Genomic DNA, 230686 nt, shown 5'->3' on the forward strand with positions numbered 1-230686 from the left:
GAAATGATCGGCGCCAACGCCGACACCATCGACAAGGCTGAAGACCGTTCGCGTTTCGACAAGGCGATGAAATCCATCGGCCTGGCGTGCCCGCGTTCCGGTATCGCCCACAGCATGGAAGAAGCCAACGCGGTTCTCGAAACCCTGGGCTTCCCGTGCATCATCCGTCCGTCCTTCACCATGGGCGGCACCGGTGGCGGTATCGCTTACAACCGTGAAGAGTTCGAAGAAATCTGCGCCCGTGGTCTGGATCTGTCGCCGACCAAAGAGCTGCTGATCGACGAATCGCTGATCGGCTGGAAAGAATATGAAATGGAAGTTGTCCGCGACAAAAAGGACAACTGCATCATCGTCTGCTCGATCGAAAACTTCGACCCGATGGGCGTGCACACCGGTGACTCGATCACCGTAGCTCCAGCACAGACCCTGACCGACAAGGAATACCAGATCCTGCGTAACGCCTCCCTGGCGGTACTGCGCGAGATCGGCGTCGAGACTGGCGGCTCCAACGTTCAATTCGGTATCTGCCCGGACACTGGCCGTATGGTCGTGATCGAAATGAACCCGCGCGTATCGCGTTCCTCGGCCCTGGCTTCGAAAGCCACCGGTTTCCCGATCGCCAAAGTCGCGGCCAAACTGGCTGTGGGCTACACCCTCGACGAACTGTCGAACGACATCACCGGTGGCAAGACCCCGGCGTCCTTCGAGCCGTCGATCGACTACGTTGTGACCAAGCTGCCACGCTTCGCCTTCGAGAAGTTCGCCAAGGCTGACGCACGCCTGACCACTCAAATGAAGTCGGTTGGTGAAGTCATGGCCATCGGCCGTACCTTCCAGGAATCCCTGCAGAAAGCTCTGCGCGGTCTGGAAGTTGGCGTTTGCGGTCTGGACGAGAAGCTCGACCTGAGCAACCCGGAAAGCATGAGCGTGCTCAAACGTGAGCTGACCGTGCCGGGCGCCGAGCGTATCTGGTACGTGGCAGACGCTTTCCGCGCGGGCATGACTGTCGAAGAAATCTTCGCCATGAACATGATCGACCCGTGGTTCCTGGTACAGATCGAAGATCTGATCAAGGACGAAGAGAAGGTCAAGACCCTTGGTCTGTCGGCGATCGACCGTGACGTGATGTACAAGCTCAAGCGCAAAGGTTTCTCCGATCAGCGTCTGGCCAAGCTGCTGGGTGTGACCGAGAAGAACCTGCGCACGCACCGTCACAAGCTGGAAGTGTTCCCGGTCTACAAGCGCGTTGACACCTGCGCCGCCGAGTTCGCCACCGACACCGCTTACCTCTATTCGACTTACGAAGAAGAGTGCGAAGCCGCGCCGTCGGGTCGCGACAAGATCATGATTCTGGGTGGCGGTCCGAACCGTATCGGTCAAGGTATCGAGTTCGACTACTGCTGCGTTCATGCTGCCCTCGCACTGCGCGAAGACGGCTACGAAACCATCATGGTCAACTGCAACCCGGAAACTGTTTCCACTGACTACGACACCTCCGATCGTCTGTACTTCGAATCGGTAACGCTGGAAGACGTGCTGGAAATCTGCCGCGTCGAGAAGCCGAAAGGCGTGATCGTCCAGTACGGCGGCCAGACTCCGCTGAAACTGGCTCGTGCTCTGGAGGCTGCTGGCGTGCCAATCATCGGCACCAGCCCTGACGCTATCGACCGTGCCGAAGACCGTGAGCGCTTCCAGCAAATGGTTGAGCGTCTGAACCTGCGTCAGCCGCCAAACGCCACCGTGCGCAGCGAAGACGAAGCGATTCGTGCCGCCAGCAAGATCGGTTACCCGCTGGTGGTGCGCCCGTCCTATGTACTGGGTGGTCGCGCGATGGAAATCGTCTACGAAGAAGAAGAACTCAAGCGCTACCTGCGTGACGCGGTGAAAGTGTCCAACGACAGCCCGGTGCTGCTCGACCACTTCCTCAACTGCGCCATCGAAATGGACGTGGATGCGGTTTGCGACGGCAAAGACGTCGTCATCGGCGCAATCATGCAGCACATCGAGCAGGCCGGCGTTCACTCCGGTGACTCCGCATGCTCCCTGCCGCCTTACTCGCTGCCGGCGCACATCCAGGACGAGATGCGCGAACAGGTCAAGAAAATGGCCTTGGAACTGGGCGTTGTCGGTCTGATGAACGTGCAGTTGGCTTTGCAGGGCGAAGACATCTACGTCATCGAAGTCAACCCGCGCGCTTCCCGTACCGTACCGTTCGTGTCGAAGTGCATCGGTGTCTCCCTGGCGATGATCGCTGCCCGTGTGATGGCCGGTAAGACCCTGAAAGAAATCGGCTTCACCAAAGAAATCATCCCGAACTTCTACAGCGTGAAAGAGGCGGTGTTCCCGTTCGCCAAATTCCCTGGCGTTGACCCGATCCTCGGCCCAGAGATGAAGTCGACCGGTGAAGTGATGGGTGTCGGCGACACCTTCGGTGAAGCATTCGCCAAAGCCCAGATGGGCGCCAGCGAAGTGCTGCCGACCGGCGGAACTGCGTTCATCAGCGTGCGCGACGATGACAAGCCTCTGGTTGCAGGCGTGGCCCGTGATCTGATCAACTTGGGCTTCGAAGTGGTTGCTACTGCTGGCACTGCCAAGTTGATCGAGGCTGCAGGCCTGAAAGTGCGCCGTGTGAACAAGGTGACCGAGGGTCGTCCGCACGTGGTCGACATGATCAAGAATGACGAAGTCACCTTGATCATCAACACCACCGAAGGTCGTCAGTCGATCGCTGATTCGTACTCCATTCGTCGTAATGCCTTGCAGCACAAGATTTACTGCACCACCACCATTGCTGCTGGCGAAGCTATCTGTGAAGCGCTGAAGTTCGGTCCGGAAAAAACCGTGCGCCGCTTGCAGGATCTACACGCAGGATTGAAGGCATGATCAAATATCCAATGACCGTCCAGGGCGCTAAAGCCCTGGAAGAAGAGCACGCTCATCTGACCAAGGTCGTCCGTCCGAAGCTCAGCCAGGACATCGGTACGGCCCGCGAGTTGGGTGACTTGAAAGAAAACGCTGAATACCATGCCGCCCGCGAACAGCAAGGCATGGTCGAGGCGCGGATTCGTGACATCGAAGGCCGGATTCAGAATCAGGTCATCATCGATGTCACGACCATCCCGCACACTGGCAAAGTGATTTTCGGCACCACCGTCGAAATCGCCAACGTCGAGACCGATGAAAGCGTCACTTACCACATCGTGGGTGAGGATGAAGCTGACTTCAAACTCGGCAAGATTTCGGTTGGCTCGCCTTTGGCCCGTGCCTTGATCGGCAAGGAAGAAGGCGATGTGGTCGCCGTGAAAACGCCAAGTGGCGTGATCGAGTACGAGATTGTCGAAGTCCGTCACATCTGAAAAAGGGCGCCCGCTGCATGTGGGCGCCATGCTTTGGCAGCTGACCCAGATGCTTTGGGTCGGCGGTCTTTGGCTGATTCATCTCGGTTTGCAGCCGGCGCTGGGCAAGATTGGCCTGGCACCGTTGCTGATCGACGAAGTGGCCAGTGCATTTGAAGTGCTGGTGGTGGGGTTTTCCGCCGCATGCGTTATTTTTCAGGCTTTGGTGCTGGTACAGGCCGAGGGCCTTGCCAGTCTATGGCGGGATTTTCGCGGTCAGGTGCTGCTGATGGCGTTGTATGCGTGTGCGATGTTTGTCGCAGTGCGTGTCGGCTGGCCGGATGCGCAGCGCTGGCAGGTATTCAGTTATCTGGTTCTGGGGTTTTCCGGGCTGGTGCTGGTGATGCAGCCGGTGCCGGGATGGAGTGGCAGGGTGCGCCAGGCACACCCGTGACCCTTTTCATCACTTGAAGCGATGAACGTTCGACAGCTGCTTGTTGGCGCTGAAGTTCTTGCGGTAAACCAGTGCCATCTTGCCGATGACCTGTACCAGGTCCGCTTTGCCGACCTTGCACAGTTCTGCGATGTGCGCCAGGCGCGACTCGCGATCAAGGATATTGAGCTTGATCTTGATCAGCTCGTGATCCGCCAAAGCGCGTTCAAGTTCGGCTAACACGCCTTCAGTCAAACCGTTATCAGCCACCGTCAAAACGGGTTTCAGGTGGTGGCCAATGGATTTGTACTGTTTCTTCTGCTCTGGAGTGAGCGGCATAATCTGACCCTTTCGTCTGGATTCTGTAAAATGGCGGCCATTTTACCCGAGGGCTCGTGGATCCGCCCAATTAATCACGACTCTTATTATCGAGGTGCCCAATGGCGCGTTCCAAGACAAGCCTTGGTTGGCTGAAACGACATGTCAACGATCCCTATGTGAAGCAAGCGCAGAAGGATGGCTACCGCTCGCGTGCGAGTTACAAACTTCTGGAAGTCCAGGAGAAATACAAGCTGATTCGTCCCGGCATGAGCGTTGTCGACCTCGGTGCGGCACCTGGTGGCTGGTCGCAAGTCACCAGTCGTCTGATCGGCGGTCAGGGGCGTTTGATCGCCTCGGACATTCTGGAAATGGACAGCATCCCTGACGTGACCTTTATTCAGGGTGACTTCACCGAGGACGCAGTGCTCGCTCAGATTCTTGAAGCCGTGGGTAATTCGCAGGTGGACCTTGTGATTTCCGATATGGCCCCCAATATGAGTGGTACGCCCGAAGTGGATATGCCGAAGGCCATGTTCCTTTGCGAGCTGGCACTTGATCTGGCAGAGCGGATCCTCAAGCCGGGTGGCAATTTTGTGATCAAGATTTTTCAGGGCGAAGGATTTGATGTTTACCTGAAGGACGCTCGCAAAAAGTTCGACAAGATCCAGATGATCAAGCCGGACTCCTCTCGTGGCAGCTCTCGCGAGCAATACATGCTGGCTTGGGGTTATCGCGGGCGTAGTGAGTAAAACGAGGTTTTTGTGCGGGGTGATAGGTTTTTAGTATTTCGCCCGGCTAGCATTAACGAATATTGTGTAGAAAGTGTTTCACAAAGGGTTACAGACGGCGCCTGCCAGAGCCGTAGGTAATGTAGTAAGTTAGGCCGGTGAATATCATGCGAAGCGCGCGCCAGTAGCGGAGCTTGCTTCAGAGGGTAGTTAATTGAACGATATGGCAAAGAATCTGATCCTGTGGTTGATCATCGCGGCTGTCCTGGTGACGGTGATGAACAACTTCTCCAGCCCTAACGAGCCGCAGACCCTCAACTATTCCGACTTCATCCAGCAGGTCAAGGACGGCAAGGTCGAGCGCGTAGCGGTTGATGGCTATGTAATCACCGGCAAACGCAACGATGGCGACAGCTTCAAGACCATTCGTCCGGCAATTCAGGACAATGGCCTGATCGGCGATCTGGTCGACAACCACGTTGTGGTTGAAGGCAAGCAGCCTGAGCAGCAAAGCATCTGGACCCAGTTGCTGGTAGCCAGCTTCCCGATCCTGGTGATCATCGCGGTGTTCATGTTCTTCATGCGCCAGATGCAGGGCGGTGCCGGTGGCAAGGGCGGGCCGATGAGCTTTGGCAAGAGCAAGGCACGCCTGCTCTCCGAAGATCAGGTGAAAACCACACTGGCTGACGTTGCCGGTTGCGACGAAGCAAAGGAAGAAGTCGGCGAGCTGGTTGAGTTCCTCCGTGATCCGGGCAAGTTCCAGCGCCTGGGCGGTCGTATTCCGCGCGGCGTACTGATGGTCGGTCCTCCGGGTACCGGTAAAACCTTGCTGGCCAAGGCGATTGCCGGCGAAGCCAAGGTTCCTTTCTTCACCATCTCCGGTTCCGACTTCGTCGAAATGTTCGTCGGTGTTGGTGCCAGCCGTGTTCGCGACATGTTCGAGCAGGCGAAGAAGCACGCACCTTGCATCATCTTCATCGATGAAATCGACGCCGTCGGTCGCCACCGTGGCGCCGGCATGGGTGGCGGTCACGACGAGCGCGAGCAGACCCTCAACCAGTTGCTGGTTGAGATGGACGGCTTCGAGATGAATGACGGCATCATTGTTATCGCTGCAACCAACCGTCCTGACGTGCTCGACCCGGCTTTGCTGCGTCCAGGCCGTTTCGACCGCCAGGTTGTCGTCGGACTGCCGGATATCCGTGGTCGCGAACAGATTCTCAAGGTTCACATGCGCAAAGTGCCAATGGGTGACGACGTTGCTCCGGCTGTTATTGCGCGTGGTACTCCTGGCTTCTCCGGTGCTGACCTGGCCAACCTGGTCAACGAAGCGTCGCTGTTCGCTGCACGCAGCGGCAAGCGCATCGTTGAAATGAAAGAATTTGAGCTGGCCAAAGACAAGATAATGATGGGCGCCGAGCGCAAATCGATGGTCATGTCCGAAAAAGAGAAACAGAACACTGCTTATCACGAAGCGGGTCACGCCATTGTTGGTCGCGTCGTGCCTGAACATGATCCGGTGTACAAAGTGTCGATCATCCCGCGCGGTCGTGCGTTGGGTGTGACGATGTTCCTGCCGGAAGAAGATCGCTACAGCCTGTCCAAGCGCGCGTTGATCAGCCAGATCTGCTCGCTGTACGGCGGCCGTATCGCTGAAGAGATGACCCTGGGCTTCGATGGTGTGACCACCGGCGCATCCAACGACATCATGCGTGCCAGTCAGATTGCGCGGAACATGGTGACCAAATGGGGGCTGTCGGAAAAACTCGGTCCGTTGATGTACGCCGAAGAAGAGGGTGAAGTATTCCTCGGTCGCGGCGGTGGCGGTCAGGCTGCCAGCTTCTCCGGTGAGACAGCCAAGCTGATCGACTCCGAAGTGCGCAGCATCATCGACCAGTGCTACGGCACCGCCAAGCAGATCCTCACGGACAATCGTGACAAGCTCGATGCCATGGCTGATGCACTGATGAAGTACGAAACGATCGATGCTGAACAGATCGACGACATCATGGCAGGTCGTACACCTCGCGAACCTCGTGACTGGTCGGGTGGTACGGGCACGCCTCCACCTCCAGTGGTTCGGGATGAGCGTCCGGAAACACCGATCGGCGGTCCGGCTGCTGACGTTTAAGGTTTGAAATGACTTCTGTACCGTCCCTGACCCGGTTGCCTTGCGGCAACCGGGTTCTTGATTTGGCCCAGACGCATGTCATGGGCATTCTCAATGTCACCCCTGATTCTTTCTCCGATGGCGGCCAATACAGTCAGCTGGATGCGGCCTTGCGCCATGCAGAAGCGATGGTTGCAGCGGGTGCGACGCTGATTGATATCGGTGGCGAGTCCACCCGACCTGGCGCGCGAGCGGTTTCTCCGCTCGAAGAGCTTGAGCGTGTGGCGCCGATAGTCGAGCTGATCAATCGCGAACTTGATGTGATCATCTCGGTGGACACCTCCACGCCTGCGGTGATGCGTGAAACCGCGCGACTGGGTGCCGGGTTGATCAATGATGTGCGATCGCTACAGCGCGATGGTGCGCTGGATGCAGCGGCGGCGACAGGGTTGCCGGTGTGTCTGATGCATATGCTCGGTGAGCCAGGCGATATGCAGGACAATCCGCATTATCAGGATGTTACTCGCGAGGTCGGAGAGTTTCTCGCGGAGCGGATGTCGGTGTGTGCGTCGGCGGGTATTCCTGCCGAGCGGATCATTCTTGATCCGGGTTTCGGTTTCGCCAAAACCTTGCAGCACAATCTAAGCTTGTTCAAGCACATGGAAGCCCTGCATGCGCTGGGCAGGCCCTTGCTGGTTGGTGTTTCCCGAAAAAGCATGATCGGCCATGCCTTGAATCGTCCTGTTGGCGAGCGCCTGCACGGCGGTTTGGCACTGGCGGCGCTGGCATCGGTGAAAGGTGCGCGTATATTGCGCGTCCATGATGTTGCGGAAACGGTAGACGTGGTGCGGATGATCGCGGCCGTGCAATCAGCCGAATAAGAATGATGGAGCACTTATGAGCAAGAAATACTTTGGTACTGATGGCATTCGTGGTCGCGTCGGTGAATACCCGATTACTCCTGACTTCATGCTCAAGCTCGGCTGGGCTGCCGGCATGGCGTTCCGCAAGATGGGCGCCTGCAAGGTGCTGGTCGGCAAGGACACGCGAATTTCCGGTTACATGTTCGAGTCGGCACTTGAGGCTGGTCTGACATCGGCCGGTGCCGATGTGATGCTGCTGGGTCCTATGCCGACGCCGGCCATCGCTTACCTGTCACGCACGTTCCAGGCTGAGGCCGGTATCGTGATCAGTGCTTCGCACAATCCACACGACGATAACGGCATCAAGTTTTTCTCCGGTAAAGGCACCAAGCTGCCGGATGAGCTGGAACTGATGATCGAGGAGCTGCTCGATACCCCGATGACTGTGGTCGAATCAAGCAAGATCGGCAAAGTATCGCGGATCAACGATGCGTCAGGTCGTTATATCGAGTTTTGCAAAAGCAGCGTGCCAACGGGCACCAGTTTCTCTGGCCTAAAGATCGTTATCGACTGTGCGCATGGCGCGACCTACAAGGTAGCTCCGAGTGTCTTCCGGGAGCTGGGTGCGGAAGTTGTCGTGCTGTCAGCTCAGCCTAACGGTCTGAACATCAACGAGAACTGCGGCTCGACCCATATGGGGCAGCTGCAGGCTGCGGTGCTGGCTGAGCACGCCGATCTGGGTATCGCTTTTGATGGCGATGGCGATCGGGTTTTGATGGTCGACCATACCGGTGCCATTGTTGATGGTGATGAACTGCTGTTCATCATTGCTCGCGATCTGCATGAGCGCGGGAAATTGCAGGGCGGCGTGGTTGGCACCCTGATGAGTAATCTGGGGCTGGAGCTCGCGCTTGCAGAGCTCTCGATTCCATTTATTCGTGCCAATGTCGGCGACCGCTATGTGATCGCCGAGTTGCTTGAGCGCAACTGGCTGGTCGGTGGTGAGAATTCGGGGCATATCGTTTGCTTCAATCACACCACGACCGGTGATGCGATCATCGCGGCCTTGCAAGTGCTGATGGCCTTGAAGACCCGTAATGAAGGTTTGGCGCAAACGCGTCAGGCATTGCGCAAGTGTCCTCAGGTTCTGATCAATGTGCGTTTTGGTGGTGGCGAAAGCCCGCTGGAACACCCGGCTGTCAAGGAAGCCAGTGCGCGCGTCACCCAGGCAATGGCGGGTCGTGGTCGCGTGCTTTTGCGCAAGTCCGGCACAGAGCCTTTGGTGCGTGTGATGGTCGAGGGCGAGGACGAAACCCAGGTTCGCGGTTATGCCGAAGAACTGGCAAAACTGGTAACTGAAGTTTCTGCCTGATACGGCTTGCAAGCCATGATTGTGTTGGGTAACATCTGCGCCCACTTTGACCGACGAGGTACAGCATGCGTCGCCCTATGGTAGCTGGTAACTGGAAGATGCACGGTACCCGCGCCAGCGTCGCTGAGCTGATCAACGGCCTTCGTCATCTGGCCTTGCCTAGCGGTGTTGATGTCGCGGTATTCCCGCCTTGCTTGTATATCAATCAAGTGATTGATGGCTTGAAAGGCAAGTCGATTTCGGTCGGCGCGCAGAATTCTGCGGTGGAATCCATGCAAGGTGCATTGACCGGTGAAATTGCACCGAGTCAGTTGGTGGATGCAGGCTGTTCCCTGGTGCTTGTCGGGCACTCCGAGCGTCGTCAGATAATGGGCGAGCGGGACGGGATGCTGAATCGCAAGTTTGCAGCTGCGCAGGCATGTGGCTTGATTCCGGTGTTGTGTATAGGGGAAACCCTTGAGCAGCGCGAAGCCGGGAAAACTCTTGAGGTTGTCGGGCGTCAGCTGGGCAGCATCATCGAGGAGCTGGGTGTCGGTGCTTTTGCCAAGGCAGTCATTGCTTACGAGCCGGTCTGGGCTATTGGTACCGGACTGACTGCGACACCGCAGCAAGCTCAGGATGTGCATAAAGCCATTCGCGAGCAGCTGGCGGCAGAGAATTCTGAAGTCGCACGAGGTGTGCGGCTTCTATACGGCGGCAGCGTGAAGGCGGCCAATGCGGTCGAACTGTTCGGCATGCCGGATATCGATGGGGGGCTCATTGGTGGAGCTTCCCTGAATGCAGATGAGTTCGGTGCGATTTGTCGCGCCGCGGGAAACTGAAAAAATGCTGGAAACAGTCGTAGTCGTTTTTCATCTGCTGGGTGCATTGGGCGTAGTTGCTCTGGTTTTGCTGCAGCAGGGTAAGGGTGCGGACGCTGGCGCGTCTTTCGGAGCAGGTGCTTCAAATACTGTGTTCGGAAGCCAAGGTTCCTCTACCTTTCTTAGTAAGTTTACTGCTATACTTGCCGCCGGTTTCTTCATAACCAGCTTGGGGTTAGGTTACTTTGCTAAAGAGAAGGCTCATCAGCTGACTCAGGCAGGTCTCCCAAATCCAGCAGTGTTGGAAGTACCTAAGCAACAACAACCGGCTTCTGATGATGTCCCGGTGCTTCAAGAGCAAAAGTCGGCTACTCCAGCGACGGACGTACCTCCAGCTCAAGAGCAGAAGTAAGAAGGGTTTCAAACGTAGTTTTGCCGAGGTGGTGGAATTGGTAGACACGCAACCTTGAGGTGGTTGTGCCCATAGGGTGTAGGGGTTCGAGTCCCCTTCTCGGTACCAATTAGTCAGGAGAGCCCGCTGTTGCGGGCTTTCTTGCAGGTGGAAGGTTACATTGACCCTATAAGGGATCGGTCGTATACTTCCGCCCCAGCTTTGTCGCGGGGTGGAGCAGTCTGGTAGCTCGTCGGGCTCATAACCCGAAGGTCGTCGGTTCAAATCCGGCCCCCGCAACCAGTTTAAGGAGCCCCTTTTAAGGGGCTTTTTGTTAGCTGGACACTTTCAACGCCGCTGTTCGACGGCGTTTCAAGGATGGGCGTTTAGCCCATTTTTTTATTTTGCAAAGCATGCACATATCATGCACTAGGGGGTTCAGGTGTCGAGCAAGCTAGAAGAGTTGCAGGCCTTGCTGGCCCCGGTGGTCGTGGCCCTGGGCTATGAATGCTGGGGTATCGAGTTTTCGGCTCAGGGTCGTCACTCGATGTTGCGCGTTTATATCGATAAAGAGGGTGGCGTGCTGGTGGACGATTGCGCCATTGTCAGCCGTCAGATCAGCGGTGTGCTGGATGTTGAAGATCCAATCACCGTTGAATACACCCTCGAAGTTTCCTCGCCTGGCATGGAGCGCCCACTGTTCACTATTGAGCAGTTTGCAAAATTTGCCGGTGAACAAGTGAAGATCAAGCTGCGCTCGCCTTTTGAAGGTCGACGCAACTTTCAGGGCCTTCTGCGCGGTGTAGAAGAACAGGACGTCGTGGTGCAGGTAGATGACCATGAGTTCCTGTTGCCGATCGATATGATCGACAAGGCCAACATTATTCCCAGTTTTGACTGAGACGCGGATCCCGCGGATCCAATGGCTTGCGAAAGGCGAGGCGTACGATGAGCAAAGAAGTACTGCTGGTTGTTGAGTCGGTATCCAATGAAAAGGGCGTACCGGCAAGCGTAATTTTTGAAGCGCTGGAGCTGGCTCTGGCCACTGCTACCAAAAAGCGTTTTGAAGACGAAGTTGACCTGCGTGTGGAAATTAACCGCCACACCGGGGCATACGAAACCTTCCGTCGCTGGACGGTCGTCGAAGAGAATGATCTCGACGATCCGGCCATCGAAACCTGGCCAAGCAAGGTTGCCGAAACGCATCCTGGTGCCAAAGTTGGCGACGTCGTCGAAGAAAAGATCGAATCCATCGAGTTCGGCCGCATCGCTGCACAGACTGCCAAGCAGGTCATCGTGCAGAAAGTGCGTGAAGCCGAGCGCGCTCAAGTGGTCGACGCCTATCGCGAGCGCCTGGGAGAAATCATCTCCGGCACCGTGAAAAAAGTCACCCGCGACAACGTGATCGTCGATCTGGGTAACAACGCTGAAGCGTTGCTGGCCCGTGAAGACATCATTTCGCGTGAAACCTTCCGTGTCGGCGTGCGTCTGCGTGCGCTGCTCAAGGAAATCCGCACCGAGAACCGTGGGCCGCAGCTGATCCTGTCGCGTACCGCGCCGGAAATGCTGATCGAGCTGTTCCGTATCGAAGTGCCGGAAATTGCCGAAGGCCTGATCGAAGTAATGGCAGCATCCCGTGATCCGGGTTCGCGCGCCAAGATCGCCGTCCGCTCGAAAGACAAACGCATCGACCCGCAGGGCGCTTGCATCGGTATGCGCGGTTCGCGCGTCCAGGCAGTGTCGGGCGAGTTGGGCGGTGAGCGTGTGGATATCGTCCTGTGGGACGACAACCCGGCTCAGTTCGTAATCAACGCCATGTCCCCGGCTGAGGTTGCGGCAATTATCGTTGACGAAGATGCTCATGCAATGGACATCGCCGTTGGCGCAGACAATCTGGCTCAGGCCATCGGTCGTGGTGGTCAGAACGTGCGTCTGGCCAGCCAGTTGACTGGCTGGACCCTGAACGTGATGACCGAATCGGACATCCAGGCTAAGCAGCAAGCAGAAACCGGCGATATCCTGCGCAACTTCATCGACGAGCTGGAAGTCGACGAAGACCTGGCACAGGTGCTGGTAGATGAAGGCTTCACCAGCCTGGAAGAGATTGCCTACGTACCGTTGGAAGAAATGCTCAACATCGACGGCTTTGACGAAGATACCGTCAACGAGCTTCGCGCTCGTGCCAAGGATCGTTTGTTGACCAAAGCCATCGCTACTGAGGAAAAGCTGGCAGACGCCCATCCGGCCGAAGACCTGCTCTCGCTTGAGGGTATGGACAAGGATTTGGCGATGGAACTGGCGGTGCGCGGCGTAATTACCCGCGAAGACCTGGCCGAGCAGTCTATTGACGACCTGCTCGACATCGACGGCATTGACGATGATCGTGCCGGCAAGTTGATCATGGCCGCCCGAGCCCACTGGTTCGAGTAATTAGGCGCGGCCTGAGGAGAGAAGTGCATGACGCAAGTCACGGTGAAACAACTGGCCGATGAGGTCAAAACACCGGTAGAGCGCCTGTTGCAGCAGATGCGTGAGGCAGGTCTGCCGCACACCGCCGCCGAAGAAAATGTGACTGACAGTGAGAAGCAGTCCCTGCTGACTCACTTGAAAAGCAGCCACAAGGCGAAAGTGGAAGAACCACGCAAGATCACGCTGCAGCGTAAAACCACCAGCACCCTGCGTGTTGCTGGCAGCAAAAGCATCAGCGTTGAAGTCCGCAAGAAGAAAGTTTTCGTACAGCGCAGCCCGGAAGAAATCGAAGCCGAGCGCAAGCGTGAACTGGATGAACGTCGCGCAGTAGAAAATGCTGCCCGTCAGAAGGCTGAAGAAGAAGCCAAGCAGCGCGCCGAAGTAGAAGCGCGTAATCAGCCTGCTGCTGCGCAGACCGCTACCAGCGATGCCGTTGCGGCGCCGGCTGCAGTTGCCGAACCTGTTCGCGAAAGCGCACCGGTGGTTGCCGCTGCTCCAGCTCCGTCTGCTGACGTTCGCAACAAGCAGAACGAACAGCGCCGTCCGGACAAACCACGTGCCGACGACAACAATCGTCGCAGCGGTGGTGGTGATGGCGAGCGCAAAAACGCTCCGCATCGCGCCTCGGTCAAAGAAAAAGCGCCAGCTCCACGTGTGGCGCCACGCACTACCGACGAAGAAAGCGATGGCTTCCGTCGCGGTGGTCGCGGCAAGGCCAAACTGAAGAAACGCAACGCTCACGGTTTCCAGAGCCCGACCGGCCCTGTCGTGCGTGATGTGCAGATCGGCGAGACCATCACTGTTGGCGATCTCGCCAATCAGATGTCGGTCAAGGCTGCTGAAATCATCAAGTTCATGTTCAAACTGGGTACTCCAGCGACCATCAACCAGGTGCTTGATCAGGAAACTGCTCAACTGGTAGCCGAAGAGCTGGGCCACAAAGTGACCCTGGTCAGCGACACCGCCCTGGAAGATTCCCTGGCCGAGTCCCTGAAGTTTGAAGGTGAGTCGTTCTCCCGTGCGCCAGTCGTGACCGTAATGGGCCACGTTGACCACGGTAAAACTTCCCTGCTCGACTACATCCGTCGTGCCAAGGTAGCTGCTGGCGAAGCCGGTGGTATTACTCAGCACATCGGTGCATACCACGTTGAAACCGAACGCGGCATGGTCACCTTCCTCGATACCCCGGGTCACGCCGCGTTTACCGCAATGCGTGCTCGTGGTGCCAAGGCGACCGACATCGTGATTCTGGTGGTTGCAGCGGACGACGGCGTGATGCCGCAGACCATTGAAGCTGTTCAGCACGCAGTAGCGGCTGGCGTTCCACTGGTTGTAGCAGTGAACAAGATCGACAAGCCGGGCGCCGATCTTGATCGCATCCGTAGCGAACTGTCGGTTCACGGCGTGACTTCCGAAGAGTGGGGCGGTGATACGCCGTTCGTTCCGGTTTCGGCGAAAGTCGGTACTGGCGTGGACGAGCTGCTTGAAGCCGTTCTGCTGCAAGCTGAAGTTCTCGAACTGAAAGCAACTCCGTCGGCTCCTGGCCGTGGCGTTGTGGTTGAATCGCGTCTCGACAAAGGTCGTGGCCCGGTGGCAACCGTTCTGGTTCAAGACGGTACCCTGCGTCAAGGCGACATGGTCCTGGTCGGTTCGAACTATGGCCGCGTGCGTGCCATGCTCGACGAGAACGGCAAGCCAATCAAAGAAGCCGGTCCTTCCATCCCTGTCGAGATCCTCGGACTGGACGGTACTCCGGACGCTGGCGACGAGATGAGCGTGGTTGCCGACGAGAAGAAAGCCCGTGAAGTGGCTCTGTTCCGTCAAGGCAAGTTCCGCGAAGTCAAGCTGGCTCGTGCTCACGCCGGCAAGCTGGAAAACATCTTCGAAAACATGGGTCAGGCCGAGAAGAAGACGCTCAATATCGTCCTCAAATCCGACGTCCGTGGTTCGCTGGAAGCGTTGAACGGTGCCTTGAATGGCCTGGGCAACGACGAAGTACAAGTGCGCGTAGTTGGCGGCGGCGTTGGTGGTATCACCGAATCCGACGCTAACCTGGCACTGGCTTCCAACGCTGTACTGTTCGGCTTCAACGTGCGTGCCGATGCTGGCGCACGGAAGATCGTCGAGCAGGAAGGTCTGGACATGCGTTATTACAACGTGATCTACGACATCATCGAAGACGTCAAGAAAGCCCTGACCGGCATGCTCGGCAGCGATGTTCGCGAGAACATCCTGGGTATCGCCGAAGTGCGTGACGTGTTCCGTTCGCCGAAGTTTGGCGCGATCGCTGGCTGCATGGTGATCGAAGGTGTTGTGCACCGTAACCGTCCGATCCGTGTACTGCGTGAAGACATCGTTATCTTCGAAGGCGAGCTGGAATCCCTGCGCCGCTTCAAGGATGACGCTTCCGAAGTACGTGCCGGCATGGAATGCGGTATCGGCGTGAAGAGCTATAACGACGTCAAAGTCGGCGACAAGATCGAAGTCTTCGAGAAGGTCCAGGTTGCTCGCAGCCTCTAACTCGCGCACTTCAGGAGCCGTGATGGTCGGCCACACTCAACAGTGTGGCGCATCACCCGGACTCTAAACGCAACGCCCGGTCTGGCTTTTGTCAGGCCGGGCGTTTGCCGCTTTCAGACCTGGCGGGTTTCACCGCCGGGCAGTAACAGGTAACAAAATCATGGCAAAAGAATACAGCCGTACCCAACGTATCGGCGATCAGATGCAGCGTGAGCTGGCCCAACTGATCCGTCGCGAAGTCAAGGATCCACGTGTGGGTCTGGTCACCATTACCGCTGTTGAAGTCAGCCGTGACGTCGGTCATGCGAAGATTTTCATCACCGTGATGGGGCAGGACAACGCTGAAGACATCGCGCAAAGCATCAAGGTGCTCAATTCCGCCGCAGGCTTCCTGCGCATGCAATTGGCCCGTGAAATGAAACTGCGCAGCGTGCCGCAACTGCACTTCCACTACGACGAGTCCGTCGTGCGTGGCGCGCACCTGTCGGCGCTGATCGAGCGTGCCGTGGCTGAAGACAATCAGCATCCGGTCGCTGCTGAACCTGAAGACACCAAGGAGTAACTCGGTGGCTCAGGTCAAACGTATCCGTCGTAACGTCAGTGGCATCATCCTGCTCGACAAGCCGTTGGGGTTCACCTCCAACGCCGCGTTGCAGAAGGTTCGCTGGTTGCTCAACGCCGAGAAGGCCGGTCACACCGGCAGCCTCGACCCGCTGGCCACCGGCGTCTTGCCGTTGTGCTTTGGCGAAGCGACCAAGTTCTCGCAGTACCTGCTCGATTCCGACAAGGCTTATGAAACCCTCGCGCAACTGGGCAAGACCACCACCACGGCCGATGCCGAAGGTGAGGTTTTGCAGGAGCGCCCGGTGACCGTTGGTCGCGCCGATGTCGAAGCGGCATTGCCGAAATTTCGTGGGCAAATCAGTCAGATACCGCCGATGTACTCGGCGCTCAAGCGTGATGGCCAGCCGTTGTACAAGTTGGCTCGTGCAGGCGAAGTAGTGGAGCGCGAACCGCGTTCTGTTACTATTGCGCGCTTGGAATTACTGGCCTTCGAAGGCGATACTGCGCGACTTGCGGTGGATTGCAGCAAAGGCACCTATATCCGCACCCTGGTGGAGGATATCGGTGAGCAACTCGGTTGTGGTGCGTACGTCGCGGAATTGCGCCGTACCCAGGCCGGGCCTTTCACCCTGGCGCAGACCGTGACCCTCGAAGAGCTTGAAGCGGTACATGCCGAAGGCGGCAACGAAGCGGTGGATCGCTTCCTGATGCCATCGGACAGCGGCCTGCAGGATTGGCCGTTGCTGCACTTCTCCGAAGCGAGCGCGTTCTACTGGCTCAACGGCCAGCCGGTACGTGCCCCGGATGCTCCGAAGTTCGGCATGGTACGGGTACAGGATCACAATGGTCGCTTCATCGGTATCGGTGAAGTGAGCGAAGACGGGCGCATTGCGCCACGTCGACTGATTCGGTCGGAATGACCGAAACCGGTCTGTGTCAAAGCAGGCTGGCGAGGGTGGCTGTTAACAGGCACGGTCACTACTCATTTATAGATACAGGGATTTGTCCCTGGCCTGTTGAAGCTGTTTCTTTGAAACAGTTTCCTGATAAAAGGATTGCCTCATGGCTCTCGACGTTCAAGAAAAAGCTCAAATCGTTGCTGACTACCAGCAAGCTGTTGGTGACACTGGTTCGCCAGAAGTGCAAGTTGCACTGCTGACCCACAACATCAACAAGCTGCAAGGTCACTTCAAGGCCAACGGTAAAGATCACCACTCCCGTCGTGGTCTGATCCGCATGGTAAACCAGCGTCGCAAGCTGCTGGACTACCTGAAAGGCAAGGATCTGGGTCGTTATCAGACTCTGATCGGTCGCCTGGGTCTGCGTCGCTAATCAGCGATTGCGCTATGAGGTTGGTTGTCTGTCGGACGTCTGCGGTTTACCGCAGTCGCCTTGCAGGCTCCCAGCCTCAAGTTTTATCTGGATACACGTTTTACCCCGGACAACGGTTGGGCCGATTCCCGACATTGCCCAAGAATTCGCAAGAAACCAGTTCCCCCAAGAGCCACAAAGAAGGTAGGACACCGTGAACCCGGTAATCAAAAAATTCCAGTTCGGTCAATCGACCGTTACCCTCGAGACTGGCCGTATCGCCCGTCAGGCCTCCGGCGCAGTATTGGTCACCGTTGACGACGACGTCAGCGTATTGGTGACTGTAGTCGGCGCAAAACAAGCCGATCCGGGCAAGGGCTTCTTCCCTCTGTCCGTTCACTACCAGGAAAAGACTTACGCTGCCGGTAAGATCCCTGGCGGTTTCTTCAAGCGTGAAGGCCGTCCTTCCGAGAAAGAAACCCTGACTTCCCGACTGATCGACCGTCCGATCCGTCCGCTGTTCCCAGAAGGCTTCATGAACGAAGTGCAGGTTGTCTGCACCGTCGTTTCCACCAGCAAGAAGACCGATCCGGACATCGCTGCGATGATCGGTACCTCGGCTGCCCTGGCCATCTCGGGCATCCCGTTTGACGGCCCGATCGGCGCCGCTCGCGTTGCTTTCCACGAAAGCACCGGCTACCTGCTGAACCCGACCTACGAGCAGCAAGCTGCTTCGAGCCTGGACATGGTCGTTGCCGGTACTTCCGACGCCGTGCTGATGGTTGAATCGGAAGCCAAAGAGCTGACCGAAGACCAGATGCTGGGCGCGGTGCTGTTTGCTCACGACGAGTTCCAGGTGGTGATCAACGCCGTTAAAGAACTGGCCGCCGAAGCTGCCAAGCCAACCTGGACCTGGGCACCTGCTCCAGAAGCCACCGAACTGCTGGGCGCAATCCGTGCCGAGTTCGGCGAAGCGATCTCCCAGGCTTACACCATCACCGTCAAGGCCGACCGTTATGCGCGTCTGGGCGAGCTGAAGGATCAAGTCGTTGCCAAGCTGTCCGGTGAAGAAGGCCAGCCTTCGTCCAGCGAAGTCAAAGCCGCTTTCGGCGAAATCGAATACCGCACCGTTCGCGAAAACATCGTAAACGGCAAGCCACGTATCGACGGCCGCGACACCAAGACCGTACGTCCGCTGAACATCGAAGTCGGCGTTCTGCCGAAGACTCACGGTTCGGCGCTGTTCACCCGTGGTGAAACCCAGGCTCTGGTCGTTGCGACACTGGGCACCGCCCGTGACGCACAGCTGCTGGACACCCTGGAAGGCGAGAAAAAAGACCCGTTCATGCTGCACTACAACTTCCCTCCGTTCTCGGTAGGCGAATGTGGTCGCATGGGTGGCGCTGGTCGTCGTGAAATCGGTCACGGCCGTCTGGCCCGTCGTTCGGTTTCGGCCATGCTGCCAGCCGCTGACGTGTTCCCGTACACCATCCGTGTGGTTTCGGAAATCACCGAATCCAACGGTTCGAGCTCGATGGCTTCCGTTTGCGGTGCTTCCCTGGCCCTGATGGATGCTGGTGTGCCAATGAAGGCGCCGGTTGCCGGTATCGCCATGGGTCTGGTTAAAGAAGGCGAGAAATTCGCTGTCCTGACCGACATCCTCGGTGACGAAGACCACCTGGGCGACATGGACTTCAAAGTAGCTGGTACCGCCAAAGGTGTTACCGCGCTGCAGATGGACATCAAGATCAAGGGCATCACCGAAGAGATTATGGAAATCGCTCTGGGCCAAGCCCTGGAAGCGCGCCTGAACATTCTCGGTCAGATGAACCAGATCATCGGCCAGTCGCGTACCGAGCTGTCGGCCAACGCACCGACCATGATTGCGATGAAAATCGACACCGACAAAATCCGTGACGTTATCGGTAAAGGTGGCGCGACCATCCGTGCGATCTGCGAAGAAACCAAGGCTTCGATCGACATCGAAGACGACGGTTCGATCAAGATCTTCGGCGAAACCAAGGAAGCTGCTGAAGCTGCACGTCAGCGCGTTCTGGGCATCACCGCTGAAGCCGAGATCGGCAAGATCTACGTGGGCAAGGTTGAGCGCATCGTCGACTTCGGCGCATTCGTCAACATCCTGCCAGGCAAGGACGGTCTGGTGCACATCTCGATGCTGAGCGACGCTCGCGTAGAGAAAGTGACCGACATTCTGAAAGAAGGCCAGGAAGTGGAAGTGCTGGTACTGGACGTGGACAACCGCGGCCGTATCAAGCTGTCCATCAAAGACGTGGCAGCTGCAAAAGCTTCGGGCGTTTAATCGGCCCAAAGCGTTAGCGCAATAAAAATGCCCCGCCGTGTAAACGGTGGGGCATTTTTTTGCCTTGGAAAAAGGTAAACGATTGCCGGCCTGGGGAGCTTCTGCATGTGACGGGGCAGGCGCTCGCCAGGCTGCGATCTTTGCTTTTATGAGAACCAGTGCTAGGTTTAGTCCACCGCCCGTGTAGCTCAGCCGGTAGAGCAGCGCACTCGTAACGCGAAGGTCGCAGGTTCGATTCCTGTCTCGGGCAAGAGTTGATTTTCCAGACCCGATGAGGTGTTCCCGCAGCACCAAAAAAAGAAGCCGCATTGAGCGGCTCTTTTGTTGTTCGCGTGATCATCATCCCTCAGTGCGCGGGCAGTACTGCGCTCTGCTCGGATCGGCTCGAAAACCGCCGGCCATACTCCGTCAGAGGTTTTTCAACATACTGATAGAGAATCTCCGTTACGCCAAAGGTCAAGATCGCCCAGGCGATAACGCTTGCTGCGATCATTAGCCAGTCGGACGAAGTAGCCGCTGGGAATAGCGCATAAGCAGCTTCGCGAATGATCATGCTGCAGGGCATATGAGCAAGGTACAGCCCATAAGACCGGTGCCCGAGCCAGGCCATTGCCCGGGTGCCTGGAATCCGTCTTCCCGGAAGGGTGGCCGCGAAAACAATCACTGCGCAAAACAACGGAACATAGATCTGTCTAGGGTAGGAATACTCTATCGTCAGTTGGTAGACGCATGGAAGAAGGAGAGCGGCGGCGATTCCTGCCCACCTGAGTGCCGACATCATTCCTGGCGCCTGTTTTTCTTTGAGTTGCTCAGAAAGAATGTATACAACGATGCCAACCAGGATGGGTTGATACCGTGGTCCCTGAAGAAATATTCCGAGCCACTTCTGTTCGCTGAAATGGTTTATGAGCAACGGGTTATTGATGAACATCGAAAGGACGACATACCCGATGATCGAAACCCACAGGAGTTGTTTGCGAGAGCGCACGGCAAAGAAAACAAATGGATAGAAGAGGTAGAACTGCTCCTCGATCGATAAGGACCAATAAACCGAAAGCGCTCCGAGCCCGCCTGGTTGAAACACTTTCCAACTCGCCGTCAGGGTCAGAACAGACAGTGCTGCATCGAGGTTTTGCTTCCACTCTCCAAAAAAACCGGTGAAGTTCAAGAACACGGTTCCAAATAGCGTGAAGGCTACCCAAAACAGTGCGAGCGGCTGGAGCCGCCAAAAGCGTCTCCACATAAACGCTTTGATCGGAGCAGGATCAACCGGGTTTTTTTCACGATGCCGATAAAGCGAAAGGGTTATCGCATATCCGGAAATCACAAAAAAAAGTGTGACCCCAGAAAGCCCACCGAAGCCGTGGAAGAATTCGGAAAATCGGATACTCCAAGGAGTGTAGGCCTCAGAGTGATTAAAAAGAACAAGCAGGATTGATAGGCCGCGAAGCGCATCGATTTCGGAAAGTCTGCTGTCAGTCTTCATTTTGTACGGCGTCCCTATCCGTTGGCTGAATTGCAAAACCTACGGCGCTGGTTGATGCCCTGTTGAGCGTCTGGTTATTTGTCATTTCTTATGATCCAGGCAGGCTGAACCGGCGAATGTATAGGGTTTTGACATAGTTGTAACGAGATGTTGGACTAGTGGCGTGTCGGCCGTTAAGTGGACAGAGAGCCTTCCATCGTTGGCTTGGCCGGGCCTCGAAAGGGCGGCACAAGCAAAATTCGACGCTTCAAACGGTGCAGAAAATACCGATGTATTGTCGCCGGATACACTTGCAGTCTCGGCGACCGATCCGAGCGCCCTCGCGGTCCCCATCGAAACCGGCATTTATGTTCCGCAGGTCAGCTTTTTGTGGGAGAGATGTAAAGAGCCGTGTAATTCGTCATGCAAACGTCCTATATTCGGTGCCTGCATGAGCATCGCCCAGCAGTTTTCAGATGATCCCGAATGGTTCCGAAGGCCGGACAAATCCGCGTCAGAGAGATCCTTGATGATCCAGATCCATCCTCCATTCTTACGATCAGCGAGAACGCCATGACCGAATTAACTCAAGAGCAACGTCACGAACAGGCGCTGGAAAAGTACAAGCTTGGTACGCCGCAGCTGCTGGAAGAGATCAAGGATCTCAGTCCTGATGATCAGAAAGATCAGATTCAGTGGGCCTTCGAAGACGAGGCTGAAGCCCAGGGCCTGCAGCCGTGGGAGCTGACGCTCAAGTACACAAGCACGCCGGAGGAGTTCGAGGCGCAGCGCCTCGTGCTGCACAAAGAGGCGGCTGAAGTGCTGGGTGTCGATTGGGAAGAGTACTGCGAGATGAACAATCTGGTGGTCTGAAACAAAAACGCCAGCCTCAACCGGGCTGGCGTTTTTTATTGCGCGAAGTCTTTAGAGGCTGAGGCGCATCGACAGATCCACCGCTTTCACATCCTTGGTCATCGCACCAATCGAGATGTAATCCACGCCGGTTTCGGCGATCGGCAGCAGCGTGCTTTCATTGATACCGCCGCTGGCTTCCAGTTTCGCCTTGCCGCCGTTCAGGCGCACGGCTTCGCGCATGTCGTCCAGGCTCAATTCGTCGAGCATGATGATGTCAGCGCCGGCGGCCAGTGCTTCCTTCAATTCATCCAGACTTTCCACTTCGACTTCCACCGGTTTGCCCGGCGCAATCTTGTGCGCGGCGGCAATGGCTTGCGGGATACCACCGCTGGCGGCGATGTGGTTTTCCTTGATCAGGAACGCGTCGTACAGACCGATGCGATGGTTGTGGCAGCCGCCGCAGGTCACCGCGTATTTCTGCGCCAGACGCAGGCCCGGCAGGGTCTTGCGGGTGTCGAGCAGTTTGACCTGAGTGGTGCCCACGAAATCGGCCAGGTACTGCGCGCGGGTCGCTACACCAGAGAGCAACTGCAGGAAGTTCAGCGCACTGCGTTCACCGGTCAGCAGCGAACGGGCGGGGCCTTCGAGGTGAAACAACGGTTGATTGGGCTTGACCCGCTCGCCATCGACCACTTGCCAATGCACCGCGACCCGCGGATCAAGCTGACGAAACACCGCATCGACCCAGGCCGTGCCGCAGATAACAGCCGCGTCGCGCGTGATGATGGTGGCTTTGGCCAGACGTTCGGCCGGGATCAGCTGCGCGGTGATGTCGCCGCTGCCGATGTCTTCGAGCAACGCACGGCGCACGTTGGCTTCGATTTCGGCGGTCAAATCGGCGAGACGTAGATTCGGCATAACGGGCTCCACAAACAAAGTGGTTCGATTATAGGGGCATGGCGCGAGCCAACCCAAGGCGAGAACGCGCGTGCTTGTCTGCATCCGGTCGATTTTCTTTGAGCAAACCCGGCCAGGCGTGGTCACTGAAAGGGCGGTATAGGGGAAACCCTGACGGCTATGGCGCCGGGTGCAAGTTATGAAAGATAATTCGCCTTGCATTTGACGTCATAGCTTTGACGTCCAGATTGAACTTGTGGGAGCGAGCCTGCTCGCGAATGCATTCTTTCAGTGACATTGCTGTGCCTGACACACCGCCATCGCGAGCAGGCTCGCTCCCACAGGGATCCGAGTTGGCTCGATCGAACGAATCACCGTTTCAGGAGGCCTGGATGCACAACGACGGGAAAGTAGTGCCTTTGCACAAGGCTGCTACCGATCAGGCGAATCACTCGCCGCTCGCCCGCCTGCCTGTGATTCTGCTTCAGGTTCGCGACAAGGCGGCCCAGCAGCTGCGGCACGGCTTGCAGGAACTGTTCGATAACGCCGACGACACGTTGTTTGAAATGGCCGACCGGGCGCGCAACGACGTCGAACAGAACATCTTTTTCGAAGCCATGCGCGACCTGCGCCTGAAGCGCAAAAACATCGAACGCGGTTTTCTCGAGCAATTCTTCGAAGCCTTTGTCGGCCTGACCCAATACGATCCGGCGCACAACACGCTGCCGCACGCGCTGATATACGACGAGCTGGCCCCGCGTAACGACGATATGGAACGCAACGTGGCGGTCGAGACCATGGTCGGCCGCGTGCTCAAGCGTGACGGCTTCGCCCTCGATCAACTGACCGCACGGCTGGACGCGCTGCTCGGCAACACCCTCGATAATCAGCACAACCCGCTCGGCCCGGCGATGCTCTGTGAATTTTTTCTCCAGGCCGGGCGTAATCTGGGCGTGGAAATCAAGGTCAAGCTGATCCTGCTCAAACTGTTCGAGCGCTATGTCCTGGCCGACACCGAACAGCTTTACGCCGAAGCCAATCAATTGCTCCTCGCCACCGGGGTGTTGCCGGAGTTGAAGCCAGCCCCTGCACGCCGCGCCATTGATCGTGCGATCGCGAATGTGCAAAGCGGTGATAGCGACGAGCTGCTGCCTGTCGATGAAAGCGTGCAGGAAGTCTTCGCCGCGTTGCAGGAGTTGCTCTCGCATGTACGCGGCACAGTCGCGCCGACGCTGGAGTCCAGCGTTGCGGTTCAACCGATTTCCACTCGCGATCTGTTGCGCCTGCTCTCGCATTTGCAGCAATACGTGCCCGAATTGGCGGCGCAGGATGATTTCGATCTGCGCAACCAGCTCGAACAACTGCTGACCCGGGTCAGCGTCAGAAGCGGCAAATCGCGGATCGTCGGCGATGCGGACGAAGACGTGATCAATCTGATCGCCATGGTTTTCGACTGCATTCTTGAAGACCGCAATGTGCCGGATTCGCTCAAGGCTCTGATCGCGCGGTTGCAGATCCCGATGCTCAAGGTCGCGGTACTCGACAAGAGTTTCTTCAGCCGCAGCACGCATCCGGCGCGGCGTCTGCTCAACGAAATCGCCGAGGCGGCCATGGGCTGGGGCGATTGCGACGGCGAGGCGCGCGACAGCTTGTACCTGCGCATCGAACAAGTGGTGCAGCGTCTCCTGACCGATTTTGTGGACGATCCGGCGATTTTTTCCGAGTTGCTGGCTGATTTCCTCGCGTTCACCAGCGACGAGCGCCGCCGCAGCGAGCTGCTTGAACAGCGTCTGCGTGATGCCGAAGAGGGGCGAGCGAAAACCGAACTCGCCCGGCGTCGGGTCGAACGGGCGTTGAATCAAGCGCTGCTGGGTAAAACACTGCCGCCGAGCGTGGTCACCTTCGTCCAGGACGCCTGGAGCAAGGTTCTGCTGCTGACTTGCCTCAAGCATGGCGATCAGTCAGCCGAATGGCAGGCCGATGTGCAAACCATGGAGCAATTGATCTGGAGTGTGCAGCGTCATCAAGACACGGAGTCCAGCCTGCGCTTGCTGGCGCTGGTACCGGGGTTGCTCAAGTCGCTGCGTGATGGGCTGACCAGTTCGGCGTTCGACCCCTTCGCCACCAGCGAATTTTTCAGCGAACTAGAAGCCCTGCATGTGCAGGTACTGGAGCGGCCCGTCGAGGCAGAACCGGCCGCGTCGATGATTGAGGTCTCGCAACAGATCGTGCTGCAAGCCGCCGACGACAGCAGCATCGCGCTGACATCGGCACGTTTGCCCCACGATGCCGTCGGTTTGCGCCAGGTCGAGCAACTGCGTCTGGGCAGTTGGGTGGCGTTTCAGGAGGACGATGAGCACAGTCTGCGTTGCAAGCTCGCGGCGATCATCGAAGCCACCGGCAAATATGTGTTTGTCGATCGCACCGGCATGAAGGTGCTGGAACGCAGTCGCCTTGCGCTGGCCGAAGAATTCCAGCGCGGTGCGGTGCGTGCACTGGATAACACCTTGCTGTTCGATCGGGCGCTGGAGTCGGTGCTGGGCAATCTGCGGCGACTCAATCGCGGCAAGTGATCGCGCGCCGGGGGCCGATCACGGCATACTGGGCGCCAACACAGTCGGCGTTGAAGGAATCGGTATGCAGTTGGATCCCGCTAGCGGGTGGTGTCACGGGGTGCAGGTCTGCCCATCGCCCAACTTCAATGAACGTCCTGCGGGCGAAGTTTCCCTGTTGGTCATCCACAACATCAGCCTGCCGCCGGCGCAGTTCGCCACGGGCAAGGTGCAGGAATTTTTCCAGAATCGTCTGGATGTCACTGAACATCCCTACTTTGCAGGGATCGCCGACTTGCGCGTTTCGGCGCATTTTCTGATTGAACGTGACGGCAAGGTCACCCAGTTTGTCTCCTGTCTTGAGCGGGCGTGGCATGCGGGTGTATCGGTGTTCGCAGGGCGCGAAACCTGTAACGATTTTTCCGTGGGCGTCGAGCTCGAAGGCACCGATGATCTACCGTTCACCGACGCGCAGTATCAGGCGTTGACGGCGTTGACCCGCCAGTTGCAAAGCGTATTTCCGGCCATCACCGGCGCCCGCATTTGTGGGCACAGCGACATAGCACCCGGGCGTAAGACCGATCCTGGCCCGGCATTCGACTGGGCGCGTTACCGCGCAGCCCTGGCACAAGAGGAAGGACAATGAGTTTTCTGGTGTTACTGCTGGCGCTGTGGATCGAGAAGTTTTCGGCCCTGCGTCATCGGGTTCAACGGGATGGCGGATGGATCCGCGAACTGAACAAGCTCGAAAGCCGCGAGCGGCTGGCGAAGCAACCCTGGCTGGTGCTGACGATTCTGGTGCTGTTTCCGGTGGCCTTGCTGGCGCTGTTGCTGGTGGTGCTGGAACCGGTGGCCTACGGTCTGCTGGCGTTGCCGGTGCATGTGCTGGTGGTGATTTACAGTCTGGGGCGCGGCGACTTGCTCGGCGGCCTCGGGCCGTTCCGTGATGCCTGGCGCCGTGAGGATCTGCAAGCGGCGGCGCATGTGGCCAAGCGCGATCTGGACATCTGCGCCGACAGCGGTGAGCAGTTGCTCGAACGCGTGCAAGGGCATCTGCTGTGGCAGGCCTACCAGAGCTTTTTTGCGGTGATCTTCTGGTATTTCGTGCTCGGCCCGGTGGCGGCATTGGCGTATCGTTTGTTGGCGCTGGCGCAAGAACACGGGCAGAACCCGGCGCTGGTCGAGCGCGCCGCGCAACTGCGGCATGCCTTCGACTGGCTGCCGGTACGATTGCTGGCGGCGAGCCTGGCACTGGTCGGCAACTTTGTTGCGGTCAGCCGGGTGATGCTGCATGAACTGCTCAACTGGAACATCAGCGCGGCGCAACTGATCAACCGGGTCGGTTTGGCGGCGGGCGAGATTCCATCTCCCGTGGTCGGGCCGGAAGGTATCAACACCCTCGATTGCCTGTGGGAACTGCTGCTGCGCGCGGCGGTGCTGTGGTATGCCGGGTTTGCCTTGTGGACAGTTCTGATCCACTGATTTCACTTATTTAAAGAAAGATCAAAAGATCGCAGCCTGCGGCAGCTCCTACACAGGGATTGTGTGTTTCCTGTGGGAGCAGCCGCAGGCTGCGATCTTTTTCACGTTAACCTTAAGTTACAAAACCTCCCTCCGATTTGAGCTATACAGAGATGGCGCTCGATAGTGGCTATCTGCTGTCGCCCCGCGCCTGCCAATAAAAACAAGAAAAACCAAGGGAGACTTCCAGTGAAGAGCTTGCTCTATCCCGCCGTCTCGCTGATGAACCGTCTGAGCTTCGGCATGAAGTTCAGCCTGATCAGCGTGCTGTTTCTGGTGCCGATGCTGGTGACCAATTTCTATCTGGTGCGCGATTCCTATCGCGAATTCCAGGGCACCCGCGTCGAGCTGCAAAGTCTCGATCTGCTGGGCAGCAGCCTGGCCCTGCGCCGGGACCTGGAAACGCTCAACAATCTGGTGCAGATCAACGTCACCCTCGGTCAGTCTGGCAAGGCCGGGAATGTCGAGGCGCAGATCACCACCCTCGAGCAAGCGGTACTGGCCCACCTGCAAGGGCTGACGGCGATGACCGACGATCCCGAGCAGATCCAGGTATTCGATGGTAAACGCGACGAAATGATCGCCGCATTCAAGGCGCAGCAAACGGAAAATTCGCTGCAAAGCAAAAGCGCGTTGATCGGCAAACTGCTGGCCAGTGCGCAGATTTTCAGCCAGATCATCACCAGTCAGGCCGGCCTGAGCCGCGACAACCAGAGCGACATCCGTCAGCTCAGCGAACTGCTCACCCTGATCACCCCGACTGTCACGCAAACCCTTGGCGAAGGTCGGGCCATGGGCTCGTATTCATTGGGCCAGGGTTTTCTCAACAGTTCATCGAGTACGCGTTTTGATGAGTTGCTGGTGCAGATCGAAAAACTCCAGGCCGAGTACGCTCTGAAACTGCAGGACGCCCTCGGCTCGAGCAAAGCTGCGCGCGAACACCTCAGCGCTGCGGCTGACATCAGCAAGGCCTCGTTGAAACAGGCCAGCGAATTGTTCGAAGTGCAGGTCGTCATGGCCGACACCCTCGATGCGCCGTGGCAGGCTTTTTACGATCAGGTCACTGGGCTGATCGGCAAGACCTATGAGCTCAACGACGCCGCGCTGAAATTCCTCGACACTCAATTGCAGCAGCGTTTGGCGCAGAACCGCACACACATGGTTCTGCAGGCTGTGGCCCTGTCGGTGGTGTTCGTATTGATTTTCTACCTCTACGGCGGTTTCTATGCCTCGACCCGCACCACGCTTAAACGTCTTGGGGCGATGATGGACAAGGTCGCGGCCGGCGACATGACGGTCAACTTCAAGGCCAACAGTCGGGACGAGCTGGGTGAGTTGGGCGAAGTGTTCAACGGCACGGTGAAGAAGATTCACGACTTGATCGAGCGGGTGGGGCAGACCGTCGGCGAGGTCGAGCGTCAGGCCGGGCAGGTTGAAAATGTTTCGGCGCAGAGCAATCAGGCGGTCGCGGGGCAACGTACGCAGATCGAACAAGTGGCGACGGCGATGAACCAGATGTCGGCGACCTCACTGGAAGTGGCGCGCAGTGCAGCCGCAGCCGTGAGCAGTGCCCACAGTGTGAATGACGAGACCATCAGCGGTCGCGGGCTGGTTGAATCGCAACAGGGCAGCATTGCGGCACTGGCCAGCGAGATCGACCAGTCGGTGTTGGTGATCAACCAGTTGGCCAGCGACAGTCAGTCGATCAGTCGCGTACTGGAAGTGATCAAAAGCATCGCCGAACAAACCAATTTGCTGGCGCTCAACGCCGCAATCGAAGCGGCGCGCGCTGGCGAGCAAGGACGTGGTTTTGCCGTGGTCGCCGACGAAGTGCGCACCCTGGCCAAACGCACCCAGCAATCGACCGAAGAAATCGAACAGATGATCGCCAAGCTGCACGGTGGCGTCGGGGCGGCGGTGAAAGCCATGGGCGTCAGCCATCAGATGGCCAACGGCACGGTGGGGCAGTCGGAAAAGGTCCAGCAGGCGCTGGAAAATATCCTTGGCGCGGTCGGCATGATCGTCGATCAGAACCAGCAGATCGCCGCCGCGGTTGAACAGCAAACAGCGGTGGCCCACGACATCGACCAGAACATCGTCGAGATCAACCGCGCCGGCGAGCGCACCGCGCAGGGTGCGCATCAGACCGAAGACGCCAGTCGGGCGCTGTCGGCCCAGGTTGTTGAGCTTAAACAATTGATCAGTGCATTCCGCGTCTGAAACAAGCCGGATCAAAATGTGGGAGCGAGCCTGCTCGCGAATGCAATCTGTCAGTGACATCGCTGTCACCTGACACACCGCCTTCGCGAGCAGGCTCGCTCCCACAGGGTTTTGCGTTTTATCAGAACCTTTTGTAGTACTTTTTCGCTTCACGTCGTAAGCCCGATCCTGTTTTCCTCCGGGCTCTGGCTTTTCCCCATCAATAGGCCAGTATCCATGCTCATCTGATCGCGAAGAGGAATCCGCTCATGTCCGTCGCAACCCTGGGAGTCCAGGGCCGTTGTGCTCATTGTCAGACTACGCTGGCGCTCAAACCCTGGCAGCTCAATGCCATCTCGATCAACGAACCGTTCACCTGCGAGCATTGCCAGAAAACCCTCGAGCTGCGTTGCCCAAAACAGATCAAGCGCTTCAAGTCCCTCGATTCGCTGGCGCTACTGCGCTTCAGCGCTTCGGTGACGGTGTGCACTGCGCTGTTTGTGGCGTTAGTGATGGAGTGGGTGGGGTTGCTCAGTGTTACCGAACAATTGAACGCGTCGATGATCACGATTTTTGTGTACTTTCTGGTCGTGCGTTATGCGCGCCAGCGTCAGCATCTGACGCTGCTTCTGGATGCCGCCAAGGCGCACGCCGACTGATTACCAGCCAAACACTTCGCAGCTGTTGGCGGTGCTGGCGGCGGCCAGTTGTTGCGTGCTGATTTTCATCAGTTCGGCCAACGCCTCACAAATCGCCGGCAAATGCGCCGGGCTGTTGCGCTGACCGGGAAACATCGCAGGGGCCATGTCCGGTGAGTCGGTTTCCAGCACGATCGAATCCAGCGGTAGCTCCGCCAGCACCCGATGCATGCGCAACGCCTGCGGCCAGGTCGGTGCGCCGCCCAGGCCCAGTTTGAAACCGAGTTTGATGTATTCGCGCGCTTCTTCATGGCTGCCAGCGAAGGCGTGAATGATCCCCGCGCGTTTGAGCTTGAAGCGTTTGAGCGTAGCGATGACCGCCGCATGACTGCGGCGAACATGAATCAGGGCAGGTAATTCGAAGTCCGCCGCCAATTGCAGCTGTGTTTCGAACAGCGCCTGTTGCCGCTCGCGATCCAGCGTTTCGACGAAGTAATCCAGGCCGATCTCGCCCACCGCACACAGCTGTCGATGATCGCGTAGCCGGGTGAGCCAATCACCGAGTGTCTGCAAGTCTTCGGGGCGATGCTGATCGAGATACACCGGATGCAGACCAAACGCCGCGTACAAGTCCGGATCGCTCTGCACCAGATCCCACACCCGTTGCCAGTTCCCCTCATAAACCCCCAACACCACCATCCGCCGCACCCCGAGGGCGCGGCTTTCGGCGAGCAACGCCGGGCGATCGGCGTCGAAGTCGGGGAAGTCGAGGTGGGTGTGGCTGTCGATCAGCTCCACGGCTCAGTCCTGGTGAATACGCTGCTTGAAGGTCCGCGCGATGGCCTGCACACCTGGCTTGTATTGCGACTGCTCGACCGCCGCCAGCGCCAGTTCCAGCGCCTTGTCGGCGATCAACTGGTGCTGCTGGGCCATGGCGTTGACCGGCAGCGGCAGGAAATCCAGCAACTGCGTATCGCCGAAGGTGCCGAGGCGCAGCGGCCGCGATTTCAACGGGAAGTCATGCAGCGCATCGAACACGCCCTGCAACAGCACGTAGGAAGTCGTCACCAGTGCGTCGGGTAAATGCCCCAGACGCTGCAGGAGTTCTTCCATCAATTGCTTGCCGCATTCACGGCTGAAGGAATCAGCGTGCTCGACCAGCACTTCGCCTTTGAAGTCGACCAGCGCCTGTTTGAAACCGGCAGCACGTTCCTGGCTGATGCTCAGTTCCGGGCGCGCACCGAGCAGAACGATCTGCTTCGGCTGCGGATCGAGCAGGCTCTGGGTCAGGTGCAGGCTGGCCTCGCGGTCGTCACTGATCACCGAACAGAAATGCTCCGGTTCCATGACCCGGTCGATGGCGATGATCGGCAGACCTTTGGCCTGCAACTGCCGATAGCTGTCATCGCCGGCCGGCAGGCAACTGGCGACGATCAGCGCATCGCAACGCCGCGCGCGGAACAGTTGCAGCAACTGGCGCTCACTGTCCGGTGCATCGTCGGAACTGGCGATCAGCAACTGATAGCCGCGCGCCCGCGCACCTTGCTCGAGCAGTTTGGCGATCCGCGCGTAACTGGGGTTTTCCAGATCCGGCAGAATAAAGCCCAGCGTGCGCGTATGCCGACTGCGCAGCCCGGCCGCTTGAGGGTTTGGCGTGAAGCCGTGCAGATCGACCACTGCGCGCACCCGCTCGACGGTGGCGGTGCTGATGCGTTGCTGTTCGGCCTTGCCGTTGATGACGTAGCTGGCGGTGGTCACGGACACTCCGGCCAACCGCGCGATATCACTGAGTTTCAACCCGGGATTTCCTTGTTTTTGCGAGCTTGCCGCAACATTTTCGCCAATCCTACCCGATTAGGGCAGGCGACTATTGTCGCAACGCATCCGACAAGTTGGACTTCAAGGATGGGACATTATCGAGTAACGTGCCGATCAATCTAGATTAAACGTTTCAGCAAGCGTATTTTCTACGTTTTAGACGCCTTTGGCCGGTGCTGCCGTGAAACCGCCAAAACTGCCGCTGAAAAGCAAAGCGGCAGAGCGCCTAAGCTGCAACCATTGAAAACAATACCTGGCACCTTGATGTGCCAAAAAGGAGATTGCATGCTCGAGCTCACTATAGAGCAGATATCCATGGGCCAATCGGCTGTGGATAAACCCGCTGCCCTGCAACTGCTGGCCAATCACCTGGTGGCCGATGGTCTGGTCGCCGACGGCTACCTCGCCGGATTGCAGGCCCGGGAAGCCCAGGGCTCGACCTTTCTCGGTCAAGGTATTGCCATTCCCCACGGCACCCCGGAAACCCGCGATCAGGTGTTCGCCACTGGCGTGCGCCTGATGCAATTTCCCGAGGGCGTGGATTGGGGCGATGGCCAGATCGTTTATCTGGCGATCGGTATCGCCGCCAAATCCGACGAACACCTGCGCCTGCTGCAATTGCTGACTCGCGCCCTCGGCGAGACCGATCTGGGCCAGGCTTTGCGTCGTGCCAGTTCGCCTGAAGCGCTGCTGAAACTGCTGCAAGGCGCGCCGCAAGAACTGGCGCTCGATGCACAGATGATCGGCCTCGGCGTCTCGGCTGACGATTTCGAAGAACTGGTCTGGAGAGGCGCGCGTCTGCTGCGTCAGGCTGATTGTGTGAGCAACGGTTTCTCGGCGGTGCTGCAACAGGTCGAAGCGCTGCCGCTGGGCGACGGCTTGTGGTGGTTGCACAGTGAGCAGACCGTGAAGCGTCCGGGGCTGGCGTTCGTGACGCCGGACAAACCGATGCGCTACCTCGGCCAGCCGCTCAGCGGTCTGTTCTGTCTGGCCAGCCTTGGCGAAGCGCACCAAGCGCTGCTCGAACGTTTGTGTGCGTTGCTGATCGAAGGTCGCGGCCATGAATTGGGCCGCGCCACCAGCAGTCGCAAAGTTCTCGAAGTGCTCGGTGGTGAATTGCCCGCCGATTGGCCGAGCGCGCGCATTGCGCTGGCCAACGCCCACGGTCTGCACGCGCGTCCGGCGAAGATCCTCGCGCAACTGGCGAAGAGTTTTGATGGCGAGATTCGCGTGCGCATTGTCGATGGTCAGGACAGTGCCGTGTCGGTGAAGAGTTTGAGCAAACTGCTCAGCCTCGGCGCCCGCCGTGGTCAGGTGCTGGAGTTGATTGCCGAGCCGAGCATCGCTGCCGACGCCTTGCCGGCGTTGCTTGCCGCGATCGAAGAAGGCCTTGGTGAAGAAGTCGAACCGCTGCCAGCAGTGAGTCAGCAGCGCGAAGTCATCGCCGACATCGCCGAAGTACTGATCGCTCCGGCATCCGGCACACAGTTGCAAGCAATCCCGGCAGCACCGGGCATTGCCATCGGGCCTGCACATATTCAGGTGCAGCAAACCATCGATTATTCGTTGCGGGGCGAGTCTGCCGCCGTTGAGCGCGAACGTCTCAAGCAAGCGCTCAGCGATGTGCGCAGTGACATTCAGGGCCTGATCGAACGCAGCAAAGCCAAAGCCATCCGCGAGATCTTCATCACCCATCAGGAAATGCTCGACGACCCGGAACTCACCGACGAAGTCGACACCCGCCTCAAGCAGGGCGAAAGCGCTGAAGCGGCGTGGATGGCGGTGATTGAAGCAGCGGCGAAACAACAGGAATCGCTGCAAGACGCGTTGCTCGCCGAGCGCGCGGCGGATCTGCGTGACATCGGCCGCCGCGTGCTGGCGCAACTGTGTGGCGTACAGACCGCGAGCGAGCCTGAGCAACCGTACATTCTGGTCATGGACGAGGTCGGCCCCTCCGACGTCGCGCGACTGGATCCGGCGCGTGTGGCGGGGATTCTCACCGCACGCGGTGGCGCCACGGCGCACAGTGCAATCGTCGCGCGTGCCCTCGGCATCCCGGCGCTGGTTGGCGCTGGCGCCGCAGTCTTGTTGCTGGCGCCGGGCACGCCGTTGCTGCTCGACGGCCAGCGCGGTCGTTTGCATGTCGACGCCGATGCCGCGACCCTGCAACGCGCCGCCGAAGAACGCGACACTCGCGAACAACGCCTGAAGATTGCCGCCGAACAACGCCACCAACCGGCACACACCACCGACGGCCACGCCGTTGAAGTGTTCGCCAACATCGGCGAAAGCGCTGGCGTGATCAGTGCGGTGGAGCAGGGCGCCGAAGGCATCGGTCTGCTGCGTACCGAACTGATTTTCATGGCCCATCCGCAAGCGCCCGACGAAGCCACGCAAGAAGCCGAATACCGCCGCGTGCTCGACGGCCTCGCCGGTCGTCCGCTGGTGGTGCGTACGCTGGATGTCGGCGGCGACAAACCGCTGCCGTATTGGCCGATCGCCAAGGAAGAGAATCCGTTCCTCGGCGTGCGCGGCATTCGCCTGACGTTGCAGCGTCCGCAGATCATGGAAGCGCAATTGCGCGCCTTGCTGCGTTCGGCGGATAACCGTCCGCTGCGGATCATGTTCCCGATGGTTGGCAGCGTTGAAGAGTGGCGTCAGGCCCGTGATATGACCGAACGTCTGCGTCTGGAAATCCCGGTCGCCGATCTGCAACTGGGGATCATGATCGAAGTGCCGTCTGCCGCTTTGCTCGCGCCAGTACTCGCCAAGGAAGTCGACTTTTTCAGCGTCGGCACCAACGACCTGACCCAGTACACCCTGGCCATCGACCGTGGTCATCCGACCTTGTCGGCGCAGGCGGATGGTTTGCACCCGGCGGTGCTGCAACTGATCGACATCACCGTGCGCGCAGCCCATGCCCATGGCAAATGGGTCGGTGTCTGCGGTGAGCTGGCGGCGGACCCGCTCGCGGTGCCGGTGCTGGTCGGCCTCGGTGTCGATGAACTCAGCGTGTCCGGTCGCAGCATTGCTGAAGTGAAAGCGCGCATCCGCGAACTCAGCCTGACTCAGGCGCAAACCCTTGCTCAACACGCCCTGGCCGTGGGCAGCGCCAACGAAGTGCGCGCATTAGTGGAGGCCCTGTAATGGCCAAGATTCTTACCCTGACCCTCAACCCGGCGCTTGACCTCACCGTCGAGTTGCCACGGCTGGAGGCCGGTCAGGTCAATCGCAGCGACGAGATGCACACCCATGCGGCCGGCAAAGGCGTGAACGTCGCCCAGGTGTTGGCCGACCTCGGCCATCAACTGACGGTCAGCGGATTTCTCGGCGAGGACAATCTGCAAGCGTTCGAAACCCTGTTCGCCAAGCGCGGTTTTGTCGACGCGTTTATCCGTGTGCCGGGCGAGACGCGCAGCAATATCAAGGTCGCCGAACAGGACGGTCGCATCACCGACATCAACGGCCCGGGGCCGGTGGTCGATGCGGCCGCGCAGCAAGCATTGCTTGAGCGTCTGGTGCAGATTGCGCCGGGACATGACGCGGTGGTGGTCGCCGGCAGTTTGCCGCGCGGGGTCACGGCGCAGTGGTTGCGTGAGCTGATCGAACGGCTCAATCAGCTCGGCCTGAAAGTCGCTCTCGACTCCAGCGGCGAAGCGTTGCGCGAAGCTTTGAAAGCCAGTCCATGGCTGATCAAACCGAACACTGAAGAACTCGCCGACGCGCTCGGTTGCGAGGTGGTTTCTCACGCCGCCGAAGCGCAGGCTGCCGCGCGTCTGCACGCTCAAGGCATCGAGCACGTGGTGATTTCTCACGGTGCCGACGGTGTGAACTGGTTCAGCGTCGGCTCGGCATTGCATGCGACGCCGCCGAAGGTCAGCGTCGCCAGTACGGTCGGTGCCGGTGATTCGTTGCTGGCCGGCATGCTTCACGGTTTGCTCAGCGCCGACACGCCCGAGCAGACCCTGCGCACGGCCACCGCGATTGCCGCGCTGGCCGTCACGCAGATCGGATTCGGCATCAACGACGCTGCGCAACTGGCGCAGCTCGAACAGGGCGTGCGCGTGCGTCCCCTGACAGAACAATAAGAGGGTTTGTCATGAAGTTAGCCATTGTTACGGCTTGCCCGAACGGCATGGTCACCAGTGTGCTGTGCGCGCGTCTGCTCGATGCGGCGGCGCAGCGTCAGGGCTGGAGCACCAGCGTTGAAGTGGTTGATGCAGCGCACCCTGAGCGCGAATTGTCGGCGGCGACAATTGAAGCGGCCGAGTGGGTTTTGCTGGTCGCGACAGGCGCGGTCGACATGACGCGTTTTGTCGGTAAACGGGTTTTCCAGATTGCTCCGGCGCAGGCGTTACAGGATGTCGAGGCGGTGCTGCGTCGTGGCGCTGAAGAGGCTGAAGTTTACGTCGCCAGCGCGGCTGAACCGGTCGCTGATGCGCCGCGTGCACCGCGCATCGTCGCCATCACCGCGTGCCCGACCGGTGTTGCCCACACCTTCATGGCCGCCGAAGCCTTGCAGCAAACCGCCAAGCGTCTGGGTTATGAACTGCAGGTCGAAACCCAAGGCTCGGTGGGCGCAAAAACTCCGTTGAGCGCGGCGGCGATTGCCGAGGCAGACGTGGTATTGCTGGCGGCGGATATCGAAGTCGCCACCGAGCGTTTCGCCGGCAAGAAGATCTATCGCTGTGGCACCGGAATTGCCTTGAAACAGTCCGAAGCCACGTTGAAAAAAGCGCTGGCGGAAGGCAAGGTGGAAAGCGCTGCCAGTGACGGAAAACCTGCGACCAGGTCAGAGAAGACCGGTGTCTACAAACACCTGCTGACCGGTGTGTCTTTCATGCTGCCGATGGTGGTGGCGGGCGGTTTGATGATCGCGCTGTCGTTCGCATTCGGCATCAATGCTTTCGAGGAGCCGGGAACGTTGCCGGCTGCGCTCAAGCAAATCGGCGATGCGGCATTCACTCTGATGGTGCCGTTGCTGGCCGGTTACATTGCCTATTCGATTGCCGATCGGCCAGGCATCGCGCCCGGCATGATCGGCGGTGTTCTGGCGAGCACATTGGGCGCGGGCTTCATCGGCGGCATCATCGCCGGTTTCCTCGCCGGTTACAGCGCCGCCGCGATCAGTCGCTGGCTGCGTCTGCCGCAATCGTTTGATGCGTTGAAGCCGATTCTGCTCATCCCGTTGCTGGCCAGTCTGGTTGTCGGCTTGATCATGATCTATGTGGTGGGGCAGCCTGTTGCAGGCGTGCTCGCCAGCATGACCACGTTCCTCAAAGACATGGGCACCGCCAACGCCGTCCTGTTGGGCGTGGTACTCGGCGCGATGATGTGCGTTGACCTCGGTGGGCCGATCAATAAAGCGGCCTATGCGTTTTCAGTCGGCCTGATGACGTCGGCCAATGCCAGCTATGCACCGATTGCCGCCGTCATGGCTGCCGGCATGGTGCCGCCAATCGGTATGGGCATCGCCACTTTCCTCGCTCGACACAAATTCGCCCAGACTGAGCGCGAGGCGGGTAAGGCGGCGTTGGTATTGGGCATGTGCTTCATTTCCGAAGGAGCGATTCCGTTCGCTGCGAAAGATCCGCTGCGGGTGATCCCTGCGAGCATTCTCGGTGGCGCGCTGGCCGGCGCATTGTCGATGTATTTCAGCTGCAAACTGATGTCGCCGCATGGCGGTTTGTTCGTGATGGTCATTCCCAACACGATCAATCATGCGTTGCTGTATTTGCTGGCGATTGTGGCGGGGAGTTTGTTGACCGCTGTGGTCTATGCGACGGTCAAGCGCCCGGAAGCCGTCGAGCTGGCGCTGGAACCCGCCAAGGCCTGACTGACAACACAAATCCCCTGTGGGAGCGAGCCTGCTCGCGAATGCAATCTGCCAGCGACATTTATGTTGACTGGCACACCGCTTTCGCGAGCAGGCTCGCTCCCACAATGGTTAGTGGTGTCATGGCGAGTTCATATAGGCGTGCTTAAGTTTTCCTTTTTTCAGGGAGAACACCATGAGCGATTTCAACCCCGGTCGCCGGCGTGTCATGCAAGTTGTCGGCGCAGGTTTGCTGATGCCAGGCCTGGCGCCGGCAGTGATTGCTTCGGTCAAGGACCGGCCGCAACTGACCGATGGCGTGCAGTCCGGCGATCTGCAAGGCGACCGCGCGATGATCTGGAGCCGCAGCGATCGCCCGGCGCATATGGTGGTCGAGTGGGACACCCGCAGCCAGTTTCGTCACCCGCGCCGGGTGGTCTCGGCGCTGGCCGATGCCCGCAGCGACTTCACCGCCCGCGTTGAGCTCACCGGGCTGCCTGCTGATCAGGCTATTTTCTATCGCGTGTATTTCAAGGACGCCCGCACCGGCGTTGCCAGCGAACCGTGGCTCGGCCATCTGCGCAGCGCACCGACGGCACGGCGCAATATTCGTTTCGTCTGGAGCGGCGATACCGTCGGCCAGGGCTTCGGCATCAACCCGGACATCGGCGGCATGCGCATCTACGAAGCCATGCGCCTGCGCCTGCCGGACTTCTTTATCCACAGCGGCGACACCATCTACGCCGACGGCCCGGTGCCCGCGCAGCTCACCACCGAAGGCGGGCGCATCTGGCGCAACCTCACCACCGAAGCCAAGAGCAAAGTCGCGCAGACCCTCGACGACTATCGCGGCAACTACCGCTACAATCTGATGGACGAAAACATCCGCCGCTTCAACGCCGAAGTGCCGCAAATCTGGCAGTGGGACGACCATGAAGTGGTCAACAACTGGTCGCCGGGCAAACAACTCGACGAGCGCTATCAGGAGAAAGATATCCACACCCTGGTCGGGCGCGCACGCAAGGCCTGGCTGGAATATTCACCGATGCGCCTACAGGCCGCCGACGGTGGCGGGCGGATTTATCGCAAGCTCAGTTATGGGCCGATGCTGGATGTGTTCGTGCTCGACATGCGCAGTTATCGCGGCGCCAATGACGACAACCTTGGCGCCGCGAAACCGTTTCTCGGACGCGAGCAACTGGACTGGCTCAAGCGCGGTTTGAAGAAATCCAGAGCTCAGTGGAAGGTCATTGCCGCTGACATGCCGATTGGTCTTGGTGTGCCGGATGGCGAGGTCAGTCCGGGTGTGGCGCGTTGGGAAGCGGTGGCCAATGGTGATCCGGGACCGGCGCAGGGGCGCGAGCTGGAAATCGCCGAATTGCTCGGTTATCTGCGTGCGCAGCAGGTGCGCAATTTCGTCTTTCTGACGGCGGATGTGCATTACTGCGCGGCGCATCACTATCACCCGGATCGCGCGGCGTTTCAGGATTTCGAACCGTTTTGGGAGTTTGTCGCGGGGCCGCTGAATGCCGGGAGCTTTGGGCCTAATCCGCTGGATAAGACCTTTGGTCCGGAGGTGGTATTCGAGAAGGCGCCGCCGGCGCAGAACACTTCACCGTTTGCCGGATTTCAGTTTTTTGGCGAGGTGAATATTGAAGGGGGGAGCGGGGAGATGAGTGTGGTGTTGCGGGATTTGAATGGGGTTGCCGTTTTCGAGAAAAAACTCCAACCCGCTTGAAGATCAGAAGCTAACCCTCACCCCAGCCCTCTCCCGGAGGGAGAGGGGGCCGACCGAGGTGTCGGAAGAGGTACGTCGACCTGAAAGATCGAGTCGATTATGAGATCAGGTACAAAACCCTCTCGATTCTGGATTCGGTGAAGCACGTTCAGGTCGGCGTATTGCGTGAATCTCACTCCCCCAATCAGTCCCCTCTCCCTCCGGGAGAGGGTTAGGGTGAGGGGCTTTTAATAGACATCACGCCGGTAGCGGCCCTGCTCAATCAACCGCTCCACTTCGGCTGCCCCGAGAATGTCGTTAAGCACCTGATCAACCCCCGAAGCCATCCCCTGCAAACTGCCACAAATGTAAATCACCGCCCCCTCCGCTAGCCACTTCTTCAACTCGTCAGCCGACTCACGCAAGCGATCCTGCACATAAACCTTCTCCGCCTGATCCCGCGAAAACGCCAGATCCAGCCGTTCCAGATCACCATTGATCAGCCACTCTTCCAGCTCTGCGCGGCAGAGGAAATCGTGTTGACGATTGCGCTCGCCAAACAGCAGCCACTGGCGCTGCTGGCCGTCGGCAATCCGCGCCTTGAGCAAACTACGCAGCCCGGCCAGCCCCGTGCCGTTACCCAGCAGAATCATCGGCAGCGGTTCGTTCGGCAGGTGGAAGCCACTGTTGCGCCGCACCCGCAGACTGATGCTGCCGCCCACTGGCGCATGCTCGGTGAGCCAGCCGGAACCGATGCCGAGGGTGCCGTCGGCGTGCTGCTCCTGACGCACGATCAACTCCAGCACGCCGTCGGCGGCAATCGAGGCGATCGAGTATTCGCGCATGGCCAACGGCACCATCGCATCGACCAGTGATTGCGCATGCAAACCGACCAGATGTGCGCGGTGCTCGGGCAATTGCCGCGAGGCCAGTGCCACTTCCAGCGGCTCGTCGAGGCCGTTGATTTTCACCATGGTCTCGCCGCGAATGCCGAGGCCGTCGAGGAAATGCTCGATGGCCCACGGGCAGTTGCGCGGCAGTATTTCGACCAGATCACCGGCCAGCCAGCTGCTGGTGTTTGGTGCGCTCAGGCCTAACAGATAAACCGGTGAACCGCTGCTGTCCGGGTTCATCAGTTCGCGGCGGGTCAGCGTCCAGTTGTCGTAGCTCGGCGCTTGCCAAGTGTCGACCGGTGCTTGGCCGGTGAGCAGGCCCAGTTGGGTCTGCCAGTGACGCAGGGCATACGGATCGCCGCTGTCGACTTCAACCGGCGCGAACAGGGTCTTGCCGCCGTGTTCGCTCAGCCACTGATGCAGGCGTTTGGCGAAACCACAGAAGTGCTGATACTGACGATCACCAAGACCGAGCACCGAGTAATTCAGGCTATCGAGCGTCGCAGCCTTGCCCAGCACTTTGCGCTCGAATCCGCGCGCGCTGTCCGGAGCTTCGCCGTCGCCGAAGGTGCTCACGACAAACAATGCATTGTTCGAATCACGCAGATCCTGCTCGCTGACATTCGCCAGCGGCTGGACCTTCACCGGCAACCCGGCGGCCTGCAATTGCCCGGCGGTCTGCCACGCTAGTTGTTCGGCAAAACCACTCTGGCTGGCGAAGCCGATCAGCCACGCCGAGGCATTGCCAGTCGGTTGTTCGAGGCCTTTTCGCGCGTCCTTGATCTGCTTTTTCTTGCGGCGGCGGTCGAGGTACAGCAGCCAGCCAGTGATGAAGAACAGCGGCATGCACACTGCCGCGAGGGTCATGATGATCCGCCCGACCAGGCCGAAATAGCTGCCGACGTGCAGCGCATAAATGCTGGTCAGCAGTTGCGCCTTGAAGCTCTTGTCGGCGTAACGGTCAACGCGTTTGACCACGCCGGTGGCCGGGTCGAGAGTGATCTGGTTCAGTGCGCGATCATGCGGCGAGCTGTCGAGCAGGTAGAACACGGTCGCCGGTTGGCCAGCGACGGCCGGCATGCGGATGTTGTACGCGGCCAGACCCGGGCCGGCAGCGCTGTAGATGCTGCTCCACATCGCCGCGTAATCGGCTGTCGGCGCAGGGCCTTCCGGTGCCGGGCCACGACCGCCGCGCACGCGTTCGTTTTGCGGGGCATCGGAGAGCAATTTGGTCAGGCCTTTGTTGTACCACTCGTACGACCACGACAACCCGGTCAGTGCCAGCAGCAGATAGACCAGCAAGCACCATGTACCGGCTACCGAATGCAGGTCCCAGTTGAAGGCGCGGCCGTTTTTCTTCCAGTCCAGCGTCAGCCACACGCGCCAGCTGTTCCACTGACGCGGCCAGCGCAGGTACAAACCGGAGAGGCAGAAAAACAGCAGGATCAGCGTACAGGCGCCAGTGATGTTGCGCCCGGTATCGCCCATGGCGAGGAAGCGGTGCAGTTGCAGCATCAGGCCGAAGAAATCCTGGCCGACGGCATCGCCCATGAACTCAGCGGTGTACGGATCGAAGTAACGCATCTCGCCGCGCCGTTCACCTTTGGGCGGCGTGAAGAACACTTTCGCGGCGTTGCCGCTGTCGGTTTCGACCCAGAGCATCGAAACCTTTTTGCCGGACGTGGCTTCGATGCGCTCGACCAGTTCCACGGGCGGCAGCACACCGGCCACCTGCTTTTCTACTTGCAGGACGGACGGATTCAGCGCCCGCAGGATCTCGTCCTGAAACGAATAGGCCGCACCGGTGATGCCCATCAACGCCAGCACCAGGCCTGCGGTGATGCCAAAAAACCAGTGCAACTGGAACAGGGTTTTCTTCAACACGTCACTCGCCGTCCGTTCGAAAATTGTCTTCACGGCGCGCATTATGCCGTGGGTTATCGAGAAGCGTTCTTTATTACGCACAAAAGCCCCGTTCAATTGAATGAACGGGGCCGAGCCTTGCGGCGCATTCCTTGTGGGAGCGAGCCTGCTCGCGAAGGCGTCGTGTCAGTCAGCATCGACTTCACTGAGCCACCGCTTTCGCGAGCAGGCTCGCTCCCACAGGTTTCCACATCGGTCAGAAGTGGAAGTTGGTGCTCAACAGTGCCGTACGGCCCGCCGCCTGGTTGGCGAAGTGGGTCGAGAAGGCTTTGTCGTAGTAGGTTTCGTTGGTCAGGTTCTGCACGTTGAGTTGCAGGTCGACGTTCTTGGTCAGCTTGTACGCGGCCATCGCGTCGTAACGAACATACGAGTCAACCATGGTGGTGTTGGCCACGCTGCCGTACACGTCGTCGACGTAGAACGCGCCGCCACCGATGGTTAGCTTCGGCGTGACCTGGTAAGTGGTCCACAGGCTGGCGCTGTTCTTCGGCGTGTTAGGCAATTCGTTGCCATCGTTGGCCTTGCCCAGCGGGCCGCCGTCGACTTGTTCGCTGTCCATGAAGGCGTAACCGGCGAACACTTGCCACTTGTCGGTGATCTTGCCGCTGGCCGACAGTTCGATACCTTGCACACGGGTCTTGCCGGCGTTTTCGTACGAGGTGGTGTCGACTTGCACACGCGCGTTTTCTTTCTCGGTGCGGAAGATATCCGCAGTCAGCGACAGGCGATCGTTGAGCAGATCCCACTTGGTGCCGATTTCGTAGTTCTTGGTGGTTTCCGGTTCCAGGTCGCTGCTCAGCAAGTTGCCGCTACGATCCGGGGTGCCGCCCAACGGGTTGCCTTCCTGACCTTCGCCCAGGGTGTTGCCCGGTGGCGTGGCCGAGGTGGCGTAGGAGGCGTAGATGCTGCCGTTTTCCGCTGGCTTGTAGACGACGCCGAACTGACCGGTGACGAACTCGCTGGTGTCATCGCCTTTGGACGTGGTGGCGCCGGCGGCGGTGTAGCTCTTGTAGTCGGTATCGAAGTGGTCGTAACGCAGGCCCATGTTCACCAGCCATTGCTCGTTCAACTCCAGGGTGTCGAACACGTACAGCGCGTAAGTGTTGGCCTGGGTGTTGGTGCCGGCGTAGTTGCGCGAGATTGCGCCGTTCCACGGATCGTTCGGGTTCGGGTTCGACAGCGAGGTGCAGTTGTAGCCGCTCGACGCGCCGATCATCGATGGGGTGCAGTTGGTGCTGGAATTGCCCGGCGAACCTGGCGTGGTGTCGACGTTGACGTTGTACGAGGATTTCTGGCTTTCCTCACGGGTGTATTCAACGCCAGTGGAGAAGCTGTTCTTGAAGCCAGCAACATAGAAGTTGCCGAACAGGTCCGTCTGGTTTGTGGTGGTCTCGGTGTTGCTCACCCGAGTATTGGCACGACGCCAGACGGTGCCGTTGTTGACGTTGCCCTTGCTGTCGTCCGGCTGGGTGAGGATGTAATCCTGCATGCTGGTGCCGTGACGCAGGGTATTCTTGATCGTCAGCGAGTCGCTCAGGTCATGCTCGATGGCGAAGGTCGCGGTGTCAGTGCGACCCTTGCGGAAGTCGCGATCCAGGCCGTAGAAATTGCTGTGGTCACCGCCAGCGTAAGGCTTGTCCGGATTGGACTTGGTGCGTGCAGCGGAGCCGCCGGCCGGAATGGTGTACGGCACGCCCGAATCCGGGGTGTCGTTGCTTTCGAGATGGTAGTAGTCGAGGTTGACGCGGGTATCGGTGCCCAGACCAAACGCCAGGGATGGGGCGATACCCCAACGGTCGTAATCGACCTTGTCGCGACCGGCGACGTTGCTCTCGTGGCTCATCAGGTTCAGACGGCCGGCAGCGGTGTCGCTGAACTGGTAGTTGCCGTCGAGGGTGTAGCGTTGGGTCTGGTCGGAGCCCCAGGTGAAACCACCGTCGAACGAGTTGCCCAAGTGGGCTTTCTTGCTCACCAGGTTGATGCTGCCGCCTGCTGCGCCACGACCACCGATAGCGGAGTTCGGGCCCTTGCTGACTTCAATGTTTTCCACAGCGAAGATCTCGCGGCTCTGCGAACCGGTGTCGCGCACGCCGTCGAGGTAGGTGTCGCCCTGCGCGTCGAAGCCGCGAATGAACGGACGATCGCCCTGTGGGTTGCCGCCTTCACCGGCGCCGAAGGTAATGCCCGGCACGGTGCGCAGCGCGTCCTGCATGTTCAGGGCGCCAGTGTCTTTGAGCACTTGTTGCGGAATAACGGTGACCGAGCGTGGCGTGTCGACCAGCGGCGCGGTGTACTTGGGCGAGGAGGCTTTTTCGACCTGGTAGGACGTCGGGTCCTGTGCTTCGCCGGTGATGGCGGTGGCGTCCAGGGCGATGGCATTGCCGGAGGCTTTGCTGTCGGTTTTTTCGGCAGCGAAGACCATGTGACCAGCGGAGCCGGCGGTAATTGCCACACCAATTGCAGAGGCGAGCAAACGTGGTGAACTGACCGGTAATTGTGCGTATTGACGTGCCATTTTTATTCCCCTCCCCAAGGATTTGAGGCGGCGGAATATAGGGTAAACAGGTATTCGTATCAATTGCGAAACATTGTTATTCGCACTGAATTTACATTCTTTACAATTTAACCTTACGGTTTTTGCCAGTTCATTCGTCCCTCGGGTTTTACACGGCCAATAAGAATCAATACCATTGCCGCCTCTTTGCCATCAGGTGACATCGCCATGCTGCTGCACATCCCCGCACTGTTCGCGAAAGAAGAATTGCAGCGCATTCGCCAGGCGCTGGAGCAGGCTGACTGGGCCGATGGCAAGATCACCGCAGGCTTTCAATCCGCCAAGGCCAAGCACAATCTGCAACTGCCTGAAGGCCATCCGCTGGCCAAGGAGATCGGTGCAGCGATGCTTGAACGGCTGTGGAAAAATCCGCTGTTCATGTCCGCTGCACTGCCGCACAAAGTCTTCCCGCCATTAGTGAACTGTTACACGGCCGGTGGCAGCTTCGATTTCCACATCGACAACGCCGTGCGCCAGCCCAAGGGCAGCATCGAGCGGGTGCGCACTGATCTGTCGGCCACGTTGTTTTTCAGCGAGCCTGCGGATTACGACGGCGGCGAGTTGGAAATCCAGGACACCTACGGCACTCAACAGGTGAAGCTGCCGGCCGGCGACATGGTCTTGTACCCCGGCACCAGCCTGCACAAGGTCAACGCGGTTACGCGGGGTGCGCGTTATGCGTCGTTCTTCTGGACGCAAAGCCTGGTGCGCGAAGACAGCCAGCGCGCGCTGCTGTTCGAGATGGACGGCGCGATCCAGCAGCTCACCCAGGAGATGCCTGATCATCCTTCGCTGATCCGTCTCACCGGTACGTATCACAACCTGTTGCGGCGCTGGGTCGAGGTATGAGTTTCCAGCTGCGTCGGGAAGAAGTCCTCGACGGCGAACAACTTAGCGCCATGCTCGCCGAAAGCCCGGCACGCGCGGCGCAGGCAATTTTGCTCGCGGCGGGTGAGGGCGAGGTTGAAGCGCAGGCCTTGCTTGGGCAGATTCTGCTCGACGGCCAGGGGATCGCGCAGGATCAAGCGCTGGCACTGCGTTGGTTCGGTATCGCCGCCGGGCAAGGTCATCTGATGGCGCGCAACATGCTTGGTCGCTGCCACGAGCACGGCTGGGGTTGTTCGGCAGATGCGGCAATTGCTGCGCAGCATTATCGGATTGCGGCGGAGGCCGGACAGGACTGGGCGATGTACAACTTTGCCAACCTGCTGGCGACCGGGCGCGGGGTGGCGGTGGATCATCTGCAGGCGTTGACGCTGTATCAGCGCGCGGCTGAATTGGGTCATGCGAAATCGATGAATCTGTTGGGGCGGTATCTGGAGGAAGGGCAGGTGTGCCCGCCGGATCCGGTTGCGGCGCGTGAGTGGTATCGGCGCTCGGCGGAGGGTGGGGATTTTCGTGGGCAGTTCAGTTTCGCTGCGGTGTTGGCGGATGAGGGGCGGATTGATCAGGCGGTCGATTGGCTTGAGAAAGCTTTGGCCGGCGGCAATCTGAATTTTCTGCGGGTGGCGAGTCAGGCGTTGGTGAGTGCCGTTGACCCGAGGATTCAGGCGTTGGCTGGGCGGTATGCGCTTCGGTGCCAAGAGCCCTCACCCTAACCCTCTCCCAGAGGGAGAGGGGACTGACCGAGTTGGATAGGCGAAGTACGCCGACCTGAAAATGCTCTATTGAATCCATAATCGACACGGTCTCTCCGGTCGGTGATTGACGCTTTACACCGCGGTCGGCTCCCTCTCCTTTGGGAGAGGGCTGGGGTGAGGGGCCTCGGTCTCAATTACCCCCGCAAAATTTCAAGCCGAACCCAAAAACACAAAAAAGCCCATGACACGTCATGGGCTTTTCACTTGCAGCTAGCAGCTTGAAACTAGCAACTGCTCTTACACGTAAAACGATTTCAACGGCGGAAAGCCATTGAACTCGACCGCGCTGTAACTGGTGGTGTACGCACCGGTCGACAGCCAGTACAGACGATCACCGATCGCCAGGTTCAGCGGCAGACCGTACTTGTAGTTCTCGTACATGATGTCGGCGCTGTCGCAGGTCGGGCCGGCGATCACGACTTCTTCCATCTCGCCTTTCTTCTCGGTCCAGATCGGGAACTTGATCGCTTCGTCCATGGTTTCGATCAGGCCGGAGAACTTGCCGACATCGGTATACACCCAACGCTCGACGGCAGTGCGCGACTTGCGTGCAACCAGCACCACTTCGCTGACCAGAATACCGGCGTTGGCGATCAACGAACGGCCTGGCTCAAGAATGATTTCCGGCAGGTCATCACCGAAGTCTTCTTTGAGGAAGCGGATGATTTCTTCGGCGTAGGTTTCCAGGCTGTTGGTGCGGGTGATGTAGTTGGCCGGGAAGCCGCCGCCCATGTTGATCAGCTTCAGGTGGATGCCATCTTCTTCTTTCAGACGCTCGAAGATTACTTTGACCTTGGCGATCGCCGCGTCCCAGACGCTGATATCGCGCTGCTGCGAACCGACGTGGAAGGAGATGCCGTAAGGCACCAGGCCCAGATCGCGGGCGAGGATCAGCAGGTCCATGGCCATGTCGGTCTGGCAGCCGAATTTGCGCGACAGTGGCCAGTCAGCCGTGGTCGAGCCTTCGGTGAGGATGCGCACATAAACTTTCGAACCCGGTGCAGCCTTGGCGATGTTGCGCAGGTCAGCTTCGGAGTCGGTGGAGAACAGACGCACGCCCTTCTCGTAGAAGTAGCGGATGTCCTTGGATTTCTTGATGGTGTTGCCGTAGCTGATACGGTCGGCGCTGACGCCGCGATCCATCACTTTGTCCAGCTCGTAGATCGAGGCGATGTCGAAGCTCGAACCTTTCTCTTTGAGCAGGTCGATGATCTCGACGGCCGGGTTGGCCTTGACCGCGTAGTAGACCTTGGCGAATTCGAAACCGGCGCGCAGGTCATCGTAGGCCTGGCTGATCATCGCGGTGTCAATCACCACGAACGGGGTTTCCTGTTTGTCGGCGAACGCCTTCATTTTGTCGAATGTAGCGCGCGCGAAATAGTCTTCGACCTGGATCGACATGCTGGGAACTCCTACTGGCAAACTAAGTTAATCAATGGGTGCAAATGAACGCCCTCCGTATCCCCACTTTGGTTCGCCTACTTCCCAAGGCATGTCGCCGAAAGCAAAAAGGCCATGGGAGGTGCAGCTTTTCCCTTGGCCTTGCTGTCTCGTCGTCAGTACTTGAGCCGGATGGATCGTTTCCAGCATGGACGTTCGGCGCGAACTTTAGGGCGTGAGGGGCGTGAGATCAACTAAAAATGTCGCGTTTTTGCACGCTTCTGACGTACGTCGCGTTCATCACTCTTTGTAGCCGACCGAGATGACGGGCAGATGTTCCCCGGGAATTTTCCAGTGTTAAAAATACCTGCACGTTCGCGGATTTTGCCGGCGAAGTCTTGGGTAAGTGTGATGGCGTCAACATCGGCGACGTTGGCCGCGAGAGGAGGGGTTGAGGGGGATTTTGGCTGTTAATCAAGCTGTTCCAGAAATGCTGTCCGGATCTTGGGTGTTGAGATTCTTTTTCGCCTGATGAATGAAGAAAGAATCACGCAAATCCTGTGGGAGCGAGCTTGCTCGCGAAGACTTTTTCACAGTCGACATCATCCCCGACTGATATTCCGCTTTCGCGAGCAGGCTCGCTCCCACAGGTTTGAGGTTTTTACGCGACTACTGCATCAGCTGGCGAGACGATACTGGTCTTCATCCCGCGCGAACGCCCCGAGCTCAGATAAGCCGCAATCGACTCCTGCGTCACCTCGCCAAGGAACACCCGTTCGGCATCCATCACCGGCAACCACGCCCGATTGAACTCGTACATGCGCGACAGCAGGATGCGCAAATGTTCGTCGTACGCCGCCGTCGCGTTGAATTCACGCAGGAACTGCGCGCACGTGCCGGTCTGACGGTGCAGATCACGACGACGCACGTAACCCAACGCCTTGTTGTCGGCACAGGTGACCACGACATAGCGACGGTCATGCTCGTCCATCAATTCCAGCGCATCGGCCACCGGGGTTTCCGGGCTCACCGATGGCGCGTTGTCCGCCGCATCTTCGGCTTTCACCAACAGCAGACGCTTGAGCGTGCTGTCCTGGCCGACGAAGCTGCTGACAAAGTCGTCCGCCGGATGCGCGAGCAGCGTGTCCGGATGATCGATCTGCAGCAGTTTGCCGGCGCGGAAAATCGCAATCTTGTCGCCGAGTTTGATCGCTTCGTCGATGTCGTGGCTGACCATGATCACGGTCTTGTTCAGCGCGCGCTGCATCTCGAAGAACTCGTTCTGGATCATCTCGCGGTTGATCGGATCGACCGCGCCGAATGGTTCGTCCATCAACAGCAGTGGCGCATCCGCTGCCAGTGCACGGATCACGCCGATGCGCTGTTGCTGACCACCGGACAATTCGCGCGGATAACGATGCAGATACTGCTTGGGCTCCAGCTTGATCATGCTCATCAATTCGCGGGCGCGGTCGTGGCATTTCTGTTTGTCCCAGCCGAGCAGTTTCGGCACGACGACGATGTTTTCTTCGATGGTCATGTTCGGGAACAGACCGATCTGCTGGATCACGTAACCGATGTTGCGACGCAGGGTCACTTCGTCGAGATCGGTGGTGTCTTCGCCATTGATGAGGATCTTGCCCGAGGTCGGTTTGATCAGGCGGTTGATCATTTTCAGCGTGGTGCTTTTGCCGCAACCCGATGGCCCGAGGAACACACAGATTTCGCCTTCATTGACGGTCAGGCTTACCGAGTCCACGGCTTTGACGTCTTTGCCGTTGCTTTGGAAAGTTTTGCTGAGGTTTTGAAGTTCGATCATTTGAGCAGTCCTTTTGGAGTCAACGAGCGTTGCAGCCATTGGAGAAACAGGTCAGCGAAAATGGCCAGAAGACTGACCAGCAGCGCGCCGACGATGAGCATCGACATGTCACTGCGGCTGATGGAAGCGAGGATCAACACACCGAGGCCCCCGGCGCCGATGGTCGCGGCGATGGTCATCACGCCGATGTTCATCACCACGGCGGTGCGCACACCGGCGAGGATCACCGGCACGGCAATCGGCAATTCGACCATGCGCAGGCGCTGGCCGAAGGTCATGCCGATGCCGCGTGCGGCTTCACGGATGCCCGGTTCCACGCCAGTGAGGGCGAGGTAGGTGTTGCGCATGATCGGCAGCAGTGAATAAAGGAACACGGCGGTGATCGCCGGCATCGGCCCGAGGCCCTGGCCGAACTTGGAGTAGAACGGCAGCAGCAGACCGAAGAGAGCAATCGACGGCACGGTCAGCAGCACTGTGGCGCTGGCCTGCAAGGGACCGGCGAGGCTCGGGAAACGCGTCATCAGAATGCCCAGCGGCACGCCAACGACAATCGCCAGGGTCACGGCAATGCCGACGAGGGTGATGTGCTGCCAGGTCAGGTGCATCACCTGCTGCCAGTCGAGGTGGGAAAAGGCGTTCAGAAATTCCATGACTTTTCCTCCTTAGTTGAGTGGGTGCTGGCGCAGGAAGTCGGCAGCGACTTTCGAAGGGCTTTCGTGATCGACGTCGACCCGCGCATTGAGCTGGCGCATGGTTTCGTCATCGAACAGTTCGGCCAATGGCTTGAGTTGCTCGGCCAGTTGCGGATGGGCGTCGAGGTAGGCCTGACGCACCACGGGTGCTGCGGTGTAGTCGGGGAAGTAATGCTTGTCGTCTTCCAGCAGTTTCAGGCCGAAGGCATTGAGGCGACCGTCGGTGGTGTAGACCAGACCGGCAAATACCTGACCGTTACGCAATGCCGTGTAAACCAGCCCGGCATCCATCTGGCGGATGTTCTTGCGGGTCAGGTTCATGCCGTAGAGATCGACCATGCCGATCAGACCGTCGGAGCGGTTGGCAAACTCGGTGTCCAACGCCACCAAGTGATTGGTCTTGGCTTCGGCACGCAGCACTTCATTCAACTGGCTGATGTTGTTGATCTGCGGATATTCCTCGGCGACTTTCTTTGGCAGCGCGAGGGCGTAGGTATTGCTGAATTTCGACGGGGTCAGCCAGACCAGGCCTTTTTTCGCGTCGAGTTCTTTTACCCGGGCGTAGGACTGGGCGCTGTCGAGTTTTTCGGTGACATGGTTGTAGGCCACCAGCGACACGCCGGTGTATTCCCAAAGCATGTCCAGTTGCCCGCTTTCGTGGGCGCTGCGGGCGAGGTTGCTGCCCAGACCACCGGTGATCTGCGCGTCATAACCTTTGCTGCGCAGGTATTGCGCGGTGATTTCCGCGAGCAGGGTTTGCTCGGTGAAGACCCGGGCGCCGAGGCGGATAACCGGTTTTTCAGCGGCTTGTGCGATGCCTGCGAACAGCAGGGCACTGCTCAGCATCAGGCCTAAGATCAAGCTAAGTCGTTTCATATTCATTCCTTCGCAAAAGCCTTAAGACGGACGCAAACCGCGTTCCAGCCAGAGACGGCTGGCGAGGGTGACGACGCCATCGAGCAGCAAGGCCAGCAGCGCGGTGCACGCGGCGCCGAGCAGCAGTTGCGGCTGATTGTTCAGGGCGATGCCAGGGAAGATCAGACTGCCGAGGCTGTTGGCGCCGATCAGGAACGCCAGCGGCGCGGTGCCGACGTTGATCGCCAAAGCCACGCGCACACCACCGACGATGATCGGCACGGCGTTGGGCAATTCGACTTTCCACAGCACCTGGCGCGGGGTCATGCCGATGCCGACGGCCGCTTCTTTCAGCGAGCCCTGCACATTTTTCAGGCCTTCATAGGTGTTGCGCACGATCGGCAACAAGGAAGCGAGGAATAAAGCGAAGATCGCCGGGCCACTGCCGATGCCGAGGACGCCCAAGGCAATCGCGAGCACGGCCAGCGGAGGCACGGTGTTACCGATATTGAAGATCTGCATGAAGCGTTCAGCGCGGCCGACCATGGTCGGACGACTGAGAAAGATACCGGCGGGGATGCCCACGACCAGGGCGGCCAGCATTGAAGCGAGGACGAGAATCAGATGAGCTTGCAGGTAAAACAACAAATCGTCGCGGTAGTGTTCGATCGTGTTGATGCCGATCCAGTGGACCAGCAGGGCCAGGAGCGCGATCACCACCGCACCTCCCATCAGCCCTTTGCCATAGCGGATAGCCACAGGCGGACTCCTTTTTTTGTAGTCGGCGAACGCTCTCCCGTGTGGCATGCCATACATGGCTGCCGGGAATAAACGTTCGCGAGAAGCAGCTCCCTCAGCCCCGGCAAAAAGCGGTCTGAAAGCGAGCCATGAGCGCAGCCTCGTCAGGCTAACTTGCTGATTTTTCAGCCCCTGACGAAAATTCGTAACAGGGGATGGACGTCTCCGGGCTTTAAAAGGTTCCCATCTGCGGCAGCATTTGGCCACCCTTAATGTGCTCAACGGTTCGGTTATTGCATCGAGTTGGGCTATAATCGCGGCCCTTTTTTGAATCACCGCCAGGCGATTTCCCATGACCAACCAGGCCGCCGAAGTCGCGAAACGCCGCACTTTCGCCATTATTTCCCACCCCGATGCCGGTAAAACCACGATCACCGAAAAGCTCCTGTTGATGGGCAAGGCGATTGCAGTGGCCGGTACGGTGAAATCCCGTAAATCCGATCGCCATGCGACATCCGACTGGATGGAGATGGAGAAACAACGGGGTATTTCCATTACCACGTCGGTCATGCAGTTCCCGTATCGCGAACACATGATCAACCTGCTCGACACCCCGGGCCACGAAGACTTCTCCGAAGATACCTACCGCACCCTGACGGCGGTGGACTCGGCATTGATGGTTCTCGACGGCGGTAAAGGTGTCGAGCCACGGACCATTGCGCTGATGGACGTCTGCCGTCTGCGTGACACGCCGATCGTCAGCTTCATCAACAAACTCGACCGTGACATTCGCGACCCGATCGAACTGCTCGACGAGATCGAAGCTGTTCTGAAGATCAAAGCCGCGCCGATCACCTGGCCGATCGGTTGCTACCGCGACTTCAAGGGCGTGTATCACCTGGCTGACGACTACATCATTGTCTACACCGCCGGTCACGGTCACGAACGCACCGAAACCAAGATCATCGAGAAGCTCGACTCCGACGAGGCGCGCGCGCACCTGGGCGACGAGTACGAGCGTTTCATCGAGCAACTGGAACTGGTTCAGGGCGCCTGCCACGAATTCAACCAGCAGGAATTCCTCGACGGTCAACTGACTCCGGTGTTCTTCGGTACTGCACTGGGCAACTTCGGTGTTGACCACGTACTCGACGCTGTTGTTGATTGGGCGCCACGTCCGCTGGCCCGTGTGGCCAACGAGCGTACCGTTGAACCGGTCGAAGAGAAGTTCTCGGGCTTCATCTTCAAGATCCAGGCAAACATGGACCCGAAGCACCGCGATCGTATCGCCTTCATGCGTATCTGCTCCGGCAAGTACGAAAAAGGCATGAAGATGCGCCACGTGCGCACCGGCAAGGACGTGCGCATCGGCGACGCCCTGACGTTCTTCTCCTCCGAGCGTGAACAGCTGGAAGAAGCTTTTGCCGGCGACATCATTGGTCTGCACAACCACGGCACCATTCAGATCGGCGACACCTTCAGTGAAGGTGAAACCCTCGGGTTTACCGGTATTCCGCACTTTGCGCCGGAGCTGTTCCGTCGTGTGCGTCTGCGTGATCCGCTGAAGTCCAAGCAGTTGCGTCAGGGGTTGCAGCAGTTGGCTGAAGAGGGTGCGACGCAGGTGTTTTTCCCGGAGCGCAGCAACGACATCATTCTGGGCGCCGTCGGTGTGCTGCAGTTTGATGTGGTCGCCAGCCGTTTGAAGGAGGAATACAAGGTTGAGTGCTCGTATGAGCCGATTACTGTGTACTCCGCGCGCTGGATTGAATGCGGCGACAAGAAGAAGCTTGAGGAGTTTTCCAACAAGGCTGTGGAGAACCTGGCGGTCGACGGCGGTGGTCACCTGACTTACCTTGCGCCGACGCGGGTTAACCTGGCGTTGATGGAAGAGCGTTGGCCGGATGTGAAATTCCGGGCGACGCGTGAGCATCATTAAGTTCTGAATTGGTTTGTCCGAAGCCCTCTAGGTGTATGCCTAGGGGGCTTTTTTTTGCTTTGGTTTTGGGGGTATATCCGTTTTTTGGGTGATGGCGGCTTAGGGTTCCGCCCTTACGGCGGGTCACTTTTTCCAGACGCCGAAAAAGTAACCAAAAAGGCTTGCTCCTGCGTGCGGCCCGCTCGCTGGGGCTCGGGGTTCCTTCGTTCCGGGATCGATCCGGGCGCAGCGCCTACGGTTTGCTGCGCTGCACCTCCTCTCGCTGTGTTTGGCTGCGCCAAACGGTCGCTGCGCTCCCACGCCCGGATCAATCCCTCCGCTCAGCCTTCCGACGTCGCCCGTGAATCAAGATCAAGAGCAGGCGAGCTGACACTCGGCCTATTGAGTGGTGAAGAGCGGGGCGTGGTCGGCTTTGGATTTGTGGTGGATTTTCCCCTCACCCCAGCCCTCTCCCGAGGGAGAGGGAGCCGATTTGTGGGCTTTCAAGATTTGAGTTCAACGCGGTATTGCACGTCGGCGTAGCTCGCCCAAACACCTCGGTCAGTCCCCTCTCCCTCCGGGAGAGGGCTAGGGTGAGGGGCTTTTGATCTTCGGCACCGGTTTATCGCGCGCAATGGCTGTAGTCCGACTCCGTTTTTCGTGATCTCGATGCACTTGAACGCGACAACCAGCCTGCTGGCCGTTAGTGTTCCAGCTCCACGCAAGTCGCTTTGAGAGGTCAATGGAATGACGAGTCGACTGACTCACCTGCTACGGCTGAACGGCTATTTCGGCGTGATGGCCTGGGTGCTCGCGGCGTTGTTGTTCATCAATCGCTTGAGCAGCATGGTCAAACTGTTCATGGCGTTGTACCTGCGTCAGGAGCTGGGGCTGGCGATCGAGACGGTGGGCTGGTTGTTGTCGGCGTACGGTGCGGGTTTGCTGGTCGGTTCGATGCTCGGGGGCTGGCTCAGTGATCATGTGCGCACGGCGCGGCTGACGGCGGCGCTGTTCTTTGTTTCGGTGTGGGTGCTGATGCTGCTGGGACTGGTGACGCAAGTGCCGTTGCTGGCGGCTTTGCTGTTGCTCAGCGGAACCATCGATGGGGCTATTCGCACGCTGCATCAGCGGCTGATCATGGAATATTGCGAGGTGACGCAGCGCTCGCGTGCGCAGGCGTTGAGCCGGGTGGCGCGCAACCTTGGGATGGCGGCCGCTGGTGTGGCGGGCGGGGTGTTGGCGCAGACTGATTTTCGCTGGGTATTTTTCGGTAGCGCGGCGATGACGTTGCTGGCCTTGCTGTGGTTTGTCCGCACCACGTGGCAGCGTCCGGTGCTGATCAATGAAGAGTCATCCACAGTCGGCGCCGGTGGTTCGGGTGTGCCGTATCGCGACAAACCCTTCCTCTGGTTGCTGGCAGCGACGGCCGTGCTCGGCATCGCCTTCGACACGGTCTACAGCACGCTGGGCAACTATCTGCGTGATTACTATCACTTGAGCACCGAAGCCATCGGTTGGCAGTTTGGCCTTAATGCGTTGTTGGTGATCGCCCTGCAGATTCCGTTGTCGCATTGGGGCGAGCGTTGGGGCATGCGTCGTCAAATGCTGCTCGGCAGTGTGTTGCTGGCCTGCGGGCTCGGCATGTTGCCGTTCGGCTCCGGGCTGTTTTACGTCTGCCTGTCGACGTTGATCTGGACCCTGGGCGAGGCGTTTTTCATGCCGCCGCTGAATGTGCTGGCCATGCGCTTTGCCCAGGGTGGTAAAAGCGGTCAGTACTTTGGCCTGTTCTTTATGAGCTGGAGCGCCAGTGCGCTGTTGTCACCGGTACTCAGTGGCCAGTTGTACGGTCAATTCGGTGGCCACAGTGTGTGGCTGGCGAGTGCGCTGATGGTGTTGATTTCCATACCCTTAACTTGGCAGGCCACGCGATCACGTGGCGATGCTTAGCTGTTGCGGCTATGAGCATTATTCGAAAACTGTCTTTCCATGAAGGGCATTTCTGCCCGCTCGTTAGCGTCCTATCTGGTGAACCCGATGGATCGGAACTAGATTTCACACAGCGCCAGTCAGGCACGAATGTCTCACCTGAAAAAGGATGGAGTCGGCTATGAAAAGCAGATTGCTACGGGTTTTATTGCTGTTGAAAGTGATGGTCATGCTGTCCCTCGGCACCGCGACGGCCTGGGCCGAGTGCGAGGATCACGATTCTCAGGCGTTCAACGGAAAGGTTGGGCATAGCGGCTTGATGCTGGCCAAGTCTGAGTCCGAGCCGGGCGATCAGGACCAGGGCGGCAGTAAAGACGATGACGACTCGACCACCGACGAGCCGGACACTGATGACGACGACGGCGACAGCCAGACGTAAATTGCAGGCAAAAGAAAACCCCTTCTGTCTCGACTGATGCGCAATCGAGACGGAAAGGGTTTTGTTAACACGTCACTCTGTTTGAAATGCGATCCCTGTGGGAGCGAGCTTGCTCGCGAAAGCGGTGTATCAGGCGACATTTATGTTGAATGATCCAACGCCTTCGCGAGCAAGCTCGCTCCCACAGTGTTTTGTATCGCTCTCCAGATTTGCTTACGCCGCGCCGTCGAGGAACTGCTCGGCGTAATGGCAAGCCACCTGCCGACTGTCGAGCTGGCGCAACGCTGGCTCTTCCGTGCTGCACCGCTCGGTCGCATACGGGCAGCGCTTGTGAAAAGCGCAGCCCGGAGGCGGGTTCAGCGGGTTAGGCAGTTCGCCGACGATCTTGATTTTCGGCTTGTTCGGGTCCGGGTGAATAGTCGGGGTCGCCGACAGCAGCGCCTGGGTGTACGGGTGCAATGGACGCTCGTAAATGTCGTTTTTCGGACCCAGTTCCACCGGGCGACCGAGGTACATCACCATCACGTCATCGGCCACGTGTTGCACCACCGCGAGGTTGTGCGAGATGAACACGTACGCGGTGTTGAACTCTTGTTGCAGATCCATGAACAGGTTGAGTACCTGCGCCTGAATCGACACGTCGAGCGCCGAAGTCGGCTCATCCGCCACCAGCACTTTCGGTTGCAGCATCATCGCGCGCGCCAGGGCGATACGCTGACGCTGACCGCCGGAGAACATGTGCGGATAACGCTGGTAGTGCTCAGGGCGCAAGCCGACCTGCTTCATCATCGCCTGGACTTTTTCGCGACGTTCGGCGGCGGAAAGGTTGGTGTTGATCAGCAGCGGTTCGCCGAGCTGGTCACCGACTTTCTGCCGTGGGTTCAACGACGCGTACGGGCTTTGGAAGACCATCTGCACGTCTTTGCGCAGTTGCTTGCGTTGTGCCTTGTCGGCGCCGGCGACTTCCTGGCCGGCGATTTTCAAGGATCCGGACGACGGATCTTCAATTAGCGTCAACGCACGGGCGAGGGTGGATTTGCCGCAGCCCGATTCGCCTACAACAGCGAGGGTCTTGCCGGCTTCCAGTTCGAACGACACGCCGTTGAGTGCGCGCACGGTCGCGTGGCCCTTGAACAGGCCACGGGAGACTTCGTAGTGACGGGTCAGGTCGCGGGCGGTAAGTACGACGGCCATTACGCCACCTCCTGGTTCAGCGGGAAGAAGCAGCGGGCGAGGCTGTGGCTTTTCGGGTCAAGACCTGGACGCTGCGCGCGGCAGCTGTCCTGCACGTACGGGCAGCGTGGCGACAGCAGGCAACCCTGCGGGCGGTCGTAGCGGCCCGGTACGATGCCCGGCAGGGTCGACAGGCGTGCGGCGCCGAGGCTGTGCTCGGGAATCGCCTTGAGCAGCGCTTCGCTGTACGGGTGCGCCGGGACGTCGAACAGCTGCGGCACCTGGCCGACTTCAACGGCTTGCCCGGCGTACATCACGCAGACGCGCTGGGCAGTTTCGGCCACGACCGCGAGGTCGTGAGTGATCAGCACCAGGCCCATGTTCTGTTCTTTCTGCAACGCCAGCAGCAGCTCCATGATCTGCGCCTGAATCGTCACGTCCAAAGCAGTGGTCGGTTCGTCGGCGATCAGCAGTTTCGGCTCGCCGGCAATCGCCATGGCGATCGCAACACGCTGGCTCATACCGCCGGAGAGTTGGTGCGGGTAGGCGTCCATACGGCTGGCGGCGCCGGGGATTTCGACTTTTTCCAGCAGTTCGATCGCACGTTTGCGCGCTTGCTTGCCGGACATCTTCAGGTGCAGACGCAGCACTTCTTCGATCTGGAAACCGACGGTGTAGCTCGGGTTCAGCGCGGTCATCGGGTCCTGAAAGACCATCGACAGGTCTTTGCCGACAATTTGCCGACGCTGACGATTACTCAGCTTGAGCATGTCTTTGCCGTCAAAGCTGAGCGAGTCGGCGGTGACGATGCCGGGATGCTCGATCAGACCCATCAGCGCCATCATGGTCACGGATTTACCCGAACCTGACTCGCCAACGATGGCCAGCACTTCGCCTTTGTCGACTTTCAAATCGAGGCCGTCGACCACCGGGGTCGCGGTCTTGTCGCCGAAGCGAACGTTGAGATTCTTGATTTCTAGCAGTGACATGGGAATCTCCTCAGGCGGCGTTCTTGAGTTTCGGGTCCAGCGCATCGCGCAGACCGTCGCCCATCAAGTTGATTGCCAGCACGCTGAGCAAAATGGTCAAACCAGGCAGGCTCACCACCCACCAGGCGCGTTCGATGTAGTCGCGGGCCGAAGCGAGCATGGTGCCCCACTCAGGGGTTGGCGGTTGTACGCCAAGGCCGAGGAAGCCCAGTGCGGCGGCATCGAGAATCGCCGAGGAGAAACTCAAGGTCGCTTGAACGATCAGCGGCGCCATGCAGTTCGGCAGCACGGTGATGAACATCAGACGTGGCAGACCGGCACCGGCCAGGCGCGCGGCGGTCACGTAGTCGCGGTTCAGTTCGCCCATCACGGCCGCGCGGGTCAGACGCACGTAGGACGGCAGCGATACCACAGCAATGGCGATCACGGTGTTGATCAGGCCAGGGCCGAGGATGGCGACGATCGCCACAGCCAGCAGCAGCGACGGCAGGGCCAGCATGATGTCCATCAGACGCATGATGGTCGGGCCGATCATCTTCGGGAAGAAACCGGCGAACAGTCCGAGCAGGATCCCCGGAATCAGCGACATGACGACCGACGACAAACCGATCAGCAGCGACAGACGCGAGCCCTGGATCAGCCGCGACAGCAGGTCACGACCGAGCTCATCGGTGCCGAGCAGGAACTGCATCTGCCCGCCTTCGAGCCACGCCGGCGGCGTCAGCAGGAAGTCACGGTATTGCTCGCTCGGGTTGTGCGGTGCGACCCAAGGGGCGAACAGCGCGCAGAAAATCACCAGCAACATGAACAGCAGGCCGGCAACCGCGCCTTTGTTCTTGGAGAAGGCTTGCCAGAATTCTTTGTACGGAGACGGGTACAGCAGGCTCTGATCCGCGTTTGGGGCGGACGTGGCTACTGAGGATGTTGGAGTGCTCATGGTATGGACCTCAGCGCTGATGACGGATGCGTGGGTTGGCAAAGCCGTAGAGGATGTCCACTACGAAGTTGACCAGAATCACCAGGCAGGCGATTAACAGGATGCCGTTTTGCACAACCGGATAGTCCCGGGCGCCGATGGCTTCGATCAGCCATTTACCGATGCCGGGCCAGGAGAAGATGGTTTCGGTCAGGACCGCACCGGCCAGCAGGGTGCCGACTTGCAGGCCGACCACGGTCAGTACCGGAATCAGCGCGTTACGCAGACCGTGGACGAACACCACGCGCGATGGCGACAGGCCTTTGGCCTTGGCGGTGCGGATGTAGTCTTCGCGCAGCACTTCGAGCATCGACGAACGGGTCATCCGCGCGATCACCGCCAGCGGAATGGTACCGAGGACGATGGCCGGCAGAATCAGGTGATGCAGCGCATCGAAGAAGGCACCGACGTCATCGGCCAGCAGCGTGTCGATCAGCATGAAACCGGTGCGCGGCTCGATGTCGTAGAGTAGGTCGATCCGCCCGGAAACCGGCGTCCAGCCGAGGCTCACCGAGAAGAACATGATCAGGATCAGGCCCCACCAGAAGATCGGCATCGAATACCCCGCGAGGGAGATGCCCATCACCCCGTGGTCGAACAGCGATCCTCGCTTGAGTGCCGCGATCACCCCGGCCAGAAGCCCGAGAATGCCGGCGAACAGCAGGGCGGCCATGGACAGTTCCAGGGTCGCCGGGAAGAGAGAGGTGAACTCGGTCCATACGCTCTCACGCGTACGCAGGGATTCGCCGAGATCGCCTTGAGCCAGTTTGCCGATGTAGTCCAGATACTGGGCATACAACGGCTTGTTCAGACCTAGGCGTTCCATTGCCTGAGCGTGCATTTCGGGGTCGACCCGACGTTCGCCCATCATCACTTCCACGGGGTCGCCCGGAATCATGCGAATCAACGCGAAAGTCAGCAAGGTGATGCCGAAAAACGTGGGGATCAATAACCCCAGTCGGCGGGCAATAAAACTAAACATCGTGTGTGGTACCTCATCAGCCGGTTAGGCGTGCCCGGCGTCCCTGAGGTCAGGGACGCCGGGAGTTTCTTATCTACTTCACCTGGGTGGTGGCGAAGTTATTAGTGGTGAGAGGGCTGATGTGATAGCCCTCTACATTGTTGCGCATTGCGGTAAACATCCTGGTGTGGGCCATGCTGATCCATGGCTGATCCTGATTAAACAGCACTTGCGCCTGTTCGTAGAGCTTGGCGCGTTCGGCCGGATCTACTTTAGCCCGTGCTTCATCCAGCAGTGACTGGAATTTCTCGTTGCACCAGCGAGCGTAGTTTTCGCCGTTCTTGGCCGCTTCACAACTGAGCATAGGCGTCAGGAAGTTATCCGGGTCGCCGTTGTCGCCCGCCCATCCGGCCGAAACCATGTCGTGCTCGCCAGCCTTGGCGCGTTTGAGCATTTCGCCCCATTCCATCACGCGGATGTCGATCTTGATCCCGACTTTCGCCAGGTCAGCCTGCATCATCTGCGCGCCGAGCATCGGATTCGGGTTGGTCGGGCCGCCGCCGTTGCGGGTAAACAGGGTAAACACGGTGCCCTCCGGAACCCCGGCTTCCTTGAGCAGGGCGCGGGCCTTGTCGAGGTCACGTGGCGGGTTCTTCAGGTCGTGGTTGTAGCCCAGCAGCGTGTCCGGGTACGGGTTGACCGCGACGGTCGCATTGCCCGGGCCAAACAGCGCGTTGACGTAGGCCGCTTTGTCGAAGGCAATATCGATCGCCTTACGCACGCGCACGTCGCTCATGTACTTGTGCTGGGTGTTCATGGCGATATACGAAACGGTCATCGCGTTCAGCTCATCGACCTTGAGCTTGGCGTCTTTCTTGATGCTCGGGATGTCATCCGGCTTCGGATACAGCGCGATCTGGCACTCGTTGGCCTTGAGCTTCTGCAGGCGCACGTTGTTGTCAGTGGCGATCGCCAGAATCAGCGCGTCGGCCGGTGGCTTGCCACGGAAGTAATCCGGGTTGGCCTTGAAACGTACCTGCGCATCCTTGGCATAACGCTGGAAGATGAACGGACCAGTGCCGACCGGCTTGTTATTGAGATCGCCGGTCTTGTTGGCCTTCAGCAACTGATCGGCGTACTCGGCGGAATAGATGGCGGTGAACGGCATCGCGACGTCGGCCAGGAACGGCGCTTCGCGGCGGGTCAGGGTGAACTTGACCGTTTGGTCATCGACTTTTTCGACGCTTTTGAGCAGTTCCTTGAAGCCCATGCTTTCAAAGTACGGGAAGCCCACGCTCGACAGTTTGTGCCACGGGTGATTCGGGTCCAGCTGACGCTGGAAGCTCCAGACCACGTCGTCGGCGTTCATGTCGCGGGTCGGCTTGAAATATTCGGTGGTGTGAAACTTGACGCCTTTGCGCAGGTGGAACGTGTACGTCAGACCGTCTTCGCTGATTTCCCAGGTATCTGCCAGGGCCGGAACGATTTCCGTCGTGCCAGGCTTGAAGTCCACCAAGCGGTTGAAGATGGTTTCGGCCACAGCGTCCGCCGTGACTGCAGTTGTGTACTGGACCATATCGAAGCCTTCCGGACTGGCTTCGGTGCAGACCACCAAGGGTTTGGCCGAGACGCCAACAGCGACACTCAGCAACGCAGCCGCGATGGCCGCACGTAGGGGAAGCATTTTCATCGATAACCCTCTGCAATCGGTTGAAGACAAAAAACCGAACGGCCGACTCATCATGAGTCAGCCGTCGGTTGGCGTTTTTTACAGGATGTTGAATGGAATCGTGGTCACGAGACGGAACTCGTTGATGTTGCCGTCAGCCTGATGCTCGCTGGCGCGGTGCGTGGTGTACGTCGCACGAATTGCGGTGGCTTTGAGCGGACCGCTCTGCACGGCGTAGGAAGCACCGATGCCATATTCGTAGTGAGTTTCGCCGTCCATCAGGCTCAGGTCGCCGCGCTTGGCGCCCGGGTCGGTGTAGGCGGTGCCACGGTAGTGAGTACCGTCAATGCCCCAGCCGCGCGCCTGGTAGATGTTGAACTTCAGGCCAGGTACGCCGTATTCGGCCATGTTGATGCCGTAGGCGATCTGGAAGGATTTCTCGTTCGGGCCGTTGAAGTCCGACAGCAGGGAGTTGGCCAGGTAGATGCCGTTGGTTTCATGCAGGTAGTCGAAGTACGTGTCGCCATTCACTTCCTGGTACGAGAAGGTCAGGCTATGTGCCTGGTGAGCCAGACCCAGCGACAGCGAGTAGGTATCGTTGTCGATCTCGCCCATCAGCTTTTTGCCTTCATCGACGGTCTTGTAGTAGTTCAGACCGGTGGTCAGGCTCAGCACCTGGCTGTCACCCAGTTCGTGGGTGGCGCCGAAGTAGTATTGGTTCCAGAAGTCTTCGACGTTGGAGCCGTACAGGCTGGTTTTCAGACTTTTGAACGGCTGGTAGTTGACGCCAGCGATGTAGACCTTGTCGGTCTCCACGCCAGTGGCCGAGTACTCGGTGCGGAATTTCGACAGGCTCTGCTCGGTACGTGGCGAAACGCGGTCGAAGCCACCCAGGTCAAACGAAATGTTGTTGAGCTCTTCGCTGTGCAGGGTAATACCCTCAAAGCTCGAAGGCAGCGGACGGTTGCCGATGACGTCGACGATCGGGGTGCTGAAGTTCTGACGACCGGCGGTCAGCGTGGTGTTGGAAACGCGCAGTTTGACGTTGGCCAGACCCAGTTTGCTCCACTGGTCGACAGCGTCGCCATCGGAGTGCGCCAGGGTACGGTTGGATCCGCCGGCGATGTCCTTGCGGTCACGGTCCAGCACGATAGCGTTGTAAGCGGCGACTTCAGTGCTGACGCCAACGGTGCCTTGGGTGAAGCCCGAGGTGTAGTTGACGATGGTGCCTTGCACCCAGTTGATCCGACGCGGGGTCGCGGTCTTGACCACTGGCGAGGTGTTCTTGTCGCTGTTTTTCACGTAGCTGAAAGTGTCGTCACGACGTTTCAGTTCATTGGCGTACCAGTTACGGGTTGTGCCGCCCAGGCTTTGTCCATCGATAAAGCCTTTGGCCTCGCTTTGGGCGCTACTGCCGGCCAACGTGGTAGGGACGAACTCCTGACTTGCAGGTTCTGCGTACGCCGTGGCGGTTATGCTGCTGATGGCCAGGGCCAGTATCGCGGTGCTGCTCAGTTTCATGGGTGAAGCTCCTTTACTTTCTTTTTATGCCGGCTTTTTTTGGTATGCCGGTTATTGGTTTAGAACTCATTCACACATCGCAAACGTTTGCAAAAGGCCGGATTGGCGAATTTCGGCAAAGCGCTTGCGTGAGGGGCTAGACAGCGCCCCCCAGCGTTGCGGCTAATCGTCTGGTTTAATCGATACCGACACCCGAGAACACGTTGCGACCGAACGGGCTGACTTTGAACCCTTCGATCCTGGCGCTTAACGGTTGGTTGACCGTCGAGTGGGCGACAGGCGTGATCGGCACTTGCTGTTTAAGCAATTGCTGAGCCTGTTTGTAGAGCACGGTGCGCTGGTCGCGGTCGGTGACGACCTTGGCCTCTTTGATCAGCTTGTCGTAAGCCGGATCGCACCACATGGAATAGTTGTTGCCGCCGATGGCGTCGCAGCTGTACAGCGTGCCGAGCCAGTTGTCCGGATCCCCATTGTCACCGGTCCAGCCGATCAGGCTGATGTCGTGCTCGCCGTTTTTGGTGCGCTTGATGTACTCGCCCCATTCGTAGCTGACGATTTTCACTTTCAGACCGATCTTGGCCCAGTCAGCCTGGAGCATTTCGGCCATCAGTTTGGCGTTCGGGTTGTACGGACGCTGCACCGGCATCGCCCACAGGGTGATTTCGGTGCCTTCTTTGACGCCGGCAGCCTTGAGCAGCTCTTTGGCTTTTTCCGGGTTGTAGGCGGCGTCTTTGATGCTGTCGTCGTAGGACCACTGGGTCGGCGGCATGGCGTTCACGGCCAGTTGGCCGGCGCCTTGATAAACAGCGTTGAGAATTCCTTGTTTATTCACCGCCATGTCCAGCGCCTGACGCACTTCGAGCTGGTCGAAAGGCTTGTGGCGCACGTTGTAGGCGATGTAGCCGAGGTTGAAACCCGGCTTGGAAATCAGTTGCAGTTTCGGGTCGGCCTTCAGCGCTTCAACATCGGCAGGGCGCGGATGCAGGGTGATCTGGCATTCGCCCGCCTTGAGTTTTTGCACGCGCACCGAGGCGTCGGTGTTGATTGCAAAGATCAGGTTGTCGAGTTTGACCCGGCTCGGGTCCCAGTAATGTTTATTACCGGTGTAACGAATGTTCGAGTCTTTCTGATAACTCTTGAACACGAACGGCCCGGTGCCGATCGGTTTCTGGTTGATGTCGCTCGGCTTGCCGTCGGCCAGCAGTTTGTCGGCGTATTCGGCGGACAGAATGGAGGCGAAGCTCATGGCGATGTTCTGGATGAACGCGGCGTCGACGCTGTTGAGCGTGAACTCCACGGTCAGCGGCCCGGTCTTCTCGACCTTGGCGATGTTCTTGTTCAGGCTCATCCCGTTGAAATATGGGAACTCGGTGGGATAAGCCTTACGGAAAGGTTGCTGTGCATCGAGCATGCGATTAAACGTGAACAGCACGTCGTCGGCGTTGAAGTCGCGGGTTGGCTTGAAGTACGGCGTTGTATGAAATTTCACACCTTCACGCAGGTGAAAGGTGTACTTGAGACCATCCTCGGAAATGTCCCACTTGGTGGCCAGACCGGGTACGACATTGGTCGCGCCTTTTTCGAACTCGACGAGACGGTTGTAGATCGGTTCGGCGGCGTCGTTATCCGTCGCTGTTGTGTACTGCGCGGTATCGAAACCGGCCGGGCTGCCTTCAGAGCAGAACACCAGGCTTTTGCTGGCGGCGAAACTGGCGGACGAGGCGGCCAACAGGCCGGCGCCCAGCAATGCGGAAAAAACCAAGGTATGGCGCATGACGCTCCCTCTTTTTTTTAGTGTTGTTCAATGCGCCGTCGTCTCATCCGAAGACGTTTTGGGCTGCATTGAGCTCAATCCAGTACGTACCGCAAACCGGTGGCCCACGCAGACGCTGGTCAGTACCCGACGGTAGGGGCCGCGGTCCTGGCAGTAAATGCGTAAATGCCTTAAAGCTCGTAGGAAAAGGCGACACGTCCTATACCGCTGCGGTAATCCACAGTGGAATTGGCTGTAGGCAATTTCCTAAATTCCCGGCAGGTAAAACAGCGGCGACGTTAAAAACGTCGCCGCTGCAGTGCCTTATTTGCTGACGCTGACGCCGTAGAAGGAGTTCAAGCCGAATGGGCTGATCTTGAAATCCTGCACGTTGGCGCGCATGGGTTGATACACCGTCGAGTGAGCGATAGGTGTCATCGGGACTGCATCTTTGAGGACGTGTTGTGCCTCTTTGTACAGTTCGGTGCGCTTACCTTGGTCGGTTGTGCGCTTGGCTTCTTTGACGAGGCCGTCGAACTTCTTGTCGCACCACTTGGAGAAGTTGTTGCCGCTGAGCGAGTCGCAGCCGAACAGCACGTTCAGCCAGTTGTCCGGATCACCATTGTCACCGCTCCAGCCAATGATCATGGCCTGGTTCTCGCCACCTTTGGAGCGCTTGATGTACTCGCCCCACTCGTAGCTGGTGATCTTCACTTTCAAGCCGATCTTGGCCCAGTCAGACTGGAGCATCTCGGCCATCAGTTTGGCGTTCGGGTTATACGGACGCTGCACCGGCATCGCCCACAGCACGATCTCGGTACCTTCCTTGACGCCGGCTTCCTTGAGCAGCTGTTTGGCTTTCTCAGGATCGTACTTGGCGTCCTTGATGGTGGTGTCGTAAGACCACTGGGTCGGCGGCATGGCGTTGACGGCCAGTTGGCCGGCGCCCTGGTAAACCGAGTCGATGATCTGCGGCTTGTTGACGGCCATGTCCAGCGCCTGACGCACGCGCAGGTCAGCCAGCGGGTTCGGCTCGTTGCTGCCCTTGACCTTGTCCATCACGTTGTAGGCGATGTAACCCAGGTTGAAACCAGCCTGGTCAGGCATCTTCAGGGTTTTGTCTTCTTTCAGCGCTTTCAGGTCGGCTGGACGCGGGAACAGGGTGACCTGGCACTCGTTCTTTTTCAGCTTCTGAATACGTACCGACGGGTCGGTGGTGATGGCGAAGATCAGGTTGTCGATCTTCACATCCTCAGGCTTCCAGTAATCCTTGTTGCCGGTGTAACGGATGTTGGAATCTTTCTGGTAGCTCTTGAACACGAAAGGACCAGTGCCGATCGGCTTCTGGTTGATGTCGGCAGCCTTGCCTTCTTTCAGCAACTGCGCTGCGTACTCGGCGGACTGCACCGAGGCGAAGCTCATGGCCATGTTCTGGATGAACGCGGCATCGACTTCTTTCAGAGTGAACTTGACAGTGTGGTCGTCGACTTTATCGATCTTGGTGATGTTGGTGTCCATCCCCATGTCGGTGAAGTACGGGAATTCGGTCGGGTACGCCTTACGGAACGGGTCATCCTTGTTAATCATGCGATTGAAGGTGAACAGCACGTCGTCGGCGTTGAACTCACGAGTCGGCTTGAAATACGGGGTGGTGTGGAACTTGACGCCTTCACGTAGGTGGAAGGTGTAAGTCAGGCCGTCATCGGAAATGTCCCACTTGGTCGCCAGACCAGGAATCACGGCAGTGCCGCCGCGCTCGAACTGGGTCAGACGGTTGAACATGGTTTCGGCTGAGGCGTCGAAGTCGGTTCCGGTGGTGTACTGGCCTGGGTCGAAACCGGCCGGGCTGCCTTCGGAGCAGAACACCAGGTTAGTCGCAGCGGATGCGAAAGGTGCGGAGGCTAACAAGCCTGCGCCGACTAAAAACGGAATGACCGCGTGTTTAAGCATGTTGGCCTCATGATTTGTTGTCATTTTTTAGTTGTGAGGTACGACCTCGTGAGTCGTGCCTGCGGATACTTATGCAGGGGCCATACCCATTGCAAGATCCAGAGCGACTGCCGGCCTCAAACCGTGGCACGAACGTACCTTAATGTCGCATCTGTGTAACTTCTGACGCATTTGACCGTTTGCGAGTGGTTTTTACGGTGCAAATGAAGCCCCAAAACGGTGCGCTGGTCACGTTGTGCGCGCCGCCTTGGGGCTCGGTGTTACTTATTTATACCCACGCCATAGAAGGGGGTAAGACCGAACGGGCTGATACGAAAGTCAGTGACTTCCTTGCGCAGCGGCTGGAACACCGTTGAGTTGGCAATCGGCGTGATCGGCACTTGCTGTTTAAGGATCAGTTGCGCCTGTTGATACAGTTTTACCCGTTGTTCTTTGTCGGTGGATAACTTGGCCTGCTGCACCAGTTTGTCGTAAGCCGGATCGCACCATTTGGCGTAGTTGCTGCCTTTCACCGCCGCGCAGCTGTAGAGCACGCCAAGCCAGTTGTCCGGGTCACCGTTGTCACCCGTCCAACCATAGATCATCGCGTCGTGTTCACCATTTTTCGCACGTTTGATGTACTCGCCCCATTCATAGCTGACGATGTTGGCCTTGATGCCGATCTTGTCCCAATCCTGCTGGATCATCTGCGCCGACATCCGCGCATTTGGGTTCGACGCGCGCTGCACTGTCATTGCCCAAAGGTTGATGGTTGTACCCGGTGCAACTCCTGCTTCTTTAAGTAGCACCCGCGCTTTGACCGGATCGTAAGGGGCGTCCTTGATGTTTGGGTCATACGACCATTGCGCTGGCGGCAAAGCGTTTTGGGCCAACTGGCCGGCGCTTTGGTAGACGGCTTTGATGATTGCCGGTTTGTCGATGGCCATGTCCAGCGCCTGGCGCACCTTGAGCTGATCGAGTGGCGCGTGGGTGGTGTTGTAGGCGAGGAAGCCGAGGTTGAAACCGGCTTGCTTGAGCACGCGCAGGTTCGGGTCTTTTTCCATCACTTCGATGTCGGCCGGGCGCGGATAGCCGCTGACCTGGCATTCGCCGGCCTTGAGTTTTTGCAGGCGTACGGCGGCGTCGGGGGTGATCGAGAAGATCAGGTTATCGATTTTGACGTCTTCGGGTTTCCAGTAGGCCGTGTTGGCGGCGTAGCGGATCTGCGAGTCCTTTTGGTAGCGCTTGAACACGAACGGGCCGGTGCCGATGGGTTTCTGGTTGAGGTCGGCGGCTTTGCCTTCCTTCAACAGTTGCGCGGCGTATTCGGCCGACTGCACCGAGGCGAAGCTCATGGCGAGGTTTTGCACGAACGCAGCGTCGACGTTGTTGAGGTTGAAGCGCACGGTCTGGTCGTCGAGTTTTTCTACCGATTTGATTGTGGTGTTGAGGCCCATGTCGGTGAAGTAGGGGGATTCGGCGGGGTAGGCCTTGCGGAAGGCGTTGTCCGGGTCGAGCAGGCGCTGGAAGGTGAAGAGGACGTCGTCGGCGTTGAAGTCGCGGGTGGGTTTGAAGTAGTCGGTGGTGTGGAATTTTACGTTTTGGCGCAGGTGGAAGGTGTATTGCAGGCCATCCGGGGAGATGTCCCATTTTGTTGCCAGGCCGGGTTCGATGTCGGTGCCGCCGCGCTGGAATTGGGTGAGGCGGTTGAAGACGGTTTCGGCGGAGGCGTCGAAGTCGGTGCCGCTGGTGTATTGGCTGGGATCGAAGCCTGCGGGGCTGGCTTCGGAGCAGTAGACCAGGGTTGTGGTGGCGTTGGCGATTGGGGTTATGGCGGTTAGTGCGAGGGAGATCAAGAGCGGTTTGAGGGTGAATCTTGGCATGGGGGCCCCGGGGAATCGGCGGTGGTAATCGTGGAAGAGTAGCTGGGGCGGGGGTGTTGGCGGAAATATCGTTTTTCCTGTTGAAGTGTCTATCTCGGTATATCTAGCACTTGTGTGTATATCCGTTGCTGCGGTAACGGCGGCTTAGGGTTTCGCCCTGACGGCGACTCACTTTTTTTCAAACGCCAAAAAAAGTAAGCAAAAAACGCTTGCTCCTACGTTCGGCCCGCTCGCTGGGGCTCGGGGTTCCTTCGCTGCGGGATCGATCCGGGGGGCAGCGCCTACGGTTTGCTTCGCTGCACCTCCTCTCGCTGTGTTTGGCTGCGCCAAACGGTCGCTGCGCTCCCACGCCCGGATCAATCCCTCCACTCAGCCTTCCGACGTCGCCCGTGGATCAAGATCAAGAGCAGGCGAGCTGACACTCGGCCTATTGAGTGGTGAGGAGCACAGCGTGTTCGCTTTGGATTTGTATTGGATTTGCCCCTCACCCCAGCCCTCTCCCGGAGGGGAGAGGGGGCCGATTTGTGAGCTTTTCAAAGCCAGAGTTCAACGCGCTATCGCACGTCGGCGTATCTCCCACAAACACCTCGATCAGTCCCCTCTCCCTCCGGGAGAGGGTTAGGGTGAGGGGCTTTTGATCTGTTTCAGAATCTGAGTTCAACTCGGTATTTCAAGTCGGCGTAGCTCGCCCAAACACCTCGGTCAGCCCCCTCTCCCTCCGGGAGAGGGCTAGGGTGAGGGGCTTTTGATCTGTTTCAGAATCTGAGTTCAACTCGGTATTTCAAGTCGGCGTAGCTCGCCCAAACACCTCGGTCAGTCCCCTCTCCCTCCGGGAGAGGGCTAGGGTGAGGGGCTTTTGATCTGTTTCAGAATCTGAGTTCACCTCGGTATTTCAAGTCGGCGTAGCTGTCCCAAACACCTCGGTCAGTCCCCTCTCCCTCTGGGAGAGGGCTAGGGTGAGGGTTGGCTTTTGACTGTTTAAATCTGTGTCAGATAACCAGAACCTTCCCACAAGGTTTTCAGGTTGTCCGTCGGACGCTTGCTCTCTACGCTCTGGTTGTCGCTGAATGTTCAGTGATCGGGTGTGAGAACCCGCCGAGCTTGAAACTAGCACCAGTAAGACCATAATTGCGGCCGGCTTATTTGCTGTCGCAATGCCTTATGGCGGCTGTGTGCGGGCAGACTTCGGTCTGGCCGGTTTTCTGCTCACCGGTTTCTCACTCCGCACATAGCTGCCACCCTTTGCCACGTGAGAAATGGCTAAGGGCGGCTCGAATGACGAGCAGATTTATATGAAAGATAAAATTGTCCCCGATCCACCCCTCGAAACCACAACCCCACTCGAAGACGCCATCCGCGCCGACGACCAGATCAAAACCCGCGAAGCCATCAAACGCGCCCTGGATTTCTACCTCAGCCCCGAACCCCTCAAACCCCGACAACCCAGCACAATGTTCCTGATTCAGCCGAACATCGACACCGAAAGCCTGCTGGCGCATGCCTGTGAGTCACTGGCGTCGGCGAACACGTTAACCGGTAACTTTGCCGATCAGTTGGGCCGGCCTGAGCGTAATACGGCATTGGCGATTCAGCAGATCATCATGCTGGCCGAGTTGGCGGTGAATCGGGCGCTGGATCGGGTTGATCCGCAGGGCTGACGACCGCGTTATCGTTCTTCGCGAGCAGGCTCGCTCCCACATTGGAATGCGTTCAACCTGTGGGAGCGAGCTTGCTCGCGAAGACGGTAGTTCATCCACAGCAAATCCCAGGCACAAAAAAACCGCCGATCATTCACCGATCGGCGGTTTTTCATTCAGCCAGATCAAATCACTGCATCAACACTTCAATCGAGCCATCAGCCGTCATGCTCACCTGGCTAGTGCCCGCTTCAACTTCCGGCGTAACCGGCGCCGAATCCATCGCCGCCGCTTTCATCATCATCGGTGCGCGCAGGTACGGTTGTGGATAACCGTTGCTGTTGAGGTTCAGATTGACGATTTTGTAGCCCTTGCCACCCAGTGCATCGGTGGCCAGTTGGGCGCGGGCCTTGAAGGCGGTCACGGCTTCTTTGAGCAACTGGTCTTCACTGGATTTACGGGTCGGGTCGGCGATGGCGAAGTCCATGCCGCCCATTTTCAGGTCGCCCAGCAGTTCGCCGGTGAGTTTGGACAGGGCGGCGAAGTCGGCGCTTTCCAGGCGCAATTCGGCGCGTTCACGCCAGCCGGTGATCTTCTGGCCTTTGGTGTCGTAGATCGGGTAGCTGTTGCGGCTGCCCTGGCGCAGGGTGATGTCTTTGACTTGCTTGGCCTGGGCCAGGGCCTTGTTCATGGTGGTGCTGACGTCGGCGGCGAGTTTCGCCGGGTCGGTGTTTTGCTCTTCGGTGTAGAGGGTGACGATCATCAGGTCGCGGGCGACTTCCGTGCTGACTTCGGCGCGCAGGGAAATCTGGTTGTAGTGCAGCTCATCGGCGGCCAGGGCCGGAAGGCTGGCGACGCTGCCGACGGTCAGGGCGAGAAGGGCGGCGCTGCGGCGAAATGTGTGCATGAAAGCTCCTTGATGAGGGCGCAGGTGATGGTTCGGGGGCCTGCGTGAAACCATCAGACTCTAGCTTTTATGATCCGGTTCGCCCAGTTACAACTTCTATACACATGCCCAGGGCCGCTGTGCAGCCATTCGCGAGCAGGCTCGCTCCCACAGGGGAATGCATTTCAAAGGTGGGAGCGAGCCTGCTCGCGAAGGCGTTCTCATAGCCGCCGAAAATGTTTTCGCCATGTGGTCGTTTGCCGCACTTTCGCCTCTCGGGCGCGCGGCTTGGTTATACTCCGTGCGATCCGCCTGGAGCGCTCATCAGGAGAGCTCATGCTCGCCCCCGTACAACTGACTTCCGCCACTCGCCAGAACCTCTGGCGGCTGACTTTCATTCGCACTCTGGTGCTTGCCGCGCAGGCCGGCTCCGTAGGCCTGGCCTACTGGCTACAACTGCTGCCGTTGCCGTGGGTGCAACTGGCGATGACCCTTGGCTGCTCGACGCTGCTTTGCGTGTTCACTGCCGTGCGCCTGCGCACTTCGTGGCCGGTGACCGAGCTTGAATATGCGCTGCAACTGGCCTGTGATCTGGTGATCCACAGTGCGCTGCTATATTTCTCCGGCGGCTCGACCAATCCGTTTGTTTCCTATTATCTGGTGCCGCTGACCATCGCTGCGGTGACGCTGCCGTGGCGCTATTCGGTGATTCTTTCCGGCATCGCGCTGGCGCTGTACACGGTGATGCTGACGCGTTTCTATCCACTGGAAACCTTGCCGGTCGCCCGCGAGAACCTGCAGATCTACGGCATGTGGCTGAGCTTCGCACTGGCAGCGGCGGTGATCACCTTCTTCGCGGCACGCATGGCTGAAGAGTTGCGCCGTCAGGAAGAATTGCGCGCGATTCGCCGCGAAGAAGGCCTGCGCGACCAGCAATTGCTGGCCGTCGCCACCCAGGCCGCGGGCGCTGCCCATGAACTTGGCACGCCACTGGCGACCATGAGCGTGTTGCTTAAGGAAATGCAGCAGGATCATCCCGACCCAATGCTGCAGGACGATCTGAAAGTGCTGCAGGATCAGGTCAAGTTGTGCAAGGAAACCTTGCAGCAACTGGTTCGCGCCGCCGAGGCCAACCGACGTCTGGCCATCGATATGCAGGATGTCACTGACTGGCTCGACGAAGCGTTGAACCGTTGGCACTTGATGCGTCCGGAGGCCAGTTACCGTTTCCACCGTCTCGGCCAAGGCACGGTGCCGCGCATGGCGCCGCCGCCGGACCTGACTCAGGCGCTGTTGAATCTGCTCAACAACGCCGCCGATGCCTGTCCGGAAAACCTCCAGGTCACGCTCGACTGGGATGCGGAAAACCTGACCATCAGCATTCGTGATCACGGCGCCGGTGTGCCGCTGGCCATCGCCGAGCAGATCGGCAAACCGTTTTTTACCACCAAGGGCAAAGGTTTCGGCCTGGGCCTGTTTTTGAGCAAGGCCAGCGTGACACGCGCCGGCGGCTCAGTGAAACTCTATAGTCATGAGGAAGGCGGCACGCTCACCGAGCTGCGCCTGCCCCACGGCGCCCGAGGAGACCAACATGAGTGACGAAATCCAAGTCGAAGGCGAAGAACTGCCGCATTTGCTGCTGGTCGACGACGACGCAACGTTTACCCGAGTGATGGCCCGTGCCATGGCTCGCCGTGGCTTTCGCGTCAGCACTGCCGGTTCCGCCGAAGAAGGCCTGACTATCGCTCAGGCCGATCTGCCTGATTACGCTGCGCTCGACCTGAAAATGGACGGCGACTCCGGTCTGGTGTTGTTGCCCAAACTGCTGGAGCTGGACCCGGAAATGCGCGTGGTGATCCTCACCGGTTATTCGAGCATTGCCACTGCGGTCGAAGCGATCAAGCGCGGCGCCTGCAACTATCTTTGCAAACCGGCCGACGCTGACGACGTACTGGCTGCGCTGCTCTCCGAGCACGCTGACCTCGACAGTCTGGTGCCGGAAAACCCGATGTCGGTCGATCGCCTGCAGTGGGAGCACATCCAGCGCGTGCTCACCGAGCACGAAGGCAACATCTCCGCCACTGCCCGCGCTCTGGGCATGCACCGCCGCACCCTGCAGCGCAAACTGCAGAAGCGCCCGGTTCGTCGCTGAACCTGCGCTGAACGACTATCGCCAGCCCTCGCGATAAAACGCACCGATCTACTATGATCGGTGCGTGTCTGTTCTTTTCTATATCGAGCCTTATCCATGAATCAGAACGCTGAATATTCCGCGGTCAACGATGCTGTGCGCGGGCAGTTTTTTCGCAAGGTGTGGGCGATCATCACGCCGTACTGGCGCAGTGAAGAGAAGGGCAAGGCCTGGACGCTGCTGATTGCGGTGATCGCGCTCTCGCTGCTGAGCGTGGGCATCTCGGTGTGGTTCAACACCTGGTACAAGGATTTCTATAACGCGCTGCAGAAGAAGGACGAAGCGGCGTTCTGGCGCTTGATTCTGTATTTCTGCGGCATTGCGGCGGTGGCCATTGTCGGTGCGGTGTACAGGCTCTATCTGACGCAGATGCTGACGATTCGCTGGCGGGCCTGGCTCACTGAAAAGCATTTCTCGCGTTGGCTCGCCGACAAGAATTACTACCAGTTGGAGCAGGGCGGTTACACCGATAACCCGGACCAGCGGATTTCCGAAGACCTCAACAAGTTCACCGCCACCACCTTGAGCCTGGGTATTGGCTTGCTGAGCAATGTCGTCAGTCTGGTGTCTTTTTCGATCATTCTCTGGGGCGTATCGGGCAGCATCGAAGTGTTCGGGGTTACGATTCCCGGCTATATGTTCTGGTGTGTGCTGATTTATGCAGCGGTAGGTAGTTGGCTGACGCATTTGATCGGTCGGCGCCTGATCGGCCTGAACAACAGACAACAACGTTTCGAAGCTGACCTGCGTTTCTCCATGGTGCGAATTCGTGAGAATGCAGAGAGTATCGCGTTGTACAACGGCGAGCCGAACGAGAACCGCCGGCTGAGCAACCGTTTTGGTCTGGTCTGGCACAACTTCTGGGACATCATGAAAGTGTCCAAGCGACTGACTTTCTTTACCGCCGGCTACAGCCAGGCAGCCGTGATCTTCCCATTTATCGTTGCGGCACCGCGTTACTTCACCGGCAAGATCGAACTCGGTGAACTGATGCAGATCAGCTCCGCATTCGGCAACGTTCAGGAGAGTTTCAGTTGGTTCATCAGCGCCTATCAAGAGCTGGCCTCGTGGCGCGCCACCTGTGATCGTCTGCTGAGTTTCCGCCAGGCCATGACCGACAACGAAGAGCGCACCCCGGCCATTGATGTGCAGAATCAGGGCAGCGAATTGAAGGTGCACAACCTCGGTCTGGATCTGGCCGATGGCCGTCACCTGCTGACCAGCGCCGACATGACCGTCGAACCGGGTGAGCGGGTTATGCTCAGCGGCCGTTCCGGCAGCGGCAAGTCGACGTTGTTGCGGGCGATGGGGCATTTGTGGCCAGCGGGGCATGGCAACATTCGTTTGCCGGCAGCACGGTATCTGTTCCTGCCGCAAAAGCCGTATCTGCCGATCGGCACGCTGCGCGAGGCGTTGAGTTATCCACAACCGGGCGACACCTACGCGCCGGAACGTTATGCACAAGTGCTGGAAACCTGCCGTCTGCCGCATCTGGTCGCGCGGCTGGACGAGGCCAATCACTGGCAACGCATGCTCTCGCCGGGCGAACAGCAGCGTTTGGCGTTCGCCCGCGCCATGCTTTATGCGCCGCAATGGCTGTACATGGATGAAGCGACTTCGGCGATGGATGAGGAAGACGAAGCGACGCTGTATCAGGCGCTGATTGACCAGTTGCCGGGCCTGAGCATTGTCAGCGTCGGCCATCGCAGCAGCTTGAAACGTTTCCATCCACGGCATGTGCGGATCGACAGCGGTCATCTGGTTGAGCAAACCGTAACTGCCTGATCACCGCACATCCCCTGTGGGAGCGAGCCTGCTCGCGAAGGCGATGTCCTGGTCGAAGTATGTGTCGACTGGCAGTACGCTTTCGCGAGCAGGCTCGCTCCCACAGGGGCGCAGTGGAATGCCAACAGTGATCGTACAACCCGCTTGAGCTATGATGGCTTCAAGCCGAATTTTCGAGACAAGATGCACACCATGGAAAACCTGATCGACACCCCGCGTCTCCCACGCAAGCGCCGCAGCCTGGCCCAGGAACTGGTGACGGTGCTGAGCGAGCAGATCCGCGATGGCCTGCTCAAACGCGGTGACAAACTGCCCACCGAGTCGGCGATCATGGAAGCCCATGGCGTCAGCCGCACCGTGGTGCGCGAGGCGATTTCCCGTTTGCAGGCTGCCGGCCAGGTGGAAACCCGTCACGGCATCGGCACCTTCGTACTCGACACGCCGAGCCCGAGTGGTTTCCGTATCGACCCGGCCACTGTCGTCACCCTGCGCGATGTGCTGGCCATTCTCGAGTTACGTATCAGCCTCGAAGTGGAATCTGCCGGCCTTGCCGCGCAACGTCGCAGCGCCGAGCAACTGGCGACCATGCGCGCCGCCCTCGATGCGTTAAACGAAAGCGCCGCGCATGCCAGTGATGCGGTCGCGTCGGACTTTGCCTTCCACCTGGAAATCGCGCTGTCCACCGGCAACCGTTATTTCACCGACATCATGACCCACCTGGGCACCAGCATCATCCCGCGTACGCGGCTGAACTCGGCACGCCTGGCTCATGATGATCAGCAGCACTACATGAGCCGTCTGAGCCGTGAGCACGAAGAAATCTACGACGCGATTGCTCGTCAGGATTCCGATGCAGCGCGTGCGGCGATGCGTCTGCATTTGACCAATAGTCGTGAAAGACTGCGCCATGCCCATGAAGAGGCGCAGGCGCAGGGGTGAGGTTGGGTCAGTGTTTAAGCGTGATTTCCAACGGTAATGATTGCCGGACGTTGCCTGCTCTGTCGACGGAGTACTGCAAGCGCGCGTCCTTGCCAGCTTTCAGCATTTTTTCAAATGGCGCTTTCGGAATTGCAAGCTCAACGGGCTTTCCAATGGAGATTGAGGTCAGTTTGACGGAGCCTGACCACTCCTCGGCACCGTCTGAGTCGTACACTTTCAGTGTGATTATGTCCTCTTCGGCCGCTTCTTGGAGGGCATCCACTACCCCATGAGCAGGATCAATCAAGTTATGTACGTAGAGGACGTCATTGATTGCTTCCTTGAGCCTAGGTTTTGGCAGCATTTGGATGGCGAAACGTTTATCTATCATTTTCAAAATCCTTTTAGTTGTCGAAACGAGCCGTTGGTAGCTCAAGCTGATTAATGTCTGGAGCGCGAGAGTCTGGCACCTGTAAGAAATACCAGTTCCGACGAACGGTAACCTCTCCCACACGACCAGATTCAGCCCTCGATACGCAACCTCAACACCTGCGAAAACGGCTCCATACTCGACTCATCGGAAAACTTGTAGCGCAATTCAACCTCTCTGTTCAGGTACGGCCGCAGCGCCTCTTTAGGTATCTGCAACTCGATCCCCGTCAGTTTTTCCATCTCGTCTTCGGCATCGTCCCAGGTGCCGGTGTCCACTTCCTCACCTGTCCATTCCGGCTCTTCAGGGTCGTCGCCAAGAATCGCGTAGACACTCCAGTTCGCCGGAAAATCGCTGGAATCCGGGACCTGTACGATCAATACATCGGGAAGCACGGATAGCTGCAGGGTGAGGGTGTCAGAGTCAGAAGAGGCGATTTGCGCGAGGGTCGGTGCAGCATAATTCACAAACATTTCGGTTTCCTTCGAAGGTCCGCCACGATCCTTCGTGGCAGTCGTCGCACCTTAGCCGGCGTTTCTCCAGCGTTCAGTAAACGAATCTTGACCAGACATTTCCGCGCTAAAACCCTTCAAACGCGAGCCTTTGCGACGAGTCCTGGCAAGCCTTAAACAATTTTGTCCGACAAAAAAACACCCACAACGATGAAATGCAGTTGACGGTTATTATTTAAGTTGTACGATGACCTACAACTTCAGCGAAGGCTGAACGGACCAATCACAAAAAACGTTGCTACCAGGGTGTTCGAATAATGAATCCACAAGAACTGAAGTCCATCCTCTCTGCCGGCCTGCTGTCTTTCCCGGTGACCGATTTCAACGCGCAGGGCGATTTCAACCGCGCCGGCTACATCAAACGCCTGGAATGGCTGGCCCCGTATGGCGCTTCAGCCTTGTTCGCCGCCGGCGGCACCGGTGAGTTCTTCTCCCTGGCCGCCAGCGAGTACTCGGAAATCATCAAGACTGCCGTCGACACTTGTGAAACCAGCGTGCCGATCCTCGCCGGTGTCGGTGGTTCGACCCGTCAGGCCATCGAATACGCTCAGGAAGCCGAACGTCTGGGCGCCAAAGGTCTGTTGCTGCTGCCGCACTACCTGACCGAAGCGAGCCAGGACGGTGTTGCCGCTCACGTTGAGGCCGTGTGTAAATCGGTCAACATCGGCGTGGTTGTCTATAACCGCAACGTTTGCCGCTTGACCGCACCGTTGCTGGAACGTCTGGCCGAGCGCTGCCCGAACCTGATCGGCTACAAGGACGGTCTGGGCGATATCGAGTTGATGGTGTCGATCCGTCGCCGCCTCGGTGATCGCTTCAGCTACCTGGGTGGTCTGCCGACCGCCGAAGTCTACGCCGCTGCCTACAAGGCGCTGGGCGTGCCGGTTTACTCCTCGGCGGTGTTCAACTTCATCCCGAAAACCGCGATGGACTTCTACCACGCGATCGCCCGTGAAGATCACGCCACCGTCGGCAAGATCATCGACGACTTCTTCCTGCCGTACCTCGACATCCGCAACCGCAAGGCCGGTTACGCCGTGAGCATCGTCAAGGCAGGCGCCAAAATCGCCGGCTATGACGCAGGCCCGGTGCGGGCGCCGCTGACCGATCTGACGGGCGAAGAGTACGAAATGCTCGCTGCGCTGATCGACAAGCAAGGTGCGCAGTAACACCCGACAAAAACGCGGCCGCTGAGTAATCAGCGGCTTTTTGCGTAAAGGCTTTTAGTTTTGAGGGCTGCCTCTGTGACAAATGCAAAACGCTACGACAACTACATCAACGGCGAATGGGTTGCCGGTGCCGACTACTCGGCCAACATCAACCCGTCGGAACTGAGCGACACCATCGGTGACTACGCCAAGGCTGATCTGACCCAGGTTCACGCCGCCATCGACGCCGCCCGCGCAGCATTCCCGGCGTATTCGACTTCGGGTATTCAGGCCCGTCACGATTCGCTGGATAAAGTCGGTACGGAAATCCTCGCTCGTCGCGAAGAGCTCGGCACCCTCCTGGCCCGGGAAGAGGGCAAGACCCTGCCCGAAGCCATCGGCGAAGTGACCCGCGCCGGCAACATTTTCAAATTCTTCGCCGGTGAATGCCTACGCCTGTCCGGCGACTACGTGCCGTCGGTGCGTCCGGGTGTCAACGTTGAAGTAACCCGCGAAGCGCTGGGCGTGGTTGGTCTGATCACTCCGTGGAACTTCCCGATCGCGATTCCGGCGTGGAAAATCGCCCCGGCCCTGGCCTACGGCAACTGCGTGGTGTTGAAACCGGCCGATCTGGTGCCGGGTTGCGCTTGGGCGCTGGCGGAAATCATCTCCCGCGCAGGCTTCCCGGCTGGCGTGTTCAACCTGGTGATGGGCAGTGGCCGCGTGGTCGGTGATGCACTGGTGCAAAGCCCGAAAGTCGATGGCATCAGCTTCACCGGTTCGGTCGGTGTGGGTCGTCAGATCGCGGTCAACTGCGTTTCGCGCCAGGCCAAGGTTCAGTTGGAAATGGGCGGCAAGAACCCGCAGATCATTCTCGACGACGCCGACCTCAAACAAGCGGTCGAGCTGTCGGTGCAGAGCGCGTTCTACTCCACCGGTCAGCGCTGCACCGCGTCGAGCCGCTTGATCGTCACTGCCGGCATTCACGACCAGTTCGTTGAAGCCATGGCCGAGCGCATGAAGTCGATCAAGGTCGGCCACGCACTGAAATCCGGTACCGACATCGGTCCAGTGGTTTCTCAGGCGCAGTTGGAACAGGACATGAAGTACATCGATATCGGCCAGTCCGAAGGTGCGCGTCTGGTCAGCGGCGGCGGCTTGGTGACCTGCGACACCGAAGGCTACTACCTCGCGCCAACCCTGTTTGCCGACAGTGAAGCGTCGATGCGCATCAGCCGCGAAGAAATTTTCGGCCCGGTGGCCAACATTGTTCGCGTGGCCGATTACGACGCGGCGCTGGCGATGGCCAACGACACCGAGTTCGGTCTGTCGGCGGGTATCGCGACGACTTCGCTGAAGTACGCCAACCACTTCAAGCGCCATTCGCAAGCCGGGATGGTCATGGTCAACCTACCGACGGCTGGCGTGGATTACCACGTTCCGTTTGGTGGGCGTAAAGGTTCATCCTATGGATCACGTGAGCAAGGCCGCTATGCGCAAGAGTTTTACACGGTGGTAAAAACTGCCTACATCGGATCGTAACCCGCTGCACCCGCGCCGGGCCTTCGCCTGAGGCCCTGCGCGGCACAAGACCAAAGAATGTTTTACCCGCATAAAAATAATCAGTGGGAGTACATCTACATGCAATCGTCCAAGCCGACTCACGTCCGCTATTTGATCCTGCTCATGCTGTTTCTGGTGACCACGATCAACTACGCCGACCGCGCCACGATCGCCATCGCCGGCTCCAGCCTGCAAAAAGATCTGGGCATCGACGCAGTCACCCTCGGCTACATCTTCTCCGCATTCGGTTGGGCCTACGTGGCCGGGCAAATCCCCGGCGGCTGGTTGCTCGATCGCTTCGGTTCGAAAAAAGTCTATGCGCTGAGCATTTTCACCTGGTCGCTGTTCACCGTGCTGCAAGGCTTTGTCGGTGAGTTCGGCATGTCCACGGCGATTGTTGCGCTGTTCATGCTGCGCTTCCTGGTCGGTCTGGCTGAAGCGCCTTCGTTCCCCGGCAACGCGCGCATTGTCGCGGCGTGGTTCCCGACCGCTGAACGCGGTACGGCTTCGGCGATCTTCAACTCGGCGCAATACTTTGCCACCGTGTTGTTCGCACCGCTGATGGGCTGGATCGTTTACTCCTTCGGCTGGGAACACGTGTTCATTGTCATGGGCGTGTTCGGCATTGTCTTCTCGGGCATCTGGCTGAAGGTTATCCACAGCCCGCGCCAACACCCGCTGGCCAACGAAGCCGAAGTGCAGTTCATTGCCGACAACGGCGGCATGGTCGACATGGACGTCAAGCAGGGCAAAAAGGCTGATGGCCCGAAATGGGATTACATCCGTCAGTTGCTGACCAACCGCATGATGCTCGGTGTGTATCTGGGTCAATACTGCATCAACGGCATCACCTATTTCTTCCTGACCTGGTTTCCGGTGTACCTGGTACAAGAGCGTGGCATGACCATTCTCAAGGCCGGTTTCATCGCCTCGTTGCCGGCAATTTGCGGCTTCATCGGCGGCGTGCTCGGCGGGGTGATTTCCGATTACCTGCTGCGCAAGGGCCACTCGCTGACCTTCGCCCGTAAAGCACCGATCATTGCCGGTCTGCTGGTTTCCAGCAGCATCGTCGCCTGCAACTATGTTGATGTGGAATGGATGGTGGTTGGCTTCATGGCTCTGGCCTTCTTCGGCAAAGGCGTTGGCGCACTGGGCTGGGCGGTGGTTTCCGACACCTCGCCAAAACAGATCGCCGGTCTGAGCGGTGGCCTGTTCAACACCTTCGGCAACATCGCTTCGATTACCACGCCGATCGTGATTGGCTACATCATCAGCTCCACCGGTTCGTTCAAGTGGGCGCTGGTGTTTGTCGGTGCCAACGCACTGGTCGCGGTGTTCAGCTATCTGGTCATCGTTGGCCCGATCAAACGTGTGGTACTCAAAGAGCCGCCAACCAACGGCGGTACTGAAGCCACCGGTAAATTGTCTCAAGCGCATTCCTGAGGAGCGGCGTCATGCAGTTGATTGAACATTCCGACTCGCCGCGCCATATCCGCCTGCACGAGCGGGACAATGTGGTGGTAGTGGTCAACGACCAGGGCGCACCGGCCGGCACTGAATTTGCCGATGGCCTGGTGACGCTGGAATTTGTGCCGCAGAGCCACAAGGTCACTCTGGAAGACATCCCCGAGGGCGGCGAGGTGATTCGCTACGGTCAGGTGATTGGCTACGCGTTGCAGCCGATTCTCCGTGGCAGTTGGGTCAAGGAAGATCAACTGCGCATGCCGACCGCGCCGCCGCTGGACAGCTTGCCGCTGTCCACCGACGTGCCGGACGCGCAGGCACCGCTGGAAGGCTTCACCTTCGAGGGTTACCGCAACGCTGACGGCACCGTCGGCACGCGCAATATTCTTGGCATCACCACCACGGTGCAGTGCGTCACCGGCGTGCTCGATCATGCGGTGAAACGCATCAAGGAAGAACTGCTGCCGAAGTACCCGCACGTCGATGACGTGGTCGCGCTGACTCACAGTTATGGCTGCGGCGTGGCGATTACCGCCACCGACGCCTACATCCCGATCCGCACCGTGCGCAATCTGGCGCGCAACCCGAACCTCGGTGGCGAAGCGTTGGTGATCAGTCTGGGCTGCGAGAAATTGCAGGCCGGGCAGGTGATGCACGAGGACGATGCGTCGGTGGATCTCAGCGATCCATGGCTGTATCGACTGCAGGATTCCAGTCACGGCTTCACCGAGATGATCGAGCAGATCATGGCGCTGGCTGAAGTCCGTTTGAAGAAGCTCGATCAACGCCGCCGCGAAACCGTGCCGGCGTCCGAGCTGATCCTCGGCATGCAGTGCGGCGGCAGCGATGCGTTCTCCGGGATCACCGCCAACCCGGCGCTGGGCTATGCCTCGGACTTGCTGCTGCGTGCCGGGGCGACGGTGATGTTTTCCGAAGTCACCGAAGTACGCGATGCGATTTATCTGCTGACTTCACGTGCCGAAAGCAAAACCGTTGCCGAGGAATTGGTGCGTGAGATGGACTGGTACGACCGTTATCTGGCCAAGGGTGAAGCGGATCGCAGCGCCAACACCACGCCGGGCAACAAGAAGGGCGGGTTGTCGAACATTGTCGAGAAGTCTCTGGGCTCGATCGTCAAATCCGGCAGCAGCGCGATCAACGGCGTGCTTGGCCCTGGCGAGCGCTTCAAGCAGAAGGGTTTGATTTTCTGTGCGACGCCGGCCAGTGATTTTGTTTGCGGCACGTTGCAGTTGGCGGCGGGGATGAATCTGCATGTGTTCACCACCGGGCGGGGTACGCCGTATGGTTTGGCGATGGCGCCAGTGGTGAAGGTCTCGACGCGGACGGAGTTGGCGCAGCGTTGGCCGGATCTGATCGATATCGATGCCGGGCGGATTGCTACCGGGCGCGCGACCATCGAGGAATTGGGTTGGGAGTTGTTTCACTACTATCTGGATGTTGCCAGCGGCAAGCAGCAGACGTGGGCGGAGAAGCACAAGTTGCATAACGACATTACGTTGTTCAATCCGGCGCCGATTACCTGATGGTTTGTGGGGGGGCAAAAGCTACCCTCACCCCAGCCCTCTCCCAGAGGGAGAGGGGGCCGATCCGGGGATATTTTAGAAGTACATCGACCTGAAAGTGCTTTGCCGAATCCATAATCGATTCGGTCTTGCAGGTCGATGTACGACGCAAGACACCTCGGTCAGTCCCCTCTCCCTCCGGGAGAGGGCTAGGGTGAGGGGCCTATCGAGTTGTCTTGCGCAATACATCGACCTGAAATACCGAGTTGATTATGGGCCAGACGAGCAATTCTGGATTCAGTGGTGTCCTTTCAGGTCGGTGGAATTATTGAATATCTCCCGATCGGTCCCCTCTCCCTCCGGGAGAGGGCTAGGGTGAGGGGCTTTTGCTTTATCATTGGCATCCAACGACGCTCACCCAAGGCTCCCCGGCATGCTGGCAATTTTCCTCGAAACCCTGAACATCACCGCGCCGGTGTTTGCCATGCTGTTTCTCGGTGTGCTGCTCAAGCGCATCGACTGGATCAACGACAATTTCATCCACACCGCCTCCTCGCTGGTGTTCAACGTGACCATGCCGGCGCTGCTGTTTCTCGGCATTCTGCATGCCGACCTGCACGCAGCATTGCAACCGTCCCTGCTGATCTACTTCTCCCTCGCCACGCTGGTGAGTTTTGCCCTGGCCTGGGGCTGGGCGATTTTCAAATGCCCGCGTGAAGATCGCGGCATCTACACCCAAGGCGCGTTTCGCGGCAACAACGGCGTCATCGGTCTGGCACTGGCGGCGAGCATGTACGGCGATTACGGGATTTCCCTCGGAGCGATTCTCGCGGCGTTGGTGATCCTGTTTTACAACACCCTGTCGACCATCGTGCTGGCGGTATACAGCCCGGTGATCAAGTCCGATCCGTGGAGCATCTGCAAAAGCGTGTTCAGCAATCCGCTGATCATCAGCGTGATTGCGGCGGCGCCGTTTGCCTATTTCAAGATCGGTTTGCCGGGCTGGCTGGAGACGTCAGGTCAATATCTGGCGCAGACCACCTTGCCGCTGGCGTTGATCTGCATTGGCGGCACGCTGTCACTGGCGGCGTTGCGCAAGAGCGGCAATATGGCGCTGAGTTCGAGCCTGGTGAAGATGGTCGGCTTGCCGGTGCTGGCGACGCTCGGCGCGTGGTTGTGGGGATTTCGCGGGGCGGAGTTGGGGATTCTGTTTCTGTACTTCGGCAGCCCGACGGCGGCGGCGAGTTTTGTCATGGCCCGGGCGGCGCAGGGCAATCATGAGCTGGCGGCGGCGATTATTGTGATGACCACATTGATGGCGGCGATCACAACCAACGTCGGGATCTTTGTTTTGCAGTGGGGTGGGTGGATCTGACTGTGGGATCTGTAGGGAATGGACCGGCCTCTTCGCGAGCAGGCTCGCTCCCACATTTGAAATGCAATCCAATGTGGGAGCGAGCCTGCTCGCGAAAGCTATTTCACGGGCGCTGAATTACTCTGGCTTTTGGTAGGTATCAATTACTTCCTGCGCTGCCCGAAACGCATCAATCGCCGCCGGCACGCCGGCATACACCGCGCAATGCAGCAGCGCCTCACGAATCTCGTCCACCGTGCAGCCATTGTTCAGCGCACCGCGCACGTGGCCCTTCAATTCTTGCGGGCACTTCAGCGCCGTCAACGCGGCGAGGGTGATCAGGCTGCGGGTTTTCAGCGGCAGGCCTGCGCGATTCCACACGCCACCCCAGGCATGCTCATTGACGAAATCCTGCAACGGTTGAGTGAACTCGGTGGCGTTGCCCAAGGCGCGATCAACAAACGCATCGCCCATTACCTGGCGGCGGACTTCAACTCCGGACTTCTTCGATTCGGTCATGGTTTTTCACTCTTGTGGTGTTGGCGGCGCCAGGCGCGGATCGACGTGAACAGCAAAAACGTCAACAGCGTCGGCAAGACATAAAACAGCATCAGCCGCTCCAGCTTGCCGGCCAGCGGCATGCCGGTGGTGAACGACACCACGTGCAGCCCGTAAACCAGATACAAACCGAGCAGCAACATACCCTCTGCGCGCGTTACCCGATAGCCGGAATAGAACACCGGCAGGCACAGTGCGGCGACGCCGAGCATCACCGGCAGGTCGAAATCCAGTGCGTTCGGCGATACCGACAGCGGTGTCGGCGCAATCAGTGCGGTCAGGCCGAGCACCCCGAGCAGATTGAACAGGTTGGCGCCGATCACGTTGCCGACAGCAATGTCGCGTTGCCCGCGCAAAGCCGCGATCAATGAGGTTGCCAGTTCCGGCAGCGAAGTGCCGACAGCGACCACGGTCAGGCCGATCACTCGCTCGGAGAATCCCAGATCCGTGGCCACCACGACGGCAGCGCCCAGCAGCAGATGCCCGGCGAATACCAGCATTGCCAGACCGATAACGATCATCAGCAAGCTGCTGATCCACGAGGCATGTACTGCTTCGGCATGTTCCGAATGCGGCCGCGTCGAGTGCCGCGATTGACGCAGCAGCAAGCCGAGGTACAACGCCAGTGCGCCCAGCAGCAGGAGGCCGTCGAAGCGACCGATCTCTTCATTCCAGGCCAGGACGAACACCAGCAGGCTGGCGCCGATCATCAGCGGAATATCGAGCCGCACCAGTTGCCGCGAGACGCGCAGCGGGATGATCAGCGCCGATAGGCCGAGGGTGACGAGGATGTTGAAGATACTGCTGCCGACCACGCTGCCGACGGCGATGTCCGGGTTGTGCGCTAACGCAGCCTGCAGGCTGACGGCCATTTGCGGCGCGCTGCTGCCGAGGGCGACGATGGTCAGGCCGATGATCAGCGGCCGCACATGCAGGCGTGCCGCCAGACGCACCGCTGCGCGTACCATCAGTTCGGCGCCGAAGATCAGCAGGCACAGGCCCGCGAGCAGTTCGATCACGCTGATCAGGGGTAAGTCGGCTAGTCCGAAAATGGTCGGTGCTCCATCAGTCGTCGAGGGCTTGCACGCGAACCCGTGCGGTGCCACTGCGCAGCATGCCGAGCTGTTCGGCGGCCTCGCGGGACACGTCGATCAGGCGTCCACGGGTATGCGGGCCACGGTCGTTGATGCGGACCACGACGGATTCATCGTTTTTCAGGTTGGTGACCTTCACCCGTGTGCCGAAGGGTAGCTGGCGGTGGGCGGCGGTCAGGGAATTCTGGTTGAACGGCTCGCCACTGGCGGTGCGTTTACCGTGGTGCCTGGCACCGTAATAGGAAGCGACGCCGGTCTGGTCGTAACCGTGCGGGTCGATGGTGTCAGTGCTGGCGCAACCGGCCAGGAGAGAGAGCAGGGCGCAGGCGCCGAGCAGACGTTTCATTCGAAAGCTCCCAGATAACAATGTGGGAGCGAGCTTGCTCGCGAAGAGGCCGTCACATTCAGCATTCATGTTGAATGTCATGACGCCTTCGCGAGCAAGCTCGCTCCCACAGGGAATAGAGCCAGGCTTGGGATCTGGCTCAATTGCGGTCAGCCTTCGAGCTTGCTTTTCAGCAGTTCGTTCACTTGCTGCGGGTTGGCTTTGCCTTTCGACGCTTTCATCGCCTGACCCACAAAGAAGCCAAACATCTTGCCGCGTTTGGCTTCATCCGCCGCACGGTATTGTTCAACTTGCTCGGCGTTGGCCGCGAGCATTTCGTCCAGCACCGCCGAGATCGCGCCGCTGTCGGTCACTTGCTTCAGGCCGCGTTTTTCGATGATCTCGTCTGCGCTGCCCTCACCGTTGGCCATCGCTTCGAACACCACTTTGGCGATCTTGCCGGAGATGGTGTTGTCCTTGATGCGCTGCAGCATGCCGCCCAACAGTTCAGCCGAAACCGGCGACTCGTCGATGTCCAGGCCTTGCTTGTTGAGCAGGCTGCCCAACTCGACCATCACCCAGTTCGCCGCCAGTTTGGCGTCGCCGCCGATGCTCGCGACTTTCTCGAAGTAGTCGGCTTGCTCGCGGCTGGTGGCCAGCACGCTGGCGTCATAGACCGACAGACCGAATTGCTCCTGGAAGCGCTCGCGTTTCTGCGGAGGCAGTTCCGGCAGGGTGGCGCGCACCTCGCCGAGGAACGACTCTTCGATGATCACCGGCAGCAGGTCGGGGTCGGGGAAGTAACGGTAGTCGTTGGCTTCCTCTTTCGAACGCATCGGACGGGTTTCGTCCTTGTTCGGATCGTACAGACGGGTCTGCTGGATCACTTTGCCGCCGTCTTCGATCAGCTCGATCTGCCGCTGGATCTCGGAGTTGATCGCCTTCTCGATGAAACGGAAGGAGTTGACGTTCTTGATCTCGCAGCGCGTGCCGAACTCGACCTGGCCTTTCGGACGGATCGACACGTTGCAGTCGCAACGCAGCGAGCCTTCGGCCATGTTGCCGTCGCAGATGCCCAGGTAACGCACCAGTGCGTGGATCGCCTTGACGTAAGCCACGGCTTCCTTGGCGCTGCGCATGTCCGGCTCGGAGACGATTTCCAGCAGCGGCGTGCCGGCGCGGTTCAGGTCGATGCCGGTGGCACCGTTGAATTCTTCGTGCAGGCTCTTGCCGGCGTCTTCTTCCAGATGCGCGCGGGTAATGCCGACACGTTTGACGGTGCCGTCTTCCAGGGCGATGTCCAGGTGGCCTTTGCCGACGATCGGCAATTCCATCTGGCTGATCTGATAGCCCTTCGGCAGATCCGGGTAGAAGTAGTTTTTACGGGCGAACACGTTGTGCTGACCGATCTCGGCGTCAATCGCCAGACCGAACATCACCGCCATGCGCACCGCTTCCTGGTTCAGCACCGGCAACACGCCGGGCATGCCCAGGTCGATCAGACTGGCCTGGGTGTTCGGCTCGGAACCGAACGTGGTGGAACTACCGGAAAAGATTTTCGACCGGGTAGTGAGCTGAGTGTGAATCTCCAGCCCGATCACGACTTCCCATTGCATGTGTGTCTCCTCAGAAGCCGGTTGGGGTGCGGGTGTGCCAGTCAGTGTTGAGCTGATACTGGTGGGCAACGTTCAACAGGCGACCTTCCTGGAAGTACGGCGCGAGCAACTGCACGCCCACCGGCAGACCGTCGACAAAACCGGCCGGCATCGACAGGCCCGGCAGGCCCGCGAGGTTGGCGGTGATGGTGTAGACGTCTTCCAGATAGGCAGCGACCGGGTCGCTGTTCTTCGCGCCGAGTTTCCAGGCCGGGTTCGGCGTGGTTGGGCCGAGGATGATGTCGACTTCATTAAAGGCAGCCATGAAGTCGTTCTTCACCAAGCGACGGATCTTCTGCGCTTTCAGGTAGTAGGCGTCGTAGTAACCGGCGGACAGCGCGTAGGCACCGACCATGATCCGGCGCTGGACTTCCGCGCCGAAGCCTTCACCACGGGAGCGTTTGTACAGGTCGATCAGGTCTTTCGGGTGCTCGCAACGGTGGCCGAAACGCACGCCGTCGAAACGCGACAGGTTCGAGGAGGCCTCTGCCGGGGCGATCACGTAGTACGCAGGGATCGCGTGCTGCATGTTCGGCAGGCTGATTTCCTTGATCACGGCACCGAGCTTCTGCAGCTCTTTAATACTGTTCTGGATCAGCTCGGCGATACGTGGGTCGAGACCGGCGCTGAAGTATTCCTTCGGCACGCCGATGCGCAGGCCTTGCAGCGAGTCGCCCAGGCTTGCGGAGTAATCCGGCACCGGCTCATCGATGCTGGTGGAGTCGTTCTGATCGAAGCCAGCCATACCTTGCAACAAAATCGCGCAGTCTTCGGCCGTGCGCGCCAACGGGCCGCCCTGATCGAGGCTGGAGGCATAAGCGATCATGCCCCAGCGCGAAACGCGACCATAGGTCGGTTTCAGGCCGGTGAGGTTGGTGAATGCCGCCGGCTGACGAATCGAACCGCCAGTGTCGGTGGCCGTCGCCGCTGGCAACAGACGCGCGGCAACGGCCGCTGCTGAACCACCGGACGAACCGCCTGGTACGTGTTCCAGGTTCCACGGGTTTTTCACCGCGCCGTACCAGCTCGACTCGTTGGCCGAACCCATGGCGAATTCGTCCATGTTGGTCTTGCCCAGAGTCACAGCGCCGGCAGCCGCCAGTTTCGCGACCACGGTGGCGTCGTACGGGGCTTTGAAGTTGTCGAGCATCTTCGAGCCGCAGCTGGTGCGAATGCCCTGGGTGCAGAACAGGTCCTTGTGAGCGATCGGCGCACCGAGCAGGGCGCCGCTCTCACCGTTGGCGCGGCGGGCATCGGCGGCTTTCGCCTGCTCGAGGGCCAGCGCTTCGGTGAGGCTGATGAAACTGTTGAGCTGCGGATCGAGCTGGGTGATACGCGCCAGCAGGACTTTGGTCAGCTCTTCGGAGGAAAACTTTTTATCGGCGAGACCGCGGGCGATCTCGGCCAGAGTCATTTGATGCATTGCAGGCTCTTTCCCTTTAGTCGATGACTTTCGGAACCAGATACAGGCCGTTTTCGACCGCTGGTGCGATGGACTGGTAGGCCTCGCGGTGATTGCTCTCGGTCACGACGTCGGCGCGCAGGCGCTGACTGGCTTCCAGCGGGTGGGCCAGAGGCTCGATTCCGTCGGTATTAACAGCCTGCATTTCGTCGACCAGACCGAGAATGCTGTTGAGAGCGGAAGTAATGTGTGGAAGATCGGCATCATTGAGGCCAAGGCAGGCCAGATGAGCGATTTTTTCCACGTCGGAGCGTTCTAGCGCCATCGGGATTCTCCTGTGGAAAACAGAACGGACGGCGTCCGTGTGTTAGATTGTCGGAACACTACCGCACTTCTACGGTCATAAGGCCGCGATTGTGGGGCTTGGTGCACAGAAAAGCGGCCAATTTAACATATTGGCGCCTTGCCCAAAATCCCTGTCGTTGTTAGAGTTTGCCGCACTTTTTTACCCACGCGTTGCCTAGGGTCCCTTTCCCATGTTCAAGAAACTGCGTGGCATGTTTTCCAGCGATCTTTCCATTGACCTGGGCACTGCCAACACCCTTATTTACGTGCGCGAGCGCGGTATCGTCCTGAATGAGCCATCGGTTGTGGCCATTCGGACACACGGTAACCAGAAAAGTGTCGTTGCTGTCGGCACCGAGGCCAAGCGCATGCTCGGCCGTACGCCGGGCAACATTGCTGCCATTCGTCCGATGAAGGACGGCGTGATCGCCGACTTCAGCGTCTGCGAAAAGATGCTGCAGTACTTTATTAACAAGGTTCACGAAAACAGCTTTCTGCAGCCTAGCCCTCGTGTGCTGATCTGCGTTCCATGCAAATCCACCCAGGTTGAGCGTCGTGCCATCCGTGAATCGGCCCTTGGTGCCGGTGCCCGTGAAGTGTTCCTGATCGAAGAGCCAATGGCTGCTGCGATCGGTGCCGGCCTGCCGGTCGAAGAAGCACGCGGTTCGATGGTCGTGGATATCGGTGGTGGTACTACCGAAATCGCGCTGATCTCCCTGAACGGTGTGGTCTATGCCGAATCCGTCCGTGTTGGCGGCGACCGCTTCGACGAAGCGATCATCACCTACGTGCGTCGTAACTACGGCAGCCTGATCGGTGAATCCACTGCTGAGCGCATCAAGCAGGAAATCGGCACGGCCTACCCGGGCGGCGAAGTTCGCGAAGTCGATGTTCGCGGTCGCAACCTGGCCGAAGGCGTTCCACGCGCATTCACCCTGAACTCCAACGAAGTGCTGGAAGCTCTGCAAGAGTCCCTGGCCACTATCGTTCAGGCTGTGAAAAGCGCCCTGGAGCAATCGCCGCCGGAACTGGCTTCCGACATCGCCGAGCGTGGCCTGGTGCTGACCGGTGGTGGCGCGCTGCTGCGTGACCTCGACAAGTTGCTGGCCCAGGAAACCGGTCTGCCAGTGATCGTTGCCGAAGATCCGCTGACCTGTGTTGCTCGCGGCGGTGGCCGTGCATTGGAAATGATGGATAAGCACACCATGGACCTGCTCTCGAGCGAATAAGTCGCCGAGTGCAATACGTGGGTGAACGCGCAGGCAGCACTTTGCAGTGCTGCCTGTTGGCGTTTATCTTCTGTCAGTCTTCATCCAGGCCGGTTTGATGCCGTATGAATAAACAGAACATTTGCCTGGGAGGAGCGGCTTATTAAACCGCTTTTCGCCAAAGGCCCTTCGTTGGGTGTGCGCCTGTTGGTGCTGGCCGTGCTGTCGGTCGCGCTGATGGTGGTCGATGCCCGCTTCGACGTGCTCAAGCCTGCGCGCAAACAAGCGTCGCTGGTGTTGATGGATGCCTACTGGATTACCGACCTGCCGGGACGCCTGTGGGAAGGGATTGCCAGCCAGTTCGGCAGTCGCACCGAACTTGTCGCCGAAAACGAAAAACTCAAGACCGAAAACCTGCTGTATCAGGGGCGCATGCAAAAGCTTGCCGCCCTTACCGAGCAGAACGTTCGGCTGCGCGAGTTGCTCAATTCCTCTGCGCTGGTCAACGAAAAGGTCGAAGTGGCCGAGCTGATCGGCATGGACCCCAATCCCTTCACCCATCGCATCATCATCAATAAAGGTGAGCGCGATGGCGTGGTGCTCGGGCAGCCGGTGCTCGATGCGCGCGGTCTGATGGGCCAGGTGGTCGAGTTGATGCCTTACACTTCCCGTGTATTGCTGTTGACCGATACCACCCACAGCATTCCTGTACAGGTCAACCGTAACGGTCTGCGGGCGATTGCCAGCGGCACCGGCAACCCGGAACGCCTGGAACTGCGTCACGTCGCCGACACTGCCGATATCAAGGAAGGCGATCTACTGGTCAGTTCCGGTCTCGGCCAGCGCTTCCCGGCCGGTTATCCAGTCGCCACGGTGAAGGAAGTCATCCACGATTCCGGCCAGCCGTTCGCGATCGTACGCGCCGTGCCGACTGCCGCACTCAACCGCAGCCGCTACCTGCTGCTGGTGTTCAGCGACAACCGCACCGCCGAAGAGCGCGCCAACGATGCCGCTCAAGCCCAGGAAAATCTTGATGCCTTTGGCGGTGGCCCGATTATTCCGGCCACCGTGCCGAAGACCGTAACCCCACCTGCTGCGACTGCGGCACCAGCCACTGCCACGCCGGCAGTGCCTGCGGCCAGTGCGGCGCCGGCCAAACCGGCGGCAAGCAAACCGCCCGCGGCAGCCAGACCACCGGCGGCAAGCAAACCTCCAGCTGCCCAGCCCGCTGCACGACCTGCGGCTAAGCCGCCTGTCAGCGCACCGGCGACAACCGGGAGACAAGAATAATGGTCGGGGCTACCGCATCGCGAAACGGCTGGATTGTCTGGCTGACGTTTCTCGTAGGCCTGCTGCTCAGCGTGTCACCGTTGCCGATTTTCATGGAGATCCTGCGCCCGTTATGGCTGGCCTTGCTCCTGACATTCTGGGCTCTGTACATGCCACACACGGTCGGCATGGTCACCGCGTTCTGTCTGGGCTTGGCCGAAGACGTGCTGCAGGGCGACCTGTTCGGTCAGAACGCGCTGATCCTGACCTTGATCACGTTCCTGGTGCTGTCGTTGCAGCAACGCCTGCGAATGTTCCCGATGTGGCAGCAGTGCCTGGTGATTCTGGTGATCTTCGGCCTCGCGCAACTGGTGCAATTGTGGCTCAGCGCCTTGACCGGCAACCGTCAGCCAACGTTGGCACTGGTGCTTCCGGCGCTGGTCAGTGCCTTGCTCTGGCCTTGGGTCAGCTTTGCCCTACGCGGATTACGCCGACGCTACAAAATCAATTGAGCCGGTGAAGCAGGGCACTGAACAGGGAGATGTTTTGATGAAGCCGCTTTACCTCGCCTCCGGATCGCCGCGTCGCCGTGAATTGCTCACGCAGATCGGCGTTCCATTCTCCGCCATCAGTGCGGATATCGACGAAACCCCATTACCCGAAGAATCACCGTCGGCCTATGTCGAACGGCTGGCGCGCGGCAAGGCCGAGGCCGGGCGCCGTAGCGTCGTGTCTGCTCAGCCATTCTGCGTGCTGGGTGCCGACACCGCCGTGGTGCTGGACGGCAAAATTCTTGGCAAACCGGTGGACGAAGCCGATGCATGCGCCATGCTGATGATGTTGTCCGGCAAGGAGCATGAAGTGCTGACCGCCATCGCCGTGCTCGAAGGCGATCGTTGCGAGTCACGGGTGGTGCGCAGTCTGGTGCGGTTCCGGCCGATCACCGGCGATGAAGCTGCCGCCTATTGGGCCAGCGGTGAACCGCATGACAAGGCCGGCGGCTATGGCATTCAGGGGCTCGGGGCGGTGTTTGTCGCCGGGCTCAATGGCAGTTACTCGGCAGTCGTCGGGCTGCCCGTTTGCGAAACCGCAGAACTGTTGGGCCATTTCGGCATACCCTGTTGGCAAAACCTGAACGCGCAATAAGCGTCGTACGAAACCAGATGCGGCCATTATCGTGAACATGCCTGAACGAGATCCTGCCATGAGTGAAGAGATTCTGATCAACATCACGCCGATGGAGTCGCGCGTGGCGGTGGTCGAAAACGGTGTGCTGCAAGAAGTCCATGTTGAGCGCACGCAAAAGCGCGGGATCGTCGGCAACATCTATAAAGGCAAGATTGTCCGGGTGCTGCCGGGAATGCAGGCGGCCTTCGTCGACATCGGCCTGGATCGCGCGGCGTTCATTCACGCCGCCGAAATCTCCCTGCGCGAAGGCCCAGCGGTGGAAAGCATCAGTGCGCTGGTGCACGAAGGCCAAAGCCTGGTGGTGCAAGTCACCAAGGATCCGATCGGTTCCAAAGGCGCGCGCCTGACTACGCAGTTGTCGATTCCGTCGCGCTATCTGGTCTATATGCCGCGTACTGCCCACGTCGGCATTTCGCTGAAAATCGAAGACGAAGCCGAACGCGAACGCCTCAAGCAGGTGGTCAGCGATTGTGTGGCCAAGGAAGGGATCAAGGAGGCCGGCGGTTTCATTTTGCGCACCGCCGCCGAAGGCGCTGGCGCCGATGAAATCCTCATGGACATCCGCTACCTGCGACGCCTGTGGGATCAGATCAACGAGCAGATCAAAACCATCGGCGCGCCGAGTGTGATTTACGAAGACCTCGGTCTGGCGTTGCGTACGTTGCGTGACCTGGTCAACCCGAAAATCGAAAAGATCCGTATCGACTCGCGGGAAACCTTCCAGAAAACCACGCAATTCGTCGCCGAACTGATGCCGGAAATCGCCGATCGTCTGGAACACTACCCAGGTGAGCGACCGATTTTCGACCTGTACGGCGTCGAAGACGAAATCCAGAAAGCCCTTGAACGCAAGGTGCCGCTGAAATCCGGTGGCTATCTGGTGGTGGATCCGGCGGAAGCCATGACCACCATCGATGTAAACACCGGTGCGTTCGTCGGCCATCGCAACCTTGAAGAAACCATCTTCAAGACCAATCTCGAAGCGGCTACCGCGATTGCCCGGCAAATGCGCCTGCGCAATCTGGGCGGGATCATCATCATCGACTTCATCGACATGGAAGATGAAGAGCACCAGCGCCAAGTGCTGCGCACTTTGGAAAAACAACTGGAACGCGATCACGCCAAGACCAACATCATCGGCATCACCGAGTTGGGCCTGGTGCAGATGACCCGCAAGCGCACCCGCGAAAGTCTCGAACAAGTGCTGTGCGAACCGTGCAGCAGTTGCCAGGGGCGCGGCAAGCTGAAAACCCCGGAAACCATCTGTTATGAGATCTTCCGCGAGATCCTGCGTGAAGCCCGCGCCTATCAGGCCGAGGGTTACCGGGTGTTGGCGAATCAGAAAGTGGTCGATCGTTTGCTGGATGAAGAATCCGGTAACGTCGCCGAGCTTGAAGGGTTTATCGGTCGCACCATACGCTTCCAAGTGGAAACCATGTATTCCCAGGAACAATATGACGTGGTGTTGCTCTGATCCCCTGCGTCACTTTTATTCCACCGCGGCTGGCCTCAGCTTTTCGCAGTATTTTTGCCATGGGAGCCATCTGACATGGAGCGTCTGACACGCATTCTGGCCGCACTCACCCGTTGGGGGCTGGGCCTGTGCGCGTTGGTTCTGGTGTTGATGGCGTTGTACGTCAGTCTCGGCCGCGAACTGACGCCGCTGGTGGCTGAATATCGAGCCGATATAGAAGACAAGGCCAGCGCGGCCCTCGGCATGCCGTTGCAGATCGGCGAACTGGAAGGCAACTGGAGCGGTTTTGCGCCGATCCTGCTGGCCCATGATGTGATGGTCGGCGACGGCGCCAATGCCTTGCGTCTGGACCGCGTGCGCGCCGTACCGGATCTCTGGGCCAGTCTGTTGGCTCGCGAAGTGCGTATCGCCCACCTTGAACTCAACGGTCTGAAAATCAGCCTTAAAGAGGCAGAAGATGGCAGTTGGGCACTGGAAGGTTTGCCGGTGCAAAACGATCAGCCGCTCGATCCGCAGCAATTGTTCAATCGCTCGCAGATGATTCAGCAACTGTCGGTGCTCGACAGTCAGGTGACCTTGCAGCCGCAGGATCACGCGCCGCTGACGCTCACCTATGTCGGCCTCAATCTGAAAACCGGCGCCAGCCGGCAGCGGCTCGATGCCCGTTTGACCTTGCCGGATGGCCAGCCTGTTGCGCTGAGCCTGCGCACGCGAATTCGCCCTGAGCAATGGCAGGACAGTGTGATCGATGGCTATGCCAGCCTGCCACAAAGCGACTGGTCGAAGTGGCTGCCGGAACGCCTTACCCAGCAATGGAATTTTTCCGAGATCAAGGCCGGTGGTGAACTCTGGGTCAACTGGGCCAAGGGCACACTGCAAAGTGCGGCGCTTCGTTTGAATGCGCCGCAACTGACCGGCGCGTATGCCGATCGCAAGTCGATCCAGATCAATAATCTGGCGCTTAACGCCTACTACGAGAACAGTGATGAGGGCGCGACTGTTACCCTCGATTCACTGGCGATGAATTTCGGCGAAAACCGCTGGGAGTCGCACGTGCAGCTGAAGCAGACGCGCGCGACCGACAAGGTGGACGAGCTCTGGCACTTGCAGGCGGATCGTCTCGATCTGACCCCGATCACTCCACTGCTCAATGCCTTGGGGCCGTTACCACAAGGGTTCGCCACGGCCGTTGATCATTTGAAAGTCACCGGTGGTCTGCGCAACGTGCTGCTGGATTTTCGCCCCAACGCCACCGATGGCAACAAATTCAGCTTCGCGACCAATCTGGACAATGTCGGTTTTGACGCCTACCACGGTGCGCCGGCGGCTCGAAACGTCAGCGGCAGTCTCAGCGGCAACCTCGACGGTGGCGAGTTGCGCATGGACAGCAAGGATTTTGTCCTGCACCTCGACCCGATTTTCGCCAAGCCATGGCAGTACATTCAGGCCAACGCCCGCCTGACCTGGAAACTCGATAAAGACGGCTTCACCCTGATCGCCCCGTACCTGAAGGTGCTCGGCGAAGAGGGCAAGATTGCCGGTGATTTCCTGATTCGTCTGCATTTCGACCATAGCCAGGAAGACTACATGGACCTGCGGGTCGGTCTGGTCGAGGGCGACGGTCGCTACACCGCCAAATACCTGCCCGAAGTCCTCAGTCCGGCGCTCGATGAGTGGCTGCGTACCGCGATCCTCAAAGGCGCAGTGGATCAGGGTTTCTTCCAGTATCAGGGCTCGCTGAACAAGAACGCCGGGGAGGCCGACCGCAGCATCAGTCTGTTCTTCAAAGTGCACGATGCCGAACTGGCCTTCCAGCCGGGCTGGCCGCACGTGAGCAAGGTCAGTGGTGACGTGTTCATCGAAGACAGCGGTGTGCGGATCTGGGCCGACAAGGGCCAGTTGCTCGACACCCAGGTCAGCGATGTCTTCGTCAATATTCCCCACGTACCGGCCGGGCAACACACGCACATGTATCTCGATGGCGGCTTTGCCGGCGGCCTCGGCGATGGCCTGAAAATTCTCCAGGATGCACCGATCGGCACCGGTGAAACTTTTGCTGGTTGGGAAGGCGCGGGCGATCTGCAAGGCAAGCTCAAGCTAGATATCCCGCTGGACAAGGGCGGCGACCAGCCGAAAATCCTCGTCGACTTCAAAACGGCCAACGCGCGCCTGAAACTGGCTGAGCCGAAGCTGGAGCTGACTCAGCTCAAAGGCGATTTCCGCTTTGATAGCGCCAAAGGACTCAGCGGGCAGAACATCGCGGCGCGTGCCTTCGACAAGCCCGTGACTGCGCAAATCTTCGCTGATGGCAGCCCCGGCAAACTGAAGACGCGGGTTGCGGCATCCGGTCAGGTCGAAGTGAAGAAACTCACCGACTGGCTGGGCGTGACGCAACCATTGCCGGTTTCCGGAACCATTCCTTACCAGATGCAGTTGAATCTGGACGGCGCCGACAGCCAGTTGATGGTCAGTTCCAGCATGAAAGGCGTGGCGGTGGATCTGCCGGCGCCATTCGGCATGGCGGCTGATGTCGGTCGCGACACGGTGTTTCGCATGACCCTGCAGGGGCAGGAGCGGCGTTACTGGGTCAATTACGATCAACTGGCCAATTTCACCTTTGCCGCGCCGCCGAGCAATTTTGCCGACGGCCGTGGCGAGTTGTTCCTTGGAGCCGGCGAAGCGGTGCTGCCGGGCGCCAAAGGCTTGCGGATTCACGGTGTGCTCTCGGAGCTGGACGTCGCGCCGTGGCAGGACCTGGTCAACAAATACGCCGGACAGGATCCGGGCGGCAGCGCCAAGCAATTGCTCAACAGTGCTGATTTCAAGGTCGGCAAACTCACGGCATTCGGGACTACGCTGGATCAGGCGTCGGTGCAGGTCAATCGCAAGCCGGGTACGTGGAATCTGTCCCTCGACAGTCAACAGGCGAAAGGCTCGGCGAGTCTGCCGGACGCCAAGGGCGTGCCGATTGCGGTGAATTTGCAGTACGTGAAACTGCCAGCGCCGGACCCGACGGTTCAAGCTGACGAGAATTCGCCGGATCCGTTGGTTTCGGTCGATCCAACGAAAATTCCGGCGCTGGATATCACCATCAATCAACTGTTTCTCGGCCCGGATCTGGTTGGCGGCTGGTCGCTGAAGGTGCGCCCGACCGCCAAAGGCATCGCCCTGAACAACCTGGACATGGGCCTCAAAGGCATCCTTTTGCAGGGTAATGGCGGCTGGGAAGGCTCGCCGGGTGCGACCAACAGTTGGTTCAAAGGCCGGATTGGCGGCAAGAACCTCGCTGATGTCCTCAAGGGCTGGGGCTTTGCTCCGAGCGTGACCAGTGAAGAGTTTCACATGGACGTCGATGGCCGTTGGCCGGGCTCGCCGGCCTGGCTGGCAACCAAGCGTTTCTCTGGCACCCTTGATGCGTCGCTGAACAAAGGCCAGTTTGTTGAGGTGGAAGGTGGCGCACAGGCATTGCGGGTGTTTGGTCTGCTCAACTTCAACTCCATCGGCCGGCGTTTGCGTCTGGACTTCTCCGATCTGTTCGGCAAAGGCTTGAGCTACGACCGGGTCAAAGGCCTGCTGGTGGCAAACAACGGCGTGTATGTGACTCGCGAGCCGATTCGCCTGACCGGTCCTTCGAGCAACCTGGAACTGGATGGCACGCTGGATCTGGTCGGCGACAAGGTCGACGCCAAATTGCTGGTGACCTTGCCGGTGACCAACAACCTGCCGATCGCTGCGCTGATCGTTGGCGCACCGGCAGTTGGCGGTGCGTTGTTCCTGATCGATAAGCTGATCGGTGACCGTGTGGCGCGCTTTGCCAGTGTGAAATACACCGTCAAAGGCCCATGGAAAGAGCCGAAAATCACCTTCGACAAACCTTTTTGAACAGCCAGCCCCTGAACCGATGGAGTAGCATGGCCGCATACCTCTTGCGGAGTTCGCCATGTCTTTAGCGGTGATTCAAATGGTCAGCCAGAGCGACGTGCTGGCCAATCTGGCTCAGGCCCGACGCCTGCTCGAACAGGCTGCTGCCGGCGGCGCGAAGCTGGCAGTGTTGCCAGAAAACTTCGCCGCCATGGGCCGTCGTGACGTTGCTGACATCGGCCGTGCCGAGGCGCTCGGCGAAGGACCTATCCTGCCGTGGTTGAAACAGACCGCCCGCGACCTCAAGTTATGGATAGTGGCCGGCACTTTGCCGTTGCCGCCAGTCAATCAACCGACGGCCAAGGCCAATGCCTGCTCGCTGCTGGTCGATGAGCATGGCGAAATCGTTGCACGCTATGACAAGTTGCATCTGTTCGATGTCGATGTGGCGGACAATCGCGGCCGTTATCGCGAATCCGATGACTATGCTTATGGCAGTGGTGTGGTGGTTGCCGACACGCCGGTGGGCAAGCTCGGTCTGACCGTGTGTTATGACCTGCGCTTTCCCGAGCTGTATAGCGAATTGCGTGCCGCCGGTGCCGAGTTGATCACCGCACCGTCGGCCTTCACTGCGGTGACCGGCGCAGCGCATTGGGATGTGCTGATTCGCGCGCGGGCCATCGAGACCCAGTGTTATGTGCTGGCCGCCGCGCAAGGCGGGACCCATCCGGGACCGCGCGAAACCTTCGGCCATGCGGCGATTATCGACCCGTGGGGCCGCGTGCTGGCGAGTCAGGATCAAGGCGAAGCGGTGTTGTTGGCCGAACGCGACAGTATTGAACAAGCGTCCATCAGGGCGCGAATGCCGGTGACCCGTCATCGGCGGTTTTTCTCGCAGGGCGCACAGCGGCCTGCTTCAGAACACGAATTTAAGGCGTAAACCTATGAGCGAGTTGTTGTCCTCAGTCAGTGATCACCTGTTGGCGCCCGGCGGCGTGACGATCGAGAGCCTGCAAGGCGTGCTCGGCGATCTGGCCGGTCCCGGCATTGATGCCGCCGATCTGTATTTCCAGGGCCAGATCTCCGAGTCGTGGGCGCTGGAAGACGGCATCGTCAAGGAAGGCAGCTTCAATCTCGACCAAGGTGTCGGCGTACGTGCGCAGTCCGGTGAAAAAACCGGTTTCGCCTACAGCAATGCGATCACCCTCGAAGCCCTCGGCGCAGCAGCCCGAGCCGCGCGTTCGATCTCCCGCGCCGGGCAGAACGGCACGGTGCAGGCGTTCACCACGCAGGATGTCGCGCAACTGTACGCGCCGGACAACCCGCTGGAAGTGCTGAGCCGCGCCGAGAAGGTTGAACTGCTCAAGCGTATCGATGTGGCTACCCGCGCGCTCGACCCGCGTATTCAGCAGGTCAGCGTCAGCATGGCTGGCGTCTGGGAGCGGATTCTGGTGGCGTCCACCGACGGCGGCCTGGCGGCGGATGTGCGCCCGCTGGTGCGTTTCAACGTCAGTGTGATCGTCGAACAGAATGGCCGTCGCGAGCGTGGCGGGCATGGCGGCGGCGGGCGTACCGACTACCGTTATTTCCTCGCCGAAGACCGCGCCATGGGTTATGCCCGCGAAGCGTTGCGACAAGCGCTGGTGAATCTGGAAGCGATTCCGGCACCGGCCGGTACGTTGCCGGTGGTGTTGGGTTCGGGCTGGTCCGGTGTGCTGTTGCACGAAGCCGTCGGCCACGGTCTCGAAGGCGACTTCAACCGCAAGGGCAGTTCGGCCTACAGCGGCCGCATGGGTGAAATGGTTGCCTCGAAACTTTGCACTATCGTCGATGACGGCACCTTGAGCGGCCGTCGCGGTTCGCTGAGCGTCGACGACGAGGGCACCCCGACCGAGTGCACCACGCTGATCGAGAACGGCGTACTCAAGGGCTACATGCAGGACAAGCTCAATGCGCGTCTGATGGGGGTGGCTCGTACCGGTAACGGTCGTCGCGAGTCTTACGCGCATCTGCCGATGCCTCGCATGACCAACACCTACATGCTCGGCGGCGAAAGCGATCCGGCGGAAATCATTGCTTCGGTGAAAAAAGGCATCTACTGCGCCAATCTTGGCGGTGGTCAGGTCGATATCACCAGCGGCAAGTTCGTGTTCTCCACCAGCGAGGCGTACCTGATCGAAGACGGCAAGATCACCGCGCCAGTCAAAGGTGCGACGTTGATCGGCAACGGCCCTGAGGCAATGAGCCGGGTGTCGATGGTCGGTAACGATCTGGCGCTGGACAGCGGTGTAGGCACGTGCGGCAAGGACGGGCAGTCGGTGCCGGTAGGCGTGGGTCAGCCGACGCTGAAAATCGATGCGATCACCGTGGGTGGCACGGGCGCATAAGAAGAGGTGGAGCTTCGGGTGGCGCGCAGGGCGACCACCCGGTGGCGAATATCAACGCAGACCGCGTTGAGTCTCGTCCAGCTCACGGATGTACTTGAAGATCTTGCGGCTGGAAGCAGGAGGTTTGTTTTGCGCAACCTCGTGCTGAGCCTGACGGATCAGGGAGCGTAGTTGTTGGCGATCGGCGTCCGGGTACTCGACGACGAACTTCTCCAGCACGGCATCGTCGCCTGCGATCAGGCGATCACGCCAGCGTTCGAGATTGTGGAAACGCTCGTTGTACTGACGAGTAGAGGCATCGAGTTGATCGAGCAACGTGAGAATGGCGTCCGTGTCCTGGTCGCGCATCAGTTTGCCGATGAACTGCAAATGCCGTTTACGCGCGATGTTCGCGGTGTGCTTGGGCGCATCGGCCAAAGCCCGGCGCATGGCGTCGGTCAGCGGCAGTTTTGCGATCAAGTCAGGCTTGAGTGTTGTCAGGCGCTCGCCGAGGTCAACCAGAGCATGCAGCTCGCGTTTGACCTGAGATTTGCTTTTTTCTCCCGTATCGAGGGAGTCGTCGTAAGAATCAACCATGGTGGCAGTCCGCAAAGAAACGCCGCCATGATAACCAGTCGGGGGCCGCTTGTCCGGCCCGGTCGCTCGATGACCCCAGCCGAAAGCAGAATTTGAGTGGAGATGAGCATGAGTGCAGTTCAAAGCGTCGGCCCGCAGGCATTGCCGGCACTGCAGGAACAAGTCGAGCAGATCATCGCCGAAGCCAAGCGTCAGGGCGCCAGTGCCTGCGAAGTAGCGGTGTCGCTGGAGCAGGGACTGTCGACATCAGTGCGTCAGCGTGAAGTCGAAACCGTCGAGTTCAACCGCGATCAGGGTTTCGGCATCACTCTGTATGTGGGCCAGCGCAAAGGCTCGGCCAGCACCTCGGCGACCGGCCCGGATGCAATTCGCGAAACCGTCGCTGCGGCTCTGGCCATCGCTAAACACACTTCAGAAGACGAGGCCTCGGGTCTGGCCGATGCGGCGTTGATGGCCAAGGAACAGCACGATTTCGACCTGTTTCACGAGTGGGACATCACGCCGGAGCAAGCGATCGAGAAGGCCTTGCTCTGTGAAGCAGCCGCGTTCGACGCCGATGCGCGGATCAAGAACGCCGACGGCACGACCCTCAGCACCCATCAGGGCTGCCGGGTTTACGGTAACAGCCACGGTTTCATTGGTGGCTACGCATCGACCCGGCACAGCCTGAGCTGCGTGATGATCGCCGAGGCCGATGGCCAGATGCAGCGCGATTACTGGTACGACGTGAGCCGTCAGGGCGAATTGCTGGCCGATCCGGTGAGCATTGGTCAGCGTGCCGCGCAACGGGCGGCAAGCCGTCTCGGCGCGCGTCCGGTGCCGACCTGCGAGGTGCCGGTACTGTTTTCCGCAGAGCTGGCGGGCGGTTTGTTTGGCAGTTTCCTCTCGGCGGTGTCCGGCGGCAGTCTGTATCGCAAATCGTCGTTCCTTGAAGGCACTTTGGGGCAGAAGCTGTTCCCGGAATGGCTGACGATTGATGAACGCCCGCACTTGATGCGCGCGATGGGCAGCGCCTCCTATGACGGTGATGGCCTGGCGACGTACGCCAAACCGTTCGTCGAAAAGGGCGAATTGGTCTCGTACATCCTTGGCACGTACTCCGGGCGCAAGCTCGGTATGCCGAGCACGGCGAACGCCGGCGGCGTGCATAACCTGTTCGTCACCCATGGTGATGAAGACCAGGCTGCGCTGTTGAAGCGTATGGGTCGTGGCTTGTTGGTCACTGAGTTGATGGGCCATGGCCTGAACATGGTTACCGGCGACTACTCGCGTGGTGCGGCGGGTTTCTGGGTGGAAAACGGCGAAATCCAGTTCGCCGTGCAGGAAGTGACCATCGCCGGCAACATGCGTGACATGTTCAAGCAGATCGTTGCCGTGGGTAATGACTTGGAACTGCGTAGCAACATTCGCACAGGTTCGGTGTTGATCGAACGGATGACTGTCGCCGGCAGCTAAGCTCACCCGCCACACCAAAAAGGCGCGCCACCCCATCGGGTGGCGCGCCTTTTTTATTGGCTCCATACAAAACCCTGTGGGAGCAAGCATGCTCGCGAAAGCGATTTAACAGCCGACCGCAGTGGTGACTGATACGACGCCTTCGCGAGCAGGCTCGCTCCCACCCTGAAATCTGCATCGCTCTGCGCTCTTGTTTTGGTTCTCATTATCATCTAATAATAAATCTCATTATCGGATGAGCCCCGGATCATGAGTTCTGCCTTGCACGAGCAGCCGTACCTCGAAAGCTGGCGCTGGATGAGTCGTCAGATCCGTTGCGCGATGGATCCCGACGAACCGCGCCTGATCGAACATTACCTCGCCGAAGGCCGGTATCTGTCTTGTTGCACCGCGACTTCTCCCTGGACCATCGCTGAAACCTCCTTCCGTCTGCTGCTCGACACGGCCACCGACATCGCCTTGCCGTGGCACTGGCGCAGCATCTGCCTCGATCAAGCCTGGCGTCCGTTGCGTGAAATGGAGCGCCTGTCCCTGTGCAACTGCCGGCTAAAACGCTGGCAACGCTACACCTGGCAGCTCGCCACTTGCGAATTGCTTCCCTCGATTCCTCTTATTGAACTGGTGCAAGGATTTTCAGATGACCAAGACACGTATTGAGCGCGACAGCATGGGCGAACTGCAGGTGCCGGTGGACGCTCTCTACGGCGCGCAAACGCAGCGCGCAGTGGATAACTTCCCGATCAGCGGCAAGCCGATGCCGACGCAATTCATCCGCGCGCTGATCCTCGCCAAGTCTGCGGCCGCCCGCGCCAACGTCGAGCTCAACCAGATCAGCGCCGCCCAGGGCAAAGCCATCAGCGACGCCGCGCAAGGCTTGCTCAAAGGCGATTTCATGCAGCATTTTCCGGTGGATATTTTCCAGACCGGTTCCGGCACCAGTTCCAACATGAACGCCAATGAAGTGATTGCCACTTTGGCCAGCCGTCTGCTCGGCGAATCGGTCAACGCCAACGATCACGTCAACTGCGGCCAGAGCAGCAACGACATCATCCCGACCACCATTCACGTCAGCGCCGCGCTGGCCCTGCACGAACAACTGCTGCCGGCGCTGCTGCACCTGGTGCAAGTGATCGAGCGCAAAGCCGAGCAAGTGCATCACCACGTCAAAACCGGCCGTACGCATTTGATGGACGCGATGCCGGTGCGCATGAGCCAAGTGCTCAATGGCTGGGCGCAACAGCTCAAGGCCAACATCGGCCACCTGCAAGACTTGCTGCCAAGCCTGCAATCCTTGGCGCAGGGCGGCACGGCCGTCGGCACCGGGATCAACGCGCATCCTGAGTTCGCCGCACGTTTCAGCCGCCAACTCAGCCAACTGACCGATGTGCAATTCACCCCGGGCAAAGATCTTTTCGCGCTGATCGGCTCGCAAGACACCGCCGTCGCCGTCTCTGGCCAGCTTAAAGCCACCGCAGTGTCGCTGATGAAAATCGCCAACGACCTGCGCTGGATGAACTCCGGCCCGCTCGCCGGCCTTGGCGAAATAGAACTGGAAGCCTTGCAACCGGGCTCGTCGATCATGCCGGGCAAGGTCAATCCGGTGATCCCCGAAGCCACCGCCATGGTTGCCGCGCAAGTCATCGGCAACGATTCGGTGATCACCATCGCCGGCCAGTCGGGCAACTTCGAACTGAACGTGATGCTGCCGATCATCGCGCAGAACCTGCTGAGCAGCATCGAATTGCTGGCCAACTCCAGCCGTCTGCTCGGTGACAAGGCCATCGCCAGCTTCAAGGTCAACGAGTCGCGCCTGAAGGAAGCGTTGTCGCGCAACCCGATTCTGGTCACCGCGCTCAACCCGATCATCGGCTACCAGAAAGCCGCGGAAATCGCCAAGCAGGCCTACAAAGAAGGCCGCGCGGTGATCGACGTCGCCCTGGAACACACCGACCTGTCGCGCAGCCAACTGGAAGAGTTGCTCAATCCCGAGAAACTCACCGCCGGCGGCGTGTAAACCCTGCAACCGCTTTGGAGGCTCACCATGGAGCACTGGAAACGCACGATCGAACGGGCCAATCGCTGCTTCATGCTGGGCGAATTGATCGACGCCCGTGAGGCTTATCTGCAAGCCCTGGCCCTGGCTCAAGTGTTGTTCGAACGCTGGGCGGATGCCGACGAAGCGGTGGCGGCCTGCGTCATCTCCCACCACAACCTGGCTGACTTGCACCTGCGCCTGAATCAGCCGGAGGAGAGCGCCGAATACCTCTGCGCTATTCATCAGCGGCTGCTGCAGACCATGCAGGACGAACGCCAGCGTCTGGCATTGCGTGAAGCGGCGCTGCGCCAGAGCAGCAAGACCTACGTCGAGCTGCTGAATTTCATCAGCGAACACGGCGAATACCCGCGCACCCAGCGTTTGCTGCACCCGGATACCGGCAATGCGCGCCGCGCGCCTGCCCCACACCACCATGGAGTCCATTGAAATGGCTTTTACCTTGCCTGCCTTGCCTTACGCCTACGACGCTCTCGAGCCGCATATCGATGCGCAGACCATGGAGATTCACTACACCAAGCATCACCAGACCTACATCAACAACTTAAACGCCGCCGTAGAAGGCACTGAATACGCTGAGTGGCCGGTGGAAAAGCTCGTCGCCAGTGTTCAGCAATTGCCGGAAAAACTCCGCGCGGCGGTAATCAATCAGGGCGGCGGTCACGCCAACCACTCGCTGTTCTGGGAAGTGATGGTGCCGAGTGGTGGCGGTAAGCCGGACGGCGCGCTGGCCAAGGCCATCGATGAGCAACTGGGCGGTCTCGACAGTTTCAAGGAAGCCTTCACTAAAGCCGCACTGACTCGCTTCGGCAGCGGCTGGGCCTGGCTCAGCGTGACCCCGGAGAAAAAACTGATCGTGGAAAGCAGCGGCAACCAGGACAGCCCGTTGATGAACGGCAACACGCCGATTCTCGGTCTCGATGTCTGGGAGCACGCCTATTACCTGCGCTATCAGAACCGTCGTCCGGAATACATCAACGCGTTCTACAACGTGATCAATTGGCCTGAGGTTGCTGCGCGCTATCAGGCCGCACTGGTTTAAGTCTTCTATAAAAACAATCCAAGGCTGACTATGGGCACTGAAACACTGGCGATCGGAAGTGGGCGTATGTTTCGTTACGCAGTGGGGTCGCTGTTGCTGTTGGCGGGCATGACCTTGTTGGTCACCCACGGGCTGGAATGGCTGAATCTGGAGCCGAGGCTGTTGCGAGCGTTGCAGGGCGGTGCGATCTGCGCCCTCGGCACGGCGCTTGGCGCTGTGCCGGTGCTGGTGATTCGGCGTATGCCGCAAGCGCTCAGCGATACGTTGCTGGGTTTTGGTGCCGGGGTGATGCTGGCGGCGACGGCGTTTTCGCTGATCGTACCGGGAATTGCCGCCGCCGAAAGCCTGGGCCTGACACCGTGGGGGGCCAGTGGCCTGATCTGTTTCGGCATCATGCTCGGTGCATTCGGGTTGTATCTGGTCGATCTCAAGGTTTCAGGTGCATCCCCGGAAATGCTCGTCGGCACCGTCGAGCATCCGGTGATCCCGCCGCGAATCTGGCTGTTCGTCTTCGCCATCATTGCCCACAACATCCCTGAAGGCATGGCGGTTGGTGTTTCTGCAGGCGGCGGCATGCCGGATGCGGACAGCCTCGCGATGGGCATTGCTTTGCAGGATGTACCGGAAGGTCTGGTGATTGCGCTGGTATTGGCCGGGGCGGGGATGTCGCGGGTCAAAGCGTTTTTGATCGGCGCGGCGTCTGGTCTGGTCGAACCGGTGTTTGCCCTGCTTTGTGCATGGCTGGTCAGCCTGGCGCAGGTGTTGTTGCCGTTAGGGCTGGCACTGGCGGCAGGGGCAATGTTGCTGGTGGTGACCCACGAGGTCATTCCCGAGTCGCGACGCAATGGTCATGACAAACTGGCCAGTCTTGGCTTGTTGAGCGGGTTTTGTTTGATGATGGTGATGGATACGGCATTGGGTTGAAGCAGATCAAAAGATCGCAGCCTGCGGCAACTCCTACCGGGAACCCATTCCAATGCAGGAGCTGCCGAAGGCTGCGATCTTTCTATTTTGGCTGTCAGCCGCCTTCATCGAAGTAGTTGTTGATCAACGCCACCAGCGCATCGAGCGCTTCCTGTTCCTGATGCCCTTCAGTACTCAAATAGATCCTGGTGCCCTTGCCAGCCGCCAGCATCATCATCGCCATGATGCTTTTGCCATCGACGGTAGTCTCTGGCGTGCGGCCCACTCTGATTGTGCAATCCGGATACTGCCCGGCCACTCCGACAAACTTGGCCGATGCGCGGGCATGCAGGCCCAGCTTGTTGATGATTTCGATTTCCAGAGCAGGCATCGCGGTGTGAATCCTTTAAGTGAGGTCGCGGTGGCGAACCTGGACATTCTTCAGGGTTTTCTGCAGGGCCTGACCCAGGCGTTCGGTCAGGTAGACGGAGCGGTGATGCCCGCCGGTGCAGCCAATGGCAATGGTGACGTAGGCACGGTTGCTCGCGGCGAAACGCGGCAGCCATTTGTGCAGGTAGGTGAAGATGTCCTGGAACATTTCTTCGACTTCCGGCTGCGCCGCGAGGTATTCGGCCACTGGCGCATCGAGACCTGATTGCGCACGCAGTTCCGGCTTCCAGTACGGATTGGGCAGGCAGCGCACATCGAACACCAGATCCGCGTCTACCGGCATGCCGCGCTTGAAGCCGAATGATTCGACCAGGAACGCGGTGCCCGGCTCCGGCTGATTCAGCAGGCGCAGCTTGATGGTGTCGCGCAACTGGTACAGGTTCAGATTGGTGGTGTTGATTTTCAGATCGGCGAGGTCGGCGATCGGGCCGAGCAGGGCGGTTTCATCCTGAATCGCCTCGGCCAGCGAGCGATTGGCGTTGCTCAGCGGATGGCGACGACGGGTTTCGGAGAAACGCTTGAGCAGGGTTTCTTCGTCGGCGTCCAGATACAGGACATCGCACTGGATGTGCTTGGCCCGGACATCTTCAAGCAGTTCGGGAAAGCGCGTCAGATGACTCGGCAAGTTGCGCGCATCGATCGATACGGCCACCAGCGGTTGCGCCAGCTCAGTGTGAATCAGCGCGCGTTCGGCCAATTCCGGCAGCAAGCCTGCCGGCAGGTTGTCGATGCAGTAATAGCCGTTGTCCTCAAGGACATCCAGAGCCGTACTTTTACCCGAGCCGGAACGGCCGCTGACGATGATCAAGCGCATGATTAGTGCCCGTTCTGCTCGTCCAGGACAACCTGATACAAGGCTTCGTTGCTCTTGGCGTTACGCAGTTTATCGCGCACATCCTTGCGGTCGAGCATGCTGGCGATCTGACGCAGCAACTCCAGGTGCGCATCGGTGGCGGCTTCCGGGACCAGCAATACGAACAGCAGATCAACCGGCGCACCGTCGATGGCGTCGAAATCAATAGGTGCTTCAAGGTGCATCAGCGCACTGATAGGCGCTTCGCAACCCTTGAGGCGACAGTGAGGAATGGCGATGCCGTTGCCAAAACCGGTGGAACCGAGTTTTTCACGGGCAATCAGTGCCTCGAAGACATCTTGCATCTCCAGATCCGGCACTTCGCGGGCGATCAGGTTGGCAATTTGTTCGAGGGCTTTCTTTTTACTGCCGCCCGGCACGTTCACGAGAGAACGGCCGGGGGTCAGGATACTTTCAAGTCGGATCATGGGGTGGGGGGTTATCGACCGGTCGCGCCCTGGAGCAGGCTCTGGGTCTTTTCCTTATGCTTTTTGAGTTGTTTATCCAGCTTGTCGGTCAAGGCGTCGATCGCCGCGTACATATCGGTATGTTCCGCGTTGGCGACCACTTCGCTGCCGGGTATATGCAAGGTGGCTTCGATTTTCTGCTTCAGCTTTTCGACGCACATCGTGACCTGCACGTTGGTGATCTTGTCGAAATGTCGCTCCAGTCGTTGGAGTTTTTCCTCGATATAGGAACGCAGAGGTTGGGTCACTTCCAGTTGGTGTCCACTGATGTTGACTTGCATACAGCTTCTCCTTCGTTGCCAGTGCATAAAGCGGCAGGCTGGATAGCCTGCCACTGGAACGCTGTAACGTGGCTTACATCAACCGCTTGCGTTCGCTCGAAGGCGCGATCCCGAGGGATTCGCGGTACTTGGCGACGGTGCGGCGAGCCACCTGAATGCCTTGTGCCTCCAGTAAACCAGCGATCTTGCTGTCACTCAACGGCTTTTTCTGATTTTCCGCGGCAACCAGTTTTTTGATGATCGCGCGGATCGCCGTGGACGAGCATTCGCCGCCTTCGGAGGTGCTGACGTGGCTGGAGAAAAAGTATTTCAGCTCATAAATACCGCGTGGGGTATGCATGAATTTCTGCGTGGTCACCCGCGAAATCGTTGACTCGTGCATGCCGACGGCTTCGGCGATGTCGTGCAGGACCAACGGCTTCATGGCTTCGTCGCCGTATTCCAGAAAACCGCGCTGATGCTCGACGATCTGGGTGGCAACTTTCATCAGGGTTTCGTTGCGGCTCTGCAGGCTCTTGATGAACCAGCGGGCTTCCTGCAACTGGTTACGCATGAAGGTGTTGTCGGCGCTGGTGTCGGCGCGACGGACGAAACCCGCGTACTGGGCGTTGACGCGCAGGCGTGGCACCGATTCCTGGTTCAGCTCGACCAGCCAGCGCTCATTGTCCTTGCGCACAATGACGTCTGGCACAACGTATTCGGCTTCGGTGGATTCGATCTGCGAACCTGGACGCGGATTAAGGCTCTGCACCAGTTCGATGACCTGACGCAGTTCATCTTCCTTGAGCTTCATGCGGCGCATCAACTGGCTGTAGTCGCGGCTGCCCAGCAGGTCGATGTAGTCGGTAACCAGACGTTTCGCTTCAGCCAGCCAAGGTGTCTTGGCCGATAGCTGGCGCAATTGCAGCAACAGGCATTCGCCGAGGTTGCGCGCACCGATGCCGGCTGGTTCGAACTGTTGAATGCGGTGCAGGACGGCTTCGATTTCGTCCAGTTCGATGTCCAGTTCCGGGTCGAACGCCTCAAGAATTTCTTCGAGGGTTTCGTCCAGGTAGCCCTGATTGTTGATGCAATCGATCAGGGTCACGGCGATCAGGCGATCGGTGTCGGACATCGGTGCGAGATTCAGCTGCCACAGCAAATGGCTTTGCAGGCTCTCGCCGGCAGAGGTGCGGGTGGTGAAGTCCCACTCGTCATCATCGTTGCTGGGCAGGCTGCTGGCGCTGGTCTGGTAGACGTCTTCCCAGGCGGTGTCGACCGGAAGTTCGTTGGGGATGCGCTCGTTCCATTCGCCGTCCTCGAGGTTGTCGACCGTCGGGGCGGTTTCCTGATAGGAAGGTTCCTGGATCTCGGTGTTGGGCTTCTGTTCGGCGTTGTCGGCCATAGGGTCGGAATTGTCGAAGTCTTCGCCTTCTTCCTGGCGTTCGAGCATCGGATTGGATTCCAGCGCCTCCTGGATTTCCTGTTGCAGATCCAGGGTCGACAATTGGAGCAGGCGGATGGCCTGTTGCAACTGCGGTGTCATCGTCAGCTGCTGGCCCATTCTCAAGACTAGCGATGGTTTCATGGCAGGGGCTTAACACCTTATTCGCCGGCGCTATGCGCCATCCACTACAGGGCGCCGAAGCGCCAAACTTAAGCAAATTATATGCCTGAAACTGAAGTGTTTGCCTAGAGCGCTGTAACAATTAAAGCGTATTAAATCCTGCTTGAATCGATACAGCGCCCCGGCGGCGCACCGGGCACTGTTGCGCTTACAGGCGGAACTCGTGGCCCAGATACACTTCCTTGACCAGATCGTTGGCCAGGATGGTTTCTGCGTCGCCTTCGGCGATCAGTTGACCATCGTTGACGATGTAAGCGGTTTCGCAGATGTCCAGCGTCTCACGGACGTTGTGGTCGGTGATCAGCACACCGATACCCTTGGCCTTGAGATGGTGGATGATCTGCTTGATGTCGCCGACCGAAATCGGGTCGACACCGGCGAACGGTTCGTCGAGCAGGATGAATTTCGGTGCGGTCGCCAGTGCGCGAGCGATTTCCACCCGGCGGCGTTCACCGCCGGAAAGGCTCATGCCGAGGTTGTCGCGGATGTGGCTGATGTGGAATTCCTGCAGCAGGCTTTCCAGCTCCTTGCGACGGCCGGCCTTGTCGAGTTCCTGACGGGTCTCGAGGATGGCCATGATGTTATCGGCCACCGACAGTTTGCGGAAGATCGACGCTTCTTGCGGCAGATAGCCGATACCGGCCTTGGCGCGACCGTGCATTGGCTGATGGCTGACGTCCAGATCGTCGATCAGCACGCGGCCCTGATCGGCCTGCACCAGGCCGACGATCATGTAGAAGCACGTGGTCTTGCCGGCACCGTTCGGGCCGAGCAGGCCGACGATCTGGCCGCTGTCGATCGACAGGCTGACGTCACGCACGACCTGGCGGCTTTTATAGGCCTTGGCCAGGTGCTGAGCTTTCAGAGTTGCCATTACTGGGTTTTCTCGTCGGTTTTCTTCTTCGGCTGGATCACCATGTCGATGCGTGGACGCGCCTCGGTGACCTTGCTGCCGGTAGCGCGACCGGCGCTGGCCAGTTTCTTCACGGTGTCATAGACGATTTTCTCGCCCTGAGTCGTGTTGTTGTCTTTGTCGACCACCTTGGCCTTGTCGATAAGCACGACGCGGTTTTGCGCGGCGTGGTACTGGATCGTCACGCCCCAGCCCTGTACGGGCTTGGTGTCACCTTGAGTTTGCAATTGCTCGAAGTAGGCAAGGTTGCCTACCGACGTCACCACGTCGATATCGCCGGCCGGGGTACGAGTGATGGTCACGGTATTGCCGGTGACCTTCATCGAGCCCTGGGTGATGATCACATCACCTTTATAAGTGGCGATGCCGTTCTTGTCGTCCAGTTGGGCGTCGTCGGCTTGAATGCGGATAGGTTGCTGCTGATCGTTCGGCAGGGCCCAGGCGCTCACGCTTCCCAGTGCTGCGCCCAGACTGAGCAAAATAGGGAGGGTTTTAACGAGCCTCATACTGTCCTCTTACGTTCGATAGCAGGTGTATCCTGCTTTCCTTCAGGTACGCTTTCATTCCAACGCCAGTCGATACACCGCCAGCGCCGTCGATTCTAACGGGTTGCTCGGTCTGCGCATATTCCTGCTGCGGGAACACGGTCATGCGAGTGGAAGTGATCAGGATGTCACGCTTCTTTTCATCGGTGCGCGCAACGCGTACCGAGTCGATCAGTTCGACTTCGGTGCCGCCCGAGTTGACTTCGCCGCGCTCACTGGTCACGTGCCACGGAAATTCCGTTCCGCGGTACATATTCAGATCGGGTTTGGTCACGAGCGTGATGTCGGTTGCCTTCACGTGCTCGGCCTTTTCAGACGTCATTTCATATTGCACCTTGCCATCCGGCAGGTATTGCAGGGTGTGCGTGTTGGTCGCATACCAGTCGATAGGCGTTTCCACCGAGGTGGCCGGTGGTTTGTCGAGAAAGCGTTCCGGGCTGATATTCCAATAGCCGACCGCGGCGAAAATCGCAGCGATGCAGCCGAACAGCAGGAAGTTACGAAATTTTTTGCTGAACATGGTTTGGCTCACAGGTACGCGGCGTTGGCCGCATCGAGGCGGCCCTGGGCGCGCAGGATCAATTCGCAGAATTCGCGGGCAGCACCTTCGCCACCGCGAGCGCGGGTCACGCCATGGGCGTGTTCGCGGACGAAGTCGGCAGCGTTGGCCACGGCCATGCCTAGACCTACGCGACGAATCACCGGCAGATCAGGCAGGTCGTCACCGAGGTAGGCAACCTCTTCATAGCTTAGGCCCAGTTGCTCGAGAAGACCGTCGAGAACGACCAATTTGTCTTCGCGCCCCTGAAACAGGTGCGGGATGCCGAGGTTTTTCGCGCGACGTTCGACCACTGGTGTCTTGCGACCGCTGATGATGGCGGTCTGCACGCCGGCGTTCATCAACATTTTGATGCCCTGGCCGTCGAGGGTATTGAAGGTCTTGAATTCGCTGCCGTCTTCAAGGAAATACAGGCGTCCGTCGGTGAGAACACCGTCGACGTCGAAAACCGCCAGTTTGATCGCTTTGCCGCGTTGCAGCAGATCGTTGCTCATTACATGACTCCTGCGCGCAGCAGATCGGAAAGGTTGAAGGCGCCGACCGGGCGATCTTCCTCGTCTACGACTACCAATGCGTTGATTCGGTGGTCTTCCATGATTTTCAGGGCTTCGGCGGCCAGCATTTCGGGGCGGGCAGTCTTGCCGTGAGCGGTCATGACCTGATCGATGGTGGCGCTGCGAATATCGATGCTGCGATCCAGCGTGCGGCGCAGATCGCCGTCAGTGAAGATCCCGGCCAGTTTACCGTCAGTTTCAAGGATGACGGTCATGCCCAGACCTTTACGGGTCATTTCCATCAGTGCGTCCTTGAGCAGCGTGCCGCGTTGTACTTGTGGCAGCTCCTGTCCGGCGTGCATGACGTTTTCCACTTTCAGCAGCAGGCGACGGCCCAAGGCTCCGCCCGGGTGCGAGAACGCGAAATCTTCAGCGGTGAAGCCGCGTGCTTCCAGTAACGCTACGGCCAGCGCATCACCCATCACCAGTGCCGCTGTCGTCGATGAGGTCGGCGCCAGATTCAGCGGGCAGGCTTCATGCTCGACGTGCACGTTGAGATTGACCTCGGCCGCCTTCGCCAGCGGTGACTGCGGGTTGCCGGTGACGCTGATCAACTGGATGCCCAGACGCTTGATCAGCGGCAGCAAGGTGACGATTTCGTTGGTCGAGCCGGAATTCGACAGGGCCAGGATCACGTCATCGCGAGTGATCATGCCCATGTCGCCATGGCTGGCTTCGGCCGGGTGGACAAAAAAGGCCGGGGTGCCGGTGCTGGCCAGGGTCGCGGCGATCTTGTTGCCGATGTGCCCGGATTTGCCCATGCCGACCACGACTACACGGCCCTTGCTGGCCAGAATCATCTCGCAAGCACGTACGAAATCGGCGTCGATATGGGGCAACAAGCCTTGTACGGCTTCCACTTCGAGTTGGATGGTGCGTTGTGCCGATTGAATCAGGTCGCTGGATTGGCTCATGTCAGAAATCGTATAGCCCGATGAAAAGGCGGCGATTATAGCGGTTATGTTGCAAAGCCTCACGCAAGTTCGTCGTGCTTTGTCATTCCTCGTTACCAAAACCGGGAAAAACAACCCGCAGACCTGTCATATCGCCGAACACAGGCTGGCACAAGCCTTGGGCGCGTCGCCTTTGCAGTGATATAGTTCGCCGCCAGTTCGGCCTGCCCGGGGTGTACGTACTTTTTAAGTAAAGACAGGCGTCCGAGTGAGAGGCTGCATCGCAAGGAGTTTAGATGAGTGCCGATAACGCCTACGCGGTCGAGCTGAAGGGAGTCTCCTTCAAGCGCGGTGCGCGCAGCATTTTCAATAACGTCGATATTCGCATCCCGCGCGGCAAGGTCACCGGCATCATGGGGCCTTCCGGGTGTGGCAAGACCACATTGCTGCGATTGATGGGCGCGCAACTGCGTCCTTCCAGCGGCGAAGTCTGGGTCAACGGCCAGAACCTGCCTGCGCTTTCGCGCAGCGATCTGTTCGATGCGCGAAAGCACATGGGTGTGCTGTTTCAAAGCGGCGCACTGTTCACCGATCTCGATGTGTTCGAGAACGTGGCTTTCCCCCTGCGTGTTCATACCGATTTGCCGGAAGAAATGATCCGCGACATCGTCCTGCTCAAATTGCAGGCGGTCGGTCTGCGCGGCGCAATCGAATTGATGCCCGATGAGCTGTCCGGCGGTATGAAGCGTCGAGTTGCTCTGGCGCGGGCAATTGCGCTCGATCCGCAGATTCTCATGTACGACGAACCGTTCGTCGGGCAGGACCCGATCGCCATGGGCGTGCTGGTCCGTCTGATCCGTTTGCTCAATGATGCACTGGGGATCACCAGCATTGTGGTGTCCCACGATCTGGCGGAAACCGCGAGCATTGCCGACTACATCTATGTCGTCGGCGACGGTCAGGTGCTGGGGCAGGGTACGCCGGACGAGTTGATGAACTCGGACGAGCCGCGTATCCGTCAGTTCATGACCGGCGATCCCGATGGCCCGGTGCCGTACCATTTTCCAGCGACGGATTACCGCGCAGATCTTCTGGGGAAGCGCTGATGCGCAGAATTTCATTAATAGAACGCGTGCGCCGGTTCGGCGAGGCGGCGGTCGACGCCGTCGCGGTGTTCGGTCGGGCGACGTTGTTCCTGTTTCATGCCCTGTTGGGGCGTGGCGGTATCAGCGGCGGTTTCAGTCTGCTGGTCAAACAGTTGCACTCGGTCGGCGTAATGTCGCTGGTGATCATCGTCGTTTCGGGGATTTTCATCGGCATGGTGCTGGCCCTGCAGGGCTTCAGCATTCTGTCGAGCTACGGTTCGGAGCAGGCTGTGGGGCAGATGGTTGCTCTTACCCTGTTGCGTGAACTGGGTCCGGTGGTGACGGCGCTGTTGTTCGCCGGTCGTGCCGGTTCGGCACTGACTGCCGAGATCGGCAACATGAAGTCCACCGAACAGCTTTCCAGCCTGGAAATGATCGGCGTCGATCCGCTCAAGTACATCATTGCCCCGCGCCTGTGGGCCGGCTTCATTTCCCTGCCGGTGCTGGCAATGATTTTCAGCGTGGTCGGCATCTGGGGCGGTTCGTGGGTGGCTGTCGACTGGCTGGGTGTGTATGAAGGCTCTTATTGGGCGAACATGCAGAACAGCGTGAACTTCACCAGTGACGTGCTCAATGGCGTGATCAAAAGTGTCGTTTTCGCCTTTGTAGTGACCTGGATCGCCGTATTCCAAGGCTATGACTGTGAGCCCACTTCCGAGGGCATCAGTCGCGCCACCACCAAGACCGTGGTGTTTGCCTCGCTGGCAGTGCTCGGCCTCGACTTTATTCTGACCGCTTTGATGTTTGGAGATTTCTGATGCAAAACCGCACCCTGGAAATCGGTGTCGGCCTGTTCCTGCTGGCAGGGATCCTGGCCTTGTTGCTGCTTGCGTTGCGGGTCAGTGGCCTGTCTCCGACGTCGACCACCGACACCTATAAACTGTATGCCTACTTCGACAATATCGCCGGTTTGACGGTCAGAGCCAAAGTGACCATGGCCGGTGTGACCATCGGCAAGGTCACGGCGATCGATCTGGATCGCGACAGCTTTACCGGTCGAGTCACCCTGCAAGTGGATAAAAAGGTCGACAACCTGCCGACTGACTCCACAGCGTCTATCCTGACCGCTGGTCTGCTGGGCGAGAAGTACATCGGTATCAGCGTAGGCGGAGAAGACAAACCGCTGAAGGATGGTGGAACCATCCACGACACGCAGTCGTCTCTGGTACTGGAAGACCTGATCGGTAAATTCCTGCTCAATACCGTTAGCAAAGACGCCAAATGAGGAGCTTTTGAATGATCTCTACCTTGCGACGTGGCCTGTTGGTGTTGCTCGCGGCATTGCCTCTGATGGGTAACGCTGTGGCGGCACAGTCTGCGCATGATCTGGTTCAGGACACCACGAACCGGATGCTTGCCGACTTGTCGGCCAACAAAGAGAAGTACAAGCAGGATCCGCAGGATTTCTACACGGCGCTGAACACCATCGTCGGTCCGGTGGTGGATGCCGAGGGCATTTCCAAAAGCATCATGACGGTCAAGTATTCGCGCAAGGCTACGCCTGCGCAGATGCAGACCTTCCAGGAAAACTTCAAGAAAGGCCTGTTCCAGTTCTACGGCAACGCCTTGCTCGAATACAACAATCAGGGCATTACTGTTGATCCGGCCAAGGATGAGTCGGGCGATCGCACCAGCGTCGGCATGACCGTCAAGGGCACTAACGGTGCGATCTACCCTGTGCAGTACACGCTCGAGAAGATCAACGGCGAGTGGAAACTGCGCAACGTGATCATCAACGGCATCAACATCGGCAAGCTGTTCCGTGATCAGTTCGCCGACGCCATGCAGCGCAATGGCAACGACCTGGACAAGACCATCAATGGTTGGGCCGGTGAAGTGGCCAAGGCCAAGGAAGAAACTGACAAGTCTGCCGCGAAGCCAGCGCAATGAATGAGGCCGCAGTTCGTATGAGTGATGTCGACGAGCTTCTGCTCAGCGGAGTGCTGGATTACCGTACCGGCGCGGACTTGCGCAAGGAAGGCCAGGCGTTGATCAAGTCCAGCAAGGCGTCTTCGCTGGTGATCGACTGCTCGGCGGTGAAGAAGTCCAGCAGCGTCGGTTTGTCATTGCTGCTGTGCTTCATGCGCGATGCCAATGCGGCCGGCAAGGCTGTCAGCATCCGCGCGATGCCCGAAGATATGCGCGAAATCGCTCAGGTCAGTGAACTGACCGAACTGTTGGCGCACCCCTGAACCCGCATCTATAAAGAAGCCCCCCGTCAGAGTCCTGCCTTGCGGGGTTCGCAGGCGCGGGGCTTTTTTGTATGATGTCCGACCCGTGCGCACAGGGCGCCGATTGAGGTTGAGCATGCAGGCCGTAGAAGTGAAGAGCTTCCTTGAAGGAAAGCTGCCCGGAACGTTGGTAGAAGTTGAGGGCGAAGGCTGCAATTTCCAGCTGAACGTGATTAGCGATGAACTGGCGGCGTTGAGCCCGGTGAAGCGTCAGCAGCAGATCTATGCCCATTTGAACCCATGGATCACCGATGGCAGCATCCATGCGGTCACTATGAAATTTTTCAGCAGCGCGGCCTGGGCCGAGCGCACCTGAGCCTAAGGGCGTCGAGATTCTTATGGATAAATTGATTATTACCGGTGGCGCTCGTCTTGATGGCGAGATCCGCATTTCCGGCGCAAAAAACTCCGCCCTGCCGATCCTGGCGGCCACGCTGCTGTGCGATGGCCCGGTGACCGTTGGCAACCTGCCGCACCTGCACGACATCACCACCATGATCGAGCTGTTCGGTCGCATGGGCATTGAGCCGGTGATCGACGAGAAACTCAGCGTCGAAATCGACCCGCGCACCATCAAGACCCTGATCGCTCCGTACGAACTGGTGAAAACCATGCGTGCGTCGATTCTGGTGCTGGGCCCGATGGTTGCCCGTTTCGGTGAAGCCGAAGTCGCACTGCCTGGCGGTTGCGCCATCGGTTCGCGTCCGGTTGACCTGCACATCCGTGGTCTTGAAGCCATGGGCGCGGTCATCGACGTCGAAGGCGGGTACATCAAGGCCAAGGCGCCTGAAGGTGGCCTGCGCGGTGCAAGCTTCTTCTTCGATACCGTCAGTGTGACCGGTACCGAGAACATCATGATGGCCGCTGCTCTGGCCAAAGGCCGCAGCGTGTTGCAGAACGCCGCTCGCGAACCTGAAGTGGTTGACCTCGCGAACTTCCTCAACGCCATGGGCGCCAAGGTTTCCGGCGCTGGCACCGACACCATCACCATCGATGGCGTCGAGCGTCTGGGTTCGGCTTTCTATAAGGTCATGCCTGACCGTATCGAAACCGGCACCTACCTGGTCGCCGCTGCCGTGACCGGCGGCCGCGTCAAGGTCAAGGACACCGATCCGACCATCCTCGAAGCGGTTCTGGAAAAGCTTCGTGAAGCCGGTGCAGAAATCACCTGCGGTGAAGACTGGATCGAGCTGAACATGCACGGCAAGCGTCCGAAAGCGGTCAACGTGCGCACTGCGCCGTACCCGGCTTTCCCGACTGACATGCAGGCGCAGTTCATCTCGCTCAACGCCATTGCCGAAGGCACCGGTGCGGTGATCGAGACGATCTTCGAAAACCGTTTCATGCACGTGTACGAGCTGCACCGCATGGGCGCCAAGATCCAGGTCGAAGGCAACACCGCCATCGTCACCGGGACCGAAGTCCTCAAGGGCGCGCCAGTCATGGCCACCGACCTGCGTGCTTCGGCCAGTCTGGTGATCTCGGCTCTGGTTGCCGAAGGCGATACCCTGATCGACCGCATCTACCACATCGACCGTGGTTACGAGTGCATCGAAGAAAAACTGCAGATGCTGGGCGCCAAGATCCGTCGCGTTCCGGGCTGATTGCTGCATCGGGACACAGGGACGTGTCCACTGAATTCGTTTTGAGTCGAGCCGGTTTCCGGCTCGATGTGTGTCCGGCGCCGATTGCGACCGGACATGAGTACCTTGATAAGGACTGACGTTTCCCATGTTGACCATCGCACTGTCCAAGGGCCGCATCCTTGACGACACCCTGCCGCTTCTCGCCGAAGCGGGCATCGTGCCGACCGAGAATCCGGACAAGAGCCGCAAGCTGATCATCCCCACTACGCAGGACGACGTTCGTCTGCTGATCGTGCGCGCCACCGATGTGCCGACCTATGTCGAGCATGGCGCGGCTGACCTCGGCGTTGCCGGTAAAGACGTGCTGATGGAATACACCGGCCAGGGCCTGTACGAGCCACTGGACCTGCAAATCGCCCAGTGCAAACTGATGACTGCCGGCAAGATCGGTGCGCCGGAGCCCAAGGGCCGTCTGCGCGTAGCGACCAAATTCGTCAACGTTGCCAAGCGTTACTACGCCGAGCAGGGCCGTCAGGTCGATATCATCAAGCTCTACGGCTCGATGGAACTGGCGCCGCTGATCGGTCTCGCTGACAAGATCATCGACGTGGTCGACACCGGCAACACCCTGCGCGCCAACGGCCTGGAACCTCAGGAACTGATCGCCACGATCAGCTCGCGCCTGGTGGTCAACAAGGCTTCGATGAAAATGCAACACGCCCGTATCCAGGCGTTGATCGATACCCTGCGCAATGCAGTGGAATCGCGACACCGCGGCTGATTCACCTGCGCGACGTTAAGTCGCGCCCGTCTATCCGCCTCATAGCCAGAATCTCAGGTGCCCAAGCGGAAACGACTGCTAAGTTAGGGCGCCTGAGTTTTTGCCATTCCTATGAGGCTCTCGCTATGACCGCAACGACTGCAATTCGCCGACTCAACGCTGCTGACCCGGATTTCGCGCATCATCTGGATCATCTGCTGAGCTGGGAAAGTGTGTCTGACGACTCGGTCAATCAGCGAGTGCTGGACATCATCAAGGCTGTGCGCGAACGCGGTGACGCAGCGCTGGTCGAGTTCACCCAGAAGTTCGACGGCCTCGAAGTTGCTTCGATGGCTGACCTGATCCTGCCGCGCGAGCGTCTGGAACTGGCCCTGACCCGCATCACCGTGGCGCAGCGCGAAGCACTGGAAAAAGCCGCCGCCCGCGTGCGCAGCTACCACGAAAAACAGAAGCAGGATTCCTGGAGCTACACCGAAGCCGACGGTACGGTGCTGGGCCAGAAGGTCACGCCACTGGATCGCGCCGGTCTGTACGTTCCCGGCGGTAAAGCGTCGTACCCGTCGTCGGTGTTGATGAACGCGATTCCGGCCAAAGTCGCCGGCGTGACCGAAGTGGTCATGGTCGTGCCAACGCCGCGCGGTGAGATCAATGAGTTGGTGCTGGCGGCCGCATGCATTGCTGGCGTTGACCGGGTATTCACCATCGGTGGTGCGCAAGCGGTTGCTGCTTTGGCTTACGGCACCGAAAGCGTGCCGAAAGTCGATAAGGTGGTTGGCCCGGGCAACATTTATGTCGCCACGGCCAAGCGCCACGTGTTCGGTCAAGTCGGTATCGACATGATCGCCGGCCCTTCGGAAATCCTCGTGGTGTGCGACGGCCAGACCGATCCGGACTGGATCGCCATGGACCTGTTCTCGCAAGCCGAACACGACGAAGACGCGCAGGCGATTCTGGTCAGCCCGGACGCCGAGTTCCTCGACAAGGTTGCCGCGAGCATCGACAAACTGCTGCCGACCATGGATCGCGCAACGATCATCGAAACCTCGATCAATGGCCGTGGCGCGCTGATTCATGTGAAAGACATGGCGCAAGCGATCGAAGTCGCCAACCGCATCGCTCCGGAACACCTGGAGTTGTCGGTCGCTGACCCGCAAGCCTGGCTGCCGCAGATCCGCCACGCCGGCGCGATCTTCATGGGTCGTCACACCTGCGAAGCGCTGGGCGATTACTGCGCAGGGCCGAACCACGTATTGCCGACTTCCGGCACCGCGCGGTTCTCTTCGCCGCTGGGCGTGTACGACTTCCAGAAGCGCTCGTCGATCATCTTCTGCTCCGAAGCTGGCGCATCCGAACTGGGTAAAACCGCCTCCGTGCTGGCCCGTGGCGAATCGCTGAGTGCCCACGCACGCAGCGCCGAATACCGCATCAAAGACGAAGACTTTCTTCAAGGGCAGGGGGAATGAGCATGAGTAAATTCTGGAGCCCGTTCGTCAAGGATCTGGTGCCGTACGTGCCAGGCGAACAGCCGAAGCTGACCAAACTGGTCAAGCTCAACACCAACGAAAACCCGTACGGCCCATCGCCAAAAGCCTTGGCGGCGATGCAGGTTGAACTCAACGACAACTTGCGTCTGTACCCGGATCCGAACAGTGATCTGCTGAAAAATGCCGTCGCCAAATATTACGGCGTGCAGAGCAATCAAGTGTTCCTCGGTAATGGTTCGGATGAAGTGCTCGCGCACATTTTCCACGGTTTGCTGCAGCACGATCAGCCGCTGCTGTTCCCGGACATCAGCTACAGCTTCTATCCGGTTTATTGCGGCTTGTACGGCATTGAGTTCGATGCGGTGCCGCTGGACGCACAGTTCCAGATCGATCCGGCTGACTACGCCAAACCGAACGGCGGGATCATTTTCCCGAACCCGAACGCACCGACCGGTTGCCTGCTGGCGCTGGAAGCGGTCGAGCAGATCCTCAAGGCCAGCCCCGATTCGGTGGTGGTCGTAGACGAGGCGTACATCGACTTCGGCGGCGAGACCGCGATCAGTCTGGTGGACCGTTATCCGAACCTGCTGGTGACGCAGACCCTGTCCAAGTCTCGCTCGCTGGCTGGCCTGCGGGTGGGGTTGGCAGTCGGGCACCCGGATCTGATCGAAGCGCTGGAGCGGATCAAGAACAGCTTTAACTCTTATCCGCTGGATCGTCTGGCGATTGTCGGTGCGGCAGCGGCGTTCGAAGATCGCGAGCATTTCGACAAGACCTGCCGTCTGGTCATCGAGAGCCGTGAGTGGGTGATCACGCAGTTGCAGGCCAAAGGATTTGAAGTGCTGCCGTCGGCGGCGAACTTCATTTTCGCCCGGCATCCGCAGCATGACGCGGCGGGGCTGGCGGCCAAGCTGCGCGAGCAGGGCGTGATTGTGCGGCACTTCAAGCAGGAGCGGATTGCGCAGTTCCTGCGGATTTCGATTGGCACGCCGGAGCAGAATCAGGCGCTGATCGATGGGCTTGGCGATCTATAAAAGCAAAAGCCCCTCACCCTAGCCCTCTCCCGGAGGGAGAGGGGACTGATTGGGGGATGCTCCCGAGTTGCACCGACCTGAACTTGCTTTACCGAATCCATAATCGACTCGGTAATTCAGGTCGATGTACTTCGCAAGACAACGCGGTCGGCCCCTCTACCTCCACCCTGTGTCCGGTACATACACTCCCAAAAGGAGAGGGGACTGATTGGGGGATGCTCCCGAGTTGCACCGACCTGAACTTGCTTTACCGAATCCATAATCGACTCGGTAATTCAGGTCGATGTACTTCGCAAGACAACTCGGTCGGCCCCTCTACCTCCACCCTGTGTCCGGTACATACACTCCCAAAGGGAGAGGGGACTGATTGGGGGATGCTGTTGAATTGCATCGACCTGATCTTGCTTTACCGAATCCATAATCGACTCGGTCTTTCAGGTCGATGTACTTCGCAAGACAACGCGGTCGGCTCCCTCTCCCTCCGGGAGAGGGCTGGGGTGAGGGTGTGCTTTTACTCGTGATGCGGCTCGCCAAGGAACGTCAGTGAGGTAAACAGACCACGACTATCCACATCCGCACTGTCCTTCACCGGCACTTCAACCTGCGCGGCAATCACATTCAACCCTTCATTCCTCACCAACACTTGAGCCCGACCATCTTTGTCAGTCTCAGTGCTCAGCGTGTTCGGCGCACTGCGATAGTCGCCAATCAACTTCACCCCGGCCGCCGGTTTGCCATCGAGCAACACCCGCACCGGCAATGACTTGCCCGGCCCAACCGTCAGCGGATCAACCTCCGGCAGAATCAGCAACTTGATCTGATCAAGCTTGGGTAACTTCGCCCCCGGCTGGTAAATCGCCAAACTGTATTTGAACGTCTCCGTCGCTTCGACAGCGCCCGGAACTTTGCTGCGCCCTTCATTGATCCACTTCTTGTCGGCTGTCTGCGACCACATGCCGTTGTTCAGCGCTACCGCCATCACAGCGGGGGGCTTCAGTGGTTTCAGTCGTGCGTGATCGGCCAGGCGCTCAACGCTGACCGGAATCATCTTGCCGCCTACGTCATAAGCCCACGCGCCGCTGATCTTCCGCGCCTTGAACGCGTTGTCTTCAGCGCCATGCCCGTAGACCACTTCGATATTGCCGCGCCGTTGCTCGGTCCACAGGCCATGGGCCGAGACTTGGCCTGCGAACAGCGCGGCGATGAGCACACAGGTTTTGCCGTATTGCATGGTGACGTCCTTTTACAGATTGAATGTCAGGCTGACGGTGAAATTGCGCGGCTCGCCGGGGTTGACCCAGTAGTTGCTGTAGGAGCGCTCGTAATACTTCTCGTCGAAGAGGTTGTTGAGGTTCAGGCCGACAGTGACGTTGTCGCTGGCTTTGTAATGCGCGAGCAAGTCGACGGTGTGATAAGCCGGCAATTCGAAGTCGCTGCCGGATTCTCCCGAGCGGTCACCGACATAGGTGAACGCTGCGCCGACGTCCGAGCCGCGCAAATGGCCATCTTGAAACTCATAAACCCCCAGCAGACTGCCGCTGCGCTTGGCCACGCCGAGGATGCGACTGCCGGTGGGAATCACTGCGTCGCCCTGGGTCACTTCGGCGTCAATGTAGGCAAAGGCACCAATGATTCGTACCGCGTCGCTGACCTGTCCGGTGACTTGCAGGTCGAAGCCGCGACTGCGTGCCTTGCCCATGGCGCGGCTGATGTCGGTGGCCGGGTCGAGGGCGAGGACGTTTTCCTTGTCGATGTGGAAGAAGGCGAGGGTGCTGCTCAAGCGCTCGTCGAACAGCTCGTTCTTGATCCCGACTTCGTAACCGACGCCTTCTTCCGGGTCGAAGGATTTGCCAGACGCGTCGAGGCCATTGTTCGGTTTGAACGAGGTCGAAGCGTTGGCGAACACGCCCGTTTGCGGCGTCAGTTGATAGAGCAGGCCGGCACGCTGGGTGAGGGCGTCGTGGCGTTGGTCGCTCGTGGTGTTGCGACTGTGATCATCGATGTGCTGATCGAAATGCTCGAAACGCGCACCGATCATCCCGCGCAGTTTGTCGGTGAAGACAATCTGATCCTGCAGGTTCAGCGCATGGCTTTCGACGTGTTCGAAAAAGTCGCTGCCCGAGCGCGCGCCGTTGGGTTTTGGCTGACCGTAGCTCGGCTTGTAGATGTCGATGGCGTAAGGGCCGCCGGCAATCGTGGTAACGCGCTCGTTCTTGCGGAAGTTTTCGTATTCGGTGCCGATCAGCAGTTCATGTTGCCAGGGGCCGAGGTCGAACAGCCCGCGCAGTTCCAGTTGGGTAATGCTGTCGTGCCAGTTTGTGTCACGTTCGCGATAGCGGCGGTTGACCGTATGCCCATCGGCGTTCAACGGGCGGGATTCGGAGGCGTCGCCCCAGAGTTTGCCTTCCTTGTAGTGGCTGGCCAGGCGCAGCTTCCAGTTATCGTTGAGGTGATGTTCCAGGGTCGCTTGCAGCAGATTGTTGTGGTTATCGATGTTGCCGTCGTTGGGTTCGCCGAGGAAGGTCGAGCGCGACACTCCGCTCCATTTGTTGTTCGGCGCGACGATGCCGCGATCAAAGGTTGAGCTGTGACGGACGATTTCGCTTTCCACCAACAGCGAGGTGTCCGGGTTCAATTGCCAACTGATCGAAGGCGCGACGAACACACGTTTGCTGTCAACGTGGTCGCGAAAACTGTTGTTGTCTTCGACCGCGAGGTTGATCCGCGAGAGCACATCACCTTGTTCGTCGAGTGGCGTGTTGACGTCCAGCGCGGTGCGGTAGCGGTCCCAACTGCCGGCGCTGGTTTGCAACGTGGTGAAGGCTTCGGGCTGCGGTTTCTTGGTGACGATGTTTACCGTGCCGCCGGGGTCGCCTCGGCCGTACAGGCTGGCGGCGGGCCCTTTGAGCACTTCGATGCGCTCGATGTTGGCCGCGTCCGGTGTGCTCGGGTAGCCGCGATTGGCACTGAAGCCGTCCTTGTAGAACTCCGACGTGGTGAAGCCGCGCACGCTGTATTCGTAGAGCGTCAGGCCGCCGAAGTTGTTTTGCTTGGATACGCCACCGGCAAAATCCAGCGCGCGCTCGACGCTGGTGCTGCCCAAATCCTTGAGCACGCTGGCGGGTATTACGCTGATCGCCTGCGGAATATCGCGGATCGCGGCGTCGGTTTTGGTTGCGCTGGACGAACGTGTGGCGCGATAGCCCTTGACCGGGCCGGTCGGCGATTCGTAGTCGGAGATGACGCTGATGGCGTCGAGTTCGAGGGGTTTGGGTTCTTCGGCGAAGGCTGGAACGACCAGCAGGCCGAGGCTCAGACCGAGCAGGGAGGCCTTTGTTCGAGACGACATGTTATGTTGTTCCAATTCTTAGAATTGAAACAATATAACATGCCTGTTGAGAATGTCTTTTATTCGCGCGCTTGGCGCGAAAAAAGTTTTACTCTTCTTTTTCCTGCACTGGCGCCGGCGGTGGACGCAGGCCTATTTCAGCGGTGAGCTTCAGCTCTTTGCCGTTGCGCATCACCTGAATTGTCACTTTGTCAGTCGGTTTGATCCGCGCAACCTGGTTCATCGAACGACGGCCATCACCGGCCGGCTCGCCATCGATGCTCAGAATCACGTCGCCCAATTGCAGGCCCGCCTTCTGCGCCGGGCCATCGCGGAAGATCCCCGCCACAACAATTCCCGGACGCCCGGACAGACCAAACGACTCAGCCAGTTCCTGGGTCAGCGGCTGCACTTCAATGCCCAGCCAGCCGCGAATCACCTGACCGTGCTCGATGATCGACTTCATCACTTCCATTGCCAGTTTCACCGGAATGGCAAAACCGATGCCCTGCGAGCCGCCAGACTTGGAGAAGATTGCCGTGTTGATGCCGGTCAGGTTGCCGTTGGCATCGACCAGCGCGCCGCCGGAGTTGCCCGGGTTGATCGCCGCGTCGGTCTGGATGAAGTCTTCGTAGTTGTTCAGGCCCAACTGATTACGCCCGGTGGCGCTGATGATGCCCATGGTCACGGTCTGGCCGACGCCGAACGGGTTGCCAATGGCCAGGGCGACGTCGCCGATACGAATGTTGTCAGAGCGGCCGACCGTGATCGCCGGCAGGGTTTTCAGATCGATTTTCAGAACCGCGAGGTCGGTTTCCGGATCGCTGCCGATGACGCGGGCGAGGGTTTCACGACCGTCCTTCAGGGCCACGACAATCTGATCAGCGCCGCTGGTCACGTGGTTGTTGGTGAGGATGTAGCCTTCCGGGCTCATGATCACGCCGGAACCGAGGCTCGATTCCATGCGTTTCTGCTTCGGCGAGTTGTCACCGAAGAAACGTCGGAACTGCGGATCTTCAAACAGCGGATGCGCCGGTTTGTTGATGACTTTGGTGGTGTAGAGGTTGACCACCGAAGGCGCGGCAATGGTCACCGCGTCCGCGTAAGACACCGGTCCCTGCTGCACGCTGGTGGTTTGCGGGGCCTGTTGCAGGTTGACGTCGAGGCTCGGCAGCCCGACCCACTGCGGGTAACGCTGAATAATCAACAGAGCGATAAGCACGCCGGCCAACAACGGCCAGCCCATAAAACGCAGCGCCTTGAACATTAAGCACGTCCTGGAAGAGTTGCAGGCGGGGTCAGACCGCCCATAATGTCGCGCATTATACGAGGCCGCGCGTGCCTCTGAACGGGATATTTAGGAGTCTTTCATGGCCGTTGCCCTCAGCACCCTCGTCGAAGAAGCCGACCGTTACCTTGGCAGTGCGAAAATTGCCGATTATTGCCCCAACGGCTTGCAGGTCGAGGGCCGTCCGCAGGTCATGCGTATCGTCAGTGGCGTCACGGCCAGTCAAGCCTTGCTGGATGCCGCCGTTGAGGCCGGGGCCGATCTGGTGCTGGTGCATCATGGTTACTTCTGGAAGGGCGAGAATCCGTGCATTACCGGCATGAAGCAGCGTCGCTTGAAGACCTTGCTCAAGCACGACATCAGTCTGCTCGCTTACCACTTGCCGCTGGATCTGCATCCTGATGTCGGCAATAACGTGCAGCTTGCCCGCCAACTCGACATCACTGTCGAAGGCCCGCTGGATCCGGACAATCTGAAAATCGTCGGCTTGGTCGGTTCATTGAACGAGCCGATGACCGCGCGCGATTTCGCCCGCAAGGTAAAAGATGTCATGGGCCGCGAACCGTTGTTGATTGAAGGCAATCCGATGATTCGTCGGGTTGGCTGGTGCACCGGTGGCGGTCAGGGCTATATCGATCAAGCCGTCGCGGCAGGTGTCGATCTGTACCTGAGCGGTGAAGCGTCCGAGCAGACCTTCCACAGCGCCCGCGAAAACGACATCAGCTTCATCGCCGCCGGTCATCACGCCACCGAACGCTACGGCGTGCAGGCGCTGGGCGACTACCTGGCGAAACGCTTTGCCGTCGAACACATCTTCATCGATTGCCCGAATCCGATCTGAATTCACCACAAATCCCTGTGGGAGCGAGCCTGCTCGCGAAGGCGTCAGACTTTCAATACAAAGGTGCCTGACACACCGCTTTCGCGATCAGGCTCGCTCCCATAGGGGAACTGCTCGGCCGAACTGGCAGGCATATTCATATACCCTTTCGATCTAGTTGGCGTCCTGATTAGAAGAGGCCGCTGTGCTAGGATTTCTCGCTCGAACACGGCCCGCTGGCCGTTCATAAGAAAGTTTTCGTGAGTAGCCATGGTCGACAAACTGACGCATCTGAAACAGCTGGAGGCGGAAAGCATCCACATCATCCGCGAGGTGGCCGCCGAGTTCGATAACCCGGTGATGCTGTACTCCATCGGTAAAGACTCCGCCGTGATGCTGCACCTGGCACGCAAGGCGTTCTTCCCGGGCAAACTGCCGTTTCCGGTGATGCACGTCGACACCCGCTGGAAATTCCAGGAGATGTACAAGTTCCGCGACAAGATGGTCGAAGAACTGGGCCTGGACCTGATCACCCACATCAACCCCGATGGCGTGGCGCAGAACATCAACCCGTTCACCCACGGCAGCGCCAAGCACACCGACATCATGAAAACCGAGGGCCTGAAACAGGCACTCGACAAGCATGGTTTCGACGCAGCGTTCGGCGGTGCCCGTCGCGATGAAGAGAAATCCCGCGCCAAAGAGCGTGTGTACTCGTTCCGCGACAGCAAGCATCGTTGGGACCCGAAAAACCAGCGCCCGGAACTGTGGAACGTCTACAACGGCAAGGTCAACAAGGGCGAGTCCATTCGTGTGTTCCCGTTGTCGAACTGGACCGAGCTGGACATCTGGCAGTACATCTACCTCGAAGGCATCCCGATTGTGCCGCTGTACTTCGCCGCCGAACGCGAAGTGATCGAGAAGAACGGCACGCTGATCATGATCGACGACGAGCGCATCCTCGAGCACCTGTCCGATGAAGACAAAGCGCGCATCGTCAAAAAGAAAGTGCGTTTCCGTACCCTTGGCTGCTACCCGTTGACGGGCGCCGTGGAGTCCGAGGCCGAAAGCCTCACGGACATCATCCAGGAAATGCTCCTGACGCGAACTTCCGAGCGCCAGGGCCGTGTCATCGACCACGATGGCGCAGGCTCGATGGAAGATAAAAAACGTCAAGGCTATTTCTAAGGGGCTGTCATGTCGCATGTTTCTGATTTGATCAGCGAGGACATCCTCGCCTACCTGGGCCAGCACGAACGTAAAGAACTGCTGCGCTTTTTGACCTGCGGTAACGTCGATGACGGCAAGAGCACCCTGATCGGGCGCCTGCTGCACGACTCGAAAATGATCTACGAAGATCACCTCGAAGCGATCACCCGCGACTCGAAGAAAGTCGGCACCACCGGTGACGACATCGACCTGGCGTTGCTGGTCGACGGCTTGCAGGCCGAGCGCGAGCAGGGCATCACCATCGATGTTGCCTACCGCTATTTCTCCACCGCCAAACGCAAATTCATCATCGCCGATACCCCCGGCCATGAGCAGTACACCCGCAACATGGCCACCGGTGCGTCCACCTGTGACCTGGCGATCATTCTGGTCGACGCGCGTTACGGCGTGCAGACCCAGACCCGTCGCCACAGCTTCATCGCCTCGTTGCTGGGGATCAAACACATCGTCGTCGCCATCAACAAGATGGACTTGAAGGGCTTCGATGAAGGCGTGTTCGAGTCGATCAAGGCTGACTACCTGAAGTTCGCCGAAGGCTTGAAGATGAAGCCGACCAGCATGCACTTCGTGCCGATGTCTGCCCTCAAGGGCGACAACGTGGTGAACAAGTCCGAGCGCTCGCCTTGGTACAAAGGCCAGTCGCTGATGGAAATCCTCGAGACCGTGGAAGTCGCGGGCGATCGCAACTTCACCGATCTGCGTTTCCCGGTGCAGTACGTCAACCGTCCGAACCTGAACTTCCGTGGTTTCGCCGGCACGCTGGCCAGCGGCATCGTCAAGAAGGGCGACGAAGTCGTGGTGTTGCCGTCGGGCAAAAGCAGCCGGGTGAAATCCATCGTCACCTTCGAAGGTGAACTGGAACACGCAGGTCCAGGTCAGGCTGTAACGCTGACCATGGAAGACGAAATCGACATCTCCCGTGGCGACCTGTTGGTGCATGCCGACAACGTGCCGCCGGTCACCGACAGCTTCGAAGCGATGCTGGTGTGGATGGCTGAAGAGCCGATGCTGCCGGGCAAGAAATACGACATCAAACGCGCTACCAGTTACGTGCCGGGCTCGATTGCCAGCATCGTCAACAAGGTCGACGTCAACACCCTTGAAGAAGGCCCGGCGAGCGCGTTGCAGCTCAACGAAATCGGCAAGGTGAAGATCGCGCTCGACGCGCCGATCGCCCTCGACGGTTACGAAAGCAACCGCACTACCGGCGCGTTCATTATCATCGACCGCTTGACCAACGGCACCGTCGGCGCCGGCATGATCGTCGCGCAGCCTGTGTCGCATGGCACTGCCACGCATCACGGCAAACTGGCCCACGTTGCTACTGAAGAACGTGCTCAGCGCTTCGGCCAGCAACCGGCGACCGTGCTGTTCAGCGGCCTGTCGGGCGCGGGCAAGAGCACGCTGGCTTATGCAGTCGAGCGCAAGCTGTTCGACATGGGCCGTGCAGTGTTTGTGCTGGATGGGCAGAACCTGCGTCACGACCTCAACAAAGGTCTGCCACAGGATCGCGCCGGTCGTACCGAGAACTGGCGTCGTGCCGCGCACGTTGCGCGTCAATTCAACGAAGCCGGTCTGCTGACGTTGGCTGCGTTCGTTGCGCCGAGTGCTGAAGGGCGTGAGCAGGCCAAGGATCTGATCGGCAAGGATCGTCTGCTGACGGTCTACGTGCAGGCTTCGCCGTCCGTGTGCGCCGAGCGTGATCCGCAAGGTCTGTATGCCGCCGCTGGCGACAACATCCCGGGCGAATCCTTCCCGTACGACGTGCCGCTGAATGCCGATCTGGTGATCGACACGCAGACGCTGAGTCTGGAAGAGAGCGTCAAGCAAGTGCTGGATCTGCTGCGTAAACGTGGTGCGATCTAAGCGTTAGCTACCGAATAAAAAAGCCCGCCGATGAGTAATCATCGGCGGGCTTTTTTATTCGGCATACGGCGATCAAAACTGTGGGAGCGAGCCTGCTCGCGAAAGCGTTATCTCATTCAACATCTTTGCAAGCTGATCCACCGCTTTCGCGAGCAGGCTCGCTCCCACAGGGGGTTAGTGTTTGGCTGGATATTCGCGGTGCATCTGTTCGAGCAACGCATCCTTGTCCAGCCACAGCTGATTGATCCAGCCCTGGAACTGCAAACGATACTCACCGTCCTGATCGTAGTTCTTGCCAATGAATTGCTGCGGAATCTTCAGCTCTTCAAAGTGCACCACCACATCGCGCACATTGCCGCACAGCAAGTCCCAAAACCCCGGACGTCCGGCCGGATAGTGGATCGTCACATTGACGATCGACTCCAGTTGCTCACCCATTGCATCCAGCACAAAGGCGATCCCGCCAGCCTTCGGTTTGAGCAGATATCTGAACGGCGACTGCTGCTGCGCATGCTTGCCTTCGGTAAACCGCGTGCCTTCGACGAAGTTGAAAATCCCCACCGGGTTATGGCGAAACTTCGCGCAGGTCTTGCGCGTGGTTTCGAGGTCTTTGCCTTTCTTCTCCGGGTGCTTGGCCAGGTACGCCTTTGAGTAGCGCTTCATGAACGGGAAGCCCAGCGCCCACCACGCCAGACCAATCACCGGCACCCAGATCAGCTCCTGCTTGAGGAAGAACTTCAGCGGCTGAATCCGTCGGTTGAGCACGTATTGCAGGACCAGAATATCGACCCAGCTCTGGTGGTTGCTGGTGATCAGATACGAGTGTTGGTAGTCCAGCCCTTGCAGGCCGCTGATGTGCCAGCGAGTGCGGCGCACCAGATTCATCCAACCCTTGTTGTTGCTGATCCACGCTTCATGGGTGTGGCTCATCAGCCAACCGGCGAAGCGTTGAGTCAAGGCAAACGGCAACGCCTTGACCAGTGCCACGCAGAACAGAAACGAGCACAGCAGAATCGTATTGAGTGCCAGCAGCAGCGCAGCGATCACGCCGCGCACGGGTGCAGGTAGAAAATCCAGCATTTACACATCCATAGGTCGGTTGGCGGCTTGAATCGCAGTAAGGGCGATGGTGTAGACGATGTCATCGACTTGCGCGCCGCGCGGCAAGTCATTCACCGGTTTGCGCAGGCCTTGCAGCATCGGCCCGAGGCTGACGCAATCGGCGCTGCGTTGCACGGCTTTGTGCGTGGTGTTGCCGGTGTTCAGATCGGGGAACACAAACACTGTGGCGCGACCGGCGACCTGACTGTTTGGCGCCAGTTGCCGGGCGACTTCTGCGTTGGCAGCGGCGTCGTATTGCAGCGGGCCGTCGATCAGCAGCGAGTGTTGTTGTTCATGGGCGAGGAGGGTGGCCTCACGGACTTTCTCGACTTCTTCGCCGGTGGCCGATTCGCCGCTGGAATAACTGATCATCGCCACTCGCGGGGTGATGCCGAACGCCGCTGCCGAGTCGGCGCTTTGCAGGGCAATTTCGGCCAGTTCGGTGGCACTCGGATGCGGGTTCATCACGCAGTCGCCGTAGACCAGCACTTCTTCCGGGAACAACATGAAGAACACCGAAGACACCAGCGTGCAACCCGGTGCAGTCTTGATCAATTGCAGCGCCGGACGGATGGTGTTGGCGGTGGTGTTGATCACACCCGAGACCAGACCATCGACTTCATCCAGGGCAAGCATCATGGTGCCGATCACCACGGTGTCTTCCAGCTGCTGCTCGGCCATCGGCGCGTTGAGGCTTTTGCTTTTGCGCAGGGCAACCATCGGCTCGACGTAGCGCTCGCGGATCAGGTCCGGATCGAGAATCTCCAGGCCCGGCGGCAAGACGATGCCTTGAGCGCGAGCGACGGCTTCGACGTCTTCCGGTTTGGCCAGCAACACGCAACGGGCGATACCGCGCTCCTGACAGATCGCCGCCGCTTGCACGGTGAACGGCTCGCTGCCTTCAGGCAGAACGATGCGCTTGTTCGCCGCTTGCGCGCGCTGGATCAACTGGTAGCGGAATACTGCTGGCGACAGGCGCATTTCTCGTGGAGTACCGCAGCGCTGGTGCAGCCATTTGGCGTCGAGATGGCTGGCGACGAAATCGGTGATGATCTCCGCGCGCTCGCGGTCGTCGATGGGGATTTCCTTGTTCAGACCATTGAGCAGATTGGCCGTGTCGTAGGAGCCGGTACTCACCGACAACACCGGCAAACCGGCCTGCAAGGCGCCGCGGCATAGATCCATGATGCGCGGATCGGGCAGGGTGTCGCTGGTCAGCAACAGGCCGGCCAGCGGCACGCCGTTAATCGCCGCGAGGCTGACGGCGAGGATGATGTCGTCACGATCGCCCGGCGTCACCACCAGCACGCCGGGCTTGAGCAGCTCGACGGTGTTGCGCATGGTCCGTGCGCAAATGATGATTTTGGTCATCCTGCGGGTTTCGTAGTCGCCGGCGTTGAGCACCTGCGCGCCCATCAGGTCGGCGACGTCGCGGGTGCGTGGTGCATTGAGTTCAGGCTGGAACGGAATGCAGCCAAGCAGACGGAAATCACCGCTGCGCAACAACGGCGAATGTTCCTTCAGACGCGCAGCGAAGGCGTCCATGCTTTCTTCAGTCTTGACCTTGTTGAGGATCACGCCGAGGACTTTCGGATCCTTCGGACCGCCGAACAATTGCGCCTGCAATTCGACGCGACCGGACAGCTCGGCAAGCACTTCGTTTTCCGGCGCCGAGACCAGAATCACCTCGGCATCGAGGCTTTTGGCCAGGTGCAAGTTGACCCGCGCGGCATAACTGGCGCTGCGGGTCGGCACCATGCCTTCGACGACCAGCACGTCTTTGCCGATCGCGGCTTGCTGATACAGGGTGATGATTTCTTCAAGCAACTCATCGAGCTGACCGTCGCCGAGCATCCGCTCAACGTGGGCCAGACCCAGCGGCTGCGGCGGTTTCAGGCCGTGGGTACGTGCCACCAGTTCGGTGGAACGCTCAGGGCCGGTGTCGCCCGGGTGCGGTTGGGCAATCGGCTTGAAAAAGCCGACTTTCAGCCCGGCGCGCTCAAGCGTGCGCACCAGCCCGAGGCTGATGGAGGTCAGACCCACGCCAAAATCGGTGGGTGCGATAAAAAAAGTTTGCATGCGAATTCTCTAAAGTTGCATGGCAATGGCGATCATCTATCTCTGACAATCTGCCGAAATTCAGTCGCCAAGGTTAGCGCTAACCGAGCCTTGAGCGCACCAACCGCAGGCAAAGGGTTGGCCTATTTTTTCAATACGTTGCGCCGGGTCGAGTACCCACGCCCGGGTTTGCCATGGCGGCTGATGGCGCAGGTGTTGGGTATGGCCACAGGAAAGCTCGACCACCCAATGACCGTCTTCGTCCTGATGGAAGCCTGCAATCGTCGAAACCCGTTTGTCCGGGTTGTGTTCGCTTTCGCGCGATTGCTTCGCTAAACTTGGCCTTTCTATATTCTTCTGCAAAAGGTCTCGCCCCATGCTGATCGCCGCCAATAAGGCTGTCTCCATCGACTATACCCTGACCAACGACGCTGGTGAGGTCATCGACAGCTCCGCCGGCGGCGCTCCGCTGGTCTACCTGCAAGGCGCAGGCAACATCATCCCGGGCCTGGAAAAAGCTCTGGAAGGCAAAACTGTTGGTGACGAGCTGGACGTTTCCGTTGAACCGGAAGACGCTTACGGCGAATACGCCGCTGAGCTGGTCAGCACCCTGAGCCGCAGCATGTTCGAAGGCGTTGACGAGCTGGAAGTCGGCATGCAGTTTCACGCTTCGGCGCCGGACGGCCAGATGCAGATCGTCACCATCCGTGACCTCGACGGCGACGACGTGACTGTCGACGGCAACCACCCACTGGCCGGTCAGCGTCTGAACTTCAAAGTGAAGATCGTTGACATCCGTGATGCCAGCCAGGAAGAAATCGCTCATGGCCACGTCCATGGCGAAGGTGGCCATCACCACTGATTTTCTGCGCTAAGCTTCGAGTACTGGAGAGGCGCCTGCGGGCGCCTTTTTAGTCCGCGGCTGTCCTTGGTGATCTCGCCAAGTGGCTGTTTCGAGTAGAACATCGGAATCCTGGAGTTCGTCATGAGTGCTTTTCACGACCTTAAGTTGACAGCCCTGGATGGTCAGGAGCTACCGCTGGCGCCGTTCAAGGGCCAAGTCGTGCTGGTGGTCAACGTCGCCTCCAAGTGCGGCTTGACGCCTCAGTACGCGGCGCTGGAAAACCTCTATCAGCAATTCAAAGGCAAAGGCTTCAGTGTATTGGGCCTGCCGTGCAACCAGTTTGCCGGCCAGGAACCCGGTTCTGAAAAGGAAATTCAGGATTTCTGCAGCCTTAACTATGGCGTGACGTTTCCGTTGTCGAGCAAGCTCGAGGTCAATGGTCACGAGCGGCATCAGCTTTACCGTCTGCTGGCGGGCGAGGGTGCGGAATTTCCCGGTGACATCACCTGGAATTTCGAAAAATTCCTGCTCGGCAAGGACGGCCGGGTGTTGGCGCGGTTCTCGCCGAGAACGGCGCCGGATGATCCGACCATTGTTCATGCGATTGAAAAAGCGCTGAGCTGAAACAGCAAGATCAAAAGATCGCAGCCTTCGGCAGCTCCTGCAGGTGACCTCAAAACCCCATGTAGGAGCTGCCGAAGGCTGCGATCTTTTGCTTTGCGTCTTTTAATCCTTAATCACCCAAATCAATAGTGCTGTTCAAAGGCTTCGGGCCTCCATATTATCGCCGTCATAAAGTCTTCTCTGTGGAGCCCTTCGATGCCCGTTCAAGCCTTGTTCAAACCGTTCCACCTCGGTGCCCTCGAACTGCCGACCCGTGTGGTCATGGCGCCGATGACTCGCTCCTTCTCCCCGGGTGGCGTGCCTAATTCGAAAGTCATCGAGTACTACCGCCGTCGCGCAGCCGCCGGTGTGGGCCTGATCATCACTGAAGGCACCACCGTCGGCCACATCGCCTCCAACGGTTACCCGAACGTGCCGCAGTTCTTTGGTGACGCGCCATTGGCCGGCTGGAAAAAAGTCGTCGACGCCGTTCACGCTGAGGGCGGCAAGATCGTGCCGCAACTGTGGCACGTCGGCAGCGTGCGCCGTATTGGCACCGAGCCGGACGCCAGCGTGCCGGGTTACGGCCCGTCGGAAAAACTCAAGGACGGTCAGGTCGTGGTACACGGCATGTCCAGACAAGACATTCAGGACGTGATCGCCGCGTTCGCCCAAGCGGCCAAGGATGCACAAAACATCGGCATGGACGGCGTGGAAATCCACGGCGCGCACGGTTACCTGATCGACCAGTTCTTCTGGGAAGGCAGCAACCAGCGCACCGACGAATACGGCGGCAGCCTGGCCAACCGTTCACGCTTCGCCATCGAACTGATTCAAGCCATACGTGCTGCGGTTGGCGAAGGTTTCCCGATCATCTTCCGTTTCTCGCAATGGAAGCAGCAGGATTACACCGCACGTCTGGTGCAAACCCCAGAAGCACTGGGCGAATTCCTTAAGCCGTTGTCTGACGCCGGCGTGGATATTTTCCACTGCTCGACGCGGCGTTTCTGGGAGCCGGAGTTCGATGGTTCCGAGCTGAACCTGGCAGGCTGGACGCGTAAGCTCACCGGCAAACCGACCATCACTGTTGGCAGCGTTGGCCTGGACGGCGAGTTCCTGCAATTCATGGTCAACACCGACAAGGTCGCGCAACCGGCCAGTCTGGAGAACCTGCTGGAGCGTCTGAACAAAGAGGAATTCGATCTGGTCGCGGTGGGCCGCGCGCTGCTGGTTGATCCGGACTGGGCGCTAAAAGTCCGCGAAGGGCGGGAGCAGGATATTCTGCCGTTCAGCCGTGAGGCGTTGATGACGCTGGTTTAAGCGGCGCCTTCATTGGCCTCTTCGCGAGCAGGCTCGCTCCCACAGGTACCTCTGGTGTTCACAAAATTTTATGTTCACTAAAGATCCCCTGTGGGAGCGAGCCTGCTCGCGAAAGCGGTTGTCAGGTCAGCAAAGATTCAGGGCAGTGTTTGAGCCTCAGGCACCACCAACTCCCCTACACAAGCCCCGCGCAAATGCTTTTCAAACTGCTCGATAACTGCCGGCCAACCCTGGCGACTCGCATGCTGCCGCGCATTCAGGCGCACACAGCGCAATGTCTCATCCTCCTCCAGCAACCACGCCGCCGCTTCGCAAAACGCCTGCTCATCCCCAGGCATCGCCAACACGCCGTTGTAGCCATGGCGAATATGCTGCGCCGCCGCAGCCTGATCGTAAGCCACCACTCCGAGCCCGGAAGCCAACGCCTCCAGCACCACATTGCCGAAGGTTTCGGTCAGGCTTGGAAACAGAAATATATCGCCGGACGCATAGTGCGCCGCCAACGCTTCACCGCGCTGTGCACCGCAGAAGATCGCTTCGGGCAAATCCTTTTCCAGCGCCAGCCGTTGCGGGCCGTCACCGACGACGATCAGTTTCAGATTGCGTTGTGGATAAGTCCTTTGCAGCGTTTCGAAACTGCGTTTGAGCAGACTGAGGTTTTTCTCCGGAGCGAGGCGTCCGACATGAATCACGGCAATATCGCGCTCGGACAAACCCCATTGCTCACGTAATGCATTCAGGCGCTTGCTCGGATGAAACAACTGGCTGTCCACGCCTCGAGACAACAGCGCCAACCGCTCGAAATGCCGGCGCTCCAGCTCCAGGCGCTGGCTGACACTCGGCACCAAGGTCATGGCCGAGCGATTGTGAAACCAGCGCAGATAATGCGTTAGCATCCGCGTCAGCAGACCGAGTCCGTATTGGCTGGTGTACTGCTGAAAGTTGGTGTGAAACCCGCTGACCACCGAAATCCCCAGACGCCGCGCCGCCCGCAGCGCCGACAACCCGAGCGGGCCTTCCGTGGCGATGTACAGCACGTCCGGGCGCTGACGCTTCCAGCGCCGCAACAGTTTATGCATCGACGACTGGCCCCATTGCAGCCCCGGATACCCCGGCAACGGCCAGCCCCGACATAGCAGAAGCGCATCATCCTCACTGCGCTGCGGATCGCCGGCCTGACGCGGGCGCACCAGCTCGACCTGATGGCCGCGCGCGCGCAGCCCATCGCACAAGCGGCCAAGGGTATTGGCCACGCCGTTTATTTCCGGTGGGAAGGTTTCGCTGATAAGGGTGATATGTAGAGCTGTCGTCATGACCTCAGTGTCGGCTGAGGCCATGTCGTCATTGTGTCGACTTGATGATGGATTGATGACAGCTGCTTTCAGTCTGCCTAAACCTTTTGCCTGTGCGGTCGTTAGCCTTGGCTTGAACTCTTTTCCAGGAAAACGGCCGTGTCCGAGAATGCTTATGCGTCGCCTGAGGCGCAACTGTTGGTTGCGGATGAACAAACTCCAGAGTTTTATGTTGTCGCACGCTGGAAGTTCTTGCTGCTGTCGATCCTCAGTTTTGGTCTGTATTTCTACTTCTGGATCTACAAGAACTGGAGCCTGTACAAGCGAAGTACTGGACAAGAGTTATGGCCGTGGGCACGCGCGTTTTTTTATTTGTTTTTCGTGCATCAGCTTTATCGGCAAGCCAAAAAGCGAATCCACGACAGGGGCGGTAAGTCCGATTGGGATCTTGAGCAGTGGGCGACAGTCTTTGTCGTATTGACCGTCGTCGCGCACATATTCGAAAAGCTTCCCAAGCAGATACCTGAGTTGAGTTTTCTTGGTCTTGTCGCCTTGATCATGTTGCCGATAAGAGTTTATGTCGCGAGCGAAGGTCAACAACTGATCAATTTGGCTGCGAACGATCCTCAGGGCCTGAGTAACAATCGCCTCAACGCCTGGAACTTGCTGATCATCGTGCCAGGCGTTGCGGTGTGGGTGTTGGTAGGGCTGATGTTAGCTGGCGTTTACCCCTGAGTTATCAGGATTAAAGCCTGGAGGCTCAGGCCTTTTCCTGAGCCAGCACCTCGGCACCGCGTTCACGCACCCAGAACAACGTCGCACCTGCCACCGCAGCCGGCATCATCAGAATATTGACCACCGGAATCAGCAGCACCAGATAAACAATCCCGCCAAAACTCATGCTCTGCCAGCGCTTCTGCCGCAGCCAGGCGAGCATTTCGTTCCAGCCCAGTTTGTGGTTGTCCGCCGGGTAGTCGATGTACTGGATCGCCATCATCCACACACCGAACAGCAGCCACAGCGGCGCGGCGACGATGTTGACCACCGGAATGAAGGAGAGGATGAACAGGCCGATCGCCCTGGGAAGGAAATAGCCGAGCTTGCGCATTTCCCGGGCCAGGGTGCGCGGGACCATGGCGATCAACTCGCCCCAGCTGAACGCGGGGAAATCATCCGTGCCGCGCACCACCACTTCGACTTTTTCCGCGAGGAAACCATTGAACGGTGCGGCGATGACGTTAGCGAGCATGGTGAAGGTGAAAAACACCATCAGCGCCACCAGCACCACAAACAAAGGCCAAAGGATGTAGCTGAGGAAACTCAGCCATTCGGGCAGCGACGGCATCAGCGTATCGACCCACAGGCTGAACTGGTGGCCGGCCAGATATATCAATCCGACGAACAGCACCAGATTGATCGCCAGCGGCAATAACACGAACAGGCGCAGGCCAGGGCTCAAGACCAGTTTGAGGCCTTCGCGCAGGTATTGCGGGCCGGACAGAACAGGGGCGGGCATAAGGTGCTCCGAGCAAGGGAAAACGCGCCGACCTTACCGACTTTGCACGGGTGGCGAAAGCGCGGCAGAGCGATCGACATTCACTGTAACAAAGACGTCCATCTCGTCAGTGTGTCGGCATAGAGACCACCTATGAGCTGGATTGTTAAACCGTATTTCCTTAATCTTGCCCCCCTCGATACGCTGCACCCAACTTTTTACAGGACTGTCGAGCTCAAGCCTTCCCCAAGGTTTTCCACGGTCCTTTTTTATTCCCGCCGGCATTGCGGCGATCCGGGCCTGTTTTTCGGTCCGGTCAACAGGAGCAGGTCATGTCTGAAGTCCGTCATTCGCGAGTGATTATTCTCGGTTCCGGCCCTGCCGGTTACAGCGCAGCGGTATACGCGGCCCGTGCCAACCTCAAGCCGCTGCTGATCACCGGCATGCAGGCTGGCGGTCAACTGACCACCACCACTGAAGTCGACAACTGGCCGGGCGACGTGCACGGCCTGACCGGTCCAGCTCTGATGGAGCGCATGCGCGAGCACGCCGAGCGTTTTGAAACCGAGATCGTTTTCGATCACATCAACGCCGTCGACTTCGCCGCCAAGCCTTACACCCTGACCGGCGACAGCGCGACTTACACCTGCGATGCGCTGATCATCGCCACTGGTGCCAGCGCGCGTTACCTGGGCCTGCCATCGGAAGAAGCGTTCATGGGCAAAGGCGTTTCGGCCTGCGCGACCTGCGATGGTTTCTTCTACCGCAACAAGCCGGTTGCAGTGGTCGGCGGCGGCAACACCGCAGTTGAAGAAGCACTGTACCTGGCCAACATCGCCAGCACCGTGACCCTGATCCACCGTCGTGAAACCTTCCGCGCCGAGAAGATCCTGATCGACAAGCTCAACGCTCGTGTGGCCGAAGGCAAGATCATCCTCAAGTTGAACGCCAACCTCGACGAAGTGCTGGGCGACAACATGGGCGTGACCGGCGCGCGTCTGAAGAACAACGATGGCAGCTTCGACGAAATCACCGTCGACGGCGTGTTCATCGCGATCGGCCACACCCCGAACACTTCGCTGTTCGAAGGTCAGTTGACCTTGAAAGACGGTTATCTGGTGGTGCACGGCGGCCGTGAAGGCAATGCCACTGCAACCAGCGTCGAAGGGATCTTCGCGGCCGGTGACGTGGCTGACCACGTTTACCGTCAGGCCATCACCTCGGCCGGTGCCGGCTGCATGGCAGCACTGGACACCGAGCGTTACCTGGACGGTCTGCAGAACGCTTCGTTCTAAATCGCAGATACAAAAAAACCGGCCTCGGCCGGTTTTTTTGTGCCCGTTATTCACAGCCACCACACATCCAATGTGGGAGCGAGCCTGCTCGCGAAAGCGGTGTTTCAGTCGACATCAATGTTGAATGTCAGTCCGTATTCGCGAGCAGGCTCGCTCCCACAGGGATTGGGTTTGCAACTGGCGTTAGCGGCGGGTCAGGGGCTGGGCGGTAAACTTCACGCCGGCCAGGCCGTGCTTGATCATCGCGCGGATATTGCCGTGATCGCTACCTTCAGGCGTCGCTACCACCGAACGGTAATGCTCGCCGAACGCGAGCAGTGCTTCTTCATCGCTCAGGCCTTCCAGCAGCGCCAGACCCAAGGTCTTGCACGAGCCTTCGTTCTGCCCGGCGGCGTTTTCCACGCCACCGTTGTTGAAGGCTTGCGGCTGGTAGTCGTAACCGGCGGCAATGAACGCCAGGGTGTCGGCGAAAGCGTGTTCGCCGCTCTTCAGGCTGCTGCGCAGGCTGTTCAGATCACTCATGGGTTTTTCCTTTGGCGAACGCCGCTTGTTGCTCGGCATTGGCTTCTTGCTGAAATTGAACTTTCCACTCGGCGTACGGCATGCCGTAAACCACTTCGCGGGCGTCGTCGAGGCTGACCTCGATCTGACGCTCGTCCGCTTCGGCCTTGTACCACTTCGACAGGCAATTGCGGCAGAACCCGGCAAGGTTCATCAGGTCGATGTTCTGTACGTCCTTGCGGCTGTCCAGGTGGGCGACCAGCCGGCGGAAAGCGGCGGCTTCGAGTTCGAGGCGTTGTTGCTCGGTCATGATGGGCTCTGTGCAGTCAATTCGTGGCGCGGATGATAAAAGTCTGACGGCCAATGCGCCAGACGCACTCAGCGGCTGGCCGCGAGCGTGATCGATACCGACTCAGCAAAACGCAGTGCATGCGGCTTGTCGACTTCGACTTCGGCGTACAGCACCGAACCGTTGCTCATCACCAGATCGAGCAGTTCCTGCGTCAGGCGTTCAAGCAGCGCGAAACGGTTGCCCTCGACGTGGGCGATGATCGCTTTGGTGATCGTGCGGTAGTTCAGCGCGTGGTCGATGTCGTTGTCACGCACCGCTTCTTGCGCGGCATACAGAATGGTCAGGTTGATTAGCACATCCTGCTTGTTGAGGATTTCGTCCTCGTTGATCCCGATAAAGGTGCGCAAGCGCAGATCCTTGACCCGGATGCGCGCCATTCCCGGTTGAAGTTGTGGCATTTACTTGCTCCGTCCAATCAATTGCAGGAACTCCTGGCGGGTGTTGCTCGACTCGCGGAACGCGCCGAGCATGACCGAGGTGTTCATGGTCGAATTCTGTTTCTCGACACCGCGCATCATCATGCACATGTGCCTGGCCTCGATAACCACGGCAACGCCGGCGGCTTCGGTGACCTGTTGCACCGCATCGGCGATTTGCCGGGTGAGGTTTTCCTGAATCTGCAGGCGCCGGGCGAACATGTCTACCAGCCGCGCGATCTTCGACAGACCCAGTACTTTGCCCGTCGGAATATAAGCCACATGGGCCTTGCCGATGAAGGGCAACAGGTGATGTTCGCACAACGAGTACAACTCGATGTCGGCAACGATGATCATCTCGTCGCTGTCGGAGGCAAACAGCGCGCCATTGACGATCTCGTCGACGCTCTGTTCGTAACCGTGACACAGGTATTGCATGGCCTTGGCCGCGCGCACCGGGGTGTCGAGCAATCCTTCGCGGTCGGGATCTTCACCGAGGCCGATGAGGATTTCGCGGTAATTCTCGGGCAGTGAGCGGGCCATGGAAATCCTCGCAGGCAGGCGTTATTTGATGTGCCGTCCGCCGTTGACGGTCAGGGTCGTACCGGTGACATAAGGGTTGTCGAGCAGATAGCGCAGGCTCTGATAGATCACTTCGCTGCCGGGTTCGATGCCCAGTGCGGATTTGGCCAGGGCCTTGGCGCGGTACGCCGCGTCGTCGTCGGGATTGAACAATAGCAGGGCTGGCGCGATGCCGTTGACCTTGATCGTCGGCGCATAGCGAGCGGCGAAGGACAGGGTCAGGCTGTCGAGCCCGGCCTTGGTGGCGCAATAACCGATGTGCTTGCTGCTGCCTTTGCGGGTGACATCGTCGCTGATGTGGATGATGTCGGCGGGCGTCGAGCGTTGCAGCAGATCGGCGCAGTGCAGGTTGATCAGGTAGGGCGCGAGCATGTGCAGGTTGAACATTCGCGTGAAGGCTTCGGCTTCGCTGTCCGGGGTTTCGGCCAGCCACTCGGAGGCATTGTGCACGATGGCGCGCAGGCGGTCGGTGTGGGTTTTCAGTTCGTTGATGAAGGCAAGAATTCCGGCTTCGCTGGAAAAGTCGGCGAACAGGCCAGTGGCGCCCAGATCGCGCAGTGTCTGCACGCCGGGGCGTTCGCTACGGTAGGTGAAGATGACGCGATAGCCTTCTTCGAGTAACCGCTGCGCGCAATGCAGACCGACACGCTGGCCGGCACCAGTGATGAGGATCGGGGCGGAGGAATCAGGCATGAACGGCTCGCATCGCGGTGGGAGCAAAAACTATAACAGCGACATGGCTTCCCACCTATCGTCGGCTTTCCCCATTACTGTGGGAGCGAGCCTGCTCGCGAAAGCGGTGTCTCAGTCGACATCAATGTTGAAGATCAGTCCGTATTCGCGAGCAGGCTCGCTCCCACACAGAGATCATCGATTCTGTGCAGAAGACGTCACTGGCAACGGGCGCACTGGCGTACTGTTCAGCCAGTTCGCCAGCAAGCGGGTCGACAGCGGAATAAAGAAATAAACCATCAACGGTGTCAGGCACGCGGTGCTGATCAATACCCGTGGCAACAAACTCATGTCAGAGAGCAACGGGCCGAGGACAAAGTTGAACAGCAACGACACCGGAAAAAACGCCAGCCAGATTGCCACAGCCTGCTTCCAGCGCGGTGGACGCTGACCTGCCGCGCCGAACCAGCCTTCGATACCGCTGACCCGATGCTCCTTCGGATGGGCAAACAGGTCGCTGCCACGATCCAGCCACGCCGTGCGCGAAGCCGAATACTCCCACGCATGCAGCGTCTGTTCATCGACGAAACGGAAAATGATTTGAAACTCGTTATCACCGGGCGGCGGAGCGAGCACGCCAGAGCCGAGATAACCGGGAAAGTCAGTGGCCAGTTGTTCGCCCTCGCGCAGCCAGGCGATCAAATCCTGATAGCGGCCGTCGGCGACGCGACGGGCAACCATCAATGTGACGGGGGAAGTAGACATTTTGTATCTCCGTATTTCGAGTGCGTCACTCCGGGTAGGAATTTCGCCTGACGCTGGGCCGGGGTAGAGGCCTGCGTTTTTCAACAAGCAAGGATTATTCCGGTTTTTCACGATTAAACCAGCGACTTTCGTCGCATTTCATCACTTGAATTTGATTGGGGCATAAGCGTTAGAATGGGATCCAATTGAACCGACATGGAAGTTGAAATCCATATGCCTGTCATCACGGACGCAAGCCCTGCTGTGCAGGCATCTGTTGCGCTTGAGCGCGCTGATCTGTTTCCGATCCGTGAGGTGGCGCGCCTGACGGGTGTCAACCCGGTAACCTTGCGTGCCTGGGAGCGGCGTTACGGTCTGATTCAGCCTACGCGCACCGAAAGTGGGCATCGGCTCTATTCGATGACCGATATCGAACGCGTACGCAGCATTGTCGACTGGATCGATCGCGGTGTCGCCGTGAGCAAGGTCGGCAAGATTCTCGCCAGGACTGAACCCATGAAAGTGCTGGCGCACATCATCCCTGATGATCTGGTGCAGGCCGATTACCGGCAATGGCAGGAGCAGATTCAGCAGGCGGTCAGTGCATTCGATGATCAGCAGATGGATCGGGTGTACGGCCAGATTTTCTCTTCTTACGCACAACCTGTGGTGTTTCAGGACATTCTGATGCCTTTGTGGCTGCAACTGTTGCAGCGCCAGGAGGCTTTCGGGCAAACCAGCGAGTGGCTGTTCTTTGATGGATTTCTGCGGGCGCGGGTGTTGCAACGGATCGTCATGCTGCGTGGCACGCAGCCGCGTCGGGTGGTCGTCAGTGCGCTGGCCGGACAATGTCGGGAGCTGGAATTGCTGGTGGCGGCGCTGTTTCTCAGCGACAGCAATGCCGGTGTCAGGGTGTTGACCACGGGGCAGCCGTTCGATGAATTGACGCTGGTTTGCGAGAAAATCAAACCCCAAGCGCTGGTGCTGTTTTCCAATCACGCGCCCGGCGCCGATTTGCCTCGGCGTTTGAACCGACTGGCGTTGAGCCTCGATTGTCAGTTGATGCTGGCGGGCGATGCGTCAGATCTGGCGCAGGACAGTCTGGCCGGATCCTCTGTTGCATGCCTTGGAAATGAAGGTGGCAACATGCGTCAACGCATGCTGCAGTTTCTTGCCGGAAATCTGGATACCTGAAACTCAGGTGTGCAGGGCAGGGTGGGTCAAGCGATGTTGTTGCAGGATGAATTGGCGCAGACGCTCGGTTTCGTCGGTGTCGGTCTGGCTCAGTTCGTAGGCGTAGAAACCGCTTTCGGTTTCCCGTTCGAAATTGCCGCGCAATGAAATCCGCTCGTAACCCGAAGGGCTGAACCACAGCGCGAAATGCTTGGGTGGCTTGGTCTTGTTGCGCACTTCCAGCAGCACACCTTTGTGCGACACCTCGTGCACCCACAACATGCCCGGCTGACCTTTGGCGTTTTCCAGGGCTACCGGCTCCTCAAGCGCCAGTCGCCATGGCCGTACCATCGGGCCGTCTTCATAAATACTTGGCACGCCGAGGCGCAAGTGCAGCGCGTGAAACTCGTCTTCCACCAAGTGCAGCGGGAAGGTCATTTGCTGGTTTTCGAAGTTGGCCTGAATGGTCACTTGCTCGTGCGCGGCCAGGCGCGTGAGCAAATCGCGGATCTGCGAACCGCCGTTAACCAGCAGACTCGACGTTGCATCCCGCACGTTCAGTTGCGGGTTGTGCTGCATGGTCTGGATGAAATCCAGCTCATCCTGAGTAAGGAGGGCGTCGCGCTGCATGGCTAACTCGAAAGATATAGTTACAAAGTCATTGGTGATTGTAGTTAATGACAATTAGTTCGCTGATTTGTTTGCGCCGTTCGTCGCTTTCAATAATGCCAGCTCGGCTTCCAGGGCAGTTACCTGCGCTTCGAGCTGCACAACACGTTGCTGAGCCTTGACCTGAACAGTGACATCCTTCTGCACGCCGACGAAATAAGTTTGCCCGTCATCGGCGTTTTTCACCGTTGAAAGCGACAGTTCATTCCAGAACGGCGTGCCGTCCTTGCGATAGTTGCGCAGGATTTCGCGGCACGATCCGCCTTTTTTCAGTGCATCGCGAATCAGGTTCAGATTTCCCTGATCGCGATCACCGGCCTGCAGAAAACGGCAGTCCTGATAGAGGATTTCTTCGCTGGTGTAACCGGTCAGGCGCTCAAAAGCCGGGTTCACATAAATCAGGATATTGTCCTGCTCACCTTCCTTCTCGGCGACCACGATCCCGTCGTTCGACGCGTTGATCACCATTTGCAGCAAGCTTGCGTTGATCATCTTTGAATCCTTTCAGAGTTGTCAGTGGCTCGCATTCTAGAAGAACCGCAGGCGCTGTCTACTGGCCATTATCGCCAGTTGAGATCCAATCGCAGCTTTGCGCTGGAGGCTGTTACTATCGCCGCTCTTTTTTTCAGTTTCAGGATCAGATTGATGAAAGTCGCCATCCTCTCCGGTTCGGTCTACGGCACCGCCGAAGAAGTCGCCCGTCACGCCCAGAACCTGTTGCAAGCCGCTGGCTTTGAAACCTTCTACAACTCGCGCGCCAGCCTCGCCGACATCCAGGCGTTCGGCCCCGAAGCGTTGCTTGCGGTGACCTCGACCACCGGCATGGGCGAATTGCCCGACAACCTGCAACCGCTGTATTCGGCGATTCGCGACCAGTTGCCAGCGGCATTGCTCGGTCTGCCTGGCGCAGTGATTGCCTTGGGCGATGCCAGCTATGGCGACACCTTCTGCGGTGGCGGTGAGCAAATGCGTGAATTGTTCGGCGAACTGGGCGTGCGCGAAGTGCAGGACATGCTGCGCATCGATGCCAGTGAAAGTGTCACCCCGGAAACCGACGCCGAGCCTTGGCTGGCACAGTTGATCGACGCGCTCAAGGGCTGATCGCCCGCTCGCGCAGCAAGCTCAGCCACGCCTGCGCCGCTTTCGACAGATACGCGCCCCGACGCCAGATGAACGCGATATCCCAACGCAGATAATCTGGCGCGCGCAAGGTCAGGCGCACTACGCCTGGCCGCACCAGACCGCGCGCGACCACGCTGGGCAACAGCACCACGCCTTGTCCGGCGGCCACCAGCGCCGCAAGAAAGTCTGCCTGACCGCTGCGTCCGCCTTCCTTCGGCGTGAAGCCCAATTGCTGGCATGCCTGCAGCAAGCGGTCGTTGAGCACGAAACTGCGCTGATAGAGCAGAAAAGGCGTTTCGGCCAATTCCTCCAGAGCAATCTCGCCGCGATCGGCCAGCGGATGATCCACTGGCAGCAGGGCGTCAAGTTGCTCATCGCAAAATGGCTGACAGTCGAATTGTGGATCCTTGGGCAACAGACTGCCGCCCAATTCCAGTTCACCGCTCAACACCGCCTGCTCGATATTGCGACTGCCGCCCTCCAGCAATTGCACGCTGATATTCGGATAGCGCCGCCGGTATTCGGCAAAGAGTCCGGCGAACAGCGCGTCACTGCCCAGCAGCGGCAGGCCGAGGCGCAGTTCACCACGCGCCAGATGACTGAGGTCGTCCAGTTCCGCGAGCAATTCATTGCGCAGGCGCAGCATGCCCTCGGCCCGTTGCAGCACCACACTGCCAGCGGCGGTCAGGCGCAACTGCGAACCGAGTCGTTCGAGCAACGGCGTGCCGAGGCTCTGCTCCAGTTGCGCGATTTGTTTGCTCACCGCTGACTGGCTGATGTGCAGGGTTTTTGCGGCTTGGGTGAAACCGCCCTGATGCATGACTTCGACAAAACTGCGCAGCTGTTTGAATTCCATGGCCTGATTCCATTATGGAATGGGTTTGAGTCTAACAATTCGCTTCGGGGATGGCAGGTCACTTCGTAAAATAGGCTTCTGTAAGGAGCCAACCTCATGAACGCCGCCCGCTTCAAACATCTTTCCCGTCTCTTCGTCGAACTCGCCGTGTTACTCGGTCTCTACCTGCTCGGCTGCCAACTCGCTGTATGGCTAGCCTGGCCGATTCCCGGCGGCGTGATCGGCATGGCGCTGTTGCTGCTGGCATTCGCCTTTGGCTGGGTCAACCCGGCGGCACTGCAATTGGGCGCGGGTTTGCTGATGGCCGAGATGCTGCTGTTTTTCATTCCGGCGCTGATGAGCTTGCTCGATTACGGCGCGTTGCTGCGCAATGACGGCTGGCGGATTTTGCTGGTGATCGCCGCCAGCACCTTGATGGTGATGCTGGTCACTGCGTTCACCGTGGAACTGGCCGTACGCGCGAGGCGCTCCCATGAAGCTTGAATGGATGCCGATGTTCTGGCTCGCCTTCACCTTGCTGGCGTACGTGTTCAGCCGCTGGATTTATCGGCGTACCGGTCGCTACGTATTGTCGCCGCTGATTCTGGTGCCGGCCTTGCTGCTGGCGCTCGCCGTGCCGCTTCACACGGCGTATGCCGAGTATTCGAGCAACACCCACTGGCTGATGCTGGTGCTGGGCCCGGTGACCGTCGCGTTCGCCGTGCCGATCTGGCAGCAACGCCGATTGTTGATGCGGCACTGGTCGGCACTGATGCTGGGCATGGTTGCCGGCAGTGCGGCGTCGATTGGTACGTCATTCGGATTGGCCAGGGCGTTGGCGCTGGACAGTTCGGTGACGATGTCGCTGGTGCCACGTTCGATCACCACACCGTTCGCTATGCCGTTGGCACAAAATCTCGGTGGCGTGCCGGAATTGACGGCGGTGTTCGTAATGTTCACCGGCGTGTTCGGTGCGATGCTCGGCGGCGTGCTCTTGAAGTGGTTGCCGTTGCGCAGTGCCTTGGCGCGCGGTGCGCTGTTCGGGGTTGGCGCGCACGGTGCAGGCGTCAGTCGCGCCCATGAAGTGGGGGGCGAAGAAGGCTCGGTCGCCGGGCTGGTGATGGTGTTGACCGGTCTGCTCAACCTGTTTGCCGCGCCTTTGTTGGCGTCGTTGCTTTGACATGGATCCAAGCTGTTTGCATTGCTGACTCGATCAGTCATCAAGCTGGCTGCCAATGCAACTACGCGATCCTCTGCGCCTGACTAGACTGCTCACACGTGCAGAACAATAAGAACGCAGAGGTGCATACAGTGAGCGTAGCCCCCGTCCAATCGTCCCTTAATGTCAAAGACCAGGTCAGCGCCGCCGAGTGGCAGACCCGTGTCGATCTCGCCGCCTGTTATCGTCTGGTCGCCGCCCATGGCTGGGACGATCTGATCTTCACCCACATTTCCGCCAAGGTGCCGGGCACCGAAGATTTCCTGATCAACCCGTTCGGGCTGATGTTTCACGAGATCACGGCGTCGAGCCTGGTGAAGGTCGATCAGGCCGGCAACAAACTCATGGACAGTCCCTACGATATCAACCCCGCCGGCTACACCATCCATAGCGCCGTGCATGAAGTGCGACACGACGTGGTTTGTGTTCTGCATACGCACACCGCGTCGGGTGTTGCGGTGTCGGCGCAGAAGCAGGGCGTGTTGCCGATCAGCCAACAGTCGCTGTTCGTGCTTTCAAGCTTGGCTTATCACGCCTATGAAGGCGTGGCGCTGAACCACGAAGAAAAGGCGCGTTTGCAGGCCGATCTGGGCGAAAACAATTTCCTGATGCTGCACAACCACGGTCTGCTGACCTGTGGCGGCACCATCGCCGACACTTTTCTGATGATGTTCACCTTTCAGCGCGCCTGCGACATTCAGGTCATGGCGCAAACCGGCGGGGCTGAACTCATCGCCATCGAACCGCAAATTCTCGCGGGCGCCAAAGCGATGATCGCCGGCGTCACCAAAAGCGCTCAAGGCATGGGTGGCGCGCTGGCCTGGCCGGCGCTGCTGCGCAAACTCGATAAACAAGACCCCGGATATAAACTCTAATGCCTCTTGCCGAGATTCCTCTGTGTGTCTGGCGCAAACGCAGCCAGACGTTTGTCTTTCGTGGTCAGCCGATTCGCTACTGGACGGCGGGTCAGGGTGAGCCGCTGCTGCTGATTCACGGCTTCCCGACCGCCAGTTGGGACTGGCATTACCTGTGGCAGCCGCTGGCCCAGCGTTATCGGGTGATCGCCTGCGACATGCTTGGCTTTGGCGATTCGGCCAAACCGCTCAATCACACCTACAGCCTGCTGGAGCAGGCTGACCTGCAGCAAGCCTTGCTCGCGCATTTGCAGGTCGAGCAGCCGGTGCATGTGCTTGCGCATGATTACGGTGACAGCGTTGCGCAGGAACTGCTCGCCCGGCACTACGAAGACCAGATCGAAGTGGCCAGTTGTGTGTTTCTCAACGGCGGATTGTTCCCGGAAACCCACCGTCCGGTGCTGATGCAGAAACTGCTGCTCAGTCCGCTGGGCTGGATGATTGGCCGCGCGTTCACCCGCGATGCTTTGGTGAAAAGCTTCCGGCAGATCTTCGGCCCGCAGACCCGGCCGACTGAAAGTGAGCTGGACGATTTCTGGAGCCTGGTCGACAGCAATCGCGGGCCACGGATCATGCACAAGTTGATCAGCTACATTCCCGAACGTCGCGTGCAGCGTGATCGCTGGGTGATGGCGATGCAGCGCGGTGAAATTCCGTTGCGGGTGATCGATGGCGAGGTCGATCCGATTTCCGGGGCGCACATGGTCGAGCGTTACCGCGAATTGATTCCCGATGCAGACACGGTGTTGTTGCCGGGCATCGGTCACTACCCCCAGACCGAAGCGCCGGTGCAGGTGCTCAAGCACTATCTGGCGTTTCGCGAGCGTTTTGTGCTGCCACCGCGCAAAGTAGCGTGTTCCTGAAGATCAAAAGATCGCAGCCTTCGGCAGCTCCTGCATTGGATTTGTATATGAGCTGCCGAAGGCTGCGATCTTTTGATCTTTTGATCTGTTGACGCCCTCATCATCCCCCAACCTTATCGCGCACCATTCAGCCTCAGCCGTATTCGTTGTGACCCAAAGCCCTGTGCCTGACACTCGGACTCAATACTGGCCTGCTGGAGTTGCTGCGATGAATGAGTCTGTGCGTTTCGAAGAAAAAGTCGTCATCGTCACCGGAGCCGGTGGTGGCCTCGGACGGGCTCATGCGTTGTTGTTCGCCAAACAGGGCGCCAAAGTACTGGTCAACGACCTCGGCGGCTCGACCCAGGGCGAGGGCGCCAATGCTTCCGCTGCCGACCGCGTCGTCGCAGAAATTCGCGCGGCTGGCGGTATCGCCGAAGCCAACCATGACTCGGTCACCGACGGCGACAAACTCGTACAAAACGCCCTCGACGTCTTCGGTCGCGTCGACGTGGTGGTCAACAACGCCGGGATCCTGCGTGACAAGACCTTCCATAAAATGGACGACGCCGACTGGGATCTGGTCTACCGCGTCCACGTCGAAGGCGCTTACAAAGTCACCCGCGCCGCGTGGCCGCACCTGCGCGAGCAAAACTACGGCCGGGTGATCTTCACTGCCTCGACCTCGGGCATTTACGGCAACTTCGGCCAGTCCAACTACGGCATGGCCAAACTTGGCCTCTACGGCCTGACCCGCACCCTGGCCATCGAGGGCCGCAAGAACAACATTCTCGTCAATGCCATCGCGCCAACTGGCGGCACGCGCATGACCGAGGGGCTGATTCCGCCGCAAGTGTTCGAGCAACTGAAACCTGAACTGGTCAGCCCGTTGGTGGTGTATCTGGCGAGCGAACAATGCGAGGAAACCTCCGGACTGTTCGAGGTCGGTGGCGGCTGGATGGGCAAGGTGCGTTGGGAACGCAGCCTCGGTGCCGGCTTCGACCCTCGCGAAGGGTTCTCGCCGGAAGATGTCGCGGCGCACTGGCAGCAGATTTGTGATTTCGAAGGGGCGGCGCATCCGAAGGACAATATCGAAGCGCTGAAGGAAATGATGGCGAATTTGCAGAAGTATTCGCTTTAAGGGACGTTTGAGCCTCGCTGCGTTCTCGATGCGGCGAGGCTCGCTCCATTATTCCTTGTACCGTTTATCAATCATGAACTCCGGGATTCTCCAGTTTGGACCCGGAATGGCGGCAGCCGCATTGCCCTCAGCCAATACACCCTCATGAAATAATTCCTCATGCGTTCTCCACAATTCACCGCGCGCGATGACTTCAAATCGATAACGCCCGAACAGTGTGTCGATTGAGGGAAATGCCAAACCAATAGCCAAAACTGATAACAAGTCTCTGAGACTTTCTTGTCTGACAGCTTGTTCGAGTTTTGCAATCGAACTCTTGGATCCGCTGACGCATTCAAATGCTTCCAGTTCCTGTTTTTTCGCTGCGTCGATGGCCTCGTCGGTATAGCGTAATGACTCATCGTCGCTCAGTTTGAAGTCTTCAAGTGTCGCCGTATGGAGGTTATTCCAAAGGGACGGATTACTTTTGGGAATGTAGTCGTCGGCGAATCCCATCGCTCTGAATCGCTCCATGATTCGAAGTGAATAGGCATAGAACCGTCGATCGGTATCGGTCATCTCGAGCTTGCGCTCCAGTATGGCGTCAAGACGCTTGATCATGATGAGGTTGGCTGCAGACCCTTTTCCTTCAATTTTTGTTTTGGCGGCCTCAACAGAACTTTGCTCCAACATTCGTTTTACTCACTGCGAATTTTCGGTTTTGCGGAGCAATAAACCTATATCAGCTTTCGAACGGAAAAATCTGCATCGATCGTCAGTAATGACCTGCTGGGTTGTATGAATAATGTGCAAGGCGGTTTGAGAGCTTGGTATTAAAAGATCAGAAGGAGATTTCCTACAGCAATGGGGGATCTTCCCGCTGATGCAGGTGAAGTGGGTAAAGCGGCGCCCATAAAAAAGGCCGCTGCAAACGCAGCGGCCAAGGTAAGACGTTGGATCAAGGAGCTACAAATCAACGTCAGTGAACACTGGGGCGATAAACCGAAGTCTTCGATTCATCTGAAATCTGTCAGCAATGGCCTGAGTTGCTCAAAGGCCAATGCTTCGTGCTTTACGGCGTGTCCCGTGAAAGCGCGTTCAGAATAAGGTCTTGAGCGCGCAGGAAAAATACCGAATCCGGACATGCACTGTTGCGGGGCATGCAACAGTCCCGTGATCCGACGTGCACCATGCGCTGCACTGATGATCCTCCATCCAGCCGATCCATGAACGGCGCAAAGCCCCGCCGCGCAAGGCCATTCATCCTTTCGAGCGACAACACGAATACCTCCTTGGTGCGCTTATCGACGCGGTTGCCCGGCAGTAGGGTGGGGCCTTCTGTCACTCACCGGGGAAGACGCATGACAAAAACAACAATGCGCGCCATCTTCACACCGCAGGCGCTGGCAGCCGCGGTGGCTTTGGGTTGCTGCGCTCAGGCGCAAGCGGTTGCGTTCAACATTGGCGAAATCGAAGGCACCTTCGACTCGTCGCTGTCGATCGGCGCGAGCTGGGGCATGCGCGATGCCGACAAATCGCTGGTCGGCACAGTCAATGGTGGTACCGGGCAATCCTCGACCGGTGATGACGGGCGTTTGAATTTCAAGAAGGGCGAGACCTTCTCGAAAATCTTCAAAGGTATTCACGACCTCGAACTCAAGTACGGCGACACCGGTGTCTTCGTGCGCGGCAAGTACTGGTATGACTTCGAGCTGAAGGACGAAGATCGCGAGTTCAAGCCGATCAGCGACAGCGGCCGCAAGGAAGGCGCGAAATCTTCCGGCGCGCAGATCCTTGATGCATTCGTCTATCACAACTATTCCATCGCCGATCTGCCGGGCACCGTGCGCGCGGGCAAGCAGGTCGTGAGCTGGGGCGAAAGTACCTTCATCGGTAACTCGATCAACAGTATCAATCCGATCGACGTTTCGGCGTTTCGTCGCCCCGGAGCGGAGATCAAGGAAGGCCTGATTCCGGTCAACATGCTGTTTGGCTCGCAAGGCCTGACCGATCAACTGACCGTCGAAGGCTTCTACCAACTGGAGTGGGACCAGACCGTTCTCGACAACTGCGGCACTTTCTTCGGTGTCGATGTGGCGGCGGACGGTTGCAACAACGGCTACACCGTTGGCAACCCGGCAATCGCACCGTTTGTCCCGCTGACCCAGGCTTTTGGCCAAGGCATTCAGGTGACTCGCGAAGGCGTGGTGATCCCCCGTGGCGGCGACCGCGATGCGCGGGATTCCGGGCAGTGGGGCACGGCGTTGCGCTGGCTCGGTGACGACACCGAATATGGCCTGTATTTCATGAACTACCACAGCCGCACGCCAACGGTTGGCACTACCACGGCTGGCCTGTCGACGCTGGCGGCATTGCCGGGCATGGTCGGCATCGCCAATGGTCTGGCACCCGGCAGCGGTTCCGGCCTGGCGCAGAGTGTGATGCTCGGACGCGGTGGTTACTACCTCGAATACCCGGAAGACATCCGTCTGTACGGCGCGAGTTTCTCCACCACGCTACCCACCGGCACCGCATGGACCGGTGAGATCAGCTATCGGCCCAACGCTCCGGTTCAGGTCAACACCAACGACCTGACGCTGGCGCTGCTCAACCCCATTGCCGGTGGCACGGCCTCGCCGCTGGCTACCAGTCCTGGCGCGGACAACAAGGGCTATCGCCGTAAAGAAGTCACGCAAATCCAGAGCACCCTCACACACTTCTTCGATCAGGTATTGGGCGCTGAGCGTCTGACCGTGGTTGGCGAAGCCGCCGTCGTGCACGTCGGTGGCCTGGAGTCGCGTAGCGAGCTGCGCTATGGCCGCGACTCGGTGTACGGCCAGTACGGTTTCGGCGGCGACACCGACGGCTTCGTCACCTCGACTTCGTGGGGCTACCGCGCCCGGGCGATCCTCGATTACGCCAACGTGATCGGCGGGGTCAACTTCAAACCCAACCTGTCGTGGTCGCATGACGTCGCCGGTTACGGCCCCAACGGCCTGTTCAACGAAGGCGCGAAAGCAATCAGCGTCGGCGTCGATGCCGACTACCGCAACACCTACACCGCGAGCCTCAGTTACACCGACTTTTTCGGTGGTGACTACAACGTCCTCGAAGACCGTGACTTCGTGGCCCTGAGCTTCGGCGTGAACTTCTGATCTGCCCGAGAAGGATGACTGCAATGCGCAAAATGATTCTGCAATGTGGCGTGCTGGCCCTGAGTCTGCTGGCGGCCAACGTGATGGCGGCGGTGTCGCCGGAAGAGGCCAACAAACTCGGCACCAGCCTGACCCCGCTGGGTGCCGAGAAAGCCGGTAACGCCGATGGCTCTATCCCGGCATGGACCGGCGGCATCCCGAAAAATGCTGCTGCGGTGGACAGCAAAGGCTTTCTCGCTGACCCGTTCGCCAATGAAAAACCGCTGTTCATCATCACCGCGGCCAACGTCGACAAGTACAAGGACAAGCTCTCCGACGGCCAGGTGGCGATGTTCAAGCGCTACCCGGAAACCTACAGGATCCCGGTCTACCCGACCCACCGTACGGTGGCCGTGCCGGCGGAAATCTACGAATCGGCCAAGCGCAGCGCGCTCAACGTGACCACCATCAACGACGGTAACGGCCTGGCCAATTTCACCGGCAATCGCTACTACGCGTTCCCGATTCCGAAGAACGGCGTCGAGGTGTTGTGGAACCACATCACCCGTTACCACGGCGGCAACGTCAGACGCATCATTACTCAGGTGACCCCGCAGACCAACGGCAGCTACACGCCGATCCGCTTCGAAGAAGAGATCGCCGTGCCGCAACTGATCAAGGATATCGACCCGGAAAAAGCCGCCAACGTGCTGACCTTTTTCAAGCAGTCGGTGACTGCTCCAGCGCGTCTGGCCGGTAACGTATTGCTGGTACACGAGACCCTCGATCAGGTGAAAGAACCGCGCCTGGCGTGGATCTACAACGCCGGTCAGCGCCGTGTGCGTCGTGCGCCGCAAGTAGCCTATGACGGTCCGGGCACCGCCGCCGATGGCCTGCGCACTTCGGACAACTTCGACATGTTCTCCGGCGCACCGGATCGCTACGACTGGAAACTGGTCGGCAAGAAGGAAATGTACATCCCGTACAACAGCTACAAACTCGATTCGCCGAAGCTCAAGTACGACGACATCGTCAAGGCCGGGCACATCAATCAGGACCTGACGCGCTATGAGTTACACCGGGTCTGGGAAGTGATCGGCACCGTCAAACCGAATGAGCGGCATATCTACGCCAAACGCCACATGTATATCGACGAGGACAGTTGGCAGGTCGCACTGGCCGACCACTACGACGGTCGCGGTCAACTCTGGCGCGTAGCTGAAGGCCACTCTGAATATCACTATGAGCATCAGGCACAGGCCTACACACTCGAAGCGCTCTACGACATCATTGCCGGCCGCTACATTGCCTTGGGTATGAAGAACGAAGAGAAGCACAGTTACGAATTCGGCTTTGAAGCCAAGGCTGCCGACTACACGCCAGCGGCCTTGCGTGCAGAGGGTGTGCGGTAACGGTTCTGATACATCAGTGGACAAAAGGCGACCGCTCGGTCGCCTTTTTTATGGCTGCCAATCAGCGCGCTGAATACTCGTCAACAAGTGTGTGGGAGAGGGCTAGGGTGACTGCACAACGATAAAAAGGCTCACCCGATGACTGCCATGACGCCCTGCCTGGATCGCCCCGGATTCTTGCCCAGACTTTCTTCCCACCATCAGCCTCGCAGTCGCTTGAGCGCACCTTTGCTGGCATCGAACGCGCGGGTCAGGCTGTTATGCGCGCCCGCTGGCAGTGGCAAAACCGCACTGCTGACCGAGTGTCTTCTGCAGGTGCGTGCAGACTGCGAGGCCATTTGGCTGCCGCTGGCGGGAGCGGCGCTCAGTCGTGAGGAATTCTGCCTGCAACTGACTCGGGCGCTCGGGCTGGTAGAGGACCTTGACGTTACGCAACTGATGGCGGAGCTGGCACGTTGGTCGAGGCCGACTTCGCTGTTCATCGACGATTACAGTCGTCTGCCGGATCCGGCTCTGGATGCTTTGCTTGATCGTTTACTGGCGGTCAGCAGCCCGGCGCTCACCTGGTGGATCAGCACTCGCCGCCGGCCGCAGTGCAACTGGCCGCGCCTGTTGCTCGATGACGAACTGCATGAATCCGAGTGCGCCAGCCTGGCACTGACTCACGATGAGGTCGTATCGGTATTGCGCCATTTGCCGCCAGAACAGGCGGACCGTGTTGCCACCCGTATCATCCAGCGTACCGGCGGTTGGTGCGCGGGGGCGCGCATGGCGATCCTGCAAAAATGTGACTGGTCGCAAAACCTGCAGCCGCAGCAGCGTGTCGACACGTTGCTTGATTACCTGCAGCACGAACTCTTCAGCAGCCTGACGCCGGAGCAGAATGAGGCATGGCGTGTTCTGGCCCATCTGCCACGCTTCAACGCGCCGTTATGCGAGCATTTGTTCGGCCCCGGTGAAGGCGCGCAGTTGCTGCATGATCTGCAAGTGCTGGGCTGCTTTATCGAGCCATGGCAGCACTCCGCCGATTGGCTCCAGGTCTGCCGCCCGCTGTCGCGAATCATGCAGGAGTCGCATTGGTCGTGCGCGCGTTCCTGGCACCGACGCGCCTGTCAGTGGTTCACCGCGACGCAGGATTGGCGGGCAGCATTCGAGCAAGCGCTGTTGGCCGAGGAGTACGAAACCGCCGTAAGCCTGTTGCAGCATTTGAGCTTCGAGGACTTGTTGGAAGACCAGACCGTTGTCCTGTTGTTGCGCTTGCATGAGCAACGAAGCCAAGAGCTGACTCTGATGACGCCGCAGTTGATCGGGCTGGTCACCGGGGCGTTATTGTTCGCCGGAAGATTCGAGCAGGCCGGGCAATGCATGGCCCATCTCGTCCGCTTCATGCCGCAGCCGACAGCGCACCTGGAGCAGCAATTGCTGGCACGTTGGCAGGCGCAACAAGGTTGGCTCTGTCACCTGCAAGGGCAGATGGACCTGGCGCGCGCCTGCTTTCAGGAGGCGTTGTCAGTACTGGCAGATGATGCTTGGCAGGCGCGTTTGCTGTGCCTGTCGGGACTGACCCAGCAGGCGCTACTGTGTGGTGAACTTGATCAGGCCCATGCTCTGAACCGCGAGGCGCTGTGCCTGGCGCGCGCTCACGGCTCCTTGCTGTTCGAAGGGTTGCTCGAGCTTGACCATGCGCAATGGCTCGAGCAGCGAGGGGCGCCTTTGCGTGCCGACAGTCTGCTCGTGGACATCGAGCATTTGCTGCGCCAGCGCACCGTGTTGCCCGTGCCGCTGCTGGGCCGGATTGCCCTGCGACGCGGACGGCTGGCGCTGTGCATGGGCCTTGAAGAGCAAGCTGCGGATCTGTTCAGTCGAGGCCTTGAAGATTGCTCGCGCAGTGAAGACAAACGGGTCTTGTATGGCTACCTGGGACTGGCGCAACTGGCCGGCAACCGAGGTGATTATGCCTGCGCTTTCGAACGCCTGCGCGAGGCGGAGAGGGTCATGCAGCAGCGGCAGATTCCCGATACGGTCTATCGCGGTGTCGTGCTGCAGGTCAGCAGCCAGTTCTGGTTGCAGCAGGGCCGACCGCAGCTGGTGCAAGAAGCGTTGGGCCGGCTGTTACGGCACTACCGCGGCCCCTCCGGGCTGCAGGCACCGCCGGCGACGTTTGAGCTGATTATCCGCGTTGAATACCTGCTGGTCTGCGCGCACGCGCAATTGAACCCAGATGAAAACGGTCTTCCAACCCTTGAGAAATTGTTGAAACAGGCCCAGGCCAGAGGCATGTTGACGGCGGAAACGGAGTTGCTGCTGGTCTTCGCCCAGTTGGCCGAATCGAACGGTGACACGGTGGCGGCACAGCAAGCTTTCCAGCGCGCCGGAATGCTGGTGGAACGCTGCCGTTTGCAGCAAGCCATGCGCGAGTGGGAATTACGCCAGGGCAGCGTTGGCGCGGTAACGTGCAAGCAGGTTTCTGGCCGGCCATCCCTCAGCGGTGATCATGCGCAGGGTCTCAGCAGGCGTGAACGCGAAGTGTTGATGTTGATCGCTCAAGGCGCTTCGAACCTGCAAGTTGCTGAACAACTTTTTATTTCATTGCATACAGTAAAAACCCATGCGAGACGAATCAACGGGAAGTTGGGTGTAGAGCGCAGAACCCAGGCAGTGGCGAAAGCAAAGTTGATGGGGATACTGGTTTAGTTGGCAAGATTTGCTAGTGCAAAGGACTCCGGTTGTTCGTTGGCATTGTTTTGTAAATTGTTCGTCGTTCATGTTGAGTGAAAAAGAAACTACCTTGCAACTATCTACGGGGCTGTATTCGCAGTGCTGGATAGCAAGTAAGGAAATGTTGTGGTCAAGTTATATAAAAGTTTGATGCGCGGTTCTTTGGGTGAACAAATTGCCTGGCCTGAAGAGTGGGAAAAGGCAAGCCAGGCAAAAGCAGGTCTTTTCAAGATTATCGACAGCATGCCGAGTGTGCTCGGTATCCTGCGCAACATGCTTGAAAGTGAATTGAAACGTTTGGGTAAAACGGTTGATATCGATAAGGTCTACATCAATACAGACCCTGCTTTACCCGCTGATGAACGTCGGCCTTCGGGGACTCTTTGGGACGTCACTGTTTATTGCCTGAATAATAACGTCAGTCCTGCTTACATACTGGGCGGTGATGGCGTTTTCTTTCTGCCAGATACATTCAGTGAGCAGTTCAAAGTCAAAGTCCTCAATACCCTGATTGTCGAAGATCTGATCGCTGCTGTAGCTGGCGGACTGGCAAAAACGTTGCGAACCGAGATCGCAAAGTTCTGGGCGGCGCCAGCCAAACCGATGCGAGCGGACAATGCACCGTTGTCCAACAAGCAGGCTTTCATAGAAGCCTACGCCGTGGTCACAAGTGCAGAGCTGTCCCTGTCGGTCATGGCCAACAATTTCGATGCCGGTCTCGCTGAGCGATTCGCCCATCTGCTTGACGCAGACAGCGGTCGTGCGGCGTTTGAAGTGAAGTTGCAACCGGTGCCGGACTACCTTTTGTCGCTCCAGCCCTGTTTCGTTCTGGACAACAGCGAGCGTGCGGACGTTGAAATGCGGCTGGTCAATGAGTCGACTTCCTACCTCATGCACACGCCGGAAAACGGCTTCGAGTTTTTTGAAAAAAATACCGACTTGCACAGCAAACTCCAGCAGAGACTGTCTTTGCGCAGCGAGCAGATCAGATACCTGAAAGCCACGCAAAGTCCTCACGCCTTCTGCGTAGAGACTCACCTCAAGGGCCAGCTGGAAAGCGTGTCATCGTTGATTGATGGCCGGGATCAGCTGGACGATTCGCTGATTTCGGCACTGCAGGAAAACCAGGGCTTGCATGTTTTGCGTTACGGCATCAACACCCGCTTCTATATGCTCTGGGCAGCATTGAAACGCACCGATTGGCCGCTTTGGCTGCATGCCGCTGGTAGCGATCTTCAACAACGCTATAACGAACTTGAAGAATCCAAAGAACAATACCAGGCTGCTTATTCAGGTGTGTTCGATGCATGTTTTGCGTTCAGGGACTATGTCGTGCGTACGTTTGCTGCATGGGCGGACAGGGTACTCGGGGAACAGCTGGATCCAGAAGCGATAAATGTTCATAGCTCGTACAGTCTGCAAATTGCCGGACGTACTATCGAGCAGGAAGATACCCGGACGCTGACGGAATTTATCGTCTTCGGTCTGCATGACAGTGGATATAAGGCGACCCTGACTGTCAGCGGCGCTCCCGACGGAAGCCGGCTGACGGCAGCAGCGCTTGAGCAGTGGTTGGAAAATCGTAATCTGCGACTGGAATTTACCGGCAGTCTTGCATCCTCGCCCTCTGCTGATTACCAAGAGGCTTATCGCAACTATCTCATCAGCCAGTTGGAGTTTGCAGCCTTTGTTGCTCGCCACTCTGGAAAGCTGGATTCCACCGATGCGAACATCATCGCCCGCGCTACGGCCAGTGACCCAGCGGTGACTATTCAGGGACTGCGAATCAGATCACAAGTACCAGCGTTGAAAGATGTCCTGATTATTTCGGCCAGAGGATATGTGCCATCACTGATGTTGATGAAAACGCCTGACGGTGAATTCGAACTACAAAAATTTTCCGATATTTACGCGGCGAACCGCTGGCTGGAATCGGCATTGTCCGCAAACCGTGAATACGCTGCATTAACGATCCATCCGGACTACCTGCACGAAGCGGGTGAGTTGCTCGGCCACGACCGCACGCAGCTGAACTACCGCTATACACTGGATAGCCGACCGGTCGATCTTGGCCTGAATGCCAAAGCACCGTTGGCGGACTACGTAAATATCGCGTACCGAGCCGAAGTTGCCCTGCACAAGGCCATTGCCCCGGTAGGTTATCGAGCGCTTGGTTTCGAAGGCCGCAAGCGTTACTCGCGTCTGACAACCGAACTCAAGGCGCTGTCTACGGTTGATGCACGAGACAATGGTTTCCCGACCTTCGAGCAGTTCACTTATGACTCGGTGAAAGCTCAGATAGAAGAGATTCTGCGTGCACGCGGCAGCAACGTTTCGGTCAATCCCGACCAGATCATTGTTCAGACTGAAGAGTTTCGTAAGAGCGTAACCGACATTTTGCTCGAAGGACTGGCTTTTGAGGCGGTGCGTCCGGCCTACGAAACGAAATTCAGCCCGAAATACTATTTGGTGAATGGCCATCCCGTCGTTGAAAAACTGGATATCCGCGACCTGTCCTCGCTGTCGAAAACTTTCCGCCCCGGTGACAGATATACCGCGATGCTGAAAGAGCAGTTTCAGAACAGGGCTCATCCTGATTACGCCTTCAAACGCGCCGTACACGCTCGAAAAATCCGCTGCGAAATGTACTGCAATGCGTTTGCCGACTTTACCAATGGGCAATTGTCGACGGAGTCTTTCTCTGCTATCCAACGGGTTATCGATAATCTGAAAGAAAGCGGCGACTATCAGGCCGTTCGAGATGGCGTTTTTGAAGGAGACGTCGGGCTGTACAAATTCAATATAGGCACGTTGGGCCTGCTCGCTGCCGGCGACCACACCGTTGGCGGTGTCTATGTTTTCCGACTGAAGTTGTCTTCAGGGTTCGTGGATTTACTCTATACGCCAGACGCGCCGGATCAAGTCACATTCCGGCCCATCGCCGAATTCATCCCTTCGATTCGTTTCCGAAAGGGTCCGTTCAGGAACTACTACAGCGAGCGGATACTGCTGGTTGACCAGAAAGTCATCAATGACTACTTCGATAGGCTGGTCGCAACGGTTGATACCAGACCGGTCATTCGCACGCAGCAGCGTTCATTGCTGCCTGATCTGTTCACTTTTCATGACGAGCGAGTGCGCCGTGTATTGAGTGATATCGATGAACGCACCATCAGCCTCAATGAAATAATCGCCGGTCTCGTTTACGACAACCTGTTGAAGGCCGCGAACATCGTGAGCCTGCTGGTGCCACCTGTGGGCACTGTCGTGGTCGCTGTGCAGATGATGAAAAGCATCTACGACGCTTCGCAGTCGCATCGACGGGGTGATTATTCTGCCGCGCTGGGGCATGTAAAGGACGCATTGTTCGGATTGCTGACATTGGGCAAGGCTGCGGCGGCAGGCGCACCTGCTAAAGAAGTTACCCGTGCGCAACGCTCGTTTCTCGATTTGTTTGGAGACGCTCGAACGGTCGCGGAACTCGTTACGTATTACACCGGCCACCAGGACCCGCAGGATGAGCTGCTCGGTTTCTTCAAGTCACTGATGGAAGATGCTGGTTCCGCATTGAGCAAGACAACGGTTCGTTGAGCCGTTTCGAGCACTCATAGTCCGGACTTATCGTTCATAACCCATCCGCCAACTCACGGCCCGCGTCGCCGCCAGCAACCGCTGCGCCGCCGGGCCGTTTTCGTCGGCGTGGAACAGTGAGGTCGGGCCGACAATGGTCAACACGGCGGCGACGTGGCCGACGGCGTTGAACACCGGTGCGGACAATGCATCCACACCCGGCATCAGCAAACCATGCACATGATGCAGACCGCGTTCGCGGATCTGTTCACACAGCGTCGCGTAGGCTTTTTCGTCCTTCAAAGGATGATCGACAGCGGCGATTTCCAGTTCGCGCAAATCGTCGGTTTCCCGATGCGGCAGGTAGGCGCTGAAGACCAGTCCGGTCGATGAGCTGAGCAGCGGCAGCACTGAACCCAATTGCGTCACCACCGTCACCGCGCGCACTGCCGGTTCGATGTGCACCACGGTTGCGCCCTGATTGCCCCACACCGCCAAAAAGCAGGTTTCGTTGAGTTCGTCGCGCAGTTCGGCCAGCGGCAGGGCGGCGACTTTCAGCACGTCCATACTGTTGAGTGCCGCCAGGCCGACACGCAGCGCTTCGCGGCCGAGACCGTAGTGGTTGGTGGCGGCGTTCTGCTCGGCAAAACCCGAGGCGATCAGCGCCTGCAGATAGCGGTGAACCTTGCTCGCCGGCATCTGCACATGTTCGGCCAGGCGCGACAACGAAGTCGATGGCGACAGCTCGGCCAAGGCCTTGAGGATGTCGGTGCCGACTTCGGCGGAGCGGACTTTCTGTTTGCCGTTGCTGTCGCTGGTTTTTTCCATGGTGCGGCCGGGTTCCGAAACGAATGGGCGTCTTTATAGCTTGACGCTGGATAGCGAGCAAATTACGTTATGCGTAATCGAATTACGATAATAACAACCCCGGCGTGCCGAAACCTCTGAGCCAGAGCGATGGGCCACTGCCGACTCCCTGTTCAGGAGGCTCCATGAACCTCGATTCAACCGCTCAGGCGCTGGCGTATCAGTCCGGTTTCGGCAACGAATTCAGCTCTGAAGCGTTGCCCGGCGCGCTGCCCGTCGGCCAGAACTCCCCGCAAAAAGCACCCTATGGCCTCTACACCGAATTGTTTTCCGGCACCGCGTTCACCATGACCCGCAGTGAAGCGCGGCGCACCTGGATGTACCGCATTCAGCCGTCCGCCAATCACCCGGCCTTCGTCAAACTGGAGCGACAACTGGCCGGTGGCCCGTTGGGTGAAGTGACACCCAATCGCCTGCGCTGGAATCCGCTGGAGATTCCGCCCGAGCCGACCGATTTCATCGACGGACTGGTGAGCATGGCCGCCAATGCCGGCGCGGAAAAACCGGCCGGCATCAGCATCTACAACTACGCCGCCAACCGTTCGATGGAGCGCGTGTTCTTCAACGCCGACGGTGAATTGCTGCTGGTGCCGCAACTCGGGCGTCTGCGCATCGCCACCGAACTGGGTGTGCTGGAAGTCGCACCGCTGGAAATCGTCGTACTGCCACGCGGGCTGAAATTTCGCGTTGAACTGCTCGACTCGCAAGCGCGCGGCTATGTCGCCGAGAACCACGGTGCGCCGCTGCGTCTGCCGGACCTGGGGCCGATCGGCAGTAACGGTCTGGCCAATCCGCGCGATTTCCTGAGCCCGGTCGCCGCTTACGAAAACCTCCAGCAACCGACTACGCTGCTGCAGAAATTCCTCGGTCAGTTGTGGGCCAGCGAACTCAATCACTCGCCGCTGAACGTGGTCGCCTGGCACGGCAATAACGTGCCGTACAAATACGACCTGCGCCGTTTCAACACCATTGGCACGGTCAGTTTCGATCACCCGGACCCATCGATCTTCACTGTGTTGACTTCGCCAACCAGCGTGCACGGTCTGGCCAACCTCGACTTCGTGATCTTCCCGCCACGCTGGATGGTTGCCGAAAACACCTTCCGGCCACCCTGGTTCCACCGCAACCTGATGAACGAATTCATGGGTTTGATCCAGGGCGAATATGACGCCAAGGCCGAAGGCTTCGTGCCCGGCGGTGCTTCGCTGCACAGTTGCATGAGCGCTCATGGCCCGGATGGCGAGACTTGCACCAAAGCGATCAACGCCGAGCTCAAACCGGCAAAAATCGACAACACCATGGCCTTCATGTTCGAGACCAGCCAAGTACTGCGCCCAAGCCGCTTCGCCCTCGACTGCCCGCAACTGCAATCCACTTACGACGCTTGCTGGGCCACGCTGCCCGCCACGTTCGACCCGACCCGGAGATAACCCATGACACAGAATTCCATCACCCGCAGTTGGGTCGCTTCGGCCAACGGCCACACCGATTTCCCGTTGCAGAACCTGCCGTTGGGCGTATTCAGCTTCAACGGTTCGGCGCCGCGTGCAGGCGTGGCGATCGGCGATCAGATTTTTGATCTGCAAGTGGCGCTGGAAGCCGGGCTGTTCGACGGCGTAGCGCGCAGTGCGGTCGAAGCCATGCACGGCGGCCAGTTGAACGCATTCTTCGAACTCGGTCGCGACGCTCGTGTGGCTTTGCGAGAGCGTCTGCTGGAACTGTTCAGTGAAGGCAGCACGCATCGCGGCAACATCGAAGCCCAAGGCGCGAAACTGCTGCCACTGGCCGCCGATTGCCATTTGCATCTGCCGGCGCGCATCAGTGACTACACCGATTTCTACGTGGGCATCGAGCACGCGCAGAACGTCGGCAAACTCTTCCGTCCGGATAATCCGTTGCTGCCGAACTACAAGCACGTGCCGATCGGTTACCACGGTCGCGCCTCCACTGTGCGCGCCTCCGGCACCGATGTGCGTCGTCCGAAAGGTCAGACCTTGCCGGCCGGTCAGACCGAGCCGACTTTCGGCCCGTGCTCGCGCCTCGACTATGAGCTGGAACTGGGCATCTGGATCGGTCAGGGCAACGAGATGGGTGACTCGATCGCCATCGCTGATGCGGCCGATCACATCGCCGGTTTCTGCCTGCTCAACGACTGGTCGGCGCGTGATATTCAGGCGTGGGAATACCAGCCGCTGGGCCCGTTCCTGTCGAAGAGTTTTATCACCAGTGTTTCGCCATGGGTGGTGACGGCGGAAGCGCTGGCGCCATTCCGCGCCGCGCAACCGAAGCGTCCCGAAGGTGATCCGCAGCCGCTGCCGTATCTGTTCGACAAGCGTGATCAGGACAGTGGAGCCTTCGACATCGAACTGGAAGTGCTGTTGCTCACCGAAGCCATGCGCGAGCAGAACCTGCCGGCCCATCGCCTGACCTTGAGCAACACGCGCTACATGTACTGGACCGTCGCGCAAATGGTTGCGCACCACAGCGTCAACGGCTGTCAGTTGCAGGCCGGTGACCTGTTCGGTTCGGGCACCTTGTCCGGCCCGGAAAACGGTCAGTTCGGCAGCCTGCTGGAAATCACCGAGGGCGGCAAAAAGCCGATCGAGCTGGCGTCTGGCGAGGTGCGTAAATTCCTCGAGGACGGTGATGAAATCATCCTGCGCGCACGTTGTGCCCGTGATGGTTTTGCTTCGATCGGCTTCGGCGAATGCCGCGGCAAAGTGCTGGCGGCGCGCTGACAGGAGCGGCTTATGGATCTCTATACCTATTACCGCTCGACCTCGTCGTACCGGGTGCGAATCGCGCTGGCGCTGAAGGGGCTCGACTATCAGGCGTTGCCGGTCAATCTGATCGCGCCGCCGGGTGGCGAGCATCGGCAAGCGGCGTATCTGGCGATCAATCCACAGGGCCGGGTGCCAGCCTTGCGCACCGAGGACGGCGCGTTGTTGATCCAGTCGCCGGCAATCATCGAGTACCTGGAGGAACGTTATCCACAACGGCCACTGTTGCCGGAAGACCTTGTCGCCCGTGCCAATGTGCGGGGCGTGGCGGCGGTGATCGGCTGCGATGTGCATCCGCTGCACAATGTCAGTGTGCTCAATCGCCTGCGCCAGTCGGGGCAGGACGAGCCGCAGGTGGTCGAGTGGATCAGCCACTGGATAGGTCAGGGGCTGGCGACGGTGGAACAGTTGATTGGTGACGAAGGCTTCTGTTTCGGCGAGTGGCCGTGCGTGGCAGATGTGTACCTGATTCCGCAGTTGTATGCGGCGGAGCGGTTCCACGTCAGTCTTGAGGCTTATCCAAAAATCCGTCGTGTGGCTGCACTGGCGGCTGAGCATCCAGCGTTCATCAAGGCGCATCCCGCCAACCAGCCAGACACACCGTAATCCCCCCTGTGGGAGCGAGCCTGCTCGCGAAGGCTGAGTGTCAGCCACCGTTCATTTAGCTGACACACCGCATTCGCGAGCAGGCTCGCTCCCACAAGGTTCGGCGTTGAACTACCCCAAAATCATAAAAACAAAACAGGTACCTTGCGATGCACAACCAGATTGCCAGCTTCCGGGCGGCACTCGACGCCCGTCCTGTGTCCCGATATCAGTGGTTACTGTTGATCCTGCTCGCGCTGTTGCTGGTCACCGACGGCTACGACGCCCAAGTGCTCGGTTACGTGGTACCTGCTTTGGCGCAGGATTGGGGCCTGGAAAAATCGGCGTTCGGCCCGGTATTCAGTGCCAACCTGCTTGGCCTCACCCTTGGTTCACTGGCGGTTACGCCGCTGGCCGATCGCTTTGGCGTACGACGGATTCTGCTCGCTTGCGTACTGATCTACGCCACGCTGACCGTGCTGATGGTCTTCGCTGACTCGCTCAATACGCTGATGATCGCGCGCTTTATCTGTGGCATCGGCATGGGCGGGGCGATGCCCAGTGCGATGGCGTTGATGTCGGAATACTCACCACCGCGCTTGCGCACCTTGATGGTGACGCTGGCGGCCTGTGGCTTTTCATTCGGTGGGGCAGCCGGTGGTTTTGTCGCCGCAGGTTTCATCGATCAATTCGGTTGGCAAGCGGTGTTCCTCGCCGGTGGCGTCACGCCGTTGCTGCTGTTTCCGTTTCTGTGGTGGATGCTGCCGGAATCGCTGCCGCGTTTGCTGCGTGATGCGCCGCCGTATGCGCGACTGCGCAAAGTCACCGCGCGGATGTTGCCGGACTGGCAACCGCCCGTTGCCAGCCTCGAACAGAACGAACGCGAGCAGGGCAGCAAACTGACGGTGGTCGAGTTGTTCCGCAACGGCTACGCGCGCCCGACCTTGCTGATCTGGGCGACGTTTTTCGTCAGCCTGATTCTGCTGTATTTCATGATCAGCTGGCTGCCGACGCTGCTGCTGGAAAGTGGCCTGAAACTCAACGAAGCCAATCTGGTGACGTCGATGTTCCTCTTCGCCGGTACGTTGGGCGCGATTTGCATGGCCTGGTTCGCCGATCGTTTGAAGCGCAAGGTGCGTCTGTTGTCAGCGGTGCTGGCGGGCACGGCGCTGTGCACGATTGTGCTCGGACTCAATCATGACAATCCGCGGTATCTGGTGGCCTGCGTGTTTGCCGCCGGGTTCTGCATCATCGGCGGGCAACTGACGCTGAATGCGTTCGCCAGTAACTTCTACCCGGCGCATGTGCGTGCGACCGGCACTGGATGGGCATTGGGTGTGGGACGGTTCGGTTCGATTCTCGGGCCGCTGTTCGGCAGCCTGCTGCTGGCGATGCACATTCCGGTGGCGCAGATTTTCTTCTTCTGCGCGATCCCGGCGGTGATTGCCGCGTTGCTGATCATTCAGGTGCGTTCGCCCACCGACACTCGCCTATCCAATGTGGGAGCGAGCCTGCTCGCGAAGAACGATAACGCGGTTTAGCTGAAAGATCGCGCCGTCTGCTTCGCGAGCAAGCTCGCTCCCACAGTGATGTGTGCCGAGCCGATAATTTAGGTCCACACCAAACCTGTGGGAGCGAGCTTGCTCGCGAAGGCGGTGTTTCTGACAGTACATTCGTTGCCTGACACACCGCTATCGCGAGCGTTTTCAGTGGACGACTGAGTTGGGCGGGAGGTGGCTGAGGCGTTCTGTCAGGCGCAGGCGCTGAATCGGATCATCGCTGAGCAACAGCGCATGCTCCAGATCGAAGCGCTCGGCATTCGGACAGTCGAGCCGCTGATAAAGACTGGCTCGGGCCAGGTAATCAGCGGCGCCGGCGTCACCCAGCTCGAGGACGCGCTCGGCGTCGATCAGCGCAGCAATAAAGTCATCATGAGTCAGGTGCAACTGGCGCAGGTTGCGCGACAGGCGCTGGAGCATCTGCTGCGGTGTGGCGGTCAGCAGATGCTCGGCGTTGAGCTTCATGTTCGGTCCGTACTGGCGCTGCAACAGCTCGCGACAATCATTGGGATACAACCGCCGGCCGCCACACGGATCGAGCAAGTGATCGGCACCGGGCACCCGCAGCAGGAAGTGCCCGGGGAAGTTGACGCCGACCAGCGGAATTTCCAGGCTGCGCGCCAGTTCCAGAGCAATCAGCGCCAGTGTCAACGGCTGGCCGCGACGAGTCTGCAACACTTTGTGCAGCAACGCAGCCTGTGGGCGCAACGGCAGAAAGTCGTCCTGTGCAAAGCCCAGATCGGTCATGCGCCGTAACAAAGGTTGGGCCAGCTCACTGACCGGCAGCATGGGTAAACCGTAACTGACTCGCTGTTGCAGATCCTTGAATTCTTGCAACAGCGCTTCGGGATCGACCGCTTTTTCGTGCTCGGCCGCCATCCACAGCGCGGCTTCGAACAGCGCGGGCGGTGAACGGTGCAGACACTCGAAAAAACGTTGACGCGCACTCATCGAAATCTCCGGGGAATGCCTCGTTTTAGCCCGGTCCGTGCCATTCGTCCAGTACCCCGCCAAGCAGTTTTACGGTTATGCCGAAAAGCCGCTGTCTGCTCGGGCGCTTATTCCGGTGCGCTCCAGCAATTTTCAGGCGCAGGCCTATACTGGCGTTCTACAAGAAGTGATTCGGGAGCCCAACGATGTTTGCGCTCATGCAAAGCACTCGCCTGGAATCGCTGCACCTTAGCGTCGACCCGGTCTCCGGGTTGAAGGCGGTCATTGCCATCCATAACAGTCGCCTCGGGCCAGCCTTGGGCGGATGTCGTTACCTTGCCTATCCCAATGACGAGTCTGCCGTCGAGGATGCCATTCGCCTCGCTCAGGGCATGAGCTACAAAGCCGCGCTGGCGGGGCTGGGGCAGGGCGGCGGGGTGGCGGTGATCGTACGTCCGGTTCATGTGGAAAACCGTGGCGCACTGTTTGAAGCTTTTGGCCGCTGCATCAATCAGCTCGACGGCCGCTACATCACCGCCATCGACAGCGGTACTTCAGTGGCGGACATGGATTGCATCGCCCAACAGACCCAGCATGTCACCAGTACCACCTCGGCCGGCGATCCGGCACCGCATGCGGCCATGGGGGTGTTTGCCGGCATTCGCGCAACGGCGATGGCCCGGCTGGGCAGCGATAACCTCGAAGGCTTGCGCATCGCGATTCAGGGCCTGGGCAATGTCGGTTTCGCCTTGGCCGAGCAACTGCACGCTGCCGGGGCTGAGTTGCTGGTCAGCGATATCGACCACGGCAAGGTGCAACTGGCGATGGAACAGCTCAACGCACATCCGATTGCCAACGATGCATTGCTCAGCACGCCATGTGACATCCTCGCGCCGTGCGGTCTCGGCGGGGTTTTGAACAGCCATACCGTCACGCAATTACGCTGTTCGGCAGTGGCAGGCTCTGCCAACAATCAGCTGACACATCTGGATGTGGCCGATCAACTGGAGCGTCGCGGGATTCTTTATGCCCCCGATTACGTGATCAATGCCGGGGGCCTGATCTACGTTTCGCTCAAGCATCGCGGCGAAGAATTGACCACGATTACCGCGCATCTGTCGAAGATCAGTTCACGGCTGACCGAAGTTTTTGCCCATGCTCAGGCGGAAAAGCGCTCGCCGGCGCGGGTGGCGGATGAGTTGGCGGAGAAAGTTTTGTATCGCTGAGTTTCAAAGGCATGAAAAAGGCCCTGAGCCATTCGACTCAGGGCCTATTCAATTCGGGCATCGCTTACTTTGCAGCTTTCGCCGCTTTGGCAGGCTTGGCCGGTGCCTCAGCAGGTTCTGCAGCTTCAGCATTCTCGACCGTTTCGGCCGGTGCATTGAGCAGCTCCGACAGTGCATCCGGCTGGCTCTTGAACGCCCGGGCGAACACATCGCGATTCTTCGCCATGTAGATCCCGGCTTCTTCCACTTGCTGTTCAGTCAGGGACGGAACGGCTTTTTGCAGCACATCGGCCAGATATTCGGCCAGTTCGAGCATTTTGTCATGACGGTCAGCTTCGGCTTTATCCATGAACAAGCGCTCCAGATCTCGGCTGCTGCGGTATACCACTTCGACGGCCATTCACCACCTCACATGCCTTCACGTTAAGTTGTCTTGACGACTACTGTATCCATATACAGCGAAAAGGATAAGCGAATCCCAGCGCCATGGGTAGTGGCTTTTTAATGTAGACCGGATTTCGGGTTTGTCAGGGAGACCGTGTCGCAGCATTCGCGAGCAGGCTCGCTCCCACAAAAGCACAGCGGTGCGACCAAACGCCACGGCGCGGGTTTGGCGGCGTCTCGCCATGATGGCGTGGCCTCTTTTCTGCATGAAAACCGTTACGTGCAGAAAACCGTCACGTCCAACACGCATCATCCGCTCGCATTCGGGCTAAGGAACATCATCGTGAAAATCAACTGGGCCGAGAAACTGCGGCAAAACGTGCATCAACTGGCCGAGTCCCTGGGCAACCTGTTCGTCGAAACCTTCCACTATCTGGCGCTGTTCGCCATCGGTGCGGTGACGGCATACGCGGCGGTGATGGAGTTTCTCGGGATGCTCGAGGAAGGCCACATCAAGATCGATGACATTCTGTTGCTGTTCATCTATCTCGAACTGGGCGCAATGGTCGGGATTTACTTCAAGACCAACCACATGCCGGTGCGCTTCCTGATCTACGTGGCGATCACCGCGCTGACCCGTTTGCTGATCTCCAACGTCTCGCACCACAACCCGCCGGACATGGGCATCATTTATCTGTGCGGCGGGATTCTGCTGCTGGCGTTGTCGATTCTGGTGGTGCGTTACGCCTCTTCGCAATTTCCGTCGGTGAAGATCGAAAAGCCACAGCGCACACTGGGCACGGGTTCCAGCGAGCATCCGGAAGTCGAGAAGGGCGAGCTTTAAAGCCCGGCCGCTTGTCCGGGCTGGCTGCTGACGAGGGGCGGTGGCGGGGTCAGCCCGGTGCCGCTGGTCATGGCTTCGAGGATTGCCATGGCGCTGTGACCCTGTTCGATGGCAATGCCGAACTGAATGCTTTGCACCAGTCGCTTGAGGCGCGCAGGGTCATTGCGCTGCTCGGCGCTGATCATGCGTTTGGCCACGATTCGGCCGCTATTGGACAGGGTCAGCATGATGCTGCCGTCCAGGCCCTGAATGCTCAGATTGATCTGATAGTCCGGCGCGAAGGCATCGGTAATGATCTGAAAAGGATTGTCCATGATGCGTCACCGCCTGATTGAACGTGCAGTTGTTGACCGGCCGTGATCGGGTTGGTTCGCCAAACCGGATCACTGACATCTCGTTCGCTGAGGTATGCAATTTCCGTTTGCCTCGGTTGGGATATAGCAAGGGGCATGCCGGGAAAATTAGCGAACAATGAACACGGGCATAAAAAAGGCGAGCCGCTTGGCTCGCCTTTTTTAACAGCCCGGTTTCAGGGCAGAACCGAGTAGATGATCGCTGACAGTGCAATCAGGCCGATCAGCACCACAAACACGTTGGACACCTGGCCCGAATACTGGCGCAAGGCCGGCACGCGACGGATGGCGTACATCGGCATCAGGAACAACAGGCAGGCGATAACCGGCCCGCCGAGGGTTTCGATCATGCCGAGAATGCTCGGGTTAAAGGTCGCCACGGCCCAGCAACTTAGAATCATGAACACGGCGGTTGCGCGGTTCAGCCAGCTCGCCGACATCACCCGACCACGGCTGCGCAGGCTTTTCACGATCATGCCCTGGAAGCCTTCGCTGGCGCCGATGTAGTGGCCGAGGAAGGATTTGGTGATCGCCACCAGCGCAATCAACGGCGCGGCGTAAGCGATGACCGGGGTCTGGAAATGGTTGGCCAGGTACGACAGGATCGAAATGTTCTGCGCCTTCGCCGCAGCCAGATCCGCCGGCGACAACGCCAGTACACAACTGAAGCAAAAGAACATCACCGTGACGACCATCATGCCGTGAGCCATGGCGAGGATGCCGCTGCTCTTGCGTTCGGCCTGCTCGCCGTAGCGCTGTTTCTGATCCACCGCGAACGCGGAGATGATCGGCGAATGGTTGAACGAGAACACCATCACCGGGATCGCCAGCCACATCGTCTTGAAGAACACCGACATCGGCATCGCCTCTTGAGCGCTGGCGAAAAACGCGCCGTTCCAGTTCGGAATCAGGCTGAGCGCGAGCAGCAGCAAGGCTGCGACAAACGGATAAACCAGCACGCTCATGGCTTTGATGATGACGCTTTGGCCGCAGCGCACAATCGCCATCAGACCGAGAATCAACATCAGCGAAAGGATCGCCCGAGGCGGCGGGGCGATGTGCAACTGGTGTTCGAGGAAACTGCTCAGGGTGTTGGTGAGCGCCACGCTGTACACCAGCAGGATCGGGAAGATCGCGAAAAAATACAGCAGCGTGATCAGCTTTCCGGCACCGATGCCGAAGTGTTCTTCGACCACTTCGGTGATGTCTCCGGAGCGACCGGACAGGACGAAACGGGTCAGGCCACGGTGGGCGAAAAAGGTCATCGGGAACGCCAGTACGGCGAGCATCAGCAACGGCCAGAAACCGCCGACGCCGGCGTTGATCGGCAGGAACAACGTGCCGGCACCAATGGCGGTGCCGTACAGCCCGAGCATCCAGGTGGTGTCGAATTTGCTCCAGCCCTTGTGGGCCGTTTCCGTTTTGCTTGTGCGGTCTACAGCGGGATTTTCGGCAGCAGGTGTACGTACATCGGTCATCGGTATCGCCTCGTTATTATTTTTGCTCGGGCTCACGGTTGGCAGACCGTCGGGTGCGGTCTGCCGGGGCGGTCAGGGAATGCGCCTCAGCATTCCACCCAGCTCACAGCCAGGCCGCCCCGTGAAGTCTCTTTGTATTTGTCGTGCATGTCGGCGCCGGTATCGCGCATGGTGCGGATCACCCGGTCGAGGGAAATGAAGTGCTTGCCGTCACCGCGCAGGGCCATTTGCGTGGCGTTGATCGCCTTCACGGCGGCGATCGCGTTGCGCTCGATACACGGCACTTGCACCAGACCGCCAACCGGGTCGCAGGTCAGGCCGAGGTTGTGTTCCAGGCCGATTTCGGCGGCGTTTTCCAGTTGTTCCGGGGTGGCGCCGAGCACATCAGCGAGGCCGGCAGCGGCCATCGCGCAGGCCGAACCGACTTCGCCCTGACAGCCGACTTCGGCGCCGGAGATCGAGGCATTCTTCTTACAGAGAATGCCGACGGCAGCCGCGCCCAGGAAGAAAGCGACCACATCATCGTCAGACGCGTCCGGATTGAATTTCATGTAGTAGTGCAGAACTGCCGGGATGATCCCCGCTGCACCGTTGGTCGGCGCGGTGACCATGCGCCCGCCGGCGGCGTTTTCTTCGTTGACGGCGAGGGCGAACAGGTTGACCCATTCCATCGCCGACAGCGTTGAACTGATCACGTTGGGCTTGCCGATTTCCAGCAGGCTGCGATGCAATTTCGCTGCCCGGCGCGGCACATTCAGACCACCGGGCAGGATGCCTTCGTGACGCAGACCCTGTTCGACGCACTCACGCATCACCGACCAGATGTGCAGCAGGCCCTGACGGATTTCCGCATCAGTGCGCCATGCGCGCTCGTTGGCCATCATCAGTTCGGACACGCGCAGGTTGTGCAGTTGGCACAGCGACAGCAGTTCGGCGGCGCTGGAAAAATCGTACGGCAGCACCACGTCACCGGCCGGCGCTACACCGGACTCAGCTTCTGCCGCTTCGATGATGAAACCGCCGCCGACCGAGTAGTACGTTTGCTCGAACAGCTCGGCCGTTTCGCCAAAGGCTGTCAGTGACATGGCGTTGGGGTGGTAGGGCAGGCTCTCGTCCAGCAGCAGGAGATCACGCTGCCAGTCGAAGGCAATTTCCCTTTGCCCGGCGAGGGACAGTTGGCCTGTCTCGCGCAGTTGCTGGATGCGTGGATCGATGGTCGACGGATCGATACTGTCCGGCCATTCACCCATCAGGCCCATGACGGTGGCGCGGTCAGTGGCATGACCGACGCCCGTCGCGGACAGCGAACCATACAAACGGATTTCCACACGGCGCACATCGTTCAACAGATGCTGATCGATCAGCGCCTGAGCGAAGGTTGCCGCCGCACGCATCGGGCCGACGGTGTGGGAACTCGATGGGCCGATGCCGACTTTGAATAGATCGAAAACACTGATAGCCATGCTAAACCCTTACAAGCAATGGAGTAGGAATCGCTGCCATTTTTTGTAGGACAAGCGCAATGTCGGCGATACTGCCTACCTCGGTCCTACGTGACTAACGAAACTTCCTAAGTAAGCCTTTAGCAGGACTAAACGATGAGTCGTCAATTGCATGCCCAGACCTATGTCTGGCTGCAGGTGTTTTCCTGTGCCGCTCGCCACCTGTCGTTCACCCGATGTGCCGAAGAACTGCACATCACGCCGGGGGCGGTCAGTCAGCAGATTCGCCAGTTGGAAGAGCGGCTCGGCTTTCGTCTGTTTCATCGACGGGCGCGCGGTGTTGAACTGAGCGCCGAAGGGCAGCGTTTGGCGATCACCGTCAATGAGGCGTACGGCAGCATCGATGCCGAATTGCGTCGGCTCGACGCCGGCATGATCAGCGGTATTTTGCGCGTGCGCTCGATTCCGTCGTTCCTCAGCAAATGGCTGACGCCGCGATTGCCGCGCCTGCAACAGCGCTATCCGGACATTCAGCTACGTCTGGTCGCCGAGGACAGCAGCGTACCGTTGCACGAAGGCGACTTTGATCTGGCGATCGATTTGAACGACGGCAGTTACCCGGGATTGTTATCCACAGCCTTGCTCGACGAGCAGATTTTCCCTGTGTGCGCTCCGAGCCTGTTGCGTGGGCGTCCGCCGCTGCACGGGCCGGCGGATCTGGTGCATTTTCCATTGCTGCACGACATCACTGCCTGGCGTGGTAGTTATGAATATGCAGAGTGGGAATTCTATTTGAACGCGATCGGCTTTGAAGGCGCCGACGTACGGCGCGGGCATACGTTCAATCGCAATCACCTGACCATCGAAGCGGCGATTGCCGGCATGGGTGTGGCCATTGCCCGCCGCACCTTGCTTAACGATGAGTTGGAGCGAGGCACATTGATTGTGCCGTTTGGCCTGTCGGTACCGAATCACAAACGTTACGTACTGCTCTATGCGCCGGGTGCTTTAAGCCATCCGGGAGTGCGTGCGGTGCATGATTGGCTGGTCGAGGAGGCGGGAATTTTTCGCAGTTTGCATCCGTTGAATGACGGGCAATTGTGAGCAAATTTTGCCGGGTTGCGAGGCGACCCAACTCCCGACCTTACCAGTGCTTTGCTCGGTTGTCCGGCTTTTTTTGCGAATGAATATTTATCTTTTTTCAGGGGTTGAAATGTTCGCCTGTCGGGCCGATTGTTGTAACCAGGAGGTCAGGAAATTCAACTCAAGGCCTCTGACGAGCTAGCTGAAATAAGGGATGAACTATGCAAATCCAAGTCAACAGCGATAACCATGTTCAAGGCAGTAAACGACTGGAGGAGTGGGTACGTACAACCATTGAGAGCACGCTCGACCGTTATGAAGAAGACCTGACCCGTGTCGAAGTCCATCTGAGCGACGAGAACGGTGACAAACCAGGTCCCCATGACTTGCGCTGCCAACTGGAAGCGCGGCCAAAAGGCCATCAACCGATTTCCGTGACCCACAAAGCCGATTCGCTGGAACAGGCGATCGACGGCGCTGCCGAAAAACTCGAGCACGCCCTGGAGCACCTCTTCGGCAAACTGCGAGGTAAACCACGCGCCGCTGTGGTGCCATTCACCGGCAAGGCCAACGATAAGCTGTTGGCGGAAGAGTTTGACGAGAATGAACAGGCAGCGATCAACAGTTGATACGCTGATTTCATAAGCCACCCAATGAGAACGGGCCTGCGCAAGCAGGCCCGTTTTTGTTTGTGTGGTTGGATGAGGTTCAGGTATGGCTTAAGAGAACAGCCCCTCACCCCAGCCCTCCCGAAACGTCGGACCGCCCGTAGGGAGAGGGGGCCGACCGAGGTGTCTTGCGGGGTACATCGACTTGAAAGACCGAGTCGATTATGGATTCGGCAAAGCGGTTCCAGGTCGAGTCGATTATGGATTCGGCACAGCACGTTCAGGTCGGCGTACATCGCAAGCATCCCCCAATCAGTCCCCTCTCCCTCTGGGAGAGGGTTAGGGTGAGGGCACTTTTCGATTCGCCGCAATTCTTATTATCTGCTCCAGCACATCGTCCATCTGCTGGATCACCTCAAGATTACTGAAACGCACGACTTCAATACCCTTTTGCTTCAGATAGCGTGTCCGGCGCTGGTCATGAATCAATCCCTGCGTTTCAAAGTGCTGACCACCATCCAGTTCAATCGCCAATTTCAGCTCGGCGCAGTAAAAATCCAGCACGTAAGGCGGACAGGGAAATTGCCGGCGAAATTTCAGATTGGCGATTTGGCGGGAGCGGAGTTTTTGCCAGAGCAGGTGTTCGCAGTCGGTTTGATTAACACGTAGATGGCGGGCGAACTGGGCGAGGGTGGGGCGATTTTGCATGCTTCACGATCCTTGTGAAGTTGGTTTGAAGTTTTATTCTAGACCATGACCCGCTGACCCTCACCCCAGCCCTCTCCCAGAGGGAGAGGGGGCCGACCGAGGTGTCTGGCGTTGTACATCGACCTGAAAGACCGAGTCGATTATGGATTCGGCAAAGCGGTTTCAGGTCGAGTCGATTATGGATTCGGCAAAGCGGTTTCAGGGCGAGTCGATTATGGATTCGGCACAGCACGTTCAGGTCGGCGTACCCCGCAAGCATCCCCCAATCAGTTCCCTCTCCCTCAGGGAGAGGGCTAGGGTGAGGGGCTTCTCAATCCTCAGAACGCAACGGATGTCTGCACATAAACCGTACGCGGCTCCCCCACATATTTACCCTTGTTGTTGTCATCAAACGAACGCGTGAAGTACTGCGTGTTGAAAATGTTCTTCACCCCCACCGCCACATTCAGATCCGACAATTGCGGCCCGAAGTCATACCCCGCTCGGCTGCTGAACAGCATGTAGCCCGGGATCTTGCCGGTGCTGCCATCGGCGCTTTCCTTCGAGGTGTTGGCGTTGTCGGCGAACTGGTCGCTCTGGAAGCTGCTGTCCAGATTGAGCTTCCATGGCCCTTCGGTGTAACCGACGCCAATCGTGCCTTTGTGTTTCGAGGAAAACGGCACACGATTGCCTTTGTTCGGCCCGTCTTCGCGGATGGTCGCGTCGACATAGGCATAGGTGGCGTAGACATCGAAACCGGCCAGCGCCGGGCTCAAATCATCCAGCGCGTAATTGATGCTGGTCTCAATGCCCTGGTGACGGGTTTCGCCACGGGCGATCACCGAATCGTTGGTCTGGTTGCTTTCATACTGGTTGTCGAAGTTGATCAGGAACGCGCCTATCTCTGCACGCAACGCACCGTTGTCATAGCGCGTGCCGAGTTCCCAGGTGCGGGCCTTCTCCGGTTTCACTTCGCCGCTGGTAACGCGGTTGGGCATCTGGCTGTATTGCACGCTGCCGAACGAGCCTTCGGTGTTGGCGTAGAGGTTCCAGCTGTCGGTCAGGTGATAAAGCACGTTCAACGCCGGCAGCGCGGTGTTGTAGTCGCCCTTGTATTTGACGTTGGTCAGGTTGTTGGTCTGCTGCGATTCGATCATCTCGTAACGCACGCCCGGGGTGATCGTCCATTTGCCGATGTCGATGCGGTCGTCAACGAAGAACGCATTGGCTTCGGTGCCGCCACGGGTGTCGCGGTCGTTGCGACTGTTGGTGGTCGGGTATTCGTTGCTGGCGATCGGCGTGCGATAGCGCAGTTCGTGGCCGGCTTCGTTGATGTAGCGGTAGCCGACGCCGACTTCATGGCTGGTCGGGCCGAGGTCGAAGCCTTGGGCGAAGCGGGTTTCCAGGCCGCGCACCCAATACTCGCGCGGCGACAGCGAGAGGAAGGTGCCCTGATCCAGATAACCGCTGCGCAGGGTCTTGGTGAAGAAGGTGTTGGCGGTGAATTCGCGGCGATCTTCCTGATAGCGATAGCCGAAATTGAACATCGTGCGGCGGCCCCAGAACTGGTCTTTCGGCCGCGTCGATTGATAAGGATCGGCGTCGTAATCAGCGACGTTCAAACCACCGGGCATGTCAGCCTTGCCTTCGTAATACTGGGCCATGGCGTTGAAGCTGTTGGCTTCGTCGAGCTGGTATTTGCCCTTGAGGATCAGGTCGTCGATCTCGGTGTCGCTGTGCTCGCGCCAGTCACCACCGCGCGTGCCGGAGTACAGCAACGCACCGCCGAGGCCGTTAGCATTGGTGCCGCCAGCCAGCAGGTTGGCGCTGGTCTTGAAGCCGTCGTGGCTGGACGATGGGCTGGTTTCAGTCTGGAAGCCACCCTTGACCGTTGGCTCGTCAGGAATCGCCCGGGTCACGAAGTTGACCACGCCGCCGACGTTCTGCGGGCCATACCGCACCGCGCCACCGCCGCGCACCACGTCCACCGCGTCCATGTTGCCCATGCTGATCGGCGCGAACGACAACTGCGGTTGGCCATAAGGCGCGAACGGCACCGGAATGCCATCCATCAACACCGTCGAGCGTGCCGCCAGTCGCGGGTTCAAGCCACGGATACCGAAGTTCAGCGCCATGTCGTGGCTGCCGGTGCCGTTGTTTTCTGGCGCATTGACGCCGGGGATGCGGTTGAGCACATCGCGCGCCTGAGTCGCGCCCTGGCGTTCGAACTCTTCGCGACGGATCACATCACGGGCACCGGGGTGTTCGAAGACGTTGATCTGCGCCGCATCACCGAGCCAGTCGCCGACGACTTTCGAGGTGTCCAGTTCCAGCGCGGCATCCGCCACCGGTTGCAGGCTGAACGCATTGTTGCCTTCGGCGCGCGCTTGCAGACCGGTGCCTTCGAGCAGCGCATTCAGACCTTGCTCAGGCGTGTAGCTGCCCTCCAGGCCACGGCTTTGCACGCCGCTGGTGACTTGCGAGCCAAACGAAATCAGCACGCCCGCTTCCCGGCCAAACTGGTTGAGGGCGTTCTCCAGCGACGACGGCGCGATGTGATAGGCCTTGGCATCAGCGGCCAGCGCCGCGGGCAGGGCACTGAAACTCAGGCTGGCGCCGAGAACGAGATTGCGCAGGCTGCGAGCCAGTGGCGTGAGGCGAGTGGGGTGCATGGTGGATGATCCTGAGAAGGTTGAATCAAGGGGGCTTTCCTTCTCTGTCACGCCAGATCTGAAAAACGGCTCATTTATTTTTGAGTTTTTTCAAACCCGCGCTTCGACGGTCACCCAGTAGCGGGTAAAGCGCTTCACCTTCACCGGCAAACTGATTTCCAGCAGATCGAGAATCCGCTCGCTGTCATCCAGTGGGTAGGTGCCGGAGATCAGCAGATCGGCGACTTTCTTGTCGCAATTGAGTTGGCCGCGACGGTAGCGGCCAAGTTCATCGAGGAAGTCACCGAGGCGCATGTGCGCGGCCACCAGCATGCCGTCGGCCCAGGCGCCGCTGTTGGCGTCCAATGGTTTGGCTTCGCTGACGGAGGTCGAGCTGAAACTCAGTTGCCGTGCGAGGGGCAACAGCATCGGCGCGCGCCCGCTGGCGCTCAGTTCGACCCGGCCTTCAAACAGCGCGACCTGCGTGTGATCAGCAAACTGACGCACGTTGAGGCGTGCGCCCTGCGTTTTCAAAATGCCCTGAGCCGTGCGTACTTCGAAGGATTGCGCGGCGGTCAGGAGGACTTCGCCTTCGAGCAGACGGATCAGTCGCGCCGAAGTGTCGACATCCACCGCGCTGGCTGTGTTCAGTTGCAACTGATCGCCGGCACCAAGCGCCACTTTGCGCCGTTGCCCGATCGGGCTACGGAAATCGGCGAGTAGCGACGGCAAAGGATTGTGCTCGCGCATGCCCCAGGTGACGGCCGAGCCGGCACCAAGAAGCAGCAGCAGCTTCAGCGCCTGACGACGGCTGCCGGACTTCGGCCCGTTCAACGCCGCGTGCGCCAGCGGCGAAGACACACCGCGCAACCGCTGGTTGACCCGCTGAATGTGTTCCCACGCCCGCCGGTGTTCGCTGTGCGCATCCAGCCACTGTTGCATCGCCAATTGCTGGCGTGGCGACGGTGCGCCCTGCTGCATTTCCATCAGCCAGTGCACGGCCTGCTCGGCCACCTGCGAGGAGAAATCCGCCGCGCGGTTCATAGGGCGAAGTAGCAGCGCATCGCTGCTTTGTTCAGATGCCGTTTGACCGTGGCCACGGAGATACCCAGTTCGGCGGCGATCTGTGGATAAGTCAGGCCATCGACCTGCGCCAGCAAAAAGGCGCGTTTGACCTGACGCGGTAAACCGTCGAGCAACTCATCCAGTTCCATCAGGGTTTGCAGGATGATCGCCTTGTCTTCTTCCGACGGCGCGACCATGTCCGGCATCTGCGCCAGGGTGTCGAGGTAAGCGCGCTCCAGATCCTGACGGCGGTAATGATTGAACAGAACGCGCTTGGCCAACGTCGTCAGAAAGGCGCGCGGCTCGATGATCACCGGGGGTTCGCGGGCGGTCAGCACCTTGATAAACGTGTCCTGCGCCAGATCTGCCGCGCTGTCCGGGCAGCCGAGTTTGCGCCGCAGCCAGCCAGTGAGCCAGCTGTGATGAGCCTGATAGAGCGATTCGACGGGATGGGCGGACGACAACGGTATTACTCCGGGCGCTTGATGGCGCGGTAGAGAGTATGCGTTAGAGAACAAGAACTGTTCGCATTGTAAGGGGCGAAATGCTTAACCGGCAATCAGATGCTTTTGCGTATGAGAATATTTATCATTAATATTGCTCGCCTGTAGGTTCGGCTGATCGGCCGGACGTTTTTCGTTTCAGGGTCGAAACATGAAAGGCAAACTCGCCACACTTCCCATGTCCTATCGTCTGGCGGTCACCTCGCGGGTGCTGGCGGCGATTTTCGGCGGCTATCTGGTGGCGGCGCTGGCCAGTGTCACGCTGACGCTGTGGTTGCCGTTGAGCCGTGCCGAAGCGGTGGTGACCGGCATGACCATTTCCTTTCTGGTCTATCTGGTGGCCGTGCTCTGGTGTTTTGCCTGCCGCACAGCGTGGTCGGCTTGGGTCGGCTTGCTGGTACCGAGCGTGATTCTGGCGACCATCTCCGGCGCGGCGCGTGGATTGGGCCTGGCATGAAAGAGGGCTTCCGTCAGGCGATGGCCTGGCTGCACACCTGGACCGGACTGTTGTTCGGCTGGTTGCTGTTCGCGATTTTTCTGACCGGGACGCTGGCCTATTTCAAGGATGAAATCAGCCACTGGATGCAGCCGGAAATCCCCGCGCGTTCGGTGAGCGCCGAGACGAGCCTGACGCTGGCTCAGGATTATCTGCAACAACATGCGGCTGGCGCGTCACGCTGGCTGATCGATTTGCCCGATGCCCGCGATCCCGGCATGACCGTGCGCTGGCAGCCAGCGCCGGCCAATCCCGGCGAGCGCGGGCGTTTCGAATCGAAAACCCTCGATGCGCAAACCGGTGCAGAAGTGCAGTGCCGTGAAAGCATGGGCGGTGAATTTTTCTACCGTTTCCACTTCCAGTTGCAAATGCCTTATCCGTGGGGCCGTTGGCTGGCGACCATTGCCGCGATGGTGATGTTCGTTGCGCTGATCACCGGGATCATCACCCACAAGAAAATCTTCAAGGACTTCTTCACCTTCCGCCCGCGCAAGGGCCAGCGCTCCTGGCTCGACGGGCACAACGCGGTGGGTGTGCTGGTGTTGCCGTTTCACCTGATGATCACCTACAGCAGTCTGGTGATTTTCATGTCGATGGTCATGCCGGCGAGCATCGTCGCTTCATACGGCAGTGACGTGCGTAAGTTTTATGACGAAGTCTTCCCTGCTTCGAAAACCCCGGAACGCGCCAACATCGAGGCACCGTTGGCGGCCATGGCGCCGCTGTTGAGCAAGGCCAGCGAGCAATGGTCGGGCGGCCACACGGCGCGCCTTTCCGTGAGCAATCCGGGGGATGCCAATGCCACGGTGGTGCTGTCGCGTGCCGGCGACAGTGTCGTGCATGATTTCGGTCGCGCTGTGACCTTCGATGGTGTGACCGGGCAGATGCTCGGCAGCACACCGGAGCAACCGATGGCGATGGCGGTGGGTGGCGCGTTCTATGGTTTGCACATGGGCCACTTCGCCGGGCCGGTGCTGCGCTGGCTGTACTTCATCTGTGGGCTGGCGGGTACGGCGATGATCGGCACCGGGCTGGTGATCTGGCTCGGCAAGCGTCAGCTCAAACATGCCAAGAGCGGCGTGATGCCATTTGAATTGCGCTTGGTTGAAGTGCTGAACATCGCCAGCATGGCCGGGCTGGTGTCGGCGGTCGCGGTGTTCTTCCTGGCCAATCGTCTGTTGCCGGTGAGCCTGATCGGGCGTGCGGATTGGGAAGTGAATGCGTTCTTCATCGCTTGGGGTTTGAGTGTGCTGCACGCGCTGCTGCGTCCGGGACGAAAGGCCTGGGTCGAGCAACTCAGCCTGAGCGCCGCACTGTTTTTGGCGGTGCCGCTGGTCAATGCGCTGACCACCCCTTGGAACCTCGGCGCCGCCCTGATGCAGGGCGATCGGGTGTTGGCCGGGTTTGATCTGACGTGCCTGGCAAGCGGTGCGTTTCTGGCTTGGGCCGCGTGGAAAATGCAGCGCGCCGGCAGCCCTGTCAGCGTAAAAAAGCCTCGTCGCGAAAAGCCCCGGCCGATCACCCTTGAGCACGGGACGAATTGATGCTTTTGCCTTTGTTGCTGACATACGTCGGGTTCACCGCGTTGTGCCTGTCGATGCCTCGCCACCACGATGAATTGCTCGGCGAAAAACTTTCCGTCTCGCGTCGTCAGGGGCTGAAAATCGCTGGCTGGTTCTTGCTGTGTCTGTCGCTATGGGCTGCCGTCTCGGCGAACGGCTGGAGTTTCGGTCTGGTCGACTGGTTCGCCGTGCTGATGCTCAGCGCCTTGGCACTGGTCTTGTTGCTGTCGTATCGCCCGCGTCTGGCCTTGGCGCTGGCCGGGGTCAGTCTGCTGACCAGTCCGGTCGCCGCATGGGCGCAGTGCTGAAGTGCTGATCGGTCTGCCGCCGGAATCCCGCGAAGACGAGCCGCGCGGGGCGCGTGCGCATTTTCTTCAGGTGTTTCTGTCGCAACGTTCGCAAATGGAGGCGCTGGTGAACCGGCGCGTCGGTTGTCGGGCGACGGCGGCGGATCTGGTTCAGGATCTGTTTTTGCGTTTCTGGCGGCGGCCGCTGGTGCAGGTCGAAGAACTCAGCACCTACCTTTTGCGCTGCGCCGGCAACATCGCCATCGATCACCTGCGCAGCGAAGGCACGCGCACGCGCGTCAACGAGGGCTGGCAGCCGGACGCGCCGGATAGCCACGGCAGCGAACCGCAAGCAGCGCTGGAAGCGGGCAATGATCTGCGCCATGTCGAAGCGGCGTTGCGCGCCTTGCCCGAGCGCACCCGGCAGATCTTTTTGCTCAATCGCATTCACGGCCGCAAGTACGCGGAGATCGCCAAAGCCATGGGCCTGTCCCAAAGTGCCGTGGAAAAACATATGATGCGCGCCCTCGAGGCCTGCAAGGCCAGCCTGCGCGAACCCGCGCCACGCCTGCCAGGGAAAGCACCGTGAAACCATCTGATTCCGTCGTTCCGACGCCCGCGCAAGAGCAGGCCGCGTTTGCCTGGCTGAGCCTGTTGCACGATCGGCCCAGCGCCGGCGATCAACTGACGTTCAGCCAATGGCTGCGCGCCGATCCGGCGCATGCCGAGGCTTACGCGCAGGCGCAGGTGCTGTGGGAACTGAGCGAAAGCCCGGCGCGAACGCTGGCCGATGAAGAGTCTTTGGCGTTGCAGGGCTTTCTCGATGCGATGGATCGCCCGCGTCATTCGCCGCTTTTGCGTTGGTCGGGGGCACTGGCGATGGCGGCGTGTCTGTTGCTGATGGTCAGCCTCGGCAGCGGCTGGCAACCGCAACGCTGGATTGATGATCTCGGCGCGGATTACGTTTCGGCGCCGGGTGAAATACGCACCGTGACCTTGGCTGATCAATCGCAAGTAACGCTGGATGCCGACAGCGCGATCGCCGTGGATTTCACTCATGGCGAACGGCATGTTCAGCTGCGTCGTGGTGCTGGGTTTTTCACGGTTACGCACACCGGCGAGCCGTTTGTGGTCGAGGCCGAGAAGGGCGAGGCGCGGGTGCTCGGCACGCAGTTCGAAGTACGTCTGCAACCTCACGGTGCGCAGGTCACGGTGTTGTCCGGGCGCGTGGGGGTGACGGCGGATCGCGGTGGCGAACAGCAGATTCTCACCGCCGGTCAGCAGGTTGCTTACGGCGAAGGCTCGGCGCAAAAGCTTCACGCGTTGGACAGCGAGGCGCAACTGGCCTGGCGTCAGGGCTGGCTGACGTACTACAAGTCGACACTGGCGGATGTGGTGGAGGATCTGCGGCGTTATTACCCGGGGCGGATTGTCTTGCTCAACGACGAACTGGCGGCGCGCAAGGTCAGCGGCAGTTTTCCGAGCAAGGATCCGCACGCCGTTTTGAATTCTCTGCAAGGGGTGATGGGGTTTGAGCAGCATCAGGTGTTGGGGCATCTGATTATTGTGCGCTGAGGCTTATGGCCTCTTCGCGAGCAGGCTCGCTCCCACAGGGGAACGCATTCCAAAATGTGGGAGCGAGCCTGCTCGCGAAGGCGTCGGCCGAAACAACACCCTTCCAAAAATATTTTCATATTTGTGGTGAGGTAAACCCGAGCCCCATCCGTGTAGTGACTGAAACTGCGAGTCATTCGCATCCGTTGCGGTTCTACACAGGTCATTGAGTCATGAAGTCCAGGGCAAAATCGGGTTCGGTCAAACAGTGGTTAAGCGTGTCGGCATTGAGTTTTTCGGCATTGGCATTGCTGCCGATAAGCGTGTCTCTGGCCGCTGAAACCGTCAGCAGCCAGGCGCAAAAGCAGTTCAATTTTTCCCTGGCCGCCAAACCGCTGCCGCAAGCCTTGAGCGACTTCAGCCGCGTCACCGGGCAGAGCGTGGTCTACACCGACGAAGCGCCGTACGGCCTCACCGCGCCGGCAGTCAATGGCCAGATGAGTGCCGAGCAGGCACTGCAACGCTTGCTCAGTGGCTCTGGCCTCAACTTCCGCCGCACCGATAGCCACACGCTGGCGCTGGAGCCCAAACCCACCGAAGGCGCGTTGAATCTCGGCGCCACCACCATCACCTCGATGCGCGACGAATCGATGAGTTATCAGCCGCCGGAAACCAGTTCGGTGATGCGCTCTTCGGCCTCGCTTCAGGAAATCCCGCAGACCGTCAACGTCATTCCGGCCCAGGTCATCCGTGATCAGGCACCGCGCAATCTTGACGATGCACTGGCCAATGTCAGCGGCATCACCCAGGGCAACACCCTGGGCAGCACGCAGGATTCGGTGATGACTCGCGGTTTCGGTGATAACCGCAACGGCTCGATCATGCGCGACGGCATGCCGATCGTGCAGGGGCGCGGCATGAACGCCACCGTCGATCGGGTTGAAGTACTCAAAGGCCCGGCATCGTTGCTCTACGGCATTCAAGACCCGGGCGGCGTGGTCAACATGGTCAGCAAGAAGCCTGAACTGACGCAATACAACGCTCTGACCCTGCGTGGCTCGACTTACGGCGACGGCAAGAACGGCAGCGGCGGCACCCTCGACAGCACCGGCCCGCTGGGCGATTCCGGGCTGGCCTATCGCATGGTGCTCGATCACGAAGACGAAGATTACTGGCGCAACTTCGGCACTCACCGCGAAACCCTGATCGCGCCGTCGCTGGCCTGGTTCGGCGAAAGCACCAAGCTGTTGTTTGCCTATGAGCATCGCGAATTTCTCACGCCGTTCGACCGTGGCACGCTGATCGATCCGCGCACCAATCATCCGCTGGATATCTCGCGCAAAGAACGCCTCGACGAGCCGTTCAACAACATGGAAGGCCGCTCCGACCTCTATCATTTTGAAGCCGACCACGACCTCAATGATGACTGGAAAGCCCACTTCGGTTACAGCTGGAACCGCGAGACCTACGACGCCAGCCAGGTCCGCGTGACCGCCATCGACACCAAAAAGGGCACGCTGACCCGCAGCATGGACGGCACGCAGAATGCGATCAGCACCGACCGTTTCACCACCGCCAGCCTCGAAGGCAAGGTCAAGGTGTTGGGCATGCAGCATGACCTGGTGTTCGGCGTCGACGACGAGTACCGCAAGATCTACCGTGAGGACCTGATCCGGCAGAAAAGCCTGACCACGTTCAGCTACCTCAATCCGGTGTATGGCCGCGAAGTTGCCGGCACGACCGTCAGCGCACCCGACAGCGCGCAGACCGATGAACTGCGCAGTGATTCGGTGTTCATGCAGGACTCGATTCACCTCAACGATCAGTGGATTCTGGTCGCTGGCGGGCGCTTTCAGGAGTACGACCAGTACGCCGGCAAAGGCGTGCCGTTCAAGGCCAACACCGACAGCAACGGCCAGAAGTTCGTCCCGCGCGCAGGTCTGGTGTATCGCTACACCGACGCCTTGTCGTTCTACGGCAGCTACACCGAATCGTTCAAACCCAATTCGACCATCGCCCCGCTGAGCGGCAGCAGCACCGTGCTCGACGGCAGCATCGCGCCGGAAGAAGCCAAGTCGTGGGAACTCGGCGCGCGGCTGGACCTGCCGGGGCGTGTCACCGGCAACATCGCGTTGTTCGACATCAAGAAACGCAACGTGCTGGTGGCCAATTCCGAAGGCCCGACGACGATTTACAGCGCGGCCGGTGAAGTGCGTTCACGCGGTCTGGAAATGGACCTGAGCGGTCAATTGAGCGACCGCTGGAGCATGATCGGCAGCTACGCCTACACCGATGCCGAAGTGACGGAAGACCCGGACTACAAAGGCAAGCGCCTGCAAAACGTAGCGAAGAATTCCGGCTCGCTGTCGGCGGTGTATGACTTCGGCAGCGTGATCGGCGGCGATCAATTGCGCGTCGGTGCCGGTGCGCGATATGTCGGTGAGCGTGCGGGTAACGCGGTGAATGATTTTGACCTGCCGAGCTATACCGTGGCTGATGCGTTTGCCACGTACGACACCAAAGTCGAGGGGCAGAAGGTCAAGTTTCAGCTCAATGTGAAGAACCTGTTTGATCGCACTTACTACACCTCGGCGGCGAGCCGGTTCTTTGTGTCGATGGGGGATGCGCGGCAGGTTTCGCTGTCCAGCACTTTGGAGTTTTAAGGCAAGATCAAAGGCCCCTCACCCTAACCCTCTCCCGGAGGGAGAGGGGACTGATTGGGGGATATTGGAGAGCTCCGCCGACGTGATCGATCTTTACCGAATCCATAATCGACTCGGTCATTCAGGTCGATGTATAGCGCCAGACAGCTCGGTCGGCTCCCTCTCCCTCCGGGAGAGGGCTGGGGTGAGGGGAATAGGGCTCAACGCAAAAACGCCTGCCGATACTCACCGGGCGTCCCGCCCAACACCTGCTTGAACCGATTAGTGAAATGACTCGCGCTGGCAAACCCGCACGCCAGCGCAATCTCGCCCAGCGGCAACGCCGTCCCGCGCAACAACTCCCGCGCCCGGCTCAAGCGCCGCGCCAACACATACTGGTGCGGTGGCAGGCCGAAACTCGTGCGAAACATCCGCGCAAAGTGGTATTCCGACAGCGCGCACAACCCGGCCAATTGTCCGAGGCTGATCGGCTCGGCCAACTGAGTGTCGATAAACTCCACCAGTTGCCGACGCTGATGCGGCGCCAGTCCGCCCTTCAAACGCAAACCCTGACGCGCGCCGACTTGGCTGAGCAAGGTGTGACTGATCAGTTCATGGGCGAGGCTGCTGGTCAGCAAGCGTTCGGCGGGTTCGTCCCAGTTCAGGCTCAGCAACTGCCGAAAGCGCTGCGCCTGCTGCGGGGCGTCGAGAAAGGTCTGCTCGCGCAACTGCATCTCTCGCGGTTCGCGATCAAGCAAGGTGACGCAACCGAGGGCGAATTGTTCAGCGCTGAAATACAGATGCGCCAAGCGAATATCGCCGTTGATCACCCAGCCCGATTCGTGATCGGCCGGCAGGATGCACAGCTTGTCCGGCCCACCCTTGTGGCCCGGTTGCCCGCGACGAAACGTACCGGTGCCACCGGCGATGTAACAGGACAGGGTGTGGTGACTCGGCGCTGCGTACTCCTGGGCATCGTGGTGATTGGTCCACAAAGCGGCAGACAAGCCGTCACCGAGCTCGGCGCTGTGCACCAGGCGTGCATTCGGCGAGCTGTTCAACGCTTGAAAGACTTGCAGGGTATCGATGGCGGCCATGAGCGGTTCTCTTCAACGCCTTGCATCCTACTCCGTAGACGCCGCGCTGCCAGCCTGCCGCCCGACAAAAGCGCAAGAATCTGCAAGCGCGCAAGGCACACGAGGGCAGACACTCAAGGCCTATCGAGGAGTGTGTGTCATGAACCTGTCGTTGTATTTTTTGACCGTGCTGATCTGGGGCACCACCTGGATTGCGCTGAAATGGCAACTGGGTGTGGTAGCGATTCCGGTGTCGATCGTCTATCGCTTCGGCCTCGCTGCGCTGGTGTTGTTTGCGCTGTTGCTGCTCAGCCGTCGCCTGCAACCGATGAACCGCCGGGGGCATCTGATCTGCGTGGCGCAGGGGTTGTGTCTGTTCTGCGTCAACTTCATGTGCTTCCTGACCGCCAGTCAGTGGATCCCCAGCGGTCTGGTTGCAGTGGTGTTCTCTACTGCGACGTTGTGGAACGCGCTGAATGCCCGGGTGTTCATCGGCCAACGCATCGCGCGCAATGTGCTGATGGGCGGTGCACTTGGGTTGTTCGGCCTGGGCATGTTGTTCTGGCCGGAACTTGCCGGGCATCAGGCCAGCCCGCAGACCTTGCTCGGCCTCGGCTTGGCGTTGTGCGGCACGTTGTGTTTCTCGGCGGGCAACATGCTCTCGAGTCTGCAGCAGAAGGCCGGTCTCAAGCCGCTGACCACCAATGCCTGGGGCATGGCCTACGGCGCGGCGATGCTTTCGGTGTGGTGTCTGGTCAAAGGTATTCCGTTCGACATGGATTGGAGCCCGCGTTACGTCGGCGCGCTGCTGTATCTGGTGATCCCGGGTTCGGTGATCGGCTTTACAGCTTATCTGACGCTGGTCGGGCGCATGGGCCCGGAGCGTGCGGCTTACTGCACCGTGCTGTTTCCGGTCGTGGCGCTGAACGTCTCGGCATTTGCTGAAGGTTATCAATGGACAGCGCCGGCGCTGGTCGGTCTGGTGTTAGTGATGCTGGGCAATGTGCTGGTGTTTCGTAAACCGAAAGCAGTGGTGCCGCCAGTACAGGGTAAGTTGGCTTGAAATAAACGAGCGCTGAACGTCAGCGCTCGACTTTCAAGGTGATGTAAATCATTACCGGGAAGATGAAGTCAACGATATGCCGTGCCCAGTCCTTGGCATTCCATGATTGCGAAGTGTCCATGTCAAACCATTCCACACCCACGGTTTGCAAGCACACGTAATAAATGAAAATGGCTGCCAATATGCCCATGATCGAGAACTTTTTTGCCTCGTGGAATACTTCTGCGGATGCGTTGATGTGGCGATATAACTGATAGGTGCCTATCAGGCACAGCACCGTATACGTAACTTCCATGGTGATGATGAACCAGTAGATCCGGTGATGGATCATCGGTGATTCAATGGCACGGTACTTGATGGTTTCACTGGCGGTGGTGGTGTCCATACTCAGGATATGAGCCACGTAGGTGTAGTTTGAATTGTAGTCGGTGAAGTTGTGGATCATCACCAGCACGCCAAAGAAGCTGATGTAAGCCATTAATATGACTTTGCTGTAACGAATGAGTTTGTCGGTTGTCAGGGTGTTCAAGGTATTGGCTCTCCATAGCGTTTGTCGATTATTCGACAGGCAGGAGAGCTTATAATGCTGCTGTTTAATTGGCTTTGTTGTTCGATTTCAAGTTGTGTAAGGCGTAACTAACGGGCAAGTGCGATAGCGCACTTGCCCGTGGCTTTTTATCCGCGCCAGACTTGCGGGTTGACCAAGTCCTGCGGGCGCTCGCCGAGCAGGGCGCTGCGCAGGTTGGTGAGGGCGCGATTGGCCATGGCTTCGCGGGTTTCATTCGTCGCCGAGCCGATATGCGGCAGGGTCACGGCGTTGCTCAACTGGAACAGCGGTGATTCGGCCAGCGGTTCCTTTTCATAAACGTCCAGACCGGCGCCGCGAATCCGCTTGTTTTGCAGGGCTTCGATCAGGGCCGGTTCATCGACGACCGGGCCACGGGAGATGTTGACCAGGATGGCATCCGGTTTCATCAGGGCCAGTTCGCGATGGCTGATGAGGTGGCGGGTCTTGTCGCTGAGCGGCACCACCAGGCAAACGAAATCGGCCTCGGCGAGCAGTTGATCGAGGCTGCGAAATTGCGCGCCGAGTTGTTCTTCGAGTTCGGTTTTGCGGCTGTTGCCGCTGTAGATAATCGGCATGTTGAAGCCGAAGTGGCCACGACGGGCAACGGCGGCGCCAATGTTGCCCATGCCGACAATGCCGAGGGTTTTGCCGTGGACGTCGCAACCGAACAGCGGGGCGCCGACGCTGGCTTGCCATTGCCCGGCCTTGGTCCAGGCGTCGAGTTCGGCGACGCGGCGGGCGCTGCTCATGATCAGGGCGAAGGCGAGGTCGGCGGTGCTTTCAGTGAGCACATCCGGGGTGTTGGTGAGCATGATTCCGCGTTCGTTGAAGTAGTCGAGGTCGTAGTTGTCGTAGCCGACGGAGACGCTTGAGACCACTTCCAGTTTTGTGGCGGTTTCAAGTTGGGCGCGGCCGAGTTTGCGGCCGACGCCGATGAGGCCGTGGGCGTGGGGCAGGGCTTCGTTGAATTGGGCGTTGATGTCGCCGGCTTTTGGGTTGGGGACGATGACGTCGAATTCTTGTTGCAGGCGTTCGATCATGGGTGGGGTGATGCGGCTGAAGGCCAGGACAGTCTTTTTCATCGTTTTTGGCTCTTGTTCGGGCTTGATACCAAGCACGCTAACATTTCTGGCTTGGGGTTGTCTTGGCGGCCTCTGGGCCGACCATGTTGTGGTTGTTCGGTGTGTATATCCGTTTCTTCGGTAACGGCGGCTTAGGGTTTCGCCCTGACGGCGACTCACTTTTTTTACAAACGCCTAAAAAAAGTAAGCAAAAAAACGCTTGCTCCTGCGTGCGGCCCGCTCGCTGGGGCTCGGGGTTCCTTCGCTGCGGGATCGATCCGGGCGCAGCGCCTACGGTTTGCTTCGCTGCACCTCCTCTCGCTGTTTTTGGCTGCGCCAAACGGTCGCTGCGCTCCCACGCCCGGATCAATCCCTGCGCTCAGCCTTCCGACGTCGCCCGTGGATCAAGATCAAAAGCAGGCGAGCTGACACTCGGCCTATTGAGTGGTGAGGAGCAACAGCGCGCTCGGCTTTGGATTGGTTGTGGATTCGCCCCTCACCCCAGCCTCTCCCGAGGGAGAGGGAGCCGATTTTTGAGCTTTTCGAAGAGTGTGTTCGACTCGGTATTTCACGTCGGCGTAGCTCACCCAAACACCTCACCCTAGCCCTCTCCCTCCGGGAGAGGGCTAGGGTGAGGGGCTTTTGATCTGATTCAGAATCTGAGTTTGACTCGGTATTTCACGTCGGCGTAACTCGTCCAAACACCTCGGTCAGTCCCCTCTCCCTCCGGGAGAGGGCTAGGGTGAGGGGCTTTTGATCTGATTCAGAATCTGAGGGTCGACTCGGTATCGCACGTCGGCGTAGCTCGCCCAAACACCTCGATCAGTCCCCTCTCCCTCCGGGAGAGGGCTAGGGTGAGGGGCTTTTGATCTGTTTCAGAATCTGAGGGTCGACTCGGTATCGCACGTGGGCGTAGTTCACCCAAACACCTCGGTCAGTCCCCTCTCCCTCCGGGAGAGGGTTAGGGAGAGGGGCTTTTAGCTGTATGTATGCCGGGGATTGGGAGATTTCGTGGTTATCCAGCACGCGGTTCACCGCCAGTTCGGCAAGCATGATGATCTGCTGAATCGCCAGAATCGTGCGCCGTTGCGGCAGGTCGATGTAGGCGGCGATGTCGCTGGTCATGAGGCTGGCTTGTGCCAGAGATTCGCAGGCGTGGACCAGCAGGCTTTTGTGGTCCTTTTCGGGGGAAATCTGGAACACGGTGAGTTTTTGGAAGCGGTATCAACATTGGCTGATACCCGCTAGCGCCTGCACTTGGGTCAGACTTTACGACCTATCTTCTTGATAAACTCAAGGCCCTGGACATCAATCTGACCATCATGAACTTGATGCAGCTCATATGTGTCGAAATCTACAAAACTAAAGTTGAAGGCTGCCTTGAAAGTTCCCTCGGTAATATCAAATTCTTCTACAAAAATAAACCCTGCGTTTTTAGCACTTGTATAGCCTTTCGTATGTGAGCCTGATGTATATGAAAATCTGAACGGGGAGGGAAAGTACTTCGTGCTGAATTCAGTCCTTCCATGCTTAATATCTGCATCAAAAGTGAGGTTGATAGTGAATGAGGTGGTAGAGGACTTCTGGTAAGTTACTTTTAGCGCGACTATTTTGTTATCGGTAACAAAATGGTCGGGTTTTCCTTCGAACTTGTCGGTGACGTAGTCTTTGTTTAGTTTGGCAGTTACAGTGCCTTCACCTGATTTATTAAGTTTTTCAAGCTTCAGATCTTTAATGGGCATGTCTTGCTCCTTCAACGCTAGGTCGGTGTGACGACATCATTGTTCGGATAAAGCGATAAAATAGGTACTGTCAGATCTGACAGGTTTCCTATATCGATTGGCTATTAAAAATCAATCGGAAGATGATTTTTGGAACTTGATTGCCCACTTCAGGTTTGCGTCCATTGGACGATGCTTAAGTTGTGTCAGGCGGTCATCCGGCATCATTCAAGGGAGAGGGAGCCGATTTCTAAGCCTTTCAGAATTTGAATTCGACTCGTTATTTCACGTCGGCGTAGCTTACCCAAACGCCTCGGTCAGTCCCCTCTCCCTCCGGGAGAGGGCTAGGGTGAGGGGCTTTTAGCTGTGTGCCGGGGATTGCGGGATTTCGTGGTTATCCAGCACGCGGTTCACCGCCAGTTCGGCAAGCATGATGATTTGCTGAATCGCCAGAATCGTCCGTCGTTGCGGCAGGTCGATGTAGGCGGCGATGTCGCTGGTCATCAGGCTGGCCTGTGCCAGTGATTCGCAGGCGTGGACCAGCAGGCTTTCGCTGTCCTGTTCCGGGGCGACCTGGAACATGGTGCTGGGTTTGTGGAAGCGCAGGGTGAGGGCGTTGGGTTTGAGGTAGTGGTCGAGGGCGCGTTCGGCGGCTTCGTGGAATTTCTTTGAGCCGGGGAATTCGTAGGGGGTGGTGTCGTCGGTTTCGGGGGGATTTTGAGGGGGATTGAGCACGGTGGAACTCCTTGAAGTGCTCCATTCATAAGCCGAGCGACCAAGCCCGGTTGCTGATTCGTCAGCGACACCCAAATCCTAGCCACCGCACTTCCGACAGACAACCGTCAAAACCTGTCGGAAACATCCGCGAATTCTCTGTGTTCGTAGGAGTTGTTGTAGGTGCGTATTGCTTGATTTTTAAACAGAAAGTCCCTCGGTCACAGGCTGTGGCTGATCTGCGCGAATATGACGTTCTGTTTAAAGTCAGCCCGATGGCCGCAGCCGAACTTAAGTCCTGCCCGCTGGATGGGAAGACACGCGCTCGGCTTTTGTTTTGCGGTGAATTTACCCCTCACCCCAGCCCTCTCCCCTAGGAGAGGGAGCCGATTTGTGGGCTTTTCAATATCTGAGTTCGACTCGGTATTTCACGTCGGCGTAACTTTCACAAACACCTCGATCAGTCCCCTCTCCCTCCGGGAGAGGGTTAGGGTGAGGGGCTTTTAGCTGTGTGCCGGAGATTGGGAGATTTCGTGGTTATCCAGCACGCGGTTCACCGCCAGTTCGGCAAGCATGATGATCTGCTGAATCGCCAGAATCGTCCGCCGTTGCGGCAGGTCGATGTAGGCGGCGATGTCGCTGGTCATGAGGCTGGCTTGTGCCAGTGATTCGCAGGCGTGGACCAGCAGGCTTTCGCTGTCCTGTTCCGGGGCGACCTGGAACATGGTGCTGGGTTTGTGGAAGCGCAGGGTGAGGGCGTTGGGTTTGAGGTAGTGGTCGAGGGCGCGTTCGGCGGCTTCGTGGAATTTCTTTGAGCCGGGGAATTCGTAGGGGGTGGTGTCGTCGGTTTCGGGCGGATTAGGCGTTGGTTTGAACATAGGAAACATACTCGTGGCAAGTTGAGTTGAAGCTGCCACTTTTCGTTTTCCAGGCGAAAGGGTGGCAGCTGTACGCAGACTGGAAAAACCGGTCAACTTGCCAAAACCGGCAGGCCCAAGGGCCTCCCGCGTACAGCCGCCATAACATTGGGAGCTAAAAAGCGCCGCAGTATGCCATGAGCTTTGGTAGTTGAAATCGGGTTTTCCAGACCCGGTCGCTGAAGCGTCAGCGACACCCAAATCCTAGCCACCGCACTTCCGACGGACAACCGTCAAAACCTGTCGGAAACATCCGCGAAATCCCCGTTTCTGTAGGCTCTACCGTAGGCTGCGATTAAACGTCAAGATCAAAAGATCGCAGCCTGCGGCAGCTCCTACGGGGTTCGTGGTGTGTTGAAAATCAGTTGGCGACACGCACGCCGGCAAGACTGCTGCTTAATTCGTAGGCGGCCAATTCCGCCTGATGCGCCGCGAGAATTTCCGGCAACGACCCACGCAAATACTCAACCCACGTCTTGATCTTCGCATCCAGATATTGCCGCGACGGGTAGATCGCATACAGGTTCAGCTCTTGCGAACGGTAGTTCGGCATGACCCGCACCAGCGTGCCGTTGCGCAAGCCTTCAATCGCCGCATACACCGGCAACACGCCCACGCCCATGCCACTGGTGATCGCGGTTTTCATCGCGTCGGCGGAGTTCACCAGAAACGGCGAGCTGTTGATGGTGACCATTTCCTGGCCTTCCGGGCCGTCGAAGGCCCATTTTTCCAGAGGGATCACCGGGCTGACCAGGCGCAGGCAGGCATGGTTGAGCAGGTCGCTGGGCTTTTGCGCGGCACCGTTGGCTTTCACGTAGGCCGGCGAGGCGCAGACGATGCTGTAGGTGATGCCCAGGCGTTGCGAGACGAAGCCGGAATCCGGCAGTTCGCTGGCGAGCACGATGGACACGTCGTAGCCCTCGTCGAGCAGGTCCGGCACGCGGTTGGCCAGGGTCAGGTCGAAGGTGACGTCGGGGTGAGTCTTGCGGTAGCGGGCGATGGCGTCGATGACGAAGTGCTGGCCGATGCCGGTCATGGTGTGCACTTTCAATTGCCCGGCGGGGCGGGCGTGGGCGTCGCTGGCTTCGGCTTCGGCCTCTTCGACGTAGGCGAGGATCTGCTCGCAGCGCAGCAGGTAGCGTTTGCCCGCTTCGGTGAGGGCGATGCGCCGCGTGGTGCGGTTGAGCAAGCGGGTTTGCAGGTGGGCTTCCAGGTTGGAGACCGCGCGCGAGACGTTGGCGGTGGTGGTATCGAGTTGCACGGCGGCGGCGGTGAAGCTACCGGCTTCGGCCACGCAACTGAAGGCGCGCATGTTTTGCAAAGTGTCCATGGGGTGCTCTCAAGGGAGATGGCAAATTGTGACACGAAGTTTCAGGGGCGAGACCCCCGACCAAGGGATTATCTCGTTAACCGTAACAAAGATTCACAGAAATCCCAGCTTATCGCCGTACAGGGCGTTCCATAGAATTGCGCCGATCCAATGTAGGAGCTGCCGCAGGCTGCGATCTTTTGACTTTGGTTTAAGGGAATCAAGGTCAAAAGATCGTCCGAACGCGGCCCGAGCCTTCGGCAGCTCCTACCGGAAACAAGCCCCGCCTTATCCTCTTTCAGGAATTCGCAGCTGTGCCGCGTCGCATCAACAGAGCGCTTTTGCCGCTCAGTGTTCTGGCTTTTACCCTGGGTCTTGGCGGCTGCATCTCAACGGACGGAATCGCCCCGCAAGGCAAGGCAATGGAGGCCAATTCACTGGCCACCGACGACGCCATTGCCCATGCCGCCCGTGACGCCAACTGGCCCACCGCGCAATGGTGGCAAGCCTACGGCGACCCGCAACTCAATCGCTGGATCGACCTCGCCGTGCAAGGCAGCCCGACCATGGCCATGGCCGCTGCGCGAGTGCGTCAAGCCAAAGCCATGGCCGGTGTCGCCGAAGCCGCCGAGTCGTTGCAGATCAATGGCGAGTCGACCCTCAAACGCCACAACTGGCCGACCGATCAGTTCTACGGTCCGGGCGAGCTGGCCAACACCACCACGTGGGACAACAACGCTGCGTTGGGTTTTAGCTACGCGCTCGACCTCTGGGGCCGTGAAAGCAACGCCAGCGAACGTGCGGTGGATCTTGCGCACATGAGCGCGGCCGAAGCGCGATTGGCGCAGCTGGAATTGCAGAACAACATCGTTCGCGCCTACATCGAACTGTCGCTGCATTACGCGCAGCGCGACATCGTCGCGGCGACGCTCAAGCAGCAACAGCAGATTCTCGATCTGGCGCAGAAACGTTTGAACGGTGGGATCGGCACTCATTTCGAAGTCAGCCAGGCCGAAACGCCATTGCCGGAAACCCACCGGCAAATCGATGCGCTGGATGAAGAGATTGCCCTGAGCCGTAATCAAATCGTCGCGCTCGCCGGCAAAGGCCCGGGCGAGGGCGCACAGTTGCAGCGCCCGACCCTGTCCCTCGGTGCTGCGCTGAAACTGCCATCGGCATTGCCCGCCGAACTGCTCGGCCAGCGTCCGGACGTGGTCGCCAGTCGCTGGCTAGTGACGGCGCAGGCTCGTGGAATCGATGTCGCGCACGCCGGGTTTTATCCCAACGTCGATCTGGTCGGCAGCCTTGGCTACATGGCCACGGGCGGTGGCGCGCTGGAGTTTTTGACCGGCAAGAAACTCAACTACAACGTCGGCCCGGCGATCTCGCTGCCGATCTTCGACGGTGGCCGTTTGCGCTCAGAGCTGGGTGAGGCCTCCGCCGGTTACGACATCGCCGTGGCGCATTACAACCAGACGCTGGTCAACGCACTGAAGAACATTTCCGATCAGTTGATCCGCCGCGAGTCGATGGACAAGCAACAAGGCTTCGCCGCCGAGTCGGTAGCGACGGCGCAGAAGACTTACGACATCGCGATGATCGCTTATCAACGCGGCCTCACCGATTACCTCAACGTGCTCAATGCGCAGACGTTGCTGTTCAAACAGCAGCAGGTGCAGCAGCAGGTGCAGGCGGCGCGGTTGAGTGCGCATGCCGAACTGGTGACTGCGTTGGGTGGTGGCCTCGGGGCTGGCAACGATGTACCGACGGCCGAGAAAACCCAAGCGCCGAAAACCCCGGCACTCCTGCGTTGAACACACAACCCAATGTGGGAGCGAGCCTGCTCGCGAAAGCGGTTTATCAGTCGACATCAATGTTGAATATGAAAACGCATTCGCGAGCAGGCTCGCTCCCACAGGTTCTGCGACCAGACCGAATCTCTTTGAGCACAATCGAATGACTCCCTTGCCCGCACCGCTGCGCTGGCTCTACTCCCTGGAATGGCGCCGTGGTTTTTTCGACTGGGCGCGCAGCGATGGTGTGACCTGGGTCTACATCTTCAAGGTGTTGCTCGCCGCATTCCTCACCCTGTGGCTGGCCATGCGCCTGGAACTGCCGCAACCGCGCACGGCAATGATCACCGTGTTCATCGTCATGCAGCCGCAGAGCGGCCAGGTGTTCGCCAAGAGTTTCTATCGCTTCCTTGGCACGTTGGCCGGGTCGGCGATGATGGTCACGCTGATCGCATTGTTTGCGCAAAATACCGAGCTGTTCCTCGGCTCGCTGGCGATCTGGGTCGGCATCTGCTCGGCCGGTGCCGCGCGGTGCCGTAACTTCCGTGCCTACGGTTTTGTCCTCGCTGGCTATACCGCCGCAATGGTCGGGCTGCCGGCGCTGGCGCACCCGGACGGCGCATTTATGGCGGCGGTGTGGCGGGTGCTGGAGATCTCGCTGGGGATTCTCTGCTCGACCCTGATCAGCGCCGCAATCCTCCCGCAAACCGCCAGCGCGGCCATGCGCAACGCCCTGTATCAGCGTTTCGGTGTGTTCGCATTGTTCGTCACTGATGGCTTGCGCGGGCGCAGCAAAGCCGAGTCTTTTGAGGCCAGTAACGTACGCTTCATCGCCGAAGCCGTGGGCCTTGAAGGCTTGCGCAGCGTGACCGTCTTCGAAGACCCGCACATGCGTCGGCGCAACGGCCGATTAAGTCGATTGAACAGTGAGTTCATGGGCATCACCACACGGTTCAACGCCTTGCATCAGTTGCTTGAACGGCTGCGCGGCAACGGCGAAGAACACGTTGTCGCAGCGATCAGACCGGGTCTGCAGGATCTCGCCGAAGTGCTCGACGGCTTCAGTGGTCGCGCCCTGACCAGTCCCGATGCGGCGCGCTTGGCGACGGCATTGGCGTCCTACAAGGAAGGCCTGCCGGTGCGCGTGCGAACCTTGCGCGCGATTTTTCAGGACACTGATCCGAGCGACGCCGAGCAACTGGATTTCCACACCGCGTACGAGCTGCTTTATCGCTTCGTCGACGACCTGCACGGTTATGCACAGACCCACGCCTCGCTCGCCGATCATCGCCACGAACGCGAGCGCTGGGACGAGCCGTTCACCCCGCAAACCAACTGGTGGGCCGCCGCGGCATCGGGCATTCGCGCCTCGTTCATTCTGGTGGTGCTGGGCAGTTATTGGGTCGCCACCGCTTGGCCAAGTGGCGCAACGATGACCCTGATCGCTGCCGCCACGGTGGGGCTCTCGGCTGCTACGCCGAACCCGAAACGCATGGCATTTCAAATGGCCTGCGGCACGTTCATCGGAGCGCTGATCGGCTTCGTCGAGATGTTTTTCATCTTCCCGTGGATCGACGGCTTCCCGCTGCTGTGCGTCATGCTCGCGCCGGTGATCGTCCTCGGCTCGTTCCTCACCTCGCGGCCGCAATACGCCGGGGTCGGCCTCGGTTTGCTGATCTTCTTCAGTACCGGTTCGGTGCCGGACAACCTCACGATTTATAACCCTTACACCTTTATCAACGACTACATCGCCATGGTCATGGGCATGCTGGTCTGCGCCGCCGCCGGGGCAATTATACTGCCGCCCAACAGCCGCTGGTTGTGGAAGCGTCTGGAGCAAGATCTGCGCGGGCAGGTGGTCTACGCGATCAGCGGCAAGCTCAAAGGCCTGGCATCGAGTTTCGAGAGCCGTACCCGCGATCTGCTGCATCAGGCTTACGGCCTCGCGGCGGGTCAGCCGAAGGTGCAGAAAAGTCTGCTGCGCTGGATGTTCGTGGTCCTGGAAGTCGGTCACGCGATCATCGAGTTGCGCAAGGAGCAGGCGATTTTGCCGGTGCACCCGGCTTATGCCGAGTCGCAGCCGTGGCGCCAGGCAATCCGCGTGATGGGCCGCGCGCTGGTGCGCCTGTTTTTGCAGCCGAACTCGAGCAATCTCGAACGCGCACTGGTGGCGGTCGACCATGCGATCAGTCGCGTAGCGGCCACTGATGAGCCGTTCGCGCCGCACTTCGATACCTCGGCGTTGCGTCGGGTGAAGAGCTATCTGCACTTCATTCGTACCTCGTTGCTCGACCCGCAATCACCGCTCGCTGCCTACGCCATCGCCAAGCCCGAAGGACTTGCCCATGCCTCGTGAAATCGCCTTCCACGGCGTGTACATGCCGACCATGACCTTGATGTTTTTCATTGCTGCGGCGCTGGCCTGGGCAGTGGATCGTTTTTTGTCCGGGTTTGATCTGTACCGTTTTTTCTGGCACCCGGCGCTGCTGCGTCTGAGTCTGTTTACCTGTCTGTTCGGCGCCATGGCGCTGACTGTCTACCGTTGAGAACGTCACGATGAAAAAGTTTTTCAGCCTGCTCGCGACCCTGCTGGTGCTGGCTCTGGCGCTGTGGATCGGCCGCACGTTGTGGGAGCACTACATGAACACGCCGTGGACCCGCGACGGTCGCGTGCGTGCCGACATCATCAATGTCGCCGCCGACGTTACCGGTGAAGTCATCGATGTGCCGGTGCGCGATAACCAGTTAGTGAAGAAGGGCGATTTGCTCATGCAGATCGACCCTGAGCATTACCGCATCGCAGTGAAACAGGCGCAGTCGCTGGTTGCCTCGCGCAAGTCGACCTGGGAGATGCGCAAGGTCAATGCCCACCGCCGCGCCGACCTCGACAACCTGGTGATCTCCAAGGAAAACCGCGACGACGCCAGCAACATCGCCGATGCCGCGCTGGCCGATTACCAACATGCGCAAGCGCAACTGGAAGCCGCCGAACTCAACCTCAAACGCACCGAAGTGCGCGCGGCGGTCGACGGTTATGTGACCAACCTCAATGTGCATCGCGGTGATTACGCGCGCATCGGCGAGGCGAAAATGGCCGTGGTCGACATGAACTCGTTCTGGGTTTACGGCTTCTTCGAAGAGACCAAACTGCCCCACGTGAAAGTCGGTGATAAAGCCGACATGCAATTGATGAGCGGCGAAGTGCTCAAGGGCCATGTGGAAAGCATTTCCCGTGGCATCTACGACCGCGACAACCCGGAAAGCCGCGAGCTGATTGCCGATGTGAATCCGACGTTCAACTGGGTGCGATTGGCCCAGCGAGTGCCAGTGCGGATTCACATTGATGAGGTGCCGGAGGGTGTGCTGCTGGCAGCGGGGATTACTTGTACGGTTGTGGTGAAGCAGAGCGCTGTGGATAACTAATAGACCGTGTCGCTCCCTTCGCGAGCAGGCTCGCTCCCACAGAGGTCATGCATTTCACATGTGGGAGCGAGCCTGCTCGCGAATGAGGGCGACTCGGTGAATCAGACCAATACCGAACATTCACTCACTGCAAAACGTCTCCTGCAAATGCAGCCAGAACACCCGCCCGGATTCGAGTTTTTCAAACACCACGGTCGAACGCCGATCCGTGTGCACACCGCTCGCATCGCTCTGCTGTTCGCGGTAACTCACGGTCGCGCCGCGCTGATGCAAGGCAATCACATGTAATTCGCTGAGCTGGATTCGGAAACCTTTCTTCTGTCCCCCGGCGGCTCGAAACAGCAGGCGCAAGGCGTCGACATCCAGCGCTCGGCCTGACGGCGTCACCATGGAAAAGCGTGGCGAAAAACGCCCCAGCAAGCGCTGTAGCGCGGTGTCATCTTCTTCTACGGCAAACCATCGTTCGATGGCTTCGTGGGCCTGGATCACTTCGTCCAGGTAGGGCGTGGCGTCGTTCATGCAGTTTTTTCCTCAAGGGCTGGTGGGTTCAATAGCGCGAGCACGTGGGTGGAGTCGAAACGCAGGACGGCGACCATGGGCAACAGGGTCAGCAGCGCGGCGGCGATAAAACACTCTTGGAAACCGTTACCACCCAACGCGCCCAACAGGGCGCTGAGCAGCGCCGCCGCGAGGCAGAAACCGAGTTGGCGATTGATGTTCCACAGGGCACTGGAGTGGCCCATTTTTTCCGGCTCGATGCCGACAAACGCCAAGCTCTGCGCGGTGACACTGCATAGGCTGCCGCCCAGCCCCATCAGCGCGTAGGCGATGATCAGCGGTGTGCTCGCCGGTTGTTCGATGCGCATCAGCAGTACGATGCCCAGGCATTGCAGGAGCATGCCGGCGCTGAGCAATGGCTTGGGGCCGATGCGATTGAAACTGCGTTTGCCAAGCATGATCGCCACGCCCGATCCGATGGCCCACGGCAGCATCAATGCGCCGGTTTGCGCCGCGCCGACGCCGAGGGTGTGCAGATACAACACGGCAATCATGTGGGTGCCGGTGAACACTCCCGGCACGCACAGGTAGATCAGCATCGCCAGACGCAGCGACGGGTGCTTGATCAGTTGCAGGTCGAGGATCGCGCCGGGTTTGCGCCAGCCATCGCGCAGGTAAATGCACAGGGTCAGAAGGCTCAGCAGCAGGGCAACGATGCCGAGGTTACGGGTGTCGGCGTCGCTCAACAGACTGATGGCGATCAACAGTAAACTTAGCGCCAAGGCGGCCAGCAGCAGGCCGCGCGCGTCCAGCGTCGGGCGTTCAGTCAACGGTTGATCGGCTTTCAACCAGAGCAGGCCAAGCCCGAATGCGAGCAGTGTCAGCGGCAGATTCAGGTAAAAAATCCAGCGCCACGACAACGCCTGAACGATCAAACCACCGGCCGCTGGCGACAGTGCCGGTACCAGCAGCGCCACCAGCAACACCACTCCGGTGAAGTGCGCGCGTTGCGTCGCCGGGAACTGTCGATACGCCAAGGCCTGGCCCACCGGCAGCAGCAGTCCGCCACCGAGGCCTTGCAGCAGTCGCCAGGCAATCAGGCTTTCGATCGAACCAGCCTGTGCCACCAGCGCCGAACCCAGGCCGAACAACAGCAGTGACGCGAGAATCAGCCGCCGCTCGCCAACCCGGGTCGCCAGCCATACGCTCAACGGAATGATCAGCGTGAGGCCGAGCATGTAGGCGTTGCTGATCCACGCCAGTTGTGTCACCGAGGCGTGCAATTGTTGAGCGATGTCGGGGTAGGCAATGCTGGCGACGAACATGTTCAGCAAGTCGAGCGCGAAGCCCAACAAATACACCAGCGCGACTTTCGAGCGATAAGCCATGGCAGCTTCCCTGTGATGAGACGTGCAGGGTAGGGCGCTTCTGGCCATAGAAAAACGCTGGTTCGCCTGCTAGTTTGTCAAAATTATTTTGACAAGGAGTGCCTTGGACATGGTCAGCCTTGATCGTTTTGACACCTTCAAAGCCGTGGTTGAGGCAGGTTCCCTGACCGCTGCGGCCGATACGCTGGGGCAGACGCGCGCGGTGGTCAGCTTCAACCTCAAGCGCCTGGAGGAAGAACTGGGCGTGACCTTGCTCACGCGTAACACGCGGCAACTGGCGCTGACCGATGCCGGTGAACGCTTTTATCGACGCTGCTTGCGCACGCTGGATGAAGCGCGGCTGGCGATCGAAGAGGCGCGCTCCGAACACGCACAACTCAAAGGCACATTGCGCATCACCACGACGGTCGAGTTTGCCTTGGCTCAAGTGGTGCCGGCGCTGGAGGTGTTTCGCCAGCAGCAACCGCAACTGAATATTCATTTGTCGACGTCTTCGACCCATGCCGATCTGATTTCCGAGCGCTTTGACATGGCGATTCGTCTGGGGCGCATGCACGACTCCAATCTGCGTGCGGTGCAGTTGTCGACCTTTGAAGTGTTTGCCGTGGCGGCGCCAGGATTGGTCGAGCGCTTTGCGCCGGTGGTGACGCTGGCCATGCTGGAGTCGATGCCGACCCTGGGCCATGGGCGAGTGCCGGAATTGACGGTGACCGATCCGGCCGGCGAGGAACATGTCTACCAGCCAAAACCGGGAACCACGGCCATCGTCGCCGACAACTCGGCGACGCTGCGGGCGTTTGCGTTGACCGGGCAAGGTGTGGCGATTTTGCCGCAATGGTTGATTCAGGACGATCTCGACGCGGGGCGGTTACAGCGTTTGTTGGTGGATTACCGGTTTGCGCAGCAAGGGGTGTATGCGCTGTACCCGGACACCCGGCATTTGCCGCTGAAAGTGCGGGCGTTCATTGATTTCATGAAAGAGTGGGGCTGAAGATTTGAGGTGTATTTTCCGGCCTCTTCGCGAGCAAGCTCGCTCCCACAGGAGATCTTCGGTGTGACGGATAGCCAATGTGGGAGCGAGCCTGCTCGCGAAAGCCTCAACCCGGTCTCAGAGCTTTGCGCGCAACCCGAACCGCTTCATCAACGTCGATTCCAGCAAACCCTTGGGTAACAGCGCCGCCAACAACGGCAACGCCCGGCTGCCGTTACCAATGCGGATCAACCGTGGCGGTTTGCTCTGCTGCACAGCCTTCAACAACTCAGCCGCAAACTCACTGGCCGGCGTCGGCTTGTCCTGCGACGCCTTGGCCCGTGCACGAATACCTTCACGCAGTGGAAACCACGGTGATTGTTCATTGATCAACTGCTCGGCTTCATGCCCAGCGTTCTTGGCGAAACTCGATTGAATCGCCCCCGGTTGCACTTCCAGCACGCGAATGCCGAACGGCGCCAGCTCCATTCGCAGTGCGTCGCTCAAGGCATGCACGGCCGCTTTTGAAGCGCAATATGCGCCGGCAAACGGCGTGACCAGCACGCCAGACACGCTGCCGATATTCACCACCAGCCCCTTGGCCCGACGCAGTACCGGAAACAGCGCCCGCGTGACGCCGATAATCGAAAACACATTGGTCTCGAATTGACGCTGCATCGCCGGCACACCGCCATCGAGCAGCGGCCCCATCGCGCCATAACCCGCATTGTTGATCAGTACATCGAGGCCGCCGTGTTGCTGGTTGATGCGCTCGCCGAGTTGCTCCAGCGCCGTGCTGTCATTGACGTCGAGCTGCACCGCAGTGAACCCGGCTGACGCCAGCAACGCCACGTCTTCAGCCTTGCGCGCACTGGCCCAGACTTCGAAGCCGGCGGCTTTGAACGCATCGGCGAGGGCACGGCCGATGCCGCTGGAACAACCGGTAATCAACGCAACGGGCATGGCGCATTCCTTGTGCAAAAAGAGTGGGGAGGGGGATCAGTCGGAGAAACTGCCCTGCAAACGCTCGGCGCGAAACTCCAGGGTTTGCGGGCGATATCCGGGGTGCAGCGGTGGCAGGGGCAGACAGTCTTCCCATTCGCCGCCGGCCTGCAATTCGCCGGGGCCGCGATAGCGTGGCGCGGTGTATTGGTTGTCGGCCAGATTGACCGTGTCACCCGGGGCGTAGGCGGCGATGCGCCAGCGCAGTTCGGTCAGGGGCACGTCGTTGGCGTTTTTCATTTTCAATTGCAGCGGACGATCGGCCGGGCATTGCTGCGGGGCATAGCTGATGCGCATCTCAAGACGCGCGAGTTGTTTGATCTCGCGGTTGTCCAGCCACACCACCCACATGGCCACGAAACCCAGGCCAATCGCCGCCGCCACCGAGACCGGCAAGGCCTTGGCCGGATAGCGCAACAGCAGGATCAACCAGGTGATGACCAGCAAAATGCCGATGAACATGTCGCACAACCTCGAGGAGAGAGAGGGTCATCCTACCTAAGCGTAGGTGAGGTTGGCGATGGGCATCGGGACTTGCGGTGTCTGACCGGGCCTCTTCGCGAGCAGGCTCGCTCCCACAGGGGAACGCATTTCAAGTGTGGGAGCGAGCCTGCTCGCGAAGAGGCCATTTCAGGCGACACAGAATCAGGACAAAAAAGCCCCCACCCAACCCGCTGCGGATAGGGGACGCAGCGGGCTGGACGGGGGCTTCTTGTTCTGCTGAACGTTATTGCGCGATGGTCTTCACCGACACGCCGCGTTCAATCGGGGTGGAGCGCCCGTAGATATCTTCGAAGCGTTCGATATCGTCTTCACCCAAGTACGAACCTGACTGCACTTCGATGATTTCCAGCGGGATCTTGCCCGGGTTGCGCAGGCGATGCACCGAGGCGATCGGGATGTAGGTCGACTGGTTTTCGCAGAGCAGGAACACATTGTCATCGCAGGTCACTTCGGCGGTGCCGCTGACCACGATCCAGTGTTCGGCGCGGTGATGGTGCATCTGCAGCGACAGGCACGCGCCCGGTTTCACCGAGATGTGCTTGACCTGGAAACGCCCGCCCATGTCCACCGAGTCGTACGAGCCCCATGGACGATAAACCTCGCAGTGGTTCTGGGTTTCGCTGCGGCCCTGCTCGTTGAGCGTGTTGACCATTTGCTTGACGCCCTGAACCTTGTCCTTGTGGGCAATCATCATCGCGTCTTTGGTTTCGACCACCACAATATTTTCCAGACCGATCACCGACACCAGTTTGCCGTTGCCGTGGATCATGCAGTTCTTGCTGTCCTGGATAACCACGTCGCCTTTGCTGACGTTACCGTTGGCGTCTTTCTCGTTGACTTCCCACAGCGACGACCAGCAACCGACATCGCTCCAGCCTGCGGTCAGCGGCACCACGCAGGCGCGCTGGGTTTTTTCCATGACGGAGTAGTCGATGGAATTGTCCGGGCAGCAGGCGAAGGTGGCTTCGTCGAAGGTGATGGTGTCGTTGTCCTGCTCGCTGCGTTCCAGAGTCAGCAGGCAGGTGTCGTAGATGTCCGGGTCGTGCTTTTTCAGCTCTTCGAGGAAGCGGCTGGCGCGGAACAGGAACATCCCGCTGTTCCAGTAGTAACCACCGGATTCGACGTATTCGGTGGCGCGTTTGACGTCGGGTTTTTCAACGAAGTGCGAGACGCGGCTGACGCCTTCGGGCAGCAGCGAATCGCCGGTGGACTTGATGTAGCCGTAACCGGTTTCCGGTTTGGTTGCTGGCACACCGAACAGGACCATTTCGCCGTTTTCCGCAGCGACGGTGGCGAGGGCGAGGGCGCGTTGCAGGGCTTTCTGGTCTTCCAGTACGTGGTCGGCCGGCAATACCAGCATCAACTCGTCACGACCTTCATTGACCAGCATCATCGCGGTCAGCGCCACGGCCGGCGCGGTGTTGCGGCCGAACGGTTCCATGAGGATGCGCTGGGTTTCCAGATTGCGAGCGCTCAACTGCTCGTTGACGATGAAGCGGTGATCCTTGTTGCAGACCACAATCGGCGTGTCCATGCCTTCGAACACCAAGCGCTCGAGGGTCTGCTGGAACAGCGTGTGTTCGCCGGTCAGGGCGAGGAATTGCTTAGGGAATTGCTTACGCGAAAGCGGCCAGAGACGCGAACCGCTACCACCTGACAAGATCACCGGAATCATATTGTTTACTCCATAAAATCGATTGGTTAGAGGCACGAACGCTGTGTCGTTTCACTCTTGTTTTTGTCTCGTGTCCGAACTGACAACCCGATCCCCTGTAGGAGTGAGCCTGCTCGCGATTGCGGTGGATCAATCAACACATTCTTTGAATGTGAAACCGATATCGCGAGCAGGCTCACTCCTACAAAGGGGACTGCGTCAGTTCGGAAAATTTGTTAGCGGGTCGATACCGGGCGTTTCACCCAGACTGGCGACAGGCTGCTGCCGCTGCCGGTGACGTACAGCACCGCCGCTTCACCGCGTTCCAGGGCGACCGGTTTCACGTCGCCGACTTTCTTGTCGCCTTCGTACAGCGCCAGGCTGACTTTCACCGGGTTGATTTCACGTTCGCCACGGCCCTTGGCGGCCACGTTCGGCACCACGTCGGTCTTGCCATCGGCGGTCTTCAGGGTCAGCGGCTTGTCGCTGAGGTTCTGCACGCGCACCAGGGATTTCTGCTTGTTCTTGAACGGCGGCTCTTCGATCAGTTGCGGCGCGCCGGAAGAGTTGTTGACCAGGGTGTAGTAGTGGTCACCGGCGAGTTTCACCGGCAGGGTCTGGCTGCCGACCTTGGCGCTGTAATCACCGCCCGGCATGAAACTGAAGTCGCTGCTGGCCAGTGGCGCAACGTCGCTCAGGTTGGTGCTGCCCACGGTGGCGCTGACTTCAGCGTTGCTGGCGTTGTAGACACGCACGAAGGTCGAGCCTTTCGGTGCGGTCGGGCCGTAGAGCGCAGCGTCGCCACCGGCGAAGGCAGGCACGGAAAGCACGCTGAGGCCAGCAACCAGAGCGAAGCTTTTAGCGAGACGACGAGGAGTAGTAGTGAAAGTCATGGTGTACCTCTCTTTCAGTTTTGCGCCCGATCGGGCGTCTCGGATTTAGTGTTGATTGCTACGTTTTGTTGGCGCGCGCCGGCTTGTTTAAGCTCTGCGACCCACTGCGGGTCGGCGTCGCCGATTTCGTTGTTCACAGGCAGATAACGTTCAGGAAACTCCCAGATCAGCACCTGTGGCGGGCTGTTCTTGAAGTCATCGCTTTTCAGGTAGCTGAGCATCGGCAGGATCGGGCCGTGGCCGTCTTCGGCGTAGCTCACCACGTCGCTGTGCAGCGCTTGTTTCAGCGCACCGACGAAGTTCCAGTTAGGGTTGGCGCTGTAGCTGGTGCCGACCAGTGCCACCGGCACTTCATTGCTGGCGAACAGCGCGTCATCACCGGCAGGCTGATCGCCGGCCGCGACGGTGTTGCGCTTTTGCAGTGGTTCTTGCGCCGGCATCAGGTTTTCGAACAGCGGATCGAGCGGCAGGAACAGACGCAGGTCGCCCTTGTGCGTAACCTTCTCGGCCGGCGTGGTGACGAAGCGCTGCGGCTCGCCGCTGAGCGGGAACTTGTCGGCGATGGTTTTCGCCAGGGTGTTCGCGGCGATCTCGGCGCCTTCAGGCGTCCAGTGCGTGTCGGTGCGCAGGAACACTTGCTGACCGTTCTGCTTGGCCTGTTGCAGTGGCTTGAGCAGGTCCGGGGCGAGGATCTTGTCCGCCGCGACACGGGCGTGGAAATCCTGATAGAGATTTTCGTGGATGCTCGCCGGTTTCACTTCACCCAGATGCTCCGGGTACAGACGAACCTTGGCCGGCACGATCGCCATCACCAGTTTCACGCCTTTGTCTTTCAGGGTCTGGCGCACGCCTTCGACCAGCGCGTAGTTGCCTTGCAGGTTCAGCTCTTCGTTGACGATCGGGTTGAATTCCTCATCGCTGTACAACCACTGATCGCGACCGAGCACCACGCCCGGACGACCTTCGTTGAACAGTTTGAAATCCAGCGCGGCCCAGAGATTGGTGCCCAGACGCTTGATCGGGAATTCATCGTCGTAGTGCGTTTCCACAGCCTTGGTCCAGCGGCCGTTGAGCACCGTCGCGTCGGCATTGGTGCTGAAGCCGAAGAAGCTGCGAACCGACCACAGACCGAGGACCAACAGCGTCACCAGGAACAGGGCGATGTAGAAGATGCGTAATGAGCGGGTCATGTCAGATCCCTCAGAACTGGAAGTAAAGGAACGGCGAGAAGCTTTGCGCCGAGAGTTTGAGAATCGAGGCGATGAACAGCAGCAGGATCAGGCCGCGCATCACGTAACGGGACCAGTCCGCGCTCCAGTAGGCTGGTTGCACCTGGGCTTCGACGCCGACGGTGTAGCCAGGTTCATGGATGCTCGCCGGGTTTTCGCCGGGTGCGGCTTTGATCATTCCCGGGGTCGCGGTGGCAGGGCCGTTGGCCTCGACGTTGACTTCAGGCTTGGTCTTGGCTGGCGGCTGATTGGTGTACAGATCGCGCAGACCGAAGAACGCCAGCGTCACGTACGCCACAACCAAAGTTGCCACTTGCAGACCGGTGAGGCTGGCCTGATTGAGTTCCGATAGCGACCAGTCGCCGAAGCTGAACATTGCGCCGTACATGCGACCGGCAACGTGGAGGTTCTCGGCACGGAAGATCACCCAGCCCATGACCACGAGCAGGAAGGTCAGCGCCCAGCGGATCGGGTTGAGACTGCGCGGCGAGGTGTTCAGGCCCAGCGCTTTTTCAATCGCCAGCCACATGCCGTGCCAGGCGCCCCAGACGATGTAGGTGATGTTCGCGCCGTGCCACAGACCACCGAGGAGCATGGTCAGGAACAGGTTGCGATAGGTCATCAGCGTGCCTTTACGGTTACCGCCAAGGGTGATGTAGAGGTAGTCACGCAGCCACGTCGACAGGCTGATGTGCCAGCGACGCCAGAACTCGGTGATCGACTGGCTGATGTACGGCTGTTTGAAGTTTTCCATAAAGCGGAAACCCATCATCAAGCCCAGACCGATGGCCATGTCGCTGTAACCGGAGAAGTCGAAATACAGCTGCGCGGTGTAGGCCAGTGCGCCAAGCCACGCGTCACCGGTGGTCGGGTTTTGCAGGGCGAAGCAATGGTCCGCGACCACCGCGAGGGTGTCGGCGATGAAGACCTTCTTGATGAAACCCTGCATGAACCGCGTGCAGCCCTCGGAGAACTTGTCGAGGGTGTGCGTGCGGTTGTTGAACTGGTCGGCGAGGTCGCGGAAACGCAACACCGGGCCGGCAATCAGGTGCGGGAAAATCGCCACGAATGCCGCAAAGTCGATCAGGTTGCGCGTGGCCGGGGTGTCGCCGCGATACACGTCGATGATGTAGCTGATCGATTCGAAAATGTAGAACGAGATCCCGATCGGCAGCAGCACGTGGGTGAGAATGAACGGCTCAAGACCGACCGAGGTCATCATCGCGTTGATGCTGTCGACGCCGAAGTTGGCGTACTTGAAGTAGCCGAGGATGCACAGGTCCACCGCGACGCCGAGCAATAGCCAGCGCTGCGCCGGTTTGGTCCGCACACCGGCGGCACCGACTTTGAGGCCGATCCAGTAGTTCCACAGCGTGACGGCGGCGAACAGCGCGAGGAAGTCCACACGCCACCAGGCGTAGAACACGTAGCTGGCGATCAGCAGCAGCAGGTTGCGATAGCGTTGCCCGCTCAAGTAGTACAAGCCGAGAAAGATCGGCAAGAACAGAAACAGGAACACGTTGGATGAAAATACCATCCCGATCTCTCCATGTTTGAACCAACAGTCAAGGGCCAAAGCCCCCCCAAACCCCCCGTGGTAGTGGAGGGGTGAAACGGTGTTTCTGTCAGGGTTGTGCAGGGCCTTGAAATCTTTCCCTCACCCCCCGCCCTCTCCCGGAGGGAGAGGGAGCCTGATCTCCATGTTTTTCAAAAATGGAGATCGACTCGGTATTTCTGTGCAGCCTGATCTCGGTTGTTTTTCAACGCCTGAGATCGACTCGGTATTTCATTTCGGCGTAACTCGCACAGCCACCTCGGTCAGTCCACCCTCCCAGAGGGAGAGGGAGCCTGATCTCCATGGTTTTCAGAAAAGGAGATCGACTCGGTATTTCTGTGCAGCCTGATCTCGGTTGTTTTCCAACGCCTGAGATCGACTCGGTATTTCATTTCGGCGTAACTCGCACAGCCACCTCGGTCAGTCCCCTCTCCCTTTGGGAGAGGGTTAGGGTGAGGGGCTTTTGCTTCATGAGCCTTTGTTGCCCTTTTCATGCGACGGGTCGTAGACCTTGGTCAGATCCCCACCCAGGCGGAAGGTCTTGAACGGCTGCATGCCGCGCTTCTTCTCGATGACATCCGGCGCACAGGTGTAGAGCGTGCAGAACGGTTCGAGCCAGGCGAATTTCATGTCCTCTTTCAGGTCAGTCATGTCCTGTTCTTTACCGTTCTTCTTCTCGAATTCATCCGGGTCTTTCACCCCGGACAACACCCGATCACCGAGACGCTTCAGCGCACCGTTGTTCTCCTGACGCAAATCAACCCCGTTGACCTGGGCGAAACTGGCGATCATCGCCAGCGGCGGCAGGGCGTAGTTGTGATAGGCGAGGGCGCGTTGCTGGCGCTTGAGTTCGTTCGGCAGGAAGCCGTCGGCATCGACTTGATTGACGCCGACCTTGTATTCCTTCACCGCCCAATCGAACAGGTCGCGGCGGTTGGTCGCGACCGAGGTCGCCATCACCGACCAGGCAGCCCAGTACGAGTGGTTGTTGGTTTTTTCCAGCGGCAGGTTGTCCCAGTCGCTGACCACCTGATCGGCCATTTTGCTGAACCACGCCTCGATCAACTGCGCTTCCTGCTGATGCTGTGCCAGCGGATGCGAGTCGGAGAATTTCAGGCGAATGTACGAAGAGGCCATGCTGCCCAGCGCCCATTTGCGCATCGACTTGCCAGTGTGATTGAAGTCTTTCGACATCAACGCATCCGCCTTGGCCCACGCGGTCAGCCAGTTCAGCGTGCAATCGAGCTGTTCCGGACGACCGTCGCGCATGAACTGCATCACCCGTTTTGCAGTGCCGCGTTCCAGCGTGGTGATGTCTTTGGTGGTGTCGCGAAAGGCTTTTTCCGACTGCACGTTCAGCGTTGCGCGGGCCTTGTCCGAACCTTCGTATTTGCTGCGAAATTGCAGGGGCCCGGTGTACGGCGTCGGCATGGCATCGCAGCCTTCGCTCTTGTCACCGGTCTTGAATTTATCCACAGGCGCGAAATAGCCCTGAGGTGGACGCAGCGGCGCGGCGGCCTGCGCGGTACCGGCGAAGATCGCCAGCCCGAGCAGCGTCGGCGCTAAAAGAGTTTTCAGTTTCGAGTTTCGCATAGCAGACCTCATTGCCCGACCTGAGCGGTTTGTGGCCCAGCGCCCGGGAATACGTTGCGTTTGCAGATTTTCGCTTCGACTTTCTGTGGCGCGGTGCCCGCTTCCGGGCCCTGGACTTCGACCGCCAGCAGGTTTTGCGAGGCCCAGTCTTCGTCCGTGCGCAGCTCAAAGGCGAAACGACCGTCGGTGTCGGAGGTTTCCGGTTTCTCGATCTTGATGTCCTCGTGGCGACCGTTCATGTACCAGAGGGTGGCTTGCAGGGTTTTCACCGAAGGATCGGCGAAGCGGATGTCGACCTGATGGCTGCTGTTCTGCAGGTTCAGGTTCTTGCTGTTGACCAGCAGTTCTTGTTTGCCGCCCGGCTTGAGCGTGGTGCTCGCGGACATTTGTGCGTCTTTGCCTTCGCAGCCGTTGTCGAGAAGAGACATCATCTGGCGATAGATGGTTTCCTGGTCGAGGCGGTACAGCGGCGAGAATTCCCATATGAGAATTTTCGGTGGAGTCTTCTGGAATTCGTCGCTGCCGAGGTACTGCAACATCGAACCTTCCAGACCACCGCCGGGGAAGGCGACGTTGAGAATGTCGGCGCCAATGGCCTCTTCGAGGAAACCGGCGAAGTTGTAGTTCTTGCCGCTGTGCGACGTACCGACGAGGGTGATTTGCGGGTTGCCGGAATCGCCGAACAGATCGCCGTCGCCTGCTTCGCCTTTCGGCTCGGTGGTGAACTGATCCATGTACTGGATCGCGTAACTGGTGCCGCACAGCTGCCCGGCCATGTTGTGCAGGGTGCCGGTCTTGCCCATGCGTCCGGAGCGCTTGGTCTCGAATTCACGCTTGGGAATGTCAGCGAAGGCCGGGATCTGCTTGACCTTCTCGGCGACGATTTTCGCCGTGCGCTGTGCACCGTATGGCGTCCAGTGCTGGTCGCCACGGAAGTAGAAATCGTGGGCGGGCAGGGTGTCCGGCAGCGATTCGTTGGTCAGCGGCGACAGGTCCGGCACCACGTAACCCATCTTGGCGAAACGGCCAAGCATGGTCTTGTAGTTGCCCAGCGCTTTCTCGTAATCGAACGCGGCTTTTTCCTGCGGATTGAGCTTGTTGCGGTTCACCAGGCCACGGGTCGGCTGGTAAACGATCACCAGCTCAACGCCTTTGGCCTTGAACGCATCGTGCAGTTGTTGCAGGCGTTTGTAGCCGGCCGGGCTGGTGTTGAACTCGGTGCGCAAATCTTCCTGAGTCCGGAACAACCAGTCGCCTTGCGCCTGCACCAACGTGGTGAAGTTCTGCTGATAACGCGTGGTGTAGTTCTTCGCGTCATGGGCGGCCGGGCACAGGTTGCAACACGGTTCGGCGCTGAACTTTGGCGGCGTGGCGGCGCCTTCATCGGCGCGGGCGCCGTTGCTGGCCGCGAGAATGCCCACGGTCAGGGCCGACAGGCTGAGTAATCTGATCAAGTGTGGGTGCATAAAATTATCCTCAGTCCTGCATTTCGGTCTGGCGTTCGACAGGGTCGATCAGCACGGCTTTCTGCTGGCGCACCAGCAGGTCGAGAATTTCATCCTGGCGCTCGCCGAGGATGCCGTTGAAGCTGATGCCGCTGGATTTGGTCGGCGCCAGCATCGACACGCGATACAGCTCGACACTCAAAGGCGAATCGATCGCCAGCGGACCGCTGCCATTGGCCGCCAGTTCACCGCCAACGACGATCAGCGACACCTGCGCATCGAACGGGTCGAGCTTGATGTCACGGTCGGTGTCGGTGAGATCTTTGATGTGGCCGTAAACACCGGTCAAACCGTTGGCCATGGCGACGTTTTCGTAGAGGCGGATGTTCACGCTGTTACGAATGCGGATGCCGTGGCGTTTGTTGCTGATGACCTTGTTGCCCCACAGCAAATTGTCGGCGGACTCGTAGAGGGTGATGCCGTCGGTGTGGTTCTTGTAGATCTCGTTGTAGGCGATGATGTTGTTGACGCTGTTACGGTCGATCACCAGGCCCGAGAGGTGGTTGTCGAAGCTCTTGTTGTTGAAGATGAAGCTGTCGTTGACCTCACGGGAAATAATGATCCCGTGCTTCTTCTTCGTGCCGTGCACGGTGTTCTCGGCAATGATCAGGCCGTGGGAACGGTCGTGCGGGTCGATGCCGTAGACGATGTTGTCTTTGTAGGTGTTGCCCTTGACCACGAAGTCGCGGGTCTCGTAGCAGTAGAAGCCGTACCACATGTCGGAGAACTCGGAGCCGACGATCCAGCCGGTCGGCTCAGGGCGCTTGAGCACCTTGGCCATGTTTGGCGTGTACTGGGAAATACTCACGCCGTACGACTTACTGTTGGCGTAGCCGAAACTGGCCATCTTGCTGTTGACGATGTAGGTCTCGGTGCCGCCCCAGGCGAGCAGAAACGGCCGGAATTCCTTCGGCGAACGGAAGGTCGCCGGGCCGTTGTCCTTCTCGCGCCAGCCAGTGATTTTGGTGTCACGCACGAACAACTGGCCGTCGTTGACGAGGAACGAGCCGGCTTCTTGCGACAGGCGCAATTCCTGGGTCTGGCCGTCGATTTCGAGGATGCCTTTACGGCCAACGACGATCGGCAGCTTCGACAGGTACACGCCCGGCGAGGTCTCGCTGAAGTACTGCTTGGGCAGTTTCTGCGCCAGATCCTTGAGGTTCATGTAACCGTCGTCGACGAAGATCGCCTGCGGGATACCGTGCTGACGCACCACCCATTCGGCCATCTTGTTGTCGCCGCCGATAAAGTCCTTCAGCGCGTCTTCCTGCATCATCCGGCGCACGCTGATCTTGCCCGGTTTGCTGCGGACGATTTTCGCCGCAGCGGCTTCGGCGGTGAAGCCGGACAGGTCGGGCAGTTTTGGCGCGGCCAGATTCAGCGCGTCGGTCGGCGCGCTGCTGACGGTGTAGGTCTTGGCCTGTTGCAGTTCTTTGGCCACGGTGGCCGGCTTGGCCGGTTGTGGCGCCGTCGGCTCCACGTTGGCGAAGGCGCCGGCGCTGGCCAGCAGCATCGCGCCGGCCAGCAGGCTGAGTGAGCCTGTCCTGTTGCTGATCATGTCGGGCACTCCCTTGGCGGTTTGCATCAGAAGCGCCAGATCACGTCGATGAACGCGCGGTGCATGTAGGAATCAACCTGTTTGCCGTAGGCATCGCCCGGTTTGAATACGCCACCACGGAAACGCACCAAGGCCGAAGGCTCGTCGATCGACTGGCTCAACGCCGCCGGTAACAGACCTTGCTTGAAGTACTTGGTGACGACCAGGTCCATCTCCTGACCCAGGTCCTTGTTGCCGTCTTCAAGCGGCAAAGAGGTGCTGGAGAGGATCGCGCCGGTGGCGTCGTCGGTATTGTTTTCCACGGCATTGATGCCGTTGCTGCCGACTGGCTTGTTGCCGTCGACGCGCCAGAACTTGTGGTAGATCAGGCTGGCGTCGTACTCGTCGTTGACCATCCACGAACCGAACAACGTCGCAGTCTGCATGTTGTTCATTTCGCCACGGAACGCTTCACCGAAACGGTGAACACGCGAACGAGTACCGGTGTAGTTGGAGCGGTTGCTCTCCAGACCGTTCTGTTCGTAATCGGCGCTGGCGCGGGCATAGGCACCGCCGACTTGCCATTGCGGATCGAGGCGCAGACGCACACCGATGTCGGTGGCCCAACCATTGACATCATCGCTGCGCTTGGCTTGTGCCGGGCGCGAACCGTCAGCGTTCAGCGCATTGACCGTGTCGCGGTCGCCGCTCATGCCGGTGATGCTGCCCCAGTAGTTGACGGTGTTGGTGTTGCGCCAGTTGTAGGCATCGCTGTCGGCGGTCAGGCCGAGCCAGCTGATGTCGCCGTTCTGGGTTTTATCCAGCGAGTCGCGCGGGACGCCCGGCTCGGCGTAATCGAGTTTGCCGTCATCGTGGGTGTGGTGCCCGCGAATGCCGACCCACTGGCCCGGCGTCCACTGGTAAGCGGCGTCGGCGTAGGCGTGCAGGCGATCCTTGTCTTTCGGCGCCAGCTCTTTCAAGTCGGTGCGGTATTCGCTGAAGCGTTCGGCGACACCGGCGTTGGCGCGCAACAGGGTGGTGTCGAAGGTCCAGTTCAGCGCTTCGATGTTGGTGTCGCGCCATTGGCCGTCGTCATTGCGCAGACGCTGGCGACCGAACTTGAGGATCTCGCCGGGGTAGGGCGTGAAGCCGCTGTAGCCGACCCAGAACTCGCGCATCGCCAGGTAGTTTTTCTTGGTTTCGCGATCACCGCTGTCGGTGGTTTGTGCACCGTCGGATTGTTGCAGGGTGTCGGTTTCAATGATGTCGGTCGAGGTCACGGCCTGGCCCATGGCGTAGGCGCTCCACGCGCCGCTTTCGCCGTAGACCCACGGACGCAGGTCGAGGCCGACGCCGTTGACGTCGCCGCCCTTGGCAGTGCCGAGATCACGGTCGTCTTCGGACTGGCCGGTGACTTTGACTTCGAGGCCGAAGTTCTTGGTTTGAGTCATCGCGGCCAGTGTCGGGCAAGACCAGATCAGCGCGAAGGTGAGGCCAATACCGGCCTTCACGAATGGATTCAACTTCATAATTTTTCCTCGCCGTCTTCTTCTTGCAGGGCGTGCAGTTGCAGCGTGTTCTGATTCAGAGCGCCACGGCTGGCTTGCTCTTGTTGCAGCAGACGTTGGGCTTGGGCCAGTTGCTCGGGCGGCAGTTGCGCGGCGAGGGTGGTCGCCAGCTCATCGGCTTGCGGGGTGTTTTGTGCCTTGGCCAATTGGCTGAACACGTAGGCGTTGAGCGGGTCGGGCTTGGTGCCCTTGCCTTGGGAGAACAGTTGCGCGATGGCGAAATCGGCGCTGTTCTGGCCGTTGCGCGCAGCGGTCAGCAAGTGGTCAAGCGCCTTTTGCGGATAGACCTTGCCGAGGTAGCCACGGCGGTAGATCTGCCCGAGGTAGTAGTCGGCGGCGACTTCGCGGCCAACGGCTTTCTGGAAATGTTCTTCGGCGACTTTGGCGTCGGCCGGGACCATTTTGCCTTCGTAGTAGAGCTTGCCCAGCAACAGTTCGGCGCGCGGCTGGTCGGCGGCGCGGCCGTTGTCGAGGTACTTCATCATCTGATCGACGTCACCCAGTTCCGGGTAGTCGTAGAGCAATTGCGCGAGGGTCACCCACGACGCCGGATAGCCCGGAGCGATTGGCTCAAGCAGCGATTGCGCGGTTTTTTCGTCGGTCTTGCCGAGGGTCGAATCGGCCAGGACGCGGGCAACAGAATCGACGCGTTGCGCGGTGACGGTGCCACGGCTGTAACCGGCTTGCAGTTGCTTGATCAGCTCGGCCTGTTGCTCTGGCTGGGCGCGTTTCTGATAGACCGTGGCCAGTTCGACGTAGCAGATGTCGGTGGTGTTGAGCGCGGCTTTGCAGATTTTTTCCACGTCATCCAGGTGCTGGTCGTAGGTGCCTTGAGTGCGATACAGCAGCACCTGCGCCAGACCCGCCTCCGGGTAGCCGGATTTGCGCCACTGATCGATCTGCTGCTGCGCGTTGATGTTCGGGAAGCTGTGCGGGTATTGCAGGTACAGCATCGCCAGCGGGATCAACGTGTTGCCTTCGCCATTGGCGGCGGCTTTTTTCAGCAGGCTTTCGGCTTCGTGGTGCTCGGCTTCGGTGGAACCCGGTTTGGCCACCAGCAAGCGGCCGAGACGTGCCTGAGCGCGCGGCGAAACACTGGCGGCGGCGCGGTAAGTCGCTTCGGCCTGTTTCATTTGCTCAGGGTCGCGGCTGTCGACCTGGATATCGGCGAGACCGACTTGCGCCTCGCTGTAACCGAGATCGGCCAGTTGCTGATAGTTCTGCGCGGCGGTGGCAGTGTCGCCCCGCTTGAGCGCTTCGTTGGCCAGACGCTGATCGGGCAGACCGGCGCAACCGGCCAGGCCCACCACCAATGCCAGCGAGCACACCATCAAACCCATGTGGGAGCGAGCCTGCTCGCGAAGCAGTCGACTCGGTACATCAGACAAACCGTGCTGACCCTTCCGCGAGCAGGCTCGCTCCCACAGGGTCGGCGGTGTGTTCAAGATAGGAGTAGTCACAGGCATGTCCTCGACTTAAAGACCGGCAGCCATGGCTTTGTCGATCAGCCAGTTCAGGTTCGGGCCACGGTCGCTGTTCACTTCCACCGGGCGACCGGCGAGGTTGCTGTCGAGCGGCTCGTCTGGCTGGATCTGCACGCGGATGTCGGAGGACAGGTCGGCGCTTTTCAGGCTGGTGCTGCTGACGATCTTGCCGGTGCGGGTCTTGTCTTCGCCGGCAATCTGGAAGCTCACCGGTGTGCCCGGACGCACATCGCCGAACTGGCGATAGGAGAAGCGCGCATCAACGGTGGCCTGGGTGTTGCGCGGCACCAGTTGGAAAATCACATCGCCCTTGCTCGCGTACTGACCGTCAGCCACCAGTTGCTGGGCCACGGTGCAGTCGCACGGCGAAGTCAGGGTGCCGGTCATTTGCTTGCCGAACAGTTCTTCAACCTTGGCTGGGGACAGTTGATCTTCTTCCAGATGGCCCTTGAGCACGTCGAGCATGCTGGTACTGAAGGTCGCCAGCGGCGCGCCTTTGGCCGCAACGCCATCGGACTTGATCAGGCTTTGCACGGTGCCGTCACGCGGCATGGTGATGTTCATCCCCGGCACGCTGACCAGACCGGCCTGCGCGTGGCTGACGAAGTACATGCTGTACACCGATTTGAAAATGAAACCCGCTGCCACCAGACCGACCGCGAAGATACCGGCGCTGAACGTCACGGCCTTCAAACGACCGAACGGGGTCATGCCGGAGCCGCCGTCCTTGACCTTGCGTGCCTTGGTGAAGTTGTCGCGCTGCAGGGTCGCCAGTACTTCGCCGATGCTAACGATGTCGCCGGCCAGGTGCGAAGTGATCAAGTGGCGCAGGGTGGAAATGTCCTGCTGCTCAAGGTTCTGGAACTGGCAACCGACGCGGCCGGTCGGGCGGTCGTAGGAACGCACTTGCAGTTCAACGTCCATGGCCAGGCCGAGGTTATCGATGACGAATTGCAGACGCGCCTTGTACACCTCGCCAATGATCAGTGGCATTTGCCCGGCGTTGAACGCCAGACCACCGGCAGACAGGTCGATGACCCGCGCTTCAACCGGTGTCCGGTCGGGACCGAAGAAGCGCAGTTTGGCCGGGATTTTCACGCGGGCGTGTTGGCGCTGGGCTTCGGATTCATGCACTACGTTGGCGTTGACGGCGGTATTCATGGGGGCGATTTCCTTGTTAATTCAATAGGGGCAGGTCAGACCATCATCAGCAGCACGGCGACAAAAATGCTGCCGGCGGAGAAGGTCATGGTCCGAGACGACCAGGTGTTGAACCAACGTTGAAAGCTGGCGAGATCACGGGTCAGGGATGTGGGTTGGCGCGTCCAGGATTGCTGGTCGAGGCGGAAGAACACGTAGATCTTCACCAGCGCGCCAACGATCTGGTTGTAATAGAGAATCGCTGGGTAAGCCGGGCCGATGCGGTGACCGGAGCACGACAACAGCAGGGTCAGGATCAGGCGGGTGATGCCGATCCACAGCAGGTAAACCAGGATGAACGCGGTGCCGTATTTGAAGCTGGCGATGATCGCCACGGTCAGGCCGAGCAAGGAGGTCCACATCGACACGCGCTGGTCGAACAGCACCACCGAAGTGAACGCACCGAGGCGTTTTACACCCAGGCCCAGAGCTCGCGAGTTCTGCCGCAGGTTGTTGCCGTACCAGCGGAACATCAGTTTGCGGCTGGCCTTGATGAAGCTCTTTTCCGGCGGGTGTTCAACGGTATTGATCGCCGCATCCGGCACGTAGAAGGTGTCGTAACCGAGGCGCATCAGGCTGAACCAGCTCGACTTGTCGTCGCCGGTCAAGAACTTGAAACGGCCCAGACGCCAGTGTTGCAGCGAGTCGCTTTCCACGTCGGCGATGAATTCCGGGTTGGTCACCACGGTGGCGCGAAACACCGACATGCGTCCGGTCATGGTCAGCACGCGTTTGGACAGGGCCATCGAGCACATGTTGATGTGGCGCTGGGCGAAACGCAGCTTGTGCCATTCGCTCATGATGTAGCCGCCGCGCACTTCGCAGAACTCGTTGGTGGTCAGGCCGCCGACGTTGCCGAACAGCTGGAACCACGGCACGGTCTTGCGCACGGTGCCCTCGCCGAGCACGGTGTCGCCATCGATCACGGCCACCACGGCGCGGTCGTCCGGCAGGTGACGGGAGATCGCGCGGAAACCGTAGGCGAGGCCATCGCGTTTGCCGGTGCCGGGAATGCGCACGAAGTCGAGCTTCACGCGGTCCGGCGGATTCATCCGCGCCCACAGCGCCTTGACCAGCAGCTCGTCGGACATTTCGACGATCGAGCAGACCACGGTGGTCGGCAGTTCGCAGTCGATGGCTTCGCGGATCACCGAGCTGTAGACCTGCGCGGTGGTGAGCGCGTCAATACGGAAACTGGTGACCATCAGGAACACATGCGACGGGTCCGCCGCCTTGCCCAGCTTGCGCACTTTGCGGCGCAGGTGCGGGTAAACGATGTAGAGAAAAATCATGCCGCGCACAAAGTGCGTTGCACCCATCGAGTAGCGCCAGATACCCACGGCACCAATCAGGAAAATGAAGTCCTTCGACTCGGAGTCGAATGTGGACGTGGGCAGCATCAAGGCCAGGCCCATCAGCAGACTGAGATAAAAAAGCCAGCCGGCTGATTGCAGAAAAAAATGTTTGAGCTTGCTCATCAGCGTCATCCGAAGGTAAGGGAGGCTTCAAGCTGCAAGCTTCGAGCTGCAAGTAATGCAGCTCGGAGCTTGTCGCTTAGGGCTGCATTACCAGCAGATACCCTCGGTGCGCGTACCAGCGTCGGTGGCTTTGGCCATGAAACCGACCAGATCGATGACCTGTTTGCCGTGCGGCGCTTGCTGGGCCAGCGCGCGGAACTTCTCGTCGCGATTGCCGAGGATGATCACGTCGGAGTTGTCGATCACCGAATCGAAGTCCGCGTTGAGCAGGGACGATACGTGCGGGATTTTCGACTCGATGTAGTCCTTGTTCGCGCCGTGAACACGGGCGTACTCGACGTTGCTGTCGTAGATGCTCAGGTCGTAACCCTTGCCGATCAGCATCTCGGCCAGCTCAACCAATGGGCTTTCGCGCAGGTCGTCGGTGCCGGCCTTGAAGCTCAGACCGAGCAGGGCGACTTTGCGTTTGTCGTGGCTTTCAACGATGTCGAAGGCGTTCTGCACTTGCGATTCGTTACTGCGCATCAGCGAGTTGAGCAGTGGTGCTTCGACGTCCAGGGAGCCGGCGCGGTAGGTCAGGGCGCGCACGTCTTTTGGCAGGCACGAACCGCCGAAGGCGAAGCCCGGGCGCATGTAGTACTGGGACAGGTTGAGGGTCTTGTCCTGGCAGACCACTTCCATCACTTCACGGCCATCGACGCCGACCGCTTTGGCGATGTTGCCGATCTCGTTGGCGAAGGTCACTTTGGTCGCGTGCCAGACGTTGCAGGTGTACTTGATCATCTCGGCAACCGCGATGTCCTTGCGGATGATCGGTGCGTCGAGTTCTTCGTACAGCGATTGCAGAACGTCGCCGGACGCCTTGTCGAACTCGCCGATGACGGTCATCGGTGGCAGGTCGTAGTCGGCGATCGCGGTGGATTCACGCAGGAATTCAGGGTTGACCGCAACGCCGAAATCGACACCGGCCTTCTTGCCCGAGCAGTCTTCGAGGATCGGGATCACCACGTTGGCGACGGTGCCGGGCAACACGGTGCTGCGCACGACGATGGTGTGGCGGGTGGTTTTTTCACGCAGGACAAAACCGATCTCGCGGCACACTGCTTCGATGTAGTTCAGTTCGAGGTCGCCGTTCTTTTTGCTCGGCGTACCGACGCAGATCATCGACAGGTCAGTGTCACGAATCGCTTCGGCGAAGTTGGTCGTGCCACGCAGACGACCGGTCTGGATACCCTGTTGCAGAAGTTCGCCCAGGCCCGGTTCAACAATCGGCGACTTGCCGGCGTTGATCATGTCGATCTTGTCTTTGGCAACATCGACGCCAACCACGTCATGGCCCCGTGCAGACAGGCAACCGGCACATACTGCGCCAACGTAACCCAAACCAAATATGCTGATGCGCATCGCAATTACCTCTGTATATATCAGGCCTTAGAGGGCCGGAGTTAATGGTGTTCAGCGTTCATTAGTGCACTCGAAAGTGCGGCTTACAGGCGCCACAATGCCGTGTGCAGGCATACTAAGTTTCGAGTGTCTAAATAAGTGCACTCAAGATGTGCGCAACCAGGCCTTGTTGTTATGACTTGCCCTGTTATGCAGCCGATCTTCCTTGTGGAAGACTCTTGTGCAATCGTCTTGCGCGCTCGAAAGCAGGATAAAAGTCCTGTAAATCAAGCGGTTTGGTGCTCAGGCGAGCACGTTTATAGGGGCGCGGCCATGGCCTTTGTAGGGGATATAAATGGTGCGTATCTCCTGTCCTTCGTTTCGTAATCAGACTAGTTAGTCATCTAGGCAAGTTGCTGTGACAACTTGGTTACATGGCCATCTGCTCTGCGTAAGTTATCTCGTACAAACTCGGCGAGAATCGTTACCGGTGGTATGAGCTATGCATTCGGACGAAGTTCCTGTCCGCTCATCGCGAAATCTGAAATTTCTTGAAATATTGTCGGAGATGGCACTAATCGCAATTTGATAGCACTTTCATTTTCGACCTTTATTAACAGGCGAATAATCACGTTAGATAGTTTTGTGCCACTACCGTGAAAAAATTTAGGTGCCACTACTGAAAAAAGTGATCAGTGTCGAGTGAAACAAATCTTAGAAAAGACAGGGATGTTTTTTTGGCGCCAGTAAAATGGCGAAATCAAGCGAGGGATTTTTGACAGCGTGCAGGCTGCACGACTCTTTATAGAAAGAGTCGTGCAATAGGCATGCTTTATTCGGGGGCGTGGTCGCGCAGAAATACCAGATTGTCGGGTTTCGATTGCTCGGAGCTGTAGCGATAACCCTGTACATCGAATTGTTTGAGCAGGGCCGGATCGTTGATTTTTTCCTGGATCACGAAACGGCTCATCAAGCCACGGGCCTTTTTCGCGTAGAAGCTGATGATCTTGTACTGGCCGTTCTTCTGGTCCTTGAACTCGGTGTTGATGATCCGCGCGTTCAGAGCCGTGCGTTTGACCGCCGAGAAGTACTCGTTGGACGCCAGGTTAAGCAGCACGTCGTCGCCCTGATCGGCCAGCGCTTCGTTCAGCCATTCGCTGATGCGCGTGCCCCAGAAGGCGTACAAGTCCTTGCCACGGGCATTGGCCAGTTTTGTGCCCATTTCCAGGCGATACGGTTGCATCAAGTCCAGCGGACGCAGCAGGCCGTAGAGGCCGGAAAGCATGCGCAGGTGTTTCTGCGCGTAATCGAAATTGGCTTCGCTGAAGGACTGGGCGTCGAGACCGGTATAAACGTCACCCTTGAACGCGAGCAGCGCCTGCTTGGCGTTTTCCGGGGTGAACGCGGGCGTCCAGCTGCCGAAGCGCGCGGCATTGAGCCCGCCGATCTTGTCCGACACGTGCATCAGTTCGCTGATCTGCGCAGGCGTCAGGTCGCGCAACTGCTGGATCAGTTCCTGGGAGTGGTCGAGGTATTGCGGCTGGGTGAAGCGCTGGGTCGCCGGCGGTGTTTCGTAATCGAGGGTCTTGGCGGGGGAAATCACCATCAGCATGAAGTCGTCTCCTTTAATCGTGGGGGCGATTCTAGGGGGTTGTCGGTGTTGACTCCAGCTATGGGGGTAATAGGTGTGAGGAAGCTCGGGCATTTGCGACGGTTGGTGGATTTTTTCCCTCACCCTAACCCTCTCCCAGAGGGAGAGGGGACCGACCGTGTTGTTCTCGAGCAATACATCGACCTGAGATATCCAGTCGAACTCAGGTTTGAAAACATGAAGATCGGCTCCCTCTCCCCCCGGGAGAGGGCTGGGGTGAGGGCAGCGTCCCTGAATCTTGCACATCAGCTATAGTGCCGCGCGGGTTTTGTTATGGAGACATCCCTTTTGCGCATTGTTCTTTTATTCACCGTCTGGCTGTTGAGCGTCGGTGCCGTTGCGGCGCCGGGCGATGTGGCGACACTGGATCGCAGCACCTGGCCGGAGCAGCTTAGCAATCCGACCCTGTTTGACGTGGCGTCACGGGCGGAAATCCTGATGTTCGCCCGTGTCCTGCTCGGCACCGAATCGATGGACGAAGCCGCTCTGGCTCAGCGTCTGGGCTTGCGCACGGTCAATATCGACGCGGTCAACGGTCTGCGCCAACGCCTCTGGCAGCGCCTGTTGGCCAACTACAACTACGCCCAGCAAAGCTGCGATCAGGATGCGTCGTTCTGCTTCCTCGTCGAAGACCTGCCGACTCTGCGCGAGCAGGCCGCCAAGTTCGTGGTCAGTGACGACAGCTATTACACCAAGTGGGCCGAGCCGAGCCGGATCTTCCATTTGCAGTATCTCGACGAGCTGATGCGCAAGGCTGCGTTATCGCCGCAGACCAGCAACGAATTCGATCGTTTCGGCGACTACGAGCGCAACGGTGACGAGATGCACGACCGGCTGTTTCTGCTGACCTTCGACAGCGCCGCCAATGCGCAACCGGACAATACCGGCTGGCTGGCCGAGTACCTGCGCAAGTCGAACCTGAGCGCTACGTTTTTCGTCTTGGGTAAGGATATTCAGGCGCGGCTGGCCGAGCGTTCGGTGAGCAGCCTGCAAGCAGCGTTCTCGCAAATGTGCGTGGGCGTGCAGGGTTGGGAGTTCCGTTCCCACAGCCACTGGCAGGACTGGCAGGATTCGGTGCGGCGCAGTGCCGATCTGGTCAGGAACAAATTGCCGGAAAACTACGTGCCGCTGTTCCGTCCGCCGGATGGCCAGCGCCGCAATGACGCGCAAGACTTCTTCAACAGCCAGGGCCTGCAAGTGGCGCTGTGGGACATCGATGCCCAGGACGGTGCCGGCAAGCTTAAGGGTGCAGCGAGCGCGCAACGGGTGCTGACCTTGATGTTGTTGTGGCGCCACGGGGTGATCAATTTCAACGTCAAGCAGGACGCGGTTAAGACCTCGATGCCGTGGCTGCTCACGCAAACGGCGCAAAGCGGTATCGGTTGGGAGGACTGTCAGGACGCGTTTCGCTGAGAAACGGCAGAAGCCCGGAAACATTGGGCTTGGGGCGATTTTTTCAGAGGATTTAATGCAGGTGGACTTCCGACTCTAACGGTGTCCGGGAAGTCCGCCAAGGGCTTTTCGTCACTTTGCAAAATAAACTTAAAAAAACCGTCAAAGTACTTTTTTATGTCATCGGTTTTGGAGTATTACGAAGACAGACCGCCGAAACCTGCAACACAGGTGGCGTCTTCCAAGACCCGTTTGTTTGCAGTCACTTGAATCTCCGCAGGTGAGATTTCGGCAGTCACTTCGAGGCGCAGCACCGTCCAGGTATTGCGTCTACTGGCTCTGACAAAGGTGACCGAGTATGGATGATCACGGACGTAGCCCTTCCTCCAACCAGCCAATCCTTTATGTACTCGATACCAACGTATTGATTCACGATCCAAACGCCCTGCTGAATTTCGAAGAACACCACGTCGCGATCCCGATGACCGTGCTTGAAGAGCTGGACAAGCTCAAGAGCGGGCATCACAGCGTGGCCGCCGAATGCCGTCAGGCCATCCGGCTGATCGACAAGACCCTGGGCGATGCTTCCCCCGAAGACGTCGAACTGGGTGTGCCGATCCAGCGCGGCAAGGGCGGGCCGAAGGGCTTGCTGTCAATTCTGATGAGCAAGCAGGCTGAATCGAACCTGATTCTGCCCGAGCATCTGAACGACAACAAAATCATCAACCAGTTGATCGACCTGCACACCCGCGACCCGAAAAAACCGGTGGTGCTGGTCACCAAAGACATCAATATGCGCCTCAAGGCGCGCGCCTGCGGCATTGATGCCGAGGATTACAGCACCGACCAACTGGTCGATGACGTGTCCCTGCTGCCCAACGGCTACCACAACATGACCGGCTCTTTCTGGGACCGCGTGAGCAAGGTCGATACCCGTCAGGATCACGGCCGCACCTGGCATCAAGTGCAACTGATCGACAACCTGCCGGCGGTACACATCAACGAGTTCATCATTGATGAACAGGGCTTTGTCGGCTGGATCAAGGAGATTGATGAAGCCAAACTGCTGATCCTCGACTTGCACCAGGAGCCGCTGCTGCATCAAGAAGCCTGGGGTCTCAAGCCTCGCGACATTTATCAGAGTCTGGCGCTGTACGCGCTGCTGGATCCGGACATTCACCTAGTCAACCTGTCGGGTGCCGCCGGTTCCGGTAAAACCATTCTGGCGCTGGCCGCTGCGATCGAGCAGACCATGGTCAGCAAACGTTATCGCCGTATCATCGCCACTCGCAGCGTGCAGGGCCTGGACCAGGAAATCGGCTTCCTGCCCGGCACCGAAGCGGAAAAAATGGAGCCTTGGCTGGGCGCCATCACCGACAACCTCGAAGCCTTGCACATGGATGACGAAAACACCCATGGCAGCGTCGACTACATCCTTAGCAAAGTGCCGTTGCAGTTCAAATCGCTCAACTACATTCGCGGTCGCAGCTTCCAGCAGAGCCTGATCCTGATCGACGAATGCCAGAACCTCACGCCGCACCAGATGAAAACCATCATCACCCGTGCCGGCGCCGGTTCGAAAGTGGTGTGCCTGGGCAACCTGGCACAGATCGACACCCCTTACCTGTCCGCGACCAGCTCCGGGCTGACGTACCTGACCGAACGCTTCAAGGACTTCCCCAACGGTGTGCACATCACCCTGCAAGGGGTGCCTCGCTCGATTCTGGCCGAATACGCTGAAACCCATTTGTAACCTTTCACCCAAAACCGGGCGGCCCAACAGCCGCCCGGTTTTTTATGGATAAATGCATATCCCCTGTGGGAGCGAGCCTGCTCGCGAATACGGTGTATCAGTCGACATTTATAGTGGATCTGAATCCGTTTTCGCGAGCAGGCTCGCTCCCACAGGGGGCAACGGTGAATTCATAATCAGTGATGCGGAAATTTGACCCGCAGGTTTACAATCCACGCTCCTGATCAGGAGTAATCCCGTGCTGACTCATCTCGATTCCCAAGGTCGCGCCAACATGGTCGACGTCACCGAAAAAGCCGTGACGTTCCGTGAAGCGACGGCCCAAGCGCTGGTGCGCATGCTCCCCGAAACGCTGCAGATGATCGTCAGCGGCGGCCATCCCAAGGGTGACGTGTTCGCTGTGGCGCGCATTGCCGGCATTCAAGCGGCGAAGAAAACCAGTGATCTGATACCCCTGTGCCACCCGCTGATGCTCACCGGCGTCAAAGTCGAACTCAGTGCTGATGGCGAAGACACCGTGCGCATCGTCGCCCGCTGCAAGTTGTCCGGGCAGACCGGGGTCGAGATGGAAGCGCTGACTGCCGCCAGCGTTGCCGCGCTGACCATCTACGACATGTGCAAAGCCGTTGATCGCGGCATGACTATCGAAAGCGTACGCCTGCTGGAGAAGGTCGGCGGCAAGAGCGGGCACTTTCAAGCGGGGCAGCCATGAACCTGACCGTGAAGTTTTTTGCCCGGTACCGCGAAGCCCTGGGCGTGGATTCGGTAAAGGTTGAGGGCGATTTCGCCACCGTCGATGACGTGCGGGCATTGTTGGCACAGCGCGATGGTGCCGAAGTGCTGAGCGAGCAGAACCTGATGTGTGCGCGCAACGAAGACCTCTGCCAGCTCGAGGAGCCAGTGGTCGATGGCGACGAAGTGGCGTTTTTCCCCACCGTGACCGGGGGCTGAGCCATGGCGATTCGCGTGCAGGCCACGCCGTTCGACCCTGGCGCTGAAGTCAACGCGATGCACGCGGCTAATGTCGGCGTCGGCGCAGTGGTGAGTTTTGTCGGCTACGTGCGCGACTTCAACGATGGGCTGGATGTGGCCGGGATGTTTCTTGAACACTACCCAGGCATGACCGAAAAAGCCCTCGGCAAAATCGCCGTTGAAGCCGAACAGCGCTGGCCGCTGTTGAAGCTGGAAGTGTTGCACCGCATCGGCGCGCTGGAACCGGGCGAGCCGATCGTCTTCGTCGGCGCCGCCAGTGCCCATCGCCAGGCCGCATTCGATGCCTGCGCGTTCGTCATGGACTATCTGAAAACCCGTGCGCCGTTCTGGAAGAAGGAAAACACCAGTGACGGGCCGCGTTGGGTTGAAGGGCGGGACAGTGATCATGCCGCTGCGGATCGCTGGAAGAAGTAATTCCTGTAGCATCCTTCAGTAAGCCTTCGCGAGCAGGCTCGCTCCCACATTGGATCTCCATGAACGCAGATACTGTGTTCGCTGCAGATCCCCTGTGGGAGCGAGCCTGCTCGCGAAAGCGTCATCTGAATCACCACAATCTTGCCTCTCTGCCCGATTGACGGTTTGTACGTATAAGTCCAATATGGATTTATAAGTACAAAAAAGAATCTCCCTCCGTTTCAGCTCTTTCCCGCCAAACCAACAACAACCCGCGAGAGAACGAACATGAAGAAACTCCCCCTCATCACCGGTCTGACCCTCAGCCTGTTGGCCTGCGCCAGCGCGTTCGCCGCCGAACAAACCCTGCGCATCGGCATTGAAGCCGCTTACCCACCATTCGCCTCGAAAACCGACAAGGGCGAAATCGTCGGTTTCGACTACGACATCGGCAACGCCCTGTGCGCGCAGATGAAGGTCAAGTGCGTGTGGGTCGAAGGTGAGTTCGATGGTCTGATCCCTTCGCTGAAGGTGAAGAAAATCGACATGGCGCTGTCATCGATGACCATCAACGAAGACCGCAAGAAGTCGGTGGATTTCACCCACAAGTACTACTTCACTTCGTCGCGACTGGTGATGAAGGAAGGCGCCACGGTTGATGATCAGTACGCCAGCCTCAAGGGCAAGAACGTCGGCGTGCAGCGCGCAACGACCACTGATCGTTACGCCACCGAGGTGTTCGAGCCGAAGGGCATCAACGTCAAGCGCTATAGCAACAACGAAGAGATCTACATGGATCTGGCGGCGGGGCGTCTTGATGCGATTTTTGCCGACACCATTCCGTTGAATGACTTTCTGTCGATGCCGCGTGGCAAGGGTTATGCGTTCGTCGGGCCTGAGTTGAAGGATCCGAAATACGTGGGCGAGGGTGCGGGGATTGCGGTGCGCAAGGGTAATGCCGAGTTGGTCAGCCAGTTGAATGGCGCGATTGATGGCATTCGCGCGAATGGCGAATATCAGAAGATTTCCGAGAAGTATTTCAAGTCCGACATTTACGGCGACTGATC

202 protein-coding genes, 3 tRNA genes and 2 pseudogenes (1 of these 207 running past the window's edge) are annotated in these 230686 nt (G+C 59.1%); 113 read left to right on the top strand and 94 right to left on the bottom strand.

The window, feature by feature from the left end; genetic code table 11:
- The 3 genes in view from carB to L8H52_RS00470 are tightly spaced (at most 28 nt apart) and all read left to right on the top strand, a layout consistent with a single transcriptional unit that may run on beyond the window.
- Positions 1-2883: the 3' portion of a carbamoyl-phosphate synthase large subunit gene (gene carB / locus L8H52_RS00460; protein ID WP_242205380.1), read on the top strand. 339 nt of this gene lie to the left of the window's left edge; only the last 2883 of its 3222 coding nucleotides appear in the window; the start codon falls outside the window, past its left edge; it ends in the stop codon at positions 2881-2883.
- The gene (gene greA / locus L8H52_RS00465) at positions 2880-3356 is read left to right on the top strand and encodes a transcription elongation factor GreA (protein ID WP_003221530.1); all 477 of its coding nucleotides are present in this window, start codon (positions 2880-2882) and stop codon (positions 3354-3356) included. The genes carB and greA overlap by 4 nt, the downstream gene beginning before the upstream one ends.
- 28 nt (positions 3357-3384) lie before the next feature.
- Entirely contained in the window at positions 3385-3789 is a 405-nt protein-coding gene (locus tag L8H52_RS00470; protein ID WP_016986502.1) for a hypothetical protein, read from the top strand.
- A gap of 9 nt (positions 3790-3798) precedes the next feature.
- Here L8H52_RS00470 and L8H52_RS00475 read toward each other — a convergent pair whose 3' ends face one another.
- On the bottom strand, positions 3799-4107 hold the full coding sequence (locus tag L8H52_RS00475; RefSeq protein WP_016771761.1) for a YhbY family RNA-binding protein: 309 nt from the start codon (positions 4105-4107) through the stop codon (positions 3799-3801).
- Positions 4108-4208: 101 nt separating this feature from the next.
- Between L8H52_RS00475 and rlmE the strand changes: the two genes are divergently transcribed.
- The 16 genes from rlmE to L8H52_RS00555 all read left to right on the top strand — a co-directional run bounded on the left by rlmE (position 4209) and on the right by L8H52_RS00555 (position 19787).
- Complete coding sequence (rlmE, locus tag L8H52_RS00480; RefSeq protein ID WP_008088328.1) at positions 4209-4838, top strand: 23S rRNA (uridine(2552)-2'-O)-methyltransferase RlmE; 630 nt, start codon at positions 4209-4211, stop codon at positions 4836-4838.
- A 202-nt stretch (positions 4839-5040) separates the two neighbouring features.
- Entirely contained in the window at positions 5041-6948 is a 1908-nt protein-coding gene (gene ftsH / locus L8H52_RS00485) for an ATP-dependent zinc metalloprotease FtsH (RefSeq protein WP_016986501.1), read from the top strand.
- 8 nt (positions 6949-6956) lie between these two features.
- Positions 6957-7808 carry a dihydropteroate synthase gene (folP, locus tag L8H52_RS00490; RefSeq protein ID WP_242205378.1) on the top strand — a complete coding sequence of 284 codons (852 nt, stop codon included), beginning with the start codon at positions 6957-6959 and terminating at the stop codon, positions 7806-7808.
- A gap of 16 nt (positions 7809-7824) precedes the next feature.
- A complete protein-coding gene (gene glmM / locus L8H52_RS00495) occupies positions 7825-9162 on the top strand; it encodes a phosphoglucosamine mutase (RefSeq protein ID WP_242205376.1) in 1338 nt (445 codons plus the stop codon).
- A 65-nt stretch (positions 9163-9227) separates the two neighbouring features.
- Entirely contained in the window at positions 9228-9983 is a 756-nt protein-coding gene (gene tpiA, locus L8H52_RS00500; protein ID WP_016986498.1) for a triose-phosphate isomerase, read from the top strand.
- Positions 9984-9987: 4 nt separating this feature from the next.
- The gene (gene secG / locus L8H52_RS00505) at positions 9988-10374 is read left to right on the top strand and encodes a preprotein translocase subunit SecG (protein WP_016986497.1); all 387 of its coding nucleotides are present in this window, start codon (positions 9988-9990) and stop codon (positions 10372-10374) included.
- A gap of 22 nt (positions 10375-10396) precedes the next feature.
- Positions 10397-10482 (top strand) — tRNA-Leu (locus tag L8H52_RS00510).
- 97 nt (positions 10483-10579) lie between these two features.
- Positions 10580-10656: transfer RNA gene (locus tag L8H52_RS00515), tRNA-Met, on the top strand.
- Positions 10657-10795: 139 nt separating this feature from the next.
- Positions 10796-11254: a ribosome maturation factor RimP gene (gene rimP, locus L8H52_RS00520; protein ID WP_242205374.1), complete on the top strand. Its 459-nt coding sequence runs from the start codon at positions 10796-10798 to the stop codon at positions 11252-11254.
- A gap of 47 nt (positions 11255-11301) precedes the next feature.
- The gene (gene nusA, locus L8H52_RS00525) at positions 11302-12783 is read left to right on the top strand and encodes a transcription termination factor NusA (RefSeq protein WP_077571038.1); all 1482 of its coding nucleotides are present in this window, start codon (positions 11302-11304) and stop codon (positions 12781-12783) included.
- 27 nt (positions 12784-12810) lie between these two features.
- Entirely contained in the window at positions 12811-15342 is a 2532-nt protein-coding gene (gene infB / locus L8H52_RS00530) for a translation initiation factor IF-2 (RefSeq protein WP_242205372.1), read from the top strand.
- Between the two features lie 160 nt (positions 15343-15502).
- Positions 15503-15904 (top strand): 30S ribosome-binding factor RbfA, encoded by a 402-nt coding sequence (rbfA, locus tag L8H52_RS00535; protein ID WP_008088344.1) that lies wholly within the window; start codon positions 15503-15505, stop codon positions 15902-15904.
- A 4-nt stretch (positions 15905-15908) separates the two neighbouring features.
- On the top strand, positions 15909-16826 hold the full coding sequence (gene truB, locus L8H52_RS00540) for a tRNA pseudouridine(55) synthase TruB (protein WP_008088346.1): 918 nt from the start codon (positions 15909-15911) through the stop codon (positions 16824-16826).
- A 142-nt stretch (positions 16827-16968) separates the two neighbouring features.
- Positions 16969-17238 carry a 30S ribosomal protein S15 gene (gene rpsO, locus L8H52_RS00545; RefSeq protein ID WP_003177875.1) on the top strand — a complete coding sequence of 90 codons (270 nt, stop codon included), beginning with the start codon at positions 16969-16971 and terminating at the stop codon, positions 17236-17238.
- A 193-nt stretch (positions 17239-17431) separates the two neighbouring features.
- Positions 17432-19537, top strand: coding sequence for a polyribonucleotide nucleotidyltransferase (pnp, locus tag L8H52_RS00550; RefSeq protein WP_007915263.1), 2106 nt, complete (start codon positions 17432-17434; stop codon positions 19535-19537).
- Between the two features lie 177 nt (positions 19538-19714).
- Positions 19715-19787 (top strand) — tRNA-Thr (locus L8H52_RS00555).
- 96 nt (positions 19788-19883) lie between these two features.
- Here the strand turns inward: L8H52_RS00555 and L8H52_RS00560 are convergent.
- Positions 19884-21023 carry an acyltransferase gene (locus L8H52_RS00560; RefSeq protein ID WP_242205371.1) on the bottom strand — a complete coding sequence of 380 codons (1140 nt, stop codon included), beginning with the start codon at positions 21021-21023 and terminating at the stop codon, positions 19884-19886.
- A 552-nt stretch (positions 21024-21575) separates the two neighbouring features.
- On the opposite strand from L8H52_RS00560, the gene L8H52_RS00565 reads away from it, so the two are divergent.
- A complete protein-coding gene (locus tag L8H52_RS00565) occupies positions 21576-21875 on the top strand; it encodes a DUF6388 family protein (protein WP_242205369.1) in 300 nt (99 codons plus the stop codon).
- A gap of 51 nt (positions 21876-21926) precedes the next feature.
- Here L8H52_RS00565 and nadC read toward each other — a convergent pair whose 3' ends face one another.
- The gene (gene nadC / locus L8H52_RS00570) at positions 21927-22775 is read right to left on the bottom strand and encodes a carboxylating nicotinate-nucleotide diphosphorylase (protein WP_016986492.1); all 849 of its coding nucleotides are present in this window, start codon (positions 22773-22775) and stop codon (positions 21927-21929) included.
- A 371-nt stretch (positions 22776-23146) separates the two neighbouring features.
- Here nadC and L8H52_RS00575 point away from each other — a divergent pair, with 371 nt between their 5' ends.
- From L8H52_RS00575 to L8H52_RS00595, 5 genes are all read left to right on the top strand, one after another.
- A complete protein-coding gene (locus L8H52_RS00575) occupies positions 23147-25327 on the top strand; it encodes a DUF1631 domain-containing protein (protein WP_242205366.1) in 2181 nt (726 codons plus the stop codon).
- Between the two features lie 64 nt (positions 25328-25391).
- Positions 25392-25952: a 1,6-anhydro-N-acetylmuramyl-L-alanine amidase AmpD gene (gene ampD / locus L8H52_RS00580; protein ID WP_242205364.1), complete on the top strand. Its 561-nt coding sequence runs from the start codon at positions 25392-25394 to the stop codon at positions 25950-25952.
- Positions 25949-26788, top strand: a complete 840-nt coding sequence (ampE, locus tag L8H52_RS00585) for a regulatory signaling modulator protein AmpE (protein ID WP_242205361.1) — start codon at positions 25949-25951, stop codon at positions 26786-26788. Before ampD ends, ampE begins: the two co-directional genes overlap by 4 nt.
- 228 nt (positions 26789-27016) lie before the next feature.
- On the top strand, positions 27017-29047 hold the full coding sequence (locus L8H52_RS00590) for a methyl-accepting chemotaxis protein (protein WP_242205359.1): 2031 nt from the start codon (positions 27017-27019) through the stop codon (positions 29045-29047).
- A gap of 248 nt (positions 29048-29295) precedes the next feature.
- The gene (locus L8H52_RS00595) at positions 29296-29685 is read left to right on the top strand and encodes a hypothetical protein (RefSeq protein WP_242205357.1); all 390 of its coding nucleotides are present in this window, start codon (positions 29296-29298) and stop codon (positions 29683-29685) included.
- Here L8H52_RS00595 and L8H52_RS00600 read toward each other — a convergent pair whose 3' ends face one another.
- On the bottom strand, positions 29686-30462 hold the full coding sequence (locus L8H52_RS00600) for a TatD family hydrolase (RefSeq protein WP_242205355.1): 777 nt from the start codon (positions 30460-30462) through the stop codon (positions 29686-29688).
- 3 nt (positions 30463-30465) lie between these two features.
- On the bottom strand, positions 30466-31461 hold the full coding sequence (cra, locus tag L8H52_RS00605) for a catabolite repressor/activator (RefSeq protein WP_242205352.1): 996 nt from the start codon (positions 31459-31461) through the stop codon (positions 30466-30468).
- 306 nt (positions 31462-31767) lie between these two features.
- Between cra and ptsP the strand changes: the two genes are divergently transcribed.
- The 4 genes from ptsP (at position 31768) to L8H52_RS00625 (ending at position 39035) form a co-directional block, all read left to right on the top strand.
- On the top strand, positions 31768-34629 hold the full coding sequence (ptsP, locus tag L8H52_RS00610) for a phosphoenolpyruvate--protein phosphotransferase (protein WP_242205350.1): 2862 nt from the start codon (positions 31768-31770) through the stop codon (positions 34627-34629).
- Positions 34629-35570 (top strand): 1-phosphofructokinase, encoded by a 942-nt coding sequence (gene pfkB, locus L8H52_RS00615; protein WP_242205349.1) that lies wholly within the window; start codon positions 34629-34631, stop codon positions 35568-35570. Before ptsP ends, pfkB begins: the two co-directional genes overlap by 1 nt.
- Positions 35571-35581: 11 nt before the next feature.
- Entirely contained in the window at positions 35582-37318 is a 1737-nt protein-coding gene (locus L8H52_RS00620) for a PTS fructose-like transporter subunit IIB (RefSeq protein WP_242205347.1), read from the top strand.
- A 175-nt stretch (positions 37319-37493) separates the two neighbouring features.
- A complete protein-coding gene (locus L8H52_RS00625; RefSeq protein ID WP_242205345.1) occupies positions 37494-39035 on the top strand; it encodes an alkaline phosphatase D family protein in 1542 nt (513 codons plus the stop codon).
- Positions 39036-39262: 227 nt separating this feature from the next.
- On the opposite strand, the gene L8H52_RS00630 is transcribed toward L8H52_RS00625, so the two are convergent.
- Positions 39263-41791 carry a sulfite reductase flavoprotein subunit alpha gene (locus L8H52_RS00630; protein WP_242205528.1) on the bottom strand — a complete coding sequence of 843 codons (2529 nt, stop codon included), beginning with the start codon at positions 41789-41791 and terminating at the stop codon, positions 39263-39265.
- A gap of 235 nt (positions 41792-42026) precedes the next feature.
- Positions 42027-44345, bottom strand: coding sequence for a TonB-dependent siderophore receptor (locus L8H52_RS00635; RefSeq protein ID WP_242205343.1), 2319 nt, complete (start codon positions 44343-44345; stop codon positions 42027-42029).
- A gap of 207 nt (positions 44346-44552) precedes the next feature.
- Here L8H52_RS00635 and L8H52_RS00640 point away from each other — a divergent pair, with 207 nt between their 5' ends.
- Together L8H52_RS00640 and L8H52_RS00645 are read left to right on the top strand one after the other, a co-directional pair.
- Positions 44553-45233, top strand: a complete 681-nt coding sequence (locus L8H52_RS00640; protein WP_242205341.1) for a Fe2+-dependent dioxygenase — start codon at positions 44553-44555, stop codon at positions 45231-45233.
- Positions 45230-45982: a tetratricopeptide repeat protein gene (locus tag L8H52_RS00645; protein WP_242205339.1), complete on the top strand. Its 753-nt coding sequence runs from the start codon at positions 45230-45232 to the stop codon at positions 45980-45982. Before L8H52_RS00640 ends, L8H52_RS00645 begins: the two co-directional genes overlap by 4 nt.
- Positions 45983-46261: 279 nt before the next feature.
- Here L8H52_RS00645 and L8H52_RS00650 read toward each other — a convergent pair whose 3' ends face one another.
- The 5 genes from L8H52_RS00650 to L8H52_RS00670 form a co-directional block, all read right to left on the bottom strand.
- Positions 46262-47425, bottom strand: coding sequence for a type III PLP-dependent enzyme (locus tag L8H52_RS00650; protein WP_016986476.1), 1164 nt, complete (start codon positions 47423-47425; stop codon positions 46262-46264).
- A gap of 640 nt (positions 47426-48065) precedes the next feature.
- On the bottom strand, positions 48066-49223 hold the full coding sequence (locus L8H52_RS00655; protein ID WP_242205337.1) for an ABC transporter ATP-binding protein: 1158 nt from the start codon (positions 49221-49223) through the stop codon (positions 48066-48068).
- A complete protein-coding gene (locus L8H52_RS00660) occupies positions 49220-49873 on the bottom strand; it encodes an ABC transporter permease (RefSeq protein ID WP_123534029.1) in 654 nt (217 codons plus the stop codon). The genes L8H52_RS00655 and L8H52_RS00660 overlap by 4 nt, the downstream gene beginning before the upstream one ends.
- A gap of 12 nt (positions 49874-49885) precedes the next feature.
- Positions 49886-50791: a glycine betaine ABC transporter substrate-binding protein gene (locus L8H52_RS00665; protein ID WP_242205335.1), complete on the bottom strand. Its 906-nt coding sequence runs from the start codon at positions 50789-50791 to the stop codon at positions 49886-49888.
- 21 nt (positions 50792-50812) lie between these two features.
- Positions 50813-51502 carry an ABC transporter permease gene (locus L8H52_RS00670; protein ID WP_169844036.1) on the bottom strand — a complete coding sequence of 230 codons (690 nt, stop codon included), beginning with the start codon at positions 51500-51502 and terminating at the stop codon, positions 50813-50815.
- A 358-nt stretch (positions 51503-51860) separates the two neighbouring features.
- On the opposite strand from L8H52_RS00670, the gene L8H52_RS00675 reads away from it, so the two are divergent.
- The 3 genes from L8H52_RS00675 to L8H52_RS00685 all read left to right on the top strand — a co-directional run bounded on the left by L8H52_RS00675 (position 51861) and on the right by L8H52_RS00685 (position 55788).
- Positions 51861-53444, top strand: coding sequence for a peptide chain release factor 3 (locus L8H52_RS00675; protein WP_064119440.1), 1584 nt, complete (start codon positions 51861-51863; stop codon positions 53442-53444).
- Between the two features lie 726 nt (positions 53445-54170).
- The gene (locus L8H52_RS00680) at positions 54171-55370 is read left to right on the top strand and encodes an MFS transporter (RefSeq protein WP_242205332.1); all 1200 of its coding nucleotides are present in this window, start codon (positions 54171-54173) and stop codon (positions 55368-55370) included.
- A 160-nt stretch (positions 55371-55530) separates the two neighbouring features.
- The gene (locus tag L8H52_RS00685; RefSeq protein ID WP_242205330.1) at positions 55531-55788 is read left to right on the top strand and encodes a hypothetical protein; all 258 of its coding nucleotides are present in this window, start codon (positions 55531-55533) and stop codon (positions 55786-55788) included.
- A gap of 213 nt (positions 55789-56001) precedes the next feature.
- Here the strand turns inward: L8H52_RS00685 and L8H52_RS00690 are convergent, their stop codons facing one another.
- The 9 genes from L8H52_RS00690 to L8H52_RS00730 all read right to left on the bottom strand — a co-directional run bounded on the left by L8H52_RS00690 (position 56002) and on the right by L8H52_RS00730 (position 68642).
- The gene (locus L8H52_RS00690) at positions 56002-56982 is read right to left on the bottom strand and encodes a peptide ABC transporter ATP-binding protein (protein ID WP_007917625.1); all 981 of its coding nucleotides are present in this window, start codon (positions 56980-56982) and stop codon (positions 56002-56004) included.
- Positions 56982-57950 carry an ABC transporter ATP-binding protein gene (locus L8H52_RS00695; protein WP_242205327.1) on the bottom strand — a complete coding sequence of 323 codons (969 nt, stop codon included), beginning with the start codon at positions 57948-57950 and terminating at the stop codon, positions 56982-56984. Before L8H52_RS00695 ends, L8H52_RS00690 begins: the two co-directional genes overlap by 1 nt.
- A 10-nt stretch (positions 57951-57960) precedes the next feature.
- On the bottom strand, positions 57961-58887 hold the full coding sequence (locus L8H52_RS00700) for an ABC transporter permease subunit (RefSeq protein ID WP_102900706.1): 927 nt from the start codon (positions 58885-58887) through the stop codon (positions 57961-57963).
- 10 nt (positions 58888-58897) lie between these two features.
- Positions 58898-59908 (bottom strand): ABC transporter permease subunit, encoded by a 1011-nt coding sequence (locus L8H52_RS00705; protein ID WP_007917620.1) that lies wholly within the window; start codon positions 59906-59908, stop codon positions 58898-58900.
- A gap of 73 nt (positions 59909-59981) precedes the next feature.
- The gene (locus L8H52_RS00710) at positions 59982-61577 is read right to left on the bottom strand and encodes an ABC transporter substrate-binding protein (RefSeq protein WP_242205325.1); all 1596 of its coding nucleotides are present in this window, start codon (positions 61575-61577) and stop codon (positions 59982-59984) included.
- 78 nt (positions 61578-61655) lie between these two features.
- Positions 61656-63077: an OprD family porin gene (locus tag L8H52_RS00715; RefSeq protein WP_064119436.1), complete on the bottom strand. Its 1422-nt coding sequence runs from the start codon at positions 63075-63077 to the stop codon at positions 61656-61658.
- Between the two features lie 175 nt (positions 63078-63252).
- Positions 63253-64851 carry an ABC transporter substrate-binding protein gene (locus L8H52_RS00720; protein WP_242205324.1) on the bottom strand — a complete coding sequence of 533 codons (1599 nt, stop codon included), beginning with the start codon at positions 64849-64851 and terminating at the stop codon, positions 63253-63255.
- A 303-nt stretch (positions 64852-65154) separates the two neighbouring features.
- Positions 65155-66780, bottom strand: coding sequence for an ABC transporter substrate-binding protein (locus tag L8H52_RS00725; protein WP_242205323.1), 1626 nt, complete (start codon positions 66778-66780; stop codon positions 65155-65157).
- A 260-nt stretch (positions 66781-67040) separates the two neighbouring features.
- On the bottom strand, positions 67041-68642 hold the full coding sequence (locus L8H52_RS00730; RefSeq protein ID WP_242205322.1) for an ABC transporter substrate-binding protein: 1602 nt from the start codon (positions 68640-68642) through the stop codon (positions 67041-67043).
- A 1292-nt stretch (positions 68643-69934) separates the two neighbouring features.
- Between L8H52_RS00730 and L8H52_RS00735 the strand changes: the two genes are divergently transcribed.
- Positions 69935-70300 carry a DUF6124 family protein gene (locus L8H52_RS00735; RefSeq protein WP_242205321.1) on the top strand — a complete coding sequence of 122 codons (366 nt, stop codon included), beginning with the start codon at positions 69935-69937 and terminating at the stop codon, positions 70298-70300.
- Between the two features lie 169 nt (positions 70301-70469).
- Here the strand turns inward: L8H52_RS00735 and L8H52_RS00740 are convergent, their stop codons facing one another.
- On the bottom strand, positions 70470-71186 hold the full coding sequence (locus tag L8H52_RS00740) for an SIMPL domain-containing protein (protein WP_095119498.1): 717 nt from the start codon (positions 71184-71186) through the stop codon (positions 70470-70472).
- Between the two features lie 315 nt (positions 71187-71501).
- Between L8H52_RS00740 and L8H52_RS00745 the strand changes: the two genes are divergently transcribed.
- From L8H52_RS00745 to L8H52_RS00760, 4 genes are all read left to right on the top strand, one after another.
- On the top strand, positions 71502-72764 hold the full coding sequence (locus tag L8H52_RS00745) for an ATP-binding protein (protein WP_242205319.1): 1263 nt from the start codon (positions 71502-71504) through the stop codon (positions 72762-72764).
- Complete coding sequence (locus tag L8H52_RS00750; RefSeq protein ID WP_003221630.1) at positions 72757-73317, top strand: response regulator transcription factor; 561 nt, start codon at positions 72757-72759, stop codon at positions 73315-73317. The genes L8H52_RS00745 and L8H52_RS00750 overlap by 8 nt, the downstream gene beginning before the upstream one ends.
- A gap of 96 nt (positions 73318-73413) precedes the next feature.
- Complete coding sequence (locus L8H52_RS00755; protein ID WP_242205318.1) at positions 73414-75141, top strand: ABC transporter ATP-binding protein/permease; 1728 nt, start codon at positions 73414-73416, stop codon at positions 75139-75141.
- 192 nt (positions 75142-75333) lie between these two features.
- On the top strand, positions 75334-76080 hold the full coding sequence (locus L8H52_RS00760) for a FadR/GntR family transcriptional regulator (RefSeq protein WP_242205316.1): 747 nt from the start codon (positions 75334-75336) through the stop codon (positions 76078-76080).
- A gap of 7 nt (positions 76081-76087) precedes the next feature.
- Here the strand turns inward: L8H52_RS00760 and L8H52_RS00765 are convergent, their stop codons facing one another.
- Positions 76088-76450 (bottom strand): hypothetical protein, encoded by a 363-nt coding sequence (locus tag L8H52_RS00765; protein WP_242205314.1) that lies wholly within the window; start codon positions 76448-76450, stop codon positions 76088-76090.
- A gap of 131 nt (positions 76451-76581) precedes the next feature.
- Complete coding sequence (locus tag L8H52_RS00770) at positions 76582-76962, bottom strand: hypothetical protein (RefSeq protein WP_242205312.1); 381 nt, start codon at positions 76960-76962, stop codon at positions 76582-76584.
- 296 nt (positions 76963-77258) lie between these two features.
- On the opposite strand from L8H52_RS00770, the gene kdgD reads away from it, so the two are divergent.
- The 5 genes from kdgD to L8H52_RS00795 all read left to right on the top strand — a co-directional run bounded on the left by kdgD (position 77259) and on the right by L8H52_RS00795 (position 84074).
- The gene (kdgD, locus tag L8H52_RS00775; RefSeq protein ID WP_016984321.1) at positions 77259-78170 is read left to right on the top strand and encodes a 5-dehydro-4-deoxyglucarate dehydratase; all 912 of its coding nucleotides are present in this window, start codon (positions 77259-77261) and stop codon (positions 78168-78170) included.
- A gap of 75 nt (positions 78171-78245) precedes the next feature.
- Positions 78246-79691 carry an aldehyde dehydrogenase family protein gene (locus tag L8H52_RS00780; protein ID WP_242205310.1) on the top strand — a complete coding sequence of 482 codons (1446 nt, stop codon included), beginning with the start codon at positions 78246-78248 and terminating at the stop codon, positions 79689-79691.
- A 99-nt stretch (positions 79692-79790) separates the two neighbouring features.
- A complete protein-coding gene (locus L8H52_RS00785) occupies positions 79791-81155 on the top strand; it encodes an MFS transporter (RefSeq protein ID WP_034154459.1) in 1365 nt (454 codons plus the stop codon).
- An 11-nt stretch (positions 81156-81166) separates the two neighbouring features.
- Entirely contained in the window at positions 81167-82720 is a 1554-nt protein-coding gene (garD, locus tag L8H52_RS00790; RefSeq protein ID WP_242205307.1) for a galactarate dehydratase, read from the top strand.
- A 412-nt stretch (positions 82721-83132) separates the two neighbouring features.
- Positions 83133-84074 (top strand): AEC family transporter, encoded by a 942-nt coding sequence (locus tag L8H52_RS00795; protein ID WP_016984178.1) that lies wholly within the window; start codon positions 83133-83135, stop codon positions 84072-84074.
- 117 nt (positions 84075-84191) lie between these two features.
- Here L8H52_RS00795 and L8H52_RS00800 read toward each other — a convergent pair whose 3' ends face one another.
- From L8H52_RS00800 to gatC, 6 genes are all read right to left on the bottom strand, one after another.
- Positions 84192-84572 carry a carboxymuconolactone decarboxylase family protein gene (locus L8H52_RS00800; RefSeq protein WP_242205305.1) on the bottom strand — a complete coding sequence of 127 codons (381 nt, stop codon included), beginning with the start codon at positions 84570-84572 and terminating at the stop codon, positions 84192-84194.
- A complete protein-coding gene (locus L8H52_RS00805) occupies positions 84569-85630 on the bottom strand; it encodes a calcium/sodium antiporter (RefSeq protein ID WP_242205303.1) in 1062 nt (353 codons plus the stop codon). The genes L8H52_RS00800 and L8H52_RS00805 overlap by 4 nt, the downstream gene beginning before the upstream one ends.
- Positions 85631-85676: 46 nt before the next feature.
- The gene (locus L8H52_RS00810; RefSeq protein ID WP_242205301.1) at positions 85677-86051 is read right to left on the bottom strand and encodes a septal ring lytic transglycosylase RlpA family protein; all 375 of its coding nucleotides are present in this window, start codon (positions 86049-86051) and stop codon (positions 85677-85679) included.
- Positions 86052-86200: 149 nt separating this feature from the next.
- On the bottom strand, positions 86201-87646 hold the full coding sequence (gene gatB / locus L8H52_RS00815) for an Asp-tRNA(Asn)/Glu-tRNA(Gln) amidotransferase subunit GatB (protein ID WP_242205299.1): 1446 nt from the start codon (positions 87644-87646) through the stop codon (positions 86201-86203).
- A 10-nt stretch (positions 87647-87656) separates the two neighbouring features.
- Complete coding sequence (gene gatA / locus L8H52_RS00820; RefSeq protein ID WP_016984173.1) at positions 87657-89108, bottom strand: Asp-tRNA(Asn)/Glu-tRNA(Gln) amidotransferase subunit GatA; 1452 nt, start codon at positions 89106-89108, stop codon at positions 87657-87659.
- A 16-nt stretch (positions 89109-89124) separates the two neighbouring features.
- Positions 89125-89412: an Asp-tRNA(Asn)/Glu-tRNA(Gln) amidotransferase subunit GatC gene (gene gatC, locus L8H52_RS00825; protein ID WP_007915356.1), complete on the bottom strand. Its 288-nt coding sequence runs from the start codon at positions 89410-89412 to the stop codon at positions 89125-89127.
- A gap of 211 nt (positions 89413-89623) precedes the next feature.
- Between gatC and mreB the strand changes: the two genes are divergently transcribed.
- From mreB to tldD, 8 genes are all read left to right on the top strand, one after another.
- Positions 89624-90661: a rod shape-determining protein MreB gene (mreB, locus tag L8H52_RS00830; protein WP_002555108.1), complete on the top strand. Its 1038-nt coding sequence runs from the start codon at positions 89624-89626 to the stop codon at positions 90659-90661.
- 141 nt (positions 90662-90802) lie between these two features.
- On the top strand, positions 90803-91930 hold the full coding sequence (gene mreC, locus L8H52_RS00835; RefSeq protein ID WP_347340707.1) for a rod shape-determining protein MreC: 1128 nt from the start codon (positions 90803-90805) through the stop codon (positions 91928-91930).
- Positions 91930-92421 (top strand): rod shape-determining protein MreD, encoded by a 492-nt coding sequence (gene mreD, locus L8H52_RS00840; protein WP_064387931.1) that lies wholly within the window; start codon positions 91930-91932, stop codon positions 92419-92421. Before mreC ends, mreD begins: the two co-directional genes overlap by 1 nt.
- 37 nt (positions 92422-92458) lie before the next feature.
- Complete coding sequence (locus tag L8H52_RS00845; RefSeq protein ID WP_242205294.1) at positions 92459-93055, top strand: Maf family protein; 597 nt, start codon at positions 92459-92461, stop codon at positions 93053-93055.
- Positions 93056-93113: 58 nt separating this feature from the next.
- The gene (gene rng / locus L8H52_RS00850; RefSeq protein ID WP_016984169.1) at positions 93114-94571 is read left to right on the top strand and encodes a ribonuclease G; all 1458 of its coding nucleotides are present in this window, start codon (positions 93114-93116) and stop codon (positions 94569-94571) included.
- 75 nt (positions 94572-94646) lie between these two features.
- Positions 94647-98453: a YhdP family protein gene (locus L8H52_RS00855; RefSeq protein ID WP_242205291.1), complete on the top strand. Its 3807-nt coding sequence runs from the start codon at positions 94647-94649 to the stop codon at positions 98451-98453.
- A 58-nt stretch (positions 98454-98511) separates the two neighbouring features.
- Complete coding sequence (locus L8H52_RS00860) at positions 98512-99372, top strand: carbon-nitrogen hydrolase family protein (RefSeq protein WP_242205289.1); 861 nt, start codon at positions 98512-98514, stop codon at positions 99370-99372.
- 4 nt (positions 99373-99376) lie between these two features.
- Positions 99377-100819: a metalloprotease TldD gene (gene tldD / locus L8H52_RS00865; protein WP_034154473.1), complete on the top strand. Its 1443-nt coding sequence runs from the start codon at positions 99377-99379 to the stop codon at positions 100817-100819.
- 51 nt (positions 100820-100870) lie between these two features.
- On the opposite strand, the gene yjgA is transcribed toward tldD, so the two are convergent.
- The gene (yjgA, locus tag L8H52_RS00870) at positions 100871-101395 is read right to left on the bottom strand and encodes a ribosome biogenesis factor YjgA (protein WP_007915377.1); all 525 of its coding nucleotides are present in this window, start codon (positions 101393-101395) and stop codon (positions 100871-100873) included.
- 102 nt (positions 101396-101497) lie between these two features.
- Here yjgA and pmbA point away from each other — a divergent pair, with 102 nt between their 5' ends.
- The 6 genes from pmbA (at position 101498) to L8H52_RS00900 (ending at position 106869) form a co-directional block, all read left to right on the top strand.
- Entirely contained in the window at positions 101498-102850 is a 1353-nt protein-coding gene (pmbA, locus tag L8H52_RS00875; protein WP_178087409.1) for a metalloprotease PmbA, read from the top strand.
- A 249-nt stretch (positions 102851-103099) separates the two neighbouring features.
- A complete protein-coding gene (locus L8H52_RS00880; RefSeq protein ID WP_242205287.1) occupies positions 103100-103507 on the top strand; it encodes a FagA protein in 408 nt (135 codons plus the stop codon).
- Positions 103488-104864 carry a class II fumarate hydratase gene (locus L8H52_RS00885; protein ID WP_242205285.1) on the top strand — a complete coding sequence of 459 codons (1377 nt, stop codon included), beginning with the start codon at positions 103488-103490 and terminating at the stop codon, positions 104862-104864. Before L8H52_RS00880 ends, L8H52_RS00885 begins: the two co-directional genes overlap by 20 nt.
- A gap of 27 nt (positions 104865-104891) precedes the next feature.
- Complete coding sequence (locus L8H52_RS00890; protein ID WP_016984162.1) at positions 104892-105332, top strand: hypothetical protein; 441 nt, start codon at positions 104892-104894, stop codon at positions 105330-105332.
- A gap of 1 nt (position 105333) precedes the next feature.
- Positions 105334-105945 (top strand): superoxide dismutase, encoded by a 612-nt coding sequence (locus L8H52_RS00895; RefSeq protein WP_122597935.1) that lies wholly within the window; start codon positions 105334-105336, stop codon positions 105943-105945.
- A gap of 30 nt (positions 105946-105975) precedes the next feature.
- The gene (locus tag L8H52_RS00900) at positions 105976-106869 is read left to right on the top strand and encodes a ZIP family metal transporter (RefSeq protein WP_242205283.1); all 894 of its coding nucleotides are present in this window, start codon (positions 105976-105978) and stop codon (positions 106867-106869) included.
- A gap of 94 nt (positions 106870-106963) precedes the next feature.
- Here the strand turns inward: L8H52_RS00900 and L8H52_RS00905 are convergent, their stop codons facing one another.
- From L8H52_RS00905 to L8H52_RS00950, 10 genes are all read right to left on the bottom strand, one after another.
- Positions 106964-107239, bottom strand: a complete 276-nt coding sequence (locus tag L8H52_RS00905) for an HPr family phosphocarrier protein (protein WP_242205282.1) — start codon at positions 107237-107239, stop codon at positions 106964-106966.
- Between the two features lie 15 nt (positions 107240-107254).
- Entirely contained in the window at positions 107255-108112 is an 858-nt protein-coding gene (gene rapZ, locus L8H52_RS00910) for an RNase adapter RapZ (RefSeq protein ID WP_242205280.1), read from the bottom strand.
- A 2-nt stretch (positions 108113-108114) separates the two neighbouring features.
- Positions 108115-108579, bottom strand: a complete 465-nt coding sequence (gene ptsN / locus L8H52_RS00915; protein ID WP_242205278.1) for a PTS IIA-like nitrogen regulatory protein PtsN — start codon at positions 108577-108579, stop codon at positions 108115-108117.
- An 11-nt stretch (positions 108580-108590) separates the two neighbouring features.
- Complete coding sequence (raiA, locus tag L8H52_RS00920; protein WP_008085073.1) at positions 108591-108899, bottom strand: ribosome-associated translation inhibitor RaiA; 309 nt, start codon at positions 108897-108899, stop codon at positions 108591-108593.
- Positions 108900-108972: 73 nt separating this feature from the next.
- A complete protein-coding gene (locus tag L8H52_RS00925; RefSeq protein WP_242205276.1) occupies positions 108973-110466 on the bottom strand; it encodes an RNA polymerase factor sigma-54 in 1494 nt (497 codons plus the stop codon).
- A gap of 187 nt (positions 110467-110653) precedes the next feature.
- Entirely contained in the window at positions 110654-111379 is a 726-nt protein-coding gene (lptB, locus tag L8H52_RS00930) for an LPS export ABC transporter ATP-binding protein (protein ID WP_008085069.1), read from the bottom strand.
- The gene (gene lptA, locus L8H52_RS00935) at positions 111379-111924 is read right to left on the bottom strand and encodes a lipopolysaccharide transport periplasmic protein LptA (protein WP_064119365.1); all 546 of its coding nucleotides are present in this window, start codon (positions 111922-111924) and stop codon (positions 111379-111381) included. Before lptA ends, lptB begins: the two co-directional genes overlap by 1 nt.
- Positions 111911-112483: an LPS export ABC transporter periplasmic protein LptC gene (gene lptC, locus L8H52_RS00940; RefSeq protein WP_242205274.1), complete on the bottom strand. Its 573-nt coding sequence runs from the start codon at positions 112481-112483 to the stop codon at positions 111911-111913. The genes lptA and lptC overlap by 14 nt, the downstream gene beginning before the upstream one ends.
- An 8-nt stretch (positions 112484-112491) precedes the next feature.
- On the bottom strand, positions 112492-113016 hold the full coding sequence (locus L8H52_RS00945; protein WP_007912407.1) for an HAD family hydrolase: 525 nt from the start codon (positions 113014-113016) through the stop codon (positions 112492-112494).
- Positions 113016-113990, bottom strand: a complete 975-nt coding sequence (locus L8H52_RS00950; RefSeq protein WP_007912405.1) for a KpsF/GutQ family sugar-phosphate isomerase — start codon at positions 113988-113990, stop codon at positions 113016-113018. The genes L8H52_RS00945 and L8H52_RS00950 overlap by 1 nt, the downstream gene beginning before the upstream one ends.
- 275 nt (positions 113991-114265) lie before the next feature.
- Between L8H52_RS00950 and L8H52_RS00955 the strand changes: the two genes are divergently transcribed.
- The 10 genes from L8H52_RS00955 to hisC all read left to right on the top strand — a co-directional run bounded on the left by L8H52_RS00955 (position 114266) and on the right by hisC (position 122230).
- Positions 114266-115075, top strand: coding sequence for an ATP-binding cassette domain-containing protein (locus tag L8H52_RS00955; protein WP_242205272.1), 810 nt, complete (start codon positions 114266-114268; stop codon positions 115073-115075).
- Positions 115075-115872, top strand: coding sequence for a lipid asymmetry maintenance ABC transporter permease subunit MlaE (gene mlaE, locus L8H52_RS00960; RefSeq protein ID WP_242205269.1), 798 nt, complete (start codon positions 115075-115077; stop codon positions 115870-115872). Before L8H52_RS00955 ends, mlaE begins: the two co-directional genes overlap by 1 nt.
- A complete protein-coding gene (mlaD, locus tag L8H52_RS00965) occupies positions 115872-116339 on the top strand; it encodes an outer membrane lipid asymmetry maintenance protein MlaD (protein ID WP_007912400.1) in 468 nt (155 codons plus the stop codon). Before mlaE ends, mlaD begins: the two co-directional genes overlap by 1 nt.
- An 11-nt stretch (positions 116340-116350) precedes the next feature.
- Positions 116351-117004 carry an ABC transporter substrate-binding protein gene (locus tag L8H52_RS00970; RefSeq protein WP_242205267.1) on the top strand — a complete coding sequence of 218 codons (654 nt, stop codon included), beginning with the start codon at positions 116351-116353 and terminating at the stop codon, positions 117002-117004.
- Positions 117001-117306 carry an STAS domain-containing protein gene (locus L8H52_RS00975; RefSeq protein ID WP_242205265.1) on the top strand — a complete coding sequence of 102 codons (306 nt, stop codon included), beginning with the start codon at positions 117001-117003 and terminating at the stop codon, positions 117304-117306. Before L8H52_RS00970 ends, L8H52_RS00975 begins: the two co-directional genes overlap by 4 nt.
- Before the next feature lie 115 nt (positions 117307-117421).
- Positions 117422-117661 carry a BolA family protein gene (locus tag L8H52_RS00980; RefSeq protein WP_007912386.1) on the top strand — a complete coding sequence of 80 codons (240 nt, stop codon included), beginning with the start codon at positions 117422-117424 and terminating at the stop codon, positions 117659-117661.
- Between the two features lie 22 nt (positions 117662-117683).
- Positions 117684-118949, top strand: coding sequence for a UDP-N-acetylglucosamine 1-carboxyvinyltransferase (gene murA, locus L8H52_RS00985; RefSeq protein WP_016984147.1), 1266 nt, complete (start codon positions 117684-117686; stop codon positions 118947-118949).
- Positions 118950-119076: 127 nt separating this feature from the next.
- A complete protein-coding gene (gene hisG / locus L8H52_RS00990) occupies positions 119077-119712 on the top strand; it encodes an ATP phosphoribosyltransferase (RefSeq protein ID WP_007912384.1) in 636 nt (211 codons plus the stop codon).
- Between the two features lie 125 nt (positions 119713-119837).
- On the top strand, positions 119838-121175 hold the full coding sequence (gene hisD, locus L8H52_RS00995) for a histidinol dehydrogenase (protein WP_242205263.1): 1338 nt from the start codon (positions 119838-119840) through the stop codon (positions 121173-121175).
- Between the two features lie 2 nt (positions 121176-121177).
- Positions 121178-122230, top strand: a complete 1053-nt coding sequence (gene hisC, locus L8H52_RS01000; RefSeq protein WP_242205261.1) for a histidinol-phosphate transaminase — start codon at positions 121178-121180, stop codon at positions 122228-122230.
- Positions 122231-122741: 511 nt separating this feature from the next.
- Here the strand turns inward: hisC and L8H52_RS01005 are convergent.
- The 3 genes from L8H52_RS01005 to algW form a co-directional block, all read right to left on the bottom strand.
- The gene (locus L8H52_RS01005) at positions 122742-123461 is read right to left on the bottom strand and encodes a DUF4198 domain-containing protein (protein ID WP_242205259.1); all 720 of its coding nucleotides are present in this window, start codon (positions 123459-123461) and stop codon (positions 122742-122744) included.
- A 12-nt stretch (positions 123462-123473) separates the two neighbouring features.
- Positions 123474-125579 (bottom strand): TonB-dependent siderophore receptor, encoded by a 2106-nt coding sequence (locus tag L8H52_RS01010; RefSeq protein ID WP_242205257.1) that lies wholly within the window; start codon positions 125577-125579, stop codon positions 123474-123476.
- 88 nt (positions 125580-125667) lie between these two features.
- The gene (algW, locus tag L8H52_RS01015; protein WP_064119375.1) at positions 125668-126825 is read right to left on the bottom strand and encodes a Do family serine endopeptidase AlgW; all 1158 of its coding nucleotides are present in this window, start codon (positions 126823-126825) and stop codon (positions 125668-125670) included.
- 103 nt (positions 126826-126928) lie between these two features.
- Here algW and L8H52_RS01020 point away from each other — a divergent pair, with 103 nt between their 5' ends.
- The 3 genes from L8H52_RS01020 (at position 126929) to cysN (ending at position 130762) form a co-directional block, all read left to right on the top strand.
- Positions 126929-127687, top strand: coding sequence for a Nif3-like dinuclear metal center hexameric protein (locus L8H52_RS01020; protein WP_242205255.1), 759 nt, complete (start codon positions 126929-126931; stop codon positions 127685-127687).
- Between the two features lie 249 nt (positions 127688-127936).
- The gene (gene cysD, locus L8H52_RS01025) at positions 127937-128854 is read left to right on the top strand and encodes a sulfate adenylyltransferase subunit CysD (RefSeq protein WP_007912374.1); all 918 of its coding nucleotides are present in this window, start codon (positions 127937-127939) and stop codon (positions 128852-128854) included.
- 9 nt (positions 128855-128863) lie between these two features.
- Positions 128864-130762 carry a sulfate adenylyltransferase subunit CysN gene (gene cysN, locus L8H52_RS01030; protein ID WP_242205253.1) on the top strand — a complete coding sequence of 633 codons (1899 nt, stop codon included), beginning with the start codon at positions 128864-128866 and terminating at the stop codon, positions 130760-130762.
- A gap of 174 nt (positions 130763-130936) precedes the next feature.
- Here the strand turns inward: cysN and L8H52_RS01035 are convergent, their stop codons facing one another.
- Genes L8H52_RS01035 through L8H52_RS01045 form a run of 3 tightly spaced genes read right to left on the bottom strand, consistent with a single transcriptional unit; the run spans position 130937 to position 134329 of the window.
- The gene (locus L8H52_RS01035) at positions 130937-131842 is read right to left on the bottom strand and encodes an acyltransferase (RefSeq protein WP_242205251.1); all 906 of its coding nucleotides are present in this window, start codon (positions 131840-131842) and stop codon (positions 130937-130939) included.
- Positions 131843-133942 carry a phosphate acetyltransferase gene (pta, locus tag L8H52_RS01040; RefSeq protein ID WP_242205249.1) on the bottom strand — a complete coding sequence of 700 codons (2100 nt, stop codon included), beginning with the start codon at positions 133940-133942 and terminating at the stop codon, positions 131843-131845.
- 60 nt (positions 133943-134002) lie between these two features.
- Complete coding sequence (locus L8H52_RS01045) at positions 134003-134329, bottom strand: DUF3565 domain-containing protein (protein WP_242205247.1); 327 nt, start codon at positions 134327-134329, stop codon at positions 134003-134005.
- Here L8H52_RS01045 and L8H52_RS01050 point away from each other — a divergent pair.
- The 3 genes from L8H52_RS01050 to L8H52_RS01060 all read left to right on the top strand — a co-directional run bounded on the left by L8H52_RS01050 (position 134298) and on the right by L8H52_RS01060 (position 136688).
- Positions 134298-134783: a peptidylprolyl isomerase gene (locus L8H52_RS01050; protein ID WP_053117141.1), complete on the top strand. Its 486-nt coding sequence runs from the start codon at positions 134298-134300 to the stop codon at positions 134781-134783. The genes L8H52_RS01045 and L8H52_RS01050 overlap by 32 nt on opposite strands.
- A 123-nt stretch (positions 134784-134906) precedes the next feature.
- The gene (locus L8H52_RS01055; protein ID WP_064387988.1) at positions 134907-135389 is read left to right on the top strand and encodes a glutathione peroxidase; all 483 of its coding nucleotides are present in this window, start codon (positions 134907-134909) and stop codon (positions 135387-135389) included.
- 195 nt (positions 135390-135584) lie between these two features.
- Positions 135585-136688: an NADH:flavin oxidoreductase gene (locus L8H52_RS01060; RefSeq protein ID WP_242205246.1), complete on the top strand. Its 1104-nt coding sequence runs from the start codon at positions 135585-135587 to the stop codon at positions 136686-136688.
- 137 nt (positions 136689-136825) lie between these two features.
- Here L8H52_RS01060 and L8H52_RS01065 read toward each other — a convergent pair whose 3' ends face one another.
- A complete protein-coding gene (locus L8H52_RS01065; RefSeq protein ID WP_242205244.1) occupies positions 136826-138025 on the bottom strand; it encodes a glycosyltransferase family 1 protein in 1200 nt (399 codons plus the stop codon).
- A 114-nt stretch (positions 138026-138139) separates the two neighbouring features.
- On the opposite strand from L8H52_RS01065, the gene L8H52_RS01070 reads away from it, so the two are divergent.
- Positions 138140-138715 (top strand): hypothetical protein, encoded by a 576-nt coding sequence (locus L8H52_RS01070; protein ID WP_242205242.1) that lies wholly within the window; start codon positions 138140-138142, stop codon positions 138713-138715.
- A 25-nt stretch (positions 138716-138740) separates the two neighbouring features.
- Here the strand turns inward: L8H52_RS01070 and cysZ are convergent, their stop codons facing one another.
- Positions 138741-139496 (bottom strand): sulfate transporter CysZ, encoded by a 756-nt coding sequence (gene cysZ, locus L8H52_RS01075; RefSeq protein ID WP_064119384.1) that lies wholly within the window; start codon positions 139494-139496, stop codon positions 138741-138743.
- Positions 139497-139807: 311 nt separating this feature from the next.
- Here cysZ and trxB point away from each other — a divergent pair, with 311 nt between their 5' ends.
- Positions 139808-140770 carry a thioredoxin-disulfide reductase gene (gene trxB, locus L8H52_RS01080; RefSeq protein WP_007912350.1) on the top strand — a complete coding sequence of 321 codons (963 nt, stop codon included), beginning with the start codon at positions 139808-139810 and terminating at the stop codon, positions 140768-140770.
- A gap of 183 nt (positions 140771-140953) precedes the next feature.
- On the opposite strand, the gene L8H52_RS01085 is transcribed toward trxB, so the two are convergent.
- From L8H52_RS01085 to L8H52_RS01110, 6 genes are all read right to left on the bottom strand, one after another.
- On the bottom strand, positions 140954-141292 hold the full coding sequence (locus tag L8H52_RS01085; RefSeq protein ID WP_242205240.1) for a HopJ type III effector protein: 339 nt from the start codon (positions 141290-141292) through the stop codon (positions 140954-140956).
- Positions 141285-141581, bottom strand: a complete 297-nt coding sequence (locus L8H52_RS01090) for a DUF1244 domain-containing protein (RefSeq protein WP_242205237.1) — start codon at positions 141579-141581, stop codon at positions 141285-141287. Before L8H52_RS01090 ends, L8H52_RS01085 begins: the two co-directional genes overlap by 8 nt.
- A 68-nt stretch (positions 141582-141649) precedes the next feature.
- Positions 141650-142021, bottom strand: coding sequence for a dihydroneopterin triphosphate 2'-epimerase (folX, locus tag L8H52_RS01095; RefSeq protein ID WP_007914273.1), 372 nt, complete (start codon positions 142019-142021; stop codon positions 141650-141652).
- Positions 142022-142582 (bottom strand): GTP cyclohydrolase I FolE, encoded by a 561-nt coding sequence (gene folE / locus L8H52_RS01100; RefSeq protein ID WP_242205235.1) that lies wholly within the window; start codon positions 142580-142582, stop codon positions 142022-142024.
- A 21-nt stretch (positions 142583-142603) separates the two neighbouring features.
- Positions 142604-143314 carry a dihydromonapterin reductase gene (gene folM / locus L8H52_RS01105; RefSeq protein WP_242205233.1) on the bottom strand — a complete coding sequence of 237 codons (711 nt, stop codon included), beginning with the start codon at positions 143312-143314 and terminating at the stop codon, positions 142604-142606.
- A 174-nt stretch (positions 143315-143488) separates the two neighbouring features.
- Positions 143489-144058: an antibiotic biosynthesis monooxygenase gene (locus L8H52_RS01110; protein WP_242205231.1), complete on the bottom strand. Its 570-nt coding sequence runs from the start codon at positions 144056-144058 to the stop codon at positions 143489-143491.
- Between the two features lie 213 nt (positions 144059-144271).
- On the opposite strand from L8H52_RS01110, the gene L8H52_RS01115 reads away from it, so the two are divergent.
- Positions 144272-145231 (top strand): MerR family transcriptional regulator, encoded by a 960-nt coding sequence (locus L8H52_RS01115; protein ID WP_242205229.1) that lies wholly within the window; start codon positions 144272-144274, stop codon positions 145229-145231.
- A gap of 3 nt (positions 145232-145234) precedes the next feature.
- Here the strand turns inward: L8H52_RS01115 and L8H52_RS01120 are convergent, their stop codons facing one another.
- Positions 145235-145840, bottom strand: a complete 606-nt coding sequence (locus L8H52_RS01120) for a hypothetical protein (RefSeq protein WP_242205227.1) — start codon at positions 145838-145840, stop codon at positions 145235-145237.
- A gap of 54 nt (positions 145841-145894) precedes the next feature.
- Positions 145895-146371, bottom strand: coding sequence for a PAS domain-containing protein (locus L8H52_RS01125; RefSeq protein WP_242205225.1), 477 nt, complete (start codon positions 146369-146371; stop codon positions 145895-145897).
- 153 nt (positions 146372-146524) lie between these two features.
- Here L8H52_RS01125 and L8H52_RS01130 point away from each other — a divergent pair, with 153 nt between their 5' ends.
- The gene (locus tag L8H52_RS01130) at positions 146525-146980 is read left to right on the top strand and encodes a flavodoxin (protein WP_242205223.1); all 456 of its coding nucleotides are present in this window, start codon (positions 146525-146527) and stop codon (positions 146978-146980) included.
- Here the strand turns inward: L8H52_RS01130 and L8H52_RS01135 are convergent.
- Positions 146970-147857, bottom strand: a complete 888-nt coding sequence (locus tag L8H52_RS01135) for a LysR family transcriptional regulator (protein ID WP_242205222.1) — start codon at positions 147855-147857, stop codon at positions 146970-146972. The genes L8H52_RS01130 and L8H52_RS01135 overlap by 11 nt on opposite strands.
- Before the next feature lie 96 nt (positions 147858-147953).
- Here L8H52_RS01135 and L8H52_RS01140 point away from each other — a divergent pair, with 96 nt between their 5' ends.
- From L8H52_RS01140 to L8H52_RS01160, 5 genes are all read left to right on the top strand, one after another.
- The gene (locus L8H52_RS01140) at positions 147954-148340 is read left to right on the top strand and encodes a CidA/LrgA family protein (RefSeq protein WP_242205220.1); all 387 of its coding nucleotides are present in this window, start codon (positions 147954-147956) and stop codon (positions 148338-148340) included.
- Complete coding sequence (locus L8H52_RS01145; protein ID WP_242205217.1) at positions 148330-149016, top strand: LrgB family protein; 687 nt, start codon at positions 148330-148332, stop codon at positions 149014-149016. The genes L8H52_RS01140 and L8H52_RS01145 overlap by 11 nt, the downstream gene beginning before the upstream one ends.
- Positions 149017-149147: 131 nt before the next feature.
- Entirely contained in the window at positions 149148-149930 is a 783-nt protein-coding gene (locus L8H52_RS01150) for a class II aldolase/adducin family protein (protein ID WP_242205215.1), read from the top strand.
- Complete coding sequence (locus tag L8H52_RS01155) at positions 149930-150832, top strand: alpha/beta hydrolase (protein ID WP_180698245.1); 903 nt, start codon at positions 149930-149932, stop codon at positions 150830-150832. Before L8H52_RS01150 ends, L8H52_RS01155 begins: the two co-directional genes overlap by 1 nt.
- Positions 150833-151040: 208 nt before the next feature.
- Complete coding sequence (locus tag L8H52_RS01160; RefSeq protein ID WP_242205213.1) at positions 151041-151952, top strand: SDR family oxidoreductase; 912 nt, start codon at positions 151041-151043, stop codon at positions 151950-151952.
- Positions 151953-152000: 48 nt separating this feature from the next.
- On the opposite strand, the gene L8H52_RS01165 is transcribed toward L8H52_RS01160, so the two are convergent.
- Complete coding sequence (locus tag L8H52_RS01165) at positions 152001-152624, bottom strand: hypothetical protein (RefSeq protein ID WP_242205211.1); 624 nt, start codon at positions 152622-152624, stop codon at positions 152001-152003.
- A 668-nt stretch (positions 152625-153292) separates the two neighbouring features.
- On the opposite strand from L8H52_RS01165, the gene L8H52_RS01170 reads away from it, so the two are divergent.
- The 4 genes from L8H52_RS01170 to L8H52_RS01185 all read left to right on the top strand — a co-directional run bounded on the left by L8H52_RS01170 (position 153293) and on the right by L8H52_RS01185 (position 162786).
- Positions 153293-155086 carry a DUF1302 domain-containing protein gene (locus tag L8H52_RS01170; protein ID WP_242205209.1) on the top strand — a complete coding sequence of 598 codons (1794 nt, stop codon included), beginning with the start codon at positions 153293-153295 and terminating at the stop codon, positions 155084-155086.
- A gap of 23 nt (positions 155087-155109) precedes the next feature.
- On the top strand, positions 155110-156477 hold the full coding sequence (locus L8H52_RS01175) for a DUF1329 domain-containing protein (RefSeq protein ID WP_242205207.1): 1368 nt from the start codon (positions 155110-155112) through the stop codon (positions 156475-156477).
- Between the two features lie 138 nt (positions 156478-156615).
- Positions 156616-159171, top strand: coding sequence for a LuxR C-terminal-related transcriptional regulator (locus L8H52_RS01180; RefSeq protein WP_242205205.1), 2556 nt, complete (start codon positions 156616-156618; stop codon positions 159169-159171).
- Positions 159172-159321: 150 nt separating this feature from the next.
- The gene (locus L8H52_RS01185; protein WP_242205202.1) at positions 159322-162786 is read left to right on the top strand and encodes a DUF6543 domain-containing protein; all 3465 of its coding nucleotides are present in this window, start codon (positions 159322-159324) and stop codon (positions 162784-162786) included.
- Between the two features lie 27 nt (positions 162787-162813).
- Here the strand turns inward: L8H52_RS01185 and L8H52_RS01190 are convergent, their stop codons facing one another.
- Complete coding sequence (locus L8H52_RS01190; RefSeq protein ID WP_242205199.1) at positions 162814-163593, bottom strand: IclR family transcriptional regulator; 780 nt, start codon at positions 163591-163593, stop codon at positions 162814-162816.
- A gap of 164 nt (positions 163594-163757) precedes the next feature.
- Between L8H52_RS01190 and hmgA the strand changes: the two genes are divergently transcribed.
- The 4 genes from hmgA (at position 163758) to L8H52_RS01210 (ending at position 168538) form a co-directional block, all read left to right on the top strand.
- Entirely contained in the window at positions 163758-165062 is a 1305-nt protein-coding gene (gene hmgA, locus L8H52_RS01195; RefSeq protein WP_242205197.1) for a homogentisate 1,2-dioxygenase, read from the top strand.
- Between the two features lie 3 nt (positions 165063-165065).
- The gene (fahA, locus tag L8H52_RS01200; protein ID WP_242205196.1) at positions 165066-166370 is read left to right on the top strand and encodes a fumarylacetoacetase; all 1305 of its coding nucleotides are present in this window, start codon (positions 165066-165068) and stop codon (positions 166368-166370) included.
- Positions 166371-166382: 12 nt separating this feature from the next.
- Positions 166383-167018, top strand: coding sequence for a maleylacetoacetate isomerase (gene maiA / locus L8H52_RS01205; protein WP_242205194.1), 636 nt, complete (start codon positions 166383-166385; stop codon positions 167016-167018).
- 149 nt (positions 167019-167167) lie between these two features.
- Positions 167168-168538, top strand: coding sequence for an aromatic acid/H+ symport family MFS transporter (locus L8H52_RS01210; RefSeq protein ID WP_242205193.1), 1371 nt, complete (start codon positions 167168-167170; stop codon positions 168536-168538).
- 165 nt (positions 168539-168703) lie between these two features.
- Here L8H52_RS01210 and L8H52_RS01215 read toward each other — a convergent pair whose 3' ends face one another.
- On the bottom strand, positions 168704-169507 hold the full coding sequence (locus tag L8H52_RS01215; RefSeq protein ID WP_242205191.1) for a transglutaminase family protein: 804 nt from the start codon (positions 169505-169507) through the stop codon (positions 168704-168706).
- A gap of 185 nt (positions 169508-169692) precedes the next feature.
- On the opposite strand from L8H52_RS01215, the gene L8H52_RS01220 reads away from it, so the two are divergent.
- Positions 169693-170712 carry a Glu/Leu/Phe/Val dehydrogenase dimerization domain-containing protein gene (locus L8H52_RS01220; RefSeq protein ID WP_242205188.1) on the top strand — a complete coding sequence of 340 codons (1020 nt, stop codon included), beginning with the start codon at positions 169693-169695 and terminating at the stop codon, positions 170710-170712.
- Positions 170713-170872: 160 nt separating this feature from the next.
- Here the strand turns inward: L8H52_RS01220 and L8H52_RS01225 are convergent.
- A pseudogene (locus tag L8H52_RS01225) lies at positions 170873-171112 on the bottom strand (YebG family protein); the annotation flags it as partial.
- Between the two features lie 327 nt (positions 171113-171439).
- Here L8H52_RS01225 and L8H52_RS01230 point away from each other — a divergent pair.
- On the top strand, positions 171440-171940 hold the full coding sequence (locus tag L8H52_RS01230) for a phosphate-starvation-inducible PsiE family protein (RefSeq protein WP_008087776.1): 501 nt from the start codon (positions 171440-171442) through the stop codon (positions 171938-171940).
- Here the strand turns inward: L8H52_RS01230 and L8H52_RS01235 are convergent.
- From L8H52_RS01235 to L8H52_RS01245, 3 genes are all read right to left on the bottom strand, one after another.
- A complete protein-coding gene (locus L8H52_RS01235) occupies positions 171937-172254 on the bottom strand; it encodes a DUF3509 domain-containing protein (protein WP_242205186.1) in 318 nt (105 codons plus the stop codon). The two genes, L8H52_RS01230 and L8H52_RS01235, sit on opposite strands and share 4 nt — an antisense overlap.
- Before the next feature lie 215 nt (positions 172255-172469).
- Complete coding sequence (locus L8H52_RS01240) at positions 172470-173771, bottom strand: serine/threonine transporter (RefSeq protein ID WP_242205184.1); 1302 nt, start codon at positions 173769-173771, stop codon at positions 172470-172472.
- An 86-nt stretch (positions 173772-173857) separates the two neighbouring features.
- Positions 173858-175234 carry an L-serine ammonia-lyase gene (locus L8H52_RS01245; protein WP_242205181.1) on the bottom strand — a complete coding sequence of 459 codons (1377 nt, stop codon included), beginning with the start codon at positions 175232-175234 and terminating at the stop codon, positions 173858-173860.
- Between the two features lie 135 nt (positions 175235-175369).
- On the opposite strand from L8H52_RS01245, the gene L8H52_RS01250 reads away from it, so the two are divergent.
- Positions 175370-176317: a LysR substrate-binding domain-containing protein gene (locus tag L8H52_RS01250; protein ID WP_007914183.1), complete on the top strand. Its 948-nt coding sequence runs from the start codon at positions 175370-175372 to the stop codon at positions 176315-176317.
- 200 nt (positions 176318-176517) lie between these two features.
- Entirely contained in the window at positions 176518-176925 is a 408-nt protein-coding gene (locus L8H52_RS01255) for an HPF/RaiA family ribosome-associated protein (protein WP_064119419.1), read from the top strand.
- 318 nt (positions 176926-177243) lie between these two features.
- On the opposite strand, the gene L8H52_RS01260 is transcribed toward L8H52_RS01255, so the two are convergent.
- From L8H52_RS01260 to L8H52_RS01275, 4 genes are all read right to left on the bottom strand, one after another.
- Positions 177244-177612 (bottom strand): endonuclease domain-containing protein, encoded by a 369-nt coding sequence (locus L8H52_RS01260; protein ID WP_242205179.1) that lies wholly within the window; start codon positions 177610-177612, stop codon positions 177244-177246.
- 317 nt (positions 177613-177929) lie between these two features.
- Positions 177930-180263 carry a TonB-dependent Fe(3+) dicitrate receptor FecA gene (gene fecA, locus L8H52_RS01265; protein ID WP_242205178.1) on the bottom strand — a complete coding sequence of 778 codons (2334 nt, stop codon included), beginning with the start codon at positions 180261-180263 and terminating at the stop codon, positions 177930-177932.
- 90 nt (positions 180264-180353) lie between these two features.
- Positions 180354-181286, bottom strand: a complete 933-nt coding sequence (locus tag L8H52_RS01270; RefSeq protein WP_242205176.1) for a FecR family protein — start codon at positions 181284-181286, stop codon at positions 180354-180356.
- Positions 181283-181771, bottom strand: coding sequence for a sigma-70 family RNA polymerase sigma factor (locus L8H52_RS01275; RefSeq protein WP_242205174.1), 489 nt, complete (start codon positions 181769-181771; stop codon positions 181283-181285). The genes L8H52_RS01270 and L8H52_RS01275 overlap by 4 nt, the downstream gene beginning before the upstream one ends.
- Positions 181772-181961: 190 nt before the next feature.
- On the opposite strand from L8H52_RS01275, the gene L8H52_RS01280 reads away from it, so the two are divergent.
- The 6 genes from L8H52_RS01280 to L8H52_RS01305 all read left to right on the top strand — a co-directional run bounded on the left by L8H52_RS01280 (position 181962) and on the right by L8H52_RS01305 (position 188372).
- The gene (locus tag L8H52_RS01280) at positions 181962-182267 is read left to right on the top strand and encodes a DUF3649 domain-containing protein (RefSeq protein WP_242205171.1); all 306 of its coding nucleotides are present in this window, start codon (positions 181962-181964) and stop codon (positions 182265-182267) included.
- Positions 182264-183850 carry a PepSY-associated TM helix domain-containing protein gene (locus tag L8H52_RS01285; protein WP_242205169.1) on the top strand — a complete coding sequence of 529 codons (1587 nt, stop codon included), beginning with the start codon at positions 182264-182266 and terminating at the stop codon, positions 183848-183850. The genes L8H52_RS01280 and L8H52_RS01285 overlap by 4 nt, the downstream gene beginning before the upstream one ends.
- Positions 183850-184176 carry a DUF3325 domain-containing protein gene (locus tag L8H52_RS01290; RefSeq protein WP_242205167.1) on the top strand — a complete coding sequence of 109 codons (327 nt, stop codon included), beginning with the start codon at positions 183850-183852 and terminating at the stop codon, positions 184174-184176. The genes L8H52_RS01285 and L8H52_RS01290 overlap by 1 nt, the downstream gene beginning before the upstream one ends.
- Position 184177: 1 nt before the next feature.
- On the top strand, positions 184178-184744 hold the full coding sequence (locus L8H52_RS01295; RefSeq protein WP_242205166.1) for an RNA polymerase sigma factor: 567 nt from the start codon (positions 184178-184180) through the stop codon (positions 184742-184744).
- The gene (locus L8H52_RS01300; RefSeq protein ID WP_242205164.1) at positions 184741-185730 is read left to right on the top strand and encodes a FecR family protein; all 990 of its coding nucleotides are present in this window, start codon (positions 184741-184743) and stop codon (positions 185728-185730) included. The genes L8H52_RS01295 and L8H52_RS01300 overlap by 4 nt, the downstream gene beginning before the upstream one ends.
- 212 nt (positions 185731-185942) lie before the next feature.
- A complete protein-coding gene (locus tag L8H52_RS01305; protein ID WP_242205162.1) occupies positions 185943-188372 on the top strand; it encodes a TonB-dependent receptor in 2430 nt (809 codons plus the stop codon).
- 200 nt (positions 188373-188572) lie between these two features.
- On the opposite strand, the gene L8H52_RS01310 is transcribed toward L8H52_RS01305, so the two are convergent.
- On the bottom strand, positions 188573-189448 hold the full coding sequence (locus L8H52_RS01310; protein ID WP_242205160.1) for an AraC family transcriptional regulator: 876 nt from the start codon (positions 189446-189448) through the stop codon (positions 188573-188575).
- A 139-nt stretch (positions 189449-189587) separates the two neighbouring features.
- On the opposite strand from L8H52_RS01310, the gene L8H52_RS01315 reads away from it, so the two are divergent.
- On the top strand, positions 189588-190490 hold the full coding sequence (locus L8H52_RS01315) for a DMT family transporter (protein WP_242205158.1): 903 nt from the start codon (positions 189588-189590) through the stop codon (positions 190488-190490).
- A 19-nt stretch (positions 190491-190509) separates the two neighbouring features.
- Here the strand turns inward: L8H52_RS01315 and L8H52_RS01320 are convergent, their stop codons facing one another.
- The 7 genes and pseudogenes from L8H52_RS01320 to L8H52_RS01350 form a co-directional block, all read right to left on the bottom strand.
- Positions 190510-191019 (bottom strand): DUF2165 domain-containing protein, encoded by a 510-nt coding sequence (locus L8H52_RS01320; RefSeq protein WP_242205157.1) that lies wholly within the window; start codon positions 191017-191019, stop codon positions 190510-190512.
- A 146-nt stretch (positions 191020-191165) separates the two neighbouring features.
- Entirely contained in the window at positions 191166-192140 is a 975-nt protein-coding gene (locus L8H52_RS01325; protein WP_242205155.1) for a D-glycerate dehydrogenase, read from the bottom strand.
- A gap of 975 nt (positions 192141-193115) precedes the next feature.
- Positions 193116-193325: pseudogene (locus L8H52_RS01330) on the bottom strand (hypothetical protein); the annotation flags it as partial.
- Positions 193326-193381: 56 nt separating this feature from the next.
- Positions 193382-193861, bottom strand: coding sequence for a hypothetical protein (locus L8H52_RS01335; RefSeq protein ID WP_242205153.1), 480 nt, complete (start codon positions 193859-193861; stop codon positions 193382-193384).
- A gap of 339 nt (positions 193862-194200) precedes the next feature.
- Positions 194201-194575, bottom strand: a complete 375-nt coding sequence (locus L8H52_RS01340; protein ID WP_242205151.1) for a DUF6124 family protein — start codon at positions 194573-194575, stop codon at positions 194201-194203.
- Positions 194576-195057: 482 nt separating this feature from the next.
- A complete protein-coding gene (locus L8H52_RS01345; RefSeq protein ID WP_093436220.1) occupies positions 195058-195432 on the bottom strand; it encodes a DUF6124 family protein in 375 nt (124 codons plus the stop codon).
- Positions 195433-195832: 400 nt separating this feature from the next.
- Positions 195833-196801, bottom strand: coding sequence for a LysR family transcriptional regulator (locus L8H52_RS01350; protein WP_186624965.1), 969 nt, complete (start codon positions 196799-196801; stop codon positions 195833-195835).
- Between the two features lie 293 nt (positions 196802-197094).
- Here L8H52_RS01350 and L8H52_RS01355 point away from each other — a divergent pair, with 293 nt between their 5' ends.
- The 4 genes from L8H52_RS01355 (at position 197095) to L8H52_RS01370 (ending at position 201996) form a co-directional block, all read left to right on the top strand.
- A complete protein-coding gene (locus tag L8H52_RS01355) occupies positions 197095-198594 on the top strand; it encodes an efflux transporter outer membrane subunit (RefSeq protein WP_242205149.1) in 1500 nt (499 codons plus the stop codon).
- Between the two features lie 142 nt (positions 198595-198736).
- On the top strand, positions 198737-200929 hold the full coding sequence (locus L8H52_RS01360; protein WP_242205147.1) for an FUSC family protein: 2193 nt from the start codon (positions 198737-198739) through the stop codon (positions 200927-200929).
- Complete coding sequence (locus L8H52_RS01365) at positions 200919-201119, top strand: DUF1656 domain-containing protein (RefSeq protein ID WP_007914106.1); 201 nt, start codon at positions 200919-200921, stop codon at positions 201117-201119. Before L8H52_RS01360 ends, L8H52_RS01365 begins: the two co-directional genes overlap by 11 nt.
- Positions 201120-201129: 10 nt before the next feature.
- Positions 201130-201996: an HlyD family secretion protein gene (locus L8H52_RS01370; RefSeq protein WP_123594989.1), complete on the top strand. Its 867-nt coding sequence runs from the start codon at positions 201130-201132 to the stop codon at positions 201994-201996.
- 120 nt (positions 201997-202116) lie between these two features.
- Here L8H52_RS01370 and L8H52_RS01375 read toward each other — a convergent pair whose 3' ends face one another.
- Both L8H52_RS01375 and L8H52_RS01380 read right to left on the bottom strand, forming a co-directional pair.
- Positions 202117-202515, bottom strand: a complete 399-nt coding sequence (locus L8H52_RS01375; RefSeq protein WP_242205145.1) for a DUF4440 domain-containing protein — start codon at positions 202513-202515, stop codon at positions 202117-202119.
- Positions 202512-203882, bottom strand: a complete 1371-nt coding sequence (locus tag L8H52_RS01380; RefSeq protein WP_242205142.1) for an MFS transporter — start codon at positions 203880-203882, stop codon at positions 202512-202514. Before L8H52_RS01380 ends, L8H52_RS01375 begins: the two co-directional genes overlap by 4 nt.
- A 109-nt stretch (positions 203883-203991) precedes the next feature.
- Between L8H52_RS01380 and L8H52_RS01385 the strand changes: the two genes are divergently transcribed.
- Complete coding sequence (locus tag L8H52_RS01385) at positions 203992-204873, top strand: LysR family transcriptional regulator (RefSeq protein ID WP_242205140.1); 882 nt, start codon at positions 203992-203994, stop codon at positions 204871-204873.
- Between the two features lie 117 nt (positions 204874-204990).
- Here L8H52_RS01385 and L8H52_RS01390 read toward each other — a convergent pair whose 3' ends face one another.
- The 15 genes from L8H52_RS01390 to yaaA form a co-directional block, all read right to left on the bottom strand.
- Positions 204991-205815 carry an SDR family oxidoreductase gene (locus L8H52_RS01390; protein ID WP_242205138.1) on the bottom strand — a complete coding sequence of 275 codons (825 nt, stop codon included), beginning with the start codon at positions 205813-205815 and terminating at the stop codon, positions 204991-204993.
- A gap of 36 nt (positions 205816-205851) precedes the next feature.
- On the bottom strand, positions 205852-206316 hold the full coding sequence (locus tag L8H52_RS01395) for a multidrug transporter (RefSeq protein ID WP_242205135.1): 465 nt from the start codon (positions 206314-206316) through the stop codon (positions 205852-205854).
- 265 nt (positions 206317-206581) lie between these two features.
- Complete coding sequence (locus L8H52_RS01400; protein WP_242205134.1) at positions 206582-208033, bottom strand: mannose-1-phosphate guanylyltransferase/mannose-6-phosphate isomerase; 1452 nt, start codon at positions 208031-208033, stop codon at positions 206582-206584.
- 215 nt (positions 208034-208248) lie between these two features.
- On the bottom strand, positions 208249-208905 hold the full coding sequence (locus L8H52_RS01405) for an alginate O-acetyltransferase AlgF (protein WP_242205132.1): 657 nt from the start codon (positions 208903-208905) through the stop codon (positions 208249-208251).
- Between the two features lie 14 nt (positions 208906-208919).
- Positions 208920-210095 carry an alginate O-acetyltransferase gene (locus L8H52_RS01410; protein WP_242205130.1) on the bottom strand — a complete coding sequence of 392 codons (1176 nt, stop codon included), beginning with the start codon at positions 210093-210095 and terminating at the stop codon, positions 208920-208922.
- Positions 210096-210105: 10 nt separating this feature from the next.
- Complete coding sequence (locus tag L8H52_RS01415) at positions 210106-211671, bottom strand: MBOAT family protein (protein ID WP_064118394.1); 1566 nt, start codon at positions 211669-211671, stop codon at positions 210106-210108.
- Between the two features lie 486 nt (positions 211672-212157).
- The gene (locus L8H52_RS01420; RefSeq protein WP_016985187.1) at positions 212158-213282 is read right to left on the bottom strand and encodes a mannuronate-specific alginate lyase; all 1125 of its coding nucleotides are present in this window, start codon (positions 213280-213282) and stop codon (positions 212158-212160) included.
- A gap of 8 nt (positions 213283-213290) precedes the next feature.
- Positions 213291-214748, bottom strand: a complete 1458-nt coding sequence (locus tag L8H52_RS01425) for an alginate O-acetyltransferase (RefSeq protein WP_242205128.1) — start codon at positions 214746-214748, stop codon at positions 213291-213293.
- Positions 214749-214758: 10 nt separating this feature from the next.
- Complete coding sequence (gene algG / locus L8H52_RS01430) at positions 214759-216345, bottom strand: mannuronan 5-epimerase AlgG (protein ID WP_242205126.1); 1587 nt, start codon at positions 216343-216345, stop codon at positions 214759-214761.
- 26 nt (positions 216346-216371) lie between these two features.
- The gene (locus L8H52_RS01435) at positions 216372-217853 is read right to left on the bottom strand and encodes an alginate export family protein (protein WP_242205124.1); all 1482 of its coding nucleotides are present in this window, start codon (positions 217851-217853) and stop codon (positions 216372-216374) included.
- Positions 217850-219358: an alginate biosynthesis TPR repeat lipoprotein AlgK gene (gene algK, locus L8H52_RS01440; protein WP_277930228.1), complete on the bottom strand. Its 1509-nt coding sequence runs from the start codon at positions 219356-219358 to the stop codon at positions 217850-217852. The genes L8H52_RS01435 and algK overlap by 4 nt, the downstream gene beginning before the upstream one ends.
- Before the next feature lie 9 nt (positions 219359-219367).
- Complete coding sequence (locus L8H52_RS01445) at positions 219368-220537, bottom strand: alginate biosynthesis protein Alg44 (protein ID WP_242205120.1); 1170 nt, start codon at positions 220535-220537, stop codon at positions 219368-219370.
- 35 nt (positions 220538-220572) lie between these two features.
- Positions 220573-222054, bottom strand: coding sequence for a mannuronan synthase (alg8, locus tag L8H52_RS01450; RefSeq protein WP_150776501.1), 1482 nt, complete (start codon positions 222052-222054; stop codon positions 220573-220575).
- A gap of 87 nt (positions 222055-222141) precedes the next feature.
- Positions 222142-223458 (bottom strand): UDP-glucose/GDP-mannose dehydrogenase family protein, encoded by a 1317-nt coding sequence (locus L8H52_RS01455; protein ID WP_008087506.1) that lies wholly within the window; start codon positions 223456-223458, stop codon positions 222142-222144.
- Between the two features lie 811 nt (positions 223459-224269).
- Complete coding sequence (yaaA, locus tag L8H52_RS01460) at positions 224270-225049, bottom strand: peroxide stress protein YaaA (protein WP_242205118.1); 780 nt, start codon at positions 225047-225049, stop codon at positions 224270-224272.
- A gap of 327 nt (positions 225050-225376) precedes the next feature.
- On the opposite strand from yaaA, the gene L8H52_RS01465 reads away from it, so the two are divergent.
- The 6 genes from L8H52_RS01465 (at position 225377) to L8H52_RS01490 (ending at position 230684) form a co-directional block, all read left to right on the top strand.
- Positions 225377-226501 carry a polysaccharide deacetylase family protein gene (locus L8H52_RS01465; protein WP_242205115.1) on the top strand — a complete coding sequence of 375 codons (1125 nt, stop codon included), beginning with the start codon at positions 225377-225379 and terminating at the stop codon, positions 226499-226501.
- Positions 226502-226838: 337 nt separating this feature from the next.
- Positions 226839-228233, top strand: coding sequence for a PhoH family protein (locus tag L8H52_RS01470; protein ID WP_016985016.1), 1395 nt, complete (start codon positions 226839-226841; stop codon positions 228231-228233).
- A gap of 238 nt (positions 228234-228471) precedes the next feature.
- The gene (moaC, locus tag L8H52_RS01475) at positions 228472-228945 is read left to right on the top strand and encodes a cyclic pyranopterin monophosphate synthase MoaC (protein WP_242205114.1); all 474 of its coding nucleotides are present in this window, start codon (positions 228472-228474) and stop codon (positions 228943-228945) included.
- The gene (moaD, locus tag L8H52_RS01480) at positions 228942-229184 is read left to right on the top strand and encodes a molybdopterin converting factor subunit 1 (protein ID WP_242205112.1); all 243 of its coding nucleotides are present in this window, start codon (positions 228942-228944) and stop codon (positions 229182-229184) included. The genes moaC and moaD overlap by 4 nt, the downstream gene beginning before the upstream one ends.
- A gap of 3 nt (positions 229185-229187) precedes the next feature.
- Positions 229188-229640, top strand: coding sequence for a molybdopterin synthase catalytic subunit MoaE (gene moaE / locus L8H52_RS01485; RefSeq protein WP_016771590.1), 453 nt, complete (start codon positions 229188-229190; stop codon positions 229638-229640).
- A gap of 267 nt (positions 229641-229907) precedes the next feature.
- Positions 229908-230684 (top strand): ABC transporter substrate-binding protein, encoded by a 777-nt coding sequence (locus L8H52_RS01490; protein ID WP_242205109.1) that lies wholly within the window; start codon positions 229908-229910, stop codon positions 230682-230684.
- Positions 230685-230686: the final 2 nt, after the last annotated feature.

Source organism: Pseudomonas sp. CROZ-RG-20F-R04-15, assembly GCF_022662375.1.
GTDB lineage: Bacteria > Pseudomonadota > Gammaproteobacteria > Pseudomonadales > Pseudomonadaceae > Aquipseudomonas.

Excerpts from the sequence above, each read along its gene's own strand:
- greA (WP_003221530.1), top strand. The coding sequence starts at position 2,880 with ATGATCAAATATCCAATGACCGTCCAGGGCGCTAAAGCCCTGGAAGAA.
- L8H52_RS00470 (WP_016986502.1), top strand. The coding sequence starts at position 3,385 with ATGCTTTGGCAGCTGACCCAGATGCTTTGGGTCGGCGGTCTTTGGCTG.
- L8H52_RS00475 (WP_016771761.1), bottom strand. The coding sequence starts at position 4,107 with ATGCCGCTCACTCCAGAGCAGAAGAAACAGTACAAATCCATTGGCCAC.
- rlmE (WP_008088328.1), top strand. The coding sequence starts at position 4,209 with ATGGCGCGTTCCAAGACAAGCCTTGGTTGGCTGAAACGACATGTCAAC.
- ftsH (WP_016986501.1), top strand. The coding sequence starts at position 5,041 with ATGGCAAAGAATCTGATCCTGTGGTTGATCATCGCGGCTGTCCTGGTG.
- folP (WP_242205378.1), top strand. The coding sequence starts at position 6,957 with ATGACTTCTGTACCGTCCCTGACCCGGTTGCCTTGCGGCAACCGGGTT.
- glmM (WP_242205376.1), top strand. The coding sequence starts at position 7,825 with ATGAGCAAGAAATACTTTGGTACTGATGGCATTCGTGGTCGCGTCGGT.
- tpiA (WP_016986498.1), top strand. The coding sequence starts at position 9,228 with ATGCGTCGCCCTATGGTAGCTGGTAACTGGAAGATGCACGGTACCCGC.
- secG (WP_016986497.1), top strand. The coding sequence starts at position 9,988 with ATGCTGGAAACAGTCGTAGTCGTTTTTCATCTGCTGGGTGCATTGGGC.
- nusA (WP_077571038.1), top strand. The coding sequence starts at position 11,302 with ATGAGCAAAGAAGTACTGCTGGTTGTTGAGTCGGTATCCAATGAAAAG.
- infB (WP_242205372.1), top strand. The coding sequence starts at position 12,811 with ATGACGCAAGTCACGGTGAAACAACTGGCCGATGAGGTCAAAACACCG.
- rbfA (WP_008088344.1), top strand. The coding sequence starts at position 15,503 with ATGGCAAAAGAATACAGCCGTACCCAACGTATCGGCGATCAGATGCAG.
- rpsO (WP_003177875.1), top strand. The coding sequence starts at position 16,969 with ATGGCTCTCGACGTTCAAGAAAAAGCTCAAATCGTTGCTGACTACCAG.
- L8H52_RS00560 (WP_242205371.1), bottom strand. The coding sequence starts at position 21,023 with ATGAAGACTGACAGCAGACTTTCCGAAATCGATGCGCTTCGCGGCCTA.
- L8H52_RS00565 (WP_242205369.1), top strand. The coding sequence starts at position 21,576 with ATGACCGAATTAACTCAAGAGCAACGTCACGAACAGGCGCTGGAAAAG.
- nadC (WP_016986492.1), bottom strand. The coding sequence starts at position 22,775 with ATGCCGAATCTACGTCTCGCCGATTTGACCGCCGAAATCGAAGCCAAC.
- L8H52_RS00575 (WP_242205366.1), top strand. The coding sequence starts at position 23,147 with ATGCACAACGACGGGAAAGTAGTGCCTTTGCACAAGGCTGCTACCGAT.
- ampD (WP_242205364.1), top strand. The coding sequence starts at position 25,392 with ATGCAGTTGGATCCCGCTAGCGGGTGGTGTCACGGGGTGCAGGTCTGC.
- ampE (WP_242205361.1), top strand. The coding sequence starts at position 25,949 with ATGAGTTTTCTGGTGTTACTGCTGGCGCTGTGGATCGAGAAGTTTTCG.
- L8H52_RS00595 (WP_242205357.1), top strand. The coding sequence starts at position 29,296 with ATGTCCGTCGCAACCCTGGGAGTCCAGGGCCGTTGTGCTCATTGTCAG.
- ptsP (WP_242205350.1), top strand. The coding sequence starts at position 31,768 with ATGCTCGAGCTCACTATAGAGCAGATATCCATGGGCCAATCGGCTGTG.
- pfkB (WP_242205349.1), top strand. The coding sequence starts at position 34,629 with ATGGCCAAGATTCTTACCCTGACCCTCAACCCGGCGCTTGACCTCACC.
- L8H52_RS00620 (WP_242205347.1), top strand. The coding sequence starts at position 35,582 with ATGAAGTTAGCCATTGTTACGGCTTGCCCGAACGGCATGGTCACCAGT.
- L8H52_RS00625 (WP_242205345.1), top strand. The coding sequence starts at position 37,494 with ATGAGCGATTTCAACCCCGGTCGCCGGCGTGTCATGCAAGTTGTCGGC.
- L8H52_RS00635 (WP_242205343.1), bottom strand. The coding sequence starts at position 44,345 with ATGGCACGTCAATACGCACAATTACCGGTCAGTTCACCACGTTTGCTC.
- L8H52_RS00640 (WP_242205341.1), top strand. The coding sequence starts at position 44,553 with ATGCTGCTGCACATCCCCGCACTGTTCGCGAAAGAAGAATTGCAGCGC.
- L8H52_RS00645 (WP_242205339.1), top strand. The coding sequence starts at position 45,230 with ATGAGTTTCCAGCTGCGTCGGGAAGAAGTCCTCGACGGCGAACAACTT.
- L8H52_RS00650 (WP_016986476.1), bottom strand. The coding sequence starts at position 47,425 with ATGTCGATCCAGGTCGAAGACTATTTCGCGCGCGCTACATTCGACAAA.
- L8H52_RS00655 (WP_242205337.1), bottom strand. The coding sequence starts at position 49,223 with ATGATCGAACTTCAAAACCTCAGCAAAACTTTCCAAAGCAACGGCAAA.
- L8H52_RS00660 (WP_123534029.1), bottom strand. The coding sequence starts at position 49,873 with ATGGAATTTCTGAACGCCTTTTCCCACCTCGACTGGCAGCAGGTGATG.
- L8H52_RS00665 (WP_242205335.1), bottom strand. The coding sequence starts at position 50,791 with ATGAAACGACTTAGCTTGATCTTAGGCCTGATGCTGAGCAGTGCCCTG.
- L8H52_RS00670 (WP_169844036.1), bottom strand. The coding sequence starts at position 51,502 with ATGGGAGGTGCGGTGGTGATCGCGCTCCTGGCCCTGCTGGTCCACTGG.
- L8H52_RS00675 (WP_064119440.1), top strand. The coding sequence starts at position 51,861 with ATGACCAACCAGGCCGCCGAAGTCGCGAAACGCCGCACTTTCGCCATT.
- L8H52_RS00680 (WP_242205332.1), top strand. The coding sequence starts at position 54,171 with ATGACGAGTCGACTGACTCACCTGCTACGGCTGAACGGCTATTTCGGC.
- L8H52_RS00685 (WP_242205330.1), top strand. The coding sequence starts at position 55,531 with ATGAAAAGCAGATTGCTACGGGTTTTATTGCTGTTGAAAGTGATGGTC.
- L8H52_RS00690 (WP_007917625.1), bottom strand. The coding sequence starts at position 56,982 with ATGGCCGTCGTACTTACCGCCCGCGACCTGACCCGTCACTACGAAGTC.
- L8H52_RS00695 (WP_242205327.1), bottom strand. The coding sequence starts at position 57,950 with ATGTCACTGCTAGAAATCAAGAATCTCAACGTTCGCTTCGGCGACAAG.
- L8H52_RS00700 (WP_102900706.1), bottom strand. The coding sequence starts at position 58,887 with ATGAGCACTCCAACATCCTCAGTAGCCACGTCCGCCCCAAACGCGGAT.
- L8H52_RS00705 (WP_007917620.1), bottom strand. The coding sequence starts at position 59,908 with ATGTTTAGTTTTATTGCCCGCCGACTGGGGTTATTGATCCCCACGTTT.
- L8H52_RS00710 (WP_242205325.1), bottom strand. The coding sequence starts at position 61,577 with ATGAAAATGCTTCCCCTACGTGCGGCCATCGCGGCTGCGTTGCTGAGT.
- L8H52_RS00715 (WP_064119436.1), bottom strand. The coding sequence starts at position 63,077 with ATGAAACTGAGCAGCACCGCGATACTGGCCCTGGCCATCAGCAGCATA.
- L8H52_RS00720 (WP_242205324.1), bottom strand. The coding sequence starts at position 64,851 with ATGCGCCATACCTTGGTTTTTTCCGCATTGCTGGGCGCCGGCCTGTTG.
- L8H52_RS00725 (WP_242205323.1), bottom strand. The coding sequence starts at position 66,780 with ATGCTTAAACACGCGGTCATTCCGTTTTTAGTCGGCGCAGGCTTGTTA.
- L8H52_RS00730 (WP_242205322.1), bottom strand. The coding sequence starts at position 68,642 with ATGCCAAGATTCACCCTCAAACCGCTCTTGATCTCCCTCGCACTAACC.
- L8H52_RS00735 (WP_242205321.1), top strand. The coding sequence starts at position 69,935 with ATGAAAGATAAAATTGTCCCCGATCCACCCCTCGAAACCACAACCCCA.
- L8H52_RS00740 (WP_095119498.1), bottom strand. The coding sequence starts at position 71,186 with ATGCACACATTTCGCCGCAGCGCCGCCCTTCTCGCCCTGACCGTCGGC.
- L8H52_RS00745 (WP_242205319.1), top strand. The coding sequence starts at position 71,502 with ATGCTCGCCCCCGTACAACTGACTTCCGCCACTCGCCAGAACCTCTGG.
- L8H52_RS00750 (WP_003221630.1), top strand. The coding sequence starts at position 72,757 with ATGAGTGACGAAATCCAAGTCGAAGGCGAAGAACTGCCGCATTTGCTG.
- L8H52_RS00755 (WP_242205318.1), top strand. The coding sequence starts at position 73,414 with ATGAATCAGAACGCTGAATATTCCGCGGTCAACGATGCTGTGCGCGGG.
- L8H52_RS00760 (WP_242205316.1), top strand. The coding sequence starts at position 75,334 with ATGGAAAACCTGATCGACACCCCGCGTCTCCCACGCAAGCGCCGCAGC.
- L8H52_RS00765 (WP_242205314.1), bottom strand. The coding sequence starts at position 76,450 with ATGATAGATAAACGTTTCGCCATCCAAATGCTGCCAAAACCTAGGCTC.
- L8H52_RS00770 (WP_242205312.1), bottom strand. The coding sequence starts at position 76,962 with ATGTTTGTGAATTATGCTGCACCGACCCTCGCGCAAATCGCCTCTTCT.
- kdgD (WP_016984321.1), top strand. The coding sequence starts at position 77,259 with ATGAATCCACAAGAACTGAAGTCCATCCTCTCTGCCGGCCTGCTGTCT.
- L8H52_RS00785 (WP_034154459.1), top strand. The coding sequence starts at position 79,791 with ATGCAATCGTCCAAGCCGACTCACGTCCGCTATTTGATCCTGCTCATG.
- garD (WP_242205307.1), top strand. The coding sequence starts at position 81,167 with ATGCAGTTGATTGAACATTCCGACTCGCCGCGCCATATCCGCCTGCAC.
- L8H52_RS00795 (WP_016984178.1), top strand. The coding sequence starts at position 83,133 with ATGCTGGCAATTTTCCTCGAAACCCTGAACATCACCGCGCCGGTGTTT.
- L8H52_RS00800 (WP_242205305.1), bottom strand. The coding sequence starts at position 84,572 with ATGACCGAATCGAAGAAGTCCGGAGTTGAAGTCCGCCGCCAGGTAATG.
- L8H52_RS00810 (WP_242205301.1), bottom strand. The coding sequence starts at position 86,051 with ATGAAACGTCTGCTCGGCGCCTGCGCCCTGCTCTCTCTCCTGGCCGGT.
- gatB (WP_242205299.1), bottom strand. The coding sequence starts at position 87,646 with ATGCAATGGGAAGTCGTGATCGGGCTGGAGATTCACACTCAGCTCACT.
- gatA (WP_016984173.1), bottom strand. The coding sequence starts at position 89,108 with ATGCATCAAATGACTCTGGCCGAGATCGCCCGCGGTCTCGCCGATAAA.
- gatC (WP_007915356.1), bottom strand. The coding sequence starts at position 89,412 with ATGGCGCTAGAACGCTCCGACGTGGAAAAAATCGCTCATCTGGCCTGC.
- mreB (WP_002555108.1), top strand. The coding sequence starts at position 89,624 with ATGTTCAAGAAACTGCGTGGCATGTTTTCCAGCGATCTTTCCATTGAC.
- mreD (WP_064387931.1), top strand. The coding sequence starts at position 91,930 with ATGGTCGGGGCTACCGCATCGCGAAACGGCTGGATTGTCTGGCTGACG.
- L8H52_RS00845 (WP_242205294.1), top strand. The coding sequence starts at position 92,459 with ATGAAGCCGCTTTACCTCGCCTCCGGATCGCCGCGTCGCCGTGAATTG.
- rng (WP_016984169.1), top strand. The coding sequence starts at position 93,114 with ATGAGTGAAGAGATTCTGATCAACATCACGCCGATGGAGTCGCGCGTG.
- L8H52_RS00855 (WP_242205291.1), top strand. The coding sequence starts at position 94,647 with ATGGAGCGTCTGACACGCATTCTGGCCGCACTCACCCGTTGGGGGCTG.
- L8H52_RS00860 (WP_242205289.1), top strand. The coding sequence starts at position 98,512 with ATGTCTTTAGCGGTGATTCAAATGGTCAGCCAGAGCGACGTGCTGGCC.
- tldD (WP_034154473.1), top strand. The coding sequence starts at position 99,377 with ATGAGCGAGTTGTTGTCCTCAGTCAGTGATCACCTGTTGGCGCCCGGC.
- yjgA (WP_007915377.1), bottom strand. The coding sequence starts at position 101,395 with ATGGTTGATTCTTACGACGACTCCCTCGATACGGGAGAAAAAAGCAAA.
- pmbA (WP_178087409.1), top strand. The coding sequence starts at position 101,498 with ATGAGCATGAGTGCAGTTCAAAGCGTCGGCCCGCAGGCATTGCCGGCA.
- L8H52_RS00880 (WP_242205287.1), top strand. The coding sequence starts at position 103,100 with ATGAGTTCTGCCTTGCACGAGCAGCCGTACCTCGAAAGCTGGCGCTGG.
- L8H52_RS00885 (WP_242205285.1), top strand. The coding sequence starts at position 103,488 with ATGACCAAGACACGTATTGAGCGCGACAGCATGGGCGAACTGCAGGTG.
- L8H52_RS00890 (WP_016984162.1), top strand. The coding sequence starts at position 104,892 with ATGGAGCACTGGAAACGCACGATCGAACGGGCCAATCGCTGCTTCATG.
- L8H52_RS00895 (WP_122597935.1), top strand. The coding sequence starts at position 105,334 with ATGGCTTTTACCTTGCCTGCCTTGCCTTACGCCTACGACGCTCTCGAG.
- L8H52_RS00900 (WP_242205283.1), top strand. The coding sequence starts at position 105,976 with ATGGGCACTGAAACACTGGCGATCGGAAGTGGGCGTATGTTTCGTTAC.
- L8H52_RS00905 (WP_242205282.1), bottom strand. The coding sequence starts at position 107,239 with ATGCCTGCTCTGGAAATCGAAATCATCAACAAGCTGGGCCTGCATGCC.
- rapZ (WP_242205280.1), bottom strand. The coding sequence starts at position 108,112 with ATGCGCTTGATCATCGTCAGCGGCCGTTCCGGCTCGGGTAAAAGTACG.
- ptsN (WP_242205278.1), bottom strand. The coding sequence starts at position 108,579 with ATGATCCGACTTGAAAGTATCCTGACCCCCGGCCGTTCTCTCGTGAAC.
- raiA (WP_008085073.1), bottom strand. The coding sequence starts at position 108,899 with ATGCAAGTCAACATCAGTGGACACCAACTGGAAGTGACCCAACCTCTG.
- L8H52_RS00925 (WP_242205276.1), bottom strand. The coding sequence starts at position 110,466 with ATGAAACCATCGCTAGTCTTGAGAATGGGCCAGCAGCTGACGATGACA.
- lptB (WP_008085069.1), bottom strand. The coding sequence starts at position 111,379 with ATGGCAACTCTGAAAGCTCAGCACCTGGCCAAGGCCTATAAAAGCCGC.
- lptA (WP_064119365.1), bottom strand. The coding sequence starts at position 111,924 with ATGAGGCTCGTTAAAACCCTCCCTATTTTGCTCAGTCTGGGCGCAGCA.
- lptC (WP_242205274.1), bottom strand. The coding sequence starts at position 112,483 with ATGTTCAGCAAAAAATTTCGTAACTTCCTGCTGTTCGGCTGCATCGCT.
- L8H52_RS00945 (WP_007912407.1), bottom strand. The coding sequence starts at position 113,016 with ATGAGCAACGATCTGCTGCAACGCGGCAAAGCGATCAAACTGGCGGTT.
- L8H52_RS00950 (WP_007912405.1), bottom strand. The coding sequence starts at position 113,990 with ATGAGCCAATCCAGCGACCTGATTCAATCGGCACAACGCACCATCCAA.
- L8H52_RS00955 (WP_242205272.1), top strand. The coding sequence starts at position 114,266 with ATGAGTGCCGATAACGCCTACGCGGTCGAGCTGAAGGGAGTCTCCTTC.
- mlaE (WP_242205269.1), top strand. The coding sequence starts at position 115,075 with ATGCGCAGAATTTCATTAATAGAACGCGTGCGCCGGTTCGGCGAGGCG.
- mlaD (WP_007912400.1), top strand. The coding sequence starts at position 115,872 with ATGCAAAACCGCACCCTGGAAATCGGTGTCGGCCTGTTCCTGCTGGCA.
- L8H52_RS00970 (WP_242205267.1), top strand. The coding sequence starts at position 116,351 with ATGATCTCTACCTTGCGACGTGGCCTGTTGGTGTTGCTCGCGGCATTG.
- L8H52_RS00975 (WP_242205265.1), top strand. The coding sequence starts at position 117,001 with ATGAATGAGGCCGCAGTTCGTATGAGTGATGTCGACGAGCTTCTGCTC.
- L8H52_RS00980 (WP_007912386.1), top strand. The coding sequence starts at position 117,422 with ATGCAGGCCGTAGAAGTGAAGAGCTTCCTTGAAGGAAAGCTGCCCGGA.
- murA (WP_016984147.1), top strand. The coding sequence starts at position 117,684 with ATGGATAAATTGATTATTACCGGTGGCGCTCGTCTTGATGGCGAGATC.
- hisG (WP_007912384.1), top strand. The coding sequence starts at position 119,077 with ATGTTGACCATCGCACTGTCCAAGGGCCGCATCCTTGACGACACCCTG.
- hisD (WP_242205263.1), top strand. The coding sequence starts at position 119,838 with ATGACCGCAACGACTGCAATTCGCCGACTCAACGCTGCTGACCCGGAT.
- hisC (WP_242205261.1), top strand. The coding sequence starts at position 121,178 with ATGAGTAAATTCTGGAGCCCGTTCGTCAAGGATCTGGTGCCGTACGTG.
- L8H52_RS01005 (WP_242205259.1), bottom strand. The coding sequence starts at position 123,461 with ATGCAATACGGCAAAACCTGTGTGCTCATCGCCGCGCTGTTCGCAGGC.
- L8H52_RS01010 (WP_242205257.1), bottom strand. The coding sequence starts at position 125,579 with ATGTCGTCTCGAACAAAGGCCTCCCTGCTCGGTCTGAGCCTCGGCCTG.
- algW (WP_064119375.1), bottom strand. The coding sequence starts at position 126,825 with ATGTTCAAGGCGCTGCGTTTTATGGGCTGGCCGTTGTTGGCCGGCGTG.
- L8H52_RS01020 (WP_242205255.1), top strand. The coding sequence starts at position 126,929 with ATGGCCGTTGCCCTCAGCACCCTCGTCGAAGAAGCCGACCGTTACCTT.
- cysD (WP_007912374.1), top strand. The coding sequence starts at position 127,937 with ATGGTCGACAAACTGACGCATCTGAAACAGCTGGAGGCGGAAAGCATC.
- cysN (WP_242205253.1), top strand. The coding sequence starts at position 128,864 with ATGTCGCATGTTTCTGATTTGATCAGCGAGGACATCCTCGCCTACCTG.
- L8H52_RS01035 (WP_242205251.1), bottom strand. The coding sequence starts at position 131,842 with ATGCTGGATTTTCTACCTGCACCCGTGCGCGGCGTGATCGCTGCGCTG.
- pta (WP_242205249.1), bottom strand. The coding sequence starts at position 133,942 with ATGCAAACTTTTTTTATCGCACCCACCGATTTTGGCGTGGGTCTGACC.
- L8H52_RS01050 (WP_053117141.1), top strand. The coding sequence starts at position 134,298 with ATGCTGATCGCCGCCAATAAGGCTGTCTCCATCGACTATACCCTGACC.
- L8H52_RS01045 (WP_242205247.1), bottom strand. The coding sequence starts at position 134,329 with ATGGAGACAGCCTTATTGGCGGCGATCAGCATGGGGCGAGACCTTTTG.
- L8H52_RS01055 (WP_064387988.1), top strand. The coding sequence starts at position 134,907 with ATGAGTGCTTTTCACGACCTTAAGTTGACAGCCCTGGATGGTCAGGAG.
- L8H52_RS01060 (WP_242205246.1), top strand. The coding sequence starts at position 135,585 with ATGCCCGTTCAAGCCTTGTTCAAACCGTTCCACCTCGGTGCCCTCGAA.
- L8H52_RS01065 (WP_242205244.1), bottom strand. The coding sequence starts at position 138,025 with ATGGCCTCAGCCGACACTGAGGTCATGACGACAGCTCTACATATCACC.
- cysZ (WP_064119384.1), bottom strand. The coding sequence starts at position 139,496 with ATGCCCGCCCCTGTTCTGTCCGGCCCGCAATACCTGCGCGAAGGCCTC.
- trxB (WP_007912350.1), top strand. The coding sequence starts at position 139,808 with ATGTCTGAAGTCCGTCATTCGCGAGTGATTATTCTCGGTTCCGGCCCT.
- L8H52_RS01085 (WP_242205240.1), bottom strand. The coding sequence starts at position 141,292 with ATGAGTGATCTGAACAGCCTGCGCAGCAGCCTGAAGAGCGGCGAACAC.
- L8H52_RS01090 (WP_242205237.1), bottom strand. The coding sequence starts at position 141,581 with ATGACCGAGCAACAACGCCTCGAACTCGAAGCCGCCGCTTTCCGCCGG.
- folX (WP_007914273.1), bottom strand. The coding sequence starts at position 142,021 with ATGCCACAACTTCAACCGGGAATGGCGCGCATCCGGGTCAAGGATCTG.
- folE (WP_242205235.1), bottom strand. The coding sequence starts at position 142,582 with ATGGCCCGCTCACTGCCCGAGAATTACCGCGAAATCCTCATCGGCCTC.
- folM (WP_242205233.1), bottom strand. The coding sequence starts at position 143,314 with ATGCCTGATTCCTCCGCCCCGATCCTCATCACTGGTGCCGGCCAGCGT.
- L8H52_RS01110 (WP_242205231.1), bottom strand. The coding sequence starts at position 144,058 with ATGTCTACTTCCCCCGTCACATTGATGGTTGCCCGTCGCGTCGCCGAC.
- L8H52_RS01115 (WP_242205229.1), top strand. The coding sequence starts at position 144,272 with ATGCCTGTCATCACGGACGCAAGCCCTGCTGTGCAGGCATCTGTTGCG.
- L8H52_RS01120 (WP_242205227.1), bottom strand. The coding sequence starts at position 145,840 with ATGCAGCGCGACGCCCTCCTTACTCAGGATGAGCTGGATTTCATCCAG.
- L8H52_RS01125 (WP_242205225.1), bottom strand. The coding sequence starts at position 146,371 with ATGATCAACGCAAGCTTGCTGCAAATGGTGATCAACGCGTCGAACGAC.
- L8H52_RS01130 (WP_242205223.1), top strand. The coding sequence starts at position 146,525 with ATGAAAGTCGCCATCCTCTCCGGTTCGGTCTACGGCACCGCCGAAGAA.
- L8H52_RS01135 (WP_242205222.1), bottom strand. The coding sequence starts at position 147,857 with ATGGAATTCAAACAGCTGCGCAGTTTTGTCGAAGTCATGCATCAGGGC.
- L8H52_RS01140 (WP_242205220.1), top strand. The coding sequence starts at position 147,954 with ATGAACGCCGCCCGCTTCAAACATCTTTCCCGTCTCTTCGTCGAACTC.
- L8H52_RS01145 (WP_242205217.1), top strand. The coding sequence starts at position 148,330 with ATGAAGCTTGAATGGATGCCGATGTTCTGGCTCGCCTTCACCTTGCTG.
- L8H52_RS01155 (WP_180698245.1), top strand. The coding sequence starts at position 149,930 with ATGCCTCTTGCCGAGATTCCTCTGTGTGTCTGGCGCAAACGCAGCCAG.
- L8H52_RS01160 (WP_242205213.1), top strand. The coding sequence starts at position 151,041 with ATGAATGAGTCTGTGCGTTTCGAAGAAAAAGTCGTCATCGTCACCGGA.
- L8H52_RS01165 (WP_242205211.1), bottom strand. The coding sequence starts at position 152,624 with ATGTTGGAGCAAAGTTCTGTTGAGGCCGCCAAAACAAAAATTGAAGGA.
- L8H52_RS01170 (WP_242205209.1), top strand. The coding sequence starts at position 153,293 with ATGACAAAAACAACAATGCGCGCCATCTTCACACCGCAGGCGCTGGCA.
- L8H52_RS01175 (WP_242205207.1), top strand. The coding sequence starts at position 155,110 with ATGCGCAAAATGATTCTGCAATGTGGCGTGCTGGCCCTGAGTCTGCTG.
- L8H52_RS01180 (WP_242205205.1), top strand. The coding sequence starts at position 156,616 with ATGACTGCCATGACGCCCTGCCTGGATCGCCCCGGATTCTTGCCCAGA.
- L8H52_RS01190 (WP_242205199.1), bottom strand. The coding sequence starts at position 163,593 with ATGGAAAAAACCAGCGACAGCAACGGCAAACAGAAAGTCCGCTCCGCC.
- hmgA (WP_242205197.1), top strand. The coding sequence starts at position 163,758 with ATGAACCTCGATTCAACCGCTCAGGCGCTGGCGTATCAGTCCGGTTTC.
- fahA (WP_242205196.1), top strand. The coding sequence starts at position 165,066 with ATGACACAGAATTCCATCACCCGCAGTTGGGTCGCTTCGGCCAACGGC.
- maiA (WP_242205194.1), top strand. The coding sequence starts at position 166,383 with ATGGATCTCTATACCTATTACCGCTCGACCTCGTCGTACCGGGTGCGA.
- L8H52_RS01210 (WP_242205193.1), top strand. The coding sequence starts at position 167,168 with ATGCACAACCAGATTGCCAGCTTCCGGGCGGCACTCGACGCCCGTCCT.
- L8H52_RS01215 (WP_242205191.1), bottom strand. The coding sequence starts at position 169,507 with ATGAGTGCGCGTCAACGTTTTTTCGAGTGTCTGCACCGTTCACCGCCC.
- L8H52_RS01220 (WP_242205188.1), top strand. The coding sequence starts at position 169,693 with ATGTTTGCGCTCATGCAAAGCACTCGCCTGGAATCGCTGCACCTTAGC.
- L8H52_RS01235 (WP_242205186.1), bottom strand. The coding sequence starts at position 172,254 with ATGGACAATCCTTTTCAGATCATTACCGATGCCTTCGCGCCGGACTAT.
- L8H52_RS01240 (WP_242205184.1), bottom strand. The coding sequence starts at position 173,771 with ATGACCGATGTACGTACACCTGCTGCCGAAAATCCCGCTGTAGACCGC.
- L8H52_RS01245 (WP_242205181.1), bottom strand. The coding sequence starts at position 175,234 with ATGGCTATCAGTGTTTTCGATCTATTCAAAGTCGGCATCGGCCCATCG.
- L8H52_RS01250 (WP_007914183.1), top strand. The coding sequence starts at position 175,370 with ATGAGTCGTCAATTGCATGCCCAGACCTATGTCTGGCTGCAGGTGTTT.
- L8H52_RS01255 (WP_064119419.1), top strand. The coding sequence starts at position 176,518 with ATGCAAATCCAAGTCAACAGCGATAACCATGTTCAAGGCAGTAAACGA.
- L8H52_RS01260 (WP_242205179.1), bottom strand. The coding sequence starts at position 177,612 with ATGCAAAATCGCCCCACCCTCGCCCAGTTCGCCCGCCATCTACGTGTT.
- fecA (WP_242205178.1), bottom strand. The coding sequence starts at position 180,263 with ATGCACCCCACTCGCCTCACGCCACTGGCTCGCAGCCTGCGCAATCTC.
- L8H52_RS01270 (WP_242205176.1), bottom strand. The coding sequence starts at position 181,286 with ATGAACCGCGCGGCGGATTTCTCCTCGCAGGTGGCCGAGCAGGCCGTG.
- L8H52_RS01280 (WP_242205171.1), top strand. The coding sequence starts at position 181,962 with ATGAAAGGCAAACTCGCCACACTTCCCATGTCCTATCGTCTGGCGGTC.
- L8H52_RS01285 (WP_242205169.1), top strand. The coding sequence starts at position 182,264 with ATGAAAGAGGGCTTCCGTCAGGCGATGGCCTGGCTGCACACCTGGACC.
- L8H52_RS01290 (WP_242205167.1), top strand. The coding sequence starts at position 183,850 with ATGCTTTTGCCTTTGTTGCTGACATACGTCGGGTTCACCGCGTTGTGC.
- L8H52_RS01305 (WP_242205162.1), top strand. The coding sequence starts at position 185,943 with ATGAAGTCCAGGGCAAAATCGGGTTCGGTCAAACAGTGGTTAAGCGTG.
- L8H52_RS01310 (WP_242205160.1), bottom strand. The coding sequence starts at position 189,448 with ATGGCCGCCATCGATACCCTGCAAGTCTTTCAAGCGTTGAACAGCTCG.
- L8H52_RS01315 (WP_242205158.1), top strand. The coding sequence starts at position 189,588 with ATGAACCTGTCGTTGTATTTTTTGACCGTGCTGATCTGGGGCACCACC.
- L8H52_RS01325 (WP_242205155.1), bottom strand. The coding sequence starts at position 192,140 with ATGAAAAAGACTGTCCTGGCCTTCAGCCGCATCACCCCACCCATGATC.
- L8H52_RS01335 (WP_242205153.1), bottom strand. The coding sequence starts at position 193,861 with ATGCCCATTAAAGATCTGAAGCTTGAAAAACTTAATAAATCAGGTGAA.
- L8H52_RS01345 (WP_093436220.1), bottom strand. The coding sequence starts at position 195,432 with ATGTTCAAACCAACGCCTAATCCGCCCGAAACCGACGACACCACCCCC.
- L8H52_RS01350 (WP_186624965.1), bottom strand. The coding sequence starts at position 196,801 with ATGGACACTTTGCAAAACATGCGCGCCTTCAGTTGCGTGGCCGAAGCC.
- L8H52_RS01360 (WP_242205147.1), top strand. The coding sequence starts at position 198,737 with ATGACTCCCTTGCCCGCACCGCTGCGCTGGCTCTACTCCCTGGAATGG.
- L8H52_RS01365 (WP_007914106.1), top strand. The coding sequence starts at position 200,919 with ATGCCTCGTGAAATCGCCTTCCACGGCGTGTACATGCCGACCATGACC.
- L8H52_RS01370 (WP_123594989.1), top strand. The coding sequence starts at position 201,130 with ATGAAAAAGTTTTTCAGCCTGCTCGCGACCCTGCTGGTGCTGGCTCTG.
- L8H52_RS01375 (WP_242205145.1), bottom strand. The coding sequence starts at position 202,515 with ATGAACGACGCCACGCCCTACCTGGACGAAGTGATCCAGGCCCACGAA.
- L8H52_RS01380 (WP_242205142.1), bottom strand. The coding sequence starts at position 203,882 with ATGGCTTATCGCTCGAAAGTCGCGCTGGTGTATTTGTTGGGCTTCGCG.
- L8H52_RS01385 (WP_242205140.1), top strand. The coding sequence starts at position 203,992 with ATGGTCAGCCTTGATCGTTTTGACACCTTCAAAGCCGTGGTTGAGGCA.
- L8H52_RS01390 (WP_242205138.1), bottom strand. The coding sequence starts at position 205,815 with ATGCCCGTTGCGTTGATTACCGGTTGTTCCAGCGGCATCGGCCGTGCC.
- L8H52_RS01395 (WP_242205135.1), bottom strand. The coding sequence starts at position 206,316 with ATGTTCATCGGCATTTTGCTGGTCATCACCTGGTTGATCCTGCTGTTG.
- L8H52_RS01400 (WP_242205134.1), bottom strand. The coding sequence starts at position 208,033 with ATGATTCCGGTGATCTTGTCAGGTGGTAGCGGTTCGCGTCTCTGGCCG.
- L8H52_RS01405 (WP_242205132.1), bottom strand. The coding sequence starts at position 208,905 with ATGACTTTCACTACTACTCCTCGTCGTCTCGCTAAAAGCTTCGCTCTG.
- L8H52_RS01410 (WP_242205130.1), bottom strand. The coding sequence starts at position 210,095 with ATGACCCGCTCATTACGCATCTTCTACATCGCCCTGTTCCTGGTGACG.
- L8H52_RS01415 (WP_064118394.1), bottom strand. The coding sequence starts at position 211,671 with ATGGTATTTTCATCCAACGTGTTCCTGTTTCTGTTCTTGCCGATCTTT.
- L8H52_RS01420 (WP_016985187.1), bottom strand. The coding sequence starts at position 213,282 with ATGCGAAACTCGAAACTGAAAACTCTTTTAGCGCCGACGCTGCTCGGG.
- L8H52_RS01425 (WP_242205128.1), bottom strand. The coding sequence starts at position 214,748 with ATGCACCCACACTTGATCAGATTACTCAGCCTGTCGGCCCTGACCGTG.
- algG (WP_242205126.1), bottom strand. The coding sequence starts at position 216,345 with ATGATCAGCAACAGGACAGGCTCACTCAGCCTGCTGGCCGGCGCGATG.
- L8H52_RS01435 (WP_242205124.1), bottom strand. The coding sequence starts at position 217,853 with ATGAAGTTGAATCCATTCGTGAAGGCCGGTATTGGCCTCACCTTCGCG.
- algK (WP_277930228.1), bottom strand. The coding sequence starts at position 219,358 with ATGCCTGTGACTACTCCTATCTTGAACACACCGCCGACCCTGTGGGAG.
- L8H52_RS01445 (WP_242205120.1), bottom strand. The coding sequence starts at position 220,537 with ATGAATACCGCCGTCAACGCCAACGTAGTGCATGAATCCGAAGCCCAG.
- alg8 (WP_150776501.1), bottom strand. The coding sequence starts at position 222,054 with ATGAGCAAGCTCAAACATTTTTTTCTGCAATCAGCCGGCTGGCTTTTT.
- L8H52_RS01455 (WP_008087506.1), bottom strand. The coding sequence starts at position 223,458 with ATGCGCATCAGCATATTTGGTTTGGGTTACGTTGGCGCAGTATGTGCC.
- yaaA (WP_242205118.1), bottom strand. The coding sequence starts at position 225,049 with ATGCTGATGGTGATTTCCCCCGCCAAGACCCTCGATTACGAAACACCG.
- L8H52_RS01470 (WP_016985016.1), top strand. The coding sequence starts at position 226,839 with ATGGATGATCACGGACGTAGCCCTTCCTCCAACCAGCCAATCCTTTAT.
- moaD (WP_242205112.1), top strand. The coding sequence starts at position 228,942 with ATGAACCTGACCGTGAAGTTTTTTGCCCGGTACCGCGAAGCCCTGGGC.
- moaE (WP_016771590.1), top strand. The coding sequence starts at position 229,188 with ATGGCGATTCGCGTGCAGGCCACGCCGTTCGACCCTGGCGCTGAAGTC.
- L8H52_RS01490 (WP_242205109.1), top strand. The coding sequence starts at position 229,908 with ATGAAGAAACTCCCCCTCATCACCGGTCTGACCCTCAGCCTGTTGGCC.